The sequence below is a fragment of the Dyadobacter sp. BHUBP1 genome (assembly GCF_050587785.1).
Taxonomy (GTDB): Bacteria; Bacteroidota; Bacteroidia; order Cytophagales; family Spirosomataceae; genus Dyadobacter.
In genome coordinates this window covers 56,204-286,889 of the sequence record NZ_JBOBIH010000002.1, presented here as the reverse complement: position 1 = coordinate 286,889, position 230,686 = coordinate 56,204, and the positions used below count along the sequence as shown (strand labels likewise).

Below are 230,686 nucleotides of genomic sequence, written 5' to 3'. Positions count from 1 at the left end.
GTTTTCCGTTTCGATGTAGCGCGTATCAATTGCCACCACAATGCACTGGCTGCCGAATTCGAGCGACAGCTCATTGATCAGGTCGGGATTACGCACGGCGGCGGAGTTGATCGAAACCTTGTCCGCGCCTGCATGTAGGAGCGCCGATACATCCGCGATCGAGGAAATGCCTCCACCGACTGTAAAAGGTATATTAATGGTCTGCGCTACTCTGCGGACGAGGTCGATAAATGTCGAACGACCGTCCACAGTGGCGGTAATGTCGAGGTAAACCAGCTCGTCGGCTCCTTGCGCGGCGTACATCGCGCCAAGTTCCACCGCGTCGCCGGCATCGCGCAGGTTCACAAAATTGACCCCTTTGACCGTCCGGCCGTCTTTTACATCCAGACAGGGAATGATTCGTTTTGTAAGCATATTTTAAACTGAAAAACGCTGTAAATCGGCCAGGCTGATCCGGTTTTCGTAAATCGCTTTACCGATGATCACACCATAGATATTCATTTCCGCCAGTTTCTCCACGTCCTCGATACCCGCGATACCGCCGCTGGCGATGATGTTCAGGTCGGGGCATTTGTCTTGGAGGTTTTTATACAAATCAAAAGAAGGACCTTGCAGCAGGCCGTCTTTGGCTACGTCGGTACTGATCGTGTATTTCACGCCCTTTTCCACGTATTCTTCCACAAAATCATAGACCCAAATGGCCGTTCCTTCTTCCCAGCCGCTCACCGCGATCTTCTCGTTTTTAGCGTCTGCACCGAGAATGATCTTGTCGCCGCCGTAAGTTTTGAGCCAATGTTCGAACAAATCAGGCTGTTTCACGGCAATGCTGCCGCCGGTAACCTGCTTTGCACCGCTTTCGAATGCGATTTTCAGGTCATCGTCCGATTGTACGCCGCCTCCGAAGTCGACATGTAGTGAAGTTTTGGAAGCAATTTTCTCCAACACCTTCCAATTGATGACCTTTTTAGCCTTCGCACCGTCGAGGTCTACCAAATGCAGCCTTTTCAAGCCCGCGTCTTCGAATTGCAGTGCTACTTCCAGCGGGTTTTCATTGTAAATCTTCTTCTGACCATAATCGCCCTGCGTGAGGCGAACGCATTTGCCTTCAATCAGGTCGATAGCGGGGATAATCTGGATCATGGATTAGGGCAGGCTGTTTTTATCGGAGTTTGAGAAAGTTTTCGAGGATTTGCTGTCCGGCATTGCCACTGATCTCGCAGTGAAACTGGGCGGCGTAAAAGTTATCCTTATGCAGCATCGCACTGAATGGCAATGCATAATCGCAACTGGCGACAGTGTATTCGCAGATCGGCGCCGCATAGCTGTGTACGAAATAGACGTACGCATTATCGGGCAGGCCCGCGGTAAGCGGAGATTGGTAACCGGAGATATTGTTCCAGCCCATATGCGGCACTTTCAGGCCTGCATTTGCCGGGAAGCGCTTTACATCCACATCGAAAATGCCCATGCATTCGGTATTGTTCTCTTCCGAAAAGCGGCACATGAGCTGCATGCCCACGCAGGTACCAAACACGGGTTGTTTCAAGGAAGGGATCACCTTGTCGAGGCCCACATTCCGGAGGTAGCTCATGGTGGTGCTTGCTTCGCCCACACCCGGAAAAATCACCTTGTCGGCGGAGCGGATCTCGGCTTCATCGTCGGTATAGAGGTAGCTCGCGCCGATGCGGTCGAGCGCGTACATGACCGACTGCACGTTGCCTGCATTGTATTTGATAATGACGGTTTTCATACCAATTTGTGCTTGAAATCGACAACAAAAAAGCCCGATCTTAACAATCGGGCTTCTGGGATACTATGTATTCAACCTTATTACAACACTACTTGCAAAAACACATCACCCTAGACGTCCGAAAGCCGAGAGGCTATGATGCAAATGATATGTTTCAGCTGTTAACATGCCACAAATGTAAGCAAAAATTACAATAAGCGGCTAACAAACGGCGTAAATATTACATTAAAATTTGCTTAGAGAAAACTTCGTACCTTGCGGTTAACAAATGGCCCTGAACCATGACAAAACCAATCATTCTGCCACTATTTTTCCTGCTCATTACCTTGATTACCGTTGATTCCCAGGCACAATCCAAAGAACTTGCCGACCGTCTTTTCAAAGTTCACGATACCTACCGCGAAACTTCCCTGATCCAGCGCCGTTTCAAGCAAAAAGACATTCTTCCTCTCATCTCAAAACGGCAGGGTAACGCCCTGTACCAGATCGAGAAAGTGGGCGAATCCTTTGAAGGAAGGACCATTCAGATGATCAAAGTCGGGAACGGCAAGAAGAAAGTGCTCCTGTGGACGCAAATGCACGGCGACGAGCCGACGGCTACCATGGCGAGCTTCGATATTTTCAATTTCCTCGAAGGCAAAGACGATGGCTTCGACGACCTCCGCAAGAAACTCCTCGACAATACCACCCTCTATTTCGTCCCCATGCTGAACCCCGATGGGGCCGAACGCTACCAGCGCCGGACCATGCAGGGCATCGACATGAACCGCGACGCCGCCGCCCGCCAGACGCCCGAAGCACAAATCCTGAAAAGCCTTGTGGACCGTCTGAAACCGGATTACGGCTTCAACCTCCACGACCAGAGCCCACGTTACTCGGCAGGCCGCAGCCCGAAAGTAGCAACGATCTCCTTCCTGGCGACTTCCTATGATTATGAACTATCGATCAACGATGTGCGCGAGCGCTCGATGCAGCTCATTGTGGGCATGAATAAGGTCCTTCAAAAGTACATCCCGGGCCAGGTAGCGCGCTACTCCGACGACCACGAGCCGCGCGGGTTCGGGGATAATGTACAAAAGTGGGGTACTACCTTGGTATTGATCGAATCGGGCGGCTATGTGGGCGATCCCGAGAAGCAATATATCCGCCAGCTGAATTTCATGGCCATTTTGTCGGCATTGGACAAGATTTCGGACAATTCACTCACCAAAGAGAACCGCGAGGAATATTACAACATCCCCGAAAACGGCCGCTGGGTATACGACCTCGTGGTACGCAATGCAACCGTGCGGCAGTCGGGCAAATCGTTTACGGCCGACTTGGGCATTAACCGCACGGAGGTCAACTACGCGAATGCCAGCAAATTCTTCTATTACAGCAAGATCGAAGATTTCGGCGACCTTCACCCACAGTATGGCAGCCAGGAAGTCGATGCTACGGGGCTTACCATCGAAAAGGGGAAGCTTTATCCGACCGCATTCAAGAATGTCAGTGAAATCAGCAAGCTGAATGCATTGAACCTGCTTAAAGAAGGTTACACGTACGTACGCCTCGCACCCGACGCGAACACCCGCGCGCTGGGCTTGTACTTCACCACCGCGCCATTGCATATTCTCAGAAGCGGGCAAGCGGTACCGACCGGCACGCCGGGCCTGGGCGCCACCGCCACGTTCATCCTGAAAAAAGGGGGGAAAGTGAAATATGCGGTCATCAACGGGTTTGTACATGATCTCGACGACTTCGGTGCCGAAAAAGGCCAGGGAATTGTAGAATAGATAACCGGGCTGCACCTTGTAGCATTTTAACCACATTGTTGGTTTCCACTCCCGAAAGAAATATCTTCGGGTTTATCTATTTTTGTCTTGACAATTAAATTGTCCGGCGTCACATATTCCTAACCCTAGTTTAATGTCGGAGTTTCAGGCTTACCTTCAATTAGGATTCAACCATATCACTGATTCCAACGGCTATGATCACATTCTTTTCATCATGGCCATATGCTCGGTCTACACGCTGGTAGACTGGAAAAAAGTCATCGTACTGGTAACTGCATTTACGGCAGGACACTCCATCACGCTGGCATTATCCACACTGGGATATGTCAATGTCAACCCTGACGTGATCGAGCTGCTGATCCCGATTACCATACTCATTACAGCTTTTCTCAATTTTTTTTACAAAATACCTAAGAATGCCTATGCCCCGAAAGAGAAGGCTCCGGCTTTCAGGTATCCGCTTGCATTGGGTTTCGGCTTGATCCACGGATTGGGTTTTTCGAACTACCTGAGAGCGTTGCTGGGCAAGGAAGCCGACATTTTTAATCCTTTGCTCGGTTTTAATGTCGGGCTCGAATTGGGGCAACTCATTATCGTCTTTATTATATTAGTCATCGCATTTGCGGTGATCGAGCTTTTGAGGGTCCAGAAATTGAGCTGGATACAGATATTATCCGGCATTATTTTCGGAATGGCGCTGTCGCTGATCCTGAACAACGAACTTTTCCGCACACTCGCAGGCATGCCTGTCGACTCATAACAACCAAACTATCTATGACCAACGATTTATGAAAAAAACGCTGCTCCCGTTACTAATGCTGCTCGTGTCGCTATGCGCCACGGCACAGCAGCTCCCCACTTCTCCCAATTACCAGGCCAACGACCGTTTTGAACAACTCGGTACCACCTTGCCCACGCCTAACACCTACCGGACCGCTTCCGGAGCGCCGGGCAAGGAATACTGGCAACAACGGGCCGATTACGACATTAAAGCCGAACTCGACGACGACAACCGCCGCATTACGGGTACGGAAACCATTACATTTTACAACCAGTCTCCCGATGACCTGAAATACATCTGGATGCAGCTCGACCAGAACCTTTTCAAAAAAGATGGCATCGCTGCACTCTCGCGTACAGGCACCATCAACGAAAAAGGAATGAGCACTGCTCAATTGGCCGCATTGAACACCGGCCGCGGCTCTTCGTTGGACCCCAAGGTGGAATATGGCTATAATATCACTGCCGTAAAGGACAAGGCCGGCAAAGCACTGCCGTTCACCATCAACGGAACGATGATGCGCATCGACCTTCCGATGGTGATGAAACCCGGCACGCCGTTCGTGTTCAGCGTGGATTGGAATTACAATATCACTGAATACTACGGCCGCAGCGGTTATGAGTTTTTCCCGAAAGATGGGAATGCCAATTACTTCATCGCGCACTGGTTCCCGCGCCTCGCGCCTTACGACGACGTGAATGGCTGGAACCACAAGCAATTCCTCGGTCAGGGCGAGTTCGCATTGATTTTTGGTAATTACAAAGTGGCTATCACCGTTCCCGCAGACCACGTGGTAGCTGCCAGCGGCGAATGCCAGAACTACGCACAGGTACTTACCCCCACGCAGAGACAACGCCTTAAACAAGCCGAAACTTCTAAAACGCCGGTCATGATCGTGACACAGGCAGAAGCGGAAAAGGCCGAAAAACGTGAAAACAAGAACCCGGGCAAGAAAACCTGGATCTACAAAGCCGACAATGTACGCGACTTTGCCTTCGCGAGCAGCCGGAAATTCATTTGGGATGCCATGCAGAGCGACGTTTACAAAAGCGGCCGCAAGATCTGGTGCATGTCGGTGTATCCCAAAGAAGGTAACCCGCTATGGGAGCAATACTCGACCCGCGCGGTGGCCCACACTTTGAAATCCTATGGCGCACGTACATTTGAATATCCTTATCCTGTGGCTATTTCCTGCCACTCGGTAGCAGGCGGCGGGATGGAATATCCGATGATCAGCTTCAACGGCGGACGGCCGGAAGAAGATGGTACTTACACTGAAGCTACAAAATACGGTATGATCGGTGTGATCATTCACGAGGTGGGCCACAACTTCTTCCCGATGATCGTCAACTCCGACGAGCGCCAGTGGGCATGGATGGACGAGGGCTTGAATACCTTCTGCCAATATCTGGCCGAAAAAGAATGGGATTACAACTTCCCTACACGCCGTGGCGAGCCTAACCAGATCACGGAATACATGTCGTCCGACAAATCGGTACTGAGTCCGATCATGGCTTCGGCTGAGAATGTCATCGGCCTTGGACCTAATGCTTACGGCAAGCCTGCAACAGCGCTGAATATCCTCCGCGAAACCGTCATGGGCCGCGAACTGTTCGATCATGCATTTAAAGAATATGCCACTCGCTGGCGTTTCAAGAGTCCTACCCCGGCCGATTTCTTCCGCACTATGGAAGATGCCTCGGGTGTGGATCTCGACTGGTTCTGGAAAGGTTGGTTCTACGGCACCGAACCTGTGGATCAGGACCTCGTAACTGTCGACTGGTTCAGCATCGACACGCAGAACCCGGCTATCGAGAAGGAGATCGCCCGCAAGGAAGATGCACGCAAGAAATTGACTATGAGCAAAATCCAGGATGCCAAAACCAAGGGCGAAACGGTAGTGGCCCAGGATTCGACCATGGCCGATTTCTACAACCGCTACGATCCTTTCAAAGTAACCGACGCCGACAAGCAGAAATACGAGCAATACCTGGCGACATTAACCGAAAGCGAGCGTCAGCTGATCCAGGAGAACACTAATTTTTACACATTGTCTATAAAAAACAAAGGCGGTGTACCCATGCCGGTGATCGTCAAAATGGGCTTCGAAGACGGCACGGACTCTGTGGCTGTATTCCCCGCGGAAATCTGGCGCTTCAACGATGTGCAGATCAACAAGGTGATTTCAACCAAAAAGAAGGTCGTTCAATGGACGCTTGACCCGTACCAGCAGATCGCCGACATCGACACCGAGAACAACTCGTTCCCGCGCATCGCACAACCGACCCGGTTCCAGATCTTCAAGCAGCAGCAACAGAAAAAAGCGCCTAACCCGATGCAAATGCAAGGCGTCGGCGGAGCAAAAGTTAGTACAGATCCCAAGAATTAGCGTTATACCGATAATTTTCAAAGCCCTTCCGAGCTATTTCGGAAGGGCTTTTTTATGAATTTCAAAATAGATTCTATGTAATTTCAAAATAGAATTCATGTAATTTCAAAATAGAATTCATGTAATTTCAAAGTTTGAGCCTACAACAAAGCATTCGTAGTACTTGGCAGGTCCGTGCACGTATCATTTTGGAAAAACATTTAACTACAAATTCATGAACATCGTAATTCTCGACGGTTATACTCTGAACCCCGGTGACCAGGATTGGGCGCCTATTGAAAAGCTGGGTAATGTGACCATTTATGACCGTTCGGCGAAGGAGGAGATTGTGGAACGGGCCAAGGATGCCGAGATACTGCTCGTCAATAAGGTGGTACTTTCCGGCGACACGCTTGCGCAATTGCCCAAAGCCCGATATATCGGCGTAATGGCAACGGGTTTCAACAATATCGACATTGAGGCAGCCAGAAAACAGGGTATTACAGTCACCAATGTAAAAGCCTACGGACCGGCCTCTGTGGCACAGCAGACATTCGCATTGCTGCTGGCGATCGTGAACCGCGTGGAGACGCACAGCCAAAGTGTATTTGCCGGTGATTGGGCGGCCTCCGCTGATTTCTGTTACTGGAAAACGCCCCTGCATGAGCTGGCCGGTAAAACCATGGGATTGATCGGCCTCGGGGATATCGGCTCGCAGGTCGCCAGGATTGCCGCGGCTTTCGGGATGAAAGTGATCGCATACCGGAAACACCCCGTGCCGACGGAGGGCGTGGAAATGGTTTCACTCGATGAAATATTCCGGCAGAGCGACGTTATCAGCCTCCATTGCCCGCTTACAGAGGAAACAAGAGAGATTATCAACCGGGAAAGCCTTGCAAAAATGAAACCGGGTGCGATTGTCCTCAACACCGGTCGCGGACCACTCATTCACGAACAAGATCTTTCCGATGCACTCAAAAATGGTGTTATCGCAGCTGCCGGGCTGGACGTTCTTTCGGTAGAACCGCCGAAGGCCGATAATCCATTGCTGTCAACGCCAAATTGCGTGATTACGCCGCACGTCGCCTGGGCGACATTCGAAGCGCGACAGCGACTACTTCAAATGGTCGCCGGCAATCTGGAAGGTTTTCAATCGGGAACCCCGCGCAATGTGGTTTCCTGAAAGAGGCACAAAAAACGCCTATCATGCGCGTACACTAACAAATCCTGTTCCGGCCCGAATAATCGCGTACCTTTGCACCGCTAAATCTGGCTCCGACGCACGTGCTGCTCCGGAGCCCGGCTCTGATGTTTTCCAGTTCGTTGACACTTCCTATGGGTATTTGTTTACTCCTGATTTCGTTTGTCTGTATTTTTGCAATCTTTTTCCTGCGCTCCACTGAAACGGGCGTTTATACCAACCTACGCCGGTCGTTCATCCTGTCGCTGATCACCAACGCAGGCATTATATTCATTTACAACGAGATAGCCTCGTTCTTCAACGCCATTAACACCACCTCGGCGCTGGTTTTCTGGATAACAGAGGTATTGGGAGTGTCCGGACTGGTTTATTACCTTCACCGGTCTGGAAAAATCGACCTGAAAAAACTGGGCGCGTTAAAAGGCGCATTTCGCCTGACAGGGTTTGGAGCAACCCATAAAATAGTGCTCATAGCCGTAGCGCTGCTCTATATGCTGCCATTGCTGTTCCTGGCGATATATGCCGCCCCGAACAACTTTGACTCCCACATGTACCATTTGAACCGGATCCTGATCTGGGTCTATAATGGTAACCTCGATCACTTCCCCACCATGCATTTGCAGCAGCTGTACCTCAATGTATTTGCAGAATATATTGTGCTGGATACCGTGCTGCTGTCAGGCTCCGATCAGTTCTCAGGCCTGGTCCAGTTCGGTGCATTCATCGGCTCGATATGCGGGATTAGCCTGATTGCCAAAAAATTCGGCCTCGCCAAAGACGGGCAGCTGCTGGCATCGATCTGCTTCCTCACTCTGCCTATCGGCATTTTCGAAAGTACCAGCACGCAAGTCGACCTTTGCGGGTGCTTCTTCTTCATTGCATTCGTGTATTTCGGTTTTGAATTACTGGAAAAGAAATCTGCGCTGGCCCTGGTAGCGATGATGCAATCGCTGGCATTCGGCGGGTTTTCAAAATATACCATTCTGATCTTCGCCATACCGTTTGCGATCTATTTCGGCGTCCGCATTCTGGTGCAATACCGCTTCGCATACGCAATGAAAGTGTTAGGTGTAGCGCTTGCATTGATGATCATTACCTATTCTCCCTTCTTTTACCGGAACTACGCGCTTTTCGGGCATGTGATGAGCCCGTTGCAAAATACGCCGTTCGCCTCCGAGGAACTGCCTGCCAAAAAGCATTCCGTTGTTTACACCTTATCCAATGTGATTAAAAACGCCGGACTAAACATCGGCTTGCCCATCACGAGCTTCAATCAGGCCGTGGACAAACAGATCAGGGCATTTCATGAAACCATAGGTGTCAACATCGACGACCCCGATCTGAGTATCGATCCGTTTTCGGTTAAATACTCGGTGCATGAGGATATGATCCCGAACACGATCCATTTCTGGCTGATCGTCGGCGCGGGGATTCTCCTGCTATTCCTGCCGTTGAACCGGAACATCAAATGGTTCTGGACCTGCTCGGCACTTGGTTTCCTGCTGTTTTGTACGTTAATGAAATTCCAGCTCTGGAGCACGCGCACGCAAATGCCGCTGTTCGCCATGGGCGCGGTCATGATCGCCTGCGTGTACTCGCTGAAATTCCGCTGGAAAGCGATTTACCTGATCATCCCACTGCTGATTTCCTCCTTGCCATTCGTGTATGGCAACCCTAGTAAGGAGCTCATTTCCATCAATTTTGTCACACGAAAAGCATTAGGACATATTCCCATAGCGATTTGCGAAAGCAGCGCCGAGGTAGGAAGAGTTTACGAAAAATACCTGAGCGATTACTACGAATTTCCAGGCAAAGACAACTGCCATCCATTGAAAAGATGGCCTGACTACACGGAAAGAACCAAAGTATTTGCATTACTGGAAAAAGCGGGCTATTACGATCAGGACCGCACTTCCAATATCCTTTCCATGAACCGAGACAGGGCTTACTTCCTGAGCAACCCTGACAATTACCTCAGCTTTAAAGAACTCCGCCCGCACATCCCGGCCGATCGCAACGTCGGCGTCATGTTCCGCAGAAACGTGGGTTACTACCATTTCTGGAGCGCCACCGATAACGACGTACGGCGCCCGGGCCAGATGGACTATATCCGTTATATGAAGGAGCTGGCCCCATTGAAAAACGCACAGAAAAAGTTCTGCTACGAGTACATCCTCTCCGACGACCCGACGCTCATCGACTCGTTCATTCCCAAAGGCAACATTGCCCGCATTTATTCGAGCGAGGCGCTGCATTTGATAGCGCTGAAAAAGACCAGTTGCGAGAAATATCCTTTTTAAGCAAAATGACCCAGGCTGCCCGATCGATAACCATACGGATTATTCTGCAAGTAGCCCTGGCAATGACAGCGTTTGCGGCCAACTCATTACTATGCAGGATCGCGCTTAGCCAGACCTCTACGGACCCGGCAACGTTCACGATTATCCGTCTATTGGCCGGCGCGGTGACGCTCTGTTCGATAGTCCTGCTCCGCAAAGGCAAACTTCGCAACGCCGGCTCCTGGCAGGGAGCCCTCAGCCTTCTGACCTATGCCGTAGCATTTTCGTTCGCCTATGTAAATCTACCCACAGGAACCGGGGCCTTGCTCCTCTTCGGCTCCGTGCAGGCAACGATGATTATCACCGGCCTCTACCAGGGCGAGCGACTACGCATTATACAATGGACAGGCTTACTAACTGCCTTTGGAGGGCTGGTAATCCTCGTTGCACCCGGAATCCACGCACCCAATCCATTCAGCGCCTTACTCATGACCATTGCCGGAATGGCCTGGGGCGTATATTCGCTGCTCGGACGAAAGCAGGGCGACCCGCTTACAGCGACCGCCGGTAATTTTCTCAAAGCGGCGCCCCTTTCATTGCTTTTCCTTCCATTAGCCAGCGCTATTGATTCTCAAGGGGCATTTTTCGCGATCCTATCCGGCAGTATTTCCTCTGGTATGGGCTACGCGATCTGGTACAGCATATTACCCTCGCTCAAAGCCGCGCAGGCCGCATCCGTACAACTGACCGTTCCCGTGATTGCCTCGACCGCCGCCGTTTTCATCCTGGGAGAACATGTAACGTTCAACCTCGCGATTGCATCTGTTGCGATCCTTGGAGGTATTGCACTCGTAATTTTGGGAAGAAACCGGGCCTGATCCATTTACAGATTCTGCCTCTTCAATTCCTTCACAGCGTGGTCGGCTGCCCTTGCGGTCATGGCCATATAAGTGATAGACGGGTTCACGCAGGAAGAAGAAACCATAGCCGCCCCATCGGTCACAAACACATTCTGGCAGGCGTGCACCTGATTGAACTTGTTCAGAACAGAAGTTTTGGGATCTTTGCCCATGCGTGCGGTTCCCATGTCGTGGATGCCCAGCCCCGGGTGCGTGTCCTGCCGGTTGAACCCGGCAACGTTTTTGAAACCGGCTGCTTCCAGCATCTCCACCGCCGACGCCATCATATCTTTCCGCATCGCCAATTCGTTTTCACCAAAAGCAGCGTCGAAAACGATTATTGGAATACCCCATTTGTCTTTCTTGTCTTTATCAAGAAACATCCGGTTCGACGGATCAGGCAATATCTCCCCAAAACCGCCAAACCCCATCGTCCACGTGCCAGGACGTGACATATCCTCCTTAAAACTGGCGCCGAAGCCATTCATCGTGATACCCCGTTTCCAATCCGACTTGCTCGCGCCTCCCTGATACCCGTATCCACGCAGGAAGTCCTTTTTATCCGTTCCCCAGTTTCGGAAACGCGGTATGTACAACGCATTGGGCCTCTGACCAAAAATATAGTCGTTTTCAAATCCTTCGACCGTCGCATTCGCGCCCACACCCAGGTGATGGTCCATGATATTTCTGCCTACCTGATCGCTGTCGTTGCCCAATCCGGTTGGAAAACGGCTGGACTTCGAGTTCAGCAGCAGTGCCGCCGAGTTCATCGACCCCGCATTCAGGAATACGATTTTTGCAAAAAACTCTTCTACGGCCATCGTATGCTGATTAATCACCCGCACCCCTTTGGCCTTCTGCGTTTTTTCGTCGTAAATGATCTCACTGGCGATGGTATCGTGAAGAACCGTCAACCTGTTGGTCTTCCTCGCAGCCGGTATGGAGCCCGACAACGAGCTGTAATAACCACCGTACGGGCATCCCCTGGCGCATTTGCTGCGATACTGACACGACGCACGCCCGAGATCCGTATGCCAGGGCTGCGGTTTTGTAAGGTTGGCGACGCGTCCGATCGTAACGGGGCGGTTCAGTTTCTTCATCATCGTCTCTCTGAAATACCGCTCCGGAGCGCTCATAGGCATAGCAGGCAGATAATGACCGTCCGGCAATACCTCCCAGCCTTCGGCCTGCCCACTGATCCCCACAAATTTCTCGACGTGCGTGTACCAAGGTTCAAGATCTTCATACCGGATCGGCCAGTCGATCGCGATGCCTTCTCTGGCATTCGCTTCAAAATCCTTTTTGTTCATCCGGTACGACTGCCGGCCCCAATGCATGGATTTTCCGCCCGTGTGATATGCCCTGATCCAGTCGAATGGCCGTTTCTCTATATACGGGTTCTTTTTATCGTCGGTAAAAAACGGACCGGTTTCTTCATTGGCCAAAGTCCCGAAACGGTTGTTTGCCCAATATTCCTCGGCAGAATGGATCGAAACCTTTCCCCTATGCTCGAATTCCCACAGGCCTTTCATGGCTGTGTCGTAGTCGTCAATGTGCTTCACTTCGCGCCCTCGCTCGATCATGAGTACCTGCAAACCTCTTTCCGTCAGCTCCTTTGCCGCCATACCGCCGGTCATTCCCGAACCAACCACAATTGCATCGAACGTATGTGCTTTATCTGATTTTAAATTTAAGTTCATGGTAAGACGGGAGATTAGTACGCGAAAGATTTCTGATTGGGCTTCATTTTAATCATTTCGAGCTTTCCGGGAATCGGCACATATTCAAATGACGATTTAATTCCTTCTTCGGAAGTAAAATACCCCAGCATAGTGAGCTCTTTGATCAGGCGCCAGAAAGGCAGACCCTTTGCCTGGATCGCCATTTGTTCCCGGTCTTCGTTATCGCCCATTTTGGTCTGCTGTACCTGGTATGCCTTCATCTCATCGACGGAATCCATTTCGACCTGCTTTAATGCCGCCATTTTTTGCTCCGCATTCAAGCTCAAAAACTGCTTCTTTTCCAGGTTATCCAATCCTGCTGCGAAACTTCTGTGCTCCGGCGTTTTATAACAATCCTGCAACATCATCACAATGAAAGCCGGGACGCCCACATCCTTTGCTCCGGGCGTGTTCGTCTTCGGAATAATCATTTCAGCGACTTCCGCCACAATCATTTTCTGGCCTTCTGTCAGGTTAAACTCCGATGGAAAACCGTCCGACGACTCGTGTCCTTCCCATCGCTTCATGGCTAACAAAGTCGGGGCCGATAATGCCCCACCGAGCATCGTCGCAACATGGGTAATAGCAGTTCTTCTGTTCATGGATTGGCTGAAGATGGTAGAGAGATGGCTGGATTGCAATAAGTGTCAGAACGACGAGTTTAAAAGCATTGAGTTGGTTGCGTTTACCTATCTCCGGCGCCTCTAAATCTTCCGGTCGGTATTATGTGTCAAATGATACGTAATATAATTTATTATATATATTCAATACAGTTCAGATGTCTGTAAAAAGGAGTTGACTTCACCACTTCACTCACCAAAATCACCGGTGTGATTTGGCCCAGAGTTGCTCGTAAGTTCTTGCAATCTTTTATAAGTTCGCCCTCCTGGTTTTAATGTGTAAGTGTCCCGAAACGGCAGGCAGTTTGAAATTAGAGATTAAACCTTAATTTTAAACTGATGAAAAAGACGAGATTCACAGAGACGCAGCGGGGTGGCCCGTGCCATCGTTTCGATCCTCAAACAGCAGGAAGCTGGCATCCCAACTAAGGAGATTTGCCGGCAGCATGGCATTTCCGAAGCCATTTTTTATAATTGGAATCGGATCGCCGAAGCGAAGCCGGTACGGCGGCATGGAAGCATCTGACGTCAAACGGTTGAAGGACTTGGAGGAAGAGAACTCGCGCTTAAAAAAAATGTTCGCCGACCTGAGCCTTGATAATCAGATTTTGAAAGAGATTTTCGCAAAAAAAGGCTGGGCTCTGCCGCAAAAAGGGAATTGACAGAGGAGATTGTTCGCGAGCACGACATCGCTGTGAGCAGAGCCTGTAAAATCGTTAGCCTTGTTCGCTCTCAATACTATTATAGCAGTAAGAGAGATGATTCAGAGGTAATTGAGTCGCTTCAAGACTTGGCATTCAAGCACCCTTCATACGGGTTTAGAAAACTGTTTGCCTATCTGCGCAGATCGGGTAAGCCGTGGAGCGGTGCGCCGCTGCGCTCATAAGCGAGTTCACCGCATTTACCAAGTTTTGAAGCTGAATAAGAGGCGAAAGGGAAAACGGCGATTGCCTGATCGAATCAAGCAGCCTTTGATTCAGCCTGAGCAGATAAACGAAGTTTGGAGCGTCGATTTCATGAGTGATAGTCTGATTGGCAACCGCAAGTTTCGCACCGCACCGGCGGCCCGGATTCAATATTATCGATGATTGCTCGCGGGAAGCTCTGGGTATAGACGTGGATACTTCACTTTCTTCAAAGCGAATCATCCGAACCCTAAATCGGATCGGTGAAAGCAGAGGCTTCCCAAAAGCGATCCGATCGGACAATGGGCCGGAATTCACCCGCTGCGGCGGGCCGCTCGAAAGATTTTACGATCTGGTGTGAGGAGAAAGGGATTGAAACCAGGTATATACAGCCTGGTAAGCCGACCCAAAACGGCTACATCGAACGATTTAACCGACTGTACCGAGAAGCAGTATTAGACGCTTATTTGTTCTTCGATTTGGATCAGGTCAGGCAATTAACAGCGGAATGGGTTGAAGAATATAACCAGCCACGACCACACGAAGGACTGGGCAATTTGACACCATTTGAATGGAAGGAATCGCTGGTGAAAAAGAAAATTCACCAACAAATGACTGTCTGAGAAACGGGATACTTACAAAATGCCTAACAAGAACAAAACGCGTGCCATACACCTATATACCCCTAATACATCCCTCAACGTCGAGCATCTAAATTACAGATCTGGATTTATAAACGAAAAAATAACACCGTGTCCTAAAAGATCCCACATACTTACTCCTCCTTCCACCTATTTTATTGTCCTACCCAGCGTGGGTATCCCGAGTAATCCAACTTCCGCTAATTTTTTGTCCTGTCGCTAGCAAATAAGTGTGTTGCGGGATAGGACACTGAAAAATTCATCAAGAACAGATCTTCTAACTATTTTTTTATCGTCATAGAACGCCTTATGCCTTCCTAATAGAGAACAGACCATTCCAAGACTCAAAAATGCCTCAGAACGCAAAAATATTTGGTCTAAATGGAAACATAGCTCAATGTAACCATATCCCTGCCTCAACAAAAACTTTACTCTTAATGAAGCAGATAGCGAAAATGATTTTCGAAGAAACACCACTGCGAATTTGGTAGCATTTTTTAGTGAGTCTACCTCTCAGCCTGTCCTAGGTCGTCCTACGTACCTGGTTTAGAAACAACCTGAAATACCGCAGCGAAGCTTCCCAAACAATCTGTTTCCTGAATCTGGAGAGTGATTTAGCCAAACAAGAGCCTGTAATTATTTGAACATCGGATATTTTGTTAGCTCCCTTGGATAAAACTTAAAGTCGCCTTAGTCATCGATGTCTTTTCGAAAAGCCGATTTGGCAAAAGCCAAAAAATTGTTGAAATTAGTTCTGGGATTATGAATTGTCAACATAGCCCACACCCTCCTTAACTTGCTGAAATTCAGAAATATTAATAATATTTTTTCTTCAAATTTAGAAACACACAACAGGTATTTGAATTGTCGCATGAATGCATTCATCAACTATCTTAATGGCATAGTCGATCTATCACGGGAGACTCAAGAAGCAATCAATAAAATTACCGTTCATCGCCAGCTTGGTAAAAATACCACACTCCTTTCTAATGGCGAAGTTTGTAATGAATTTCATTTTTTAGCATCCGGCCTAGCTCGCGTGTTTTACTATAAGGATGGGAAGGAGGTGACTGCCTGGTTTGCTGCACAAGGGGGAATTGCCAGCGCTATTGATAGCTTATTCACAGGCTCGCCCTCTATTTATAACGTCGAAACACTGGAGGATTCAGAAATTTTCAGCCTCCAATATAGAAAGTTGGAACCGGTTTTCCAGAATTTTCCGATAGTTGAGAGGCTTGGGCGATTAATGGTAACGAGCAATTATTTGTTGTTGGATGAAAGGATGAAGCTGTACGCTTTCTGCACCGCGGAAGAACGTTACGAAAGATTACTTCAACAACTCCCAGATATTTTCCAAAGGACAAAGCTCGCATACGTTGCTTCGTATTTAGGCATTACACAAGAGCACCTGAGCAGAATCCGGGCGAAATACAAAAACAGGCAATTTTGTTGACACGATTTTGATAATTATCAAAGGATGCTATCGTAAGTGATTGGAGATTTGAAGTCGGAAATAGTTTCAAACTTCAAATTAATCCCTTATGAAAAAGATTTCTTTGTTCTACATTTTAATTTCTTTACTGAGTTGTAGCTTTTGGGCATGTAAAGAAGACGACATTCGTGGAGGCAAACAGCTGGTTAACGATATTCAATCAGATTCAGTGGTTACTCTCGCAACTGCGAAAAATTGGTTCGAAAATGACTACCTAAAAAATAGTCAGGCATCGCTGTCTAATAATAGAGTGAGGAAGACTTTTTGGGAAAGAGCTTTTATGAGCAAAATGTCCAATGGGCAGCCGTTAGTGGTTGTTCCCATTGAACATCATAAGGCCGGACAATCTCCCAATAGAGATACTTACTTATGGATTTTTAAAGATGATTTTAATCGATACACACCGAAAGTCATTGAGTATTTAAGCAGAGGAGAATCGGTCAATAATGATCTTTCCACTTTTACAGGAGCAATGACGGTCAGGGACTGGGAGGGAAGGCTCTTGAATGGATTTATATTCAAAGACGGCATGCCTGCGGGGCTATTGAAGAGTGTCGATGGAGAAGAGCAGCTACGCTTACAGGAGGCTAGGAACGGGAAAGGCAACGGGACAGTCTGTGATCAGGTCTGGGAAACGAGGGGTACTTGTACCGATTACTATTACAAAGTCTGTATCAACGGAAATTGCACGGATTATACGCACAATGGTACGTTTTGCGAACTGTATGAAATTACATATCCAAAATGCTATTGGGTTGAAGATTTCCCTGGACAAACTTCTCCCTATGGCAGTGCGAGTTGCCGATGCGAGACAATGCTGCCCGGTGATATAAGCTTAAGTGACTATGAAGGAAATTACGTATTTGCCGGACCTAAAGTCCCGATTACAAATTTGACGCAGCGGTTCAAGAATGTATTTGGGATAGGCGCGGATGGAATGCCGAAAGATCCTAAATTTCAGTACAAGTTGACAATTTATATAGATCAACCGATCGCAAAAACCAAGGCATTGGTTCAAACAGTCCTCCCTGACCGTAAGCCGGGTCATACGTACTTAGGTTTGGAACAATACAACTCGTTAACAAAAGAAACAAAACGACTAGTTTTTGGTTTTTATGTACAAAAAGAATGGAAGGCAGGATTGTTGTTGTACTCAGCGGGCGCGTGGGGCGATGATGGCGGTTCGACTTATGACATTTCTGTATCGTCAAACCTCACCGCCGATCAAGCTCAAAAGGTGTATGATCAGGTGGCTTATATAGGGACGCCAGAGTATCATATCACGGAGAGGAACTGTACCAGCGTGGCAGCCGCCATCATGAACCCGTATGTGCCAATGCCTAGTGGTAAGGGAGAAATTGGCCCACTAGGGTTGGGCATGACGCCGGGAGCCCTAGGGCAAGATATTTACACTAATACCTCGACATATGGCCCGTATAATCTCAAAACGGGGGATAATTTGATAGCTCCTACCTCAACAAACTAAAATCGAAAATGAAAAGGCGGAATTTCTTTATTTTGGCAGCAGTGTTTGGAATTATCCTGATTTCCAATGTCCCCGTTGTAAGTGTATTTATCGGAATGGTTACTGCTACTGAATCCATGAAGAGTGAAAGCCCGCAGTTCGTCAGCGGGAGTGGAGATTTTGCAACAACCGGAGCTTACCTAGAAGGCGGAACACCTGAACATCAGTACAATGATTTATTACGCCAATTCAATGCGTATAAAGCCGAAAATCCGGGAGATACTATTCTTTATAGGACTTTTAAAAGTAATCCGCTCTACTTTTGGAAATGGTATCGGGACTGGGAAAACAGGCATAACCCGTTCTATCTGTTGCCATATAAGAAATATTCAGGAAGTTAAGCAACGTTGAAAACTCACGTGGCCAATCGAAAAATCTTCTGCTAGTAATTAGCAGGAGATTTTTCGATATCAACAAAAAACTAGTTTATAGATAAAAAATAGTACCCCTTATTGAACAAGCCCCCATCAGTATTTACAGGTTTGGGTACACCCCCTTTCAGGGGTTAGAACTTCTATGCGTGAAAGAGAGCACGTATGAACAAACGGAAAAATCCAGATAGAGCAAAAACAACCAAAACTAGTTAACCTATCACGTATTATAGCATATAGTTGTGCAACAGGAAGCTTAACGCACTCATTAAACACTCAAATTCAACGCCTAAAGCATCCTATCGTGCAAAACAGCGAAGGGCTCACACACAACCGAGAAGTCTCTCTAGAACGCAAATTTGAGGCGTGGCTAGACGTGGGACTAAAACCAAGATCAGCACTATCGACACGGTACTATTTGTCAGCAAAAAAGTGATTAAATTGAACCACAATCAGCGGCAATAGCTTAGCGCAAATAACAATCAGTAAAGAAGATAAGAAGAGCCAAGGACTCAGCAAGAAGGATGTTTGTGAAATTGTTTGCAAATAAAAAAAGCACTCACAAGTTTTATCTCATAAGTGCTTGATTATCAAGTGGTCTCGTAGGGATTCGAACCCCAAACCTTCTGATCCGTAGTCAGATGCTCTATCCAATTGAGCTACGAAACCATTTCCGAATCGGACTGCAAATGTAGGGGATAGTTTTTGCAGAAACAAATCCTGATAGATAAAATTAGCAAAATATTTTCACAAACAAGCCTAAGTACCCTGAAAATCAGGTTTCCTTTTTTCTAAAAAAGCCGAGACACCTTCCCGCACATCGCTTGTTCCAAAAAGCATTTCCTGACTTTCACGCTCCTTTTCCAGCATTTGAGGAAGGTTGGAGTGCATCGACTGATTGAACGCATGCTTCATCGCACCAATGGCCCGGGTCGGGGCATGGCGGTAGTATTGCAGTTGCTTCTCGACCAGGGCGTCTAACCCTTCTCTTTCCACGCATCGGCTGATCAGGCCGATGTCCACCGCGTGACTGGCGTAAATGCGCTGCGCGTTTGTAGCAAGATCAAAGCTGCGAGCCAGGCCGATCAGCCGTGGCAGGAAAAATGTAGCCCCGGCATCGGGCATCAGGCCTATTTGCACGAATGCCAGGCTTAAATAGGTGTCTTCGGCCGCGATCACCATGTCGCAGGCAAGTGCGAGTGAGCAACCGGCACCTACGGCCAGGCCGTTCATCCGGCATACCACCGGCTTGGGGATGTCGCGGATGGCGGTGATCATCGGCTCGTAATAGTCCCTCAGAATTTCACCCGCACTCTTGCCGGAAGCATTCGCTTCTTTCAGGTCGGCGCCGGAGCAGAAAGCCTTTTCGCCAGTGGCGGTCAGGAGCACTACTCGCACGGATTCATCGTCAGCGGCGGTCTGGATGGCGTTGATGATTTCGGCGATGAGTGCCGGGCTCAGGGCGTGGAAAACGTCTGGGCGGTTGAGCGTAATACGCACGACACCGTCGCGGTTGTCGAAAATGAGGTTTTGATACATGCCGTGAAGTGTTTTGTATCAAAAGAAGTAATACACGGTGCCGCTACTGACTAGCAAGCCGCAAAATACGCCCGCGAGGATTTGCAGGGGCGTGTGCGCATTCAGTTGCAGGCGCGCACTCATGAGCCAGCCGCCGATGAGTATCGTGAGCAGCAACGGCAGCAGCAGTGCGCTTTCATCGAAACGAATCATGAGTCCCGACAGCATACCAATAGCGCCCCCGATACCGGTAGCGTGAGCACTGATTTTCCAGAAATAGCTCACCATAGCCACCACGATCAGCGAAAGCGTCACGCTCGCCAGAATGACGGAAATCTGAGGGGCAATCTCGCCGATCGGTTGCAGTTGCCAGCCGAACAGATAAGTTGCTAACCCGTAAATGATCACACAGGCAAGGTAAGGAATGCGGCGCTCGGCGGCATCTTCCACGTAGAACGAGGTAATCATGCCCATCTTTTTAAAATAGAACATCATGAGCGCCGGTGCAATGAAGGTATTCAGCCAAAGCAAAAGCAGCAGGCTTCCCCGCGCGGGCAACTCGAATGCGCTCACGCCTACGATGTCGGGCACAAGGAAAAACAGTAATGCAAAGAGATATGTGGTGAGTATCAGCGGGTGGAAAACCACCGATAATATCATGGCAAGTCGGTTATTCAAGGCAATTGGGTCTTTAATCGGGTTGATGCGGGTAAAATTACGTTGAAAACCAGACTGTACAATCATTGGGTTCCACAGAAAAGTAAGTTACAGCGCTACAATAGGTTTTCGGGGCCGAATTTGTAATTTTGCGCCTCATTCGTAAAAAACCGGGCATTTCCGGGCTGACATTTTAAAGATTGAATTGAACAAAATGGGACCGTTGCAAATCAAAGACATTTTACAGACTGCGCCTGAAAACCAATCGGTTGTCGTAAAGGGCTGGGTAAGAACAAAAAGAGAAAGCAAAAACGCGATTTTCATCGCGTTGAATGACGGGTCGACCATCAATAATATCCAGGCAGTGGCTGAACCCGGTCAGTTTTCTGCCGAATTACTACTGACAGTAACCACCGGGTCATGCCTTAAAGTAACCGGCCAGCTGATCGCCTCACAAGGTGCGGGACAAACGGTGGAGGTGAAAATCTCCGACATCGAGGTGTACGGAACGGCCGACCCTGAGGAGTATCCGTTGCAGCCTAAAAAGCATTCATTGGAATTCCTACGCGAGATAGCCCACCTGCGCCCGCGTACGAACACCTTCGGCGCAATCCTCCGCATCCGCCACGCATTGGCGTTCGCGGTGCACCAGTATTTCAATGATAAGGGCTTTTTCTACCTGCATACACCGGTTATCACGGCTTCTGATGCCGAAGGTGCAGGCGAAATGTTCCGCGTGACCACCCTCGACCTGAATAATCTGCCACGTACAGAAGAAGGTGCGATCAATTTTAAAGAAGACTTTTTCGGCCGTGAGGCTAACCTGACCGTTTCCGGCCAGCTGGAAGGCGAGCTGGGCGCGATGGCGCTTTCGAAAATCTATACATTCGGACCAACGTTCCGTGCAGAAAACTCCAACACCACCCGCCATCTTGCGGAGTTCTGGATGATCGAGCCGGAAATGGCATTTTTCGAGCTGAAAGACAATATGGACCTGGCGGAGGATTTCGTCAAAAAAGTAATTACCTATGCATTGATCCACTGCAAGGATGATTTGAATTTCCTCCAAAACCGCCTGACGGAAGAAGAAAAGAACAAACCGCAGAACGAGCGCTCGCTGCCATTGCTGGAAAAACTTGCATTTGTGGTGGACAATCCGTTCGAGCGACTGACTTATACCGAAGCGATCGACATACTCCTGAAATCGAAGCCGCATAAGGAGGGCAAATTCCAGTTCCCGGTGGGCTGGGGCATCGATTTGTCGAGCGAGCACGAGCGTTACCTGGTGGAGAAGCATTTCAAAAAGCCGGTGATTTTGACCAACTATCCGCGCGAGATCAAGTCGTTCTACATGAAGCTCGACGAGGATGGCAAAACCGTGCGTGCCATGGACGTACTGTTCCCCGGCATCGGCGAGATCATCGGCGGTAGCCAGCGTGAAGAAAGTTACGAGAAGCTGCTCGGTCGCGTGAAAGAGATCGGTATCGACCCCGAAAACCTGTGGTGGTACCTCGAAACCCGCAAATTCGGTACCGCACCGCATTCGGGCTTCGGATTGGGCTTCGAGCGTCTCGTGCAATTCGTAACCGGCATGGGTAACATCCGCGACGTGATCCCGTTCCCTCGTTACCCTAAGAGCGCAGAATTTTAATTATTCTACAAGCTGTTACCTTTTTCATGGCTTTACGTAAAAAGTAAAGCAGTTAGTGTAAGTTTTACTTTAAACAACACGCACATGAAAAGGAACATACCATTCTTTGAGAGCAGTATTGTGGCCCTGGCCGCAGTACTGCTTTTTGTTTTGCATGCAAATGCGCAGGAGCCGTTCCACGTCAAATGGACGATGGATTACACCCAGGCAGGCGCCTCGGACCATGCCAACTTCACGCCTTCGAGCGCCCTCCTGGCTGGCGGGCCCAACACATTTACATTACCCACGGTTTACAGCGGAGGCGGCGGTGCCGTAGTAGTCGGCTACATCATCCGGCCCTGGCCTGCGAGCTTTTCGACCTCGCGGTATATGGAGTTCACGTTTACAGCCAATTCATTTAAATACAACATTACCTCCATCGGTTTCCGCCTCCGCCGTTCGAACAACGGCCCCAACAGCATCAAAGTCCGGACGAGTATGGACGGCTTTGCTACCGATCTGAATGCATTCGTGATCAGCAACAACGGGACATTCAATACCTACAACATTCCGGTGAGCTACAATAACCTGTCGAATAACACTTTCACTGTCCGCATTTACGCCTACAATTCGGTCGACATTTACGGGACGTTATGGTTTGACGAAATCTCGGTGAATGGAGATGTGCTGGCCATTATCCTACCGGTTGACGTCACTTATTTCAAAGGTCATTCGGAAGGCGGGCAGACTGCATTGGAATGGGAAACCTCCTGGGAAAAGCACAGCAGCGAATTCGTGATCGAGCGAAGCGGTGATATGAAAGACTTCGCCGCGATTGGAACAATAGCTGCTTCTGGGGAAACTACCGAACGGACTTCCTACGCATTCTACGACAACCATCCACCGGCGGGGATCTGCTATTACCGGCTAAAACTGGTAGATCAGGACGGATGTTTCACCACCTGCAAACCGATTGCCGTTTTAAACCCGGAACTATCGGCAGAGATTCGGATCGCGCCCAATCCCCCGACATCCCAAATCATCAGCCTGACAGCCCCCAACAGCCGCGACGCGGTACTGACTCTGCACACATCCTGGGGAATGCCCGTCCCGTTCCGGCGTGAAGACGACGCCCGCGGGTACATTCATATTATCCCTATACGTGCGCTCCATTCTGGCATTTATTTTGTTACATATCAAAAGAATGGTCGAAAAGAACATTTGAAAGTGTTGGTTCCGTAAGGCATTCTGCGCTTAATTTGTAAGAGTAAAGTATAGAAAATGCTTCCGATCCGTCGTTAGCATAGCAACGTTCCGATTATAAAGGCCAAAAGCCTATGTTGAAAAAAGTGCAGCCGAAAGTGTGGTGGATGGCGGTTGCCGTCCTGATTATTTTGTTGATCTCCTGGGGGTTAGTCAGAAAAAACAAAACCGATTCCCCGGACGTGGCCGTGTCTGGCAAGTCTGTCAAAAACCTCGATCCCGTACCGGTGACGAATCCCGATGCCGAAACGGCGGAGAAAATCGCGAAGATCGAGGATATTTTCAGGCGCAAAAGGAACGCCGGGTTCAACGGCAATGTACTGGTAGTTCAGAAAGGCAAAATACTTTACCAAAATTCCTTCGGCTTCGCGCATATGAAGGCGAAAGACACGCTCACAGCGGACTCACGTTTTCAGCTGGCGTCACTTTCAAAGCCATTTACGGCGGTAGCGGTATTGAAGCTGGTTCAGGAAGGCCGCGTCGCGCTCGACGATTCGGTGCAGCGCTTTTTCCCCGATTTCCCTTACCATGGCGTGAAGGTCGATATGCTGCTCAGCCACCGCAGTGGGTTGCCGAATTACATTTACTCGTTCAACGACAGCGTCCGCCACGGCCGGAAATATCCTGATAACCTCGATATCATGGATTGGTACGCCAAAGTAATTCCTACCCCGACGCCTTACAACCGCCCGGGCCGCTCGTTCAACTATTGCAATACCAATTACTGCGTCCTTGCCGCGATCGTCGAAAAAGTGACAGGAGACTCATTCGGCAAATACCTGAACAACCAGATTTTCACGCCCTTGGGCATGCAGAATACCTACCTCGTAACGGACACGACCATCGCAGCCACCAAAAACCGGACTGACGGTCATCAGTACGGGCGCAGGCTGGAAAAGGATTATTACGATGAAGTCGTCGGCGATAAAGGCCTTTATTCGACCACGCTCGACATTTACCGGTTTTATAACGGCCTCACCAAAGGCCTGATCCTCGGAAAGAAGATGCTCAATGAGGCATTCACGCCCCGCAGCTTCGAGCGCGACGGTATCCGCAATTACGGTTACGGTTTCCGTATGCACATTAAGGAGGACCATACGCCCCGGTTTATTTACCACGGCGGCTGGTGGAAGGGTTACAACACCATGCTATGGGTATGCCCCGAAGACGACGCGGTGATCATTGTCCTCGGGAATACGTATAATCGCTCCACGTACGACTTGCGCGAACTGCTGGAAGTTGTCCACGGGTCGGTGAAGATCGACGATATTGAGAAAGACATCTAGCATTGTTTGAATTCGGTCGCGAATTCAGGATATTTGCCGAAATTAAACGCATTCCCGCACTTATGCCCGACACCGCATTCCACTTACCTGCTTATTTGCTGTTGGGCTTGCCGTTTTCGTGCTTTTTGTTGCTGTGGGTTGGTGGAAAAAGTCTAAATAAATTCGCAGGCTGGATCGGTATAGTGGCTACCGCGGCAGGACTGTTTATCAGCTTGACTTCCTCCGATCCGGGAGCCGATCATTACATCCGATTTCACTGGCTCACCGTCGGAAGCCATTCTATTGATCTTTCCTTCCGTTTCGATATGCTGTCGGCGATGATGCTCGTCATCGTGCATTTCGTGGCGTTGCTCGTACAGCTGTTTTCGACCGCCTACATGCACGACGACCGGAATGTGAACCGTTATTTTGCATTCATCCAGCTCTTCCTTTTTTCGATGCTCGGCATTGTGCTATCCGGCAGCTTGCTGGTCATGTACATTTTCTGGGAGCTGGTTGGGCTGTCGTCTTATCTGCTGATTGGTTTTTGGTATACAAAAAAAAGACCCGTTTGGGCAGCGCAGAAGGCATTTGTACTCAACCGCATTGGCGACGCCGCCTTTCTGACGGGGATATTAATGCTCTTCTACTATATCGGTTCTACGGACTTTGAAGTGCTTTCGCTTGAAATCGGGACCATCCCTCCCGGCATTCTCACCGCCATCGGCGTTTGCCTTTTTGGTGGTTGTGTAGGGAAATCGGCCCAGTTTCCACTTTCAGGCTGGTTACCGGATGCGATGGAAGGCCCTACCCCCGTTTCAGCATTGATCCACGCGGCAACGATGGTCGCGGCAGGGATTTTTTTGTTGGCAAGAATATCGTTTTTGCTCACCGTTGATGCACGATTAGTGATCCTTATCATTGGAGCCATTACCATGGTTACCGGTGCCGTAAAAGCATTAAAAGGCTGGGATATCAAGAAAGTTCTCGCCTATTCGACGATGTCGCAATTGGGACTGATGGTGATGGCCGTCGGCTTTGGAAGCTGGCAAACGGCCTTGTTCCATTTGGCAACACATGCATTCTTCAAAGCAGGCTTGTTCCTTTCCGCCGGTTCGGTGATCCACGCGGTAACGCCGGGCGATGAATTGCCTGATTATGATCCGCAGGATATGCGCACCATGGGCGGATTGCGTAAAGCGCTTCCCATTACATTCATTTGCTATCTGATCTGCGCGGCGGCTTTGGCCGGGTTACCGTTCTTTTCCGGCTTCCTTTCCAAGGATGCCATTATCACAGAAGGTTTCCTCTGGGCTTCGGAATTTGGTGCATTAGGCTACTTGTTCCCAGTACTGGTCATTGCATCGGCCGGGTTAACGGCATTTTATATGACGCGTCAGGTTTGGCTGGTCTTTTGGGGAGAAAAACGGTTCCCCGCAAGCGTACACCCGCACGAGTCGCCCGTAGCCATGTGGCTCCCAATGGCATTGCTTTCCGCATTATCGCTGTTCTTCTGGTTTTCCATTAATCCATTCAATGCCGAGGGCTGGTTCCTGCATTGGATCGGGAAAGAGCATGGCGAGCATTTGGAATGGGTGCCGTTTGTGGCAAGCGCCGTTACATTCGTTTCGATCTTCCTGGCTTACCGCGAAACCAGTGCCGAGAATCCATTCAAAGTGAATGATCCGATACAGGCGGGCGAGCCCGCTCAGAGCCCGTGGAACTGGCTGCGCGGTTATTCCAATGAACGATATTTCCTCATTCCCTTTGAGTTTATCACGAAGTACCTCAAAGCCTTCGAAAAAAATATTGTCGATGCCTTCGTCGATCTGGTCGCGAAAGGCAGCCTGGTGTTCGGACATTTCATTGCCTGGTTCGACAGGACGTTTGTCGACGGTGCGGTAAATCTGACCGTTTTCTCCATCCGCTCCGCCGGGCAGGCTGCACGGAACATGCAGAGCGGCCGGATACAGTCGTACTATATCGTGGCGGTAATGGGCGTCTTTTTATTGATATTGTGGCTGGTTGCGATATAATGCAGCCCGGCCGGTTAAATTAATGCTTGATGATTGATCATATACTCACCTTCTTAATTGCCATACCACTACTGGGCGCTGCTGCCGTCGCATTCTGGCCGGTCGACAGTCAGCATAATTTCCGGCTCATCGCGCTGGTTGCATTGTTGTTGGAAGTAGTGGTTGTTGGGGTATCGTATTTGTCATTTAATGGTCAGGAGGCTGCGTTGCAACTTTCAGAGGTAAGGGAGTGGATCACACTGCCGATCGGTTCGCTAGGCGTTGTTTCGGTCGACTATGCATTGGCTGTGGACGGGATCAGCTTTCCGCTGGTGCTGCTGGCGGTGGTCGTATTGCTGGTGGGCGTTGTCAGTTCGTGGAATGTCAATCATAAATCGAGGGCGTATTTTGGCCTGTACTTGCTGCTGAGCGGTAGCGTAATGGGCTGTTTTCTCGCCCAGGACTTCTTCCTGTTTTACCTGTTCTTCGAATTCATGCTCTTGCCGATGTACTTCCTTATCGGCCTTTGGGGCGGCCCGCGGCGCGAGTATGCGGCATTGAAATTCTTTATTTACACATTCCTGGGCTCATTGCTGATCCTGATCGTCATGATCGGCCTTTACCTTTCGGTGATCGATCCGGTAGAAACCGCACGTGCCGTTGGACTCATCGGCCCCGAAGACGCGGTCCATCCCGACATGATCCCGCAGATCCAGCAATGGCTTTTTGATGGAAAGATCGCGCCGGAGCAACTGATCCATACATTCCGTTTCACCTACCTGGCCGATCCTGGCAACTATATTCCGGGCTCGATCCTGAGTGCCGCGTCGGAGTTTTTCATTGCCGATATTCCGGTCCGTCTGCTCGCATTCTGGTTCCTGTTTATTGGTTTCGCGGTGAAACTGCCCGTCGTGCCCGTGCATACGTGGCTGCCCGACGCGCACGTGGAAGCGCCTACGCCCATTTCAGTCGTGCTGGCAGGTATTTTGCTGAAAATCGGTGGGTATGGCTTTATCCGGATTGTCGACGGCTTCTTTCCGGCCGAGGCCTTGTACAGCGCCATTCCGCTCGCCATTCTCGGTATGATCTCGATCGTTTACGGCGGTTTCAATGCACTGGGTCAAAACGATCTGAAGAAAATGATCGCCTACTCGTCGGTCTCACACATGGGCTTCGTACTGCTAGGTATTGCGGCATTCACTCCTGAAGGTTTCAATGGTGCCATTTACCAAATGGTTAGCCACGGTATATTGTCGGCAATGCTCTTCTTGCTCACCGGCGTACTCTACGACCGCACCCACGATCGTCGTATCGACCATTACCGTGGCCTGATCACCGTGATGCCGCAATATACTGTCGTCACGGGCATTGCATTCTTCGCCTCGCTCGGCTTGCCGGGCTTCTCTGGCTTCGTCGGAGAATTGTTCACGCTGATGGGTGCATTCCAGTCCGACGCCCTGCCCGTGTGGATTCCGGCGATATCCACGCTCGGTATCGTCCTCGCTGCCGGCTATTTTCTCTGGACCTATCAACGGATGTTTTTCAGTTCGTTCTGGTACAAAAACGCCACCACACAAGTCCTCACCGACCTCACGCGCCGGGAGAAGTTCATGCTCGTGCCGCTGGTCATTCTGACGATCCTCGTCGGTATTCTGCCGGGGTTGCTATTCGATTTGTCGGGGCCGACGGTTGAGGCTTGGCTGGAAGGGTTGAAGTAAGGGTCGTGGGTGGCCAGGTGTAGTCATGAATAGTCATTGGGTCAGGTGTGGTCAGGGATTGTCAGTGATAGTGAGTTTTCGATGTTTGTTAAACGTTTAGAACTCCGGCGAGGTTAGAAACTGATCGCGGTTAGCAGGAGTTACCAGCGTATTTTTTGCTTTGGGATAGTTATTTAAAAAGGTCGACGGAAACTTTGCAGACGCATGCGGATTCCATTTGAACTCAACCGCACGCAGTTCCCCTTTTACTTCTTCTATATAATCCACCTCCTGCTGCTGGGTAGTCCGCCAGAAATATATTCTTGCATCTAGCTCTTTCGCGTTCAAAAACTTTTTGCGCTCGCTGATCAGGTAATTTTCCCATAATGCACCCACGTCATTTCGGTTTTTAATGGAGTTGAAATTGTTGGTAACCGCGTTGATGATTCCGTTATCGTAGAAATAAATCTTTCTTCCCTTTTTGATTTCATTGCGCACATTGCCTGAAAATGCAGGAACGGTGAAGAGTACAAATGCCTTTTCCAGCAAATCGATGTACTTTTCCACGGTCTTATTATCTGCCTGAACCAACCGCCCGATTTCTGTAACGCTCACCTCGCTCCCCAGCTGCAATGCAATCGCTTTGACGATCTTTTCCAGCAAAACAGGTTTTTTGATCTGTTCAAGCACGAGCAAATCTTTATATAAATAGCTATTCGAAATCAGTTTGAGATGCTTTTCAGCATTCACAGGATCGGTGACGATTTCCGGGTACGAGCCATAAATCAGTCGTTGTTCCAAAAGCCGTTGTTCAGTGAGGTAATCAGTGTATCTAACCAATTCCTCATACGAAATGGGAAGCAGCTGCATTTCGTACCGCCTACCAGTGAGTGGTTCATTAATATTGCCAGCCAACTCAAAGGATGACGAGCCTGTTGCTATTACCTGTACATGCTTAAAGCGATCGACTATAATTTTGATCACAAGCCCCACATCCTGAATGCGCTGTGCTTCATCGATGAATACAACCTCGTTATCCCCGATTATCCTTTCGATGAGCATGGCATTCGGACGGAGAAAAGCTTCCCTGGTATCGGCGTCGTCGCCATTGAGCCTCAGTGTCTTTTTAGCAACGATTGCAAGCAGCTGTTCAGAGAAAGTGGTTTTCCCTGCTTGCCTTGGACCGTAAATAATAAGCGCTTTGCCTTTAAAAAGATAGGCTAACGCCGCCTCTTGTTGACTTCTGACTATCATAATTCAGGAATTGAATCCAATAAAATTATGATATTTAAGGATTAAATTCCAAAAATATTATGATTATTCTGGATTTTAATCCCAAATTATTATGAGTTGACGGTATCCTAAGTCCTACTTTCCAAACAACTGATCAAAACTAAACCGCCCCTTTTTCGAGAGTGCTTCCAGCGTCTGCTGCTGTCCGGGGGTTAGTACCTCAATGATTTCAATGCGCTTCTCTTCGGCCAGGCGCTTGCGGTCGTTGCGCTTGTTATCGCCCCGACGTTTCATTTTCCTTTCCATTCTCGCATATCGGCGGTCGATCTTTTTGAGTTGTTTCTGCTGCCGCTTCGTGAGTTGAAGCTGGTCGGCGTACTTGTCCATATTCTTTTCGAGGCGCCGGTTGTTGAGCTTGCTATGGGTGGTGGGTTCGTCGCTTTGGAAACTTTCGTCGTCGTGGCGAACGTCGCTACGGCGATCGTCGCTACGGCGGCTCTGTGCGAATGATGTGGAATTGGCAAAGCCGCCAAGCAGCAGGCCGAGGGCGAAGATCAGCGTCAGGATCCTTTTCATGGGGTGATGATGGGTTAAAAATTCGAAGCTTATAACGGTAGTTGTGTATACCATCATATATCACTCCCATTTTTCATTATCAGCGAGACTTATAGGCTTATTCAAATAAATATAGTTTTTGCTGGAATCACGGATGGTATTTTTTGCAATCTTTACAGTAGTTGCTATTGGTTTTATTTCAAACTCCATTCTATTTTCCAAATTTTATTTCCCTACACCCTGTTTTATCAGATGAAAGATAGTGCTCCTTCACAAAGGTTATTGTCCCTGGATACGTTGCGTGGTTTTGATATGTTCTGGATTTCGGGTGGCGAAGAGATTTTCCATGTGCTCGCCAAAGCGACCGGCTGGTCCTGGGCGATATTCCTGGCCCACCAGTTTACCCACCCCGAATGGAACGGTTTCAGGGCTTACGATCTTATTTTTCCCACATTCCTCTTCATGGCCGGTGTTTCGACTCCTTTCTCGCTCGGAAGCCGCCTCGAAAAGGGCGTACCGCCGTCGCAACTAATCCGGAAGGTGATCCAGCGCGGGATTATCCTCGTGATTTTAGGGATCATTTATAACAACGGCCTTTTCGAAACGGAATGGTCGCAGATGCGCTACCCGAGCGTACTTGCGCGCATCGGGCTTGCGGGCATGTTCGCGCAGATTATCTACCTCTATTTCGGCTACCGCGCACGCTGGATCTGGTTCGGCGGACTGCTGATCGGCTATTACCTGTTCATGATGTTCTATCCCGTGCCGGGCTGTGGTGCCGGCATGCTCACCATCGATTGCAACCCGGCCAGCTATATCGACAAAATGCTGATCCCCGGCCGCCTGCACCTCACCATTCACGACCCGGAGGGGCTCGTATCTACGATCCCCGCCATTGCCACCGGACTAATGGGTATCTTCGCCGGCGAGTTGCTGCGGACCAGCGGTGAAGTCATTTCTCAGAAAAGTAAAGTCACCTACCTGGTTTTCGCAGGAATCGTCAGCCTGCTGTTGTGCCTCGTTTGGGACTACTTTTTCCCTATTAACAAAAACCTCTGGACCAGCTCGTTCGTCTTATGTGCAGGTGGGTTCAGTACTTTGCTGCTGGCACTGTTCTACTGGATCGTAGACGTGCTCAATTACCGCAAGTGGACGCTGTTTTTCGTGGTAATAGGTATGAATTCGATTGTGATATACATGGTCGGCCGGTTCATCGACTTTGGCTATACGGCCCGTGCATTGTTCGGTGGCATACTCAGCTATTTCCCGCATTCAGTGGAAATGGTAGGCGAAGTAATTGCATTTATCGCGGTACAATGGGCTTTTATGTATTTACTTTACAGGAATAAGTTGTTCCTGAAAGTCTGATCGCGGTCAGGTGTAGTCATGAATGGTCAGGAATGGTCAGGTGTAGTCAGGCGTAGTCATGAATAGTCAGGTGTAGTCATGGGTGGTCAGGCGTAGTCAGGTGTAGTCATGCGTGGTCAGGAATAGCCCATCATGTCAGGATACAAGAAACAACACATGACCATACATGACAATTCCTGACTTCTTATTCAATCATTCATTCATTCACTCATTCAAAATTAATACATGATCGAAGTCACCAATCTGACGAAGGTTTACGGAACGCAGCGGGCGGTCGACGGGATTTCATTTAGCCTTCAAAAAGGTGAAATCGTAGGTTTCCTGGGTCCGAACGGGGCAGGGAAATCGACTACGATGAAAATCCTGACGGGTTACCTCAAACCTACCGAAGGCGTCGCCAAAGTTTCGGATTTCGATGTGATGCAGCAGCCCATGCCTGCGCGGAGGGCCATAGGCTACCTGCCCGAGCACAACCCTCTGTACCTGGATATGTACGTAACCGAATTCCTGCTTTTTTCGGGAAAACTGTACGGAATGCGTGGCGCCGCATTGAATGCGCGGGTAGATGAAGTGATCGCGATGTGCGGGCTGGAACCGGAGCGCAGGAAGAAGATCGGACAACTCTCGAAAGGTTACCGGCAACGGGTGGGACTGGCGCAATCATTTTTGCACAATCCGGATGTGCTGATCCTCGATGAGCCAACGACGGGCCTAGATCCCAACCAGATCCAGGAGATTCGTGAGGTGATCCGCACGGCCGGTAAGGACAAAACAGTGCTTTTCTCCACGCACATTATGCAGGAAGTGGAGGCGTTGTGCGACCGGGTGATCATCATTAACAAAGGAAAAGTAGTCAGCGATAGCTCATTGCAGGCACTGCGCGAAACGGGCGGTTCACTGGAAGATATTTTCAAAAAGCTCACGCAGCAAGCTTAATGTACCGACAGTAATTACCAAGACGATATTCGGCCAGACAAATATTAGAATTGCATTAAAACGATATTTTTCAGGATTCAAAGCGCCGGAAAATTGTTATTATTGTAACTTTTGATAATCAGTTGTTGAAGTTGTAAAACCTAACATTCCCTCGTTAAGTCAGTGTTTCCAGGTATGAAAAATTGGTGGTTCGGCCGGTTTCGTGTTGTAGTGATTGTAGTGGCGCTGGTAGTGCTTACCTCCATGGCATCTGTCGCGTGGAAAATGATGTCGGTCAAAACGGTCGCTGTCAATCCTGTACCTGCTGCCGCTCCCGAATCGAAACACAAAGCCCCTAAAAAGCACCGCGATCCGGTCATCGTCCTCCCCGAGAATCAATGGGTAGACAGCACCCTCAAATCCCTGACCATCGAGCAGAAGATCGGTCAGCTTTTCATGGTGGCGACTTTCTCGAACCGCGACGAATCCCATTACAAATACATCGATAAGCTGATCAACGACTACCAAATCGGCGGCCTGATATTCTTCCAGGGTGGCCCGGTGGGGCAGGCGCAGCTTACCAACCGTTACCAATCACATTCAAACATTCCGCTTTTCATCGGTATCGACGGCGAATGGGGCCTCGGTATGCGCCTCGACAGCACCATTTCCTTCCCGAAACAAATGGTACTCGGCTCGATCCAGGACGATCAGCTGATTTACCGCATGGGCGACGATATCGCACGCCAATGCAGACGCCTCGGTATTCACATCAACTTCGCACCGGTTTCAGATGTGAACAGCAACGCAGCTAATCCGGTGATCGGTATACGTTCGTTCGGTGAAGACAAGGAGAACGTAGCCCGGAAGTCGGTCGCGTACATGAAGGGCTTGCAGCACAATCGCATTATTGCGACGGCTAAGCATTTCCCCGGCCATGGCGACACGGATGCGGATTCGCATTTCACATTGCCGGTGCTGACACACTCATTGGAACAACTCAACAACACGGACCTGTACCCCTACCGCGAGATGATCGCGGATAGCCTCATGGGCGTCCTGAATGCCCATTTGTACATTCCCGCATTGGATAACACGCCCAACCAGGCCAGCTCGCTTTCCGATAAGGTAGTTAATGGCCTCCTGCGCAAAGACCTCGGCTTCCGCGGACTGGTATTTACAGATGCCATGAACATGCGCGGCGTGCTGAAAAACGGGAAAGCCGCGGACGTAAACCTTAAAGCATTGATAGCCGGCAACGACGTGCTGCTTTACCCCGAAAGCATTGCGGAGACGGTGGCGCGCATCAAGGACGCCATTAACTCTAAACAGATCAGCGAAAAGATCATCGACGATAAGGTCAAACGTATTTTGCAGGCCAAATACTGGGCCGGATTGAACAAATACCAGCCTATCGACACTAACAACCTTTATTCCGACCTGAATAGCGAGAAGAGCAAGGAGCTATACCGTGAGCTGTGCGAAGCTTCGGTGACAGTTGTGAAAAACGACAATAACCTGCTTCCGATCGGCTCCGTAATCGACAACACCATGGCGTCGGTAAGCATGGGGGAAGGCAGCAGCGCGGCATTCCAGAAAATGCTTTCGACCTACAAACCCATGCGGAACTACTCGTTTTACGACGGGCCGTCGTCGCAGGAGCAGATCACCGAAATGCTGGGGTACCTGGAACCTTACAACACAATTATCGTCGACATTCATGGCATCAGCTCCAAGCCGGCCCGGAATTATGGTGTTACCACGGGCATGGTCGATTTTGTAAACCAGCTCAAACAGCAGAACAAGAAAGTCGTTCTTTGCCTTTTCGGGACGCCTTATGCCATTCAGTATTTCCCTGCCACCGACGTGCTGATTTGTGCGAACCAGGACGGCAAGGATCAGCAGGAGATCGTACCGCAGATTATCTTCGGCGCATTGAGCTCCAAAGGGCGCCTTCCGGTTTCGGTATTGGCGTATAAAACGGGCACCGGCGTGAACATTACTTCTATCAACCGCATTGCATTCGGTACGCCTGAAAGCGTGGGTATCGACGGCATTTCTCTTAAAAGAATCGATGAAATTGCTACTGCGGCGGTGAATGACCATGTTTTTCCCGGTTGTGAAATACTTGTAGCCAGACAGGGCAAGATCATTTATGAAAAACAATTCGGCGGGCTGAGCTACCGCACCAACGACCGCGTTACGCCCGAAACGATTTACGACCTGGCTTCGCTCACGAAGGTTTCGGCTACATTGCAGGCTGTCATGCTGTTGTATGACCGGAAGCAGATCAGCCTGGATGAAAAGGCATCCAAATACCTCCCGGAACTGGTCGGCACCTCCAAACAGAACTTCACCGTTCGCGACCTGCTCCTGCACCGCTCCGGCCTGATCTCTTTCTATCCATCGCTTTGGGACAGGACCAAAACCAGCGCAGGAGGGCTGCTGCCTGAATATTACAGTTCGAAGCAGGATACCGCTTACTATCTGCAAGTCGCCCCTAAACTTTTTGCCAAAGGCGCATTACGCGATTCTGTCTGGAAATGGGTGGTGGAATCGCCCATGAATAACCGTCGCGACCGGGCCGGCAATTATGGTTATTTGTACAGTGACCTCGGCTTTTTGACGCTGCAAAAAATCGTAGAAAGAATAACGGGGCAGCCGCTGGATATTTTTGTGGCTGCCAACATTTACGAACCCCTCGGATTGCCCTACCTGGGCTTCAACCCATTGCGCCGTTTTCCTGAAAAACAGATTGCGCCTACCGAACAGGATTACCGCTTCCGCGGGCAATTGCTGCAAGGAACCGTGCATGATCAGATGGCCGCGATTGTAGGGGGTGTTTCAGGCCATGCCGGTCTTTTCGGTACTGCCCGCGATCTGGCTGTTTTACTTCAAATGAACCTCTGGAAGGGCAACTACGCCGGGAAACGCTATTACGAACAGGCTACCGTGCCCTTCTTCTCGCGTATGTATGACGAATCGCACCACCGGGGGCTGGGTTGGGACAAGGCGCCGGCGGACGGGAACAGCTCCTATGTTTCGCCGCAAGCCTCGGTCAACTCGTTCGGCCATACGGGCTTTACGGGTACCATGGTGTGGGTGGACCCGGAGGAAGACCTTGTATTTATATTTCTTTCCAACCGCGTCAATCCCGATGCCGAAAACACGGCGATCACGACCCAGCGTACACGTCGGAAAATCCAGGATGTCGTGTATAGTTCATTGATTCAACGGAAAAGCCAGCTTCCTTAAATCACCTTCAGCGTATTTGAAAAATATCTCTAACTTTACCAATCAAAAGGTTAGCGGAAAGATATTAAGACAGATACATGAAAAAAACATTTATTAAAGAGAGTTTCCTTACCATTTTCGCCACGCTGTTCTGCCTGGCAGCTTCATTCGGACAAACAACGATTACCACGGGGGCAATAACGCCAGCTTCCGTTTGCGCAGGGAGCAATGTCAGCGTTGCATTTACATTCACGGGAACTCCCGCAGCCAACACTGACTTTATTGCACAACTATCGGATGCGACTGGAGCATTTGGCTTAAATCCTACCGAGATCGGTTCAGGAAAAACTTCGCCCATCACGGCAACAATCCCAGCCGGAGCAACTGCAGGTGCGGCTTATAAAATCAGGGTTATTTCAAGGATTGCGTTGGTGCTACAAGTCAACGGATCACCGAGTGATCCGTTGACTATTAATAATGTACCTGCCGCTCCGTCTGTAACATCGCCAGTGAACTACGTACAAGGTGCCAAAGCAACGGCATTGAGCGCAACTCCATCGGCAGATCTATTGTGGTACACCGACGCTACCGGCGGGACAGGCGACAAAAAAGCACCAACGCCGTCAACCGATGCCCCCGGTACCACGAGCTATTGGGTATCTCAGAAGCCTGGCGCTTGTGAAAGCCCCCGTGCCAAAATTGACGTGGTGGTAACCTGTCCGCCTGTTGCGAAACCGACCGTTACAACCCCTGTGTCGTATACAGTAAATGATAAGGCATACCCGTTGGTGGCTACACCGTCCGGCGGTGGTACAATCAACTGGTACGGGCCAAATGCTACCGGGGGGACAGCGTCTTCCACAGCACCCACCCCTGACACAAAAACGGCAGGGACTACATCCTACTACGTTTCCCAAACCGTTGGCACGTGTGAAAGCGAACGCGCTAAAATTGACGTCGTAGTTACCGCGTGTACGCCTTCGGCTAAGCCGGGTGTTGCCGACGTAGAATTCTGTCTCAATGGCCCTACTACAACGTTAACTGCAACCGGCACGAAATTGAAATGGTATGATAGTGAAGGAACGGCACTTGCGGCAGCACCGAAACCAGCGAATTCTCCGGCAGGTGTCACAAGTTATTTTGTTACTCAAACGGTGTCTCCCGGCTGCGAAAGCGCGAAGGCGGAAATTAAAGTAACCATTCGTGAAACGCCTCCTCCAACTGCTACCTCGCCGGTTGAATACTGCTTGAATGAAGCAGCCACGCCTCTGACTGCGACCGGCTCCGGCCTTAAATGGTATATGTCATCCAGTGGTGGTACCGCATTAAAAGACACTCCAACGCCTGTCACCACAGCCGTAGGAACAACGCGATATTATGTTTCGCAGACGGTGAACGGATGCGAAAGCGTACAAAGAAAAGAAGTGGCCGTTGTCGTAAAGAATTTTTCAACTGCTCCTACCGTAACGGCAAGCGTAAACCTTTGCCAGAACTCATCACCAGCTGCTTTGACCGCGAACGGTACCGCCCTTAAATGGTACACCAGCGCAAGCGGCGGCACTGCATTGGATGGTGCACCTGTACCTGTTACCACTACCGTCGGAACGACCAACTACTATGTCAGCCAGACCTCTCCGGGATTGTGCGAAGGCCCACGTGCGAAAATTGAAGTCATAATCAAAGATACTCCTGCGGCACCTGCCGTTACACCACTTGACTATTGCGTTGGTGCGAAGCCACTTCCGTTGACTCCTTCGGGCGCCGTTTATAAATGGTACAACGGGCCAACCGGCGGCACGGGCACAACCACAGCTCCGACACCGACCGCGACAGCTCCTGGGACAACTTCCTATTATGTTACGCAATCGAACACCTACGGCACCCTTACGTGTGAGAGCCCGCGTGCGAAGCTGGATGTGACTGTCAATGCTACTCCCGCCGCATTAGCGCCATTCTCGGAAGCACTCTGCCAGGAGCGCTCGGATAAAAACTATACTTTCCCGACACAGGCATCAGCAGGTAACACTTTGAAATGGTATACAGCCGCCACCGGTGGAACCGCCAGCACAACTGCACCTACGATTAACCTGAAAGAAGCGAAAGAAACAATTTATTATGTAACTCAGTCGAGCGCCAAAGGTTGTGAAAGCACCACTCGTGTTTCACAGAAAATCCTCGTGAAGCCTCTTCCAGGCTTGCCAGGTATCTCTCAGTCTCTGATCGAATATTGCCAGTTTATAGCTGCAAAGCCGCTTGAAGCTACGCCATCCGCCAATGCAACTTTGGACTGGTACGGAACCAATGCATCCGGCGGCTCTGCGAGCCCTAATGCACCGACACCGTCAACTGCCGAGGGGGGAATCACTTCCTACTACGTGGGACAAACGTTGGCAGGCTGTGCCGGCGATCGTGCGAAGATCGATGTCAAAATCAACACGACTCCAAAGCCTACCACCAAAACATACCTGGAATACTGCCAGAATGAAGTGGCACCGGTACTGGATGCAACCGGATCGATCCTGAAATGGTACCGTGGGGCAAATGATACCGAGTTCCAGGGCGTTCCGTTCACTCCGTTTACAGAGAAGGTTCAGGATTACTCATTCTACGTAACGCAAACCGGCTCTAATGGCTGCGAAAGCCCGAAAGAAGAGATTAAGATCCACATCAAATCATTGCCTTCCGCGACGATTTCGGGTAACCCGACCATCGACCTAGGACAGACAGCGACGATCAATATCAAATTCACCGGCGACGGCCCGTGGATTTACATCTTGTCGAGTGGCTTGACCGATACCACCGACCAGGCCGACCACCAGGTGCAGGTTAAGCCAAGCACCACCACGAGCTATCTCCTCACCGAAGTTTCCAATGCTTGCGGTAAAGGAACGATCAATGGTTTGGCGGTTGTTACCGTAAAAGTACCGACCATCAACTCAGGAAGTCCGTCTGTATCCGAAATCTGCGCGAGCAAGCCGTTTACGGTGCCATTCCAGCAGTCGGGCGATTTCCCTGCCGGCAATACCTTTAAATTGCAGGTAGCGAAAGAAAATGTCGATGCCAAGTTCTATACGATCGCGTCGACGGCGACAGCGAACTCCGTTTCGGCGACATTCCCGGACACTACCAAAGGAGGGACCTATTTTGTGAGAGTAATCAGCTCGGGTACCAATCCCGATTTCACCGTAAAAGGAAGCGTGAGTGCCATCACGATCAATGTAAGCCCGCTGCCGGTTGCTACTTTGACGGGAGCACAAACCATTCTCGTAGGTGAATTCGCCAACCTGAAAGCCGACATCACCGGAAAAGCGCCATGGACAATCACATTGAACAACGGAATAAAGGATACGCTGATCACCGCAAATGCGACGCCTTTCAATTTCAAGCTGGCGCCGAGAACGACGACTACCTACGCGATTACCAAAGTGACCAATGGCTGCGGCGTCGGTACGGGTGTGGGTACGGCAAGAGTACAGGTTGACCCTATCCTTGGCGTGGAGCCGCCTGCTCCGGCAGATTGGGCGAAGGTTTACCCGACGGTAATCAACAGTAAATGCACCGTGGAAGTAACCGGCACCATTTCACCGAAGCAGGCGAAAATCGAAGTAGTAGACCTCAACGGTCGCCCGCGTTCAACCCAGGTTATCAAACAGCAAAAAACGGAGGTGGATTTCGCTAACTATCCTTCCGGACTTTACCTGCTGCGCATCCAGAATGGCAATCTGAGCACCGTCCAGCGTGTAATGAAGCCCTGATCATTGATTTAATCAAACACCACGGGACATTTGTTGCAATGCAATGGATGTCCCGTTTTCTTTACCGCCCTATGGACATACAGGCAGACATTACTGATCACTACTTTATGGAAGAAGCCCTCGCGCTCGCCCATAAGGCCTATGAAGAAGGCGAAATCCCTGTTGGCGCACTCGTGGTGGCCAAAGACAGGATCATCGGCAGGGGATATAACCAAACCGAACGGCTCAACGACGTCACTGCCCACGCCGAAATGATTGCCATCACCGCCGCCGCCGACCACCTGGGCTCTAAATACCTCACCGATTGCACCTTGTACGTGACGCTGGAACCTTGCGTGATGTGCGCGGGCGCGCTCTACTGGACGCAGGTAAAGCGTGTGGTAGTGGGCGCAACCGACGAAAAGCGGGGATTTTCAAGGATCAGCCAACCGCTGCTGCACCCGAAAACCAAGCTCGTAACCGGCATTATGGCAATGGAATCCCAGCAGTTACTACTCAAATTTTTCCGGGAGTTAAGAACATAAAGCGCCATTCTGCTGTTAGCCTATCTGTTAAAACAATTTTATTAATCATTAAACTACACTGAAAAATGGCATTTACACTGGATCCCTTACCTTACGCAAACAATGCATTGGAACCGTACTTCGACGCATTGACCATGGAGATACATCACGACCGTCACCACCAGGCATATGTTACCAACCTGAATGCAGCAGTAGCAGGCACTGAGCTGGAAGGCAAAACCATAGAAGAACTTTTGGCTGGCATCAGCAAAGCACCGGCTGCTGTGCGCAACAATGGCGGCGGTCACTGGAACCACTCATTTTTCTGGAAATCACTTTCATCAAACGGCGGCGGCGAGCCAACCGGCGAGCTAGGCAAGGCCATCACCGCTAAATTCGGTTCATTCGCTGCATTCAAAGACGAATTCAAAAAAGCAGCTACCGGCCGTTTCGGATCGGGCTGGGCATGGCTGATCGTAAAAGAAGGCGGAGAAATCGCAATCACTTCTACTCCTAACCAGGACAACCCATTGATGGACATCGCGGACGTAAAAGGTACCCCGGTGATCGGTCTCGACGTATGGGAGCACGCCTATTACCTGAAATATCAAAACAAGCGCCCCGACTACATCGACGCCTACTGGAACGTTGTAGACTGGAAAGCTGCTGACGCACTGTACACTGCGGCTAAATAATCAAGCTCCGGCTTGCGAAAGGGTTTGCAGTTCGCAAAAATTTTCTAAGATTTTCTTGCAAGCTGCAAACCTTTTCCTAATTTTGTGTCCTCAAAACGGAGGTTGTAGCTCAGTTGGTTAGAGCACCAGATTGTGGTTCTGGGGGTCGCGGGTTCGAGACCCGTCTCCCTCCCGGTAAAGGTCCTGAAATTTTCAGGGCCTTTTTTTGTGCTCGAAAACGGAGGTTCTAGCTCAGTTGGTTTGAGCACCAGATTGTGGTTCTGGAGGTCGCGGGCGGCGGCCGATGCCGTTCGAGACCCGTCTCCCTCCCGGTAAAGGTCCTGAAATTTTCAGGGCCTTTTTTTGTGCTCCGAAACGGAGGTTGTAGCTCAGTTGGTTAGAGCACCAGATTGTCGTTCTGGGGATCGCGAGCGGCGGCCGATGCCGTTCGAGACCCGTCTCCCTCGCTAGTTTTGGTCCTGATTTTTCAGGGCCTTTTTTTGTGCTGTTCAAATGATAGGCAAGGCTTGCTTCACCAGGCTCATGATGTATTCAAGATTAGCTGTGTCCTTGACAACCAATTCATAATCTCCATTTCCCCAATGCCCGGATTGGGACACGTCCCTGGTCAATCCTTTTTCATCCAGAAGCTGGCCCTTCTTTAAGTTAATCCACATTTTCAGCGACTCCGATTGAATGCGGATGTCCACTACATTCCTGGGCTTTTTGAAAGCCACATACAGCTTCTTTGCTTCTACCTCGATATCGGGCGACAGATTGATAATTGCCGCCTTGTAAGCCTCATAAAGCTCCTTGACATGATCGCTCTTTCCAGCCAGATGATCTTCCTCCGTATATACTTTAATTTCCTCCGTCACCTTACCGATTTCCGTATCGATATTCTGCTGCACTTGCCGGATGCTAGGGGCCGACTTAGATTTCTTTAAATGGTTGATGGTTATGATATCATTCTCAAACCGCTTGATCTCCCACAGCTCAATAGCCAGATCCTTGAAGTTCGTAGACTGCTTTTGAAATTCCGTAAACGAGGGAGAAACAAAAATAATGCGGCTCTGTGACCAGTCCACATCGCTGCGTTTCAGATGCGCCTGCTGCGCTTCGTTGTATTCGACGATGAAGTCGGCTTTGTATTCCAGCATGAGGTTCAGATACGACACGCCCTGATCCACTACGCTGTAATTTTGGCTACGTTTGTATTCAATAATCACAAACGCCTTGCTTTCCGGATCGAACGCCAGGGTATCAATGCGAGCATGCTTGATCGTAAACTCCGACTTCACCAATTTCAGCGAAGTGAGCACTTCCAGATTCTGTTCAAAGAGGTTTTGAATTTCCCTTTCGAGCTTGAAAGGCATTTCGAGGAGCGTGGAGAGGGTTTGCTTGTTGTTTTTAAAGATTTGCATAGACTACTGTCAATAACCGGGTCACTTGAACTTTCACATATTTGAAAATAAAAAAGGACTGCCACCGCAGCCCCTACTTCCTAAACATTTTCTCCCATCTTCTCGAAGCCCTCCCAAAGCACTTTCAGATCAAAGAGCGCCGACTTTTCTTCGGCATTAAACGGGACGTCCGAATGATAAAGCGCCAGATCGTGGATCATTCGAAGCGAATGCGCCAGCTCTTTGCAGCCTTGCGATTCGACTAAATACCAAAACTCGGCTTGTGATTGCACTAGCGGCGTGCTGATGTTTGATGCGTGACGTGCATCATTCGTGGGGTTGACTGAATCCTCGTTCGAGCCAACACCTGGACCATTTGAAGTTCGCATTTCCTAAATGGATTGATGGTGAATAAACAAGGAGAGGTCACTGCGAACTTCATCAAAGCAGGTGCTATGATAGGTCTCGGGACTTTCACCCGTATGCCTCTCCAAGACCACTTTTCAAACCTAAACTGTAACATAAGCACCATGAAATTTTAATAAAGTTCGCGGAGCAAATATAGGTGAATATTTGGATCAAGAAAGGGTTGGGAGAATGGCGTTGTTCAGTGCGGATCGTAACCAGTTTGGGATCTTTAGCCAACGGTCTCGGAAATCAACGGTTTCAGTGAAAATCCCCAAGAAAGTATTTCGTCGAATCTACAATTACTATTTCATAAATTTGCCGACACCACTTCCCAACCCACATCCCCCAATGCCCATACACGTAGCCATCACCCGCAAAGTCCTCCCCGGAAAAGAACAAGAATTCAAAGACGCCCTGCGACGTTTTCTGGGCGACTCGTTCCTCCATGGCGGCGTCCATGGGGCAGCGATGATGACGGCGCTGCCAGGCAACGACAGCCGCGAAATCGGGATATTAAGAACTTTCGCCGATCAGGCTGAGCGGGATGCATTTTATAATTCGAAGCTGTTCAAAGATTGGGAAGCCTACGCATCGACGCTGACGGAGGAGCCGGTTTACCGCGAGTTGACGGGTCTGGAAGCCTGGTTTCGCTCTCCGGTTCCTCCGCCGAGATGGAGAATGGCGGTGGCAACACTTTGCGGGGTTTATCCTACCAGCTTGTTCTTAACTTATGTTCTTGGTCCGCACATTCAGGAGCTGCATCCTGCACTCAAAACTTTGATCGTGGCTGGATGTATGGTAGGGCTGCTTACGTGGGTGGTGATGCCTCAGGTGACGAAGGTGCTGAAACCTTGGCTAACTGGAAGTCGGCCAAATAAATAGGAGCACCAATTGAGCGTCATTTGTATCTTAGCGCTACGAAGGGGTGCTAGCGTGAAGCGCCCGATTGTCAACGCATTACAATCTCAAAACACAAACCGCCCACCCATGGACAAATCAAACGGATACGAAGCCAACGCCGCCACATTCATCCGCTGCCGTTCCAAGGGCATTGATGGAGTCGGCGCGGCGTCCGTCAGGCAGTGGGCCAGGTCGCTGCCTCTGAATGCCACGGTCCTGGATGTAGGTTGTGGTGCAGGCGACCCGATTTCGAAGGCATTGGTAGAGGAAGGCTTGACCGTCTACGCGATGGATGCATCACCTTCAATGGTTAAGGTCTTCCAGCAGAACTTCCCCAATACTCCCGTCGCCTGCGAGGCGGCAGAAGATTCCCTCTTTTTCAATCGGCAATTCGATGCCATCATTGCCTGGGGCCTGATATTCCTTTTACCGGCAGAAACACAGAAAGTAGTAATTCCCAAAATGGCCCGTGCGCTGTACTCCGGCGGAAGGCTCTTATTTACGGCCCCATCTCAAAAAATGAAATGGAACGATGCCATTACAGAAATAGAATCGGTATCGCTCGGTGCAGAGGAATATAAAGAATTGCTGGCTGCATCGGGACTTTCACTTATCGGGGAATTCGAGGATGAGGGAGAAAACCATTACTATCATGCGGTGAAGCTTTAAGCGCATGAGCAAAATACCGTTTTGATATTTTTCCCTTCCCGTAACTTCTGCACAGCATCGAGCGTATCGACAAAACCATCACTTAACCCCAAAATGAGCAGTACTACCTATGAAAATGGGCAGTAACCTCCATTTTATGCGGGTAGTCGGGCTGGTAATTTTGTGATGTCGAAAGACAAAGACATTTATCTGAATCACAAAGTCTGTCAGCCATGAAAACATTCTTCAAATCCATCCTGTGTATATCGCTGTCCATCCTGAGCCAGTCGCGCGAAACAACGACTGAATCTGCGGCTCCCGCATGGGCAACTTCGGGACAATCCGCGCAGATCAGCAACGGAGCTTTCGTGAGGGAGGAGGAAGCTCCGTCCAACCCGCTTTACGGCACGAAAAGCGTCGAGGTTGCATTCATCTTAGCAAATATAAACTGACTTTACACCCCCCGCATCAATACATTAAATATCAATAACATACATCTATTTTAAGAAAAATCAATTTAAGTTAGCCATGAAAAAAATACTATTTGCCAACATGCCTTACGAGGGCCATTTCAACCCGCTCACGGGTATCGCCATGCACCTGAAATCGCTCGGCCACGATGTGAGATGGTATTCAGGAAGCATTTTTAAGGACAAAATCGAAGGCCTCGGCATCCCTTACTACCCTTTTAAGAATGCCCTGGATTTCAACCAGCATAATGTACACATCCTTTTTCCCGAGCGCGACAAAATCCGTGGGACTATTGGGAAGCTGAAATACGACCTGAAAACCGCATTTATCCTCAGATCGACGGAGTTTTATGAAGATATCAGGGAGATCAACGAGTCGTGGTCATTCGATTTACTGATCAGCGATATCGCATTCACCGGTATGCCGTTTGTAAAGGAAAAACTGCACAAGAAAGTAGTGTCGATAGGCGTGTTCCCGCTGGTCGAAACCTCCCGGGATTTGCCTCCAACCGGGCTTGCTATGACGCCTTCAACCAGCTTTTTCGGACGCAGGAAACAGGATTTGCTTCGCTTTTTCGCCGACAAGGTCATCTTCCGGGAAGCTGCTAGCCTCTTCGCCAGTCTTTTCCGCGAGCACGGAATGGTTCCGGTCGGCGGCAATATCTTCGATGTACTGGGCAAGAAAACAGACCTTCTCCTGCAAAGCGGCACCCCGGGATTCGAGTACAGCCGCTCCGATCTGAGCAAGAAAGTACGGTTTGTGGGACCACTCCTACCGTTTTCAAAAAGCAGCAGAGGCGCTACCGATCTCGGCGAACAACTCGGAAAATATGGAAAGGTGGTCCTGGTCACGCAGGGCACACTGGAAAGAGACCCGGAGAAAATCCTCGTCCCCACATTGGAAGCCTTCAAAGACACGCCTGTGCTGGTAATCGCTACCACGGGCGGAACGGGCACGGCAGCGTTACGGGCGCGGTACCCGCAGGAGAATATCGTTATCCGCGACTTTATTCCTTTCAATGACATCATGCCGCATTGTGATGTGTACGTCACGAACGGAGGCTACGGAGGGGTAATGCTGGGCATACAAAATGAGCTGCCGCTGGTTGCCGCCGGTATTCATGAAGGTAAAAACGAAATCAATGCCAGGATCGGCTATTTCAAATTAGGCATCGACCTTAAAACGGAATTCCCTACACCGGCACAAATCAGGGCGGGTGTGGAAAAGGTGCTGGCAGATGATACCTATCGAAACAATGTCAAAAAACTCAGCCAGGAATTCAAAGATTATAACCCTCAGTTGCTTTGTACACAGTACATTAGTGACCTTCTCAATATTAAAACACCTGTTCTCAGCTGATACAATGTTACCCGCCGGTCGATTCGTAGTCATCTTGTACCTGCTGTCTGCCATGACCGCAATGGGTCAAACCATAGAACCGCCTGTAATCGAGCTCGCTTACGGGCGGCCCAATTACCCTGTCGGAAAAAATATGCTGGTGCTGGAAGATCCTACTCATGCATTGCAGCACAGCGACGTGGAGGCTAAGCCGGAATTATTCCGGCCAATGACCCAGGAAACCCTGAACGTAGGCCCGAGCGCTTCTACTTTCTGGCTGAAAATGCGGGTCGTCAGCAAAACGCCGGCGGAGTGGTTTCTGCACGTAAAGGCGCCATTCCTCCAACAGGTCGACCTGTTTGTAGAAACGGCGCCTGGTTACGACAATATGGTTAATTACATCACGAATGTAGGCTCGGCAATGCCGTTCCGCGAACGCCCCGTCCTCAGCAACCAGACGGTCCTGCCGCTTAACCTCGTCTGGCGGGACACCACGACGATCTACCTGCGCGTGCGCAGCAACTCCATCATACGCGTACCGCTTGAAATATCGAGCCTGCAATACATTTATGAAAACAGCCAAAAGACTGACATCGCCCACGGATTCTATTACGGGCTGATTGCCGCGCTGATTATTTATAACCTGTTCGTATTCATCTCCATACGGGAGCGTACTTATCTGTACTATGTATTTTATATTTTCTTCGTAGCATTGAATATTGGTTACAGTAAAGGTCTTTTTCTGCAATTCATTGTTCCCGATTTCCCGCAGGCCAATCATTCCAACTATACCGGCAGCCTCGCGTTTATATTCGCATTGCTTTTCACCAATTCATTCCTGAATACGAGGCACTACTGCCCGCGTTTGAGGAAAATGGGCTGGCTGATCGTCGTATCCTGCATGGCCGTCGTCGGGTTTTCATTTTCCGGTCATTTACTGCTGGGCTTTAAAATCAGCTGGCTCACAGTGGGCTTCTTCCTCATTTACTCAAACTCCGTCGGGTTTGTGGTACTTAAACAGGGATTCAAACCGGCCAGATATTATCTGATGGGTTTCACCGCATTACTAGCAGGCATTGTTATTTTCATGATGAAGGATATGGCTATTTTTCCGGAAAACTGGTTTACGGAAGGCGCCTATCAGATCGGGTCCGGCCTGGAAGCGATTATCCTTTCCTTTGCATTAGCCAACAAGCTCAACACATTTAAAAGGGAAAAAGAACTAACCCAGGCGGAGGCGCTGGCACAGGCAACACTTTTTTCGCAGCAACTGATCGGTTCGCAGGAAAGCGAACGCAAGCGCGTGGCAGCCGAGCTGCACGACAGCCTGGGACAAAGTCTTGGAATGGTCAAAAACAAGGTACTGATGATCAAAAGAGGCACGGAGAAACCTGAGTTGCGTGAAAAACAGATCAGAGATCTCGAAGAAATGGTCGCCGAAGCCATTCAGGAAGTTCGCAATATTTCCTACAACTTGCGCCCATTGCACCTGGAACTGCTCGGGATCACGCAATCGCTGCATAGCTTGCTGGAAGATGTGATCGAAACCGACCTGATCGAACTGGAAACAGATATTCAAAACTTTGATAATATACTCTCTAAATCCAATGAAATGAACGTTTTCAGGATCGTACAGGAGTGTTTTAACAATATTCTCAAACATGCGCAGGCGACGGCGGCGCGCATTCAGATTAAAAAAACAAATACCATGATCACCATACGTATAGAAGACAACGGTGTCGGCATCCGCCCTGCTTCGACCGGTAAAGGGGGCTTCGGAATGATCGGTATCCGGGAACGGCTCAATATCCTCAACGGGCAAATTGAAATCCTGGAAAACAAACCGTCCGGTACCATTATTTATATTCAAATTCCCTTTTGACCATGGAAATCAGACTGCTGATTGCCGACGATCACCCGATATTTCTGAAAGGGCTCAAAGAAGTGATCGAAATGGATGCCGATCTGAAAGTGATCGTCAGTGCAAAAAATGGTCAGGAAGCGCTGGATGCATTTCAGTCGCAAAACGTGGACGTGGTGGTGCTGGATATCGATATGCCCCGTATGAACGGACTGGAAGCCGCCGAAAGAATGCTCCAAATCCACCCAGCCCTTCCGATCATTTTTCTTACAATGCACAAGGAAAAGGCCCCTTTTCTGAAAGCCCTGGAAATAGGCGCATTGGGTTATGTGCTCAAAGAAAACGCCGTTTCAGACATTGTACATGCCATTTACAAGGCCAACGACGGCGATCTTTACCTTAGCCCCGAGATCTCAGCTTATCTTCTTAAAAAGACATCGGCCCTGCAACGGCAATCGAAAAATGACCTGAAAGCATTGCTTACGCCTTCCGAAACGCACATTATGAAGCTGATTTCGGAATACAAGTCCAGCAAGGAAATCGCCGAAGAGCTTTTTATCAGTGAAAAAACGGTGTCTAATCACCGGATGAATATTGCCAAAAAACTGAATCTGACGGGAAAGAACAGTCTGCTGCGGTTTGCGTTGGAGCAAAACTGGGGGTAACGAGCTATTCCCCGCTCATCATTGCCACCATCTGAGCTATCGGATCGGCCGAATGCAGCATTGCTGTCATTTCCAGGCTCATTTGCGTGATTTGCGACGCCCTTTTCAACATCCTATCTTCATAATCAGCAATGGCGGCGTGAATGTCGGTAAATGCGCCGCTTGTGAGACATTCCGCCAGTTCGAATGCATCTTGCATAGCCATATTTACACCTTCGCCCGCGTAGGGAGGCATCCTGTGCGCGGCATCACCAAGCATTGTGAGGTTCGGGAGGGATTCCCAGCGCTGGTCGAGCGGAAAATGATATTGCGGCCGGGGGATAAGTCCTATTTCATTGCTCGTGAATAACTCCTGCCAAAAGTCGTTCCATGATCCGAATGCTTCTTTAAACCAGGCGAATACCCCGTCCTTTTGGGTAAAATCAATACCACTTTCCTGTACCCAGTTCTCACTAACCTTACATCCGGTGTAAAACGACAGGCTTCCTTCGCCTTTGGCGCTCAAAATCAGCGACTGCTCATCGCCGAAAGCGAAGATTTTCCCTCCTCTTACCAATTCCCAGAGGCGCGGGGCATTCGTCGATGCATTGTAAATGTTGCCTTCTACGATCGTCACGCCGGAATATACGGGAGCTAGCGCTGTTAAATACGGCCGGATCTTGGAATTGGCACCGTCCCCGGCAATGACGACGTCGGCGTAAGCCTGCGTCCCGTTTTTGAGATACATCAGCCAGCCTGCGTCCTGCCGCTCCATGGAAACAAACTGGCTATCCCACACCACTGTATCTTCTTGCAGCGAGTCCAATAAGATCTTTCGCAAAGGTGCCCTGTCGATCTCGGGGCGGTCTTCTGCAAAAGCTTTTTCGGCTGCATGATCATCCACATGAATATCGCCATGTTTATCCAAAATTCTCATACGCCCGGCGTCCGGCCGGTAACTATCGTAAAATGCTTCCAACAAACCGGCACGCCGCAGTGCCTCCAATCCTGAGTCCTCGTGCAGGTCGAGCGTGGCGCCCTGTACGCGTGCGTTTTTGCCGTAGTCACGTTCATACACACGTACATCAGCGCCCGACATTTGGAGCAATCTTGCCAAAGTCAACCCACCCGGGCCGCCGCCGACAATCGCTATTTTTTGATGGTTAAGTATCATATTGCTGTTGTTTATGACACAAAACTAGGCTGGCGGCAAGGTTGAAAATTGGATAAATCGGTCGTTTTTATTTCGCGCGAGCTCTTTGGGAACAACGCCCGCGTATTTTTTGATCTCCCGGATGAAATGGGATTGGTCGGCGTAGTTCTGGTCGGGAAACAGCCTTCCTTCCCTGATATGCTGAAATGAAGCCCTGAAACGGATGATATTGCAATAGGTCTTCAAGGAGACGCCGATGGTGTCGCGGAAATAACGATTGATCTGTCGGCTGGTCCAGAAAGTCTTTTCGGATAACTCCCCTACACTAATGGAGCCATTGGTTGCGTAAATCAGGTCAAAAAGCTTCCTTTTGCGCTCATCGATGCGCTTTTTTAGCATGCCTGTAATGTTCTCCGTAAGCGCCGCACAGAACTGTTCGATATCCTGAAATCCATCCATGGTTACTCCAAAGAAATCGGCAGGCAGTACCGTGGCGCTGTCGGGCAGGATCGGCAGGAAGTCTTTGAATAAATAGCCGACAGCGAGCGGTCGAAAGCTGATGCTAAACAGGGTGAAATCCGGCGGGATCTCTGCCCGCGACGGTCCGCTCTCTAACCCGAGCAGCACAATGCCCTGCCTGTCTCCAAACGAGAAGCTGGCATCGATCCGGCCGTCGGGCAATACCGTAACCGCCAAAGGCTTTCCCGATTTGTTGGTTAACATCCAAAAGCTTTCCACCAAATGACTTACGGCCTCAGCCGGAGGCATTGACCAATAGTCGATATCGCCCTTTTTATAGAGAAGCGGTTCCATTAATAAGGCTGGTTAATTCCCCTCGCCATTCACTTTTACATCTTTAAACATAAATGCATTATCGCTAATTCTCACGGCCTTGCCGCTGGCCGTGGTAACATTTCTCAGGACAACGCTTTTGGTTTTAACGTACGGGTACTTCTCCTGGTAAGTGCCGTCCGTCATTTCCGGGTTGAAATTGGTAAATATCGCCGGGCCCTGATAGTTTTCAGGATGAGCGGTATCGTCGATACGGAGATTTTCAATGGTAATCTTTTCGGGCATGTAGCAAGTATAACCAAAATCATGCTGGCCGGAGTAGGAACCGCTGACCAGCGAAGCGTTGGCAGGCTTGCCATTCATGGGAATGAAGACGCAGTTACGGATCACCACCTCGCCCTGCCAGGTGCTGCCGTAATCGGGCCGGAGGTTGACGATACTTCTGCCCCGGATGGTGGAGTTCTCGATCAGCAATAGCCCGCTGCCGATCGCATTGATCCCCATATGGCCGAGCGTCGAATTCCGGATGGTGGCATTGGCAACGCCCTGGTGGGCATCAAACCGGGAAAGCGTACAGTGATCGTAAAGCAGGTTCTTGCAGAAATTAGAACCTAAAATGCCCCAGTAGGTATTGTCGTTGATGTCGTTGGTCTGGCTGCAATTGACAAACGACACATTGAGCGCCCGGTTGGCTGACAGGTCGTAGGTGCCCATTGAAACGGGTTTGCCCGCCGCACCGATCGTGCTGTAAGTCTTATGCCCCGTTAGAATCGCGTTCTTCACCGTCACGTAGGAACAATCACCGATATTGATAAAGCCGCCATAAGGCGCACCATGCTCCCCTTCGCCGGTAATGCGGTGTTCCAGCCCCTCCACGAGCACATTCGACCGCCGGATCGCGATGTTACGGTTATAATAGGTGTATTTCGACTCGGCCTGGTTGGCAATGGTGGTAAAACGCCCGCCAATGATTTTCAGCGGCTTTTCGTCGATGGGCAGCGCTGTAATGTCGGTGATCTGGTCAAAATCCCAGATAATAGGCGCTTTCATATCCACCCTGCCGTTTTTATCCACCACAAAAATATCCGTTTGCGAAGATCCATTGTTCTGATTGAGCCCAAACCGGATGTATTGCTTTACATTGGAATTGGTGACGGTGATCAGGCAAGGACCTGGCAAAGACGCGTCGATCTTTTCCTGGTTCCTTTTCAGTGAAGTAATGGATTCCAACTTAAAAGGTTTAAGCCCCGAGCTCACTGTAAAAACCGAAGCATTGCGGTTTTCCACTTCGCTATCGTCGATGATGAATGCCGCCTTTCCAAAGTCGGTGTCGGTTTGGATTATCACGGTACGTTCTTTCCCTCCAATGTAGTAAGTCGCCCCGTCGCTGGCTTTCACCGGCAAACCATGCATGTTGGCAAATGCGTGGGTGGCGGCGATCGCGTCCACATCATCCGTTTTCCCATCGCCCCGCGCCCCAAAGTCGCCATAGCGCACGACGCCTGCAGCCTTGTATTTGCGGATGTCCCGGGGCGCTACATTCACTTGCAGTTCACCATTGTCGCTGGTGTACACACCGGTTTTCGTGTTTTCGGAGGTAACCGTTACATTTCCAACCGGGTCCTTTTGCTGGGCCCGCGCCCCAAACAAAAGGGTTAACAAAAAGAGAATCAGGAGTCTGTATTTTTTCATAAGGGTTAGTTAAGTCGCCGTTAGTTTCAAAAGACGCCTTCCTTAAAAAATACTTTTCATGACCCGATTCCCTTTGAATTTCAGTCTAATACTTCAAATCCCTGATTTTTTGAGCAACCCTGTTCGCTATGATCCGATAACCGGAATCATTAAGGTGAATCTCATCCGATTTATTCGCCGGGCGCATTCGGGTGGGGAAAATCCCTTTTTGAATGTCCTCCAAATCGCTGGCAGTCGGCGTGAATCCGATGGCGTTCATCTCCGATTCAGTGGGGGGCGTCATCGGAACATATTTGTCGCGGTACAATAACGCGAGCTCATCGTTGAATGCGGTGAGTTTCGCATAACCTTCAGTTCCTTTGCGCTCGGTAATTGCAGGCAATATCCCGAGTATGAGGTACCGCCGGGGCTCTGCAATGTAGTCCACCGAACTCTTGATCGCAGAGAGAACCCCTTCCTGTGGTTTTCCCTGGCCAATGTCGTTCCGCCCGTACCAGAGGACCTGCGTAGCCGTCCGCATTTTCACCGCATCGTCCAGTTCAAAAACCGAATCATCGGGAATCTCGACATCAACCGGCGCTTCGGTCGATGTTTCCGTCTCGTTTTGTGCCAACGGCTCTACCGTATAGCGTTCCCCTAAATCCGGGATGAAGTTGCGCGTAATAGTGCATCGCACGCCTGCGAGCGTACCGGTGCGGCTGTAAACGTTGCCATTCAGCGGGGTCGAGAGAAACTCATTGTTGATCTTCGTGACTGCCACTGGCTTCGTTCCATTGAATTTACCTCCTGCGACAGATAAGGTTAAAGGCACCCCGCCCTGCCGTATCGCGATCGATAATGCAATCTGACCGTTGATGCCATCACTGTATACCGGCCGTTCCGAAAAAACGTCGCCTACCCAGGCGCCCATCGGCCTGCTGCCGCCGGTCCCGATGGTGAGGCTGTCGCCGAAGAAAGCGAGCGTTTTGTCGCGTTTGTCCTTTTTGGAAGGGATGATTTTGTCGAGCAGGTTATCGCAGGACGTCAGGAGGATTGTTGACAAGGCCGCTACCCCAGATTGACGAAAAAAGCGTCTGCGGCTCATTCCCCCGTCGTTTGTCGGGCGGGGGTTAGTGTGTCGGAATGACTTCATTTTCATGGATGGAACGTTGCAGTAAAGGTGCTTTCGGGTACACGCAGTAACGCGCGCAAAGAATTATCGCAATAATCGTTCCACAAATGGCCTGCGGACGCCTTGGGTTGCTGTCAGGAAATTTCTACAAGAGTAGAGGCAAAACAATTTGGATTATATCCAACAATATGGAATAAATCCACTATCTTTGATCATCCAATATTGCCATACATAAATTGGGTTTTAGGGTTGTATAATGATCACATTCCGGAAGTGTTGCTTCCGGAATGTCTGTTTTTGAGGTATTCGCTGATTCGCTAAAAAGGATTACCTCCACACCAAAACCTTTTGCTGTATCACCCGGTCGGCCCCGGCCATTCTCACCACATATATGCCGGAAGCCGTATTACCGAGCGGGATGTTGACAGGTCCGCTCCTGCCCCCGATTTTCTCGGTAAGCACTACCTGCCCGCCTGCATTCACAATTTCGACAGTTTGAAAAGGCTCTTCCACGAACAAATTCATTTCGCTCGTGCTGATCAGCGAAGGCCGCACAAAGAGCTCACCCTGGCTCTCGGTTCCCCGGTTAACCGTGATTATTTTGGAATACCTGAAACTCTCATCCATGTCCGTCATTTTCAGACGATAATAAAGCTCCCCGCTTTCCAGAGTAGTGTGTGTAAATGAATACCAGTTACCAGTCGCCGCATTAGCTCCCTGAATCGAGCCGATATGCTCGAACTGACGGGCATCGCGACTGTACTGAATGTCGAAAGACTTGAAATCCTTCTCCATGGAAGTCTGCCACGCAAGCCGGACCCCTTCCGCGCTGGGCGCTCCCGAAAAGTCGACCAGCGTTACGGGCAACGGATTCTCGGCTTCAATGCGATAAACAGCTGTGGCTGTAACGGCATATATCTCGCCCGACTGGTCTTCCCCGATATCTCTCACGCCCGTAAACGTCGACGTTTCATACTCCTTCACAGACCCGTCCGAATTGATTTTATGAATATCGCCCGAGCCATAATCCATTCCGATGTAGTAACCCTTCATCACTGGCCACACATTACCGCGGTACACCACCCCGCCGATTACAGAATTACCCCTCGCTGTACGCGTCGGATAAATGTAAACCGGCTTGGTAAAACTCGCCGAATCGGGGCATTCGTTGGTTGCGATACCCGGTGTGTAGCCGTTTCCTTCGAAGCATCGCCAACCGAAGTTGGTCCCGGATGCATTACCGGCCGTTACATGGTTGATTTCCTCCCACGTATCCTGCCCCACATCGCCAATCCACAAGTCATAGGTCTCACTATCAAAACTCCAGCGGAACGGATTTCGCAATCCGCGGATAAAGATCTCATTCCCGAAAGGATTGGAAGGAGGTATGACATAAGGCAACCCGGAACCCAGCGGCGGGTCCACATCCAGCCTGAGTATCTTTCCCAGGAGGCTGATCGTACTCTGCCCGTTCATATTGGGGTCGTAACCGGCCCCGCCGTCACCGGTAGAAAGATACAAATAGCCGTCTTCCGGGCCGAAATGCAGCTCCCCTCCATTATGATTGGTGTTGACCGGATGCGGGATTTTCAGGATCTCCACACGCGTGTTGGCGAGCACGACGTTTCCCAATGGGTTCGCTGACGTGTATCGGGCGAGCACCAGGTCACCGGCGGTGTCGGTATAGTAGGCATAAATAAATCCGTTGGTAAGAAAATTGGGATGGAATGCGATGCTTAACAAACCTCCCTCTCCCGTCTGCGAAACTACCTGCCCGCCGCTATTCATATCGAGATACTGGATAGGGGTCGTTAAAGCCCCGGGATTGAATACGGTAATAACGCCGGAGCGCTCGACAATAAAAATCCGGTTCGAATTATCACCTGCATGCACGAGCTGCATCGCCGAGGTCAACCCGCTGATGACGGGCGTCGGGTTAATTTTGATATCAGGAATTTGCGCGTAAATGCGCACAGCGACGAGAACGAAGCAAAACACCAGGACATGGCCCCGCAGTATTGGATAGTTGTTGATATGTTTCATATGAAATAAGGTTAATAAACAACACTATTTCTATTATTACTACGAAATCATACTACAATTGTCATGCCTGAATTTTACTGCCGGAAATGCGGGAAACAAAAAACCTCCGGAAGATAACTTCCGGAGGCTCAGTATTTTGCAATAACGAAGGGCAATCAGTAATAGAAAGTACCGTATTCGCTGCTGATGGTCAGTTTTTTCTCATCGGAAGCTTCCACACGCCCGATTACCTGCGCAGCGATCCCGAACGATTCCGAGATTTCAATCACGCGCGCAGCGTGGGCTTCCGGGAGGTAAATTTCCAGCCTGTGGCCCATATTGAACACTTTGTACATCTCCTGCCAGCTCGTTCCGCTTTCTTCCTGAATAAGCTTGAACAAAGGAGGCACGGGAAGCAGGTTGTCTTTGATAATGTGAAGGTTATCAACAAAATGTAGAATTTTGGTCTGAGCTCCACCACTGCAATGTACCATGCCATGGATTTGCTGGCGCAGTTCGTCGAGCAGGGCTTTGGCCACGGGCGCGTAGGTACGTGTAGGCGAGAGGATCAGCTTACCTACATTCAGAGGCGTTCCCTCGACTTCGTCGGTCAGTTTTTTGCTTCCGCTGTAAATGAGGTCGTCGCTTACTTCCGGGTCGAAGCTCTCGGTATATTTGGAAAGGTATTTACCCAGAATATCATGTCTTGCGGAAGTAAGACCATTGCTGCCCATCCCCCCGTTGTATTCGCTTTCGTATGTAGCCTGTCCGTAAGAAGCAAGCCCTACGATCACATCACCGGCCTGGATATTTGCATTATCCACCACCTCCGAGCGCTTCATACGGGCAATTACCGTACTGTTCACGGTCACGGTCCGCACGAGGTCACCTACGTCGGCCGTTTCACCGCCGGTGCTGTAAATCTCCACGCCATAGCTGCGAAGCATATCCAGCACTTCCTCTGCGCCGTTGATCACCTCTGCAATCACTTCGCCGGGAATGCGGTTTTTATTGCGGTCGATCGTCGATGAATAGAGCATTGGGCCCGTTGCACCCACGCAAAGCAAATCGTCGGTATTCATCACGATCGCGTCCTGCGCGATGCCTTTCCAAACGGAAATATCGCCGGTTTCTTTCCAATACAAATACGCCAGGGATGTTTTGGTACCGGCGCCGTCGGCGTGCATGATCGTGCAATACGCGGGATCACCAGCGAGGGTATCCGGTACTATTTTACAAAAAGCCTTTGGAAAAAGCCCTTTGTCGATCTTTTCGATGGCCTTATGCACATCTTCCTTTGAAGCCGATACACCGCGCTGGAGATAACGGTCGGTAGTTTTCATCTGAGCGTATTAATTAGTAAGCTATCCTGATTCCGCCACAAAAGTAGTCAAAATGGGGGCTTAAACCTTTACTTTAACGAAAGTAACCCTTAAATAGGCAAATCAGTGATTTACAAAATATTGCAAAAATTAACGATTTGTTAAAATAAGACAAATGCAAAAAAGTCGTTAGCTTTACAAAGCTGAGGTATTCGTATTATAAAACCATAGAATCTCCTGTTTGACCTTTTAAAGTCCTGAACCCACTTTCGATTTCATGCATTTTTTGATTCGTTCAGTCATCGTATCCGCGTTATTGTTTGCTGCCTGTTTATTAAGCAACCGTTCTTTCGCACAGATCCCAAAGTCTCAGGAAGCTTCCGCCGACACCCTGAACCCGATGCAGTCGCTGGTATCGTTCGCGACAAAGCACCTGCATATCCCCTACCGCTCGGGGGGATCGTCTAAACGAGGTTTCGACTGCTCTGGTTTTGTCCGGTATTGTTTCAATCAATGGAATATCACGCTCCCGCATTCCAGCGCAGCGCAAGCTGAGCACGGCGAGGCCGTAGAGCTCGATGATGCCAAGCCCGGCGACCTTATTTTCTTCAAAGGCAACAGCACCAAAAGCAAGCGCATCGGACATGTGGGCATTATCACCGAAGTAGCGCCCGGCTACGTCAAATTCATCCATTCGGCCTGGAAAGGCGGCATCCGCTACGACCTGCTGAATGCCGCTTATTATAGCAAGCGGTTTGTGGCGATTAAGAGAATGATTGAATGATTGAATGATTGAATGATTGAATGATTGAATGATTGAATGATTGAATGATTTTTAATCAACAATAATTTTCTTTCTCTTCTGATAAGGAGTGTTTAGGGCTTAGTTCTTGTTGGAATTTGTCCAGCTATATTTTTGCATGAATTTGTTGATTTCTGTTTCAAAGGTTTTGCCTTTGTGGTGCTCTTCCTGTTTTAAGATGTAGCGCCTCACAAACGGAGCATGGCGCTCGCTGACGCTTACAGCCCAATAGTCGTCCTGCCAGACAAACTTCGTTGTCGTCAGCTTGTTCTTATTTATCCAATACGCCGACTCTCCCTTGATGATCTTCATTACCTCCGCTATCGTCTGTTGCCGGGTAAGACAAATGAGGCAATGCGCGTGATCGAAGTAGCCGTTGATCACATCCAACTCGATCCCCTTCGACATTGCATACTCCTTGATATGCATAAACACTTTCATTCGAATCTCGTCCCGCAGTACCGGCGCACGATATTTCGTCGCAAAAACAACATGAATCCAAATCCGGCTCCAACTCATACCAATAGAAGATTTAAACACGTCCAACAATAAACCCCTGGCGGTCTCATTGATACGCAAAACCCCGCATTTGGTAACACATCAAAAAAATTCCTACAACAAAAAATTCCCTGGCCGTCGACTTCAGTCGACGGAAAAAGGGAAAGGAATGAGCTAATGGTGTTAAATTTGTGATGAAATTTTAAATCCATAAATTTTATCATTCCTGCATTTTGAAACTCTGGCAAAAGGAAAATACTGTCACTTCTGAAAAAATAGAACGTTTCACGGTCGGCCGCGACCGCGAGATGGATTTGCATCTGGCCGAATTCGATGTGCTGGGCAATATCGCCCACGCCACCATGCTCGAAACTATCGGGCTTCTCACTGCGGACGATCTGGCCGCATTGAAAACCGAACTCAAAGCCATTTACGGGCAAATCCAGAAGGGCGAATTCATCATCGAGGAAGGTATCGAGGATGTGCATTCGCAGGTGGAGCTGCTGCTTACCCGCAAGCTGGGCGATACCGGTAAAAAAATCCATTCCGGCCGCTCCCGTAACGACCAGGTACTGGTGGACATGAAGCTATATACACGTGCCCGGCTTTTCGAGGTCGTACAGGCTACCGAAAAGCTTTTCGACGTGCTGACGCGCAAATCGGAAGAACACAAAAATGACCTGCTCCCCGGTTACACACACTTGCAAATCGCCATGCCGTCGTCGTTCGGACTGTGGTTTGGCGCCTACGCCGAAGGTCTCATCGACGATACTATCCAGCTGAACGCTGCCTACCGCCTCGCCAACCGCAACCCGCTGGGCTCGGGCGCTGGCTATGGGTCGTCGTTCCCACTTAACCGCCAGCTCACCACCGAACTACTGGGCTTCGAAGGTATGCATCACAACGTCGTGTACGCCCAAATGAGCCGCGGGCGCACGGAACAAGCTGCATTGAGTGCAATCGCATCGCTGGCGGCAACGGTTTCGAGACTTGCCATGGACGTTTGCCTCTACAACAGCCAAAATTTCGGCTTCATTGTATTGCCCGACGACCTCACCACCGGCAGCAGCATTATGCCGCACAAGAAGAACCCGGACGTGGCCGAACTCCTCCGCGCCAAAACCAACCGCATGAAAGCATTGCCGATGGAGGTGACTATGGTATTGAGCAATCTGCCATCCGGCTACCACCGCGACATGCAATTGTTGAAAGAGATCCTGCTGCCTGCATTCGACGAGATCCTCGACTGCCTCGACATCGCCGCATTCATGCTGGAACATCTGAAAGTAAAACAAAACCTGCTCGATGATCCGAAATACGACCTGCTGTTCAGCGTGGAGCGGGTGAACGAACTTGTGATCGCCGGAGTACCTTTCCGTGATGCCTACAAACAGGTTGGGGCCGAAATCGGCGACGGTACTTATGCCGCACCGCGCGAGCTGAAACACAGCCACGAGGGAAGTATTGGCAACTTGCAAACCGATGCCATTCGTGCACGAATGAAGCGGGAGATTGGGGCGTTTGGGTATGATAAAATAACCACCGCTTTTGAAGCACTACTAAAATAAAAGTCATGCGAACCCGGTCCGCCATCGTTTGGATGCTATGCTTCATGGGTTTCGGACCGGTAGCGGCCGCCAACGGCCATGCCGGACCGGGTAGCCTCAAAGTCGTCTTCTTCCTCGACCCCGAGTGCCCCGTCTCGAACGCCTACATGCGCGAGATCAAAAGTATTTGTTCGGATTACTCGAAAAGGGGTATAGCGTTTGAAGCGGTATTCCCTGTCCCAACCGTCAAACGGGCAGATATCCAACAGTTTTTAAATAAATACCAGGCCGCTATTCCCGGCTATCCGGATCCCGGTTTGAAGAAGGTAAAACAATACCAGGCGACTGTCATGCCCGAAGCCGTTCTCGTCAATGCCAAAGGGGAAATACTTTACCGGGGTGCAATCGACAACTGGTATTATGCTTTGGGAAAAAATAGAGCGAAGGCCACCGAATTGTATTTAAGGAATGCCATTGAAGCGGTGTTGAATGGAGAAATCGTTCTTAAAAGCCGGGCTGACGCGATTGGCTGTGTGATCAATCAATAAGCATTAACTCATTGAAGCCATATGTTAATACAAAAAGGCAGGCCAATCGGCCTGCCTTTTGCGTTTGTTAACTAAATCTATATTAATAAATCAAGGCTTATCCCACCATACACGACCGGTAGCGTCCTGCGGATCCTTTCCGAAACCCGGGATCCCTGCCATAGCGTCGTATGCTGCTTTTTGATTCGCATAATTTTGATCATTCTCGTTAAGCAGAGAAAGAGGTGCCCGACGCGGGATGATAAGCACAGCATTGTTGTTTGTCAATACTGGCAACGCAACGGCGCTTGTGGCATTCGGATAACCCGTACGCTTCCATAGAGCCCATCCCTCAGAAGGTTGCTTCAAAAAATGCAGGTAAGCTTGTGAAGCGATCTGATCCAGTGCTTTGGCTGTATTAAATGCAACCGCCGGTTTAAGCAAATAAGCATCTATTTCAGCCTGGGTGACAGGTGTATAATTGGTTAGCTGAGATTTTGTACCAATCATATCATACCATTGAATCGAGCTTATCACCCCTTTTTCATACCACTCCTTAGCGCCTGATCCAAGTCCGCGGGCAGCAATTTCGGCTCTCATAAAGCAATAGTCCGAATAGGTGAGCACCGGAATATAAACCAACCCTGTTCCAGCCTTGCCATTGGCATCCGCTTCCGCGGGACGGAATAACCTTGGCTGCAGATAGCTCAATGTATCCACAACTATCGAATTCTCTCCCGATTTTACGGTACGCGTAGTGTAATATCTAGCCTTGATTGTCGGGTTCGTTGCCTGATCCGGGCTGGTGAAGCTACCCAAATATCTGCGTGCAGGTTCGGTAGTTCCCGCAGGCAACTGTTTGTCCGCAATGAGCAGATTGATGTTAGTCTGGTTGTACGAATTAGGTGCCACAAATGCATCCAGGCGTGGATCCTTGTTTTCCCACATAAAATCTACCATCGGCTTGGTAGCCCTCAAACTGGTAGGATTCCAGTTTCCGCCTTCAGTGAATGATTTGCTTGCGGTGAAAACCCAACCGTCTTCGTTTGAACTCATCAGATCCTCAACCGGCATGGCCAATACCTCGCCAATCACGGCTGCTGCTTTTGCCTGATCGCTCTTTATCTGCCTCAGTGCAATTCTCAGTCGAAGTGCATTACCCGCCTTAACCCATTTCTGAGTAGCACCATTGTAATACGAATCGTAATTTCCAAGCGCAATCTGAGGAGCGCTTTGAGTTTGCTTCAATACAGATACGGCCTCTTTCAGTTCCTCATCCAGCTTGGCAAACAATGCCTGCTGTGTATCGTAAGCAGGTTTCAATGTTCCGCCATAACGACCCTGGAAGGCTTCGCTGTACGGGATGCTACCATAAATATCCGATACGTAGAAAGCATAATAAGCTTTCAGGATACGGGCAATACGAATCATGTGAACAAACCTCGGTTTCTCCGACTCGCTCATTTTTTCAACCAGCTTCTCAACATCAACAAGCTGCGTACCGGCGCTATACAGGGCTCCGTAGCGATTGGAAAAGTTGGAAACGTTGGTAGTAAAAGCTCCCTGGTTGCCCCGTACGTCCGTTGCATACTGCATCCATGGCATAATTCTGGTATAGAAGTCATAGAAGGCTTCGAAATCCTGCCCGTGGATACCCCTTGAGGCGTTCGCAAACTGATTCTCCGGCGGAATGGAGGATAATGCGTCCGGATCAATGTTCGTGTCGACAAAATCTTGTTTGTCGCAAGACGACAGTACCCCTACCATCAGCAGGATTGTCGTACAGAGAATTTTATTATATACTTTCATCGTTACTTCGTTCAATTTTTTTGTCAATTCCTGTTATTAAAAGCCGACGTTTACAGAAAAACCAAGGTTTCTGGTGAATGGCGCACCACCATATTCAGCAAATTCTCCTGCATTATTGCTCTTTAATCCTTCCGGATTGACTCCATCCTTAGCAGTCATATAGAGGTAAGCCAGATTGCGGCCGACCAATCCTACTCTTAAAGACTGAATCTTAAATTTATTGATCAGACTGGAAGGAACATTGTATCCAACTGATACTTCACGAAGAGACACCCAGGAGTTCTCGAATACTGAATATTCACGGATACCTGAACCCCACTGCGTCAGGTTCTCATAGTATGCGTAAGCTGGAATCGGCTTCAGGTAACCTTTTGAAACAGCTTCTGAATAAGCCATTCCTCCCAGGTCGATTTCCTTGCCATCGACACTAACCTTGTAACCATCTGCCAAAACGCCTTCCGGAATAATACCATCGTCGCGTGTTTTGCCTGATGCATCGGTAAAGGTTACACCGCCCAATGCAGCATTTCTTCCTGGCAAACTATTTTTCAAACTTCCGTTAGAAGAACCATACTGGTGAGTAGCAGATGCCATGAGCCCGCCAATTTTGGCATCAACCTGAACATTGAGATTGAAATTGCCGTATTGTACGCTGTTGGTGTTGCTCAGGAGAAACTTCTCAAGCATTGTACCCAAGTCACGTGACCCCTGGCCGTATGCCCCGCTCCGCAAATAGGTAGGATAGCCATCCGTTGCGTTACTCGAAGCACCAATTACCTTTTGTCCATTGGATGGATGGGCAATGTTATTTCCGCTGGCATCTTTCGCCTGATACAGCGCATATGCATACGCCGAAGTAATCGTTCCGTAATCTCCGCCTACGCGTGCGATAGATCTTACGTCGTTTCCGAATGCCAGACTCAACTCATAGCTATCAACTCCCGGTACAAGTTCAAGTATTTTGTTTCTGTTGCGGGAAAAGTTGAATGTTGTATTCCAGGTAACTTTTTCCGTTTTTACCGGAGTGGCAGTCAACAAAATCTCGATACCCCGGTTTCTGATTTTACCGGCATTAATGATACGTCCCGTTAATCCCGACTCTTGAGGAACACCCACAGTGAGGATTTCGTTGGTTGTGATTTTGTTATAGAAAGTAAAATCAATTCCTAAACGGTTATTGAAGAAACGGATGTCGGTACCCAATTCCAGTTCACGTGCCAAACGGTTTTTAAGGTTTGCGTTAGGCAAAGTTCTGTCTCTGAAGCCATATGATGCCAGCGGAGTTCCGTCAGGAAGCGTATAGTTGTCTCCTGGGTTGTAAATACCGGTGCGGTTGGTGCTCCATGCATCCGTATCTCCACCAGTATATCCGAAGCTGGCGCGAAGTTTACCAAATGTCAGCCATGACGGAACATCTTTGATAGATTCGGTCGCGATCCAGGAAAGGCCCACAGAAGGATAATCATACGACCAGTCGCCGGTTCCGTTTTTGTATGTCAGGGTAGAAGTCCAGTCGCGACGGTAGCTGGCATTAAGAGTCAGCATGCCTTTATAGGTCAGGTCACCATAAGCATACACAGCATCTGTTCTCTTCGAAGGAACAAGCGCGGCACTTGCAGTAGCAACATTAATAGAGTTGGAAAGCGAATATACTTCCGGAATTCTCAACCCGCCGCTGGTACCATTTTTAAATTCTCTGCCTCCGTTGATTTTGTTGGTCTCGGCCCCTACACTGAAATTCAATTCAAAATCTGAACCAAATGATTTAGCAGCGGAAAGCAAACCTTGCACACGATACTGGTTGTTATTGGTAGCATAAGTACTGTACTCATCGTTGCCGGAGAAACGCGCGCCGTCTCCACGCTTCTTATATTCCCCTGTATAAATCTCGTTTTGAAGATTGCTTCGAAGCAAACCAGTCAACCAGGGAGTGATTTGGGCTGTCAAGTCAATATTTCCCCGGAATATCTTCTCATTCCGCGTTCTCTTGCGTTCGTTAATCTCCCACATAAAGTCTGTAACGCTGTATGGGTCGTTTGCGCCTCTTCTACGTCCTCCAACTGTCGGATCGGTGTAATTATGCATCCAATAGTCGATGTCCAGGTTCCTTGGACGATAATATACAAACTTGAAAATAGGGTTGTAACTACTTCCCTGGTTGGTCGGATTCAGAAGGTTATTGCTGGTATAATCCGCAGACACATCAAGGCTGAATATTTTCCCGATCTTCTGGGTGCCCCTTACATTGAAGTTGTTTCTCTTCATTTCCGTACCCGACGGCATCACCGAAGTATTGTACAGATTTGAATAAGACACCCGGAAACTAGACCGGTCATTTCCGCCATCCACAGCAACGTTATGGTTTATGTACTTACCCGTGTTGAAAAACTTGATGGGATCGTTTGCCTTCCACTGTACCATTCTGCCGTCGATATCCCGTACTTGCTGCCCTTTGAACTCTGGTCCGTAAGAATAAAACCAGTTATTAGCATCTACCTGATCTACACCGTCCGTTCCTTTTGAAAAAGTAGGGTCCAAGCCAGCGCCGAACTGATTTTGCAGGTCGATGATCTTATAAGCTTTTTCAAATGACGATGAATGGTTGTACGAAACACCCAATCCCTTGGTTTCTCTTCCTTTTTTGGTTTGAATAAGCACAACACCATTCAAAGCTTCCGAACCGTAAAGTGAGCTGGCGGCTGAGCCTTTCAGAACACTCATGGATTCGATGTTGTCAGGGTTAATGTTTTTCATAATGTTACCAAAATCCTGCGCACCACCCCATGAATCGGCCCCGGTAGTTCCCGGACGGATCAAAACACCATCAATTACAAACAATGGTTGGGTGTTAGGGCTTAACGAGGCATTTCCCCGGATACGGATCCTGGAAGATGACATCGGTCCACTAGCACCCTGGTTGATCATCACACCGGCAATCTTGCCTTGCAAAGCATTCACCAGGTTGGCATTATTGGTGCGGGACAAAGAAGTTCCTTCCACTGTCTGGGCAGAATAAGATAGTCTCCTTGCATCCTTGGCCATACCGAAGCCGGTAATAACTACTTCATTAAGCGTTTTACTGTCGTCCTCGAGGTTGACAGTCAACTGGGTGGCATTGCCCACCGGTACTTCTTTAGTGATAAATCCAATTGATGAAAATACCAGCACAGCTGAACTGGAAGGCACAGCCACGCTGAACTTTCCGTTGGCATCTGTTACGCCGCCTGCGCTGCTTCCCTTGATGAGGTAGGAAACGCCGGGCAAAGGATTTTGATCCTTGTCAAGCACCGTCCCGTTGACGGTCTTTCTGTCTTGGGCCATACTCCAGGTACTTCCGGTGAGGAGGAGGAGCAATATTACCAGACGTGTTAAAGTAGTACACTTTTGTCTCATGGTAAATTTGGTAAATTGAAATTTTAGGTGGTTTAAGTTTAAAAGGATTACATACTCTGATCCGAAGACCGGCAACCAGCCGAAGCCAATTCCCATTTTGCACATCAAAAGCATTGTAATGTCAAAAATAAATATTTTTGTTAATAAAAATATAACATTTATTAAAAAATATTAATAATTAACATACAATAGTGATAGACTATTTGCTTATTGTATCTTTTAGCCGTATTTTCTGAATAACCTGTAATCCAACCCCTCTACCTTGCTTTTGTCCGTTCGCAATGGCCGAGCGGTAATGAATTCCTCCATAAAGCCTGCTGATCGCCGCTTCCTCAGCCGCCGCCGCGAAAGATGCGAAATGCCGCACTGGCAACCCGTAAGGTGTCTCGGTGTCATCGTCAAATGCGAAGCCTCTTCCCAGCTCCGCTTCCAGCACTTCGGCAGCGGCTGTTGATATCACGCTGTGCCCGCTGGTATACTCCGGAAATGGCGGTGTTTGAAGCAAGGGGCGCCACTTTTCATCCACATAGGCATTAATCACCGTTTCGGGCCTGATGAACTGGCTGCGGTACTTTTCGTCCCAGCAACTGATAAAGCCGTCGAACAATGCGATAGAAGTAAGCAGGTACACGGCCGAGGATTCAATCCAGCTTTTCCCGACGCTTTCGGTGGCTTGCCCGGCAATTGAAATCCAGTGGCCTCCTGGCGAAAGTTTCTTCGTTGCGAAGTTCAAATGCCCCTGTGTATTAAGATAGAACGGATTACAATCCCAGAAACTGGCAATCAGGATTTCTTCCCTGCTCAGACCGCGTGTTTTGTCATAAACCTCTTTCAATTCCTGCATAAACACGCTCGAGGGTTCGGTACTGAACGCCGGAGGCGGAACGGGCTTGAATTGCCCTGCCGAATCGAGCGCAACGGGGCGGATCTGGCTCCAATAAGGCTCCACGGCGTCGATATAGCCGGGCGGCGTAGGCGTCCATTTTCCTCTTTCCTTGCTATATGTGTACCTGCGTTTTTTCCTCGTGGCTGCATAATTATCGCGCGCCGACCATGCCAGAATGCTATCGCTCACCATTTCTCCCAGGCGCAGGGAATTTTGATAAACGATCTCGTCACGCTCGCCACAGTTTGCCAGAATGCTCTCAATGCTGTCTTTCAACATCGGTTCTGAAAACACAAGCCGCCCGCCAGTCCTGAAAAAGGCATACAACGCAGCCAGTTTATAATTAATATCCCCCGATGCAGCCCAGCCTTTATCGCGCGGAGCTTCTATTTTGGGGAAACCGTTAGCCTGCCCGTAAAGGCTTTTATAACCTTCATGGCCCAGTACCAGCGTTTCATAAGCCGCCGCATTGGCATAAAGATAAATGCGGCTCGCCACCGGCGGCGAAAATATGTCGTGCACGATCACCCGCGTAAGATTCTGCTCTGCGCGGTGCAGCAGGGCCGTACCCGGTTGTGCATACACACCCGTAAGCATGCATAATGCATACACGAAGCATTGGAGAGCCCTATTTCGTATCACTTTTTCCATTCGAGCAAGACGGGCTGGTCGTTATTAACGGTAAACAATATACGCTTATTATTTAACAAAACCGAACTCCGGATGTCGCCGCCTGCCCACAAGCCGGTTTCCGAAGGCTGAAGAACCTCAAATTGAAAAGGCGCTGTCTGCTTCAACACGACCCCAACCGACGCATCGCAAGGCCCGAGCTGAACCCGGTAAGGTAAAAAATTACCTGCCAGGACCAGATCCGTTTTACCATCGCTGTTTAAATCCTGCGCAATAATGCTGCTCGTTCTTGAAAACTGAACGGTTTCAGGAAGCGCATGCCGTTTGAACCCGAAGTTTCCCAGGTTCTCCAACACAATGCTGCTCAGTTCCTTGCAATACACTTTCTTGCTCTTTTCGACGGCATCTTTGCCGAAAACGTCTTCAATGGTAGCATCGGCATAACCAGCGTAGTTCGTGTATTTCCTTTTCAAAGCAGTCATCTGGTCGAGCATCTCGTCGCGGGAGAACATGGGGTAGCTCTTTTCGCCGATATAGTAGGTACAAACCGGGTCTATCACGCCGTTCTTGTCGAAATCGTCGTAGTAGATCGTTACCGGGCGTTCGGGTGTAGGTTTGTATTGGTTATTTACACCTGCATTACCGAGAATGAAATCGACGTCGCCGTCACCGTCAAGGTCTGCGGCTTCGACGGCAGCCCACATCCCATCGGAGTTTTTCAGCTCTTCAACTGTCTGGTTTTCAAACGTATCACCCGTATTTTTAAAAGTCATTACAGCCATCCAGTCACCTGCTAGCAGCAGATCCGGCTTTTTATCCGCATTTAGATCTGTGAAAACAGCTGCTGTAACCATACCAGGGCTTAGTAGCGCAGGCACACCAGCGGTAATATCCGTAAATTTCACATTAATTCCCTGAGAATCATTCCTTAACAAATAGCTCCTCGCGGGTGTGGGAAATGAGCCAGGCACTGCGCGGCCTCCTACGAAAAGATCTAGATCTCCGTCACCATCCACATCCGCCGCCGCAACGCATTGTTTAGGGTTACGCATGGACGGAAGCGCAAGTACTTCCTCCCTGAAAACGCCCTTTCCGTCATTCAAATACAGGTGATCCCGGTATTCAGGGGCATTTTCGTCGAACTCGTTCCCCCCGCTTACCACATACAAATCGAGATCGCTATCGCGGTCAGCATCGAAAAACAATGCATTGACTTCTTCACAAATTACGTTCTGACGCCATGGCTGGGCGCTAGCGCCTTCGAATGTACCATCCTGCTTTTGAATATAAAGCACGCTGAATTGATGCGAGGCGCCCCCCAGAAACACGTCATCGAGACCGTCACCGTTCACGTCACCCTTTGCCAGTGCCGGGCCCAGCCGCGAAAGCTGGTAAGGCAATAAAACCTCCACTTTGAAATCCACAAAATCATTCTCCTGGTGCACAAAATCGATTCCCGATGTTTGTGCAGCCACTTTGTGAAACCAGGGAGCAGAAGCAGGCGCATTGGGCTTTGGGTCAATACTTTCGGTTTCATTCAACGTCAGCAACCCGGCCGCCTGAGTGCCCAGGAAAGTAGTTTTTCCAGAGGGCCATTCTATTTTCACTGAATCGGCACTTCCTGCATTACCCAGGCCAAAATGCAGGTCGGTAGTGACCGTCGACTGGTACCCCCGCACCGGATAGAGCTCGGCATATTGCATGATCCCCCCTGCGTACACGCGCGCCTTCGCGCCGAACGCCCTGGAGTTGGCATTCCGGCCGAGGAGGCGGAGTGTCAGGCCCTTCCTATTCGTTTGATTCTGATAAATTGAAACCGGGTCGTTAATATGCGAAATGATCATGTCCAAATCGCCATCACCATCAAAATCCGCATATGCAGCCGCATTGGAAACCGCCAGCTCATTCATGCCCCATTTTTCAGAAACATCCTCAAAACCAAAGCTTCCAGGTTTGCCGGTGTTCCGGAATAAGTAGTTCCTGAGCTTGTTGGACGGCATTTTTTGCACCAGATTATAGGTTTTGAAATTCAGGTTGCCTTTGGCAGCTTCCTTCATTTGTTCGTCGGCCACGGTGTATTTCAGGAAATCCATATTGGTAAAATCCCGCAAGTAGCCGTTGGTAATGAGCAAATCCTTCCAGCCATCATTGTCGAGATCGGCCATCAGGCCTGCCCAACTCCAGTCAGTATTGCTTACGCCTGCCAGCTGCCCTATTTCGCTGAAACGCACATTACCTGCCTCATCGGCTCCACGGTTGAGATGCAGCATATTGCGCATATTTTGATGATAATATCCGCTGTCGAGCAGCAAATGGTATTGATCGTATACGTCCGGACCTTTGAGCAACTTCTGGCGATGATTGTCCTCGGGCAGCATATCGAGCGTCAGTACATCGGGACGGCCGTCGTTATTGAAATCGGCCACGTCTGCGCCCATCGAAAATCTGGAAACGTGCGTAAACGACTTGCGCAACGACTCGGTAAACGTACCATTCCGGTTGTTGACATAATAGCAATCCACCTCCGTGTAATCGCTCGTCGTGTACAAGTCCGGCCAACTGTCCTGGTTGATATCCGCCACCACCACGCTTAGTCCGAAGTTCAGGGCATTGTTGATAATGCCCGCTTTTTGCGTCACATCCTGAAATTTCAACTTTCCTTTTCCGCCGACATTCTCGAAAAGCCGGTTGCCGAAATAAGGGTTCGGTGTTGCCCGCATTTCCCTGGTATTCAGGAACGGATTGACAGTGTGATTGGAGTGATTGAGCAGGAACATATCCAGGTCCCCGTCTTTGTCATAGTCAAAAAACGCAGCTTGCGTCGACTGCGACCCGATCGCATTCAAACCCGCCTCCACCGCTACTTCCTTAAAAACCGGCACACCACCTTTCAGTCCCTGGTTAATGAACAGCTCATTGTTCTTATCCGCCAGCTTCCGATAAAACCCGGAGTGGCAAACGTAGATATCCGCCAGGCCATCGCCATTTACGTCCGCGACGCTCACGCCTGTTGCCCATTTACCATTACCTTCCAGCTTCGCTTTGCGGGTGACGTCTTCAAATGCAATGCCTTCCTCCCGGGAACGATTGAGGAACAGCTTATTAGGAACCGTATTGCCGGAAATGAACAAATCGGGTTTGCCGTCGCCATTGAAGTCGCCCACACCGATCCCGTTTCCGTTGTAGAGATACTCATACCGGAAAATGTGCAGCGAATCGTTCTCCTCGATCCGGTTTATGAAATTCACCCCGGTTTCTTTCGGGGACAATTTCTTGAAAACAGGTTGGGAGAAAACGGAAAATGGCAGCAAAAACAACAGATAATAGAGTTTACCCATGCAATACCGTTTATAAACCAGTAAGAATCAATTCCACTTGAAAACAAGCTCCTCGTCGCCAGGTTGCCTGTCGACATACATCAGGATGAGCGTCATCATCTCCTGATCGCTCCGCATATTGCCCGTTGACATCACCAACTGCGGCGGGTTGTGCGGATTTGCGGGGTTACTTGCCGTATTATCGTAAGTAGCCTCCATCGTCACCACGGCCCCTTTTGGCAGCAATACCGGCTTTTTGTACTTGTAAATCTCCTGCCAGCGGAAATCCCACGCAGGCACATGCACAAGGCCGACGGTATCGCCCGTAGCCAGCGTCGCATAAGCCTTGAATTCCTTACCCAGATAGTGCATGTGAGGCCAGGCGTACAGCAGTGAAATGTCGGGCTGGTTGTTCGCAATACGCAGTTTGAAGCTGCTCACCTCATTAGCGAAGATCATCAGCGGCGGTGTAATATCCTTTTCACCAATACCTCCAGACCCAAGACTGATCACCTTTACCTTACGCTTAATAGGAGTCTTTTTGAAGAAAACATTCAAGCCGTCGATGCTCTGCGCATCCACCGAGCTGGGCCCGAAATGCACCGTGAGCAGCACTACGCCCCGCTTGGGCATTATCCAGCCCATATCTTCGGGGTAGGCTTCCACCGTCGTGCCGGGGATCCAGCCGCCATAGTAGGTCATTTCTTTTTTGTATTTGACCCATTCGTAATACTTGTCACCTTCCGGACCGCTCAGATCTACAAAATCGACCGTGTTATACAGGTCGACCGACGCATCGGGCACGGGATGGATTGCGAAATTGGCGTGGTGGATGAGCTTTTTGTTGTTGGAAGTAAACTCGATTGCCTCCACATTCGCCTCCTGCGCCATTTCAAATGGGATCTTGAACATCACAAAGCGCTCCTTCGTATCGCCTTTCAGCGTGAATGCGTCTTTCATGCTGAGTTTGAGATCCGGCTTGCGTTTATAAGCCGTTCCGGCATCGAGGCGCGCCTGCAGCTCCTGCTCGGCTTTTACATTAGCCTTGCCTTTGGGTGTACCGGCATCGATCCACCCGACGATCGTTTTAATATCTTTTTCGCTCAGCGAGCGGTCGTTTGCGAAGGAATTATAATGGTTATCGGCCTTCCAGGGGGGCATATACCGCGAACTGACTACCTGTTTGATAAACTTGGAGCGTTTGGTAACGTCCTCGAACGTCACCAGCGGAAACGGAGCTGCCTCGCCCGCGCGGTGGCACGGAACACAGTTAGCGTGAATAATCGGTTGTACATCCTTATAAAACTCGGGAGCCTGGCCTGCACACCAATCACACAACAACAGCAAAAAAACCAGAACAAGGCCTTTTCGAAACAGCATGGTAATGAGTGGGTTTAACTCATGCAATTTAAGAACTTTAAATTAAATTTTAAGAAAATTTAATAATTAGGCTATAAAATTGACCAGAATTAATATGTAACTAATCAGATACAATCGCCGTCCCCGCCCCACCGGAAACCGCATTCGCCAGCTCATCCGCATGGCAAATCGTCACCTGCTTCACACCTGCCTTCAATGCCGCAAATGCATTATCGAGCTTCGGAATCATACCTTTATTAATCGCACCGGTTGCCTTATACTCTTCATAAGTAGCCGGGATAAGTTTGCTGATCACCGCATCATCGTCGTCGGGGTCGGAAAGCACGCCCTTTTTCTCGAAACAATAAATCAGATTAACTTCAAATGCTTCCGACATCGCTACGGCTGTCGCGGAGGCCATGGTGTCGGCATTTGTATTGAGCAAGAGGCCTTCGGCGCTGTATGTCAATGGCGCGATGATCGGTGTGAGGCTGCTAGCCAGGATTGCGCTGATCTGTGCTCCATTCACGGCTTCAATATCGCCCACAAATCCGTAATCGATCGTTTTGACAGGTCGCTTGACCGAACGTATGATCCCCCCGTCGGCGCCGGTGAGACCGATGGCATTGCAGCCGGCAGCTTGCAGTTGTACCACCAGGTTTTTATTCACCAATCCTCCGTAGACCATCGTTACCACATCCAGCATCGGCTGGTCGGTAATGCGGCGACCGTCGACCATCTGCGTTTCGATCTGCAACTTGGCCGCTACCTGTGTCGCCACCTTCCCCCCGCCGTGGACGAGGATTTTGGGTGCGTTGAGTTGCGCAAAAGCTTTCAGGAAACGGGTACATGCTTCGGGATTATCGATCACATTACCGCCGATCTTGACTACGTATAAGGTCTGGGACATGTTAATAACTGTTAACTTATCTGGATTTGAGCCGACAAAGGTAGCAGAAACGCGAATCGCTGAAAAGGGAATTTCAATTGATGAATTTTTTTGTGAAAATTACGTTGGTTAAGAAAGCTCTATCAAAATTGTAGATTGATCGCCGGGTGTCCGCTGACAGTATCCCGGGCAAAGCCATTACCCCAAAACATCGACATGAAACGCGGTATAATACTCATTCTCACCATTTGCCTTTTAGCAGCCGGCTTCGCGCAGGCGCAAGTCCAGAAGGCTAAAGCACACTGGACCTATTCATTTTCCAAACCGGAAGTTAAAAAAGGTGAGACTGTCGACCTGGTTTTTACCGCAACCATCGACAAGGACTGGTATATGTACTCCTCTGACTTCGACCCCGACCTGGGCCCGATGCTGACTACTTTTACCTTTGAAAAGAACAATACTTTTGAAGTGGTCGGCAAACTGAAACCACAGAATCCGAAGACCAAATTCGAAGAAGTATGGCAGGGTAATGTGCGTTATTTCGAAGGAAAGGGTGTTTTCAAACAAACAGTCAAAATCCTTGCGGACAATCCGGTTATCAAGGGAACTTCCGAATACCAGACTTGCAGCCATGTGAGCGGGCTCTGCATTCCGGGAGGAGAAGATTTCGAGTTTAAAGGATTGAAAGTCGCCGCCGCTGCCAACACAACTGAGCAGCCCACTGTTGGAGCCACTACACCGGCAGACAAACCGGCCCTAACACCTACTACTGCGCCGGCTGCTTCCGCCAACTCGAATGATACATCGATAGCCGTTTCGGCCGGAGACATTCCTGCCACAGGTGATAGCTCGGCCGTTGCAGCGACCCAAAAATCTGCGTCCGGTACTACGGGTGCCGAAGCTTCGGCGGCCGAGGCTCCTGCCGGCGGCTCCTTACTCGGCTTTGCGTTGGCCGCATTCCTTTCAGGCTTATTAGCGTTGCTTACCCCATGCGTTTTCCCGATCATCCCGATGACCGTGAGCTTTTTCACGAACCAGGAAAAGGGCAAGTTCAAGGCATTTGTATATGGTATATCTATTATTCTGATCTATACATTAATTGGTACCGTCGTTTCGCGGCTGAATGGCCCGGCGTTTGCCAACTTCCTCAGCACGCACTGGCTTCCTAACCTGCTGTTTTTCGCGATATTCATTACGTTCGGTCTGTCGTTCCTGGGCCTTTTCGAGATCGTGCTGCCGAGTGGTTTTGTGAATAAAATGGACCAGAAAGCCGATCAGGGCGGCTATGCCGGCGTTTTCTTTATGGCATTCACATTAGTGCTCGTGTCCTTTTCCTGCACCGGCCCGATCGTCGGTAGCTTGCTGGTAGCGTCGGCGGGCGGCGAAGTGGTGAAGCCTATTGTGGGCATGGCGGCATTCTCAGCTGCATTTGCGATCCCATTCACCTCTTTTGCATTGTTTCCGCAATGGCTGAAATCCCTGCCCAAATCAGGCGGTTGGCTGAATACCGTGAAAGTGGTGCTCGGTTTCCTTGAACTGGCATTGGCTTTGAAGTTTTTCAGCATTGCCGACCAGGTCTATCACTGGCATTTGCTCGACCGCGAAGTATACCTCGCATTCTGGATTGTCATTTTCGCATTGCTGGGCTTCTACCTGCTCGGTAAGATCCGCACGCCGCACGATTCGCCTATTGAAAAAGTGAGCGTTCCGCGCCTGCTGCTAGCGATTGTGACCTTCACATTTGTTGTGTACATGATCCCAGGCATGTGGGGCGCTCCATTGAAGGCGTTGGCTGGCTATCTGCCTCCGCAATCGACACTGGACTTTGACCTGAATAAAAGAAGCGTTGCGGCTGCCACGCCATCAGCCTTTTCCGGAGAAGCGCGTAAGTACTCCGACCTTTTCCATTTACCCCACGAGCTCGAAGGCTTCTTCGATTACCAGGAAGCATTAGCTTATGCCAAAAAAGTCAATAAACCTGTTTTCATCGATTTCACAGGTCACGGCTGCGTCAACTGCCGTGAAATGGAGGCCCGCGTGTGGGTAGATCCCGCCGTTCTGCAACGCCTCCGCGAAGATTACGTGATCGTCGCATTGTACGTCGATGATAAAACGGAACTTCCCGAGTCGCAATGGTATACTTCCAAATATGATAACAAGGTGAAGAAAACCATCGGCGCCCAGAATGCTGACCTGCAAATTGTCAAGTATAACAATAATGCACAGCCGCATTACTGCCTCGTGGATCATGAAGGCAACTTGCTTGTAACTCCTAAAAATTACGATTTGGATCCGGTGAAGTTTGCTTCGTTTCTGGATAGCGGGAAGGCCGCGTTTGCGAAGAAGTGATCGTCATACCATGACCCATACCCCCTAACCAACCAAAACTATGCCCAAACGCTGGCTTACCGCGCTGACATTACTCACAACTTCAACGATTTTTGCCCAATCCATCCGGCCGCCAGCCACGCCGCTGGTAACCATCGACCCTTACACCAGTGTATGGTCGTTCGGCGACGAGCTCGCTGGCTCCGTCACCAAACACTGGACCGGCAAACCCCATCCGATGGACGGCCTCATCCGTGTCGACGGCAAAGCCTACCGCTTTATGGGGGTTGCTACCGCTGAAATGAAGACCATCCTGCCGACTGCCAAGCAGGAAGCTTACAACGCCAAATTCACGACCACTAAGCCGGATCCCAAATGGTGGTTCAAAGAGGGCTACAATATCAGCACCTGGAAGCAGGGGCCCGCGCCATTCGGTACGCATGAGCGCAACGATGCTATGCTCAAAGGCGGCACAGAATTCCCAAAAGAGCTCTGGTACCGGCGTGATTTCAACCTTACTAGCGTCGATTTTGAAAAACCTGTCCTGAATATCTTCCACGACGACGACGTGCAGGTTTTCATCAACGGCGTGCCTGCATTCGACTGCGCGCCCTGCTACACAAGCGATTACGAATTCAAACCGATGAGCCCAGCGGCCGTGAAGGCTTTGAAAAAAGGCAAAAACACATTGGCCGCTTATGTAAAAAATGGTGCAGGACCGGGCTATATCGACATTGGCCTGGCAGATGAAATCGCCCCCAAAGGTGCAGAAGCCGTTGCTCCGGCAAAACAAACTGGTTTGGAATTGAAGGCTACGCAATCGATTTACCGTTTCGATGCAGGTCCGGTGAAACTGACCGTCCGCTTTGTGGCGCCTTTGATTTTGAGAGATCTGACTTTGTTATCTCGTCCTGTAAATTATGTTGTATATGAAGTCAAATCAGCAGACGGCAAACAGCACGATGTGAGTATTCTCCATTCGGTCTCCGGCCTTTGGGCTACCAACGATGCCAGCCAGTCGGTACTGGGCAAAGAAGCCAACCGGGATGGTTTGACTACATTATCTCTGGCTAATTCCGTCCAAAATCCGCTAGCCAGAAAAGGCGACGACGTCCGCATTGACTGGGGGCAGGCCTATCTCTCCGCACCACAAAGTACAGTGAAAGGTTCTGCGATCGGGATCTCAACAGATATTGTTAAAGAGTTTGCCTCCAAAGGCACACTTAGCGTCGATCAGGCCGGTGCCGCTCCTGCGGATACCAAATCAATGGGTTTAATATTGAATGCAGGAAAAGTAGGAGCTGAGAGCAAATCGCTGCATGCATTGCTGGCTTATGATGATGGCTATTCGGTACAATATTTCGGCCAGAACCTCCGCCCATGGTGGAACAAGGATGGCAACAAAACCATCGCCGGTGAATTGAAAAGCGCGGAAACCGATTTTACTAAAATTCTTCAAACCTGCGACGATACCGACAAGGCGATTTACGACGACGCATTCAACGCCGGCGGCAAGCAATATGCCGAGCTTTGCGTGCTCGCCTACCGCCAGGCCATTTCAGCACACAAACTCGTTGCAGATCCAACCGGCACGCCGCTGTTTTTCTCGAAAGAGAATTTCAGCAACGGCTCCATTGGAACGGTCGATGTCACCTATCCATCGGCTCCATTATTCCTCCTTTACAACCCGACGTTGCTTAAAGGCATGATAGAACCCATTTTCCACTATTCCGAAAGCGGTAAATGGGCCAAACCTTTCGCCGCGCACGACGTAGGCACCTACCCGCTCGCGAACGGACAGACCTACGGCGAGGACATGCCCGTGGAAGAATCCGGCAATATGCTTATCCTCACCTACGCGATCACCAAAGCCGAGCATAACACTGACTTTGCCAAAAAGCATTGGAAAGTCCTCACCACCTGGGCTAATTACCTGAAAAAGGAAGGTTTCGATCCCGCCAACCAGCTCTGCACCGACGATTTCGCAGGGCATTTGGCGCGCAATACCAACCTGTCCATTAAATCCATTATGGGGCTAGCCTCCTACGCCAAACTTGCGGAGCAGCTTGGAGATACGAAGGAAGCCGCCGAAGTAAATGCATTAACCAAAGACTTCGCCCAAAAATGGATGCAAATAGCCGCCGACGGCGATCACTACGCATTGACCTTCGATAAAAAAGGCACCTGGAGCCAGAAATACAACCTCGTTTGGGACAAGCTGCTCGGCTTAAATGTATTTCCCAAAACCGTCGCCCAGAAAGAAATCGCTTACTACCTCACCAAACAACAGCCTTTCGGCCTGCCGCTCGACAGCCGCAAAACCTACTCCAAATCCGACTGGATCGTCTGGACTGCTACCCTGGCCGACAAACCCGACGATTTCCAGGCTTTGATCCTGCCTGTTTATAAGTATGTCAATGGGACAACAGACCGCGTTCCGCTATCGGACTGGCATGAAACCACCAATGGGAAGTCGGTCGGTTTTCGGGCGCGGTCGGTGGTTGGGGGTTATTGGATGAAGGTGCTTGGGGAGAAGTGGAAGTAGGCCATTTCTTCTTGTCATTAAGTCATGGGGGTCAGGAGTTGTCAATCGACAGTTGCTGGCCTTTTTTCTTGTCGTCTACTTAACCGTTTGCTCACTTATTCCTACACGCTACTCATTGGTAATTTGAAAATAGATTAATGTAAGCACACACAAGGCCTTATGCTGATACGAGCCGAATACCAGGCTTGACAAATATTAAGTTACAACTTAACTTTATGTCAAAATTCAGCATCCGTTTATCCGACAGGCTCGGACCTACAAGAATTAAATTGTATAAGCTTGTCATCAACAAATCGTGCCAGATCGACGAGTTTGAACACGAGATTTCGCCTGAGTCTACCTTAGCCAACGAAGTAGATAAGCTTTACAACATCCTGAAAAAGGTGTGTGATCTGAAAATGCTGCCTAAGACTATGTTTCGCCTCATTCACTCGAAAGAATTACCTTTCCAACTTTACGAAGCTAAAAGTAAGAATCTGCGCTTTTACCTGATTAAACTGGAAAAGACTGGCAAAGTAATCTTGCTCGGCGGCCGCAAGAATAACCAGAAAGCCGATCTGAAATATCTCATAAAGCTGGTAAATGACATTCATTCAGAAGGAGTAACTGCATATTAGTATGAAAAACCGCGAGGATCTTTTAAGGAGCCCTACCTATTGGTTGACAGATGTTCAGATTGAGGTTTTCAATCTGCTCAAAACTTACATGGAAGAGAACAACCTCACCCAAAAACAGGTCGCAGAGAAATTGAACGTTTCTCCTTCCTACGTATCCCAGATTTTGAATGGCAATTTCAACTTTACGATTTCCAAATTGATTGAACTCGCGTTACTCGTCGGAAAGGCTCCGATTATTCAGTTTGAAACAATTGAACAAATCATGAAAGCCGAAGCGGCGCAAATGCAAGCGGAAGTTAAGCCCAAGAGGAGAAAAGTTGCCAGTCAGGGTAATCCGGCTCCAAAGATTTCGGTCAATTAAACTGCTCATTTTGCTTCTGGAGTTTAAGTTTAGAAATCAACAACGAAACATCCGTTCGCCATCTAGCTTCCACCAATTGCATCGTCTGCGACTATGCCGGACTGCTCTCAGAAGCTTTAAGTTGAATGGTTCTTTGCCAGATGGGTAGTACCCTGCTTGGTCTTGCACTTCCCGAACCCAGGATGCCTAGCCAACCATGATCAATCAAAATTCCGCCACTCATGAATACGATTGCTCCCATAGGCGAGCGGGTCGTAACTTGAATATCGTACAGTGCCTGCCGCGCACGGAGGCTATCAACTGGTAATAGCTCAACTGGGTTTGTCGCCTTTTCAATCCATTCCAAAACCAAAGGCCAGCCTGGGTCTTCCTTGTTAATCAATGCTTCGACTGACCGCTGCTTTTGTTGCCCGAAAGCATTCATTTGGGTAATGATCAATAATGATGTAAGACAAATTTTGATTCTCAAATTGGTCGAAGCTTAGGTTAAACCGAAAAATACCAATTTTCGCGCATTCTTACCGTTTGAAAATTGCAATCGATTCACTTTGCATTTCTCCAAGTAGCTTCCCAACTTATACCCTCCTTAAACATTATCAATCATGAAAAAGCTACAATGTTTTGCCCTGCTATGGTGTGGGTGTTTCGAAAGTCCCCCGGACGCTGATAATGGCGTTAGGACACCTAATGCAGGGCATTTTCATTCATCCTAACACATTATCAACATGATAAAATCACACACAACCGAATCCGAGGATTCGGTATGCCTCGCTTATGGCAGGCAAGTAAAAGAACTGTTAAACGCAGGCAGCCCTACCGAAATGCTCGACCATCTCTGGTGCATTTACAGCGATGCAATGGCATTTCAACAGGAGGCCGGCTACAATCCGCGCGTTAGTGACATTTTTATGACTTTCCGGGAGCTGGTGTTCTTTATCCAACGCATTGAAAGCGTGAGGGTGTAACGAACCATCCCACGATTGTCTTACGGTGCGCGGCACCTTCCGATTTTTTTAATTTCATCTACAATTATTACGGCGCTCTGCGCCTGGACCATAAAGCCAGGCGCAGAGCGCCGTAATAATTGTAGCAGGTGCAGAGCACCCAAGATATTTATAGGTGCAGCGCACCGTAACATTGGGTCACGGTATGCCGCAAAGCGAATACTACGCCTCCAAAACCATCTCCTCTTTCACTTTCCGCTTCTTTCGCCCTGCAAACCGCTCCTTAATCTTATCTACCACGTAATATGCACTAGGAACCAGGAACAATGTCAGGAGAAGCGAGCTAGTCAAGCCACCGATAATCACCCAGGCCATACCATTCTTCACCTCGGCACCGTCGCCGGAGGCCAATGCGATAGGCAACATACCTGCGATCATCGCGATGGTGGTCATCAAAATCGGGCGGAGACGTTCCTTGCCTGCTTCGATAAGCGCTTCTTTCAACGCATATCCTTCTTCTTTCAACTGGTTGGCAAAGTCGACGATCAGGATCGCGTTTTTAGCAACCAGACCGAGGAGCATGATCATACCGACGATCGAGAAGATGGTCAAGCTTTCCATGGTCAATGCGAGGGCGGTCAATGCGCCTACGAGTGCAACCGGGATCGAGAAGAGTACCACAAATGGGTAAATGGTACTTTCGTAGAGCGCTACCATAATAAGGTAGATCAGAACGATACCAAGTAACAATGCCACTCCGAGGCTGCCGAATGCATCGGCCTGGTTTTTCAGGTCACCGCGGTATTCGATGCTGATGCCTTCGGGGAGCTTCACTTTCGCCATTTTGGCCTGAATATCGGCACCGATGGAACCCGATGGGCGGCCCACTACCTGCGAATTGATGGTGATCGACGACAGACGGTCGATGCGTTGCAGTACACTTTCTCCCATTCCTTCCTTCACGGTTGCGAATTGCGAGAGCTCGAAGGTCTTGCCCTGATTGTTCACGAAAGTTAGCTGACGAATGTCGTCGGCCTTCGAGCGGTCGAACTGGTCGAGATTAACCATAATATCGTACTCCTTGCCATTTTGCTTGAACTTCGAACGGTCATCGCCGCGGAATGCGGTTTGCAAGGTAGCCCCTACTTCGGCGGCATTGATGCCGAGCTGCGCCATTTTCTCGCGGTCGAGGGTCACGCCTACTTCCGGTTTCGGGTCGTCCACCGAGTAATCCACGTTGGAGGTACCCGGCACAGAAGAAACGATATCTTTCACTTGCGCGGCAGTTTTACGGATCACGGCCATGTCGGTACCTTTCACGGCTACCTGGATCGGCGCCTGGTTGGCATTACCGGTGATCGAGGTCGGGGCTACGGTCACTTTTACGCCCGGTATTTGCAGGATTTCTTTTTGAATACCCTGACCAAATTCCTCAGACGAAACAGTACGCTCTTTTTTATCTACTAGCTGAACCGTCAAATCGGCGATGTTGCTGTTGGAAGTGGTTCCCAAACCGGTACTGCTGTAACCTACGTTGGTAAATACTTTGGTTACCTCTGGTTTCGCCAAAAGAAGTTTCTCTACGCGCTGAGCAACCTGGTTGGTCTGATAAACGGACGCGGTAGGCGCCAGTTCAATCGACACATTCAACTCCCCGCGGTCGCTTTGCTGCATAAATGCTGCTCCCACGAATCCCCCCGGCACCAATGCGATGGAACCAACGATCAGGAAGATCGAAAGCAGGAAAATATAGCGTTTGTGCCCCAGTACCCATGTCAGAATCCGACCGTATTCTTCTTTGACATTATCCAGGAATCTTTCAAAGCCGAGGTTCAAACGGCCCCAAAGGCTGTTTTTATCCAAAACTTCCAGCTTGCCGAAACGTGAGGCGAGTAATGGGGTCAATGTAAATGACACGAGCAAACTCATCAATGTCGAGAATACCACCACCAGCGAGAACTCACGGAGAATGTTACCGATAAGACCCTGCGTCAATGCGAGCGGCACGAATACCACCACGTCCACAAGGGTGATCGCTAAGGCCGTAAAGCCAATCTCGGCCCGACCATCCAATGCGGCTTGCCAACGGCTCTTGCCCATTTCCATATGACGGTTGATGTTTTCCAACACTACAATGGAGTCATCGACGAGGATACCCACTACGAGGGAGAGCGCCATGAGCGTCATCAGGTTCAGCGAGAAGCCCATCAGGCTCATCAATATGAATGTCGGGATCATCGACGACGGCAGCGCCACCAGGATAAACATCGAGCTGCGGAAACTGTGAAGGAACAAGAGCATCACCACGGACACGATCAGTACCGCGAGGCCCAAGTCAAACACCACCGCATTGGCCGAAGCTAACGTATAAATGGATTGGTCGGAAGCAATATTGAACTTCAACCCTTGTGCTTCATATTGTTTTTCAAGACTCGTCAGGCGCTCGCGGGTGAGCTTGCTCACGTCCACTGCATTCGCATCAGATTGTTTCTGGATTTGCAATGCAACCGACGGACGGCCATTGATGTGGTTCACAGCCGTAGCATCGGCCACGCCGTCGTACACCTCGGCAATGTCACGCAGGAAGATCTGCCCACCGTTCGAGGATTTACCTACAATCACATTTCTAAGATTGGCAACAGTAGTGAGCTTGGCATCGAAACGGATAGACAACTGGTCTTCCTGCGTTTTCACCTGACCAGCCGGGTAGGAAGTGTTCGCATTGTTGATCGCAGCCGAAACCTGGCTGATCGACAAATGATAGGCCTTCAATTTATCCTGACTGATATTCACCTGGATCTGGCGCTCGGTACCGCCGATAATGGTCACCTGCCCCACTCCCGTCACGTTCGAAAGCTGCGGTTTCAGCTTGTCGTCGATCAAATCGTACAATGCAGACGGCGATAGGTTCGCAGTCACACCCATTCTCAAAACCGGAATTTCGTCGGTCGAGAACTTGTTGATGACAGGGCGATCGGCATCGTCGGGCAGGAGCGAAATCACCTGCTCCACTTTCCGTTGCGCCTCTTGCTGCGCCAGATCGACGCTAACGCCTTGTTTCAACTGAATAATTACAGATGAAACGCCTTCCTGCGAAGTCGAGTTGATCTGGTCCAGCCCTTCAATGGCCGATACCGCGTCCTCGATATGCTTCGTGACGTTCGTTTCGACCTCGTCGGCAGAAGCTCCGCGGTAGGTCGTCATCACGCTCACAACATTGGCCTCAAATTTAGGCAACAAGTTGTAAGACAATTGGTTGTAGCTAATCAAACCAAACAGTATCAGTACTACGAATACTACGGTTATGAAGAGCGGTCTCTTTACGGCTACTTCGGTAATTGACATAATTCTTTCAGTTTGCTGATGAAGATTATTTTGTAACGGTAACCGCAGCGCCTTCGCTCAGGTTGATCTGTCCGGTTGTAACCACTGTCTCGCCGGATTTCAGGCCGCTCAATACTTCCACGTTATCGCCTACTTCGCGGCCCACCTCGATTTTACGTTGCTTCGCCACACCGCCTTCCACCACGTACACATACGGGTTACGCACGCTCTCCACGAGCGCGCTACGTGGGATCAGGAGTGATTGTGTGCTGCTTTTTTGCTGAAATTCAACCGTTACGAATGTACCGGCTTTGAGTTCTGTCGAGTTTTTCACGGTAATTTCTACCGGGTAGTTATGCGATTCGTCGCCTTGCGGAGCAATGTAGGAAATCACGCCGTCGATTTTCTTGCCCGGGAAAATGCTGGTGCTCACCTGCACATGCTGTCCTTCTTTGAGCTTGTAAACATCATTCTCATTGATCATCACCTGCACTTTCAGGCGAGACACGTCGAGGATCGTTCCCAGCGAAGTACCCACGTTCACAAATTCTCCCGGCTCGATGTTCTTCTTTACAATGCGGCCACTGATCGGTGCCTGAATGGACGCGTCGCTGATCTGCTGTTTGATTTGCTCGGCCTGGTTCAAGGCGTTTTCGTAGTTGTATTTGGTATCGTTTACCTGAATTTCGGTGGCCGCATTACCTGCCAGCAATTTGGAATATCGGTCGGTATCCTTTTTCAGTTTATTGATATTCAACTCGGTAGCTTCAAGAGACAGCTCTTTCAGGCGGCTATCCACTTTCACGATGGTCGCGCCTTGCGCCACGTGCGAGCCGAGTTCGTATTTCACAGCCAGTACTTTCCCCGCTGCGGTAGCCATAATTTCAGCTTCTTTAAAAGGAATCAAACTACCCGTACGAATCAGCTGCTGATCGGCGCTCCCCTCCTGCACGGCAACGGCCGTTACCGGAATAGTCACATTTTTATTATCGGGCATTTTCTTTTTCTCGTCGATCTTCGCCTTGTTGGCAACAAGTCGCAAGCCGATCAGAACGCCGATGATGGCAATAGAGCCTATGATGATGAGTTTTCGCTTCATAATTTTGAATGAGTGAATGACTGAATGAGCCAGTGAGTGAATGTTTGTTGATGAAGTGTATTTTATGGTAATGCTGTGTAAAACTCGTTGAGACTGCCAGTTGACTGCTCCAATCCGAGTTTCGCTTGGTAGTAGCTCAGCATGGAATTGATATAGTTGCTTTGCGACTCTTTGTACGAAGTTTCGGCATTAAGGAGGTCGGTCAGCGGTACAGTGCCTTCGCGGTATTGGAGCGTGGTCACGTCGTACACTTCTTTTGCAAGAGTCACGTTGTTTTCGTCGCTGGCCAGGTTCGACTTCGCTTTTTGGAGCTGGGTCAATGCGTTGCTGTTCTGCAATTCGTAGTTCTGCACATTGAGTTTCAACTGCTCTTTTTGCGTCATCAGGTTCAGATCGGCCTGTTTGTATTGCGCATCGCGGCGGAAGCTGTCGAAAATGGGGACACTCACTTTCAAGCCGATAGCACCATAGCTGAACCAGTTGCCCCACGAGGCACCGAGGTCGTTACCCAGTGCCTGCACGCCATAACGGCCATAAACCGACACTTTGGGTAAATAACCTGCCTTAATGCGGGCTTTTTCCAGTTGCTGCAAATCCATATTCAGGTTCTGGATCTTGAAATCCGTCAGATTGGAAGCATCGAATGGAGTCGGCTCCACAATTTTGAATGGCTGGTCGAGCGGATTGTCTGCCAGCACGAGCTGGTCGCTCAGCGGCATACCCATCTGGAATTTCAGCTGGTTTTCGGCCAGTGTAAGGTTACTTTCTGCCAGTGTGAGCTGTGATTTGATATTGTTCAAATTCACCTGGGTGCGGTCGTAATCCACTTTCTTGATTACACCATTGTCGAGTTGCAGTTTCAATGTGCTCAGGATCTGGCTGGTTTTATCCAGGTTATCCTTCAAAAGCGCGATCTGCTGCGAGGTCACAAATACCTGGTAATAGGCATTGGCCACATTATATATGATGGTCTCTTTCGTCTTACGCGAGTTCAATGCGGCATTCTCCTGGTTCGGCTTGTTGGCCTGAATGCCCACCAGCAGCGATTGGTCGAAAATCACCTGGTCCACCTGCGCCGACGCATTGCTCTGGTATTTGGTACCCAGCGCCACGCGGCGGTCCTCTCCTCCGAAAAGCGCGCCCGGCAATACGGTGGATTGCAGTTTCAGGTTATCGTCGAGCGACGCGTTACCTGCCACTTGCGGCAGGTAACCCGCCAGCGCTTCCCGTCCCTGCTGCACAGCCGTACTTTCCTTATACTGAGCTATTTTAACATTCCCGTTATTCTTGATTCCATAGGCAATGCAATCTTTGAGCGTAAGGCGCGTCTGCGCCCAGCCCGGCGCCACTGAGGCGGCGACTGCGATGATTGCGGCTATCCATTTACTTTTCATTTGACCTGTTGTTGATTATTGTGGCTAATGATAGATAGTTGACGCCTCTACTGGTGATATATCAACTATTAAATTAAAAAAATATTATTTGTCTACTACTTTGACGACGCGGTCCAGATAACCAAGGAACGTCGTCCATTCCTGCTCTGTAAAATGCTCCATAATCTGGCTATTGAAAGCGATCGCCAATGACTGAATGCGCTCGCAGACAAACTTACCGCTTGGTGTAAGCGATATCAGGTTCTTTCTTTTATCCTCAATATCACTTTCAATTTTCAGGAAACCATCCTTGTGCAAAGTCTGCACAGAGCGCTGGATTCCCGCTTTATCTTTTTGCAAAATATTGGCAATGTCCTGCTGCGTGCGCGCCTGTTCCTGGAAATATACAACCATCAGGATAGGCAGCTGCTCAGCCAGCACGGGTATTCCTTCATTGACGAGCTCCGCATTCATTTTCTTGAAAACCGTCTTCGTCACGGCTCCCAATTTAAACTGCAAGGAGTTCTTCAATTCTTCTCTAAGGTTCTGCCAGCTATCTATATTTGCGCTCATGATGATACAAAGGTATATTGTGTTGATATGTCAACCAAATTTTAAAGTGAAAAGTTTCTGGTCTCTGGACTAGTGGTAGAATGGTCAGGATGAACGGTGAACAAAAAGAGCGGCGACATCGATCGTGCCACCGCTCTCATTATTTTGAAAGTATATTTTACCTTCCTAATGTCTTGAACAAAGTACCCTTTGTCACCTTGTCGGTCAGCGCCATTCCGTTCAGGATCGCGAGTTCGTCGAGTTTGCCGTCAGGCTGGTTGTTGTCTTTCAGCAAGTCCCGGAGTGTAGCTTCACGCTGAGCGGTTTTAATGCGAATGCGTTCCGGCTGGCGGTTGAGGATATTCTGATCCGAAACCGATTTGAAACCCTGCGCCACCGAGCGGAACTGGCCCGCATTCGCCGCAAAATTGCCCGCTGAAGCCACGCCGTGAATGGCGTAAATGTTGCCGCCATACTGGATCAGCCAGGTAGCAACTTGTATCGTGTTGGCTGTTGCAGCCGCTGCCTGGCCGTTCGCATCCTGCTCCGCCTGCTGCGACACCATCGCGATCGCCGGGTTACCGTTAATGCTAGCCTTATTGTTCTCGATGACTTTCAAGCCATAATTCTTCACCACTGCCTGAGCCGCTTCCTCCAATGTCTTACCCTGCGCCAGCGTGAACAGCATCATGGATTTACCGTCCTTCGCCGCCATCTGAAACTGTATCGGCGAGTTTTCATATTGCCACCCGCTGGGCACCGGGAACTGGAATTTCAGCGACGGATGATAGAAAGTGTTATTTTCCACAAATCCCTGCTGCGGGTCGTTGCCGTAAATAATGCCATCGATCTTACGCAGATAAACATCCCGGTTGACAGTGTACTTGCCCGGATGTGCAGTCTGGTACTCGGCTGCCAGCTTGCCCACCTTCTGCATCCTGTCGCCCGGATCGGGGTGCGTTGACTGGAACGTAGGAATGGCCTGGCCTGCTTTTTCAGAAATCCTTTTGAGTGTACCAAAGAAATCGGCCATTTCTTTGGCATCATACCCGATTTTACTCGAATAATCGACCCCTATTTTGTCAGATTCGGTCTCGTGGTCACGGCTGTAACTCAAAAAGAGCAAGCCCAGCGCCTGCTGCGCCTGCTCGCCCATCGCGCGTACCTGCGGGGAAAGGATCATCCCTGCCGCAAGGCCTACCTGACCAAAGATCTGTGAAGTCTGCTGCCGCGCTGAGTGACGAGCGGTGATGTGCCCGATCTCGTGCCCGAGTACGCCGGCAAATTCGGCTTCATTGTTGAAATGCGCCATAATTCCCCTGGTAAAATATACGTAACCGCCGGGCACTGCAAATGCGTTGACGACCGGAGAGTCCACGATGAAGAACTTATAAGGTAAATCGGGCCGGTGCGAAATTTTCGCCATAGCCATACCCTTTTCGTTGATGAAGGATTGCAGGTTTTTATCGTCGTAAATGCCCATCGTGGCTACAATAGACGGGTGCGATTCGGCTCCGAGGGCGATCTCTTTCTCTTGCGACATGAAGACGATCTCTTTTTTGCCCGTCACCGGATTTTTGGAACAACCTGCGAGCATTCCAGCCGCCACAAAAGCCGGCAGAATGCGAAATGCGTATTTCATTTTCATAAAATTTGAAAAATGACTTGAATGAAGGAGATGGTCAAAATTAAATGTTCTCTTGATTTATATGCAAAGAATCATGCCAAATAGTGACTTCAGATGCTGACCGACCTCCGATGGTATGATTTTGAATGGTTGTGCGTGAAAGTCATTTATGGCCAGGTGTTGTCATGCATAGTCAGTGAACAACCAATGACAACACCTGGCCATACATGACAATACATGACAATGCCCGACAGCGAAACGCTATTCGGCGGTCAAAGAAAAATATTTTCCATTCGGCTCGCATATTATCTAAATTACGTCTTCGTCCGCAACCCGGGTGGTAAAAAACTTTTAAAACAAGAACCCTGACTTTCATTGCATGATGCATTCTCTACTGCACTATGAGTTTTAGAAAAATCACATATAGCACGCTTCCCTCCTGGCTCGCCCGGCTGGACTTTTTGGGTTTATTCGAAAAAGACCCGTTTGGCAACTACCTCGCTGTTAAAAGGTTACTCATTTTCATATTGGGCTGGTTTACCTATTACCGCTACACGGCCGTTAATAAAATCCGCATTACCGGCACCGAAAACCTGATGGACCTGCCCGACCAGGGCGTGTTGTTCCTCTCCAACCATCAGACCTATTTCGCCGACGTTATTGCATTCTTCCATATTTTTTGTGCCGTTAAATGGGGCTATAAAGACACGATATCCCCGCCATTTTACCTCCTTTCGCCCCGTGCCAGAATGTACTACGTGGCCGCCGCCGAAACTATGAAAGGTGGTTTTTTACCCAAAGTGTTCAGTATGGGTGGCGCTATTACCATCGAACGATCGTGGCGGGCCAATGGCGAAGATGTAAAACGCCAGCTCGACACCTCCGCGCAGGACCGCATCGGCATGGGTTTACAGCATGGCTGGGTGGTGAGCTTCCCGCAAGGAACCACCAAACCGTATGCCCCTGTACGCAAAGGCACCGCGCATTTGATCAACGACCATCACCCGATCGTGATCCCGGTCGTGATTAACGGTTTCAGAAGGGCTTTTGATAAGAAAGGATTGCGTTTCAAAAAAAGGAACACCCGACTGACGGTACAGTTCAAACCACCTATGCATTTCCACCCCGATGAAACGGTAGAAGAAATGGTTGCGCGCGTAACACAGGCGATCGAGCAGGAGCCGCCGCGCGACGGTTCGCCGGGCGACGGTTCGCCGGGCAACGATTTGCCGGGCGACGCCTCGCCGGGCGACGGTTCGCAGCACGCTGAAATCTAGGGTGGTATGCTTTTTTCAAACCAGCATTTATGGGAAAGAAAGTACTGATTACCGGCGGTACCGGCCTTATCGGCAGGCGGCTGACGCAAATGTTGCTCGAAAAGGGCTACGAAGTGGCATTCCTGAGCCGTGAAAAGGCCAGTATCCCGTCTGTCCAGGTTTTTGAGTGGGATATTAAAAAGGGTTACATTGAAGAAGGCACATTGGACAACCTACATTTCCTCGTGCATTTGGCCGGTACCAATGTCAGCGAGGGCCGCTGGACAGGAGAACGCAAAAAATCCATCCTCGAAAGCCGAACTGAATCAATCCGCCTCATCGCCCGAAAGCTCGCCGAAAAGCTGCTAAAACCAGTCGCATTCGCGTCGGCCTCGGGCATCAGCTACTACGGCCAGGATACCGGCGATACCAGAAATACGGAAAATACACCCGCAGGCAACGACTTCCTTTCTCATGTAAGTGTTGAATGGGAAAAAGCAGCCGATGAAATCGCCGCATTGGGCATCCGGACCGTGAAACTCCGGACCGGCATTGTGATCAGCAAAGACGGCGGAGCAATCCCCAAAATGACTTTCCCCGCGCGTTTCGGCTTTGGTGCACCACTCGGCTCGGGAAAACAGTGGATATCCTGGATCCACCTCGATGATATGTGCAGAATGTATATCGAAGCGCTGGAAAACGAAAGCTGGCATGGAGCTTACAATGCCGTCGCAGCTCCGCCGGTGACCAATGAAGCACTTACAAAAGCCATTTGCAAAACCCTAAACCGCCCTCAATGGCTTCCTAATGTCCCTGCATTAGCATTAAAACTGGCTTTTGGAGAAATGGCAGCGGTAGTGTTAGGAGGAAATTATGTAGTGAACGAGCGAATTGCGCACGAAACGGGATTTGAATACCGGTATCGGAAGCTCGAAGAAGCCCTGAAGGCGGAATTGGGATGAACTTCGGCTATTGGCAGTCGGCTATCGAAATTATAAAATCCCTGCATTCGCACGCTACATCCCACAAAAAGCCGACGGCCGATTGCCGACAGCCGAAGTCTCCCTCATTCTTCCTCTTCTTCCTCCAACTCCTCCTCTTCAACCGTCAATACCTGCGCCGTTTCCAGCCATTTCTCCCGCTGCAACTGCGCCTTAAAATCATCCAGCACGTTCAGCTGCACATTACCATTGCTGAAAACCGACATTTGCAGTCCTACAAATGCGAGGGCTTCGTTCAGGCGGTCTTCGAGCGGCGTTGCGCTGAAAATGCACTCTTCCCAATACCATTCCAGCGATTCGCCGGCAACTTCTTCTACAATGCCGATGTAGTCTTCAAGCGTGTACCCGATAAATGGCTTGCCAAAACGCACCCATAGCAGCCTCATCACATCGTCCAGCGACTGGGCGTGATTGGTTTTCTTCCTTAAATACAAATCCAAAATAAGCGCTACCAATGCGCCTTTGTGGTAAACCGACACTTTCCGGTTCGGAATGCCTTTTTCGTAACCATCCAACCAAAGGTCGAACGACGACTCCGCAAGCGACTGCGCGGCGTGGGCGCTGCTCTCGAAATGGCGTTTCATATATACCTGCAACTCCTTTACATAAGCATCGTCGTTGAAAACGCCGGCGCGCCTCAGAAAAAGGTCGCCGTAGTAAGTCGTGCAGCCTTCGGCCACGAAGCAGGTTTGGAAGTAGTTCTCTTTGGTAAAATCATAAGGCAAAAGCTCCGCCGGGCGAATGCGGATGATATTCCAGGCATGAAAAAGTTCATGCGAGCTCACGCCCAGGAGGTCGGAATAGAGGCCTTCGCCTTCATCGTCGGGACCGAGCACGATCATCGTCGAGTTCTGGTGCTCCACGCCATGGTAGAATGCGTTGGGTAAAATCAGGTTCAGGAAATGGTAATCCTTTTCCGGGAACTCTCCCATCATCGCGATCTGCTCGCGCGAAAAGCGCCGGAAATCACGTTCGATGCGCCGCCAGTTGGGTTTAAGATTTCCATGCATCCATATTTTAAATTGGACACCACGAACCTCATATTCGCATTTCTGCAAGGTTTCGGAAGCCAACATCGGGCTGTCCACCAGTTGGTAAAAGTCTCTCGCCGATAATGCATTCTTACCTGCCGGTGGCAATCCGCAGGCAATCTGGTAACCATCGGGCAAGTCGAGCTCTACGCGGTAAGGCTCGGTAATCCGCCCCTCGGTGTACATACAGAAGTTGATGAAATTGAGATACCACAATTCCTCATCTACATAGCTGCTGCCCGCATTTTGAATAGACGCGTAGTAGGTATAATGAATGCGTATCTCGTTTTGACCGGCCGTTCCAACCCGCCACCGGTCTTTGGTTACTTTATGAAGGGGCAGTTTGTGACCAGCGGATGAGGTCGCTTCGATAAATTGAATATTTTTGGCGAAGTTTTGAAGCTCGTACCGCCCCGGGCGCCATGCCGGCAGCTGAATTTCGATCTGTTCGCTATTGATTTCGGGGATGGTGTAGGTAATGTCGAGAAAACGGGATTGTGGGTCAGGAACCGAAATGTGATAAAGCATAGACGAAACGCGTGGTGTTAAGAGGAGCCGGAAGCGCAGTATCGGTAGACAAAAATCAGATAGTCCTACGTTACCAGTTACAACATTATAAAATAAACGATTTTAAGATGAAAAGTAAAATTCTCCTGCCATTCCTGTTTCTCCTGGCGGTTTTGACAAGTCCTTCGCTGATGGCGCAGAACGATGAATACTACCGCCCCGATTCGCTTCGGAAGGACCAGCCGGAAAGAAAGGAAATACCTCCTGTTGAGAGAAAACCCCAGGACCAGAAGCCGGTGCTGGCAGAGAAGAAGAAACTAGCCGATTTCGAAGACAGAAAGTTCATCGAAAGGCTGCGCCTTGGAGGCAGCTTTGGACTGAGTCTCGGAACGGTTACAAATATTAACGTGTCGCCCATGGCAGGCTATGAGCTGACCGAAAAGCTCGTGGGCGGTGTAGGCGCGACGATCATGTATTTCCGGTATAAGTATTATGATATCAACACCGCTTATTACGGCGGCCGCGCATTCATGATGTACAATGTGATCCCGCCGGTTAATATTATCGGTGAATTTGAAGCGCTGAATGTGGAAGGATCCTATCAGAAGCGGCAATGGCTGGGTTCGCCGATGGCCGGCGCCTCCTATTCGCAACCCATCGGCGGGAAGTTTATCAAAGCCGTGCATTTAACGGCGCTGTACAATTTCAGTTATGACAGCCAGATCGATAAATACAGCGGACAGAACCTGTCGCCCTACGGCAGTCCATTCGTTTTCAGGGTAACATTCCTGTAAACATTATATTTAAGCTCAATTTTTAAGTCTTCATTTGAACTAACCATTCGGATGAAGACTTTTTATTCAATACCAACATCAATTATGGAAAACCCCGTATTAATTTTTGGCGCCGGCGACCTTGGTATGCAGGCGCTCGATATTTTCAGAAGGAACAATGTAATCGTCTACGGCTTCCTCGACGACCATGCAGAGCTGCACGGTAAGGAGTTCGGAGAAGTGAGCGTACTCGGCAATACCGACGATACCAGCTACCTTAATATAATAGGTTCCAAATGCGAGGCATTCATCGCCATCGGCGAGCGCTCGGTGCGGGAACGCCTCGTAGAATCGCTGAACGAGGAACACAAGAATATGCCCGTGAATGCAATCCACGATAGCGCGGTGATCTCCGGCATGGCGTCGATCGGGCACGGCAACCTCATTGCAGCCCGTGCGACCATCGGTGCACGCACGGTGGTTGGCCATCATTGCCTGGTGCAAACGGGCGCTATTATCGACACATCGGCTATTGTGGGCGATTTCGTGACCATCGGCGCGGGCGCGATCGTAAACGACCGCGTGACATTGGCCGATGGCGTGTTTATCGGTTCGGGCGCAGTGATCGTGGCCGGCATCCAAGTTGGAAAGAATGCGCGGATCGGCGCGGGATCAGTGGTGGTGGAGAATGTACCGGCGGGCGCGACCTATTTCGGAAATCCGGCGCGGAAAATCTGATAGCACACAGATTAGCGGCGGGATGGCAACAATTTTCCGGCCCAATGTTTTTTATTAAACTGAAACACATTACCTTTGCACTCCTTTTGACAGAAAAAGTGAAAGAGCTAAGTAAATACAACATAGACATTTACGGTTTGGAAGACAAACAGTATGACTATGATATGGAGTCTGGCGACGCTTTTTTTGAGGAAATGGAGCAAGATCTGATTGAGCACGGGCACTTTAAAACGCACGTGATCCTGAATAAATCGGCGACGATGATCCAACTTCGTTTTCACACAACAGGAAGCGTAACCCTGACTTGCGACCGCAGCCTGGAAACGTTCGAAGAACCGATTGATTCCGACGAACGCATTATACTGAAATTCGGCGATCACAATGAGGAGCTCACGGAAGAGATCGAGATCATCAGCCGTAACACCAACAGGATCAACGTAGCGCGTTATATTTTCGATTTCATCGCGTTGTCGTTACCGGTAAAAAAGCTCCACCCGAGCCTGCGGACAGAGGAAGACGAGTTCGATTTGGAGGATGATGAGGAAGAAGGCACATTAGTGTACACTTCCGGCGGAGAATCGGAGGAAGGGGAAGAAGGAGAGGATGAAGAAAAGATCGATCCTCGCTGGGAAGCCTTAAAAAACTTGAAAAAATAAAAGCCTTCTCTTTCGATCCGTCGGTTAAAACCGACGGTAGAGGATTGAAGGGGCAGAAAAAGAATCAATTTGCCGTCAGCTTCAGCTGACGGATAAAAAGATAGAGCACAAGCTCAGATTATAAAAAAGTAAATAACAATAGACCAAAAATATCATGGCACATCCTAAGCGGAGACATTCCAGCACCCGTCGCGATTCACGCAGAGCGCACGATTTCCTTACCGGAAAGCAGTTGGGAACTGATGCTACAACCGGAGAAATCCACCAATTGCACCGTGCACACGTACACGAAGGCAACCTGGTTTACAGAGGTAAAGTTGTAGTTGAGAACTATACTAAAACGGTTTAGTTTCAGTCGATGAGCAATTCAATTTCGCAGCAGCCCTATAAAAGTTGTTGCGAAATTCTTTTTTACTGCGGCACATCTGCTAAATTTACACCTTCGGTTTCTAACTTATTTGTCAAAATAACAGCGTGTAAATGAAAATTGCGGTAGATGCTATGGGGGGAGATTTAGCTCCGCAAGCAATTGTTGAAGGGGTCATTCAAGCCTCTTCTGAGCTACCATCCGAGGCGAGAATCGTTTTAATTGGCCGTGAAAACGTGATCTGGGAGATTTTCAACCAGCACAATTTCACTCCTACTAATGTTGACGTCGTTCACGCAGAAGATGTAATCGAGATGGGGGAACATCCTACCAAAGCCCTTTCTCAAAAGCCCAATTCCAGCATTGGCGTGGGTTTCAAGCTTCTGAAAGAAAAAGAGGTAGATATATTCTGCAGTGCAGGAAACACAGGTGCCATGCACGTGGGCGCCCTTTTCAGCATCAAAGCCATTGAAGGTATTCTCCGTCCGGCCATTGCGGGCCTCGTGCCGCAGGTAGGAGGCGGCTATGCCGTAATGCTCGACATCGGTGCCAATGCCGATTGCAAACCGGAGGTCCTTTCGCAGTTCGGCGAAATCGGCTCGATTTTCGCCCAGCACACTTTCCAGATCGACAAGCCAAGGGTTGCACTGATGAATATCGGGGAAGAAGAGCAAAAAGGCTCCCTCACTTCGCAGGCCACCTATCCCCTGCTGAAACAAAACAAGCGCATCAATTTTATCGGAAATATAGAAGGGAAAGATCTCTTCATTAACAAGGCCGACGTGATCGTTACCGACGGCTTTACCGGCAATATTTTGTTCAAACTCGGAGAGTCTCTGTATGAGATTTCGAAGAAAAGAGGTTTCCAGGACGATTTTATCGACCAAACGAACTACGAGTCCATCGGAGGCAGTCCCATTATCGGGGTGAATGGAAATGTGATGATCGCACACGGGGTGTCGACACCTCTGGCCATCAAAAATATGGTTGACTGGGCTTACAAGCAGGTGAAATCCAAAGCGTACCTGCACATCGCCCAGGCATTGAGCTAACGACGGATGCTGACAACCACATGACTATGAAAAAACTGAAACTGTCCCTTTTTACCAAATCTATTCGGATTTTGAATAGTTGATTTATCATGACCCATATTAAAGCCTCTATAACAGGAATACAAGGTTATGTGCCTGATTATGTGTTGACTAATGCAGAGTTGGAAACAATGGTTGCGACAAACGACGAGTGGATCGTTAGCCGCACAGGCATCAAAGAAAGACGTATTCTGAAAGGCGAAGGTTTAGGAAGTTCACATATGGGTGCGGAGGCTGTAAAGGGTTTGCTGGCCAAAAGCAATACAAGTCCCGGAGAAATCGACCTGCTCATCTGCGCTACTACCACACCTGATTTTGTTTTCCCTTGCACAGCCAACCTCATCTGCGACATGGTTGGCATCCGTAATATCGGAAGCTTCGATATTCAGGCTGCCTGCTCGGGTTTTATTTATGCATTGACGCTCGGCTCACAATTTATTGAGACCGGAAAATATAAAAAGGTCATCGTCGTAGGTGCGGATAAAATGTCCGCGATCGTCGATTACACCGACCGCAAGACCTGTATCCTCTTCGGTGATGGGGCCGGCGCGGTACTTCTCGAACCGGACATGTCCGGAAACGGCATCCTGGATTCGATCATCAAGTCTGACGGGGCGGGTTATCCTTATCTCAACCAGAAAGCCGGAGGGAGCCGCTACCCGCCTACCCACGAAACGGTGGAAAACAGGCTGCATTACGTTTATCAGGATGGTGCGCAGGTTTTCAAATTTGCGGTAACCAACATGGCCGACATCGCCGCCGATATTATGGAGCGCAACGGCCTGAACAGCGATAACGTCGCATGGCTGGTCCCTCACCAGGCCAACCGCCGGATCATCGAAGCCACCGCCAACCGCATGGGCGTAGGCATGGACAAGGTGATGATGAACATACACAAATACGGAAATACCACGGCGGCGACAATTCCGCTATGCTTGTGGGACTACGAATCACAACTTAAAAAAGGCGACAACCTGATTCTTGCCGCATTCGGCGGAGGCTTTACCTGGGGCGCTATGTACCTCAAATGGGGTATCGAAGCGTAGGCATGTGATTTTCATTAAAGCATTATCATACAATTCATTAGCATAAAAATGGCAACTACTGCAGATTTGCGTAACGGTTTGGTGATCCATTTCAACCATGATCTTTTTCAGGTGATTGAATTCCAACACGTGAAACCCGGAAAAGGCAACGCGTTCGTACGTACCAAACTGAAAAGCCTTACTAGCGGCAAAGTGCTGGACAACACGTTCTCATCAGGCGCAGGCATTACGCCCGTGCGCGTGGAGCGTCACAAATTCCAGTTCCTATATAAAGATGAAGTTGGCTACAACTTCATGAACTCCGAAACATTCGACCAGGTACTGATCGACGAAAAACTGGTGACCAACGCCGACCTGATGAAGGAAGGACAGGAAGTCGAGATCCTGATCAATACTGAAAACGATGCAGCGCTGACTTGCGAACTTCCTCCTTTCGTGGAATTGGTGGTAACTTATTCGGAGCCGGGGCTGAAAGGCGACACTGCCAACTCTCCTAAAAAGGCCATCGAAGTAGAAACCGGTGCACGCATTATGGTACCGCTTTTCATCGACGAAGGTGAAAAAATCAAAGTTGACACACGCACATACGAATACGTAGAAAGAGTTAAATCTTAATTAAATGGAAACCAGAGAAATCCAAAAACTGATTGACTTCATTGCCCAGTCGGGACTTGATGAAGTGAATATTGAAACGGCAGACCTGAAAATCAAGGTAAAACGCTTTGCCACGGCACCGGTAGTAGCCTATACTCCGGCACAAGTTGCGGCGCCTGCGCCAGCAATCGCTCCTGCGGCTCCCGCAGCAGCTGCACCGGCCGCTCCGGCCGAGCCAGCGGTTTCCAAAGAACCAGCTTCTTCGAACCTTATTACGATTAAGTCCCCGATGATCGGTACATTCTACCGCGCATCCAGCCCGGAAACACCGGCATTCGTTAACATCGGTGATGAGATCAAACCCGGAAAAGTAGTTTGCGTGATCGAAGCGATGAAATTATTCAACGAAATCGAATCCGAAGTATCAGGTAAAATCGTGAAGATCCTGGTTGAAAACGCAACTCCGGTAGAATTCGACCAGCCATTATTCCTGGTTGAACCTGCATAACCGCAGCGAACGAAAACTCACTGAATTACATGTTTAAAAAGATACTCATTGCTAACCGGGGCGAAATCGCCCTGCGTGTAATCAGGACCTGTCGTGAAATGGGCATTAAGACTGTCGCGGTATACTCGACAGCCGATCGCGACAGCCTTCACGTACGGTTTGCCGACGAGGCCGTTTGTATCGGTCCCCCTCCCAGCAGGCAATCGTACCTGAGCATCCAGAATATCATCTCGGCAGCAGAAGTAACCGGCGCGGATGCGATCCACCCGGGTTACGGATTCTTGTCCGAAAACGCCGAATTCTCGCAAATTTGCGCGGATTACGGTATTAAATTCATCGGAGCCACCGCCGCTCAGATCAATGGGATGGGCGATAAGGCTACTGCGAAAGCAACCATGATCGCAGCCGGCGTACCGGTTGTGCCCGGTTCGGAAGGTCTGCTCGAATCCGTTGAACAAGGTAAGGAACTGGCCGAAGGTATCGGTTATCCGGTCATTATCAAGGCAACTGCTGGTGGCGGTGGCCGTGGTATGCGGATCATCAACAAGCCGGAAGAGTTCGAAAAAGCGTGGAACGACGCCCGTACCGAGTCTGCGGCCGCATTCGGAAACGACGGTTTGTACCTCGAAAAATTCGTGGAAGAGCCTCGTCACATCGAAATCCAGATCATCGGTGACCAGTTCGGGAAAGTATGCCATCTTTCGGAACGCGACTGCTCGATCCAGCGTCGTCACCAGAAACTGGTAGAAGAAACGCCATCCCCTATTATCACGCCCGAATTGCGTGAGAAAATGGGTGCAGCGGCCATCAAAGGTGCTCAGGCCATCGGTTACGAAGGTGCCGGTACGATCGAGTTCCTCGTCGACAAACACGGTGATTTCTACTTCATGGAGATGAACACCCGTATCCAGGTGGAGCACCCTATCACCGAAGAAGTCACGGATTTTGACCTCATTAAGGAGCAAATCAAAGTAGCGGCAGGCGAGCCCATCTCCGGAAAGAACTACACGCCAAAGCTTTACGCGATGGAGTGCCGTATCAATGCGGAAGATCCTGCTAACGGATTCCGTCCTGCGCCGGGTAAAATCACCAACCTGCATTTCCCTGGCGGTCACGGTGTACGCATCGATAGCCACGTTTACAGCGGCTACACCATTCCGCCCAACTACGACTCGATGATCGCAAAACTGATCGTCAGCGGCCAGTCACGCGAGGAGGTGCTTACACGCATGAAGCGTGCCTTGCAAGAGTTTGTGATTGAAGGGATTAAGACCACGATTCCATTCCATATTAAACTGATGGATGATCCTGGGTTTAAATCTGGGAATTTCACCACGAAATATTTGGAATCGTTTGATTTCTCTGTTTTATAGTCCGTTCTCTGAAGAGAACGGTAATAGATATACAAACGGCCGGCAGTTCTACTGTCGGCCGTTTTTTTGTATCATCTATCGTTAGTACCCAATAGTCTCGGGTGCTACTGAACCAAAGGGAACTTTCCAATGAACAATTATTAAATCACTCCAATGCCACGCCTACACTACCTGCGGCAATGCATAAGGCGATCGGTACTTCCTCGTTAGCAGTTTGTTAGCCTCTTCATCTCCCACAAATTTCTCCGTCTTGTTATCAAAAGTAAGGGCTCGACCGACGCGGTAAGCGATATTTCCTAAATGCGCCAGACCGGAAGACAAATGCGCTGTTTCAACGGGACCGTTGAGCAACTTCGGGTCTTTGGCTATCACAGCGTCGATGAAGTTTTTATAATGGTCGCCACCCGCTTTTCGCGATGGGCCCGCCTTTTTATCTTTACCCAGGAAGGTTTCGTAATAATCATAACCCTTCACCACCATGTAACCTTCCGAACCATAGAAGATATTGCCAATACCCACCCCGCCTTCGTCGTTTGTCATCCAGGGCCGCACTTCGAATTCGATGATCTTCTTTTCTTTGGTATATATAAATGAAGAGCTGAGCACTTCCGGGGTTTCTTTTGCGTCGTTCCAGAGGAATTTGCCACCTGAGGACGTGATCTTGTCCGGGAAGCTTTCGACACCGAGGCCCCACATACACATGTCGGTTTCGTGGATACCTTGGTTCCCTATGTCGCCGTTACCGTAGTTCCAATGCCAGTGCCAGTCGTAATGCACGTAGTTGCGGGAAAACGGCCTCATTTCGGCAGGACCGGTCCAGAGGTCGTAATTCAGGCCCGCTGGTATGGGCTCAGTACCTTTGTCACCGATGTCCGGGCGCCATTTGTAGACCAGGCCTCTTGCCATATAGACGTTGCCGATCAACCCATCACGGAGATGTTTCACAGCTTCTTTCAATGCCTCCGAGCTGCGAAGTTGGACGCCGTGCTGCACTACTCTTTTGTATTTATGGGCTGCTTCCACCAGCTTCCGGCCTTCGTGGAGGTTATGTGAACCCGGCTTTTCAACATACACATCTTTTCCGGCCTGGCAAGCCCAGATCGCCGCCAATGCATGCCAATGGTTCGGTGTAGCGATACTAACGGCATCGATCGTTTTGTCGTCGAAAACTTTACGGAGATCATTTTCAGTTTTGACCTTCTTCCCGGTCTTCTGCTCAAATTCCTGCGCGCGCTTCTGCAAAATGTTGTTGTCGGGGTCGCAGAGGGTAGCGACTTCTACATTGCTCAGCGCATTGAAACCGGAAATATGGCTCTGCCCGCGGCCGTTCACGCCCAGTACGGCCACGCGTACGCGATCGTTCGCCCCAAATGCGCTTGTGGGAATGATGGTCGGAATAGAAAGCGCTACCGCAGCTCCCGTGGTGTTCTTGATAAAGTTTCTTCTCGATACTTCGTTTGGTTTGTCCATATGAAAGAATTTAGGATTTCGGAATGAATGCATCCTGTCTGACCGGCAATCAGTTAGACGAAAACGAGAAGTAACTCCCCTATTCGCTCACTATCAAAAAATACTACTCATTTAAAATTAAGTACTACTCTTTCCTAAATAATTTGAACAACGCCATACCCGCTTACAAGCAGGATCGAGAGCACGCTTATCCAGAAAAATACGTCATACAAGGCCGATGGTTTCAATGCGGCCGGTAGGCTGCGATAACGGAACACGAGTGACACATACACGACCAGTAAAAGCAACACTGAAGTTGCGATCCCCCCGAGTATGACCATTTTTACCGGTGCCTGGAAAAAGAGGAACAAGAGGCACCAGGCTATGGGCAATATCCAGGACATAATGCCGATACTCCGCTTTTGCTCGTGTTCCGAGCCAAACTTCATCCAGCCGATCTGCCCGAACGCATCGCTCCAAACCCCCGCCCAGCTCGCCGCGGCCGTAAACAATGTAGAATAAAGCACAAAAAATGCGCCGATCAGGAATATATTCTTTGCCCACGGGCCAAGTGTTTCTGTGAAGATGCGGGAAAGGGTGTCGATCATCTGGTAACCTTCCGGCACATGGCCCCCTGTATGCAGCACGGCTGCGCCGAGGAGGTAAAACGCGGCCGTCACAATCGTATAGACCATCATCGACAACACCGCATCCAGGTACATTACCTGAAACCAGCCTTTGGCACGATCGGACCATTCTTTCGTCCCGTCGTTCGGGCCGGTGTAGGCGGCGTACCCTTTTTCGATACACCAGTAATTGTAATACATGATTTCATCGCCACCCACGCCGGTTATCCCGAATGCCCCGAATGCCGTCGCAACCAATGCGGTAGGAAGTGAAAACTGTAACCCACTTTCAAATTGAGGCCAGGTGATGGCATAGGGCGTCCATTGAAGCAAAATGACGGATATAAGAATGATGGCCGTAAAAAGAATGATCATCACGAGGGAGCTTTTCTCTACCGGACCATAGTTACCCTTATAAACCCAGAAAGACGTGATCAGCACCGAGATAATTGCCCACAAATTGACTGAAACAAGAGGAAATGCCATGTTCAGCACAATCGCAACCCCTCCGACAATACCGCCTACTTGCAGCAGTTTCAATCCCTGTAATGAAAGCCACAGCCAAATACTCCAATGCGCCTTGCCGAGCCGCAGCCCGGGCAAATTGTTGAAATTGTGCATGATGAATGTGCCGGTGCAAATGGCATTCTTGCCAAATTCCAGCTGCAATGCGACTTTGACGAGACAACTCAGGACAATTAACCAGAACATGACGAAGCCTGCCTTGGCACCTAATGCGGTGGTGGCAATTAGTTCGCCGGAGCCGACGATAGCAGCGGAAAGGATGAAACCGGGACCGAGATATTTGAGCCTGCCCACAAACGTGGTTGGCGGAGTTAGGATTTTGGACATAAGGGGGATTTTATATCCAAAAGCTAAGAATGATTATTATTTAATTGCCACGAAGGCACGAATATTCACGAAGAGCATTCGTGAATATTCGTGCCTTCGTGGCATAAAAAATGCCGCTACAAATTCCCCACAGCCTGGTGAATCTGCTTCACGGTATCGACATAGTTATTCTCACTAGGAAGCCCGAACAACGCTTTCTCCTTAATAATCTGAGCCACATTCTCCGGCACGAGCTTCTCCCACCCCGGCTCCCCGCGCTTGATCATTTCAAGTACCGAGTCGGTGGTAATGTGCATATGCTCGATATTATAGTTCTTGATATCCTCGATCTTGTCATTCACGATCAGATATTGGAACAACGGCCGCAAGTGATCCGGCACGCGAAAGTTCTCGCAGCTGTAAACCGAGCCGTCGGGTTGCAACGTAGGGTAAATGTATAATTTCACCTTTCGGCTGAACAGCGTCGCGAACGATTCCAGAATGCCGCCTTGCAGGAACTGGTAATGCTTTTCCTCGAAAATGTCCTGCAAGTTCGGGCTACCGAGCAGCAGGCCGGATTTCAGTTTCGTCAATCGCGACAGATAGGCCACCAACCGGTAATATTCATGGTGGTTGGAAATCATTACCATATGCCCCAGCGAGCAGAGAATGTCCACGCGGTCGAGGAAGTCCTTTTCGTCGATATCGCGGTCGCCGGCTTTCAGATTATGCAGTGTGAGCTCCGAAATGAGCACCACTTTAGATTCATCCACATCTTCTTCTGCCAAAAACTGCCGCTGACCATTGCTGATCAGGTCGATATGCACGTTCGTGATCGGGCGCAGGCGGCCGCGCATCATGAGAATGTGCTTTTTGTACAATGCTTCGGAAGGCTGCAATACGCCGCCGTCGCTGCCGAACAATGCGGCATCGGTAAAGCCGTTCTTCACGAGGCGCAGGCTCATGAGGCGGTTATCTACCTTGGCAAAATCGGGCCCGCTGAAACGCACCATATCAATCTCGATCCGGTCGGTCGTAAGATCGTCCATGAGCGACATGAGCAGAATTTCGGGTGATTTGTAATAGTAATAGCAACCGTAAATCAGGTTTACACCGATAATGCCGAGTGCCTGTTGTTGCAGAATGTTCTCATCATCGCGCATACGCACATGGATTACGACGTAGTTCGTCGGGCCCATGGGCGTGAGCTGGAATTGCAGCCCGATCCAGCCGTGTGATTCGTTCGTTTTTTGGAAATTGAGGGCTACAACGGTATTAGCAAATGCAAAGAAAGTGCTATCGACACCGCGTTTTTCCGAGAGCCGCTTTTCCACAAGGTTATACTCGCGGTTGAGCATTTTCATCAATCGGGACTCCACCACGTATCGCCCGCCCTCCTCTGTCCCGTATATCGCGTCGCTGAACGTCATGTCGTAGGCCGACATCGTTTTAGCGATGGTTCCGGATGCGCCGCCGGCTTTGAAAAAGTAAGCCGCCGTTTCCTGACCTGCCCCGATCTCCGCGAACGATCCGTAGATCCGGCGATCGAGGTTGATCCTTAGTGCTTTTTGTTTTGTACCAAGATTCTTTTCGTACATAACGGTATATTAGTATAATGAAGAAGCTTACATGTAAATATAAGAAAAATACAGTTCTGCATTTAGCGGAATTTCTGATCTTCTGGCACTAGAATGGAAAAGTTATATAATTTATTCACTTACGGCACTTTGATGCAGGGTTTTGAAAATCCCTATGCACAGAAGCTCAGGTTGTCTTCAAACTATATAGGAAAAGGATATTTCAATGGAAAACTGTTCCGCGTGGAATGGTACCCGGGCGCATTATACGAGCCTGATGCACCTACGCGCGTGCACGGGGAAATTTACCAGCTTCACTTCCCCGAGATACTGAAAGAACTGGATGAATATGAGGACATTCTGGAAGATGAGGCAGCGAGTTTGTACGTCAGGAAAGTGGTGCCTGTCAGGTGTGGCCAGGAGGTGGTCAGGGATTGTCAGGAAGTAGTGATTGATTGTTGGGTGTATTTGTACAATCAGCCGGTTTCGGACTTGCCGTTAATTGAAGATGGTTATTTCAAAACTAAGTCTTGAGGCTCTCGCCGATAATGCGGAGGCCGTCCAATGTTAACTTTCTGTCAATTTCTGTAAACTCGTCGCGCAGAGTATCGATAATGGAAGATAGTCCGCCGGTAGCTACGGCAATGCATTCGCCGCCCAGCTCGGTGCGAATGCGGCCCAGCAGCGATTTGACCAACCCTTCATACCCTAGCAGAATGCCCGCCTGAATGGCCTCGACCGTGTTTTTACCAATGGCCGAAGGCGGAAGTTGCAGTGGCACTTCCGGCAGTTGCGCGGTATTGGCAAACAGTGCCTTCACAGCGGTGATTAAACCCGGCAATATAGCTACGCCGAGAATTTTGCTGTCTTTGGACACAGTTGTGAATGTCAATGCAGTACCAAAATCGACGACCACGCAATTTTCTTTATACCGCGTCGATACCGCTACCGCATTGGCGATAAGGTCCGCGCCGATTTCATGCGGATGGTCGATTTCAATAGACAATGCAGGGTAAATTTCCGGCCCTACCACAATCACACCTTCGCCGAATAACGAGCGGAGCATTCTCAGTATCACGGGTGTAAGTGCAGGCACGACGCTGCTCAATACCACGGTTTCCACATCCCCGAACCACAACCCGGCTTCCAGGAAATGCAGCCGGAGTTTCGACTCGTAATGCGCCTCGTTTTCCTGCACCAGCGAGCGCATCCGCCAGATGTGCTCCCAGTTACCGGAATCATGAAGCCCGAAAACAGTATCGGTATTGCCAAGGTCGACGGCTAACAACATAAAAGAGAATTTACATGTGGAAGCAAAATAAAGGCATTCTTCAAATAAAACTTCATGCTGCCCCGGTTTTGCGTCCGTTTCTTTTTGATTATCCCTAATTTTAACCTCCAAAATAAAAGCGCGTGCTTTCACCCTTTCAAACAAAGCACCGCACGAATGTTACCACAGGAAGTGATATGCAATTTTCTATACGCCGCGGATTACCCATACTGCTTTTTCTAATACAAATTCTGAATCACACGACTCAGGCCCAGGCCATTCCTGAATGGCAGGATCCGCAGGTAATCAGCATCAATACCGAAAAGCCCCGTGCCGATTTCTTCCCCTATACCACGGAAAAAGCGGCGTTAGCCATGGACAAAAAAGGCCCGTTCGTGCAGTCGCTGAATGGCACCTGGAAATTCAAATGGGCGCAGCATCCTTCGAAAGCGCAACTTAATTTTTTCGATCCTAAAATTTCCGACGCAGGCTGGGATAATATACCGGTTCCATCCAACTGGCAGGTCGTGGGCGCGCGCGAGGGTCGTAAATACGACCGTCCGATTTTCAGCAATATCAAACACCCGTTCAAAGCCACCCCGCCGCGGATTACGGCTGATACCAATGCAGTGGGCATGTATCGCACTACATTTACGGTCGCAGATGTAAAGGATAAGCAGATATTTCTCCATTTCGGCGGCGTACAATCGGCTTGCTATGTATGGCTGAATGGCGTCGCCATCGGTTACCATGAGGATGGCATGACGCCATTCGAATTCGATGTGACGGAAGATGTGAAAGTCGGAGTAAACAATCTGGCCGTCGAAGTGATCAACTGGTCAGACGGCAGTTATTTGGAGGATCAGGACTACTGGCGGCTCTCAGGCATTTTCCGCGATGTAAACCTGCTGCTTTTACCTAAAGTGGTATTAACCGATTACTCAGTCAGGACGATTCTGGACGCCAATCATGAAAATGCAACGCTGAAATTGAGCGCCTATGTCAAGAACTTCGGACAGCAGTCCATTCACGCTCATCAGGTGCTTTTTACATTATATGATGCTTCCAAAAACGTCGTTACCACGCCGGTGAGCCAGATGATCGGCACGCTCGAAATGGGCAAAGAGGGGGCAGTACGTGCCGAAATGCCGGTTCCTAACCCCGCCAAATGGAGCGCCGAAATGCCGAACCTGTACACGTTGACGGTCCAGCTCATGAATTCCGACGGTAAGGTCCTCGAAGCGACTAGCCAGCGCGTGGGATTCAGGGATGTGAAGATTAAAGGCGGCCAGCTATTGGTAAATGGCAAGGCGATAACGATTAAGGGGGTCAACCGCCACGAATTCGACCCGGAAACCGGCCGCGTGATCAGCCGTGAGTCGATGATCAAAGACATTACCTTAATGAAGCAGCACAATATCAATGCTGTGCGAACTTCGCATTACCCCAATAACTCCGAATGGTACGACCTCTGCGACCAATACGGCCTGTACGTGATGGACGAGGCGAATATCGAAAGCCATGAACTTTGGAGCAAAAACATGATCCTGGCTGATAACCCGCAATGGCGCGCGGCGTTTCTGGCGAGAGGCAATGCGATGGTCGAAAGGGACAAGAACCACCCGTCGGTGATTATCTGGTCGCTGGGGAATGAGTCCGGAATGGGGCAGAATTTCCTGGATATGGGCGACTTCATCAAACTCGCCGACCCTACCCGGCCAATTCATTATGAGGGAAGAAAGGATTACAAACCGACGACACTCAGCAATTTCGATATTGTTTCAGTCATGTACCCTTCCACGCAGGACATGATCGAGTTGGTCAAAAAGGACAAAACCCGCCCGCTCATCGTATGCGAATACGCGCACGGGATGGGCAACAGCATCGGTAACCTGAAAGAATATTGGGACCTGATCGAAAAATACCCAACCATGCAGGGCGGCTTCATCTGGGATTGGGTCGACCAGGGTCTAAAACTGAAACGTGCTGATGGCACCGAATACTGGGATTATTTCAACTACATCGACGGCGCCAATGCCGGCGACGGCCTCGTGAACCCTGATCGTACGCCCCAGCCCGAGCTGAATGAGGTGAAGAAAGTATATCAATATGTGAAGTTTGAAACGCCGGACACGTTGAAAGCCGGTGTAAAGAATATCATTTTACACAATGCCTACGATTTTCAATCGCTGCACGGTTATGAACTGGTATGGTCGCTGATGGAGAACGGGAAGCCTGTGGGCAAAGGCGGAAGCATTGCCAACCTGAATGCATTGGCACACCAGAAACAGCAGATCACCATTCCTTACGAACTCCAGGCTTCGACAAAACCCAATGCCGAGTATTTTCTAAACCTCAGTTTAAGATTAAAAGAAGCGACACTCTGGGCTCCGAAAGGCCACGAAGTCGCCTGGCATCAGGTACCCGTGGTGAAACCAGCTGCCCCGCGCCCGAACCTCAGCCTGTACGGCGAGCGCCCCCTCCGCATTGTGCAGATTACCGCCGCCCGCGTACAGATTTCGGGACAGGATTTCACCGTGGTTTTCGACAAAAACGCAGGCCGGATGATTTCTTTTAAAAACAAACGGGAAGAAATGCTCGAAAGCGGTCCGTATGCCAATTTCTGGCGCGTACCAACCGATAATGACGAAGGCGGCGGTGCAAAAAGCTATGCTGCCCAATGGCGCAACTTCGGCCTCGATACATTGGAGCGCATTTCTTCAGAGATGAAAACCCAGCGATTGACCGCCCAAATCTACAAGGTGACGCTCAACCAGACATTGAAACAGCCCAAAGGTGAAATGGATGTGCAATCGGTATACATGGTTTATGCCTCGGGCGACATTCATATACAAAACACATTTACACCGCGAGGCGAATGGCCGCCGCTGGCCAAAGTGGGAATGCAACTGAGAATGCCCGCTACATTTACCAAAACCCAATGGTATGGCAACGGCCCCCACGAGACTTATGCCGACCGCAAAACGAGTGGAAAAACAGGCATTTACGCCGGCACAGTAGCTGAACAGCATTTCCCGTACATTACTCCGCAGGAAAATGGAAATAAGACCGGCGTTCGCTGGGCTGCGGTGACCAATGCCGAAGGAGCCGGATTGCTGGTGCTGAGCGATACCGCATTCAATTTCAACGTCCATGATTATACGGACAAAGACCTGCTCGCCGCCAAACGCCGGGCAGCGATACTGAGCCGCGGCATTTCGACGGTAGTAAACATAGACCTCGCGCAAATGGGATTGGGCGGTGACGATAGCTGGTCCCCACGCGTCCACGAGGCATATCTGCTGCCCGCAAAACCGTATTCCTACTCATTCAGACTGAGACCGATCGAAAGCACTTCAAATATCGAGCAGATCGCAGCGGTGCGCTTACCTTACGTGGATCAAAAGGAGACCAGCGAGGCCGTATCCATAACCGAAACGGCTGTTCCGACCGAAGAAGCTGTAAGCGAAGACGAGGAAGAAGAAGCCGTAGCGGCCCCGGTTCGCAAGACGACCGTCAAAAAAGCACCGGTACGGAAAAAGCCGGTGCGAAGAAAACCTGCCCGTCGTCGTCGCAGGAGATAATGAAAAAGACTTGGCAAGTTCAAGAAAGGCTTACCAAGTCTGTAACACCCCACAGTTTTAATAAAGACCCGGCGAATGCTTAAATGTTGCCGGGTCTTTATCATTTTTTAGGCGACAGTGCATATTGCGCCTTCACTTTGATTACCTGCGCGATTTTGACGAAAACCACACTCGGCACTTCGATCTTGTGGTCCACCAGCGCTACTTCGAAATCGGAACTGATCGTGATCTTTCCGCCCTCGATCTTCATTTTCCCTTTGATCGTCCGCTCCCTGGTAACGCCGTGAACCGTGAATTTCCCGGTCGCCGACACATCGTAATCGCCGTTTTTGGTGTAATCCTGGGCCTTATCTACCTTTCCTGAAAACGTAGCTGTCGGATATTTCTCCGATTCAATATAGTTTTCATTGAAATGCTCCTGCATCAGCTTATTGGGAAAAGAAAAGTCCCGCATGTTCATCCGGATCGCTATCTCGTTGTTGGCTGTATTCAGGATCACTTGTGACTTTTTATTCTCCGCTTCAATATTCTCCAAAGGAGTCGACGCTGAGAATTGCGTGTTACCGCCCGAAGTGGCAAACATTTGTGCAAATGCGGTCCCGGAAAGCAAAGCGGTACTGAACATGGCCAGGCAGGCCACGCGAAAAAAATGCAGTTTCATAGTCTGGATCAGTTTGGCTGCTTCTTGTTCTTCTTGTCAAAGCTGAATGTACGGGAAATGTTGAACCCGTAATGGATATCCCCTTTGCCCCAGCTGCCGGTGGTTTCGCCGATGAACTGTTTCTCGATCATGCCGAGGGAGTTGGTAAAATGCAGTTGGAAAACGTGCCCGCCGGTTTCGATATCGACGCCGAACGACATGGAATCGTGGTAAGGGGCTGTCAAAGTATTCTTTTCCCGAGCGGTATAGAAATATTCACCGTTCAATGAGACGCGTTTCGAGAGCTTGAAACGGCCGCCGATACCTACGGCAAAGAGTACTTTTTCGTCACCTGTCACGTCCGGCATAGTGCGGTACAGATAGGTTGGCGACAGTTGCAGCGACAAGCGCTCCCCGAATTTCCGCGCTACCAGTACCTGGGCGGAGTAATACAGTTTATCCTGAAAATCGCGCTCCTTATCCACCGTGGCTACGCCTGTTCCACCGAACAATGTCACCGAAACCGGGATATTACGTGCGCCGGTGCTTTGTTTCAGTAATTTATATTTACCAAAAAAATCATACACCTTCTGCGACGTGCTGCGGCCCACTCCGATCATCAGATCGTCCGTCAACCCGTATTCGAAGCCGAGCCGCATCGTAGCCTGATCGAGCCCGAAAAATTGGTAAGCGCCTGAGTTCAACTTCCCGAAACGGTGCGAAATGCGGAAATCGAGATGCTTCTTTTTCATCGTTTCCACCGATTGGCCATTCACCACGCGGGTCGATTTGAAAGTGGCGCTGACCGGAACGGTTTGCGCACTGTCCTGTTTCGACAACTCGTTCAGCAAGTCGTCCTGCGCATATAATACTGTTGATGAACCCATCAACATCACGAGTAGGCGGAGTACTTTCATAGTCAGTTCTGATTAAGCTTTCACCGTTAAAGTATTGCCGTCGGAAGAAACGGTTACATTATACGTTTTAAGCGGAGTCGTGGCAGGACCATTCGTCACCGCCCCGGCAGTGCTGAATGTAGAACCATGAGTCTGGCAGAAAACGTCGTTGGACGATGACCTGTATGCAACCGGATTTCCCTCGTGAGTGCAAATTTTGCTCAAAGCCACATAGCTGCCTCCGCTCGTTTTGGCTACGAGCACATCCCCGATTACCTTACCGATACCAGCCGTTTTCAGCTCGTCGTAGGGAGATTTGGTCATGTCAACCGTGAAATTGATAGCCGTGCCGCTTGTAGTGCCTGTTATTCCGCTGCCGCCGGTACCCGGATCTGGATTCGGATTAGGATTCGGATCATCGTCTTTCGATCCGCAGGCCGTCATAGTGGTGCCGAGGCAATAGAATGCCATTAACGTTGAGGTACTGAGCCCAAGACTTCTTAGGAATTCGCCTCTTTTCATGCTTCCTTTTTCAATTGAGTTCATAGTAATAATAAATTAATTAGAAGATACAATTCAGCGATAATGTGGGCATAGTGCTCACTTGAAAACAGGGGTGTAGCGCACCGATAGCCAGAGGCCCGTAGTAATGAGGTTCACTTTTCCATAGCCGACGCGTTTGAGCGGCATCCGGATAGAAGGCTCTGCGAGGAGCGATAGTTTACGGGATATTCTGTATTCGTAGCCTGCTGAAATATTGGCATGACTCAGCCAATACCAGCCGGTTTCCCCATTCCAACCCCGTCTTGTCTGCGCATTAGGGTCGTTAGGGTCGATGTAATAGTATTTATATTTCTCACTATTCATATGGTAGGATGAAAAACCACCTGTTGCAAACCAACGCGACCTTTCACCCAGCGCAATATCATAGCGCACATTCAGGGGTATTTCCAACACTTTACACACACCGTCTATTCCGCTCAATGCCAGCGGCGGGTAATAACCATGCTTGGGTAACTGATAAGCCTCCGCGGGTGCATAGTAATCCTTCCTGCTCCAAACCGCGCCGCTTTGCAAATACAATCTTGGTAAAACCGAATACTCCACCAACAGCGACACCGACGTTCCGGGCTTTGAAAAATCCTTCAATCCTACCGTGCTCAGGTCCGGCGAATAACCAAATCTGAACGCCATCAGCGGCCGGTCATCTGCGGACATGGACGATTGCCTCGGCGTAGGCCCGGCCGCAACCTCCTGCTCTGGCGCGGAAACCCCGGGCAGTGGCAACACATTCCATTTCAACGCCTTACTATCCAATGCGGATGCAGGAATCAATGCGCGGTCCCGTACATCTGCTTTTGTCAACGATTCACCAGCAAGTGCCGGCTGTATCTCCGTCGAAGCCGCATTGCCGTCCTGCCGGCCCGTTGCTTGCGACAAGGACGTCTCCCTGCCTTCCGCTTTTGCATTGTTTTGAATAGAAAGAGCCCCGTCGCCTCCTTCCACTCTTGAGCGGTTAGGCTCTAAGAACACTCCGCCTGCCTTAGATTGGCTCCGGGGCAATGGTTTTCTGCCGTTTTTACCAACAGCAGCATTCAACTCTGATTTTGAGGAAGATTTACCAGCTTCTTTTGCACTGGCTTTTAGTTTACTACCAATACCTTTTTTGCCATTACCAGCAACTTTATTTCTCTCAGCAACCAATTCTTTTGCATTATCCACAGTCAGCTTTCCTTTATCAACACCCGCAGCCGTTTTTAAGGCTTCCTCTTCCAAATCTCCCGGCTTTCTGACAACACCTGACTCACTGACAATATCTGACTCGCCGCTACCGTCCTTCACGCCTCCATCCTCCACTACCCCTCTCTCGCTTCCTCCATCCTCCCGCGCTACTTCATGCTCCGGTTTCAACGTAACATTCCTTCCTCCTTCCTCCTTTCCTCCCTTCTCCCCTTCCAGGGAATAAAGCGCAATCCCCGCCGGTATCAGCAACGCCAGTACGCCCAGCGGCCACCATTTCCGCCACCATCCGGCCGGAGTTCTTCCATCCTGCTTGTCGAGTCGTTTCCGCAGGTCATTCCAGTCATCGGGTTCGTATGTCGGATCAAGCTCTTCTGATGACTTTCTGAAGAGCTTGTCCAGTTCGTCATCTGGCAACTCTATCATAGTCGTCAATTTTAATCTTGGATAACATGTCTCTCAACTTTTCCCTTGCACGCGACAAATTGGACTTTGACGCCCCAACTGAAATATTCAGCTGTTCTGCAATTTCTTCGTGTGTGTAGCCATCAATGACCGACAAACTGAATGCCAGCCGGTACGCCGGTGTCAGGCGCTGGATCAGTCCGACCAGCTCGTCATGTGAAAGCTTGCTGATAACCGTTTCGTCTACGGACACCTGTTCCGCGACTTCCACGTCGTCGAAAACATCTCTGCGAACTTCCTGTCTGTAATGATCGAGGGCTGTATTAATCATGATTCTGCTCAACCAGGTTTTAAATGGTCGGCTTGCATCGAAACTTTCGAGCTTCGTGAAAACCTTCATGAATCCATCGTTGAGTATTTCTTTCGCCTCTTCCCGGCTGCGTGTATAGCGCAAGCAAATGCTCATAGCATAGCCGTAGAACTGCTTGTACAACAGCTCCTGACTGCGGCGGTTTTTCTGTAAACAGCCGTCGAGTAGTTCTTGAAGAACGGCGGAGTTATACTCGGGCATGCTATTTGCTTTTTTAACCTATACGAGGGAATCCGGCACAGGGTTGCCTGGGGTTTGCAAGTTTTTTACAACATTTTTACGCCGGCAAAAAGACACATCGTCCGTTCATTGAAAAATTAGGAATTTTTAACGACAATCGCACGTAAACTTGGCGTTAATGCCTCCCGGAACCCGCCCTGCGCGGGTGGTCCTGCCCGGGTAGTCCCGCCCGGATGGCTTTGAAATAATGCGTACTTTTGCAGGCTAACTATCGAATGTTAATCAAAGCCGGATTAAAACTGGTTTCCGGTGTACCTTATATCCAATGGCCAATAATGAAACTGGCAAAACCTTGCCCGGCAAGGAAACCCCCTCTCCATTTGCCGTAAAAAAAATCAGGTGGGAAGGATTAAAAATCACGCTCCGGCTTTTGCGTTACCTGCGGCCCTATCGCTTGATGTTCGTGGCGGGGATGCTGTTCCTTGCATTGTCGACCGGCACGTCCCTTGCATTTCCGAAACTGGTGGGAAGCATTATCGAGGTCATTGAGGGCAAATCGCGGTTTACGATCAATCAAATCACCGTGCTGCTTTTCGTAGTCCTGTTTGGTCAGGCCATATTTTCGTTCTTCCGGATCTATCTCTTTTCCAAAGTCAGTGAAAAGGCTGTCAACAACATCCGGCTCGACGTTTTCAGCAAGATTATCACATTGCCTGTCCCATTCCTGGAAGAACGTCGCGTGGGCGAGCTCACCAGCCGCATTACTTCCGATGTTTCACAACTGCAAGGTTTGCTGTCGTTCACGCTCGCAGAACTCTTCCGGCAGCTGGCTACGCTGATCGTCGGAATGTCCATTTTGTTTTATACTTCCTGGAAGCTGACGCTTTTCATGCTCGCGACGGTACCTATACTGGGCGTGGCTTCGGTATTCTTCGGGCGTCACACACGCAGGCTCTCCCGCAAGGCGCAGGACCAGCTTGCAGCGGCAAATGTCGTGGTGGAGGAAACCTTGCAATCGGTGAACGTCGTAAAGGCATTTACCAATGAGCCACTGGAAATCAACCGCTACCGGACGATTCTGGATCGGGTGGTGGACCTTACATTGTATGCGGCGCGGTTTCGGGGTGGGTTCGTATCATTTATCATTTTCGCCACATTCGGCGGGATCGTGGGTGTAGTGTGGTACGGAGCCGCATTAGTGCAAGCTGGCGAGTTCGGTCTTTCGGATTTATTCACATTTATTCTTTACACCACTTTTATCGGCGCGTCGATCAGCGGAATGGGTGATTTATATGCCCAAATCAGCCGCACGGTGGGTGCGTCCGAACGCATCTTCGAGATCCTGGGAGAAACGCCCGAGGTTTCGGTGGATGAGGCACAAAATGCAGTGGCAAGTCATGTGGAAGGCCGCGTGACTTACGAGGACATTCATTTTGCCTATCCTTCGCGTCCCGATTTGCCAGTTTTGAAAGGCGTTTCACTAGATGTGCAGGCAGGCGAGAAAATCGCTTTGGTAGGATACAGCGGTGCAGGTAAATCCACCATTGTACAACTCCTGATGCGCTTTTACGAATATCAGTCAGGTGAAATACTCGTCGACGGCAAGCCGGTGAGGGAATATGGCCTTTCGGCATTAAGGAAAAACATCGCGATCGTGCCGCAGGAGGTGATGCTTTTTGGCGGGACAATCTACGAGAACATTGCATACGGAAAACCTTCCGCCTCTCGTGAAGCCATTATTGACGCAGCCGAGCGCGCCCATGCGCTGGAATTTATCGAGTCCTTTCCCGAAGGATTTGAGACCATCGTCGGCGAGCGGGGTATTAAGCTTTCCGGCGGCCAGCGGCAGCGCATTGCCATTGCAAGGGCTATTTTAAAAGATCCCAAAATTCTCATTCTCGACGAAGCGACCAGCTCGCTCGACGCGGAATCCGAAAAGCTCGTGCAAGTCGCATTGGACGAACTGATGAAAAACCGTACAACGATCGTGATCGCCCACCGCCTGGCTACTATCCGGAAAGTCGATATGATCTATGTCCTTCGAGAAGGCCGGATCGCTGAGTCGGGAACGCACCAGGCATTGAGCACTATTCCTGATGGCCTGTACGCCAACCTCATCAAACTCCAATTTGAAAACGTTGAAACCCTTTCATGAAAAGCACTGAAACATCCCGCTCCGAATCACGCACATTTTTTCAAGCCCAAAAAGAAAAAGCGGCCATAGCGGAACAAAGGGAGCATGAAAGATTTAAAAATATAGCCCTGCTGCGACTGGCTGCATTTGCAGGCATGGTGGTGCTGGCGGTAGTCTGGAACAAAACGGGCGTCGCCCATTGGGGAATAGGGATATTGGTATTGCTCATAATCTTCCTTATCCTGATGCGGAAGCAACAGGAAGCCCGTAGCCACCGGAACTTTCAGCGAAACCTCATCGCCATTAATGACGATGAACTTGCCCGCCTCGATCTCCGTTTCAAAAGACCCGAAACCGGCTCGGAATTCCGCGAAAAAGACCATAATTATTCCGATGATCTGGACATCTTCGGCGAATTTTCCCTTTTCAAACTCCTCAATCGCAGCCGCACCGCCGAAGGAAGCCGCCGGCTTGCCAATTGGCTCAAAAATCCAGCCAACGCAACCGAGGTAGGGCTCCGGCAAACAGCCGCCACCGATTTCAGCCATCACCCCGAGCACATCCAGCAATGGGAAGCGACCGCCTTGCTTCACGCGCACGCAGCCAAGCACGTGGGCGAATTTCAGGAATGGATCGTTGAACCATTTCCCGCGCCATTGAGAAATGCATTGCCATTGCGCTGGTACCCTTTGCTGACACTTTTGATCGCGATATTGTATTTCGCAGGCATCCTACCAGGCATTGTTGTGTTCGTCAGCCTCGGAATCCATCTTTTCATATTGGGCCGCTACGCCGAATTTGTGAAACTACTCGCCAACCGCACGACATCGATGGGACAGACGCTCACCGCTTATTCGGATTTGTTGAAAAAAGCGGAACATGCACCGTATGAGTCGACGTGGTGGCAAACAAGAAAGGCGAAGATTACCGGCTCTTCGGCCGCATTGGCGAAAGTGGGCAACCTCTTCGAAAAACTGGATTACCGCAACAATCCTTACTTCGCCATTTTCATAGGCATTCCCACACTCTGGGATATGCATTGCCTCGCCAGCCTCGAAGACTGGAAGGCTGTGCATTACCAGCACCTCACCGACTGGCTCGACGTATTGGCCGACACCGAAGCAATGAACAGTCTGGCCGGTCACGCATTTGCCCATCCGGAGTACATTATTCCCGCTGTCAATCATGTCTCTGAAGTTACCATCGCCGCCGCTTCGCTCGGCCATCCGCTGATTCCCGCGGCAAAGCGGATTAGTAACGATTTTGCCATGCAGGGTACGGGCAAGACAATACTGGTTACAGGCTCGAATATGTCTGGGAAAAGTACTTTTTTAAGGACAATTGGTTTAAATCTCGTACTCGCGCAAATGGGCGCGGTTGTGAGCGCCGGCGCATTCGCTTGCTCGCCTGTGCGGGTATTCAGCAGCATGCGCACGCAGGACTCGCTGGAAGAAAGCACTTCTTCTTTTTATGCAGAATTAAAAAGGCTCCGGAAACTCCTTGAACTGGCCGACGAGCAGGCTCAAGCACCTGTTTTCTATTTACTGGATGAAATTCTCAAAGGTACCAACTCCGCCGACCGCCACCGGGGTGCGGAGGCGCTGATTCGGCAGCTGCATGCCAAAAAAGCATCAGGTATGGTATCCACCCACGACCTCGAACTAGGCGAGTGGGGCGCTACCGAGCCTTACATTCACAACTTCCATTTCCGGTCGGATGTGGAAAACGGCCAGCTGCATTTTGATTACCGTTTGCACGAAGGGATCTGCCGGAGTTTCAATGCCTCGGAACTGATGCGGATGATGGGCATTGCTATTGGCCCCGACAAAACCCCGCTTGCACACTGATACCGGGCATTTGTACGGTTGTTTGCGGATTTGCGTAACTTTACTGTTTACATTTACGTTTAAAACACTGATCCGGTAGCGGAAGTCGAACTTTTTTGATTAACAATTAACCCGTAACGATTACAAAACCTGAATGGAATTACAGAAAGCATTGGAAATATTGATCATGGCAGGGCAGCTTATCCTGGGCCTGTCGATCCTGGTGGGGTTGCATGAGTGGGGGCACATGGCCGCCGCAAAATTGTTCGGAATGAGGGTTGAAAAATACTTTATAGGCTTTCCTCCTAAAATTTTCAGTTTTCAGAAAGGCGAAACAGAATATGGCATAGGCGCTATCCCGCTGGGCGGGTTTGTGAAAATTTCCGGGATGATCGACGAGTCGATGGACACCGAGGCGATGAACCAGGAGCCGCAGCCGTGGGAATTCCGCTCGAAACCGGCCTGGCAGCGGCTGATCGTCATGCTCGGCGGTATTATCGTGAACGTGGTCGTGGGTATCGTCATCTTCATTGCAATCGCGTACCACGACGGCAAGCAGTTCCTTTCGATTAATGAGGTAAATAAATATGGTATCGTGGCCGGCGAACTGGCACAGGAAATCGGTTTGAAAACCGGCGACAAGATCGTGCGCGTCAACGGCAAACCTTTCACGGATTTCAGCGACGTGATCAGTTCGGAGGTTTTCCTGGGAAGCAACAGTTCTTACACCGTCGACCGCAACGGCCAGGAAGTGCAGATCGAGATCCCTAACAATTTCATTGAAAAACTGTCCGACCCTGATGAGAAACGCAATTTCATCCGCGCGATCGAACCTTTCAAAATCGGTGAGCTGATTCCGGGAATGCCTGCCGAAAAAGCGGGCATGGAAGTCGGAGACAAAATTACGTCGATCAACGGCACGCCTATCCGTTTCTTCCATGAATTGCAGACCCAACTTGAAAAGCTGAAAGGCAAGGAAACTACATTGGTAGTACAACGCGGTGCGGAACAGAAACCCTTGAAAGTGGCCGTAACCGAAGACGGTACGCTCGGTTTCTATCCAGAAACCCTGCTCGACTTCACAGTCGTTCAATATACTTTCGGCGAAGCGGTGGTCATTGGCACGGAAAATGCCTTCGGTGTGGTGTATAACAATATCAAAGGTTTCGGTAAAATATTCCGCGGGGAAGTGTCTGCCTCCAAAGCACTGAGCGGACCGATCGGCATAGCACGTATGTTTGGTGGCGTTTGGGATTGGGGCCGTTTCTGGCAGCTGACCGGCTTGCTATCGATGGTGCTCGCATTCATGAATGCATTGCCTATTCCTGCATTGGACGGCGGCCATGCGGTAATCCTGTCCTATGAAATCATCTCAGGTCGCAAGCCTTCCGACAAGTTCCTCGAAAACGCCCAGAAAGTAGGAATGGTACTCTTGTTGGGCCTGATGGCATTCGCCATTTTCAACGACGTATGGAAAGCGGTATTTTAAAAAGAGGGAGGAAAGGGAGAATGGAGGAAGGGGAGGAAAGGAATGTATTAGTCAGGAGGTCAGGAAGGTCATTTCGCTTTCCTGACTTTCTGACTTTTTCCTCTTCCCTTTCCTCCTTCCTCCCTTTCCTGCTTTCCTCCCTTTTCCTACTCACGTCCTTCAAACCGAAGCACGATTACCACGTTTCAGTGACGCAAATGCAATACAATGTGTCGTCGCGATCGTTCGAAGTAAGTATCCGGATATTTACGGATGATCTTGAAAAAGCATTGTCGGAAAGCCACTCCAGACAACGATTCGTGATCAAGGACAATGATCAAAATGATCGCTTCGTTGAAGAATACATTCGTAAATCATTTGTCTTGACAGATAGTCAGAAAAAAAATGTCCCTATCAAATATGTCGGAAAAGAACAGGAAGCGGATGCAACGTGGGTGTATCTCGAAATCCCTTTCCAGGGCGCTTTGAACGGCTGTAAGCTTTTGAATGTTACGCTTATGGAAGTTTTTGACGATCAGGTCAATATGACGAATCTTAAATTCCAGTCCGAAAAAAGGACGTTTTTATTTAAAAAAGGACAGACTTCTCACCTGCTGTAACTGGTCTGTGACCGCTCATAAAAATGCATGACATAATGTGTAGTGGCACGGCTATTTTGTTTTATAATGCCTTTCTTTTGAAAGTCATTATTTATATATTGGGAAAAGATTATCTGTCAATTTGACAGAATGCCTATGAAATTTGAACCTTCTGATCTATATAGCCGGCTGCTGATGTCCGATTCGGACATGGATAGCCTTGAAATCGTTCCTCTTGGTGGCCCCGACGGCTCTGACGAGCCTTTTGAACTTCCAAATGAATTAGCGATACTTCCGATCAGGCAAACGGTGCTCTTCCCGGGGATGGTGATTCCCGTGACAGTCGTGCGCCAGAAAGCCATCAGGCTTGTTAAAAAGATATACCGCAACTCCGATATCAATCAGCGTATTCTCGGTGCCGTCACTCAGGCTATTCCAAACAAGGAAGATCCTACCGCTGAGGATCTTTACAATATCGGTACCGTCGCTCAAATCCTGAAAATGATCACCTTGCCGGATGGTAATGTGACGATCATCGTGCAGGGGCGTCAGCGTTTCGAAATCAAAGCCATTGTAAACGAGGAGCCTTACCTGACCGCCGAAGTGCGGCCTATCGAAGATTCTTTTGTGGGCCCTACCAAAAAAGAAGCGAAAGCACTGCTGCAATCGCTTCGTGACGGTGCGCACAAGATCATGCGCCTGAACCCTGAGATCCCGCAGGAAGCACGCATTGCGCTGGACAACATCGAAAGCCCGATCTTCTTGATCCATTTCCTGTCGTCGAACATCAATGTCGAGATAGCCGATAAGCAAAAATTGCTTGAAGAACGTAACGGTCACAAGCAGGCTACGCTTTTGCTGCAATACATGATGCGCGAAATCGAAATGCTGGAATTGAAACGTGAAATCCAGACGAAAGCAAGCTCGGATATCGACCAGCAGCAACGCGATTATTTCCTTCGCCAGCAGATCAAAGTTCTGCATGATGAGTTGGGAATGGACAGCCCCGAGCGCGACCTCGACGAAATCCGCCTGAAAGCCAGCCAGAAAAAATGGTCGGAGCCGGTGAAAGCCCATTTCGAAAAAGAACTGGGCAAATTGCAGCGCGTTAACCCAATGGCCCCGGAATACCCGGTAACGATGAATTACCTGGAAACACTGGTAGATTTGCCCTGGGGACAATATACCAAAGACAATTTCGACCTGGTAAGGGCACAGAAAATCCTCGACGCTGACCATTTCGGTCTCGAAAAGGTGAAAGAACGCATTATCGAATACCTGGCGGTGTTGAAACTGAAAGGGAATTTGAAAGCGCCGATCCTTTGCCTGTACGGCCCTCCGGGTGTCGGCAAAACTTCACTCGGCAAGTCCATCGCGAAGGCATTGAACCGGGAATATATCCGTATGGCGCTCGGTGGCGTGCACGACGAAGCCGAAATCCGCGGGCACCGCAAGACGTACATCGGTGCAATGCCGGGTAAGATCATCCAGAATATCAAAAAGGCAGGTTCTGCCAATCCGGTGTTCATCCTCGATGAAATCGATAAGGTGAGTTCCGATTATCGCGGCGATCCTTCTTCCGCATTGCTGGAAGTACTCGATCCCGAGCAGAACTCGTCGTTTACCGACAACTACCTCGAAGTAGAATACGACCTTTCGAAGGTGCTTTTCGTAGCCACCGCCAACTCGCTCGATACCATTCACCCCGCATTGCGCGACCGGATGGAAATCATCGAAATGACCGGCTACACGATCGAAGAAAAATTGCAGATTGCGAAACGTTATCTCGTTCCGAAACAACGCAAAGATCATGGTTTGAAATCGACCGATGTGAAGATCGACGATGCCGCATTGCTGAAAGTGATTGAAGGCTACACCCGCGAGTCGGGCGTGCGCAACCTCGAGCAGAAGGTAGGCACTGTTATCCGAAAGATCGCAAAATCGGTAGCAATGGAGCAGGATTATCCTAAGACCGTTAAAGCCGACCAAATCGAGAAGTACCTCGGCGCGGAGATTTTTGATAAGGATTTGTATCAGGACAATGACTTCGCTGGCGTTGTGACGGGTCTCGCCTGGACTTCGGTAGGTGGTGAAATCCTGTTCATTGAAACGAGCCTGAGTCGTGGGAAAGGCGGGCTGACATTATCCGGCCAGCTGGGCGACGTGATGAAAGAGTCGGCGGTGGCTGCGTTGTCATACCTCAAAGCTAACGCAGAAAGGCTGGGTATCGATTACCGCATTTTCAATCACTACGATCTTCACGTACACGTACCTGCCGGCGCAGTACCCAAGGACGGGCCTAGCGCGGGCGTGACGATGGCCACTTCCATGGCTTCGATATTTACACAACGCCGCGTGAAACCTTATATCGCGATGACGGGTGAGATCACCTTGCGCGGAAAAGTACTTCCGGTAGGTGGTGTGAAAGAAAAAATCCTCGCTGCACGCCGCGCGGGAGTAAAAGAGATTATTCTCTGTGTGAAAAACCGCAAGGACGTGGAAGAAGTACCTGCCAATTACATCAAAGACCTGACTTTCCATTACGTGGACCAGGTGGATGAAGTGCTGGGGATTGCGCTCCTTCCCGAAAAAGTGAACAACCCGATGAACTTCGTTTTCCCCGATGAAAAGAAAGAAAAAGAGGAAAGCGGATATGTTACCATGACGGTTTAAACCAGACTTGAAAATATGCAAAAGAGGTACCGAAAGGTGCCTCTTTTTGTTTAGGGGTTATGCTTTCCAAACGGCGTCATATTGTTAAACCTTTTATCTATTTAAAAATGTCGTTACCGCAGCTCTCTCCCCAACTGCTCGACCAGCAGCCCGAACTTCTTCCCGATCACCGGAAACTTCTTGCATTGCCTGAAAAAATTATCCAGTTCGGTACAGGAGTACTGCTGCGCGGCCTGCCCGACTATTTTGTGAACAAGGCCAATGCGCAGGGTATTTTCAATGGCCGGATCGTTGTCGTGAAATCAACCAGCACCGGGGGAACCGACGCCTTTGCGGAGCAGCAGAATATCTTCTCCCACAGCATCCGCGGAATTGAAAACGGTCGGCAAATCGATGAGACGGTTATCAATAGCAGCATTAGCCGCACCCTGGCCGCTGCCAGCGACTGGGCCGATATCCTCGAATGTGCACATAGCTCAGAGCTTAATATTGTTATTTCAAATACGACGGAAGTGGGTATCCAGCTGGTCGACGATGACATTTTCGCCAACCCGCCGGTGTCCTTTCCGGGCAAACTGACGGCCTATTTGTTAGAACGCTACAAAGCATTTAATGGTGCTCCTGAATCGGGGATGGTGATTGTGCCTACCGAATTGATCGTCGGCAACGGTCCGAAACTGAAAGCCATCGTGCTGGAACAGGCACAACGGCACGGTCTGGATAGGGCTTTTATTTACTGGCTGGAAAACTATAACCACTTTTGCAGCTCACTGGTAGACCGCATTGTTCCCGGCAAGCCCGATGCCGAAACGATCGAGGTGCTTTCTCAAAAACAAGGCTTCCGCGACGATCTGCTGATCGTTTCCGAAGTTTACCGCCTCTGGGCCATCGAAGGCACCCAGCATGTGCGCGATGTGTTGAGCTTCGCACAAGCCGACAAGGGGGTGGTGATCGAACCTAATATCGACCTCTTCCGCGAATTGAAATTGAGATTATTAAACGGCACGCATACGTTAGCTTCCGGTCTTGCTTATCTCCACGGCCTCGATACAGTTCGTGAAGCGATGGAAAATACCGAAACCGCGCAGTTTATCGCCGATGTAATGCTGAAAGAACTTGCGCCTGCAATCCCGTACGCTGTTGATCCCGCACGGGCGCAGGAGTTCGGCAACCAGGTACTCGACCGCTTCCGCAACCCGTTCATTCGCCACCAGCTGATAGATATTACCGTGCAATACACGGCGAAGATGAAGATGCGCAACATTCCGACACTTCTGAACCATTATCAGAAATCGGACGATGTACCTGTATTATTTGCCAAAGGATTTGCCGCATTCCTCCGTTTTATGAGGCCTGTCGTGCATAAGGACAATGCTTACTACGGCGAGCGCGATGGTCAGCAGTATCCAATCCGGTGCGATGCAGCCGCCTATTTTGATGAAAAGTGGAAGAATGCTGCGTCGCCGGTAGATCTGGCACAGCAGGTTTTGGGCGATGTATCGCTTTGGGATACCGACCTTACATTACTGCCGGGCTTTGCCGACGCCGTGAAAGGTTATATGATCGAGCCGGTCTTTACCGGGACTTCCACGCTTTGAGCTGATTATACAGTTCCTCGGCCGAGATGGCATCAGAACTGAAATAGATCTCATCCGTTACTGTTTTGATCAGCAGGTACGGGTGAGATTTTTTATTGATATACAACCTGACAATCCGGCCGTCTTCTGTTTTGAAGGCCCCTTTCGCAAACTCTCCGCCTGCGAAACCGTTCGCTTTGCTCGAAATATCAGGCAGGCTGTCGGTAACAGTGAACCCGGTCACATCATCCCGCGCAATTTTCATCCCGGACAGGCCTTTGATTTCCAATGCACGGGTAGTCAGGAAGATCTCGCTGTTCCTCATGCCCATAAACATCAAATAACCTACGCCCACTACCACCACAAGGATAATGGCCATGACAATGTAGGTGCCTACCCGCTGGCCGCTCGTGCCCGTATAGTATCGGTTCCCGACAGCGATCATATAGACATATGCCAGAAGGGGGTAGACAACCATAAACACCGTAGCCCAGTTAGGATTAAAAGCATTCAGAATCAACACTCCTGCCAGCTCACTGATACCGAGGAATATGTGGAAACGATTGAAAAACTTGACGTAGGAAACAATGTCCATCTTCGCGCGATCGGCTTCGGACATCGTATTGTACCCGGATAACAGGTATTTCGCATTACCCGGAGTCACGATAAACCCGAGCGAAAGCAAGACCAGCGAAATGATGATGGCAACGGTAAGCATAACTTTGTCACGGCTAATTGCCTTATAAGTTACAAACTTATGCAGGAGAAAGTCAATTGGCTTTCGTTTTCACAAATGCTTATATTTGATAAAAAGCACATTATGATTCTCCCATTGAACATACCTGCACATCCGTATTTCACCGACGACGAGTTGGTCGCATTCTGCGTGGCCAACCCCGATTTAATGGTCGAAAGGGATGAACACGGTCAACTACACATCACTATGACACCCACCTTTCTCCTTGGCAGTTCTAACAACAGTGAATTAATCGCCGAAATAGCTATTTGGAACCGCAAGAAAAAGGGAGGAAAGGTAATTGAATCAAATGGAGGTTTTTTTCTTCAAGACAGGTCCATGCGGGTACCGGACGTTGCCTGGATACAAATAGACCGTTGGAATGCGCTGACAGACGATGAAAAGAATTCGTTCCCATACATGGCACCGGATTTTGTGATTGAATTAAAATCCAAAACAGATAGCCTGCGTTACCTGGAACGAAAAATGGTGAAGTGGATTGAAAACGGCGTGAGGCTTGCCTGGCTAGTGTGTCCGAAAAGTCAGACGACCTACGTTTACGAGCCGGGCAAGCCTCAACTTGCGGTGCATTTTGAAGAAACGCTTTCGGCCGGTGAAGTACTAGTGGACTTCTCCACCCGCCTAAGCGATATTTTGGAATATTAATCAGCTATTCGCGCGGAACTCCTTCACGAGCGCGATGCTTTCAGCTACTTTTTGCTCGATCCAGGGATAGTTACCTTGTGCTACCACGTCTTTCGGAAACAGGTTTGAGCCTAAGCCGACAGCGTAGGCACCAGCACCGAACCATTCGTTAATGCTTTCCTTGGTAGGCTGTACGCCGCCGGTAACCATAATTTTCACATTCGGCATAGGCCCGCGGATTGCGCGCACGAATGCGGAACCCACCACTTCGCCCGGGAAAAGTTTCACTACCTCCGCGCCAGCTTGCTGTGCGTTATAGATTTCAGTCAATGTAGAAACGCCCGGAATCCAGGGGACACCAGCTTTCAAACAAGCTTCGCCTACGGCCGGATTGAGGCAAGGTGTCACGATAAAATCAGTGCCGGCATCGATGAATTTTTGCGCGGTTTCAGCATCGTAAATCGTACCGATTCCCATTGACAGGCCGGGCAGACTTTCCTTTACATGCGCCAGAAGTTCCGTAAACACATTAAAGGCATTGTCGCCACGATTCGTAAATTCGAATGCGCGTGCACCTCCGCGGTATGCCGCATTGATTACCTCCTTGGCGATTTCAATATCCGCATGATAGAACAACGGCAGTACGCCGACTTCGTTCAATAATATCAATGTTGTTTCTTTATCCATGATTGTTGGCCAGGTTACTAGCGTTTGATTCTTCCTGAGGTCTCTCCCTGACGTATGGCTTCCACTTCGGCAATCGTCGAGATCAATGCGTCGCCTTCGATGGTGTGCTTCAATGCCGAAGCCGCTACCCCGAATTCCAGCGCCTTTTGCTGGTCGTCGAAGGTAATGAGGCCGTGGATAAGGCCGGCAATGAATGCGTCACCGCCGCCTACGCGGTCGATAATCGGGTTGATCTCAATGTCTTCCGTTTCGAGCAGCTCTTTGCCATTCCACAAAAACGCCCTCAGCAAGTTATGTGACGCGCTGATCGACGTCCTTTTAGTATCCACCACCGTTTTTACCTGCGGGAAAGCCTTCTGTAAATTGACGCAGGATTCGACAAAATCGTTTCCGTCTATATCAAAAATCTCCTTGATATTGATGCTGTTGGCGATTACTACATCCGTTCCAGCAGTTAGCTCGGGAAGGATATCGGAAGGTTTTTTGCCATATTTCCACAAATTCGCACGGTAGAAAATGTCGCCGGAAACGGTAATGTTGCGTTTGCGGGCCGCTTTAATGCCGTCGAGCAATGCGTCCGCAGCTTCTTGCGACAATGCCGGGGTAATACCTGCCCAGTGAAACCATTCCGCGTCTTTCAGGATGTTATCCCAATCGAGTTCTTTCGGGTCGATCGTTGCGAGGGATGAATTGGCGCGGTCGTACACGATCTGGCTGCCGCGCATCGCAGCCCCGGTTTCGAGGAAGTAAACGGCCATTCTGGGGCCTCCGAAAAGGATGTGGGACGTATCGACGCCATGGAAATGCAGGTACTGAGCCGCCGCACGTCCGATGGGCGAATCAGGGAAACGGGTAACGTGCGCCGTGCTGTGTCCCCAATATGCCAACGCCGTCGAAACGTTCGCTTCGCCACCAGCATATGTTACATTCAATTGACGGGCTTGTTCAAAACGGGAAAAACCAGGAGTGGAAAGCCGCATAAGGACTTCCCCGAAGGATACTATCTGAGCCATATTTTAAACTATTGCCCGTTTGCCAAAGAATGAACTCCCTGACGGGCCATTGAAAAATGATTACGCGCCAAAATTAAGTATTAACATTAAAATAGCCCACAACAAATGTCTGGGCTATTCCTTTTATTAGCGTATTTAAATTCGGATTTTAATCAAAAGCCAAAATATTTGTTGGCGTTGTTGTAGGAAATACCCTGCACCATCTTGCCCAGCCACTGAATATCGCTCGGCAACTCGCCATTCTCGACATCCTGACCGATGAGGTTACACAAAATACGGCGGAAATATTCATGTCGCGGGTACGACAGGAAGCTGCGCGAATCCGTAAGCATTCCCACGAAACGGCTCAGCAAGCCCATATTCGACAATGCATTCATCTGCCGCTCCATACCATCCTTCTGATCCAGGAACCACCAGCCGGAGCCGAATTGCATTTTACCGGCAACAGTACCGTCGTTATAGTTACCCGTCATCGTAGCCAGCACTTCATTATCAGCCGGATTGAGGTTATACAAAATCGTCTTAGCCAACTGATCCGTCGAATCGAGTTTATTCAAAAACTTCGAAAGCGCCTGCGCCTGGCTGTAATCGCCGATCGAGTCCCAGCCGGTATCCGGGCCGAGTTCGCGGAGCATACGCTCGTTGTTGTTGCGCAATGCCCCGAGGTGAAACTGCTGCGTCCAGCCTTTGGCGTGGTCCATCTTAGCCATTTCATACAACAGCACCGATTTGAATGCCAGCGCCTGATTAGCCGAAGGTTTCTCGCCTCTCAATGCAACAGCAAATGCCTCACGCGCCGCAGTTTCATCGAATTCTGCATAAATATGCTCTAAACCGTGATCCGACAAGCGGCCGCCCATCGAAGCGAAGAAATCGTGGCGATTCCGCAACGCGGCCAGCAATGCGTCGTAGGAAGTAATCTCTCCCGTACCCGCTGCTTGCGCGAGTTTGGACAAATATTGTTTGAAATCCTCCGGTGAATCGATCAGGAGCATCGCCTTATCCGGCCGGAACGTCGGCAGCACGCGGATATCGAAACCGCTTTCACTGATTGCGCTATGGTAACTGAGAGAGTCCGTTGGATCATCAGTGGTACAGATTACCTTCACGTTCATGCGGTTCAGCAGGCTTTTCACCGAGTAATCGGGCTGGCGCAGTTTGGCCGAGCATTCATCGTAGATCTCGCGGGCCGTATGTTTATTTAAAAGTATATCAATATCAAAATAGCGCAGCAATTCGAGGTGCGTCCAGTGATAGAGCGGATTGCGCATTGTATACGGTACTGTGGCCGCCCATTGTTCGAACTTTTCCCAATCGCTCGCGTCGCCGGTACAATACCGCTCGTTGATACCATTTGCCCGCATTGCCCGCCATTTGTAATGGTCCCCGTAAAGCCAGATTTGCGTCAGGTTTTCAAACTGCTTGTCTTCCGCAATCTGATCGGGCGGCAGGTGGCAGTGGTAATCGATGATCGGCATTTCCTTCGCATAATCATGGTAAAGGATACGCGCAGTTTCCGAGCGGAGGAGGAAATCTTCGGAAATGAAGGTCTTTTGTACAGCGGTGCTAATCGTTTCCATTCTCTTTCTTATTACAATCACAAACTTCTTTCAATCCCGTATTCGAGGCCCCGCAGCTCCGCAAGCCCGCGCAGGCGCCCGATGGCCGTATAACCTGGGTTGGTCCGCTTCGTAGCCGACAAATCATCGAGCATACGGTGGCCATGATCAGGACGGAAAGGCATTCTCAAATCGGTTCTGCCGTCATTTTCCCGCCTTTTCTGTTCCAATACCAATGCCCGCATCACGCCGTACATATCCACGTCGCCGTCGAGGTGATCGGCTTCGTAAAAGCTGCCGTCGTGCTCGCGCTTGGTGGCGCGCAAGTGGATAAAATGAATGCGGCTACCTAGCCTGTCCACCATTCCGGCGAGGTCGTTATCCGGCCTTACGCCATAGGAGCCCGTACAAAAGCAAATACCGTTGGCTTGCTTGTCATACGCTTTCAGCAGCATTTCTGCGTCATTTTCAGTACTCACAACGCGTGGTAGTCCGAGGATGGGATAAGGAGGATCGTCCGGGTGAATCGCCAACCTGATCCCCGCTTCCTCCGCTACCGGCCCGATCGCCTGAATAAACTGGTACAAATGCGTACGCAGTTCAAAATCGCCGATGTGCTCGTAGGTTTTCAAGACCTTTCTGAATTCTTCCACTGTAAAGCTTTCTTCCGAACCCGGCAGACCGGCTATAATGTTACGGACGAGTTTTTGCTTCTCCTGCTCTGACGCCGAGTCGAGCCAAATTTTTGCAGCACGTTTTTGCTCCTCGGTGTACAGCTCCCCGGCCTCTGGTCTTTCCAACAGGTAAAGATCAAATGCGGCGAACTGCGTTGCATCGAAACGCAAACCGGTTGAACCATCCTTCATCGGCGCGTCCAGGTCGGTGCGCGTCCAGTCCAGAATGGGCATGAAATTGTAACAGACGGTGTCGATACCGCATTGCCCCAGGTTACGGAGCGACTGCTGGTAGTTTAATATATGTTTCTCAAAATCGCCGGAGCGTGTCTTGATCGATTCGTGTACAGGTACACTTTCCACAACCGACCACGTAAGGCCGGCGTCTTCGATCAGCTGCTTACGCGCCTGGATTTCTGATACTTCCCAAACTTCACCATTGGGAATGTGATGTAATGCGGTGACGATTCCGGTTGCTCCGGCCTGACGAATATCCTGCAACGAAACAGGATCGTTAGGCCCAAACCAACGCCAGGTTTGTTCTAATGCCATTTGATGCCTTGCGGCGCGATAAGCTGTAAGCTATAAGCCTTAGGCTATAAGCTTTAAGCCTTACGCACCGCTGTTATTTTTATTGTTAGTTCAGTTATTTTTTGCGAACTTAAAGCAACCTGCTTACAGCCTAAAGCCTATCGCTTAAAGCCCCTACGCTACCAACCTATGCTCCGGCACCCTTTCGCGCAGTACTTTCAATGCGCGGCTCATTTGGGTTTCTACCGTTTTGACTGAGATATCCAAACGCTCTGCGATATCGCGGTAGCGGAGGCCTTCCTCGCGGCTGAGGCGGAAAATGAGCTGGCACTGGCGCGGCAATGCCTGGATGCAATCTTCTATATGCTCGTAAAATTCGTTGTACGACAGTTCTTCCGCGGGCGAGAAATGGTCGGCGTGGTTCATATTCCACTGCACCGATTCCAGCGAATCCCGCTCATTCTGACGATGGATACGCAGTTTCAGGTAATCCAGCGCCTGGTTGCGCACAGCCCTGTAAATGTAAGCCTGAAACGAAGTATGGACCTCAATCTGCTCACGATTTTTCCAAAGTTTCACAAATACATCGGACACCACTTCCTCTGCGATCTCCCGCGTCACCACCACGCGCATGGCGTAGTTGCAAAGCGACCTGTAATGGCGTGTGAACAACTCGCGGAAGGCATTATAATCACCGTTAGTCACTACTCTGCCAAACAGGGTTTCCAGTATACTTTTCTGAGAACAGGCTGATGGTAATGTACTGGTAAATGAGTTTGTCTCCATGTTAGCTGAGCTAGGTTAATTATAGAAAATTTCCTGGAATTGTAGTGGTATTTAGCCCCTTGTCTTCGTCGATCATTTACCTAGTTTAAATACTGATTCGCTGATACACAAAAATAAATCTTGAAAAAAAGCAATAAATTTACGCAACCGTTCCCGGAACCGTTCCCATTCCCGCAATTTTTCCCGGAACTTTGTGCGGACACCAGCGGCTTTGTGCAACATTGACCGCTAGTCTATTTTCTGGATTTTTTAGGAGGATTGTACTATTTCAATATATTCCAATGAAAAAGGTTTCTATCACCATCAAAGAGATTGCAAGACAACTCGGCATTTCCAAATCGACCGTGTCGCGGGCGCTACGCGACAGCAGCGAGATCAGTGAAGAAACCAAGCAAAAGGTGATCGATCTGGCTGAGCAGCTTAACTATTATCCCAACCCGATCGCGATCAGCCTGCTCAAAAACCGCACGCAAACCATCGGCGTGATCGTACCGGATATCGCCAACCGGTTCTACTCCTCGGCGATCGGCGGCGTGGAGGATATTGCGTACAGCCGCGGGTACCATACCATGATTTACCAAAGCCACGAGCTACTTGAACGCGAGCGTTCCGCCACACGGCACATTGCCTCGCGCCGGGTAGATGGTCTGGTGGTAGCGATTTCCAGCCAGTCGGAGAATATCGACCATTTCGCGTCCTTGCAGGAGCAGGGCATCCCCGTGGTGTTTTTCGACCGCGTAAGCGACGCCATGCATACACATAAGGTGCGGGTGGATGACTACAAAGGCGCGTTCGATGCTACGGAGCATTTGATCAAGCGGGGTTGCCGGCGTATTGCGCACATTGCCGGCCCGAAACCGGTATCCATTACACGGTTCCGTTTGGAAGGATACAAGGATGCATTGCGCAAATACGGGATCGAATTCCAGGAAGAATGGGTGTTGCACAGCGAGATTACGCAGGCAGGCGGTACCGAGCGCACCTACCAACTCATGGCCCTCCGCGAGCGTCCCGACGCTATCTTCGGCGCGAGCGACCGCATTACCATGGGTATTCACTGGGCATTGCGGCAGCTAGGCTACAAAATGCCCGATGACGTAGCGGTAGTGGGCTTTTGCGACATCGCCATGTCGTCTCTCCTCGATCCGCCGGTGAGTTCGGTCACCCAGCCGTCGTTCGAAATGGGCCAGCAGGCTACTTCATTGCTTTTGGACCTCATTGAAAGCAAAAATACCCCGGCCGAATTCGAGACCAGGGTATTGCAATCCAATTTGGTGATTAATAAGTCGTCTATGCGGCACTAGCCGGTTATAGCTTTCAATTTTCTTTCAAATTCAATAAGAATGCGCTCTTTCATCTGAACCTTACGTTTCTGAATATTGATGCGCCCCACGGCCTGTTTGTCCTGCTCGGGATCGCCGGTAGCGGTGCGGTCAAATTCCAGCTGCGCGAATTCGAGGTCGCTCTTCTCACGCTTGGTAAGCCATTCGAGCTCGCGGTATTTGGTACGGAGCTGCTCTTCGGGGCTTTTCAGCTCGAAAGCCGGATATTTGCGACTGATCACGCGTGCCAGGTAGCTGAGCTCAAATATCTTGTCGCAAACCATCCGGAATTTTTCTGCCAATTCCTTATCCGCCAGTTTGAACGGAATCTTGATCTCCTTCCATTTACTAAGCAGAACCTTTGCTTCCTGCGACGCCTCGATGATATCCGGAGATTTCAGAAGCGCTTCGGCCTGGGCGAGCAGTTTCTGTTGTTCCACGATACGCGGGTCAATGCGGACTTTCGGTTCTATACCTTTAGCCGCATTATATTTATCGTAGAACAGTTTGAGGAAGTGACGATAAGCCTTGTTGACTTTGAAAAAGCGCTTCGGCGGAACTTCCCCTACATTATTCCATGCATTGCGCACATCTCTCGCCTTCTGATAGGCTTCGTCGAGATCTTTAGCGTAGCTGAGTGTCTTCGTAATTTTAATCAGCTTTTCGTACTCTTCTATACGGTGCTGGTTGAGCTTGTTCTGCTCATCGAAATAATCACGACGGCGTTGGAAGAAATCATCCAGGATCTGCTGGAATGTGGTCTCGATTTCATCCTGATATTCCTTATCGACCGGCCCGGTGCGGATCCACTTGGCTTTGATCTCCTGGATCTGGTCCGTTGCAGTAGCATAATCGGTCACGGCGGCGGCAACTTTCACGTCCTCGATCAGCGCGCGTTTGATTTCCAGGTTCTTGAGCTGGTTAACCTCGATCAGGCTTTTGAGATATTCTTCTTTTTCTTCGAGCCTTCTGAGCAATGGCACAAAATCACCCAATGCATCAAAACTTTTCAACTTGCGCTGTAACTGGATCAGTTTGGTAAGATAGGAGCCCTTATTAAGTGCCTCATCAATTTCGCGTTCCAGCTGCTCTACTTTGTTCAGGACAATGTTAAAACGATTCTTGAAATAGTCAATCGCTTCCTGCTCAGTCCTTTTTACTTCTCCAATTTGCCGGTCGGGGAAATCCAGATACCCCTTTAAAAATACTTTGCTGTCCTTAACGTAGCCGTATTCATCATTCAATGTGGCATTTTCCATTCTTTCAATTTTTTTTTATCTGCTAAGTGTAGGGATATATAACGATATTTGTTACGCACAAATTAAACAAAAAATGAGTAACGAAACCATTATTTTCTCAATGTCGGGGGTTAACAAAATCATTCCTCCCAACAGACATATTATTAAAAACATTTATTTATCCTTTTTCTACGGCGCTAAAATAGGCGTCCTCGGTCTGAACGGTTCCGGTAAGTCGACGCTCCTGCGCGTCATCGCCGGCATCGACAAAGACATTCAGGGTGAGGTAGTTTTCTCTCCCGGCTACTCCGTCGGGATGCTCGAACAGGAGCCGAAACTCGATCCGAACAAGACCGTTCGCGAAGTTGTAGAAGAAGGTGTACAAGAAATTGTAAATCTATTGAAAGAATTCGACGAGATCAATGAGGCGTTTGGTGCAGAAGATGCAGATTTCGACAAATTGCTGGAAAGACAGGGCGAAGTGCAGGAAAAACTCGACGCATCCGATGCATGGAATCTTGACAACCGCCTCGAAATCGCGATGGATGCGCTCCGCTGCCCACCATCGGATGCATTGATATCGACACTTTCGGGTGGAGAAAAGCGCCGGGTTGCGTTGTGCCGCCTCCTGTTGCGCCAGCCGGATGTGCTTTTATTGGATGAACCTACCAACCACCTCGATGCGGAGTCGGTACTGTGGCTCGAAGAGCATTTGAGACAATATAAAGGAACCGTTATCGCCGTGACCCACGACCGCTACTTCCTCGACAACGTAGCCGGCTGGATCCTCGAACTCGACCGCGGCGAGGGCATTCCATGGAAAGGCAACTACTCATCCTGGCTGGAACAAAAGCAGGAACGCCTGAAAAAAGAAGAAAAAACCGAATCGAAACGTCAGAAAACATTGCAGCGCGAGTTGGAATGGGTGCGTTTGGCGCCGAAAGCACGCCAGGCCAAATCCAAGGCAAGGTTGGGCGCTTACGAGAGATTGCTCAGCGAGGAAGGCCGCGAGAAGGAAGAAAAATTGGAGATCTTCATTCCTTCCGGCCCAAGGCTTGGGAACAAGGTTATCGAAGCACATAATGTATCGATGGGCTTCGGCGACAGGTTGCTGTACGAAAACCTCAGCTTCGCATTGCCGCCGAATGGTATTGTCGGCATTATCGGGCCAAATGGTGCGGGTAAAACCACTTTGTTCAAACTCATTACCGGCCAGCTGAAACCGCTGACGGGCCATTTCGAAGTAGGTGAGACCGTGCAACTCGCTTACGTCGATCAGGAACACGACAACCTCGACCCCAATAAGACCGTATACCAGAGCATATCCGATGGCAACGACTGGATTATGCTCGGGGGCAAGCAGGCGAATGCGCGTGCGTACGTGAGCCGGTTCAATTTCGGCGGCGGCGACCAGGAAAAGAAAGTGGGAACGCTTTCCGGCGGCGAGCGTAACCGCGTACACCTTGCCATGACCCTGAAAGAGGGCGGCAACCTGTTGCTGCTTGATGAGCCTACCAACGATTTGGACGTAAACACGCTTCGCGCATTGGAGGAAGGCCTCGAAAACTTCGCGGGCTGTGCCGTGATTATCTCGCACGACCGCTGGTTCCTCGACCGCGTCGCAACCCACATTCTGGCATTCGAGGGCGATTCACAGGTTTACTGGTTTGAAGGTAACTTCTCAGAATACGAAGAAAACCGTCGTAAGAGACTCGGTACAGACGCTACACCGACCCGAATCAAGTATAAAAAACTCGCATAATTCCGCCCGGATCTGCCCGTTATCCAGCGCTCATCTACACAGGTGAGCGTTTTTTTATGACTGCTTGTAGAATTTATTTTCTATTTCTCTTGAAATCTAGTTTTAATATTCTACCTTTCTATCCTATTCATACCATCCTTTATCAAGTTGTCAATTCAAATTATATTGAGCTGTTCGCCTATCAGGCTTAAAAACTAAAATTCCTCTTCTATTTCCATCCTGACACTCAACAGGGTTTACAAAACGGCCGTCCCCGCCAGGCAGCTATTTGTAACTCCATAAACTTCTATATCACTTATAGATAAAATTAAATCTGTCTCAACGAATCTAAAAAGCTATAACCGCCCACCGAACGAAAATTTTATGCGTTTCAAACGTCTGACGTCGCCGCCCAACTACTCACGTTTATTAACCATCGCACTTTTTCTGGCCGTGTTATCCGGCCGGCCCACCGCGCTTCTGGCGCAAAGAGAGCTGATCCTCAACACCACCGGCTACGGATTCGACCGAACGGCACCCAACGGGATCAATACCGAGCAATGGCAGTACATTCTGAAATTCGCGAACCTCAAATATAACGGGAAGGACGCGAGTCCGACGGCGATCAGGCTGCACATACAGTGGGAGCATTATGAGCCAACCCTCGGTAATTACCAGCGCGCAAAGATGGCCCAGGCCGTCAAAGCGATTCTGGACATCAACCCGAATATGAAGGTGGCCCTTCACTTCTCCTATCTGCGGCCTGGGTACTGGAACGACAACTTTCTTTCTACCGTGGATGTTGCGCAACTCTCCAACGGCTCGCTCATGCGCGAGGCCATTTCCCATACGGTCCCGTCGGTCTTCTCTGAATATGCAACAGGCCGTTTCCTCGCTTTCGTAGACGATGCACTCGCGCAGGTGCAAGGTTATTCGTCCAGGATTTTATATGTCGCGATGGGCAACAACGGATCAGAAGAGTTTTACATGCCTAATAAAGTCGTCAACTCGGTCAACTACGCCGGAATGTTCGAGGCCAAAGCATTGCAGGCATGGCGTACCAAGTTCCTTCCGATAAGATTTCCGGGCCAAACCAATGCTACCTGGGGCCGAACCTCCTATCCTATTGCCACCGCTCCCCAGCCAACCGACGGAAATTACAATTCTGAAATGGGCCGCGACCTGCACCGGTTTGCAGCATGGGGTTTGTTGAAGCTTTTCAAAGGTTTTTACGAAACCGTCAAAAACCGTAATTCTTCCATTAAAGTATTGCATTTCGTGTCCGACTTTGGCTCGGTACAGGGTAACAACTGGCATTTGCACAGCAGCACCCTCTTACTCGCATTGGAGCTTTCGGACGGTATTTACCATACCGACGGCAGTCACCAATGGGATCTGTGGAGAAAAATAATGGGAGTCGACGTCATCAAAGGTACTTATCCCAATAAAATAGCAGGCATCGAGTTCGACCCGACCGACCTCGGCCAACCCGACGGCGGCTCGGGAATCAATGGCGGCATTCCGTACGAATGGTTTCCCCGTGCCTATAAGCATGGCGCGGACTATGTGCATATTGCCATGCATTTTAATGATATTGAAATGGCGCAGCTCGCACCCACGCTCGCATTGTGCCGCGAGCAATACATTACGCCCTCCTACCAGCCACCTGCACGGGCGGAAGCCGTGACTGTCAATATTTTTCCGAACGTATTCACAGGAACTTTCCTTTTCGACGCCTGGAACCAGATCGGCGGACAGAATTTCGGGCAAACGGACCTTCAACCTAAATCCATCAGAATGACGGATACGGGCTATTGGGAAAACGTTTGGGATAGCGGCAATTACCTGCCGTGCTCCTACTCTGTGAATGTCAGCTCCTCGCCGACCAAACCCGTTGTCGGAATGCCGGTGACACTCAGCGTCAATTGCCAGGGGCCCGAATGCAATACGGCCAACTACCAGTGGAGCGGCGAGGGTGCCAACAACCGGACGGGCAGTATCATTACGATTACTGCTCCGGATTCACCGGGCGATTACAATTATACCGCCAAATCGACCCGAAGCGGGTGCGTTGCCAAATCCGCGGCGAAGGTCGTTCCGGTCGGACGCGCATTACCAGTGAAATTGATCAACTTTACCGCGATGAAAGAAGGCGAGCAAGCACTGCTTGCCTGGTCGACATCCGAAGAGGTAAATAGCGAAAAATTTGATGTGGAGCGGAGTGCCGATGGCAAGAAATGGACGCGCATTGGGTCGCTCCCAGCGGGAGGGGACGTATTGAATGCTGTTACCCGTTACAATTTCACCGATATCAGCCCCGCGGCCGGTGAAAATCTATACCGCCTGAAAATGGTCGACCGGGACCAGACCTTCTCATACAGCAAAATCGTTAACCTGAATTTCAAAACCACCCCGGTTGCAAGTACGTATCCAAATCCGGCCAGCGACAGGGTAACGATCGCAGCAGATGACTGGGAGCATGTCAAAACGGTCAGGATCATCAATGTTGCGGGTCAGGTGGTTTATAGTTCGAACAAGCCGCGCCGTGAAATCGATATACGGGGCCTGGCTTCGGGTGCTTACGTAATCGGCCTTGTGCACGAGAACGGTACGCAGGAAAATATCAAGTTCGTGAAAGATGCCGGGAAATAGCGCATGGGCGGGATTTGCCCGAAGGCCAATTCTTGCTAACTTTCGAACGGAATCAGTTTTTTAGAATTGTCAATGAGTCAATCTTCATCTTTGCATAAAATACATTTCATTTCGATCGGCGGTAGTGTCATGCACAATCTGGCCATCGAACTACATTTAAAAGGATTCGTTGTAACGGGATCGGATGATGAGATCTATGAGCCATCGTCCAGCCGCCTTGCACAATATGACTTGCTTCCGCCTGTTACGGGTTGGTTTCCGGAAAAAATCACTACCGATTTGGAAGCCGTGATTCTCGGCATGCACGCCAGGCAGGACAACCCCGAGCTCGCAAAAGCAAGAGAGCTGGGGATTAAGGTATATTCGTATCCCGAGTATATTTTTGAGCAAAGCCAGAACAAACAACGCGTCGTGATCGCGGGCAGTCATGGAAAAACGACCATTACCTCCATGATACTTCACGTTTTGAAATACAATAAAAGGAATTTCAATTACCTGGTCGGCGCACAAATTGAAGGTTTCGACAATATGGTGAAGCTTTCAGAGAATGCCCCGCTGATCGTGATCGAGGGCGACGAGTACTTTACTTCACCGATCGATCCCACCCCGAAATTTATCCACTACCAGCCGCATATCGCATTGATCAGCGGCATTGCCTGGGATCATTTCAATGTGTTCCCGACCTGGGAGTCGTATGTGAAGCAATTCGAGCTGTTGGCCGATTCGCTGCCGAAAGCCGGCGCGATCATCTTTGACCAAACGGACGATATGCTCGATGTGATCGGCCGGAAGGAACGTCCGGATGTGGCCAGCACACCTTATGCTGTACATCCGCACCGGATCGAGGATAATAAGACCATATTGATCACCGCCGAGCAGGGCGAGGTTCCGGTACTTGTTTTCGGAAGTCATAATATGAAAAATATCAGCGGCGCACGCGAAGTCTGCGAACGACTAGGCGTGACCGACGAGCAGTTCTACGACGCGATCCGCACATTCAAAGGAGCCTCAAAACGCCTGGAACTACTTGGAACGAATAAAACAGTAAATGTCTACCGTGATTTCGCCCATGCGCCTTCCAAAGTCGAAGCGACTACCAACGCCCTGAAAGAGCAATTTCCCGACAGAACGCTGGTAGCCTGCGCGGAGCTTCATACATTCAGCAGCCTTAACAAGAGTTTTTTATCCCAATATCGCCGCAAACTAAAAGCGGCCGATGTGGCGATCGTGTATTTCAATCCGCTGACATTGGAACACAAGCGATTGGAAAGTCTGTCGGAAGACGATATCAAAGCGGCATTCAAGCGCGATGACCTGAAAGTATTTACCAATTCGGCCGAACTGGAAGCATTCTTAAAGTCACTGGCCTGGAAAGACGCCAACCTGCTGCTGATGAGCTCCGGCACCTTCGGCGATATTGACCTGAAAAAACTGGCCGCGGATATTCTGGCATAGCCTGCCGGGATATCCTGCTTAAACACTTATCCGTTCATCCGATGCAATCCATAGTTGTATACTGCGGTTCAAATCCGGGAAAGAAAGCGCTATATGCCGAAACCGCCTACGAACTGGGCACAGCACTGGCAAAGCGAAATATCAAACTCATCTACGGCGGCGGCAATATGGGCCTGATGGGCCGTGTGGCCGATGGCGCAATGGACAATGCCGGGTTTGTTACGGGTATTATCCCGAATTTCCTGGCCAAGCTGGAAGTGGCGCATAAGACGTTGTCGGAACTCCATTTCGTCGACACGATGCACGAGCGTAAAGCCAAAATGGTATCGATGTCCGACGGTGTCATTGCATTACCCGGTGGCTACGGCACTTTCGATGAGCTTTTCGAGATCCTGACCTGGGCACAGCTCCGCATATTCCACGGCCCTGTCGGCCTTTTGAACGTCAACGGATTTTACGATCTTTTGCTTCTACAACTCGATAAAATGGTGGAAGAGGGCTTTCTGAGGCCCGATAACCGTGCACTTTTGGTAGTTGGGGAAGACCCTGCAACGCTCCTTGAAAAAATGGAAGCCTTCCGTTTGCAAAATGCGGAAAATAAGCCGCTGGACGGGTCGTTGTATGTAGATAAAAACTAGCCATCCTGTCAGAACAATGCGTGCTTTCTGCTTATTAGCCATCACGGTCGCCACTTCCATTTGTGCCCATGCGCAGCTGGAAAACCTCGGAAAATCGGTCAACACCGAATACAATGAAATCAGTCCGATCATTTCCCCCGACGGTAAAACGATCTATTTTTCAAGGGTAAGCCATCCGCAGAACACGCACGGCCCGAAAGGCAGCCAGGATATCTGGTATTCAGAACTCAAAAGCGATAAATGGACGCCGGCAAGGCGGCTACCTCCGCCCCTTAATAAGGAAGACTACAATAGCCTTTACAGCATTACACCCGACGGCAACACGCTGTTAATCAAGGGAGCATACAAAAACGGGACTTACGAAACGCGCGGGTTTTCAACCAGTAAAAAAACGGCGCGAGGCTGGTCCGCTCCCAACAAGCTGGATATTCCTGGTTATACCAAACTCAGCAAAGGCCAATTCGATTGCGGTTACCTCTCCAACGACGGTAAAACGTTGGTCATGTCTTTCAGCGAAAAGAAAAACAGCAAAGTCGACGATTTGTACGTAAGCTTCAAGCAAAAAGACGGTAGCTGGTCGAAACCTTTGAATCTCGGTCCTGAAATCAACACCGCCGATTTCACTGAAACCACCCCATTCCTCGCGCCTGACGGCGTGACGCTCTATTTTTCGAGTGACCGGAAAGGCGGCCAAGGCAGCAACGATATTTATTACAGCAAGCGGATCGACAAATCGTGGAAAAGATGGAGCAGGCCCGTTAACCTAGGTCCTGCCATCAACACCGACGGTTACGACGCTTACTACACCATTTCCGCGTTGGGTGATTTCGCCTATATGGTCTCTTTCAAAGACACGGAAGGCAAAGGCGACATTGTTCGCTATAACCTGCAACCCAAACCTTCTCCGGCCGATTCGACGGCGGAGGCTCCCGTGGCGGTAGTGCCACCTTCGGATCCTGTGGTGATGATCAGCGGAAAAGTAATCGATTCCAAAACCGGGAAGCCGGTGGAAGCGACAATCATTTACGAAGATCTCGCTACCGGCGAAGAAGTAGGTACCGCCACGACCAACCCTACCACTGGCGAATATAAACTCGTGCTTCCGTACGGCCAGAAATACAGCTGGCGGGCAGTCGCTCCCAATTTCATCGCAGAAGGGGAAAATATCGACCTTACCGACTCTACCAGTAATGGCAATAAGGGCTTCAAGGAAATTGCCAACAAATCACTGAAACTCATCCCGATTGAAGAAGGGCAGATCGTGCGGCTTAACAATATTTTCTTCGCCACAGGGAAAGCCACGCTCCGCGACGAGTCTTTTGGTGAGCTGAACCGCATTGCCATTTCCATGGAAGAGAACAAAACGCTTTCCATCGAACTCGGCGGGCACACTGATAATACCGGTAGCGCCGAATTCAACATTGATCTTTCTCAGAAACGGGCCGACGCCGTTCGCGAATACCTGATCGGAAAAGGCATCGAACCCGACCGCATTGCCAGCAAGGGCTACGGCGAGACCAAGCCGGTTGCCAAAAATGACACACCGGAAGGCCAGCAGCAGAACCGCCGCGTAGAATTCAAGATATTGAAGAAATAGGCGTCACGGTCGCACTGCTTTTACTTCGCTTCAACGCTTTCAATCCAAACAACACCCTAAGGAGACTGCTCTTTCGGATCAGAAAGTGGTACATGCCCAGGCAAATCACGAATGTGGCTATGCACAGGTAAACGAACTTCAAAAACCAATGCACAGGCGCCTGGATAATCGGGTAGGCCAGACAGATGATTACCGTCTGATGCAGGATGTAAAACGGATACACCGCCTCGTTGGCATATTTCAGGAATGGATTCGTGAATTGCAGGTAAGTATAACCATATCCAAAGATCGAAAGCAGAATGCACCAGGCGTTCGTCGTTTTGATCGCATCATACACAAGCCATTGCATAGCGTCCATATCCTTGTCGACTGTCCAGTAATAGGCATAAAGGGCGATCGTCAGCGTAATCCAGATGCCCAGCGTCAATTGCCGGTATTTCTGAAACGTTTCCCAGAAGCGGGCTTGTGTGCAAATCATAAAGCCGGTCACAAAAAGCGTAAAATCGTGAAAGTGCTCGTTCCAATCGCGGACCAGATTGTGTGTAGTAGGGAAATGTTCTTCCAGCAAAACACTTCCCCCCACATGCCAGATTACCGGCACGGCAATCAAAGCCCAGGGATTGGCAAAGAATGCCGCGACCCGCTGCGTAAAACCCGCATGGCGGCGCAGCAAAAGCAGCAACGGCAAACCCAATAGTGAATAGCAGAAGATGTAAACCAGATACCACAAATGGTGCCAGCTGAAACTGCCTTCCGGGTAAGGGACGAATTGAAACACCGTTTTATAAAAATCTCCATAGCTGTAAGTCTGGCCTTGTGTGAGTCGCTCGAAAAAAATCTGCGGAGGCACGACGACAAACATCCCAAAAATGAGTGGTATGAAAATGCGGACAAAACGCTCTCTCAGAAAAGCCCACGGCCCACGGGTCCCAAGTGCAAAATATACTCCTGCGCCGGAAATCATGAATAGCAGCGACATCCTCCACTGACTGCTGAACCGCATCGGCCATTCCACGGCATGCGTGATCACATTGTTTTTAATGTGCCAACCCCAGTGATTAAAAAACATTCCGACATGGAAGAAGATCAGGATTCCGAAGGCGAGCACACGAAGCCAATCGAGATCGTATCGGCGGATATTGTTGGATAATGAATGAGATTGGACAGGCTTTGTTTCCATGACAAATAGGTTTTGAGTGATGCCCAAAACTAGTGTCTGAAACCGGTCCCAAACGACCGTTCTGATCCGTTCGAAGTTCTTCCCGATAAGTCAGAACTTCTGATTAGCGTGCTGTTTGCGGTATTCGGAGGGTGTGGTACCGGTTATCTTCCTGAAAGCCGTATTGAATGCGGATTTAGAGTTGTACCCTACCATCTGCCCGATTTCCTCAATTTTGATGTGGGCATTGTCCTGATCGGCAAGCAGCCGCTGCGCCTCCTGAATGCGGTATGCACCCAAAAAGTCGAAAAAGCTTTGTTCCAACTCCTCATTGAGTATTTGTGACAAATGGTGGGTCGATACGCCGAGTCGTTTGGAAAGCGCCGGCAAGGAAAACCCAGGATCAAGAAACGGCTTTTCCGCCAGCATTACCGCTTCCAGCTTGCCCAGCGTCGCAGATTGTATTTCCTCCGTCAGCGACGATTTTTCATATTTCCGCGTGGTTCGTTCTGTCGGCTCGTGAAAAAACAGTGATTTCCTCAACACCGTGAAGCTGATAATGTAGATGATCAGGGAAATAAATGCAGCGATGATATGGTCGCCGAGGTCATGTCGAAATGAGATTCGGACGACAAAGAAAACCAGTATCAGGAATGCCAATTGTAAAGACATGTCCCGGAACCAGGTCAGCGAATTCTTTTCACCCGTAAAGAACGAAGTCCCCCGTGCCCGGAACGCCCTGGTAAGAAACCAGAAACCGGCAATGCTGTAAATAACCATACTGGCAAATGTAAGGTCATTGATATGCCATTTCGGGTAAAACATCCAATCGCTGCCGTACCGCACGGCCTCGATCCTCTCCAATTCCGGGTGGAAAGAGCCGATGTTCGAGTTATACTTGAATGTCAGGTCTTGTGGGTATATGAGCAAACACATGTACACGAGGTACACCACCGAGGGTAAGAAATGGAGCCACGCACGTTTGGGCATTTTTTGGTTCACGCCTGCCTGGGTGTAAAGAAAAGCAGTCGGGGCCATCAGCAGGTTCAGCGGTTCGCTGAAATCTACCAGCCACAGCACACGGAACATGTAATGGGTGTATCCCAACCAGACGTCGCTGATAATGACCGACATCGCCAGGATAAGTATTCCCAGGAAGAGGTTCGCTCGGTTGCTTCCCCTTGCATGCGACAGGAAAACATATGCGAGAATCAGCCCCTGCACACAACCCAGCAGAATGAATAACGAAAAAAGGTCGGTACGGATTGGCGGCGGCGCAGGGATCATGTTATTACATCTCGGATTCCAAATATACGAATTCGGGAATGCAATTGCGGGAAGGTATCTTTTCGGACCCGAATGCTTAGTAAAGGACGATCAGGAAAATAAACACTACAAGCCAGAGCGCTCCTGTGAAATGCCAGTAGCGGGTAAAAAGTTTAATGCGAAGGCGATTTGGAGGATTGACGCTGTACACGAACGAATCCACATAGCTTCTGTTCTTGATTGCTTTTCTAAACAGATAGCTCAAATACAGCACGCCTCCGATCATATGCAGGAGGTGTAGGCCCGTCAACAGGTAAATAAACCCTTCGGAAGTGTTGACACCGCTAAAAATGCCGGAATTGACCATTTCCATCCATCCCCCCGTTTGCAGCATGATGAACGTGAAGCCAAGCAGGAGGGTTGCGCCCAGAAATACCCTATAATGCAGGAAACGTTCGTTTGTAAAAGCGAGGTTCGCTTCGTGAAGCGTAATACTGCTGAACAGGATAACCAGCGTGCTTAGCCAGAACATATCCGGCAATGCCACGAGGTGCGCCGTCTCTTTGTGTGCCCGGAGGAGGAAAATGACGAAGATCGAAGTAAAAAGCACTGAGCTACCCGCAACCCCTAACCAAAGCATAAAGCCAAGCGGCTCACGACGTTTGGTGAAAGGATTTTCGGTTTGCTTAGTTGTGTGCTTCGGACTCATCTCCCAATCATTGATATCTTCGAAAAGCGCAATTCAAAGTGAATATAACGACTATTTTGCACCTTAATACATAACGCGAAGGTTAAATTATTTAAGAAACCCCTGCCAGAGACGAAAGTCGGGAAAATGCTCTTTTACATTTTGCTCCTGCCCGAAAATGCCGAACAGCGTGGATCCTGAACCGCTCATGGCTGCGTACTCCGCACCAAGGCTATATAACTTTTCCTTTATTTTTTCTAAAGAGGGGTGTGTTTTAAAAAGGGTTGCTTCAAAGTCGTTTATAACACGGCCTTTCCACGTAGCGATCGGCTCCCGAAGTATATTACGTAAATTTTCAGTGCTTCGTTTCGCGACTACGCCAGAATATGCTTCAACGGTTGAAATGTGGATTCCGGGGTTCACGAGCACTATCCACTTCCCGGAAATATGAATGTCAATTGCTTCAAATTGATCGCCTTTTTCGAAGCAATACACCGGTTTGTTACGGATAAAAAAGGCGCAATCGCTGCCGATAAGTCTGCCGTATTTCTCTTGTTCTTCAATGGAAATTCCCAGATCGAACAACTGATTCAGCGCTTTGATGGTAAAAGCTGCGTCTGCCGATCCTCCCCCAAGTCCGGCACCGATAGGCACCGTTTTCAACAAATGTATTTTAACGGCGGGCAGATCAAAATCACGCCTGAGCATTTTGTACACCTTTGTGCAAAGATTTTCATCTGCATTGCCTGGTATAGTGATGCCATCGGAAAGAAATGAAAACTTCTCCGCCAAGGTAATTTCCAACGCATCCGACCAACCTACGGGATAGAAACAGGATTCGATGTTATGAAACCCATCCGGGCGCTTCTCGACGATATTTAAACCGATATTGATCTTGGCATTCGGAAATACTAGCATTGTACTTTCTATTGCGGCAGTAGTTTACTGTTCCCAGCGCCACTCCTGGCCGATAATCAGTTCTTCTTTTAAGCCTTGCGATATAAGATAATCACGGGTTTTCTGGTCCGACAACTTTTTCACCGCAATATTCTCTGCATTAGAGAGTGCATACAGGTACATGGAAGCAATGCGTACGGTATTCTCCAACTGCTCCTTGTTCACCAGACTGAAATCATCACAATCCGCATGGTAGCATTGTAAAACATTGGGTTCCAGATGTCCGGACAAACCAGCAATAGGAACGCCTTCCAGCATGAATGGCTGGTGATCGCTGTGCAGGCCGGCCCTGTTTGTAGTCTCGTTCTTATAGTCGCTGTCCACCGAACGGATAGCCTGGCCCACCGTTGCGAAGAAGTCCACCATCTCGTCCCGTCCGAATGTGTTGGCACCATTGGGATCGTTCGTCATATCGAGGTTCATCATGTAAGAAACCTTGTTGATCGTTCCGGATTTTTTGAGTTCGTTTACAAAATGCTTTGAGCCCAGCAATCCTTGCTCTTCGCCCATAAACAACACAAACTGAATGGTCCGTTCTGGTTTCACTTTCAATGCCTTGAATGCTCTGGCCACATCAATTACCGCAAACGAACCGATGCCATTGTCAATAGCGCCGGTAGCCAGGTCCCACGAATCCAGGTGACCACCGATAATCACTTTCTCATCCGATTTCCCTTTGAGCGTGGCAATTACATTCCGTGCCTTGATAGGCTTCGAAATGTTGTGCATATCAATATGCGCTTCCAGAGGGCCTTCGTCCTTAATCCATTTCCTGATCTCGTGGCCGCTTTCATTGGAAATGCACACAGCAGGAATAGAGATAATAGCTCCCGTGACCGATGCGGTTCCGGTAAGTAAAATCTTGCCCGGCGCGCCATTGACCATGATCATTCCCCGTGCTCCATATTTGATTGCCAATGCTGTCTTTTCCGACCGGTGCAAATTCTTTTTACCCGTTACACCCACGAGGTTGATGTTTGCCATTGCAATCTTGCCCTTCACTTTATCTTTAAGAGCCAGAAAGTCTTCTTCCAATCCGTTGCCGACATCCACGATTTCTCCTTGCAGATTGGATTCCACAGGCGAATGTGCCAGGGATACTACCGGAACATCACGAAAATTGTCGCTGCTGCCAGGAGCGATGGAGAGGGTCACAGTATCCCGCATCCATGCTTCCACTTCGAAAGGCTGATAAACCACATCGGTGAAACCATAGCTTTTCAAAAGCTTGAATGCATATTCCTCTGCTTTTTCACCATTGACACTTCCGGTAAGCCGGTGCCCGATGGTCTTGGTTGCATCGCCCAGTGTTGCATAGGCTTTGCTATTTTCTCTGATCTCCCGGTCAAGGCGGGAGAACTGCTTTTCCCATTTTCGATCTACCGGGCGAAACTCCGAAAACAAAAAAAACAGCCCACCAATGAGAACAACTTGTACAACTTTCTTCATAATTCCCGATAAAGGATGTCAGCAACTTGAAATTTTCCTCAAATATCGCATAGATATTTGACCTCTTGCAAGATAAACACAAAGGAGACCCTAAAATCAACCCTTTAGTTTCATCGCGTCCTTAATATACCCAATTTCTGACTGTTCTGACGTCACTTTCCCGCATGGATGCAGCACATTTTTATTTAAGTGTAAAAATTACACTTATTATGTTTCTTTTCTTAAAGTTATTTGAACATTTTTGTACTTTTTAGCGCTTATATTTAAACATCGAAGCTTTTTAAATCAAAATAATCATATTTCGCAATGTATTTCCTTGGATTCGATTTAGGCAGTTCGTCCGTCAAAGCTTGTTTGATTCACGCAGATACCGGGGCAGTTGCCGCCTCCGCATTCTACCCGGAAAGGGAAATGACCATTGCAGCTCCCAAACCTGGCTTCGCTGAACAGCAGCCTCAGATGTGGTGGGAAAATGCATGTCTTGCTTCTCAGGCTGTTATTAAAAAAGCAAACGTATCCCCAGAAGAGGTCGGCGCAATTGGTATATCCTACCAAATGCACGGGCTCGTGGTGGTGGATGAAAACCTGAACGTTCTCCGTCCGTCCATTATCTGGTGCGATAGTCGCGCCGTCGAAGTGGGTAACCAGGCGATGGAAGCATTGGGTGAGGAATACGTACTGCCTCATTTACTGAACTCTCCGGGCAATTTCACGGCATCGAAACTGGGTTGGGTGAAACAGAACGAGCCCGATGTTTACGCGAAAGTTCACAAATTCATGCTGCCCGGCGACTACCTGGCCGCCCGCATGACCGGGGAGGTTGTAACCACTCCATCGGGGCTTTCCGAAGGAATATTCTGGGACTTCGTGAACCAGCGCCCGGCCGATTTCTTGTTCGATCATTTCGGGTTCAACCAAAATATCCTTCCCGAGATACTGCCGACATTTGCGGAGCAAGGAAAAGTAACCGCCGCTGCCGCTGCCGAACTCGGCTTGCGCGCGGGCATTCCCGTCACCTACCGTGCCGGAGACCAGCCTAACAACGCCTTTTCCCTAAATGTACTCGAACCGGGTGAGGTTGCAGCCACTGCCGGCACCTCCGGGGTAGTGTATGGCGTTAGCGATCAAATTAAATTCGATCCGAAATCACGTGTCAATACTTTCCTGCACGTGAACCCGATTTCCTCAGCATCCCGTTATGGCGTTTTGCTGTGCGTAAACGGGACCGGAAGCCTGAATGGCTGGCTTCGCAATGCGCTGTTCCAGGGAAATATCTCTTATCCAGAAATGAACAACCTCGCCGCACAGGCGCCTGTGGGTTCCGATGGCCTCTTCTGCCTTCCATTCGGTAACGGAGCCGAGCGTATGCTCGAAAATCAGGATCCCGGAAGTACATTTAAAGGGCTTCAATTCAGCCGCCACGGCCTGAGCCATTTCACGCGTGCATCGCAGGAAGGCATTGTCTTCGCCCTCTATTACGGAATGGAAATCATGGAAACGGTAGGTGTGTCTCTCAAGAATATCCGTGCCGGAGAAGCCAATATGTTCCTGAGCCCTGTTTTCCGAGAAACCTTTGCTAACGTGTCTGGCGCCACCGTCGAGCTTTACAACACCGATGGCGCACAAGGGGCAGCCCGCGCTGCCGGTTTCGGACTAAGCTATTACAAGAACCGCGAAGATGCATTTGTCGGACTTACGGCGCTACGCACGATCGAGCCCGATGCAAATCACGTACAGGCCACGCGCGACGCATACAATAACTGGAAAACTACTCTCGAAAAGAGCCTCTCATAAGCATAAAACAGGCCTCATCTTGAACCCAGGCATGAGGCCTGTTATAACACGCTTGCGTCACTTGAATTGCTCACACCGCCGCCTCCTGTTTCTTCTGAATTTCTTCCACCTTATGCGCGGTCACTTCCGTGCGCCTTACGGTACGATTGTCTTTGTCGACATACTGCCGATAGGTTAGCCTACCTTCGATCGAAACCATTTTACCTGTCGTCAGGAAAGTCTCGCAGCGCTGTGCCAGTTCCCGCCACACGACCACGGTATGCCAGACCGTATTCTTGACCTCTTCCTTGTTCTTATTAACATAACCTTCGTCCGTTGCCAGTGAAAAGGTTAGCATTTTACCGCCCTCAAACTCCTTCACATTGATTTCGCGGCCTACATTTCCGATTAATTTTACCGAGTTCATTGTTGATAATGTTTAGATGATGAATACTGCTGCCGGATTGAATAAAGTGAACCGACAATGCAAAGATGTAATGGGTGAAAAACAGAAGTCGGTTTTTAACCGCTTATAGTCATATGAAAGCATTTGCAGCCGTTTGCAAACGGAAAAATGCAAGCCGGCCGTCGTCGCAAATGAATTTTACTATATTGCAGGCCAGGAAAATATATGCACACTGCCCGGATAAAAGCGGTCCGGCGAAACAAAAGGTATATGGTAAATTGTCAGGAATGCGGCAGACCTCTCACGGGTAGGATCGATAAAAAATTTTGCTCAGATATGTGCCGAAACAGCTTCAATAACCGGCTCAATTCGGATTCTCACAACATTATCAGAAATATTAATAACCAGCTCCGGAAGAACCGCCGGATTCTGGAAGAACTTTGTCCCGATGACAAATCCAAAACCACCAAGCACATTTTAATGGCCAAAGGCTTTGATTTTAACCTGATTACCAACATCCGTCCGACCCTCAAAGGAAGCATTTATCGCTTCGTTTACGACTATGGCTACCTTGAACTGGACAATGATTTTTATCTGATCGTAAGGGATAAACGATTGGAGAAATAGATATTTTTGCAAGAATTCAAACTACCACCGATGAAAAAAGTAAGCCTCAGCGATTCCGGCCCGAAGGTTTCGGAAGCAATTTATGGTTTTTGGAGATGGACCGACGAGGGTGCCATTACCACCACGCAAATTGAAAAAACGGTCAACCTCTGCCTCGACCTGGGCATTAATACATTCGACCATGCTGATGTTTACGGCGATCATACGATTGAAGAACATTTCGGCAAGATCATTGCCCACAAATCCTTCAAGCGAGAAGACATTGTGCTGTTCAGCAAGTGCGGTATCAGAAAGTCGGAGGATAAATACCTGACCTACTACGATAATTCGCGCGAGCACATTATCAACAGCATTAACGGCTCACTCAAAAGGCTCAAAACCGATTATCTGGATATTTTCCTGCTCCATCAAAGCGACCTGCTGGCCGATCCGGAAGAGACCGCCATGGCATTGGCCGAAATCGTAACCTCGGGGAAGGCAAAACACATTGGAGTCGCCAACTTTACGGTTTTCCAGCATCAGCTGCTTGCGTCGTACCTCCGGATTCCGATCGTCACGAACCATATTGAATTGAACCTGATGAATACGACCGCAATCGAAGATGGCCGTATCGATTTTATCAAACAGAGTTTCAGCAAACCGCTTGCCTGGGCGCCCCTCGCGGGAGGAAAAATCCTGAATGGTACCGACGAAAAAGCAGTGCGCCTGAGGGCCAAACTGGATGAGGTCGGCAAGAAATACGATGCCAATATCGAACAAACGGCGGTAGCCTGGCTCATGAAATTGGGGACGTTACCCATTATCGGATCGCTCTCCGAAGCCCGCATTCGTAATGGTGCTAGCGCTTCGGATATCAAGCTGAGCCGGGAAGATTGGTACGATATCTATCAGGTTGTCGGGAAATAAAAAATGCAGGGGGTGCTGTTGGTTGTCACAGTCCCCCTTCATTTTTATGACATTGCGGGCTTCCCATATCAAATACCGTGTCCCCTGCATTCAGCTAAGTTCCTGGATTGAAGGTCAATCCTTCAACTGCTTCGCATCCAGCTTCCTGATGATCTCCTTTTTATTAAAAAGCAGTCGCCAGACAGCAAAAGTCGTGTCCTGGGTAGCCATGCATTTTTTACAAATGACGCTTCCCGCCGCAACAGGCGCGTTGTACACGAGGAGGCTGTCGTTGAGCTGCTGTAAATTATCTCCCGCTTGCGTGCTGCTTTTCGCACTGTAAGCGTAGGCATCCAGTATTTCCCTTTCCTTGGCGTGCAAATCGGCGCGTTTTACGTCATTGATCCCGAACAATTCCACTTTAACTCCGTATTCCTTTTCCAATGCAGCGATCACCGGAATACCGCTCAGGTCACGGCAATGTGCCAGTCCGGCATCCGGGTTCTTTTCCAGTTCGCCTTTCAAGGATTTCTCTGCGATCTGCGCGATTTTCTTGCCCCATTCGTCGGCTGATGATACCAGCTGCACATTTGTAACCCGTTTGATCTGCGAGGCTTTGATTTCCCTGTTTAGCTCTTTTGTGTTTTCGATGCGGCCGCTTTTAAAATCGCAGCTTGTGAAAGCTACTGCCAACATGGCAATGCATATGATTCTTTTCATTGTTCCAAATATTTGTTTAATCCATCAAACGGTTTCTCTCACAGCACGCAGCCAGTCCCTTGAAACCATTCATTTAGCTAAAATGCGTATCTTTGTGCCCCGAATGCGAGATGCCAAAGATATTCAATAAAGATGATCGATAAATTAGAAGCTATAAAAGAACGGTTTGAAGAGGTTTCTCAACAAATCATACAACCGGAAGTAGTCTCCGATTCTGCACGTTATTCCAAGATCAGCAAGGAATACAAGGACCTTGGCAAGATCGTGGAGCAATATGCACTTTATCAGAAGTTGCAGAAGGATATTGCCGGTACCAAAGAACTTATAGCGACTGAAAAAGACGAAGATCTGCGCGAAATGGCCAAAGAGGAGCTGGATGAACTGACTCCCAAACTGGAAGAGCTCGAACAGACCATTAAGGAGCTACTTATCCCGAAAGATCCTAACGACAGCCGGAACATCATCCTGGAAATTCGCGGCGGTACCGGTGGCGACGAAGCTGCTATTTTTGCCGGCGACCTTTTCAGAATGTATCAGCGCTTTTTCGAGAAAATGGGCTGGCGGTCATCCGTAATGGATTATACCGAAGGTACCAACGGCGGTTATAAAGAGATTATCTGTAAAGTCGAAGGAGAGGATGTGTACGGCAAAATGAAGTTCGAATCGGGAGTACACCGCGTACAGCGTGTCCCCGCGACAGAATCTCAGGGCCGCATTCACACATCTGCGGCTTCAGTGGCAGTCCTGCCGGAAGCGGAAGAGGTGGATGTGCAGATCAATATGAATGATGTCCGTATCGATACTTTCCAATCGTCAGGTGCGGGTGGACAATCGGTAAACACGACTTATTCCGCGGTACGTCTTACCCACATTCCGTCCGGACTGGTGGTAAGCTGCCAGGACGAACGCTCGCAGCTCAAAAACAAGGAACGCGCATTAAGCGTGCTCCGCTCGCGCCTGTACGAGATCGAGTTGAAGAAACACAATGACGCGATCAGTTCGCAGCGGAAATCCATGGTGGGCAGCGGCGACCGCTCCGATAAAATCCGCACCTACAACTACCCCCAAAGCCGCATTACCGACCACCGCATTGGTTACACGGTTTATAATCTCCCTGCTGTAATGGAAGGAGATATCGCCGAGCTGATCGAAAAACTGCGTATCGCTGAGAATGCCGAAAGAATGCAGGAAGGAGAAGCCGTTTAGGAATGTTGTCCTTTAACTTAATGAAGCGAAGTTTCAGGTCTTTCGATAGGTTACCTTAGTTCGATCTCATCCATACTATAAGTCAAACCATCCTCGGAGAAAGTCAGATTGACCACTTCGAGGATGGTTTGTTTTAATTCTTCCATACTATCGCCCTGCGTGCCAATAAATTTGTCGGCAATATCAGCAATGGCGCTAAAACCTTGCTCTTCCCTTATAACGTCCAGAACTATTTTGGGCTTTTTCATCTCTTTATAAGGAAGCTGAGTGAGTTAACTTACGCCTATTTCGCAGGATACAAAGTGCCGTAAGTCTTCGCTTTATAGCTTTCGAAGTCCTGCTTTTTATGGTAATCCTCTCCGAAAAAGGTAATGATCTGATGGAATTCTTTCGCTTTCAGGTAACCGGCTAGTGGCTGGATCATGTTAAATTGATCGTCCAGAAAAACCGTTGTGGGATAGCTCGGCTGATTATTCGTTAATGCCAATGCGATTTCATGGATGCCGCGACCGCCCTGTTCAAGGTATTTGAACTGCTTGTCGCCCAATTTGATCGTTCCCTTTTGCTCTGCATCGAGCTTTACGGCGTAATATTTCTTGTTGATATATTCGGTAACGGCTTTGTCTTTGAACGTTTCGCGATCCATCACTTTGCACCATCCGCACCAGTCGGTGTAGACGTCGATCAGGATCTTGCGGGGCTCCTTCTGAATTTTGGCATATGCCTCTTCGATGGTCAGCCACTGAATACCTTCGGCGGCTGCACGCCTTTTACCCGTATCGGCTTTGAAACCGGCAAGGAATACCAGCATTACGGGAAATATTATCAGTATTGACAGGAGTCGTTTCATAGTAATTTTTTAGATTTCTTGCTCTTAGACAAATCTCTTTCACAAATCATGGCACGGACTGCGCGTCAGGTGCCAAAGCATAATAACATGGAAGCCAGCAAAGTCATCCCAATTTTACGCATTTTTGACGAAACCAAAGCACGGGAATTTTACATCGGCTGGCTCGGCTTCCAGGTCGACTGGGAACACCGGTTTTCCGACGATGCACCGCTCTACATGCAAGTTTCGCGCGGAGACCTGACGCTCCACCTCTCCGAACACCATGGCGATTGCACACCGGGCGCCAAAGTCTTCATCGAATGCACTGGCGTGCGTGATTTCCACAAGGAACTCAATGAAAAGCAATACAAATACAATCGCCCGGGACTCGAACAGGAGCCATGGAATGCCATTTCGGTAACGGTAGTCGATCCCTTCATGAACCGGCTTGCATTCAATGAGCGGCTTTAAGCATTCTTAGTTTTTGCCAGAGACACCAGAATGCCTCCTGTAATGATTAGCAACATGCCCGTCAGCATAGAAAGCGTCGGAATCGCCTCTCCCATCAGAAAGCCGATCAGCACCGAAAAAAGAATATTGGAATAACCCACCACAGCGACGCGCCCGGCTTTATCGTAAGTAAATGATTGCGTAAGCATTTTTTGTCCCAAAAGCGCCGTAAACCCTAATGCGAGAAAACCCAGCCATTGCCAGGTATTCTCCGGCCATCTGAATGTACCTATCAGAAAATCCAAATGCTCCATAGGATAATACGTACCGACCAGCATCGACAAAATAGGCATTACAATCCCGCTGAGCATAAATGAAAGGATGATCGCGCGCGTGTCGTACACGACACCAAGCTGGCGGATGGACAAGTAAGAAATGGCCGTCAACAGTGCATTGCCCAAACCTAATGCATTATCCCGCAGCGACGACGAAAGATCGGGCCGGAACACGAACAGAATACCGGTAAAACCAACGAATATAGCCATCCATTCCTTGCCATTCAGTGTTTCTCCGATGAGCAGCCAGGAGAAAAGCGCCAGAAAAATTGGGTAAGTATATTGGTAGGTAGAAGCCCGGCCGAGTCCAAGCGTCTGGATTGCATAAAATAGCATGTACAGCGACAATGTTCCTACTACACCTCTGAAAATAAGCAGTCCCAACTTTCCGCCCTCCTGCCTCAGCGGCCGTTGCCAGATGCTGCTAATGATAAAAACCACCCCAACAATGTTCCTGAAAAAAACCAGCTGTACAATATGGAACTCCCTTCCCAGCCATTTCGAGATCGCCGACGTAAGCGAGAAAAAAAATGCGGCGCCGAGCATAAGGTAAATGCCTTTCAGGGAGGATGCGGTCGGGAAATTTTCAGTAGAAGCGGCCAAAAGCAATCAGAATTTGCTGCAAAGATAGCGGTTATCGTACACAACGGAAAGTCGGGGGAAATACCTACCTTTGCACCCGCTTGGTGCCATAAGCTGCTTCTAGTCAGCGATTAGGCTTAATAGGGAATTCCGTTAGCACCGGAAGCTGTCCCCGCAACTGTAAGTCTGCCAACACGTGCCCGATTCTTCGTGCCACTGTCCTGCGACGGGAAGGCTCCGGGTGCGAAAGACGAGCCAGGAGACCTGCCAGAGCATTTTGATCGGACCGTTTTCGGAGGAAAAACAGAAGATCGCCGCCAATCATTGCGATTTAGAGTGTTTACCAACTTAAGACTTGTGGGATGCTGGATGTTATGGGCAAGTTTTGCGCTGACACTGCCGGTTTATGCACAAAAAGACTCCATTGCTCTCGACCCCGTCATCGTGAAGGGATTTGTCCCTCAAAAATTTATGAGCGGCCTGAAAATCCAGCGCATCGACTCCGCTTCGCTCGCGCAGGTACGCTATCAGAATATCGGTGACGTGTTATCCGCTTATACCCCGATTGCATTTAAAAATTACGGGCCGGGCCAGCTCAATACCGCCTCGTTCCGGGGCACCTCCGCCAACCATACTGCTGTCCTATGGAACGGGCTCAACATCAATGCGCCTACCCTCGGACAAACGGACTTCTCCACCATTCCCGTGGCGGGTTTCGACCAGCTTTCGGTTCAGTACGGCTCCGCGGCGAGTGTTGTGGGCTCCGATGCCGTGGGCGGAAGTATTTTGCTTGACAGCCGCGCATCGGCAACGCCGTTTCATGTGTCTGATGGCGGACAATATGATAGCTTCAATAACCATCAGAGCCGAACAGATATCCGCTATCTAGTGCCACTAAACAACCAATGGGCTTTCTCAGGGAAAACGGCACTTTACTATGGCAGGATGAACAACGATTACCCCAAACCAACCCGGAACACTTACGCACTCTTGCCTACCGAAACTTTTCAAAAAGGCATTGTACAGGACCTGTTCCTCCACGGACAAAACGACCAGGAAATTTCCGCACACATCTGGCTCACCGACAATAAACTGACGCTGACGCCCGACGATATCCAAGGTCGTGAAATGACCCAAACTACGGCCTATCGTACGATGTTCCGCTATCAGGTCCGGACGCTCACGCTACGCACCGCCTGGGTACGCGACATCATAGATTATGCCAAAGGTGACCTCTCCCACCCCGACCATTCAATAACGGATAAGTTCGCTTCGAGAATAGAAAAGGATTTTCTGCTAAATCTTGGCAACAATATCAATCCTATTCACCTTAAAACCGGGGGAGAATGGACGCATTATCGTTCACGCGTACCGGGATACGCGCTCTCGCCAGCGAGCGAGAACCGCACGGACTTCTTCCTGCTCACCCGCTGGCAACCGACAGCGCGGATTACTACTTCCATTAACCTTAGGCAGGGCCTCGTTACGGGTTTCAATCCACCGTTCACACCGTCGGTTGGTGTGGAATATAGTTTCATTCAAAAAGCGCTTTACAACCTTACCTTGAAAGGCTCCTATGGCCGCAGCTACCGGGTGCCCACTTTGAACGAACGCTACTGGAAGGACCTCGGTAACCCGGATGTCCACCCCGAAACGGGTTGGAATAAGGAAATCGGCCTTGAACAGATATTTAAAGCGGCTTTCGGCGGCACGCTAAGAACCACCGCAACTTTTTACCATAACCGAATTAAAGACTGGACTTACTGGAATCCATCGAGAAGCTACCGGGTCGAAAATCTGCAACAGGTACTGGCCCGGGGAATTGAATTGCAACTGGGCTATCAGCGACAAACCGGTTTCTGGCGAACAGGACTGGACGTGGGTTATGCATTCAACAAAAGCAGCCAGGAGAAGGCCTACGACAATTACTCGCAGGATATTGTAGGCAAACAATTGGTATTTGTACCTGAACATACGGTTAATGCAAATGCATTCGTGCAGTTCAAGTCCACGAAGCTTACGGGACAGTTACAGGCGGCCAGCAAGCGCTATACAACCTTCGACAATTCACAGTTTCTGGACGGTTATGGCCTGGTAAACCTGCTGGCCGAAACGAGCTTTACCTTTTACAAATTCAAGCTCATTTTACAGGGGCAAGTCCGCAACCTCACCGACACGTTTTATTTAAATGTCAGAAATAATGCGATGCCGGGAAGAAGTTTTGCATTAAGTTTAACCTTTAGTTACGATTCTCAATAAATCAATGAAAATGAAAAGACAGTTAGCCAGTTCATTAGCAGTAGCTTTTTCAACCCTCGCGGTATGGTCCTGTAATCAAAGCGACCCGGCTCCGAAGGGAGACTATGTGAGCGGTGTTTTTGTAATGAATGAGGGTAATTTCTCCCAGAATAACGGTGCTATTTCCTACTTCGCGCGGGAAAACAACACGGCAACCGCCGATATTTTCGCAGTGGCAAACGGAACGGCATTGAAGGGCGGCGTGCAGGATTATACTGCTTCCGAAGAGCAAGGTATTATTCTTGTCGATAATATGTCTGCCGGCCAGGATAAAGTCCAGTTCGTACAACGGTACACTTTCAAGGATGAAGGTACCATTGGTGCACCGGATATAGAGAATCCTCGCGAAGTGGTTATCGCAGGCCGAAAAGCTTATGTTTCGTGCTGGGGAACGGACGTCAGCAAATATTCGACCGGCTATATTGCGGTTATTGACCTGACCACCAAAAAGGTTACCAAAAAAATCAACATAGCCGATGGCCCTGAAAACCTGGCCTATGCTAGTGGGAAGCTTTACATAGGCACTACGCAATGGGCTGCCGGAAACAAGCTGGCGATCATCAATACAAACACCGATGAAGCATCGTCGCCCATTGCGACATCAGGTGCTGCCAATCCGGTTGGTGTTGATGCGAACGGAAAACTATGGGTGAATGCCGGCAATAAAATGTTGCGCATTAATACAGAAACCAACGCTACCGAAGCAACGCTGACGATTGCGACGGACGGGACCAAAACACCCGGCAATTTTACATTCAGCAATGATTTGAAATCCATTTTCTTTGTGCTTTCGTGGTATGACAGCGCTGGTAAACAGCAAGGAGGCACTTACAAATTCTCCATTACCGATACGCAGATAGCCATGGTTACCCCATTGATTCCGCGCCCGTTCTATGGCCTTGCAGTTGATCCGTCACAAGGACTGCTTTACGCAGGCGTGAGCCCGTCCTATACGCAGGCAGGCTACGCGGTTCGTTATCGCGCCGATGGAAGCTTGGTCGACTCTGTCAAAGTAGGCATCGCACCAGCAGGATTCTTCTTCCAATAACATGTAAATTGAAAAAGTCTCCCGCTTGGGAGACTTTTTCAATTTCGGAACCATGCCACTTCACTTAAAAAATCCTTGCGGATCGGGCATCTTGGCTTTCAAAAGTTCAACAAAATCGAGGTTCAGCTGGTTAAAATCCAGCGTCCGGCCCTTATGCAAATGCTCCCACGACTTGTCAAGTTCATTGAGATTATAATGCAACAGCGCCAGGTTATACTGACCGAGCGCATAGGTAGAATCAAGGGAAACCGCATGTTTCAATAATTCGCCTGCCTCGTCCAACTCCTCTTTCCGGCTGGTGATCGCGTACAGTTTGAGTTCAACCGTCGATAAATCCACCAGCAGCGGTACATTGTCTCCTTGCAGGCTCACGCCCTTGCTCAGCATTCTTTTTGCATCCACCCAGTTTTCGCGCTGGTACGATACAACCCCAAGCCCCCAGTAAGCTTCCACATTCTTGTCGTTCAGCAGTTGGGCAAGATTGAAGCGGTAGCAGGCTGTGTCCAGAGAACCCTCCTGCAAATACTCCCAGGCACGGGTCGCGAAGAAACTGCTGGCCTCTGCGCGGCTGGAAAATGATTTGTCACATTCGCTCAGGAATTTGATCTCTTCATCAATCTGCTCCGATGTCTTACTCACTTCTCCGAAGAGCGGGAGAATACGCCTTTCCTTTAAATCAAGGGGCTTTTTGGGGGCTACGTTTGTATCTGTGCTTGGACCCGCGCTTGCCAGATGCGTGTTTTGAGCAAAGCCCAGCACAGGAATCAAAAAGGCAAGCCAAATTACAACAGACTCTTTCATAATTGACTTTAATAGAAGAACAGGTTTCTATTGTCCAAGTTAAACGGTTTTATTGGAATTGTATTGCATTACCGGCGTTTACTTCTTCCGCCCGCAGCCCTACGTCCCCTACTGGTATTCCCCGAACCCTTCCTCGCCTGCGGATAACTGTGTTTTTTCTCGTGGAACGCTCCTTTGAATGTTGGATCTTCCTTACGTCGCTGGTTATCGATCTCCCGCAGCATATCCTGCCGCTCCTGGAAGGGCGTTTCGGCAATGTAAACTTCGTCCGGAAACTCCGCCCTCGGAATTTCCATCCGGATCATCGCCTCAATTTTGCGGATATGGTACTCATCGGCAATGGTCATGAAAGTAATTGCATTGCCCACTGTATTGGCCCGACCCGTCCGGCCGATCCTGTGCACATAGTCTTCGTAAATCAAAGGCACATCGAAATTGACCACGTGGCTCACTTCCGTAATATCAATGCCACGCGCCACGACGTCGGTCGCTACCATTACCCTGATATTCCCTTCCCTGAACGCCTCCATTGCATTGATACGCGTATTCTGGCCTTTATTTGCATGGATTACGCGAAGTTCAGCTTCCGGAACCACCCGGTTCAATAAATTTTGATGCACAAGTCCGGCCACCTCACGGCTTCGCGTGAATACGAGCACGCGCGTGAAGACCTCCTTGTCCTCCAATAAATAAGATAACAGATTGATTTTAGTGCGAAAGTTCGGCACTTCGTAAAGGGTCTGTGTTACCATTTCCGCAGCCGTAGCCTGCGGGGTAACTTCGATCCGGGTAGGAAATTCGAGAAATTCATAGGAAAGGTTTTCGACCTTCCCCGAAAACGTCGCAGAGAAAAGCATATTCTGCCTTTTGCGCGGAATCACTTCCAGCAGCTTGCGGATTTGCGGCATAAAGCCCATATCCATCATTTTATCCGCTTCATCAAGCACCATTACATTCAGATGCTTCACGACGATCTCCTCCTGGAAATACAGGTCCATGAACCGCCCCGGTGTCGCCACAATAATGTCGACGCCTTTACGCAGCGCTTCAATCTGCGTTTTCGGCCCCACGCCGCCGTAGAGCACCACTGTACGAATGTCGGTATACTTGCCGAGCTGCGTGATAGCGTCCGAGATTTGCATCGCGAGCTCGCGGGTAGGAGCCAAAATCAATGCCCGGGGATGCTGTCCCTGGGCATATTTAATGCGCATTAACAGGGGTAATGTATAAGCGGCTGTCTTACCGGTACCGGTTTGAGCAATGCCCAGAATGTCTTGCCCGGCCAGCGCCACGGGTATCGCCTGCTCCTGAATGGGTGTCGGTTCGGTGTAACCTGCTTCTTCAATCGCGTTGAGCAATTGACGGTTGAGCTTAAACTGCTCGAATGAGTTTTGCGTAGTCTGCATTCGGCAAAGTTACGAAAACTAAAACGGTAGCCGGTTATCAGCCCTTCACAACGTCGTCGACAAGACCCGCCGAGCCTATGTAAAGCGGCGAACGCTGGTGAAACGACTGCGGCAGGATGTCCAAAATACTTCCAAAACCGTCGCTTGCCTTACCACCCGACTTCTCAGCAATGAATGCCAGCGGGTAGCATTCGTAAAGCAGCCGCAGCTTGCCTTTCGGATCCTTTTTAGTGGATGGATAAAGGTAAATGCCGCCTTTGAGCATATTCCGGTGGAAGTCACCCACGAGTGAACCAATGTAACGCGCGCTGAAATTTCTTGACTTGCATTGCGCCACATATTGCTGCACAAATGGCGGGTAGCTGTGGTAGTGCCCCTCATTGACGGAGTAGATCGAACCGTCGGCAGGTGTACCAATATTTTTGTGTGATAAAATAAATTCCCCGAGTGACTGATCGAACGTAAAGCCATTCACGCCATCGCCGGTCGAGTACACGAGCATCGTCGACGAGCCATAAAGAATGTAACCCGCCGCCACTTGCTTGCGGCCGCCTTGCAGGAAATCCTCCATCGAAGCCGGACTATTGATAGGCGTCACCCTTCTGTAAATAGAAAAAATCGAGCCGATGGAAACATTCACGTCAATATTGGAAGAACCATCCAGCGGGTCCATGGCCACGACATACTTGCCGTGATTGTTGCCGGTGTGGATAATGTCCTCCTCTTCCTCGGAAAGGATCGCACAAACTTCTCCCCCATTTTTTAATGCACGGATGAAACGTACGTTGGCGACGATATCGAGCTTCTGCTGGTTTTCACCCTGCACATTTTCCGTTCCATTTCCGCCGGCAATGTCGATCAGCCCTGCGCGGTTGATTTCCCGGTTGATGATCTTCCCGGCAAGCGCAATGTCACGGAGCAACTGCGACAACTCGCCCGTCGCATAGGGAAATGCGCTTTGGCTGTGCATGATAAACCGGTCGAGTGTCACACCCACCGGCACCACCAGGTCCTGTACTGTTTTCGTCGCCATAGTCAATTGAATTACATGAGATTGGAGGGAAATTTACACCCGGTTTTTTCCTATTTCCAAACAGTTCGAACTAATAAAATTTTTTAAAAATGAATATAATTTTATCCCCATTAATTCATTGATCAATCCTAAGGGTGAGCCCTTTACGTGGTCGTCGCTTTGCACTTTTTAAATGTCATGCAGACATTAAATCGTATTCCTGCATAACAAAAAAGCACAAGGCACTAATGCCCTGTGCTTTACAAAAGAGTTGTTTTTCTGACGTTTATTTAAGCCTTGCCAACGCCTCGGTCAATGTGGCGATCTTCGCTTCGGCATCCGCTTGCTTCGCTCTTTCTTTTTCGACGATATCACCTTTGGCATTAGCCACGAAGCGTTCGTTCGAGAGCTTTTTCATCACCGATTCGAGGAAGCCTCTGGTGTATTCCAATTCACGCAGAAGATTCTCGCGCTCCGCCTCCATATCCAGCTCGTCGGCCAGGTTAACAAAAAACTCATCCGACTTCACTCGAAACGAAGTACCTTCCGCCTCGCCCGACACATAACTGATGCCTTCCACATTCGCCAGCTTTTCGATCAGCGGCGTCAATGCATTGTAGCGCTCGTTTGAATCTGTGCGAATCGCCAGCGGCAATGCAGTTTTAGGACTAATGCCTTTCGAATTCCGCAGGTTACGGATCGACGAAACGAGTTCAAACAATATATCAAAGTCATTCAGCAACGCCTGATCAAACTCTCCGGCCTGCGGGAAATGTGCGACGCAAATGGATTCCTTCTCGCCTCTTTCAATGATGTTCTGCCAGATTTCCTCCGAAATAAAAGGCATGAACGGGTGCAGCAAACGCATCAGGCGATCGAAAAAGTCGAGCGTCGAGTCGTAAGTCGACAAATCGATCGGCTGCTCGAAGCCCGGCTTGATCATTTCGAGGTATTGTGCACAGAAATCGTCCCAGATTAGTTTATAGATCGAGCCCAATGCGTCCGAAATACGGAATTTCGAGAAGTGGTCCTGCACTTCCGCCAATGTCTGGTTCAATTTGCTTTCAAACCACTGTACCGCCAGTTTCGAACCTTCGGGAACCGGAAGTTCGCTATCGACGGTCCAGCCTTTTACCAAACGGAAGGCATTCCATACTTTATTACCAAAATTCCGGCCCTGCTCGATCAGCTTTTCGTCATAAGGCAAGTCATTACCAGCCTGTGAGCTGAAAAGCATGCCGGTACGAATGCTGTCCGCGCCATATTTATCGATCAGGTCGATTGGATCGGGTGAATTACCCAGCGATTTCGACATTTTGCGGCCCTGCTTGTCCCGAACGATGCCCGTCAGGTACACATTCTTGAACGGATACTGGCCGCGGTATTCATAACCCGCAATGATCATCCGCGCCACCCAGAAGAAAAGAATCTCCGGTGCAGTTACGAGGTCATTGGTTGGGTAATAGTAATTTACTTCCTCATTCTCCGGCTCTTTAATACCATTGAAAACGGAGATCGGCCAAAGCCATGACGAGAACCATGTGTCGAGCACGTCCTCATCCTGCTTGATATCTTCTTCTGTCAATGCAAAAAGCTGCAACTCATGCTGCGCCTTGCGCAATGCCTCCCGCTTCGACTTCGCGACGATCATGGTACCGTCGTTCAAATAGTAAGCCGGAATGCGGTGGCCCCACCATAGCTGGCGGCTGATATTCCAGTCACGTACATTCTCCATCCAGTGGCGGTAGGTATTTTTGAATTTCGCGGGAATCAGCTGCACCGTATCGTTCATCACATTCTCGAATGCCGGCTTGCTGATTTTCTCCATTTTCAGAAACCACTGCTCGGAAAGCCTTGGCTCAATCACCGAATCGGTACGTTCCGAATGTCCTACATTCGACCTGTACTCCTCCACTTTCACGAGGTTACCCGACTCTTCGAGCAACTTGATGATCTTCTTGCGTGCAATGAAACGGTCTTCACCTACCAGGATCTGCGCCTTTTCATTCAATGTACCGTCTTCATTCAACAGATCGATAATCGGCAGGTTATGACGTTTCCCAAGTTCGTAGTCATTGGTGTCGTGTGCCGGAGTGACTTTCAAGCAGCCAGTTCCAAATTCCATTTCCACATAATCATCCGCGATAATCGGAATAGCCCGGTTGATCAACGGAATCAACACTTTTTTACCAATCAAGTGCTGATAACGCTCATCCGCAGGGTTCACACAAATCGCCACATCCGCCATAATCGTTTCCGGGCGGGTAGTCGCGATCGTAACCCCTTCCTCCATGCTCCCTTCTCCATCCTCCCCGACCAGCGGATAGCGCAGGTAAACTAGCTTCTGATTCACCTCTTTCATGATCACCTCCTCGTCGGACACGGTCGTGCGCGCCTGAGGGTCCCAGTTCACCATGCGGTGGCCGCGGTAGATTTCTCCTTTATTATAGAGGTCAATGAAAACGTCGATCACCGAATCGTACAAATCCGGCTCCATCGTGAAGCGCGTACGGTCCCAGTCGCAGGAAGCGCCGAGTTTGCGAAGCTGTTTCAGAATAATGCCGCCGTATTTGTGCGTCCATTCCCAGCAATATTCGAGGAATTCGTCGCGGGTAAGGTCACGCTTGTTAATGCCGCGCTCTTTGAGCATCGCCACCACTTTGGCCTCGGTAGCAATGGAAGCGTGATCGGTACCAGGTACCCAGCAGGCCTCTTTACCTTCCATCCGCGCCTTGCGGACCAGAATGTCCTGAATAGTATTATTAAGCATATGCCCCATGTGCAGCACGCCGGTGACGTTCGGCGGGGGGATCACGATGGTGTAGGGTTCTTTGTCAGGATTGGGTTTCGACTGAAAAAACTTGTTCTCGATCCAGTAGGAGTACCATTTGTCCTCTATCTCCTGAGGGGCATAAGTTTTGGAAATCATTGCGTGTTCAGAAATTTACCGTAGCTGTCGGTTAGTCATCTTAAAAGCCGGCAAGTTAGCGGTTACGGGCGATATTTCTAAACTATTTGCTCCTCTTTGCGGACCGGCAGCCAGATCGTAAATGTGCTCCCTTCACCCGGTTTGCTCATCAACCGGACAGTACCTTCATGCGCCTCGACCATCTTTTTAACATAACTCAACCCAAGGCCGAAGCCTTTGACGTCATGCACATTGCCGGTAGGCACCCGGTAGAAAGTATCGAAGACGCGCTGCTGCTGCTCACGGCTCATGCCTATGCCCTTGTCGGTAATAGAGATCGCGATACCGCCATTTTCATTTTTGGTACTGATATTCAAATACAACTTCTCCGGCGAATATTTGATCGCATTGTCGATGAGGTTGTTCAGAATATTGGAGATATGCACCTCATCCGCAGCCACTACATCTTCCTCTGCCTCGAAGTTCATGTCAACTTCTCCTTCCTTCTGCTCGATCTGCACGCTCTGTCCGTTTAGCGCAGCGCCGATGAGGTCATGGATGTTGGTTTCCGTGATTTTAAGTTTGACATGCCCTTTATCCAGCAGTGCCATTTGCAAAACCTTCTCCACATGCGTCCCGAGTCGTTTATTTTCCTCGCGGATAATGCCGAGGTAGCGGTCGAGCCGCGAGCCTTTCGGGCTATCCATCAATGAAGCCGAATTCTCTTGCGCCATTTCCGCTGCCAATGCAATGGTAGAAATAGGTGTTTTGAACTCATGGGTCATATTGTTGATGAAGTCATTCTTAATGTCAGAAAGCTTCTTCTGACGCAGAATGGTCGTAACGGCCAGGTAGAAACAGGCCATAATTACGATGATCAGAATGCCGGAGCCGCCGAACATTACACCCATATTACTGAGAATGTAGCGCTGCTGATCCGGGAAGTAAACATATAATGCATTCTGCGCGGTGAGTGTTTCGTTCGGGAACAGCGATGCTTTATACGACCGCTCCTCCCATTCACTCCTGCGCATGCTCACGGTCGAGAAAATAAGGCTATCCGTCGACCGGCCGCGCACGGCCCCCCTCACGGCAAATTCGTAAGGCAAAGTGACACCATTCTGGATCAGCTGTTTTTTCAATAGTGTGTCGAGCAGAAATCGGTTCACACGCTGCTCGATGGGCCTTTTGGTATAAACAAAATCCTTCATGACTTCTTTCAGCAACTCGGCGCGGTCGGGTTCTTCCGCATTGAGAATCGCCCGCGACTTCTGTTTACTGCTTTTTGCATTCTCTGGCAAGGCCACTTTCCGGTTAGCCATTCTGGAAATCGAGTCCTTTTTCGGGAAATCGCTGCCTTTCCGGCGGAATTCGGGATCGGCCATGCCGCGCATGGCATTTCCCAAACGACGCTCGTCGTCCAGCCGGCGACGCATAAACTCGTCGATACCGGCCATGCCATATTGCTGCGCCTGAAAAAATTCCTCTATAATGCGCTGCTGGTGATCCACCATCACCCTGATATTGGGGCTGAGTACGTCGGTAGGGGCCGCTTCGGTAATGATCTGATAATGTATTTCCTCGCCGTTCGGGCCAATGGCGATCTCCATTCGCGGCTGTAAGCGCGGTACTATTTCCTGAACAGGCGCCTTAGGCTTCGGCGGAGTGGTCCGCTTCATGGGCATGTCGCGCAGCTGCGCAATGCGGTCGAGCTTGCTTTTTTGCTGCTCCGCCTCGATGCGGCGTTGCAGGAGATACATCATTTCCTGCTTTTCCAGTCGGTGCACCACTTGCTGTACCGACTCGGAGACCTTCTGATTGAACTGGTCGTTCCTGATCGCGATAGCTTCCCTGATCCAGTACCATTGAAAACCGATGAGCCCGATCAATGCCAGACACATCAGCCCTACGATAATTTGTATTTTACGCTTGGTCATAATTTCCGCTTCCCATGTGCAACGCCGGCTGTGCTTTACCCGACATTTTGCCAAGAACAAATTTAGTGTTTCGCCCCCGGCCAAAGGTGTTTTTAACATTATTTAACAACGCCCCAAGCAACATAGCCATGGTTTTGCAATTCATTCAGACTCAAAACAAAAACTGCTTATGAAAACTGTTTCAATTCAAAAACTGACATGGTCGCTGCTGCTCGTAGCGGCACCGGCGCTGCTATCCGTTGCGCAGGCCCAGTCCGACAAAAAGCCTAAAAAGGACGATGACGACAAAAAGACAAGCATTAGGATCCGGGTAACCGAGGAGGAAAACGGCAAGACCCGCGACATCGAGAAAAGTTATCAGGTAGGTGCGCTGAGCGATGACGAAAGGCAAAAGTTCATCGATAAAGTACTTGATTCGCTGAATGTCGACAAAAAGGGCAAGCAAACCATTTCAATTACGGTGGATGATGGTGCCGACGGCGTGATAGCGGCCAAAAAACGTAAAAAAGTGATTATCGACCATCGCGATCCGCGCGAGCCGATGGCATTTCACTGGGACGGCGATTTCAAACACGACCTCGACTGGGATTCGGAGAAGTTCAACGAAAGCATGAAATCGATCCAGAAAAATTTCGACAGAAACTTCCATCCCAAGGCTAAAATGATGCTGCGGGACATGGAGGATTTTGGCAGGAATTTCAGCAAAAGCTTTGACTATGCCTGGGATAACAGCGAGAATGCGAAAGGAGCAACAATCCGGTCTTTGAATGCCTACACCAATAATCCCGCCGACGACGTCCTTAACCTGCGTTTCAGCGTGCCGCAAAAAGGCAATGTGACGGTGACAGTCACCGACACCAAAGGCAAAGAAGTGGGTAAAAAAGAGATCCACGAGTTTGAGGGCGAGTATGTAGGCCAGGTCGAACTTAAGAAAAATACAAAAGGGACGCTGTTCGTAACGGTGGTTCAGAACGAAGATGGAGCGGTGAAAAGGGTGGTTATTCCCTGAATGGAGCCACTTTTACGATAGCGAATCCCCTTTGCCGGAAACGGTAAAGGGGATTTTTCCTGTAAAAATTATGCAACAATTTCGCACACATATAGTAAGAGTTGTAAATTTGCCGCTTATTCACCAATCTACCGCGACATCAATTTTTGAAGCAACTATGCTGAATCTTATACTGTTTGGCCCTCCGGGCGCCGGGAAAGGTACCCAAAGTGAAAAAATAATTGCAAAGTATAATTTGATCCACCTTTCCACAGGAGATCTGCTGCGCTCGGAAATTCAGGCTGGAACAGAGCTGGGATTGAAAGCTAAAACTTTGATGGACCAGGGCATTCTGGTGCCGGACGAAGTGGTAATCGGGATGATCGATAACAAGCTGAAAGAGCACCGCGACGCGGCTGGTTTCATCTTCGACGGTTTCCCGAGAACGGTGAAGCAAGCCGAAGCGTTAGACAATCTGCTTGCGAGCTACAACGAAGGTATTTCAGTGATGGTAGCCTTGTCGGTCGACGACGATGAGTTACTGGCCCGCCTTTTGAACCGTGGCAAAACTTCCGGCCGTCCCGACGATCAGAACGAAGAACTGATCGCGAAACGCATTCAGGAATACAACAGTAAAACAAAACCCGTTGCCGACTATTACCAGAAACAAGGAAAGTTTGTCGCTATCAACGGAATAGGTGAAATCGATTTCATTTTCGGGGAAATCTCGAACGCGATCGAAGCAGCCTGATTTCTATTTTTCCCACTATACTCACATGGCCTCCTCTAACTTTATAGACTACGTAAAAATCAATGCGCGCTCCGGCAACGGCGGTGCCGGCTCTATGCATTTCAGGCGTGAAAAGCACGTCGAGAAAGGGGGACCGGACGGCGGTGACGGCGGACGCGGAGGTCACGTGATATTGAAAGGCAATGCCCAGCTCTGGACATTGCTGCATTTAAAATACACCAAGCACGTAAAGGCGTTCGACGGAAAAGGCGGCGAAGGCGGGCGGCGCACGGGAGCGATTGGAAAGGACATTATCCTGGAAGTACCGCTCGGCACGATCGCCAAAAATGCCGAAACCGGCGAACAACTTTTCGAAATCACCGAAGACGGACAGGAAATGATCCTGTTGCGCGGTGGACGCGGCGGAATGGGTAACGACCATTTCAAGTCCGCTACCAATCAGACTCCCCAATATGCCCAACCCGGCGAACCAGGCAAGGAAGAGTGGTTCATCCTCGAACTGAAAGTACTAGCCGACGTAGGTTTGGTGGGCTTCCCGAACGCAGGCAAATCTACATTGCTCTCAGTTGTTTCAGCAGCCAAGCCAGAAATTGCCGATTACCCCTTCACAACCCTCGTGCCGAACCTGGGCGTTGTACCCTACCGCGATTACAAGTCTTTCATAATGGCCGATATTCCGGGCATTATCGAAGGCGCTTCGCAGGGTAAAGGACTCGGTCTGCGGTTTCTGCGGCACATCGAACGCAACTCCATTCTCCTTTTCATCGTACCTGCTACCAGTGAGGATATCCAGGCCGAATACCAGACGCTGGTGCAAGAGCTACGCTTATACAATCCCCAGCTGCTCGACAAAAACCGCCTGCTAGCGATTTCCAAAATGGATGTAATCTCTGAGGAAGAGCGGGTTACATTACAAGAAAATCTACCAAACGGTATCCCAACGCTTTTAATTTCTGCAATAACCCAAGAAGGTATTGAACAATTAAAAGACAAAATATGGGAAATGATTAACTCACCGTTCCCCGTACAATAATAATTTCTTGAAAGAGGCAACCTTTCGATGCAAATTGTGTGTCCAAGTAGTTATTTCAAAGAATTTTTAGTCACCATGAGACACTATCTACCGTATTTCTATCTGGTAGTATTTAGTATTATTTCCTTTACCGCACACGGACAAATCAGCATTGATTTCCCTTCCGACCGTATCGTACTTCAGCGAGACAAAGCTAACAACGCAAACATCAACATTGCAGGCAGTTACACACAGCCTGTCGATCGTGTGGAAGCCAAAGTATCTGCACTTGTGCCAGGTCAGGGCATCGACAAGGACTGGGCCAACCTGAGCGACGCCAGCATTAAAGGAGGTTTTTTCTCCGGTTATATTACTGCCCAGGGCGGCTGGTACCGGCTGGAAGTCCGCGGTTGGAAGGGCGACCAGCTGGTGGGTTCCAGAACCGTTGAGCACGTCGGGATAGGCGAAGTATTTCTAATCGCAGGGCAATCCAATGCACAGGGATTTGACGCCCCTAGCTTTAATAATCAGGGCGCACAAGACGATCGTGTCAATTCTATCGATAATTACGAAACAGGCGACTATCCGTTTGAATTGCCGGAACGTCCGTCTTTCCATCACATCGATGCTCAAAGTCGCATTTCTCCCCGTGGACCTGCCGCATGGTGCTGGGGACGCCTGGGCGACCGCCTGGCATCGCGGCTCAATGTTCCTATTCTGTTTTTCAATGTAGGCTGGGAAGGTATGGCTTCCGTTAACTGGCGCGAAAGTATTAACAACAATACGCAGTCTGTCTACGCGCCCGTGTGGGTCAAACCGGATGGAATGCCTTATGGCAACCTGCGAAATGTCATTCAGCGATACACACCTATCACCGGGCTTCGCGGCATTCTCTGGCTCCAAGGCGAGGCCGACAATTTTAAAGATACCAGCACTGATACTTATTTCAACAACCTGAAAGCCGTTATTGAAGCCAGCCGGAATGAATCGGGAAAGAATATTTCATGGATGGTTTCCATTACTTCCTATGACAACGGACGCCTCGTCGATGTAAACGTTACAAATGGGCAAAGGCAGGTTATCAATAATGTTCCGAATGTTTTCGAAGGGCCTAATACCGATCTGATTCAGATTCCCCGCGAAAATGGTGCTCCTAACGGCGTCCATTTTTTTGGCGATGGCTTAATTCAGCTTGGCGATGCGTGGTCCAATTCACTCACGGATGATTTTTTCGCAAGATCAGAACCCTACCCGGCGCAAAGACCACTCAGAGTAACGGTAGACTGTGCGGGCAATGGTAATGTAACGATCAACGCCGACCCGGTTGGGCTTTCCCAATTCAGTTGGAGCAATGGGCAGTCTTCCAGCAGCGTAACGGTTGGAAACGGAACTTACTATGTGAAAGCACGCGATGATAAAGGCAACTACATTTTCTCGCCAGAGATCCGGGTAAATGAGCAAATCCAGCCCGACCAGCCGACTGTGACGATCGAAGGTAGTAATCCGGTATGTATCGGTAATACCGCAACGTTGGTATCGAGCACTTCTACAAATGCCGTCTGGAACACAGGCGCCACCGGCGACCGCCTTCCTGTCACAACAGGGGGCGAGTATTTCGTGACCGTCAAGAATATTTACGGCTGCGAGTCTACTTCCCAGAAAGTAGTCATGCAAGTACTCAATTCACCATTGCCGGCCAAACCCAAAATTTCTGCTTCGGGGCCACTTACCTTCTGCCAAGGCGGAGAAGTGAACCTGACCTCGGACTCAAAAGTGAAAAGTGTTTGGTCCAATGGAGCGAATAATGCCACTATTACGGTTGTCAACTCGGGTGATTTCCGCGTGAGAGCGCTCGACGATGTCGGCTGCTTCTCTCCTGAGTCGGACCCGGTGACCGTGAAAGTAAACCCGTTGCCGGCCAAGCCTGTAATTTCGCTGAGCGGAGAAACGACATTCTGCGACGGCGGCAACGTGACGATGACTTCAAGCTACGATTCCGGAAACATCTGGAGCACCAATGCTACCACGAAGTCCATTGCCGTAACCACGACCGGTAAATTCACTTTGAAGCAAAGGGATGGAAACGGGTGCGAATCAACTTCGGATGAAGTGAATGTAAAGGTTAACCCGCTTCCCGCAACACCTACCATAACGGCCCTTCGCGCTACTACTTTTTGTGAACGCGACTATACCACGTTACGCAGCAGCGAGGCGTTCTCCTACCTGTGGAGTAACGGCTCCACCGACCGCGAGATCGAAATACGGACATCAGGCAATTTTACAATTTCGGCCAAAGACGAAAACGGCTGCATTTCTCCCGTTTCTCCGGTAGTTGTCGTAGTAATGAATCCATTGCCACCTACGCCCACGATCACCGCCGAGGGCCCGACCACATTCTGCGCAGATCTAAGCGTGAACCTGGTTTCAACCAGCGCTGCCGGGTATTTATGGAGCAACGGCGTTTCTTCACAGACCTTGAAAGTAACGGCGGCCGGAACTTACTCCGTGCAAACAATCAACGAGTTTCAATGCTATTCGGATCCGAGTAACCAGATAACGACGGAAACGCTGGCACTGCCACCAGCCCCCGCAGTTACGGCATTGCAGCCAACAACATTCTGCGATGGCGACACCATTATGCTGAAAGCCACCAACGGCAACGAATTTTTCTGGAACAACGGCCTGGAAGGCGAAAGCATAGAGGTTTTTGCGACGGGTAATTATTCGGCTCGCATTCAGGATGATCATGGATGCTACTCTCCTTACTCCGCACCGGTAGCGATTGATGTCAAGCCGTCTCCGAGCGTGCCGGTAATCCGTAAAACAGGCGTTTACACCCTATTTGCTGAAAACAATCTCAATGCGGGTGACCACGTATGGAAATATAACGATGAGCCATTGACAGAAACCAGCGCGACCCTGAAAGCCGTGAAGGCAGGTAAATATGTTGTTAACAACACCATTGTATACAGTCCGACGCTTACCTGTTACTCCGACTTCTCCGAACCGTTCCAGTTTTACCTTGATACGAATAACCCGGGTTTCGTGGCCTATCCCAACCCGAATGCCAGTGAAAGAGTGACTGTCGAAACATTTGCCAATCTGGCGAACGCCGATGTTCAGATCATCGACAGCCGGGGTATTATCCACCGGACTTTCCGTGTGCTGAAGTTCGATCGCCCGCAATACTTCAGCCTGGCGGGCCTGTCGAGTGGTATATATATTATTCGCGTGACTTCTGCGACGTTCAGTGAGACCCAAAAGCTGGTAATTGCCGAATAGGCAAATGAACCTACCGGCCTTGCCGGGAGGCCGAAGCGTTGCCTGTTCCTCCCTTCGTCTTTCTTGTATTTTAAAATGTAAGCATGCCGAACGGTAACACGTAAAGCAAACACCCGATTGATCAAAAAAACGGAATAGTGATATTTTAGCGAAAATATTCCGTTACATTTGTGACCGTTTTGTAATTGAACACTTTAACAGATTTATACTTCGTTAGAGCTCAGAAACTTTACCTGTATCAGAATCCCAAATGCATAGTAGATTTATTCTTCCGGTAATGGCCAAGGTGTTGTTGTTAATTTGCATTTTTTCATCAGCAGCATTTTCCCAAGAAAAATCCCCCATCAGAATTACTTCCCCTGTTTTTCAGTCTGTCTACCAACGTAACATGGCCGGCCAGCGGGAGATTCAGGTGACAGGTACATTCACCATGCCTGTTGAAAAAATTGAGGTGAGGGCTGTGCCGGTCATTCAGGGACAGGGCGTTGAAACACCGTGGCTAACTTTGCAGGACGCTCCCCAGGGCGGCGTTTTTTCAGGGACGATTAAACTGATCGGCGGATGGTACTCCCTGGAAGTCCGGGGTGTGTCTGACGGAAAAGTAATAGGCCGCGATGTATTGAGCCGTTTTGGTGTAGGTGAAGTGTTCCTCATAGCCGGACAGTCGAATGCTCAGGGACTCAGAAATTACCCTGGCCCATCCGCTACCGACGACCGGGTACTGTATATTTCAAATTACAGCAACGATTCCATCGACAGACTTACCGACCCTACTCCGCCTGAGTTTAGCAAAATCAACCAGAATCTGAATATCATGTCGCCGCGCGGGCAGTCTGCCTGGTGCTGGGGGATACTTGGAGACCTCCTGGTTGAGAGACTGAACGTACCCGTCGTATTTATTAACACTGCCTGGGAAGGTACATCCATAGAAAACTGGGCGAGCAGTTCAAAAGGCCTCCCGACTAAAAATATGTACGGCGGTTTTGTGTATGCGCCCGAAATGCCTTACGCCAACCTTCGCATTGCTGCGCGCAACTATGCCAACCAATATGGGGTTAGAGCCATTCTCTGGATGCAAGGCGAAACCGACGCATTGTATAAGACACCACGTGCCAATTACAGCCGTGACCTTCAGTCGATCATGAACCGCCTCGGTGCGGATACCGGCAAACGACTTACCTGGGTAATTGCCCGTACCTCCCGGACATCAGCGGGATTCAATATTGAATCGGACATCAATCCAGAAATCGTTGCTGCGCAAAACGCAGTACTCAACACGGATTTTAACCCTACTTATCCGGGTCCCGAAACAGATCCTCTCGTACCTAACCGTGGCGATGGCACGCACTTCGTAGGCAAGGGAGTGAATGACAAAGAAGGAACCCTCAGAGCTTTGACGATTCTGGCGAATGCATGGTTCGGAACACTGGATGCCAAATTCTTCTCGACTGTCACACCGGTTAACCCCGTCGAGGTACCTGCTGTGACCGCAGCTTGCGTTACTGACAACAATGGTGTTACCCTAACGCTCCCCGCAGGTTACGCTTCTTACAAATGGAACACCAGCGAGGTATCCAACTCGATTAAGGTCTCAAAAGCAGGTACATATCGTGCCACCGTAAAAGATGCCTCTGGCAACTCGATCCTGACGCCGCTTATCGTTTTGGAGAACGATGCTAAGCCGGTGCAACCAAGCATTATTCAGCAAGGCCAGCAACAAGCTTGTGCGGATTCGACATTCCAATTCTCGGTACAGAATGGCGGCGAAATATATAGTTGGTATAAAGAGGGTTCCAACACCGCCATTGCAACAGGAATCTCTGCCAGATTGGGTGAAAGCGGAAACTATTTTGTCAAAAGCCGGAACATTTTCGGATGTACTTCCGATAATTCAGCAACCTCCACTTTGATTGTCCGTGCCAAAATAAGTAAGCCGACCATCGAGCCGTCAGGGCCTTTCAGCGTCTCGGCAAGCATCCCCGAAGGTGGCGAAGTAAATGAAGAATTCCTGTGGAGACGCCCTGGTTACGAAACCGATACTACTGCATCTCTGGTCAAAATCCTGAAATCGGGTGTTTATACCACAAAAGCGAAAGTTACGTACACCATTGGCAACAACAACCTGGTTTGTTACTCCGATACTGCTTCCAGAGAGTTCAAAACCAATGAGCAAAATGAGGTGGTGATTTATCCCAATCCAAGCCAGGGCGCTTATATCTACATCGAGTCTCGGGATAATGTGAAAGACGCCGCGATTGAGCTTTTCGACATCCGTGGTAACGTGATCAAAACTACCAGTCCGCAACTGCTCAGCGGCAGGATGCAGATCGATGTAAGCCTTTTGCCTACGGGCAAATATATTCTTCGTGTAACCGGCCAGGGACAGAGCCTTACCAAGCAAATTGTGATAAGATAAATATTCTTTCTTTGATAAGTACTAAATAAGCCCCGCCACTACGGGGCTTATTTAGTATGATACTAATTAGACAAAACAAAAAGGAAAGAATTTGATTGATAAATTTGCAAAGGCTAATTTTGAGAGACGGGGAGGAATGTAACCCGCTGGCAACAGTTTTCTCTCATTCCTGCCCCTCTGTAACCGGATCATTATAATGAAAAACGAGTATCTCCCTTCCGATTATTTGCCCATCATTGTGCAATTTTTGCTCGCCGCCGGCTTCATTGGTGGCACGATGATTGTCACTCACCTTATCGGTCCGAGCCGCAAAAGCAAAAAGAAAGACGATCCATTCGAATGTGGTATCGAGTCAGTTGGTGACGCCAGGACGCCCATTTCGGTAAAGTACTTTCTGGTGGCGATCCTCTTCGTTTTGTTTGACGTGGAGGTAATTTTCATGTATCCCTGGGCTGTGAATTTCAAAGGCCTGGGAATGTTCGGATTCGTAGAAATGTTATTGTTCATGGCCCTTTTGTTGTCCGGTTTCTATTACGTGATCCGCAAGGGCGTATTGAACTGGGAAGAATAGGCTTCGAACATTGAAATACAAAGAATTATGAAAGAAGTAAAGATAGTGGAGGCTCCGCAGGGACATAGCGGATCCGGTTTTTTTGCAACTTCATTCGACGAAGCGATAGGTCTGGCACGCAGTTACTCGCTCTGGCCGTTGCCATTTGCTACTTCATGCTGCGGGATCGAGTTCATGGCCACCATGGGCGCGCATTACGATATTTCGCGTTTCGGTTCCGAACGTCCGAGCTTCTCGCCGCGCCAGGCCGATTTGCTGATGGTGATGGGAACCATCGCCAAAAAAATGGCACCGGTTGTGAAGCAGGTTTACCTTCAAATGGCCGAGCCACGCTGGGTAATGGCTGTGGGCGCTTGCGCTTCAAGCGGTGGTATTTTTGATACTTACAGCGTATTGCAGGGTATTGACCGTATCATCCCTGTGGATGTATACGTACCCGGCTGCCCGCCACGCCCCGAGCAGATTATCGACGGCCTGATGCAGATTCAATATCTGGCACAGAACGAAAAGCTTCGCCGCCGCAATACCGACGAATACCAGGAACTATTGGCATCATATAATATTCAGTAACCCCCTATGCTCACTAACCAGGAGGTAGCCGAAGGGCTTTTGGAAAAATTCGGTGATCAGGTTTTCGACTTCGAGGAGCCGTATGGTTTGTTGACGCTCTCAACGACCCGCGAAGAGATTATTCCGTTGATGGAGTTCTTGAGAGACCACAAAAATTACCAGGTAATATTCCTGACCGACATTACGGGTATCCAATATCCTGATAATACCGGCAAAGAATACGTGGTGGTTTATCACATGCACAGCTTCGTGCATAACTTCCGCATCCGCATTAAAGTAGCCCTTTCGGCAGCCGATATTCACATTCCGACAGCGACAGGCCTTTTCGCCTGCGCCAACTGGATGGAGCGCGAAACCTACGATTTTTTTGGTATCTTGTTTGACGGGCACCCGAACCTTAAACGCATCCTGAACATTGAGGAAATGGATTACTTCCCGATGCGTAAGGAATACCCGCTGGAAGACGCGACCCGTGAAGATAAAATTGACGCCCTTTTCGGCCGATGATCTATATTGAGTAAGATATGGCAGATATTGAATTATTACCGCATAATGTCCCTTCTCAAGGCGAGTTGCCAGAACTCGTAGAAGAACTGACCACCCTCAACCTCGGCCCGACACACCCTGCTACCCACGGTATTTTCCAGAACATCCTGAAAATGGATGGCGAAAAGATCGTTTCGGGCGAGCAAACGATCGGTTATATCCACCGGGCGTTTGAGAAAATTGCCGAAAGAAGGCCCTTTTACCAGATTACCACGTTGACCGACCGCATGAACTATTGCTCCTCCCCGATCAACAACCTGGGATGGCACATGACGGTAGAGAAGCTTTTGGGCGTAGAGGTTCCCAAGCGCGCGCAGTACATCCGCGTGCTCATGATGGAGCTCGCACGCATTACCGACCATATTATCTGTAACAGTATCCTCGGCGTAGATACCGGCGCATTCACCGGCTTCCTGTATGTGATGCAGAAGCGCGAGGAAGTGTACGAAATCTACGAGGAAGTTTGCGGAGCACGCCTTACCACCAACATGGGCCGTCTCGGCGGTATGGAGCGTGACCTTTCGAGCACGGCTATCCGCAAGATTAAGGAATTCATTAAATCTTTCCCGCCGGTATTGAGAGAGCTGGAAAAACTGCTCAACCGTAACCGGATCTTCATGGACCGAACAATTAATGTGGGTTCCATTTCGGCTGAAAGAGCATTATCGTACGGCTTCACGGGGCCCAACCTGCGTGCGGCGGGCGTGGACTACGACGTGCGTGTGATGAACCCGTACTCATCCTACCAGGATTTTGAATTCGACGTCCCTATCGGACAGAATGGTGATACTTACGATCGCTATATGGTCCGTAATGAGGAAATGTGGCAAAGCCTCCGCATCGTGGAGCAAGCCATCAACAATCTTCCCGAAGGACCCTATTATGCCGATGCTCCCGAATATTACCTGCCTCCGAAAAACGAGGTATACCGCAATATGGAGGCGCTCATCTACCATTTCAAAATTGTAATGGGCGAAATCGATGCACCGGCGGGCGAAGTTTACCATGCTGTGGAAGGAGGAAACGGCGAGCTGGGCTTCTACCTGATCAGCGATGGCGGCAGGGCTCCGTACCGTCTGCATTTCCGCAGGCCAAGCTTTATTTATTATCAGGCATATCCTGAAATGTGCAAAGGCTCATCACTGTCGGATGCGATCCTGACAATGAGTAGCCTGAACGTAATTGCAGGTGAACTGGACGCTTAAAGTTTGTTAAAGACCTATTTAGAAATGACCGAATCACCTAATCTGGTTGCGTTCACACCCGAACGACTTGAAAAAGTAAAAGAAATAATCGCACGTTATCCGGAGGGCCGCCAAAAATCGGCTCTCTTACCCGTTTTGCACGTGGCCCAGGAACAATGGGGCTGGCTGAGCAGCGAGGTAATGGATTACGTCGCAGGTATTTTAGATATCAAACCCGTAGAGGTTTACGAGGTAGCTACCTTTTATACCATGTACCACCTCGACCCGGTTGGTAAGCACGTGATCGAATATTGCCGTACAGGGCCTTGCTGCCTGATGGGCGGTGAAGATGTGTACGGGCACCTTAAAAAGAAGCTCGGCATCGAAGCGGGTGAAACCACTGCCGATGGCAAGTTTACATTGAAAGAAGTAGAATGCCTCGCAGCATGCGGCTGGGGACCCGTTTTCCAGATCCGCGAGCAATTCTACATGAACCTGACCAACGAGAAGGTCGACCAAATCATAGAAGAGTTAAGTAAATAAGCTTTCATAAGCTGAAAATATTATCCTCAAATGGCTAGAAAAATTTTAACGGAGCATATTAATGTACCCGGTATCGAAACCTTCGATGTTTATCGCAAACAGGGAGGCTATACTGCCGTTGAAAAAGCTATCAAAACCATGACCCCGGAAGAGGTGGTGGAAGAAGCAAAGAAATCAGGCGTACGTGGCAGAGGCGGTGCGGGCTTCCCGATGGGAATGAAATGGGGCTTCCTGGCCAAGCCCGAGGGCGTTCCCCGTTACCTGGTGTGTAATGCCGACGAATCGGAGCCGGGTACGTTCAAGGACCACCATCTGATGAAATCCATCCCTCACCTTTTGATCGAGGGTATGATCATTTCCAGCTTCGCATTGGGAGCCAACAAATCGTTCATCTACGTGCGCGGCGAGCTCATGTATGTGATCCGCATTCTCGAAAAAGCGATTGCGGAGGCGAAAGCGCAAGGGTTTTTAGGTAAAAATATCCTAGGCTCGGGCTATGACCTTGAACTGGTCGTGCAGCCGGGCGGCGGTGCTTACATTTGCGGCGAGGAAACTGCATTGCTCGAATCGCTCGAAGGAAAAAGAGGTAACCCGCGTAACAAGCCGCCATTTCCTGCGGTGAAAGGTCTTTACCAAAGCCCTACCGTGGTGAACAACGTGGAGTCGATTTCCAATATGCCGTGGATTATCAACAACGGCGGTGATGCTTATGCGCAAATCGGGATTGGTAGAAGTACCGGTACCAAATTGATCTCCGCATCAGGGCATATTCAGAAACCTGGCGTTTACGAAATCGAACTGGGTGTGAGCGTGGATGAGTTTTTGAATTCGGATGAATATTGCGGCGGTATCCGTAAAGGCCACTATTTGAAAGCATTGGTAGCAGGCGGTTCGTCTGTACCCATTCTTCCTGCCAACCTCATCACGAAAACCGCTGCCGGCGAAGATCGTCTGATGACGTACGAATCGCTTTCTGACGGTGGTTTCGCGACGGGTACCATGCTCGGATCGGGCGGGTTTATCGTTTTCGATGAAACAGCCTGTATCGTTCGCAACACCTGGAATTTCTCGCGTTTTTACCACCACGAATCCTGCGGCCAATGCAGCCCGTGCCGCGAAGGAACCGGATGGATGGAGAAAGTCCTCCACCGCATCGAGCACGGTCACGGCAGCATGCACGACATCGATTTGCTCGTAGATATTTCAAAGAAAATAGAAGGTAACACCATTTGTCCGCTCGGCGATGCAGCGGCCTGGCCCGTAGCCAGCGCGATCCGCCATTTCCGCGACGAATTTGTATGGCATATCACCCATCCGCAGGAAGCGACGGCTCCGGGTGCGGTTTACATGGGTGAAATGGTATTGGGTTGATGAGTGTTCAGAACAGCCTTGTTTGGATCAAAGACAGATCTCTGTTACTATCGGTGCTGTTCGGGCTACTAAGTGCTCTGGCATTGCTGATCGTGAAGATGCAGGCGGTTTTGAGCTACTCTCCCGACATTTCAGGAAGCGAGGCAAGCGGGATCGCCGCTATACAGCTACTGCTGGATGGACAGGACATTTATACGGATCCCGAAAAAGCACCGTTCAGACTGACCCAGTACACACCACTATATTTTACGATCGTTTCATTCCTGGTGAAAATCGTTGGTTGGACAGGCATTGACGTTCACAAAATATACCTCGCCAGCCGGCTGGTATCAAACCTTTTTACATTAGCAACCGTGAGCATAGCGGGTTATTTCATTTACCGGGTAACAAAACAAAAGATCGCCGCCCTCCTTACCGGGCTGGTGCTTTTTCATGTTTTGTCATTCTGGTTTCTGACAACCTCCCGCCCCGACAGCCTCCTGGTGCTGCTGACGACGCTTTTTATCGTCACAATTTACTACGCCTTTGAAAACAATGACCAAAAGCTCTGGTTTCTCGCCATTTTCACGGGTGTTTCCGCATTTTTCGTAAAACAAAGCGGGGCAATCCTTCCGATTTCGGTCGGCGTATTCTGGTTGATTCAGCGGGATTTCAAGATGTTTTTGAAACTCACCGCGTTCGGGATACTGACATTCGGTTTATACCTGGTGATCCTTCCCATTAATACCGTCGAGCTTTTCTTTCTCAACATTGTGGGCGGCGTGGCCAATTCAGCGAGCTGGGGTTGGTTTTACGACTGGACATTACAGTACTGGTTGTTACAATTCGCTCCCCTGATGGTTCTGAATGCACTGGTAAGTGCGTACACACTCCACTACCGGCCCACAGGATTCCATCTTTTCCTGGTGATCGCCTCCGTGCTGTTTTTCCTATTTGCAACATCCACCGCATTCAAGATAGGTGCCGGAGTGGGCTATTACCAGGATTACCTGATCGTGGCGGTGATTCAGCTCGCGCTCGCTTTTTCATATAAAAGCGATTTCACTGCGCTGAAAACCGGTTTTGTCAAATCAGGAATGGCCCTTTTCATGACCTTTGCATTTCTGCATTGCTCATTGTATGTGTTTATGAAATACAAATCGGGTATGTTCCGTAATTTTGAAGCACTTTACATTGAAGACCGTAAAGTTGCGACGTACCTGCTCGAGCAGAAAAACCTGAAACCGACAGACTATGTCTATATATGTAATTCGGAGAATTTTCAGGGATCGTTTTTAAGTTTATTTCTATTTAAAAATAATTTGATTCCTTTCTCGGATCTGGTTTACCTTGCAGACCAGAACGGGACATTCAACTACGACGAATTCAGACGAATCGTCGATGAGAAAGGGATTCGTTTTGTGATTTCACCAAAAGGCAAAGCTCCTGCAAACATTCTGGACTATGATTTTGCGAATACGCTGAAATATAGCTCCACAATGGGCTCCTATGATATTTATGAAGCCAACAAGAGATAGCATAATGTATTACTGGCATGGAAGAAGTTAAATCCCAATTGTTGAAAATTACGTTCGATGGCATCGAGGTCGAAGTAGAACCGGGCACAACCATTATGCAGGCGGCGCGTAAAATCGCCGAGGCAGATGAAAGCCAGGGCCACCTCGTTCCGCCGGCGATGTGTTACTATAAACCGCTTCCGGTTTCCGGGGGTAAATGCCGTGCGTGTCTGGTGAAAGTATCGGCTGGTTCTGCAAAGGATCCACGCCCGATGCCCAAGCTGGTACCATCTTGTATTACACAGGTTCAGGATGGAATGGTGGTGGAAAACACTACCAATCAGGCTGTACTGGATACACGCAAGAGCATTGTAGAGTTCCTGTTGATCAATCACCCGCTCGACTGCCCAATTTGCGACCAGGCTGGTGAATGTCATTTACAGGATTTCGCATTTGAACACGGCTCAGTAAAAACCCGCTACGAAGAAGAAAGAAGAACGTTCGAGAAGATCGATATCGGTCCGCATGTGCAGCTGCACATGACGCGCTGCATTCTTTGCTATCGCTGCGTGTATACCGCCGACCAGATCACCGACGGACGTGTCCACGGCGTCATGAACCGCGGAGATGCTTCGGAAATCAGCACCTACATCGAAAAAGCGATCGATAATGACTTCTCCGGAAACATTATCGATGTGTGTCCGGTAGGCGCTTTAACCGACAAAACATTCCGGTTCAAAAATCGCGTGTGGTTCTCGAAACCCGAAGACGCTCACCGCGATTGCGACAAATGCTGCGGCAAAACAACTGTCTGGTATCGAGGCGATGAAATAATCCGCGTGACGGCCCGCAAAAACACCTGGGGCGAAGTGACGGACTTCATTTGCAATACCTGCCGTTTTGAGAAGAAAAAAACCAGTGACTGGGTATTGGAAGGACCTACCAAAGTGAAACGCAGTTCGGTAATTTCTGCCAACAAATACCGTAAAGACCTCGTTGCAAAACCGGATTTCGCATTGAAACTGGCAGCATCGCAATTCAAACAGATCGACGACTCGCGGCCATACGTAACCGACGAGGAAACGATCCGTCACCAGAGTATCGAGAATAACGATAAGGCCAACCATCGTTCTTTGGCGGCCAACAATAATTAAGAGAATCAGTAGTCAAAGCAGCCGGATAAAATTGCTTTCAAATGGATTTAGTAGAATTTCTTGTTAAAACCGTAACCATCGTTGCCGTTTTCGGGCTAACGCTCCTCATTGCCATGTACTCCACATGGGCGGAAAGAAAGGTAGCAGGTTTCATCCAGGACCGTAGCGGGCCTAACCGCGCCGGTTGGGGCGGACTTCTGCAACCGCTTGCAGACGCGGGGAAAATGTTCTTTAAAGAGGACTTCATTCCTGCATTGGCCAACAAATGGCTCTTTATCGCCGGCCCTAGCCTGGCGATGCTCACGGCATTGCTGGCGAGCGCGGTAATTCCTTTCGGCAGCACATTCCGTATTGCAGGTCATGAAGTGGCATTGCAGGGCGTTGAATCGAACATCGGTATCCTCTATGTATTCGGCGTTGTGGCGCTGGGTGTTTACGGTATCATGGTCGGTGGTTGGGCTTCCAACAACAAATTCTCGCTTCTCGGAGCGATCCGTGCGGCTTCACAAAACATCAGTTACGAGGTGGCTATGGGCCTTTCGCTCATCGCGATCCTCATGATGAGTAGCTCGCTTTCATTGGGCGAAATCGTGGCGCAGCAGCACGGCATGAACTGGAATATCTTCTACCAGCCGCTGGGCTTCATCATTTTCATTACCTGCTCTTTCGCGGAATGTAACCGTGTGCCTTTTGACCTCCCTGAATGTGAAACGGAGCTTGTAGGTGGTTATCACACCGAATACGGCAGTATGAAACTCGGTTTCTACCTGTTCGCGGAGTACATCAACATGTTCATTTCCTCGGCGATTATTTCCGTGCTCTATTTTGGCGGTTATAACTATCCGGGAATGGATTTCGTGTATGCGCAACTGGTGAAATCTTTCGGGCCGGATACAGGTCACAACATCGCGACATTGATCGGAACAGCCGTTTTCTTCGGAAAAGCATTGTTCTTTGTGTTCTTCTACATGTGGGTGCGCTGGACGATCCCGCGTTTCCGCTACGACCAATTGATGAACCTGGGCTGGAAAAAGCTGATCCCTCTTGCTATTTTTAACATTATTATCACCGGTGCAGCCGTGCTTTTCTTGAAGCCTGTAATCACCGCGTGGTTGAATTAATTCCAAAATCGTATTGCCATGCAATTGACAAATCGCTCAAAGCAAGTAAGCAATAAAGAAATGACGCTGGCGGAGCGCGCCTACCTGCCTGCTATTGCAACAGGTCTGGCGATTACGATCAAGCACTTTTTTTCGAAGAAAGTAACGATCCAATACCCGGAAGTGAAGCGGTACCTCGGTCCTGTTTTCCGTGGCCGGCATATCCTGAAAAGAGACGCAGAAGGTCGCGAAAGATGTACTGCCTGCGGCTTGTGCGCGGTAGCGTGTCCTGCTGAGGCTATTTCAATGGTGGCCGCCGAGCGCGTGAAAGGCGAGGAAAATCTGTATCGCGAAGAAAAATACGCGGCAGTGTATGAAGTGAATATGCTCCGCTGCATTTTCTGCGGCCTTTGCGAGGAAGCTTGTCCGAAACAGGCAGTGTACCTGCGCCACGATGAGTTTGTGCCGGTATTTACAGAGCGCGACCAGGTGATCTGGGGTAAAGACCTCCTCGTTGAGGATATGAACAACCGCTATACCCGCGAAGCCTGGACGAAAGAAGAAGCGCGTGCGCTGGATGCCAAAAGAGCCAGTGGTGAAGTCACCAACGTTGTTCCACGAGCTATTCCCTGATTGGTAAACCAAGACTGTCAGCAGTTACTAACATTATGAATTCAGCAGTATCATTTTTTTACTTTCTATCCTTCCTGACCATCCTGAGCGCGGTGATGGTCGTGGTATCGCGTAACCCCATTCACAGCGTTCTTTACCTGATCCTGACGTTCTTTACGCTCTCGGGGCATTATATCCTCCTGAATGCGCAATTCCTCGCTGCCGTGAACATTATCGTGTACGCCGGGGCGATTATGGTACTTTTCCTCTTTGTGATTATGTTCCTCAACATGAAGCAGGACCAGGAGGAAGCCAAGACTAATTTGACCAAAATAGCTGCGACGATTGTCGGCGGGACTGTTTTCGTGATTCTTTTCGGTGCTTATCGCAAGACCGCTATCGAGCCATTCAACCCGCAAACTTACGATTCGCAGATCGGTATGATCGAAAGCCTGGGTCATATGCTCTTTCGGGATTACCTGTTGCCATTTGAATTGGCCTCGATCCTTTTGCTGGTCGCAATGGTAGGAGCTGTGTTGCTTGGCAAGAGGGAGATTGGGGAGCGGCACTTCTAAAGATACTCGTATCATCATGCGGCCCAAGCCTGAAGACTTGGGTTAATAAAAAGAGGCTCTTTCGAGCCTCTTTTTGTTTGGTATCTTATTCTACGCTGGCGCCGCACCGGGCCTCCGATCCCAGGCTTTAAAGCCTGGGTTATGTCCGTGTCAGGCCTCCTCTACTTCGGAGTAGGCTTCAACCGGGATACAAGAGCAAATCAGGTTACGATCGCCATAGGCGCTGTCGACGCGGCTTACGCTTGGCCAGAACTTGTTGAAGCGCAGGTAAGGCAACGGGAACGCGGCTTTTTCGCGGCTGTAAGAGCGCGTCCAGTTTTCGCTCAGCAACACGCGGGAAGTATGCGGTGCATTCTTCAAAACGTTGTCTGTGCGGTCCGCAACACCTTCTTCCACTTCGCGGATTTCGTTACGGATCGCGATCATTGCATCACAGAAACGATCCAGCTCCGCTTTCGATTCAGATTCTGTCGGTTCGATCATCAATGTGCCTGCAACTGGGAATGAAAGGGTTGGCGCGTGGAAACCGTAGTCCATTAAGCGTTTTGCCAAATCCTCGGCCTCTACACCAGCTGCCTTGAAGCCACGGCAATCGACGATCATTTCGTGCGCGCAGCGGCCATTTGCTCCGGTATAAAGCACCTCGTAATGTCCATTCAGGCGCTCTTTAATATAGTTTGCATTCAGGATCGCAAATTTGGTCGCATTGGTAAGGCCTTCGCCACCCATCATCGCGATGTACGCATACGAGATCGTCAGGATGCTAGCGCTGCCGTAAGGTGCTGCAGAAACTGCTCCGGCCTGTCCGTTCGGCAAATGCTCAGGCTGCGTGCTGAAATTCACGTGACCAGGCAGGAACGGCATCAGGTGCTCGGCCACGCCAATCGGTCCAACACCAGGGCCGCCGCCGCCATGAGGGATACAGAATGTTTTATGCAAATTGAGGTGGCAAACATCCGCGCCAATGCTGGCAGGGCTTGTAAGACCTACCTGCGCATTCATGTTCGCGCCGTCCATATAAACCTGCCCGCCAAATGAATGGATCATTGAACAGATTTCGATAATGCTTTCTTCATAAACACCGTGGGTCGATGGATAAGTTACCATCAAACACGACAGGTCTGATGCGTGTTGCTCTGCCTTTGCGCGCAAATCCTCCACATCGATGTTACCACGCTCGTCGCACTTCGTTACCACTACCTTCATACCGGCCATTACAGCGGATGCAGGGTTGGTGCCGTGCGCCGAAGACGGGATCAATGCCACATTACGGTGTGCCTCGCCTCGGCTCTCGTGATATGAACGAATGGCCATCAGGCCTGCATACTCACCTTGCGCACCGGAGTTCGGCTGGAACGACATCGCCGCAAAACCGGTGATTTCGCATAGCCAGGTGTTCAATTCGCTCACCAGCTGTGCGTAACCACCCACCTGGTTGGTTGGAGCAAACGGGTGAATACCACCAAATTCTGGCCAGGTAAGCGGGATCATTTCGGCGGTCGCATTCAATTTCATCGTACAGCTACCGAGTGAAATCATGGAATGTACCAGCGAAAGGTCTTTGTTTTCCAAGGATTTCAGATAGCGCAGCATTTCGTGCTCAGTATGATGCGTGTTGAATATCGGGTGAGTCAAATATTCCGAAGTTCTTGCCAGATTTTCAGGAAGCGAAAATTCAAGATCCTCATCGATCACCATTTCACCCTGGAAGCCCGAAACCTCTGCGAATACATTCAACAATGCAATTACATCATCGAACGTCTTGGCTTCATCAAACGAAACCGAGAGGCTTTCATCACCATGGTATTTCAGGTTAATGCCCCATTTCAACGCCTGCTCACGCAGCTTGCGGGTCAGTGGCGTGTTGATTGTTACGGTATCGAAATACGTTTCGGTAACAACTTCATAATTGAATTTCTTAACCGTATCGACAAACAGGCGGGTGAGACCATGCACACGTGCAGCAATGCTCTTGATCCCCTCAGGTCCGTGGTATACCGAATAAGCGCCGGCGATAACGGCTAGCAATACCTGCGCGGTACAAATGTTGGAAGTTGCTTTTTCACGACGGATATGCTGCTCACGTGTCTGCAACGCCATACGCAATGCACGATTGCCTTCACCATCCACCGACACTCCGATGATACGCCCCGGAATCTGACGTTTGAAAGCATCTTTCGTGGCGAAATATGCCGCATGTGGACCACCATAGCCCATCGGCACGCCGAAGCGCTGTGAAGAACCGATCACGACATCGGCACCCATTTCGCCCGGTGATTTCAGGAGCGTCAATGCGAGCAGGTCCGCCGCTACCGCTACTGAAATACCCAGCTCATGAGCCGAAGCAATAAAGTCGGTATAATCGATCACTTCGCCGTCGGTAGCCGGGTACTGAACGAGCGCGGCGTAAATATTTTCGTCAGTAAGATCGACCGTTGCATGGTTACCCACCACCACATCGATTCCGACAGGTTTTGCACGGGTGTAGATCAGGTCGATCGTTTGCGGGTGGCAGCGCTCCGAAACAAAAAATGTATTGGCTTTCTTTCTGGAAGCGCCCTTTACTGCATGCAGCATGGTCATAGCCTCCGCTGCCGCGGTGGCTTCATCCAGCAATGATGCGTTCGCAATTTCCATGCCAGTGAGATCCGTCACGACTGTCTGGAAATTCAGGAGCATTTCAAGGCGCCCCTGCGCGATCTCCGCCTGATAAGGGGTATAGGCAGTGTACCATGCCGGATTTTCGAGGATATTTCTCAGAATGACATTCGGCGTGATGGTGTCGTAGTAGCCCGTACCGATATATGATTTCAGCACCGCATTTTTCGAAGCAATTCTTTTGATGTATTGTAAAAATTCCTGCTCCGATTTGGGTCTCGGCAAATTCAGTGGTTTTGGTAGACGAATCGCAGAAGGCAGAGTCTGGTCAATCAGTTCATCCACTGACCCGGCTCCGATGGTCTTCAACATTTCCTGCAATTCCTGTTCATCTTTACCGTGGTGACGGTTTTCAAACTTGTCCTGGTTTCGAAGATTAACTTTCATTCAAGTTAGGCTGAGAATGCCGCTATTAGGTGATTTTAAAATACAAAAGTAAGCAAATCCAAGCAAATCTCTCAGAGATCGATGGCTATGCTTACTCTTGAATATGTACAAAATGTATGAACGGGAAGTTCCTAGTGGTTAGGGCAGCCGCAATCGGTCTTCCGTTTGAAGATTCCGAGGAATTTCTTGGATCTTGGCTTCTTGTAACCTTTGTATTTTTTCTTTTTACCAAACAATTCCACTTTGGTTGCATCGGGCGCCGAAACTGCCGCTGCCGAAACAGTCTGTACGCCTGAAATACTGCAAATCAGAGCCAGTACCAGAACCCAGGGAGTGATTTTCTTGATCATGTTCGTTAAGATGGATCATCAAAGGTTACTAATGCAACGCAATGCTCGCCGGTTTCGGTATGCATTGCGCCAACCCTTTCACAATTTTCCGAAATTTTTAAGCCTTTACCAATTCCAGGATCGTGATTTCGGGGAGGATACCCACGCGGCCAGGATAACCGAGGTAGCCAAATCCGCGGTTGACATACAAATACTGGTCGTTTTCTTCATACAGCCCCGCCCATTGCTTGTAACGGTATTGCGCCGGGCTCCATCTCACATTCCCGATCTCCACGCCGAATTGCATGCCATGTGTATGGCCCGCAAGCGCGAGGTCTATGTCCTTATATTTAGGCAAAACCTGCGCTCCCCAATGGCTGGGATCATGCGAAAGCAATATTTTCACAGGGTATTCGTCCGCATGCCCGTAAGCTTTTTCCAGATTTCCGTATTTGGCAAAATTACCGGCTCCCCAATTTTGAATACCGATCAATCCGATGGATTCGCCGTCTACGGTAATGGGCCGGTTTTCGTCCAGCATCAGCTTCCAGCCCAGTAATTCGTGCGCTTTTTTCAAATTAGCGAGGTTGCTGATCTTGGCATTCGCATCCGGCCACTGGAAATAATCGCCGTAGTCGTGGTTGCCCAGCACAGAATGCACGCCCAGCGGCGCTTTCACCTTATCGAAAATATTAATGTAATCCTGCACCTCCTTTGCCCGGTCGTTCACCAGGTCGCCGGTGAAGAATGCAATGTCCGGCTTTTCCTTCATCAACATCTCTACGCCGCCTTTTACCGCAGTTTTATTGAAAAAGCTGCCTGAGTGAATATCCGAAAGCTGAGCTATTTTCATTCCGTGAAATTGTCGGGGAAGGTTTTTCAGGGGCACTTTCACCCGGCGAATGCGGTAGTCGTGCGCGCCAGAGAGAATACCATATGCAAACGTGCCCATTAACCCTGCTCCGGCAACCACGGCTGTCGTCGCGAGGAATTGCGAACGCGGGATCACCGGCTCACCGGTTTCGGGGGAAGGCGTTGCAACGGAAGGTGCAAAAAAACTAACGATCCATTGAAAAAAGCGGCGTACATCGTCGATGAGCAGGATCGCTACCGCCAGTAATTTGGATAAATAAGGAATGGCGATAAATGCGACTACAAATGTGCGTGTGGTGCTTTTGAAGTAGTCTGGCGGGAGAAGTTGCATTCCGATATATGCGCCCAGCGTAGCGATTGTCAATGTCCAATATGCTCCTCCGATCCAACGTTGTGTTAATGGGTTCAGGTTGCGAACAGCCAGTTTTAACCCTTGCCAGACATACCAGTCGATGGCAAAGAGTATAAAAGTTAGTATGATAAAAAAGAAGGTTCTGTTCATTTTAAAATGATAGTTGTCATATCAACGACAAACATATGCAAACTCTTTCACGTTCAGCAGCCAACCGGATTTTGGATAAATGTATGTCATGGATGAATGAAGGTTGATTTCGGCAGCTAAGCGGTTTTCGGTATTTTTGTACCTTACTCTAATCATTTATGCCTAAATACGATTTCAAACGGTTCCACATCCGGTCGATGAATGCGGGATCGGACCAGGAGAGAGCGGCGATCAATCAGGAGCTGAAAGATTTGTACGCGTCGCTGCCTGATGACGAGAAAAAGATTTTCAATGAGGAATTACAGCATTTCCTCACCCACGAAGTTGCGCGGATCAAATCGGACTACGAATCGGTGAGAGGTTTAAACCAGCCTAACTAACGGAGTCAGTTAAGGCGCGGGTCGATGGGGTAATGTGCGATGGAACGGTATTCGCCGCCCATAGTGCGGAGGATTTCGCGCCAGAAATTTCCTGCCGGCGTCGAGAACAGGAAATCGGACGTGGTACTGGAAATGATCCAGGAATCCTGCTTGATCTCTTCATCGAGCTGCCCGCCGCTCCATCCCGAGTACCCGATGAAGAACATGACATCCTCCTGTTTCAATGTATTCAGGTTGAGCAACGTTTTGACATTTTCGAAATCACCGCCCCAGTAAACGTTCTTCATAATTTCCGTCCCTCCGGTAACGAGGTCAGGGCGGCGGTGGATGAAATGCAATGTGTTTTTTTCGACGGGGCCGCCCAGGTGAAGTGTGATGTCCTGATAAATGGTCTCGTCGAGCACATCTCCCAGGAACAAGTCCGTGGTTTGGTTGAGCACAAAACCGAAACTTCCCTGCTCATTATGTTCGCACATGAGGATAACCCCCCTTTCAAAATTGGGATCGCCCAAAAACGGCTTGGCGATGAGCAAGCTTCCTTTTGAAACTTTCGCGGCTGACGGCATAACCTGGCAAATTGTTAATTCAACAACGAAATATATTTATTTTTCGCACTGAAAAACGGATATTGCCCAAAATATAATAAAAATAAGATCATGGCATTAATAAAACCGGTCCGTGGACATCATCCTACCTACCATGAGAGTTGCTGGTTTGCAGAAAACGCTACCATTGTGGGCGACGTGGTGATGGGCGAAAATTGCACTGTGTGGTTCAATGCGGTGATCCGCGGCGACGTAAACAGTATTCGTATCGGGCACCATTCCAATGTCCAGGATGGCGCCGTGATCCACTGTACTTACCAGCGCTTCGCAACTACGATCGGGAATTATGTTTCCATTGCGCACAACGCTATTGTACACGGTTGTACCATCGAAGACCATGTCTTGATAGGAATGGGGGCTATCGTCATGGACGGAGCCGTTATTGGCGAGGGAGCCATCATCGCCGCCGGAGCCATTGTTACCCAAGGAACAAAAGTCCCTCCCGGCACCATCTACGCCGGCAACCCCGCCAAATACCTGAAAGACGTTTCACCGGAGCTAAACGCGGCTATTGATCGGACGGCGAATAATTATCTGATTTATTCGGGCTGGTTTAAGGAGGACGAAGGCTCAAAATAACGATCATTCTGGACATCCACACCCGGCGGGATCAAAATCACCACCTCTGGCACCCGGTTTTTGAAAAGCGACTTTCTTTTGCGTTTTACGGAACGGTACATTACCAGATATGTACTGATACTTACCAGCGGTCCCGTAGCTGGCTTCGAAAGCTGAAAAGCTAACGACAACTTCCCAAGAACGAAACCGCATAACAATGAAGGCAGCATAGCTCTTTTGATTAGTTTGATCTTATCAATATTGACAATATCCTCATAAGAAGCGAAGCCGCCGGTTCCGGGAATGAATGGGTTAGCACGAAGAACGATCCCATCGTGGCGGATGGTCACCACTTCTCCAAATAAGAATTCCTCCTGCCCGAAGGAATTCTTTTGGATGCATTGTATAAACTGGCCCTTTTTGACTTTGGTGGTATATTTTGTTTCAACGGATTGAATCAGAAAGTAAGGCTTCTGCGCCATAATCATTGAAGGTGCCAACGCCAGGAAAAACAAAACCAGGTAGCCATTCAGTTTGATTATTTTCTTTCCGGGATCCGAGATTTGAAACTCGAACAGATTTTTCTTCATCAAATGCATGAAACCAGACAAACGTAATCACCCTTTATACATCTGTTGATCCCCACAACAAGTCCAGCGAAACCACCAATAACTGCACCGCCAGCCCCTGCCGCCAGTGTCCCAACACCAGCAAAGGGAACTCCTACAATTAATCCCAAAACTGCGCCATAGACCGCATTGTTCACAATCTCAGTGACAATCGTCGCTGCAATGTTGATGATCTTCCTAATCACCTTCCCCATACCTCCCCAAAAATCGGCCTGATAGCTGTCGTAACCGTACCATGACGGATCAGGAAAGCATGATTTACCATCCGTTGCATAGTAATTCGTCGCTTCGTCGAAATTGTCGTAGTAAGCTTGTATTACCGCATTCAATACGCCTTTTTCAAGCGACGTAAGTGTTCCATCGTTCGCTACTGCAGTTTTGATTGGATTGAGATAAACATCAATAGCGTCTTTGAGATAAGAACTCCAGAATATCTGCGCGTTGCAACCGGGTGTGTTGTCAGTGCAATAGCTTAACGCGAGGTCCTTAGCCCCCTTCTGGATTGCAGAAGTAATCTGAGACTTGTAGTTGTAAATTTTTGCATAAGCCGGATTAAACGAATAGGCATTGGGATTGGATTTGTATGCGGCAACTAAACCGTCATACCATGGACCCGTCGCCGCCCCGTATTTGGCTATCGTCTTATTCCGATACTTCGTATTCAGGGCATTTTCATTCAAAGTTGAACAGTCCAGCGATCCGAAATTAGCTTGCGACAACTTTGCATATGCGTCATTCTCCATTGCTGGTGTCTTTGCGGCGGAGGTTGGGGTGACTTTATCATTGTACTTACTACAAGCGGAAAGAATAATAGATGTTACAGCGAAAAGGGATACAATGAATAAGAAACGGAAGGGATTGATACTTGGTTTTTTCATGACATTAAATGGTTAAAGTGTGAGAAAATGATAGCGCATCAAGAGGAAAGAGCCCCTTTTGAGGCATTCTTGGTTAAAGTTTGTTGATGAATTACCCATCTATTTTGCGTTATGTGAAACTACCTCACAAAACAACTGAATTACTTGCCGGATGCTGTTGCGGAAAGTGCAGGGGCACTTGCGGTTTCCGCACATAATTGAGGGGAAAGAGCGCGGGCTGTTTGGCAATTTCAAAAAGCCGCTAAATTTGTCAAGCCACTCATAACGAAGCACACTATGACAGATTTTGGAAGTAATTTCAGGAAGTTGAGAGAATGGGCAGGGCTTTCCCAGGAAGCGCTGGGAATTAGTTTGAACGTCTCCGCATCGGTCGTCAACAGGATCGAAAACAACAAGCGAAAGCTCGATATTCAGATACTGCAAAAACTCGCGATCAGCTTGCAACTGGATATATCGCTTGTCGTAATGGTATTGTTCAAAGGAAAATCGGCTCTGCCGAAACAGAAAGCCTTGAAACCCGGGAAAGCATTACCAATCCATGCCTGATCTACTATTCGGCCATCCCTTTCCGGGCATTCAAATAACCCTTGATTACCGTGAATGTCGTAATCGCCAGGAAGAAGAGAATGATGTACTGCACATAATCCACGATCCATGGGAATTTTTCACCGAAAAGATACCCGCCGCCGGTTAATGTAAAGATCCAGATTGCTCCACCCACTACATTATTGATCAGAAAAGAAGGGAAAGACATTTTCACCAGTCCCGCGAGAATAGGCGCGAATGTACGCACGATAGGTAAAAACCGGCTGATAATCAGTGTACGGCTTCCGTATTTTTCGAAATAATTATGTGTAGTTTCGATGTGCTTTTTCTTGAAAAAGAACGAATCCGGCCGGTTTTTGAAAATATCACCGAAATACTTCCCAAATACATATCCGACCAGCGAGCCTAATATCGCGGCCGTTAGCATGCTAATCAGCAAAATGAGAATCGGCACGTCGAGAATACCAGTGCCGCAAAAAACTCCTGCAAGGAAAACGAGGTAGTCGCCTGGCAAGAAGAACGCGAAAAACAACCCGTTTTCAGCAAATACAATAAAAGTAATCACCAGGAGCCCGCCAGTACGGATGATTTCCTCCGAATTAACGATGTACTGGAAAAACTCGACAATTGAATCCATAAGCTATAATCTGAGTTGGGCTGCCGGCAGCAAACTACCGGCGGCTAACTGTGACCGGCTCCGACGCACAGCTGCCTGTTTGTTGATTTTTTAAAATTAAGCATTTTCCGACAGTTCCAGCCAGCGCATTTCCTTCTCAGCCTGACTGTCATTGATTTCCTCTATCTGTTTTGACCATTTAGCCAGGTCCTCGTGGGAGCCGCCTTTATTCAGGTTTTCTACCAGTTCCGCTTTGGTCGATTCCATTTTGGCAATATCCGCTTCCAATTGCTCCATTTCCTTTTGCTCCTTATAACTCAGCTTCCGTTTTGCAGCAGCGGGCGTGGCCACCGGTTCTTTCGGAACTGCTACCGCAGGTGCCGCAGGTTTTGGCGCATTGGTGGCTGCCAGCTTCTTTTCAGCCTCCTGTTCGTCCTGATAATCCCGCAGCTCAGTGTAGTTTCCTGGAAAATCACTGATCTCACCATCCCCTTCAAACACAAAAATATGTTGCACGAGCCTGTCGAGAAAATAACGGTCGTGAGAGACGATCATCAGACAGCCCGGGAAATTGAGCAGAAACTCTTCGAGCACATTCAAACTGTCGATATCGAGGTCATTCGTAGGCTCATCGAGGATCAGGAAGTTCGGGTGCTTGATCAGAATCAATAGAAGCTGCAAACGCCGCCTTTCTCCTCCGCTTAGTTTGGAGATAAAGTCGTATTGCTTAGAAGGTGAGAACAAGAATGCTTGTAAGAGTACGCCGACGGTCACCGTTTCCCCGGTTCCCAGTTGCACTACTTCCGCCACATCTTTTACGATGTCGATCACGCGCTGGTTTTCATTAAATACGAGGTCAGTTTGCTTGTAATAGCCAAACTGAACTGTTTCTCCTGTGCTGATCTTCCCCTTGTCCGGTTGCAGCTCGCCGGTGATCATATTCAGCAGTGTCGATTTACCCATTCCATTTTTGCCCACCACACCAATGCGGTCACCGCGGCGGAAGGTATATTCGAAGTTTTTGATCAACTGGCGATCACCAAAGCCCTTGCTGATGTTTTCCAACTCGATAATCTTGCTGCCCAGGCGCGACGTGCGCACATTGAGTTCCATTTGTACATCGAACTTCTTCTGGCTGGCTTTTTCTTTCAGGTCTTCGAATGCATCAATGCGGTATTTCGCTTTGGTACCGCGCGCTTTCGGTTGCCTCCTGATCCATTCGAGCTCTTTGCGCATCAGGTTACGCGCCTTGTCGATGGTTGCAGCTTCGAGTTCTTCACGTTCGGCCTTCTTTTCGAGAAAGTAGGAGTAGTTTCCTTTATAAGTGTAAGCTGAACCATGATCGAGTTCGAGCATCTGGTTGCAGACGGTGTCGAGGAAGTAACGGTCGTGCGTTACTACCAATAATGTAGTATTCGAAGTATTCAGGTATTCTTCCAGCCATTCGACGGTATCGAGGTCGAGGTGGTTGGTAGGTTCGTCGAGAATGAGCAGATCGGGATCTTCGAGCAACACTTTTGCCAATGCTACACGTTTGCGCTGGCCGCCCGAGAGCGTTCCGTAGGTATTGTCGGTATGATGAATGCCGAGGCGGCCGAGGATTTCCTTCGTTTTATACTCAAAATCCCAGGCATTGAACTTATCCATATCCTCCATCACCTGTGCGAGCTCGTCGTGGTTGTCGCTTTCGATGGCATGCTCGTAGCGCTTCACAACTTGCGCCACGGGATTATTCGAAGAAAATATCACTTCGAGCACCGGCAAAGACTCATCAAATGCCGGGCTTTGGTCAAGATAGCCCACGCGGATATCCTTGCGAATACTTACTTCGCCTTCATCGGCGGGGATTTTGCCTGTGAGGATATTCAGAAATGTGGTTTTTCCGGTCCCGTTCGTCCCGATCAACGCTACCTTATCGCCCTTACTGATCCCAAAACTGATATTCCTGAAAAGCCACCGGTCGCCGAATGACTTTGCGATATTTTCCGCCGAAAGATAATTCATGATCAAATGTGAAATTCTGTATATGCAAAGTTAGGACAGATATTAAACAACGAAGAAAAAATTCGCTTTCATAGGGTAAATAGGCTAATATTGCCACTTATATTCAGTTAGATGGTTCCATTGAACACATTCATTATCATGTCTAAACAATCCCTTTACCTAATCTTAACCGTTTTTCTTTGTTTTAAAGCAGTAGCGCAGGACAGTAATTTCAAGAGTTATACGCAAAAAATCGGAGGTAGCCCTCAGGTGTACGACATGGTCGCGATACCAGGCGGTGAGTTCATGATGGGCAGCCCGGCGAATGAGAAAGGCCGCAGAGCCGACGAAGGTCCCCAGCACAAGGTGAAAATCGAGCCTTTCTGGATGGGCAAAACCGAAGTGACCTGGGACATTTACGATTTGTACGCTTTCAAGAATATGGAAAAGGAGATGGGCGCACGCCACCCGGATCCTGACAAGAGCGTCCAGAAAACCGACGCAAGTACCCGCCCTTCCCCTCCCTATGTAGATATGTCCTTCGGAATGGGGCGCTCGGGTTATCCGGCGATCAATATGACCCAATATGCGGCGATCTATTTCTGCAAATGGTTGTACGAAAAGACTGGTGTTTTCTATCGCCTTCCAACGGAAGCGGAGTGGGAATATGCCTGCCGCGCGGGTTCCACCACACCGTATTCCTTCGGTGACGAGTCAAAAATCGATGAATATGCATGGTATCGCAAAAACAGCGATGCTGCTTACAAAAAAGTAGGAACAAAAAAACCGAATGCATGGGGGTTGCACGATATGCACGGCAATGTGATGGAATGGACACTGGACCAGTACATTCCTGATTACTATGCTAAACAACCCAAAGGCGAAGCATTTGCACCGGTTACCGAGCTTTATCCCACGTCCGTCCGCGGGGGGTCATGGGACGACGAGGCGGCCGACCTCCGCAGCGCAGCCCGCGTAGCTTCCAAGCCTGAATGGAAAATCCTTGACCCGCAATTGCCAAAATCGGAATGGTGGATGACCAGTGCGTCATTTGTGGGTTTCCGTATTGTAAGACCGCTCAAAACGCCTTCTCCTGAGGAAATCAAAGCGTACTACAGCCCTAAGTTGATTGAAGACTACTGATCATATTTAAACTCTTAAACTCGAAATGGAACAGAACAGACGCAATTTTTTGAAAGCATCGGGCCTCATCGCGGGCGGCGCTATCCTGAGCCCGCTGGGGAGCTACGGCTACAACAGCGCGGTAGGTGATACGATCAAAGTGGCCCTTATCGGTTGCGGCGGACGTGGAACCGGCGCGGCCGCACAGGCATTGAGCACTACGCAGAACGTACAGATCGTGGCTATGGCAGACGCTTTCAAGGACCGTCTTGACGATGCTTACAAAAACCTGACTGCTAAAAAATATAAAGACGCCTCAGGAAAGCCGGTTGACACCAAAGTGAAAGTGGATGTACCCGAAGACCGGAAATTTGTAGGTTTTGATGCATTCAAAAAGGCCATCGCATTGAAAGATGTGGATGTGGTGATTCTGGCGACACCTCCGGGCTTCCGTCCGTCACATTTCGAAGAGGCGGTGAAGAACAACAAACACATTTTCATGGAAAAACCGGTTGCAACCGATGCACCGGGTATCCGCAAAGTGCTTGAACTGGCGGAAGAAGCTAAAAAGAAAAAACTGAACGTGGTAGTGGGTCTCCAACGCCACTATCAGGCAAACTACCGTGAGGCGATCAAACGCATTCACGACGGTGCGCTGGGCGATATCGTAGGTGGCCAGGTGTACTGGGTAGGAAGCAGCCCGTGGATGAAGGAGCGCCAGCCTAACCAGACTGAAATGGAATATCAGATGAGAAACTGGTATTACTTCAACTGGCTTTGCGGCGACCATATTTCGGAGCAGCACGTTCACAATATCGACGTGGCTAACTGGGTTAAACAAGGTTATCCTGTAACCATCCAGGGCTCAGGCGGACGTCAGGTGCGTACGGGCAAGGCTTATGGTGAAATTTACGACCACCACACGCTCGACTTGGTTTACGCGGATGGGACTGTGATTTCCAGCCAATGCCGCCAGTTTGAAGGAACCTGGAACCGCGTTGACGAGGCTTTCGTTGGTACTAAGGGGCGTATCGACAGCTTCGACGATAAGAAAACAGTCCTGAAAGACTACAAAGGAGGCGTGATTTACCACCACGACAACTCAAATTACAGAAACCCATACCAGGTAGAGCACGACGAGCTTTTCGCGGCCATCGCAAAAGGCGAATACAAGTTCGCTGATGCTGAAAACGGAGCAAAAAGTACCATGACGGCAATCATGGGCCGTATGGCTACGTATTCAGGTAAGCAGATCAAATGGGAAGAAGCGTTGAACTCGGATATCAACCTGTTCCCTGACAAACTTGCATGGGATGCGTCTCCAAAAGTACTCCCGGGACCGGACGGGCTTTATCCAGTGGCGATCCCCGGTAAAACTCAGGTGATCTAATCCAAGACTACTAACGCAAAATGGCCCTTAGCGGGCCATTTTGCGTTTTAATAGTATTTCTCGGAACGAATACCTATATTCGGTAAGAGAATTCTTGACGATACTTATTGTGGAACGAAATATGTAGTCAGTGAAGCTTAGCCTGAAAAACGCTGTACTTATCCTTCTTGCCGGTATGATCGTGCTGGCAACCGGTTCGTTTTTAAACTCTTCCAAAACGCAATTCAGCGATCCGGTCATTTTGAGCGGGCTTGCGATCGAATTCGTCGGAACAATTTGGCTGGTACTTCACCTCAACCAGCGCCGCAAACGCCACAAAGCCTGATTACAACTTCGCTGATCTGTTTCTCAGATAGAAATCAGCCAATACCAATGCCGTCATCGCTTCCACGATAGGAACAGCGCGCGGTACCACGCATGGGTCATGACGCCCTTTCCCCTGCACTATCGCGATGTTACCGAACTGATCGACGCTCTCCTGGTCCTGCATGATCGTAGCCACTGGTTTAAAAGCCGTGCGGAAGTAAATATCCTCCCCATTTGAAATACCACCCTGAATACCACCCGAATGGTTGGTGCGCGTGTGTACGTTGCGATTTTCGTCGGTATAGAACGCATCATTATGCTGCGAACCGGGTAGCAGTACGCCATCGAAGCCGCTGCCGTATTCAAAGCCTTTTACAGCATTAATGCTCAGCATTGCTTTGCCGAGTTCGGCGTGAAGTTTATCAAAAACAGGCTCTCCCCAACCGGCCGGCGTTCCTTTTACAACACAGTTAACAACTCCACCGATCGAATCACCCTGCTTGCGGATACCGTCGATATAATCGAACATCTGCTGGGCCATGGCCGGGTCCGGACAGCGAACTGCATTATTTTCTGTTTCGGAAAGATCCAGCTCCTGGTAGCTTTTTTGCAGCTTCATAGTGCCTACTTGTGATACATAAGCCTGAATGCTCACACCCAGCTCCGCCAGCATCAGCTTCGCGAGCGCACCTGCGGCTACGCGTGCGGCTGTCTCACGCGCGGAACTTCGCCCGCCTCCGCGATAGTCGCGAACGCCGTATTTGATCTGATAAGTATAGTCTGCGTGAGAAGGCCTGAATTGTGCCGCTATATGCGAGTAATCCTTGCTTCGCTGGTCTTCATTCCGGATCACCATAGCGATGGGCGTACCGGTCGTTTTTCCTTCGAATACGCCGGACAGCACTTCGAACTCATCGGCCTCTTTGCGCTGCGTCGTAATTCTCGACTGTCCCGGCTTTCTGCGGGTCAGCTCACTTTGAATGAAATCGGAATCAAATGTCACACCCGCCGGGCATCCCTCGATCACAACTCCGATCCCTACTCCGTGCGATTCGCCAAAAGTGGCTATTTTAAATATCTTGCCGTATGTACTGCCCATTAACTTACTTTCTAAATACCCAAATCATTGTCACCAACAACAATACAATGATGATGTTGGTTAAATCTTTCAAAATCCTTTTATAATCAATTGTCTCCTGACTGCTATCGAGGTTTTCCAGGTTATCGTACAACCCCGACGATCCGGAAAGCGCCAAGTTAGTTAATTTGTAATCTTCTCCCCTCACTTCCAGCGACGCCGCCGAGCGCAACGTATCGTATTTCTCCTTTTCAACATTAAAATAGATCCAGTGAAAATACCTACCCAATGGAAATTCGCCATCCTTTCGCGGAACGACAAAATAGCTGAATGTTTTTTCGCCTGCTACGCTCTGATAGCTGCGCTTCGTTATCTGGCTGACCTCAGGCGGATAAATATCAAACGACGAACTCGCCTGAATTACCGGTGCCGGAATGGCTGTAATATTGCCCACCCCTTCTACCTTGAACATATATCTGACGCTTTCGCCAGGATACACGAGGTCGCTGGACAATCTTTCTTTCAAACTATACTGCCCAACTGCCAGCTGATCACGTAACGGGTGATCGGGAAGCTGTCTCACTACCACTGTTACCGGCCTCGAATAGAACCCTTTCACCAGCTTCTTCTCTACATTCACCGCCCTCCCACTTTCGGTAACCAGCATATCCAGCTTTACAGCAGGTAGCTTAATATCTTCGGCGGTAATGGGGAAGAAACGGGCCTGGTACATATTGTATTCGGCAAATTTCCTGCCTCGGATTGTTACCCTCCGTTTGATGATTTCCTCGACACCTACGTTCTCCTCCCAGCAATTTACAGGTCTTACAGCCTTTAAAATAGCCTGTAATTGTTCATTGAACCGGTAAAACTCCATTTCCACCGGGGCATTTTCCGCGATATACAGAGATATCCGGACCGCAAAACCTTGTCGGATATAGACCTGTTTTTTATCAGTCTGAACGGACAAAAACACCGACTGGCTGTGGTCGTCAACCTCACTTACATCCACATTTTCGGCTGGTACCGCATTTGCGGCTTCTTCCCCCGATTTCGCGAATACGACCATCATCTCCTCAGAGCGCAACTTAACATTATTGACTGTTAGTGTAAACTCCGGAATGAGGTAGTTTCCCCCCTTCGTCGCATAATATTCCTGAGTGATAGTCTGGATAACTACCTTTCTGCCATCCACTGTACTGATCGAACTCGTGGCGGACTTGCTTCGTTTCTCCAGGTCCTTGATTTCAGGGAAAACAACCGATGGCCTTGTCTCCACATCCCGTAACACTACCGATATCAGAAATGGCTGATCCAGTGTGAGGTTCTTCGATCCGTACTCGATTGTCGCAGCATTTTCGGGTGCTTGCGCCCGGGCAATACTAAAAAAACACAAAAAAATATTTAATAACGCATATAATTTCATTTCAGTTTTTCGTTATCTTTATTGGAATTGCTGAAAACGAAGCGTTTTAAGGGTTTCTCTTTGTTTTATCGTTGTCCCTAAACCACAAAACTACATAATACTATGGCCTCGATGCTTGAATACATTAAAATTATTCTTCAAAAAGTCAGCTTCGACCGCAAATTATTTGAAAAAGAACTCCGAAAAGCGATACGTATGTTAATGCCCGCTGAAATTAAGAGGCTTAGACAGTGGTGTTACGACCACTATGCGACTGTCCACCTGCCAGTGTTGAACACTTGTTTTGAGCGACTTACTCCGTCTAATTAGCGATACAATCATTAAATAATCGAGAGCTTATAAAATGAGAAAGCCGCCCGAATCCGGGCGGCTTTCTTGCTTATAGCCTGTCTGACTTATTTCTTCTTTGGAGCCGGCTTTGCAGCAGTTCCGGCGGCAGGTTGTGCAGGTTGAGCAACAGCCAATCCCAAGGCCTCTTTTGCAGCGGCATTGTCCGGATCAACTTTAAGCAGCTTCTCCCAGTACTCCTTCGCTTTTGCTTCGTCTTTCAACGTCGATTGTGCATGGAATGCAAGGTATCCGTAAGCCAATCTCAAATAAGACTTGTATTTACTTGGATCCGGATCTTTCTCTGCCAATTCAGTCAATTTCAGGTAGTATGGCTGCGAGATCCCTTTGTCAACATTCTCTTGTCTGTCGTACGCATTATAAAGCGTACTAGCACGCCAGTAGTAGCCGTATGGCCAATCTGGCAATTTCTGCGTTACAGTTGCGAAAATTGAATCTGCTTTCAGATACAAGTTACGTTTCTCAGTTGCAATTTTCAAGCTGTCAGCGAAGTTAGGGTCGCCGGATTTTGGAACGATGATACCCTGTGCAGTCTGGAAGTTGGCAAGACCTTCATAGTAATAATCGTTCGCGCTTGCTTTGGCTGTGTCCAGGTCATTTCCCTTTTCGTAAGCAGCGGCAGCCTTAGGAAAATCCTTAGCGGCGTAATACAATCCAGCTACCTCCTTGTAAGCAGCAGCAGCCTCCGCTTTACTAGTATCCATCTCCGCACCTTTTTTGATATACTCCATACCCAGCGAGTCATAGCCCTTGCCATCTGTCGATTTGGCATTGAGCGCACGTCCGAGGTATTTGTAGTCATCACCGATTACCTTGTCCGGAGAGCCTTTGATAAATTCTTCCAGGTTTTGGATAGCTTCGTCCGGCTTGTTAGTCTTGAAATAAGCCCATCCATACATGCGTTTGATGATCGGGTTGTTGATCTTTCCTTTCGCCTCTTCCAGGAATTGAAGCGACTTCGTGTAATCATCAGCAGTAAAAGCGAACTGCGCACCACGGAGTTTCATCTCTGGGTCAGTACTTCCGCTTTTTTGCAGATACAAGTCGAAGTTTTCAGCAGCTTGCTTATATTTCTGAGCAAAGAAATAAAGTTCCGCAAGGTCTTTATAAGCAGGAGCGAAGTTTGCGTCAGCTTCGATTGCCTTCTTGTAATTTTCCAAAGCGAGGTTGTAGTTCTTACCACGCAAGTAGACAGAGCCAATTGCATTGTGTGCGGCTGCATAGTTTGGTTTTGCCGTCAACGCATATTCGTACGCTGTTACCGCATTACCACCTTCGTTGCGCAACATCAAAGCGTCACCTTTGGCGATGTAAGCGTCAGCCAGATTTTTGTCACGTTTGATCGCCAGATCCAGTAAGCGGATGGCCTCAGCAGGGTCGTTGTTTTTCTCGAAAAGGGTATAAGCCTCACCTATTCTATAAAGAACCTCGGCGTCTTTGCCTTTCTTCTTCTCAGCAGTATCGAAAAGCTCTTTCGCTTTTGCACGATCGCCTTTCGCCAAAGCAACCGTTCCAAGACCTACCTGGTTCAGGTAAGACTTTTCGTCCAGCGATAAGCCTTTTTCAAACGCTTTCTGCGCCTCATCCAATTGGTTGGTTTTGATATAGTAATAACCAAGGTAATATTGGTTATCAGCAGAAGGGCTTCCTTCGGCAAGTTTTTTAAGTAAAGCGCCCGCCTCATTGTAACGTTCACCAACGATTAATGCCAAGCCATCCTGTACCGTCTGTGCGTGTAAGTTAACAAACGCTAATAAACCAAATACCAATGCTACTAATTTCAATCTCATGTTTCTGTTCATTTTTTACCCGGTTAAAATAATGATAAAAAACTTGGTTTTTCAATAACAAGCCCCAAATCTACTAATTGTTTACATTCACTATAACTCTTTCTTTACTTCCAGTTCACGCGGGTAAACTACGGTTGGCAGCAGACCCATTTTCTGAATAATCAACCCACCTACGTCCCGGGCTATGTAGGTCATCAGCCCACCACCGAGGCCCGAGTATCCTTCCCTGCTGATAATATATAAATCCCTGTGCAGCGGATAACGCTTGAACTCCAGTCCCGCCTGAAACGGCTGAATGTAGTCCGAGAGGGAATCTGGTTGAGCATCTTTTGCAACCCCCATCACCCGGATTCCTTTCGATAGTTCTTCCGAAGCCAGCGAATGCCCGTCACTGATCCAGTTCACCCCTATAAAACCGAGATGTGTAGGGTTATCCCTGACGTCTTTGATTACATTCTCGTTTGATCCCGCCGAGATAATCCTCAGCTTTTGGATATCCTTAATGCCAAATTTGTTAAGGACAAAATTCAGATTACTCGCATTGGCATTGTCAAAGACCAGTGTGATCAATCCCTCCTGCCCACCTTTGATCTGCGACCAATCGGTTAGTTTACCTTCCATGATCGCTTTAAGCTCCGGAATGGTGATAAGACTATCCGTATTACTCTTTCCGATCACCAGGGCCAACCCATCGGTTGCTATGTGCTGAAATTTCTGGCTGCCTTTTTGCTTCCGGATAATTTCCAGCTCTTTGTCATTCAGCTGCCGTGTCGCAAAAACCAGCCTTGCGCTATCATTCAATAACTGGCGGATCGCTTCCTGCTCCGGTTTATAGTCCAGCTTGAAGTGCGCATCGGGGTAGATTCCCTCATAAGCACTCGTCAGCGAATTGATCAGCGGTTTAAAGGATTCATCCGCCGCGATCGTGATCGTACCTTGCCGTGGGTTGTCCAGGTCGCTGTTGGACGAGGTACATCTGAGTAATCCTGCAATACCGAGCGTCACCAACAGCAGCAGTCCTGCCAATCTCTTCTTCATGACTCGTCGTCCTGGTTATTTCTAAACACTCTATACCCCCGGTAAGCTCCGTACAAAATAAGCGTGCCAGCAAAAGCATACCTCCATACGCTGCCGATCGGCAGCAGTCTAAATGAGAAGGAGGAGAGGATCAAAAAGACCCCTCCTCCTACGTATGCCAGAGCCATTACCGAAGAGGCCAGATCACCGAGCTTTTCGTGCAATGGTTTCTCCCTCATGCCTTACTCCAATTGGAAGTTGATCGGCAGGTTATACTTTACACGAACTGCACGTCCTGACTGCTTTCCGGGCTTCCATTTCGGCATAGCTTTCACTACGCGGATCGCCTCTTCATCGCAACCAAAACCCAATCCTTTCAAAACCTGAACATCCTGAATACTTCCGTCAGTGTTAACAACGAAGGACATGAAAACCCTTCCGGAAACGTTAGCACGGGATGCCGCACTTGGGTACTTGATATTCTTTCCTAGGTACTTATACATTTCTGCGGTACCTCCCGGGAACTCAGGTTGTTGCTCAACCACTGTAAACACCTTTTCAGGCTCAGGGGCTGCCTCTACTACCGTTCCTTTGCTAGGTGCTGCAACAGCTTCGGGAGCAACAATGATTTCATTCGCGTTAGGATCACCTTCTACGGTTTTATCCGCAACAACAGCTTCTTTGATTTCTTCCACTGTTGGTGGTGGTACCTCTTCGGGAACCTCTTCATCCTTCTTAACCTCAGGAGGCAAGAACTTCACCGTATTCACCTTTGGTGCTTCCACTGGTGGCGGTGGCGGCGGTGGTGGTTCTGCCGGGTCAATTGGTGGCGGTGGGATCTTCATCAAGTCCACTTCAACCATCGGCGCTTCTTCTTCCTTACCTGCCGTCAAGCTGTTAATGATTGACGGTGTAAACATGGCAAGAACAAAAAGAGCAGCTCCGATTATAGTGGCCTTCGTCACATCTTTACGATATCCCTGACGAAGTTCAAAAGCTCCGTACGCCTTATTACGATCCGCAAACACTATGTCATCCAGTGTTGCATTCGGGCTTATCTCTGCCATGGCGCTGTGATTAATTTTGTTTAAAACTAGTTTTTTGGTTTGATTTTGTCACCCAGGAGCTTCTTCTCCGCATCGGTCAAAGCGTCCACAAGTGCATAGCGCTTGGTTTTTGTAATCGCCATTTCGTCCAGAACGTCCACCATGTTTTTATAAGTAGACACATCTGTTGGCTTGATTACCACGACAAACGCTTCATTACCGTCTTTATCCTTTGGATTGGCCGCATTGATACGCTTCTGAGACGCAAAGATCACGCTTCTGAGATCAAACCCGTAGCGGGTTGTCTTCAATTCAGTAGGTGCTTTATCGTCATCCGCAGCGATACCATCCAGATAATAAACGTCGTCATTTGCACCCATGAAGAGGGTTAATACTTTCGACGCTTTCAAAGGTTCTGTCGGCTTTTCCTGATCTTCGGTTTTGTCAGGCACAGCGAGCGACATGGATGTCGGTTTGGACATTGTTGTCGCCAGCATGAAAAAGGTAATAAGCAAAAATCCTAGGTCCACCATCGGGGTCATGTCCACACGGGTGGACATTTTCTTACCGCGAACCTTGCCACCACCTTTACCGTGCCCACCACCACCGGATTCTTCAATTGCTGCCATTTCTTCTAATTATTAAATGATAACATTATTCGTTTGTATAACCGGCCGGTGCTTGTTCGCTACCTGTGATCAGGTTGAACTTGTTAATATTCTGCGATTGCAGGTTAGCCAATACGTCTTTGAACGCAGGGAATTTCGACAGGTTGTCGCCTTTCAATGCGATGCGTAGCTGACTATCCGCTTTACGCGCAGCATAAACCCAGTCTGCCAATTCGCTGGCACCCGTGGAGTCAACCGGGATCCCTGGCTGCTTCACCTGGCTCATTTGCTCTTTTGGCATGTTCAACCAGGGCTTCAACTGATTCAGAGGAAAACCAAAGCTCGACTGCAGTGCAAACTTTGCCTTCTCAGTGTCAGTAAAAGTAATGCCTTTGGCTTGTCCGATATTGTCCAGCATCGCAACACGAGTGGGCTGAGCGTCAACACCAAAGAACACTTTCCCTGTTTTATCAATGCTAATGACCATGATCTTATCATCTGGCACTTTGATCTGCGAAATCGATGTAGGCGTTGTAATCTCCGCATCGTTCGACTTAAAAGTCGCCGTCATAATGAAGAACGTCAAGAGCAAGAAGGCAACATCCGTCATGGCCGTCATATCAGTATGCGGCGCATGTTTCTTAGGCCTTACCTTTCCCATACAAATATATAAGTTTTTTTTATATTAACGAAACTTCACTATAAAATAGTTCAGAGAACTATTAATAATGTGCAGCAAAGTTCGACTGAAGGCTCATGCCAATTTCGTCGATGCTGTAAGTAAGATCGTCAACACGGCTGTTCAGGTAAGCGTAAGAGATTGTTGCGATAGCCGAAGTACCGATACCAAGAGCGGTATTGATAAGGGCCTCAGAGATACCAGTTGCAAGAGCAGCGGAGTCAGGAGAACCTGATGTACCCAAAGCCGCGAACGCCTTGATCATACCGATTACCGTTCCCAAAAGCGCCAAGAGAGTAGAAGCACCCGCCAGTGTAGCGATGATGGTAAGGTTCTTCTGAAGCATTGGAAGTTCAAGTGTAGTAGCCTCTTCGATTTCTTTCTGAAGAGCTGCCAGTTTTTGCTCTTTGTCGAGCGCAGTTTCAGTAGTCAACTGCTTGTATTTCAACAGACCTGCTTTGATTACATTACCAACAGATCCTTTTTGTTTGTCGCACTCTTTGATAGCCTCTTCGATTTGGTTTTTGTCAAGCAGGCTTCTCACTTTACGCACGAATGAATCGATGCTGCCAGTTCCGCTAGCTTTGCTCAAAGTGATCAGACGCTCGATTGTGAAGGTCAACACAACAAGGAAACACGTCATCAAGATAGGTACGATAGGACCTCCTTTGTAAACGATTCCGTAGTAATCACCATCGATTGGCCCTTTTTCGTGATCACCATCTTTAAAGTGTTCCGGAGCACCCAGAACGAAAATGTAAACACACAATGCAATCGCAAAAAGGAGAGGGATTACCAATGCCGGGTTCAAACCGCCTTTGCCTTTAGTTGCTGCCGCAGCAGGCTTTGGAGCTGGTGCCGGACTTGTAGCTTTCTTTTCCATCAGACTTACTTTTAAAGGTTAAATTGAGATTTTGGTTGTGAATTAAATAAAACTTTTGGTTTAAACTGGTTTTCGTAAAATAAAATTTTGAATGCTTTTCGGATAAACGACATCTACAAAAGTATGAGTTTTCCTTTTAAAAAAAAGCAAGCGTTTCGGCAGATTTTTTCTCAGTTTTTTCTCCGAAACGACTCCGAATTGCATAATTTAAAGAATCCCCTCCCTTCTATTTTTAGTAAATTTTCTAGTTTTAATGCTGATCTGTAAGGATATAACGGCTACCCCTGAACCTTCATATAATTGCACTCTTTGCGTTCATATGTAACAACATGTTTTTTAGTGAGGAGATTTGCGTTTCAAAATATTTCAAGATTACCTTAGAAAAGCAAATATTATTTTTCTCCTACTATGTGTCTTGACAACAATTTTAAATTTCGGTGGCCGGGATTTTCCGCTGGGTCCCGAAATTTGACTAAATCAATCCACCCCGCGCATCGATTTTTTTCGGCTACGCAACCGCTTGTCACTCAATTTCCCCGAGCTTACCACTAGCGGAATGACAAAAATCCGGTAATTTTGGCTTTCCGCAGATAGCGTGTCCGTTAACTTAACAAATTCTTAAAATACATGAAGATCGATCAGGAGTCGCTCAAAAAGATCGCGCACCTCGCCCGATTGGAGATCAGGCCCGGGGAAGAAGCGGCTCTCCTACAGAGTATGGATTCGGTTCTTACCTGGATGGACCAGCTCAATGAAATCAATACGCAGGGAGTGGAGCCTTTGACGCACGTGCTCGACGAAGAAAATAACTGGCGAGAAGATAAAGGCGCCAATACGCTCACACGTGAGGAAGCGCTCTTCAATGCTCCGTCGAAAAATAGTACCTATATAATGGTGCCCAAAGTGATTGAGTAAGTATAGGACACAATGTCCTATACCTCAACAATGGATTTCGAATTCGTCGGCGTCCGGCAACGCGGGGAAACTCTTCCGGTAAACGGCCAGGTCGGCCTTCGAAATATGAACGATCTTTTCAGTCTCATGGCCTGCCAGGAGAGCCATCGGTTCGCCCAGATAATCAAGCGCCGCAGAATCTCCCCGGTATTCCAACCCGTTCTCGTCTGCCCCGACCCGATTGACACCTATCACATAACATTGATTTTCGATCGCCCGTGCTTGCAAAAGCGTGCTCCATGCATGCGCGCGGCGTACGGGCCAGTTGGCTACATATAATAGGATGTCGTAAGGATCGTGTTGCCGGTTACGGCTCCAAACCGGAAACCGCAGGTCATAGCACACGAGCGGGCATAATTTCCAACCTCTCCATTCCACTGTAAGTCGCACATTTCCAGCGGTATAATGCTTACTCTCCTCTCCCATTGTGAAAAGGTGTCGCTTATCGCTTTGTGCATAAGTGCCATCCGGACGTACGCAGAGGAGGCGGTTAAAAAAACGTCCCCCTTCATTTACTGCAAAACTTCCCACCACCAATGCATTGTGCTGTTTGGCGATTTGCTTCATCCAGCGGGTGGTGGTTAAGTTCATCGGCTCTGCGAGCGCGGTATTCATCGTGAAACCAGTGTTAAACATTTCCGGGAGCACGATCACATCGGCGGGCTCCGGCAATGCGGCTAGCTTCTCTTCGAAGGAGGCAAGGTTGGCAGTCACGTTTTCCCAATGCAGATCGGCCTGGACCAACGCAATGGAAAGGATTTCCTTATTTTCCTGCATGACCGAATATTATATGGGTTAAATCTATCTGCGGCCTGGGAAACGCATACGGTAATCCGCATCTACGTTTCCTTTAGAGATGTCGGTCAGTTTCTTCTTGATGAACTGCTTTTTGAGCGTGGGCAGATAATCCACGAACAGTTTACCGAGCAAATGGTCGTACTCGTGCTGTATAATGCGTGCGGCCATGCCTGAATAGGTCTCTTCATGCTCATTCCAATCCAGATCGCGGTAGCGGATACGGAGTGTCTCGGGACGGTACACGTCGCCGCGGATTCCAGGAATGCTTAGACAGCCTTCTTCAAACGCCCATTCTTCGCCGGTTTCTTCAAGGATTTCGGGATTAATGAAAGCTTTCTTGAAATCAGCCAACGACAAATCCGGCTCGTCGTCATCGTCTTCCTCATCTCTTTCGGCGAACGGGGTACCGTCTACCACGAAAAGGCGGATGTTCAGACCAATCTGCGGGGCAGCCAGACCCACGCCGTTCGCGCCGTGCATGGTTTCGAACATGTCCTCCGAAAGTTTTTTCAAATCCATCTCATCTTTTTCGATAAAACGGGTTGGCTTTCTCAGGATGGGGTCACCGTATGCAACTATTGGATAAATCATGCTTATTAAACTTTTGCTACCTATATAATATGTACTACTTACAAATTCTACCTCCGGCTTTCCATGAACGACTGGAGAATGATTGTCGCGCTTACTTTGTCGATATTGCCTTTATCGCGCCGGTCGCTCTTTTTAGAGCCCGAAGCGATCATCGATTGTAACGCCATAGAGGATGTAAATCGCTCGTCGTGCAAATACACCGGGATTTCAGGAAATGCTTTTTGTAATGTCTTTACAAAAGCCGTAACCCTCGCGGCATTTTCGCTGTCGGTATTATCGAGCCTTTTGGGCATCCCGACCACAAATGCCTCTACCTGCTCCGCCGATGTGTATTTTTTGAGAAAATCGGTGAGCTGATGCGTAGGGACCGTATCGAGCGCGGTGGCGATAATTTTCAAAGGGTCGGTTACGGCTATTCCGCTGCGTTTGGCACCGTAATCAATCGCCAGGAGACGTGGCATGGCTTAAAATATGTTAATAGTTTGCAAAGATAAGACCTTTCGGTTAGCTTTTCCCGATCGATCACCCGATTGCACATTTTGGCAGCAAGCATTCCGGATTCCGATTATCTTTGCCCCATGATTGAAAAGCGCTGGATACATCACCCTCCCTTTACCTCTGAACAAGAACAGGTTGCACAGAGACTCGCCGAATCTTTGAAAGTAAGTCCCTCACTGGCAACACTTTTGGTTCAGCGCGGTATTCTTGACTTCGACCAATCCCGCGATTTTTTCCGCCCCGAGATCCGGCATTTGCACGATCCGTTCCAAATGGCCGACATGGAGAAAGCAGTAGAGCGTTTGATCAAAGCGATCGATTCCAATGAGAAAATACTGGTTTACGGAGATTACGATGTAGATGGTACTACTTCGGTGGCCATGTTCTACGGTTTTCTTAAAAGGATTTACCCCAATCTCGACTATTATATTCCCGACCGTTACGAGGAGGGCTATGGCGTCTCGTGGCAAGGCGTCGATTGGGCCGAAGCTAATGGCTATACATTAATAATAACCCTCGACTGCGGCGTCAAGTCCGTCGACAAGGTAACCGTGGCTCTGGAAAAAGGCATCGACTTCATTATATGTGACCACCACCGCCCCGGCGACGAACTCCCACCAGCAGCCGCTGTGCTGGATCCCAAGCGGGAGGATTGTTTGTATCCATATAAAGAGCTGACCGGCTGCGGCGTGGGTTTCAAACTTCTGCAGGCATTTTGTATCAAACAGGGTCTCAATCCTGAAATGCTATATGATTATCTCGATCTGCTTGTCGTCAGCATCGCTTCCGATATTGTTCCCATTACCGGGGAAAACCGTGTTCTGGCATATTACGGACTGCAAAGGCTCAATGCACAACCGAGAACGGGGATCAAGGCATTGATCCAAATCTCGGGCATTAGCGGTGCGCTGGATATTACGAACGTCGTTTTCGGGCTCGGGCCGCGCATTAATGCCGCCGGGCGTATCAAGCATGCGAAAGAAGCGGTAAGACTTTTGCTCTCCGAAGTCGAGGAGGAAGCCATTGCATTCGCCGAAGAAATCAACAAGCACAATAGCGAACGCCGTAATTTCGATTCGAGCATTACCGAGCAGGCGCTTTTCATGATCGAAAACGACGAATGGTTTTCGAATGCGAAAAGCACCGTATTATATAAGGAAGACTGGCACAAAGGCGTGATCGGGATCGTGGCCAGTCGGTGCATCGAAAAATATCACCGTCCTACCATTATCCTCACGCAATCGCACGGAAAAGCCGCCGGCTCTGCACGCTCGGTGCCGGGTTTCGACGTGTACGAAGCGATCGAAGAATGCGCCGATCTTTTGGAACAATACGGTGGGCACACTTTTGCCGCCGGTCTCACATTACCGCTCGATAATGTAGAAGCATTCAGATTACGTTTCAACGAAATCGTGAGCAGCCGCATTCAGCCTGACCAGCTCGTACCGATGATCAATGTCGATATGCTGCTCGAACTGGAAACCATTACTCCGAAATTTTACAACATACTTCGTCAAATGGGACCATTCGGGCCGGGGAACATGACGCCGGTTTTCGAATCACGGAATATGACGCTCGTCGGACGGCCGATGTTGATGAAGGAAAAACACATCAAATTTGACGTAAAGCAAAACAACTCGGCGGTTTTCACGGCCGTGGGCTTCGGAATGGGGCATTTTTATCCTGATATTGTCAACGGAAGGCCGTTCTCGATCTGCTATTGCCTCGAAGAGAACAATTTCCGCGACAAGAAAACCTTACAGCTTTCGTTGAAAGACATTAAGCTGCATTGAGGAAGAACTTAAACGAACGATGATACTAAGAACCGAAAACCTCGTGAAGAAATACGGGGTTCGTCTTGTCAATAATAATGTAAGCTACCAGGTTGAGCAGGGCGAAATCGTAGGGTTGCTCGGGCCGAATGGCGCTGGTAAAACCACTTCTTTTTATATGGCCGTTGGTTTGGTGAAACCTAACAGCGGAAAAGTATACCTCGACGACAAGGACATTACCGACCTGCCCATGTACAAGCGCGCGCGACTCGGGCTCGGGTACCTCGCGCAGGAAGCATCCGTTTTCAGGACACTGACTGTCGAAGAGAACATTAAGGCGGTTCTGGAAATGACCGATCTTCCGAAAGCCGATCAGAAACGGAAGGTGGAGGAGCTGATCGAAGAATTCCACCTCGGGCACGTACGCAAGAGCAAAGGGATGGTACTATCGGGTGGGGAGCGTCGCCGGACTGAAATTGCAAGGTCACTCGCCGTGGATCCCAAGTTTATTCTGCTCGATGAGCCTTTCGCCGGTGTCGACCCGATTGCCGTAGAAGACATTCAGAGTATTGTCGCCAAGCTGAAACACAAAAACATCGGTATCCTCATCACCGACCACAACGTGAACGAAACCCTATCGATTACCGACCGGGCGTATTTGCTATTTGAAGGAAAGATATTGAAACAAGGAACCGCTGAGGAACTGGCAGAAGATGAGGTGGTACGGCGTGTTTATCTGGGGCAAAATTTCGAACTGAAACGAAAAATCTAAGCTGTCTCCAGCATAGAAAAGGGAATGCTCAGGCGGCACTCCCTCTCTTACAATTATTCACCATGAACTGTATTACTAGTCATAAAGCGTAACGACGAAGTTACTTCTTGGGGCACTTTTTACAATGCTTGCCCTTCTTCTTGTATTTCTCGCAACACTTCTTAAACACGCATTCGGTGTTGTCTTCGAAGCTTTTCATCCAGAAACACTCCTGCTCCGATCCCACATTGTAATCACTAATTGTAAAAGCGCTCATTCACATTGCCGTTAAAACTGAGGCAAATATATTACCTATTTAGAATGATTCAAATGTTTGCCACAAATTATTTTGAATAAATCTAAATAACTCCTGTGCACATAAGCGGTCACTTCAAATATCCTTTGCGCTTCAATACTTCAAAGATCTCTTTGTCCGACACCTTTCCCTTATGATACGAAAGCGTTACCGCGTGCTTATCCAGGCCAATGCTTTCCTTGCGAACGCCTTCGATCTGGCGTAAGTCCGTGAGCAGTTTGTCTTTATTATATGTACCCGTTAAATCCACGCGAAGCTGCCTGTGGGATTTGAAACGCTCGAAATGCTGCTCAGCCAAAACTTGTTCTTCGGTTTTGAAAGGCTCCCACCGGTTGATAACCAGTCCTGATAATGCGATAAGCCATCCAATCACATACGATATGGCCTCCCTTCGACTATGAAAGTTCTTTTTCCAAAAGTAAAAACCGACTAACCGGCCGCTCAGCCAGAGGAACATCGTCCATTGCAAAATGGTAAATAGCAAATGGTGCCTGCCCCAAAAACCAGCAGCGAAAGACGGTAAAGACGCCAACGAGAGCAACGGCAGCAGGCAGCAACCTATATGTAAGAGGGTAATTATCAAACTGAATGACAAGGAATAAAAGCTTCGCATAACGGAAGAAAATGGACGCGACTATTGCGTGTTAAAAGTATTTGATTCATTTTTGCAACATCGTTGCATTTAATGAAGTTCCATCCGAAATGAATCTCGTTTATCCAGTCTTCCTGTTCCTAGTAGTCCTTACGACACTTTCCTGCTCGTCGGGGAACGAAAAAAGCCGCGAGCTCATCGAAGCCAACCGTTTGCATCTTGAAGCCATGAAAATTTCGGAACACCTTGAACAAAAACTTGACAGCCTCGCACCGTTGGCAAAGGACGATTTGGAAAAATCTCGGATCGACAGTTTGAAAGACCTGATCGAAGTTTGGGAAGAAAATGTGATCGAAGTGCCTGGCTTCACTCATGCACATGATCACGCGCATGGCGCACACGAGCATAAAACGGCACCATCAATGACCGACGCGTCGATGCTGGATTACCAGCGGCAATCGAAAGAAGCGATTTTAGAATTGCAGCAAGCCATCACCGCACTGGACAACCCGCGAAAATGAAGAAACTTGCAATCCTGCTCGTTCCGCTCTTTACATTTGCATTCGCTGCGGAGCCCATCTATATTAACTGGAAGCGTCTGACGGATGTACGGTTCACCCGCAAACTGAATAAGGAGCTGAGCATGTATTTCCTCTACCCTACTTTCGGGCCCTCGGTGAATGCTTTACAGGGCAAGGAGATCAGTATCCGCGGCTACATGATCCCCGTGGATGAAAACGACAATATTTACGTCATTTCAGCGAAACCAATGGCTGCCTGCTTTTTCTGCGGCGGAGCCGGTCCGGAATCTATTATGGAATTGCAGTTCAGGAAGAAAAAACAGCGCTTCCGGACGGACGAAGTCCTGACCGTCCGGGGAAGACTGGCGCTCAACGCAAATGATATCGATCACCTCAACTACATTCTGAAAGACGCCGAGGTGATCGAATAAATTTCAGGGGATTTTTTCCCAGATCTCGTGAATCGGCTTGCCATCGCTGCTCTTTCCGCTGTGGTTCCAACGACCATTGTCGAGCTTGAAATCGAATTTCAGTGAAGAGCCTACACGATTGTTGTCTTTGGAAAAGAACTGAATGTTTTCGGTGTATTTGCCGTCCTTGGCTGTATAGGTACCGCCACCGGTCGCATAAAATTTCTTAACCGCAGGATCGATTGCAAACCACTGAAAGCGGGTTTTTGAAAGCAGTTTAAGCGTTTTCCGCGTTCCCTCCTGATGTATTTTAACCAGCGTACCCTGCCCATTGTCACGTTCCGTAATATGCCAGGCACCAGCCATGGGCGCATTACTGGTAGCGTCGTCGACACGCATCCAGACCATCGCCTCTTCGTAACGTAATGTCAGGATATCGTCCTTCACGGTGACCGTGAACTCAATGGGAATGCCGATTTTGGCCGTATCCGCCGAATTGAACTCGGGCGTGTAAATCATTTTGTTCCCATTCATAGTGAACGGGCCTCCCTCGGTCCTTTCAAAATATTTGTTTCCAATGCTGTAAGAGGCGATAACCAGGTAATTATCAGCCACAATGAGCGTCGAAGCACTGCCTGTCGGCTCCTGGGATTTCCACGCTCCCTTGGGCACTTGCGGCAGGCGTTCCTGGGCGAATGTCATCAAAGAAATAAGCAAAAAGGCGGTCGTCAGTATATGTTTCATTGCATTAGGTTTGATGGAGTTACCCTATACGTTATCAAAATTATGCCAATTTCAGCCGGAAGCAGTTTTTAACGCAAAACTTCTCTCAAAACATCCAGCGACTTGATTTCCCCGAGCCCATCCATGTGGATTTTGTAAAAGAAAATCATCTTTTCCAGGATATTTATCCGCCTCGGCCTGTCCAGCGGAATGGACAACCCGTAGCGACTGTCCAGCATTTGCTCAGTAGCCCCGTACTCCTGCACATCGGGCCGGAGGGGAAAGTGGTGGTCTTTTAACTCATTTTCGAGGTCATCGGCCGTCTCCACTCCAAAACCCAGATAATGTGCCAGTTGCATCAGGAACTGAATGTGGAAATTCTCAAACCCGGTTTCGGCCTCATCGAGATAAAGCACCGATTGCTCAATAAAATCGAACAAGGGCTCGTTGTTCTCTTCCTCGCGCAAAGTTTTACCGAGCATTTCGGTCATAAAAAGTGCCAGGCCTGATTTTATTACATCAAAAGGTATCGAAAAAAATGGCGCATAGCATTTAATCTCGGAAATGCGATGGATGGTATCCTCCTTGTTCTTATGATACACTACCAGGTCGAGCAGTGTGAGCGGCTGGAAGAAGGCGATCCGATTGGTCTTGGACTTGCTGCTTCGCACACCGTTGACGATATAAGTCTGGATACCAAAGGCTTCCGTGTAAATTTTTGCGATGATGGAAGACTCCTTGTACCGGATGTAGCTCAACGCGATACCACGGGTTTTATGAAGCATATAAAATTTTAATATCGATCTGATCAAAAATAGTTATCTTTCTTATAATAAGAACCCCTTATAATTCTGATCCGGCAGTTTCAACTGCCGGTAAGAGGATGCGCGACGTACAATTTTAATGACGGTATGCCAATCTAATCCCGTCAGTTTAAACTGACGGAAAGGATTTGAAAAATTGAACAATTTTTGGAGTTTTTTAAGCCAAAGGATTTGTACCTTTGTAAGAAATAACGAACTAAACGGGAATCGAAATTCGTTAGGCTAATATTCAGGGAATACGCTTTGCATACCAGCAAACACCAATATCTCTAAAAGCATTACTCTTCTTATGAGCGACGCCATTAAGCATGAGTGCGGCATAGCACTTATCCGTCTTAGAAAGCCTTATCAATACTACATCGACAAGTACGAAACGCCGCTGTACGCAGTGCATAAGCTTTCGGTGATGATGGAAAAACAGGTCAACCGGGGCCAGGATGGAGCCGGGGTAGCCAATATCAAGATCGATGTCCCGCCCGGGAAACGATATATCAGCCGATACAGATCCGTAGAACCTCAGCCACTTACGGATATCTTCTCCAAAATCCATAAAAAATTCCGCAAGGGCCTCAAAAACAATCGTGACCACGTCAACGACGCGAAATGGTTGCAGGAAAACCTGGCATTTACGGGAGAAGTATGGTTGGGACATCTTCGTTACGGCACGCATGGCTCCAATGAAGTAGAAAACTGCCACCCGATGCTGCGCCAAAGTAACTGGCGGAGTCGCAATCTGGTAATGGCGGGTAACTTCAATATGACCAATGTGGATGAGCTTTTTGGCAAACTCGTTTCACTCGGCCAGCATCCGAAAGAAAAAGTCGACACCGTAACGGTGATGGAAAAAATTGGACATTTCCTGGATGAAGAAAACCAGCGGGTGTTCGAGCGTTTCAAAGGGATTTACGAAAACCCAACGTTGTCCGATGTCATCGAAGACAATATCGACCTGCCTCGTCTACTCTACCGCTCGTGCCGCGATTTCGACGGCGGCTATGCAATGTGCGGCCTCACAGGCTACGGCGCATCCTTCGTAATCCGCGACCCGGCAGGTATCCGCCCTGCATTCTATTACGCTGACGATGAAGTGGTTGTAGTAGCATCCGAAAAGCAAGCTATTAAAGCTGCATTTAACGTAGATTACGACCAGATCACTGAAATTACGCCGGGTTCCGCATTAATAGTGGACAAAAACGGTGAATATAACGAGTTCCCGATCCTGCCCCGCCTGGAAAAACGCTCATGCAGTTTCGAGCGGATTTACTTCTCCCGCGGTACCGATCCCGATATTTATAACGAACGGAAGCAACTTGGTAAACTGCTGATCCCGCAGATCCTCAAAGAAGTTAATTACGACCTCGAAAACACGATATTTTCATACATTCCGAACACTGCCGAAACGGCGTTCCTCGGCATGATCGAAGGTCTGGAAGAATACCTGGCCAAAAAACGCAAGCAAGCCATCATGGAAGGCATTCTTTTCGAAGCCGACCTTGAAAAAGTGCTTTCTTTCCGCCCAAGGATCGAGAAACTCGTAACCAAGGACGTGAAATCCCGCACGTTTATTACAGCCGATGCCTTGCGCGACGATATGGTTTCGAGCGTGTATGACACGACTTTTGAAGTAGTCCGCAAGAATGTGGACACCGTTGTGATTATCGACGACTCGATCGTTCGTGGTACCACATTGGAAAAGAGCATTCTCACCATGCTCGACCGTTTGAAACCGAAGAAAATTGTAGTGGTATCGTCTGCCCCGCAGATCCGCTTCCCCGATTGCTACGGCATCGATATGTCGAGAATGAAAGACTTCGTTGCTTACCGTGCAGTGCTCAAATTGTTGGAAGAGCGCGATATGGAGTATTTGCTGGAAGATGTCTACACCCAAAGTGTGACAGCGCTCGCTACGAAGAATCCATACCACACCAACTATGTTAAGGCGCTTTACGAGCCATTCACAGATGAAGAGATTTCTCAGAAAATAGCAGAGATTGTTCGTCCTAAGGGTTTGAATGCAGAGTTGTCTGTGGTTTTCCAAACTGTCGAAAACCTGCACAAAGCGTGCCCCGGCCACCTCGGCGACTGGTATTTCACCGGAAATTATCCGACACAAGGTGGAAATAAAGTCGTAAACAAAGCCTTTACCAACTCTTACGAAGGTAAGTTGGAGAGGGCTTATTGATATTATAGAATTTAAATGTAGATAGCCGGCTCGGAGACGAGTCGGCTATTTTTTGTGATCATTCACCTAAATTGCGTCAACGTACTGACGGAATTTAGCTAAGTTGCGTCAGCACGTTGACGCAATTAACATTTCTATTAATTTGCCACCTCAATTCACAACCTAAATCTCAATGACCCAATTCAACACAATTAGAAAAGCTCTTCTGGCATTTGCCCTGGTACTGACGGCTACTTTTGCACAGGCGCAAGGCACGCTGAACGACATCGCGTTCCTGGACGGTCGCTGGCTCGGTACGTACAACGGCGGACCGATCGAAGCTTCCTGGACTGCTCCCAAAGGCAATAACATCGTTGGCTTCATCCGCATGATCAAAGACGACAAACCTGCGCTTTACGAGATCTTTGCATTTGAACAGACTGACAATGGGCCTGTGGCGATGGTGAAGCATTTCAAACCGGGAATGATCTCGCTGGAAGAGAAAGAGGTAGCCGACCGCTACAAATTCATTGAGGCGAAAAAGAACCAGGCTTTGTTTGAAAAAGATGACGCTTCGGTACGGATCATTTATGAGAGACGTTCTCCTACTCAACTGGTTATCCAGCGTGGAAAGAAAGAAAATGATAAGTGGAGTTTCGTGGATCTATTCATTTTCAATAAAATCCCCTGAGGCATTCTGAAATTACGAGAACAGCAATCCGAGAGGTTGCTGTTTTTTGTGCCTTAATTTTTCAATATGAGATAAACTCCGCCTATAAGCAGGATCGTGCCCAAAATGCGCGGCAGGTTCATGTGATGAACAGCAAATCCCTGTAATCCAAAATGATCAATCATCATAACGGTTACCATCTGTCCGGCAATCACCAGGCACATCATATTGGCCGGACCGATATTCCGAACGATGAAAATGACGGTAATCACATAGAAAGCGCCTAACACTCCTCCCATAAAGCGTGTCCAAGAAACTTGTTTGAAATCAGCCAGAGAAGGAACCGGATTTTGGTTAAAACAGGCGAATGCGATGGTCAGGACCATTAACCCCACAAAAAAAGACGTCATCGCCGCAAGAATGGGGTTATTGATCGACTCGCGGAGCTGCGTATTTACGCCGGATTGAACAGCGTTGCTGATGCCGATCAAAAAAGCGAAGATCAGGAAGATCCAGTTCATTGCTTCAACTCATTTACTTTATCAGGGTCAACTGTTTTAAAACGGCCATACACGCGCAGAATGATCGCCAGGGCTACAGTCACTTCGGCGGCAGCTACCACAATTACAAACAACGCGAAAAGCTGGCCGCTCAGCCGCTCCGGATCGTGACGGCCAAATGCTACCAGATTGATATTGACCGCATTCAGCATCAACTCGATTCCAAGCAGCATGCCAATAAAATGCCGTTTGGTAATGGAAATAGCCAGTCCAATGCAAAACAATGCAGCCGCGACGATCAGATAATATTGTACAGGTATCGTCGTCATGTGGTCGGGTTTCGGTTTAATGCAAGGTAGGCGGCGCCGACAAGCGCAACCAGCAAGAGAATAGCGGCTATTTCAAACGGCAATAAATGGCTGGTCATGAGTTCCACGCCAATCGTCCTTATCGTGGATTTGGTACTCATTTCTTCTCCTGCCATTCTAAAATCCGAAGAAAGAATCACTTTCAACAGCAATCCGAAGAGCCCGATACCTGTCAAAAAGCCCCAGATTTTCCGGGTAATCGGTACCTCGACGCGATTATGGCGCGTCGAATCGTCGCTTTTTTCTTTCTTTTGCGTCAGCATTATGCCAAATATCAGCAGCACGAGAATACCTCCGACGTAAATCATAATTTGCGAAACAGCCAGAAAGTCCGCGCCTGCAAGCACATATAATGCGGCCACGCCCAGGAATGCGACGAACAATGCGAATGCACCATAAATGAGATTTTTGGAAAACAGGATGAACAGCCCGGCTGCGAGCGTCAATGCGGAAAAAATGTAGAATATAATTGCTTCCATGCGCTCCTATTCCTTTGGCTTAGGTTTCATCGTCGGGCGGAATGCAGGCCTAGCTGGCTTTTCCGCTGCCGGTTCAGCTGGTTTGACGTCAATGAGCGCCTGCGATTCCGGCTCAGCTATTGGCTCTGCCGATGCTTCGGCAGCCGGCTTTTCCTCGTTTTCAACAGGAGCGGCCTTTGGCTTCATCGTAGGACGGAATGCAGGTTTCGCAACAACCGGCTTTTCAGCAGGCCCGGCTGGCGCTTCCGCAACCGGTTTCTCAGTATTTTCCGAAACAGCCTTGGGCTTCATTGTAGGACGGAATGCAGGTTTCGCAACAACCGGCTTTTCAGCAGGCTCGGCTGGCGCTTCTGCAACCGGTTTCTCAGTATTTTCCGAAGCAGCCTTGGGCTTCATCGTTGGGCGGAACGCAGGTTTCGCAACAACCGGCTTTTCAGCAGGCTCGACTGGCGCTTCTGCAACCGGTTTCTCGGTATTTTCATCCGAAACAGCCTTAGGCTTCAAAGTAGGGCGGAATACCGGCTTGGCAGCCACAGGCCTTTCAGTCGGCTGGGCTTCCGGTGCCGTTTCTTGCGCTGGTGCGTCGCCTTCGACCTTTTTCGGCTTCATCACGGGCTTGAATGCCGGTTTAGGAGTCGGCGTTGCAGTCTCACCAGCATCAGTATTGACATCTTTAGCAACTGGTTCTTCGGCTGGTTTTGGCCTGGCAGTCGGTTTGAAAGCCGGACGGGCTGGTGCAGGTGCGCCCGCAGGAGCGGCAGCCGGTGTTGCCGCAGGAGTAGCCTTAGCCGCTTTCAAGGCTTCTTTTTCTTTCTGGAACTGTTCCAGCAGCATGCGCTTTTCATCGGCTTGCTCGGCGGTGAGGTTGGAATAGTTGTAAACCATATCACGCACATCGAGCTCGCTGTAATCGAACGTCTTGGTCATGGTAAGACACTCGGTCGGACAAACTGTCGTACAAAGGCCGCAATAACAGCATTTGGCCATATCGATGTCGAATTTGGCGGCGTATAAGCGGATTGGCGATCCATCAGAGGCACGCCCAACGTCCTCCACCGCTTTAATCGGCTCGATATCGATACAGTCGACCGGACAGACCTTGGCGCATTTGTCGCAAACAATGCAGTCGTCCATCTCATTATGCAGACGATACCTGCCATTGTCCGGAATGGGAATAGTTTCCAGCGGATATTGGATCGTCACGATCCCATCCTGCTGGTCATAAAAACTGGACGAACGAATATCCGCAGGTCTACGGCTTTTACGCGCATTCCAGAGGTGCCGTAACGTCAGCCGCATGCCCGTGAGGGTCGTACTGATGCCGTCGGATATATTTTTAAAGTATTCTGACAAAATCCCTGTTCGTTGGTATTGCGGTTACCCTATGACAAATATAGAGTAAACGGTTCAAAAACTCACTTATCCACAACTACTGCTTCCAAAAGCTCCTGTAATTCATCTTGCAGCGAGGCTGTTTTGTCGGCAATGTACCAACGCTGAATATCCTCCGAAAATTCGCTGTAAGACTTCACGGGATTGGCCTTGTATTCTCTCAGCAGTTCCTGAGCACCTGCCGGACGCGGCCCCCAGGTGAAAATTTCGTTAAAATCTTCATCCACAGCAATCAGTTTCGGAATAGAGCGACCTCCATTGGTCAGGTAAGCTTCCATCAATTCGGGGTTCTCATCCCGGAGCAGAAACCGCACGGTGATAAAAGGATTCGAAAGTGACGCAGCTACGATCGTCGGGATGTTCTGCGCGGCATCTCCACACCACGCTTCGGTTAGAATGTACCAGGTTTGCGAAATGTCGATCTGGTCGACAACTTCCCGCAACGACTCATGGATCGACGCCGTTTTATTGAGGCGCTGCATCCGCGCCAGATTCAGCTTCGTGTAGTGGCTCAGCGCTTCGGATTGTTTAGGGCCGGTCGTCCTGTTTTCCAAAACCATCGTCTCCATCAAATGCATGTATGCAGAATAAGTATATGCCCCGTTTCTGACGGATTCAGGGAAGAGATGTGCTACGTTTTTCATTGGATTTTTATTTACTAGAAAACCCTCTGACGGCGCTTTCAGTTCACTTTTTGTATATCAAAAATTGCACTTTTACCTGTCACTTCAAGTTGATTATCAATGCATTTCAAAAAATCCTCTGCCAATTTCTTCCGATCGAAATGCATGTGCACAAACCGGTAGCCGTTTTCACCGTGCCTGCCCAAAAGCTCGCGGTCATTCATGTAAATTTTGATTTTCCGCGCCAGATCGGCGGGATTCCCTGGCTCTGCAAAAATGCCTGCATTGGCTTGCTCAACCAAATCACGCGAAACGCCATCGATCGCCATCAATACCGGCTTTTTACAGGATAGGTAGTCAAAGGTTTTATTACTGTAAACTGTTCTGAAAATATCTGCTTTTTTCAAAACAGCTACACCTACATCGGCCGCTAGGATGTATTCAAATACCTGCTCTTTCGAAACCGGATCCAAGAATGACACATTGGTCAAGCCCCGGGAATGCGCCTCTTCGATCAACATTTTTTTCTGCATTCCATCGCCGATCAATAGAAAATGGGCATCGGTGCCGCTAAGCAACGCCGCGGCTTCCAGAAGCTGCATGAGGTCGTTTGCCAAGCCATGCGCCCCGACGTAAATGATCACAAACTTTCCTCCCAGGCCAAGTCGCGCGCGCAATCCACCCGTACATGCACTACATAATGCACGCTCACTCAAACGAAAGTCCGCTGCATTGGAGATCGTGACGATTTTGTTCGTATCGACACACTTTTCGCGAATAAGCCGTTCACGAAATGCAGGGGTTAGCACATTAATCAGCTGTGCTTTACGATAGAGGTATGTTTCGAATTGGTAAGATAACCAGATTAGCCACTTATTCTTCAAAACACCCATTTCAATCGCCGATTCGGGCCAAAGATCCCTTATTTCCAGCACCAGCGGAATCCGCTTCCATTTCGACAGAAACCATCCCGGAATACCCACCAGAAGGGGCGGTGAGGTCACAAGAACGCATTCATAATTAGCATTTGCGAAACGCATTCCCGCATAAATGGCCATGAATGCAAAGGAAATGTAGCTCCAAAACCGTCCGAGGATGCCTTTATGATAATATTTCGACCCTTTGCAGCGAATTACCAACACGCCATCTGCATTCCGGTTTACATCGAATGCCCTTCCGGCTGTTTGATCCTCCTTCACCAGCATATAATGTACATCTCCCGCAATCACTGTTACCGAATGCCCCTCCTGCACCCAGATTCGCGCCATTTCATTCCACCGCGAGCCACCAGCAGCGTGGTCTTCCAGGAAATACTGATGGATGAGCAGAATATGCATAACAACCTGTTTAAGTCAATGTCCTTCAATAACGGTCCGGATATAATACCCAAAAGTCTCAAATACCAACACCTCGCATTTCGCCCTTTCGCCATATCCCTTCGAATACCAGCCACTTTCAATAATCAGAGGAATTTCATTGCCGTGCTTGTCGGTTGCAAACATTCTAAAATCATCGCCAAATGACTCATCCGGATGCCATAATTGCCGGATTGGCATTCCTTTCGGAACGTTTTGAACGGAATCTTCAATCACCCAATGCGGCTGACCGGCTTTCTTTACTACGCGACGTTTATGGACAATGCCTTTTCCAACATGCCGAAAGCCTTCAAATTCGGCTTCGATCCAGTATTCATTGCTCGTGTAACCTGATTTGCCCGTTGCTTTTCTAATCCAATGCGTCCAGATGAAGCGATGCTGTTTTTTCATTTGATCAAAATCACCAATCATAATCGTGTTATGCCCCCTGGTACCCGAAAAATAGCGGACTGATTCTTCATCGGCGTTGTAAAGCCAGGTCCCGGCATCGCGCAAGATATTTCGGCCGTTTATCCAGATGTCGAGGTGGTTGTTATCGGCCTGGAAGGGACGATGGCGATAGTTTCCGCAGCGCAGGAATGTGATGGTGCCTTTATCCCTGATAACAAAGTACCCATCTTCGTGAAAATCAAAAGCGCCATCTTCTACCTCTTCAAAATAGCTTTGCACGTCCGACAACTCCTTCGATACCAACCACGCTTTCTCTTCGCTTATAGCAGAATCCGAATTTTTCCAACTGTACAACACCGACTCCAATGCTATCAATTGCGGCCTGAAATCCCGAAAATGGCATTCGGAAAGTGGAAAAAATAGAGCTCCGTCATCGTGTCCGTAATGAGGAAGGCTACCGTTAGTTTCATCCATACAGGTTCGTAGGAACCTCAATGAAGCATCGGCTTGCTCGTAGACGGTTTCAGAAAACCATTCATCGTTTAGTTCCGCCAATTGTAATCCCCACGTCAGCAACTGCACAACGATCCGGTGGTAATTCATTGAATATTGCAGATAAGAACCGTCTGGCGCAACCTGTGAAATGATTTCTGTTTCGAACAAATTCCTGCCTTTCTCTTTCCATTTTTGACTTTCAGGAAAAAACGGAAACATCAAACCCGTCGTAAAAAGCCCCAGCGCCTCCGTTAGCACGTGATTGTTCTTAACGGCAATTTCCGAAAAGCGAGTATTTCGTGCGACATGACGCATCTGGTCATAAATGCTGCCAAGTATTTTGTCGAGCAATGATTGGCTCAAAATCGTCGACGACCGATAATAATGCAATGCGAAAATCCAGTTCAACACCCGCAAAGCGATCTCCTGGCTGCATTTCCAGTTCGGCCCGCAATTGACCGGGTTCCGATCAATCCAGTCTGCGATCAATCCGAAAACTTCGGTGGATTGATCTTCCGAAAAATGGAAGTCATATCGAATCAGATCATACAAAAATGTGAACCTGGATTTTTCCCACGCATACTTGATATCGCCCGCCTTTGTCGAAAAATCATTTACGTCAGACCAATGTTCATTCTTTGGGTAACAATATCCTGTGCATGGATTGGTGTGCCAATCGGAAACCTCAAACCATTGACCACTGAAATAACAGAACCGGCCTGATCGAATCTGCCGCACCCTCCATTTCAGATCGGTAAGCTCAGGATTCCTTGGCAAATCCAGGTTTTGAGGATCGAAAAGAAATTCTGGCTTCCATTTAAGCCATTCTTGCCTACTTACAAATGACTGACTGATAGATTTTCGCGGAAACCGTAATTTCAAAATACCCGTTTTCGCCTGCAACCAATACCCGGCCCTAAACACCACATAATGCCAACCCATTTGCCGGCCAATGTGCCAGAAAAGCGTCAAATACCGCAGCGCTTTCATGGTACCTTCACCCAACCGCCCGTCCACATGCTATCTCGTGCCGCCAATGTCGCCCGGCTGGAATTCCAGATGTCTTCGAGAGGCATTAACGGCATTGTTTCATTGGAAATGCATTCAAAAAGTTTGTCAAATTGCTCCTGGTGGCCCTTTCCTGCATCCACCTTCATTTCGCGAAACCGCTCGAAACCGTACCCTCTGAGTGTTTTATAGTCATCCAGAATCAATGTCCGTCCAAGTGAATGCACTTCGATCCGCTCCTTTGGATAACTGCTATGGCCATTTGAAAAATAGTGCACTGTGCCGGTGGAGCCATTCGCCAGCCTTAACAACACCGTCGCATTCTCCGAACTCATGCGGCCGCCGATAGTCAGCACATGCGTACAAACTTCATCGATATGGCTCTGCGCGAGCCACGCTATCAAATCTATAAAATGGCACGCCTCTCCGACCAGCCTTCCTCCGCCCCGCGCACTGTCGTGTATCCAGGTGTTGCCGAGGATATACCCTGCATTGACGGTTATCACAACATTCATCGGGGCGCCTTCCAGCAATTCCCTCATTTTTATAGTGTGCGGTGCATATCTCCGGTTGAAACCTACTGTGAGAGAAACCGGGCACGAAGCGCTTTGAAGCGCTGATTTCACCGCTTCAATACCTCCGGAATCAATGCTTAGCGGCTTTTCCACGAAAACATGTTTACCGGCCCGAATCGCATCCGAGGCGATCGCAACGTGCTGATCATGCCGGGTAGCGATGATGATCAGGTTGACTTCGTCGTCCGCCAATATTTCCCGATAATCGGTAGCAATGCATGGAATTCCATATTTTGCAGCCAGTTCCGCGGCCCTCAACCCGCCTGAGCTTGCGATATATTTGATGCTTTTTTTCCCAAGGCAGGGCAATAGCGTCATACAAGCAAAATTTCCCGCACCAATGATCGCCACAACTACCTTTTGTAACGCGAATGCATTATTCGGATTCGTGACGACCGTCTCGCTCGTCTTACAATTGCCGCTGTAATCGATCAATGTCCCGAGCGATCGGCTATTTCTTTGATAAATGCTCGAATAGTTTTCAATCGGTACGATATTCGAGATTAACGGCTTTACATCCAGCGCGCCACTAGCCATTAAGCGCAGAACTTCCTGAAAATTGCGGTTTACCGTCCAGCGGACATATGCCAGTGGATAATCTGTGCCCTGCTCCTCGTACGCGTAGTCGTAGCGCCCGGGCCCGTAGGCGCAGGACACCTGGAATGTCAGCTCTTTTTGGTAAAAATCGGAGCGGTTCAGGTGCAGGGGAACGTCGCCGATCAACACTATCTTGCCCTTTTTCCTGCAAATCGCAGACGCCCTTGAAATCACACTACCGGATTTGGACGAGGCGGTTATGATTACGCCATCCATTTCGCCAAACTGCTCTGAAATTGATTTACCGGCAGACTTTACCGGATTAACGGTTGGAATACCCTTTTCTTCTGCGATTCTCCGTCGATCCTCATCGGGCTCAATCCCTATTACCCCACACCCCTGCGCATGCAGGAGATCGACGACCATCAAACCGATTAATCCTAACCCTACGACCGCCACGCGCTCGCCCAGTGCAGGCGCCAGCAAGCGCACACCATGCAGGCTCACCGCCCCCAGAACTGTAAACACTGCTTCTTCGTCGGGTACATTCCGCGGAACTTTGGCTACCAGATTGACCGGCACACAAACCACCTCGGCATGCGGCCCGTTGCTGACCGCCCGATCTCCGATGACGAAGCCTTCTACCCCCTCTCCAATTGCTACTACTTCCCCTATATTGCAATACCCCAACGGCAGAAGTTGATCCATCCTGCGGAGAACAGAGCGCGTAGTTTTCCAGAAACCGTCGGCCCTGATTTTCTCAAATATGATACGTAATTTGTCAGGCTGTTGCCTCGCTTTGGAAAGGAAATTGGCTTTGCTGAACTCAATCAGCATTCGCTCGGTGCCGGCGGAGACGAGGCTTTTGCGGGTTTTGATGAGCACACAACCCTTGCGGACGAGCGGAACGGGGACATCTAGCAGCAATGTATCTCCCGTCCGCAGATTCTGGGCAAGCTGTTTCATAAAATATAGTGTGTAGTTGGCGCAAAAATCAGGAGTTGGAATTTACGAATTAAATCCAATCGCCGAGATTTGATAATTTTGACGAACCTGTTTAGCATTCAATCCTTAACCACACAAGTTCCCGATGAAAAAGCAGATTAATATTGGTATAGTAGGATACAAGTTTATGGGCCGGGCACATAGTAATGCATGGAAAAAAGCCCCGCTGTTTTTTGACACGCCCTCGACGCCCGTCCTGAAAGTAGCATGCGGCCGCCATCAGAAATCACTTTCTGAATTCGCCCGGAACTGGGGTTGGGAAGAAATCGAAACCGACTGGCAAAAACTCATCAACCGCCCCGATATCGACATTATCGATATTGCCCTGCCTCAAAACCTGCATTATGAAGTCGCCTTGGCAGCTGCCAAGGCAGGCAAGCATATTTTCTGCGAAAAGCCGCTTTCAATGGACAGCACCCAGGCGGCCGAAATGCTGAAAGTCTGCCAGGAGAACGGTGTGAAGCATTATTTGAACCACAATTACCGCCGAACGCCGGCCGTAGCCCTCGCTAAAAAGATGATCGAAGAAGGTAAGATCGGCCGCATTTTCCACTGGCGGTGCGCGTATCAGCAGGACTGGATCGTAGACCCGTCGTTCCCGCTTACCTGGCAGCTTAAAAAGGAGACTGCCAAAGCCGGCCCGCAATGGGACCTCAACTCACACGCCGTGGACCTGGCGCATTTCCTGGTGGGCGACATTGTTTCCGTTTCCTCATTGACCGCCAACTTCATCAAAGAGCGCCCGATCGCGGATGAAACCGCCACCGGAAGCCTTACCGGCGCGTCGAAGGGCGATGAAATGGGTGATGTAACCGTCGAAGACGCTGCATTGATGATGGTCAGGTTTCAGAACGGCGCCATAGGCTCGTTTGAAGCCACGCGCTTCGCAACCGGCCGCAAAAACCATCTTACGTTCGAGATTTATGGCAGCAAAGGCAGCCTCGTTTTCGACCTCGAACGTATGAACGAGTTGCAATACTATTCCAACGAAGACGCAGAAGGCGAGCACGGGTTCCGCACGATCCTCGCCACCGAATCCATCCACCCATATGCCGGCCATTGGTGGCCTGCCGGACACATTATCGGCTACGAGCATGCATTTGTGCATGCAGTAGCCGACTTTCTGGACGCCATTGAAAACGACACCGAAATCAAACCGGACTTTGCGGACGGTTTGAAAATCATCCAGGTACTGGAAGCCGGTCTACGTTCGGCGGAGAGCGGCAGTGAGGTGAGACTTTAAATTGGGGAGAAAGGAGGACGGAGGAAAGGGAGGATGAAGAGCTGGAGTTAGCCCTTCATCTTCCCTTTTTTCTCTTTTACTTTGGCTCCACATGTGTGGTAGGCGTGTGAACGATATCGAAATAAATCGATTTGTCATTATTGTTGGGATAAATCCGGTACGTAAATTCATCCTTTGTAAGTACTGTAATATCCACAACGCGTGTAAACAAAATAGCCCCGGCATTGTCTTTTGCGACGATCGTGCGGGTTTTTCCATCCGCGGAAACCGTCCAATCTCCATGCATCTTGGGCGAATCGTCCAGGTTAAACATGGTAAAAGTCCCATCTGCCTTGAAATAAGCAAAGCCAACAAAGTTGACCACATTGGCATCGGTTAATACCACATTTTCTCCTTTATTATTCTTTGCATTAGTTGTTTCCCAGGCAACGCTCGATAGCACTTCGCTGGGTGTCAGCGCTTTCTGAGGCTCGTGGTCATCGCTGCAACCAATAAACAGTGTGGCACAAAAAATGACCACCAAACCCAATACAATCTTCTTGAAATCAGCCATGTTTGATAAAGTTTTATTGCACAGCAAAAGTATTTTATACGTTGTGCATTCACTTTATCCCATTCATCCCGATAATTGTAAAATTTATAACGGACACTCCCGCACATTACCTACGCGCGCAGTCGTTACGTCTCTTTAAACACGATATTTCCGCTGTGAATCAGCGCAATGATCGGTGACATGCGGGATACCGCTTCCGCCGAACAACTTGCCTCTACCAACACTATATCCGCGGCATCTCCGGCTCTGGGCCATTGTTGTGCGCCTTTGTCGTCCAGCGGAAGCACATAACGGGTAGCAAAGGCGAGAGCTCTCGACAGCTCCCATTCGGTGGAGTACCCATAAAGTGCCGCGATGAGGTGTGCTTTTTGAAGCATGTTCCCCGAACCGAATGCGCTCCAATGGTCTTGTATATTGTCATTCCCGATCAAAACCTCCACGCCGTGTTTTCTAAGCGTTGGAATGGGCATAATAGTACCTCTGAACGGAACCGACGACACTATGCCTACACCGGCCGCAGCCAGGCGTTCGGCCATTCTCTCTGTTTCGGAGGCACTCAGATGCCCCAACGCGAATGCGTGACTCACGTACGTCTTTCCTTTCAGTTGCGGGTTTTCAAGGGCCTTATCAATCAGGAACTCGATAGTCTTTACACCGCTTTCCCCTCTTTCATGCAAGTGGAGATCAATTCCTTTGCCATTGTCCAAAGCCAATTGTGTAATCAACTCCAACGGTTTTTCAATACTTCCATCAATTGAATAGGGATCCACACCTCCGATAAAATCCACGGAATCCATTTTGGCCACTTCTTTCAGCAAGGATTCCGTTCGTGTGTAGCAAATGCCGTGCTGGGGAAACGCGACCAACTCCGCGGCCAGACTACTCGCCTTGTGCCGCAAAGCTTCTTCCAGGTGGTAGAGGGAGTCGAGGCCCGAAGTCGGGTCGACATTGAAGTGAGAACGAATGAAGTCCGTCCCGTAAGAATGGAGGAAATCGATTAACTTTTCGGTACGTGCGACAGAGGTTTTCAGCCATTCGGGGATCATCTGCTGTTCGTAGGCGATCATATCCTTTACCGTCTTCCGTTTGGCCGAAACAGCCTGCCACGGCAACCCGAAAAGCATTTTGTCAAGATGCCCATGCATGTCCTTAAATGCCGGCAGCAAAAGCCTCCCTTTCGCGTCTATTCCTTCGGCATGGGAATGATTAGGTTCAATGCTTTTTATTTTGCCATTCTCTATCCCAATACAAAACAAGGCTGTCTTCGTACTCACTACCTCATCCGCTTCGTATTCAAAACCCGTTTCCAACAATACGTTTTTCAGGGTGTATGCTTTATTCTCCATTTTGACGCCACGCAGCATTTACTCTGATAAAATTTTTACTATTTCGGTGAAACCACGCCGTTGAGCGTGTTGCAATGGCGTAACGCCATCATGATCCGGTATGCCGAGATCCGCGCCGCCATCTTTCAACAACTGCACGATTTCCTGGAATTTTTTACTCCCGTTACCCAAAACAATTGCCTCCATCAAAGCCGTCCACCCCAACCGGTTCACATGGTTGATGGGAAAACCCTTTGTACCCGCCAACACCTTCACCGTTTCCACGTGTCCGCGTTCGCATGCGGGAATCAATGCGGTGCCGTTGTAGCGGTTGAAAACGTCAAACCGGGCACCGTGAGCAAGAAACAGCCTTACCAGGTCCGTCTGCCCTGTAGCGCCAGCATACAGAAACGGACTGTCCTGGATATTGTCCTGCAAATTGACATCCGCGCCTTTCTCCGTTAGCAGCGTGGCCATTTCAATATGCTTATCTATTGTAGCCAGCAAGAGCAACGATTTTCCGCTTTTATCCCGGGTATTGACATCTGCCCCGGCGCCAAGTGCCTTTTTTACGCCGCTCAAATCGTTTCGGCTTACCAGTTTGAGAATTTCTTCCAGTTGCATCATCGTATCGCTTGTTAATGGCTCATTTTTCGCATTGCACGACGCGAATACGCCCATCAATGCCAGTAGCAATAATGTTTTCATGATTCCAATGGATTAATTTGAAAAATTACAGCGGCAAGGTAAGGCGAGTTTTCGGCTAGCCCTTTGCGGAATACATGCTGATAGTTGGAGGATTTATTACTCGGGTGGGAAACTCTGCGGTCTATATTGCCGGGCCCATTTCGAATCCAACTCTTTGGCAATCGCCGAAATTTATTGAAATTAGCCGTGAGATGTGTATCGTCATGAGTGTCCCACAGTCGATTTGCTGGAAAGAGCGCATACAACCTTGTAATCTTTAAATTACAGCCGCACAACGGTTTTAATATTTTTTAATTGGAAAAATAACTAAAAAGCCCTGATCGAAGGTGATTAAAAACGTCATTAAGTTAATATCCAGGTTGAATTTCAAGACCATATATTTCAATTTGAAATACCTTCCATTACGGCAAGCATTGCTTTTGCCTATTTTGGTATCAAAGCGGACTTACCTAAGAAATACTTCCGGAAAAATTAAAATCAATGCCCCGCTAAGAACGGGACTAATACGAATCGGGTATGGTAACATCGGTATTTTTGACGAGAAGCGATCAAGGACGATATGGGAAGTAAACGGAACAGTTATTTTCAACGGAACGTGTAATATCGGACATGGCTCCAAGATATCTGTGTCAAGTACCGGATCACTTTCTTTTGGGGAGAATTTCGCTATCACCGCAGAAACATCAATCATTACAAAGCTGAATATTGGATTTGGCGATAACTGCTTGCTATCCTGGGACACGCTCATCATGGATAGCGACCTTCACAAAATAAAAAACGAGGTTGGCTCAGAGATAAATGCTCCGCAACCAATTTCAATAGGTGACAATGTTTGGATTGGGTGCCGATGTTTAATATTAAAAGGTGCTAAAATTCCCAACAACACCATTATTGGAGCAAGTTCGCTGGTTAACAAACCACTTGACAAAGAAAATTCACTCTACGCTGGAAGTCCCTGCAAATTAATCAAGGAGAACGTTTCCTGGGAACGGTGAACTAAGTTAAGCACGGATAGAAGTTCAGGGATTCAAACCACCGCGGCGGACCGCGGCAACGACCGGCCGCCCCGACCCTCTGTTTGTAGTCAGATGCGATGAACAAACTGCTCAGAAAACAAAAAAAGCACCGATTTCTCGATGCTTTCTGTGGGAGTTGAGGGATTCGAACCCCCGACCCTCTGCTTGTAAGGCAGATGCTCTGAACCAACTGAGCTAAACTCCCTTTCTTTTTGCTTTTGTTTTCCCGTCGTTTGGGAGTGCAAATATGTGCGACTAAATTGAACTCTGCAAATATTCTTGAAAAAAAATTTAAAATATTTTTTAACCTCCTGATAACCAGTATACGCTATTCGAAATTTAAATAGAGCGTTACGGTGTGGGTCCGCATGCGACTGATGCCATTGGCGACGGAATTTGTTCCGGGGACGAGCATATTTGTCAATCCATGGGAAAAACGCAGCTCGGGAGCGAATTTAAAGAACTCGAAGAACTGCTCGTAGCCGATGCCGTAATCAATAGAGAAGTCGCTCGACTTCGTATTGAGGGCCGTGGCTCCACCTCCCCGGTTACGCTTTACGTTCGTCTCGATCCCGAGCGTTACGCCTGCGATCATATACATGCGCGAGTTCACCCGGCGAACGGATTTGTATTTTAGCAAGAGTGGCACTTCAATCCACGTCGACTCCCGCTTTTCCGTACGTTCAGTACCGTTGGGATAACTGAATTTCACATGCCGCTCGTAAAGTGAGACAGCAGGCGTTGTACGCAAGTCGAAATGCTCGTTTAGATAGGCATTGACGGTAAATCCCATCCGAAATGCGGCATTCGTGGGCGACTGGATCACAAATGCCGTATCCTTCGTCGCAAAGTCGTTGCTGTGCTTGATATTGAACCGCGTGAAGGGGACCGCGAAAAGAATACCGTAATGGATCGGCTTGTCGTCGTAGTATTCGAGGTGCTTGCGACGGTACCCGATGCCCTGAGACTGCGCTTCCTGCGCCGCCATCAGCAGCGCCAGAATACCGATAATTACTTGTGTCCGACGTAAATTGAACAGATCCCGAAGGTAAGTGATATGCATTTGGTATTTATGAAACCTGCTTTTTTATAAATATCAA

198 protein-coding genes, 3 tRNA genes, 1 pseudogene and 1 riboswitch (2 of these 203 cut by a window edge) are annotated in these 230,686 nt (G+C 49.2%); of the genes and pseudogenes, 101 read left to right on the top strand and 101 right to left on the bottom strand.

The genetic code is table 11. The features are described 5' to 3' along the window. The 3 genes in view from hisF to hisH are tightly spaced (at most 19 nt apart) and all read right to left on the bottom strand, a layout consistent with a single transcriptional unit that may run on beyond the window. Positions 1-414: the 5' portion of an imidazole glycerol phosphate synthase subunit HisF gene (gene hisF / locus ACQ4MZ_RS07940; RefSeq protein WP_430844132.1), read on the bottom strand. It extends 360 nt beyond the left edge of the window; 414 of the gene's 774 nt are visible here — the first part of the coding sequence; its start codon is at positions 412-414; its stop codon lies beyond the left edge, outside the window. 3 nt (positions 415-417) lie between these two features. Next, entirely contained in the window at positions 418-1,140 is a 723-nt protein-coding gene (gene hisA / locus ACQ4MZ_RS07935) for a 1-(5-phosphoribosyl)-5-[(5-phosphoribosylamino)methylideneamino]imidazole-4-carboxamide isomerase (RefSeq protein WP_430844131.1), read from the bottom strand. Between the two features lie 19 nt (positions 1,141-1,159). Then, complete coding sequence (gene hisH / locus ACQ4MZ_RS07930; protein ID WP_430844129.1) at positions 1,160-1,750, bottom strand: imidazole glycerol phosphate synthase subunit HisH; 591 nt, start codon at positions 1,748-1,750, stop codon at positions 1,160-1,162. Between the two features lie 281 nt (positions 1,751-2,031). Between hisH and ACQ4MZ_RS07925 the strand changes: the two genes are divergently transcribed. From ACQ4MZ_RS07925 to ACQ4MZ_RS07900, 6 genes are all read left to right on the top strand, one after another. Then, positions 2,032-3,525 (top strand): M14 family zinc carboxypeptidase, encoded by a 1,494-nt coding sequence (locus ACQ4MZ_RS07925; RefSeq protein ID WP_430844128.1) that lies wholly within the window; start codon positions 2,032-2,034, stop codon positions 3,523-3,525. 133 nt (positions 3,526-3,658) lie between these two features. Continuing rightward, entirely contained in the window at positions 3,659-4,285 is a 627-nt protein-coding gene (locus ACQ4MZ_RS07920; protein WP_430844127.1) for a HupE/UreJ family protein, read from the top strand. Between the two features lie 28 nt (positions 4,286-4,313). Next, positions 4,314-6,695 carry a M1 family metallopeptidase gene (locus ACQ4MZ_RS07915; protein WP_430844125.1) on the top strand — a complete coding sequence of 794 codons (2,382 nt, stop codon included), beginning with the start codon at positions 4,314-4,316 and terminating at the stop codon, positions 6,693-6,695. A 214-nt stretch (positions 6,696-6,909) separates the two neighbouring features. Continuing rightward, positions 6,910-7,857, top strand: coding sequence for a D-2-hydroxyacid dehydrogenase (locus tag ACQ4MZ_RS07910; protein WP_430844123.1), 948 nt, complete (start codon positions 6,910-6,912; stop codon positions 7,855-7,857). A gap of 152 nt (positions 7,858-8,009) precedes the next feature. After that, complete coding sequence (locus tag ACQ4MZ_RS07905; RefSeq protein ID WP_430844121.1) at positions 8,010-10,175, top strand: ArnT family glycosyltransferase; 2,166 nt, start codon at positions 8,010-8,012, stop codon at positions 10,173-10,175. 5 nt (positions 10,176-10,180) lie between these two features. Next, positions 10,181-11,032, top strand: coding sequence for a DMT family transporter (locus ACQ4MZ_RS07900; RefSeq protein ID WP_430844119.1), 852 nt, complete (start codon positions 10,181-10,183; stop codon positions 11,030-11,032). Positions 11,033-11,037: 5 nt separating this feature from the next. Here the strand turns inward: ACQ4MZ_RS07900 and ACQ4MZ_RS07895 are convergent, their stop codons facing one another. After that, positions 11,038-12,753 (bottom strand): GMC oxidoreductase, encoded by a 1,716-nt coding sequence (locus ACQ4MZ_RS07895; RefSeq protein ID WP_430844118.1) that lies wholly within the window; start codon positions 12,751-12,753, stop codon positions 11,038-11,040. 14 nt (positions 12,754-12,767) lie between these two features. Then, on the bottom strand, positions 12,768-13,376 hold the full coding sequence (locus tag ACQ4MZ_RS07890; protein WP_430844117.1) for a gluconate 2-dehydrogenase subunit 3 family protein: 609 nt from the start codon (positions 13,374-13,376) through the stop codon (positions 12,768-12,770). Positions 13,377-13,733: 357 nt separating this feature from the next. Here ACQ4MZ_RS07890 and ACQ4MZ_RS07885 point away from each other — a divergent pair. The 4 genes and pseudogenes from ACQ4MZ_RS07885 (at position 13,734) to ACQ4MZ_RS07870 (ending at position 18,298) form a co-directional block, all read left to right on the top strand. Continuing rightward, a pseudogene (locus ACQ4MZ_RS07885) lies at positions 13,734-14,922 on the top strand (IS3 family transposase). A gap of 889 nt (positions 14,923-15,811) precedes the next feature. After that, positions 15,812-16,393: a Crp/Fnr family transcriptional regulator gene (locus ACQ4MZ_RS07880; RefSeq protein WP_430844116.1), complete on the top strand. Its 582-nt coding sequence runs from the start codon at positions 15,812-15,814 to the stop codon at positions 16,391-16,393. 88 nt (positions 16,394-16,481) lie between these two features. Then, a complete protein-coding gene (locus tag ACQ4MZ_RS07875) occupies positions 16,482-17,918 on the top strand; it encodes a hypothetical protein (protein WP_430844114.1) in 1,437 nt (478 codons plus the stop codon). 8 nt (positions 17,919-17,926) lie between these two features. After that, positions 17,927-18,298 (top strand): hypothetical protein, encoded by a 372-nt coding sequence (locus ACQ4MZ_RS07870; RefSeq protein ID WP_430844112.1) that lies wholly within the window; start codon positions 17,927-17,929, stop codon positions 18,296-18,298. A gap of 625 nt (positions 18,299-18,923) precedes the next feature. On the opposite strand, the gene ACQ4MZ_RS07865 is transcribed toward ACQ4MZ_RS07870, so the two are convergent. The 3 genes from ACQ4MZ_RS07865 to ACQ4MZ_RS07855 form a co-directional block, all read right to left on the bottom strand. Further along, a tRNA-Arg gene (locus tag ACQ4MZ_RS07865) sits at positions 18,924-18,997 on the bottom strand. Between the two features lie 90 nt (positions 18,998-19,087). Then, the gene (locus ACQ4MZ_RS07860) at positions 19,088-19,867 is read right to left on the bottom strand and encodes an enoyl-CoA hydratase/isomerase family protein (RefSeq protein WP_430844110.1); all 780 of its coding nucleotides are present in this window, start codon (positions 19,865-19,867) and stop codon (positions 19,088-19,090) included. Positions 19,868-19,885: 18 nt separating this feature from the next. Beyond that, complete coding sequence (locus ACQ4MZ_RS07855) at positions 19,886-20,506, bottom strand: hypothetical protein (protein ID WP_430844108.1); 621 nt, start codon at positions 20,504-20,506, stop codon at positions 19,886-19,888. A gap of 211 nt (positions 20,507-20,717) precedes the next feature. Between ACQ4MZ_RS07855 and asnS the strand changes: the two genes are divergently transcribed. The 5 genes from asnS (at position 20,718) to ACQ4MZ_RS07830 (ending at position 28,394) form a co-directional block, all read left to right on the top strand. Then, positions 20,718-22,154 carry an asparagine--tRNA ligase gene (gene asnS, locus ACQ4MZ_RS07850; protein ID WP_430844106.1) on the top strand — a complete coding sequence of 479 codons (1,437 nt, stop codon included), beginning with the start codon at positions 20,718-20,720 and terminating at the stop codon, positions 22,152-22,154. Between the two features lie 84 nt (positions 22,155-22,238). Beyond that, positions 22,239-23,375, top strand: coding sequence for a T9SS type A sorting domain-containing protein (locus ACQ4MZ_RS07845; protein WP_430844105.1), 1,137 nt, complete (start codon positions 22,239-22,241; stop codon positions 23,373-23,375). A gap of 95 nt (positions 23,376-23,470) precedes the next feature. Continuing rightward, entirely contained in the window at positions 23,471-24,682 is a 1,212-nt protein-coding gene (locus ACQ4MZ_RS07840; protein ID WP_430844103.1) for a serine hydrolase domain-containing protein, read from the top strand. 62 nt (positions 24,683-24,744) lie between these two features. Next, entirely contained in the window at positions 24,745-26,697 is a 1,953-nt protein-coding gene (gene nuoL, locus ACQ4MZ_RS07835) for an NADH-quinone oxidoreductase subunit L (RefSeq protein ID WP_430844102.1), read from the top strand. Between the two features lie 29 nt (positions 26,698-26,726). Beyond that, a complete protein-coding gene (locus ACQ4MZ_RS07830; RefSeq protein ID WP_430844100.1) occupies positions 26,727-28,394 on the top strand; it encodes a complex I subunit 4 family protein in 1,668 nt (555 codons plus the stop codon). A gap of 96 nt (positions 28,395-28,490) precedes the next feature. Here ACQ4MZ_RS07830 and ACQ4MZ_RS07825 read toward each other — a convergent pair whose 3' ends face one another. Then, the gene (locus ACQ4MZ_RS07825; RefSeq protein WP_430844098.1) at positions 28,491-29,627 is read right to left on the bottom strand and encodes an ATP-binding protein; all 1,137 of its coding nucleotides are present in this window, start codon (positions 29,625-29,627) and stop codon (positions 28,491-28,493) included. Between the two features lie 114 nt (positions 29,628-29,741). Further along, positions 29,742-30,182, bottom strand: a complete 441-nt coding sequence (locus tag ACQ4MZ_RS07820; RefSeq protein WP_430844096.1) for a hypothetical protein — start codon at positions 30,180-30,182, stop codon at positions 29,742-29,744. Positions 30,183-30,413: 231 nt separating this feature from the next. On the opposite strand from ACQ4MZ_RS07820, the gene ACQ4MZ_RS07815 reads away from it, so the two are divergent. The 7 genes from ACQ4MZ_RS07815 to ACQ4MZ_RS07785 all read left to right on the top strand — a co-directional run bounded on the left by ACQ4MZ_RS07815 (position 30,414) and on the right by ACQ4MZ_RS07785 (position 40,804). Further along, positions 30,414-31,529: an acyltransferase family protein gene (locus ACQ4MZ_RS07815; RefSeq protein ID WP_430844095.1), complete on the top strand. Its 1,116-nt coding sequence runs from the start codon at positions 30,414-30,416 to the stop codon at positions 31,527-31,529. A 225-nt stretch (positions 31,530-31,754) separates the two neighbouring features. Continuing rightward, a complete protein-coding gene (locus tag ACQ4MZ_RS07810; protein ID WP_430844094.1) occupies positions 31,755-32,465 on the top strand; it encodes an ATP-binding cassette domain-containing protein in 711 nt (236 codons plus the stop codon). Between the two features lie 174 nt (positions 32,466-32,639). Further along, the gene (locus ACQ4MZ_RS07805) at positions 32,640-35,699 is read left to right on the top strand and encodes a glycoside hydrolase family 3 N-terminal domain-containing protein (protein ID WP_430844092.1); all 3,060 of its coding nucleotides are present in this window, start codon (positions 32,640-32,642) and stop codon (positions 35,697-35,699) included. A gap of 77 nt (positions 35,700-35,776) precedes the next feature. Next, the gene (locus ACQ4MZ_RS07800) at positions 35,777-39,433 is read left to right on the top strand and encodes a T9SS type A sorting domain-containing protein (protein WP_430844090.1); all 3,657 of its coding nucleotides are present in this window, start codon (positions 35,777-35,779) and stop codon (positions 39,431-39,433) included. 71 nt (positions 39,434-39,504) lie between these two features. After that, positions 39,505-39,957 carry a nucleoside deaminase gene (locus ACQ4MZ_RS07795; protein ID WP_430844088.1) on the top strand — a complete coding sequence of 151 codons (453 nt, stop codon included), beginning with the start codon at positions 39,505-39,507 and terminating at the stop codon, positions 39,955-39,957. A gap of 65 nt (positions 39,958-40,022) precedes the next feature. After that, complete coding sequence (locus ACQ4MZ_RS07790; RefSeq protein ID WP_430844087.1) at positions 40,023-40,631, top strand: superoxide dismutase; 609 nt, start codon at positions 40,023-40,025, stop codon at positions 40,629-40,631. A 97-nt stretch (positions 40,632-40,728) separates the two neighbouring features. Then, positions 40,729-40,804, top strand: a tRNA-His gene (locus ACQ4MZ_RS07785). Between the two features lie 315 nt (positions 40,805-41,119). Here the strand turns inward: ACQ4MZ_RS07785 and ACQ4MZ_RS07780 are convergent. Beyond that, entirely contained in the window at positions 41,120-42,034 is a 915-nt protein-coding gene (locus ACQ4MZ_RS07780) for a DUF5655 domain-containing protein (protein WP_430844086.1), read from the bottom strand. Between the two features lie 80 nt (positions 42,035-42,114). Beyond that, a complete protein-coding gene (locus ACQ4MZ_RS07775) occupies positions 42,115-42,402 on the bottom strand; it encodes a hypothetical protein (RefSeq protein WP_430844084.1) in 288 nt (95 codons plus the stop codon). Positions 42,403-42,769: 367 nt separating this feature from the next. On the opposite strand from ACQ4MZ_RS07775, the gene ACQ4MZ_RS07770 reads away from it, so the two are divergent. The 6 genes from ACQ4MZ_RS07770 (at position 42,770) to ACQ4MZ_RS07745 (ending at position 48,304) form a co-directional block, all read left to right on the top strand. Then, on the top strand, positions 42,770-43,303 hold the full coding sequence (locus ACQ4MZ_RS07770) for an antibiotic biosynthesis monooxygenase (protein WP_430844083.1): 534 nt from the start codon (positions 42,770-42,772) through the stop codon (positions 43,301-43,303). Between the two features lie 105 nt (positions 43,304-43,408). After that, entirely contained in the window at positions 43,409-43,990 is a 582-nt protein-coding gene (locus ACQ4MZ_RS07765; RefSeq protein ID WP_430844082.1) for a class I SAM-dependent methyltransferase, read from the top strand. 212 nt (positions 43,991-44,202) lie between these two features. Continuing rightward, positions 44,203-44,421 (top strand): hypothetical protein, encoded by a 219-nt coding sequence (locus ACQ4MZ_RS07760; RefSeq protein WP_430844080.1) that lies wholly within the window; start codon positions 44,203-44,205, stop codon positions 44,419-44,421. 76 nt (positions 44,422-44,497) lie between these two features. Continuing rightward, on the top strand, positions 44,498-45,799 hold the full coding sequence (locus tag ACQ4MZ_RS07755; RefSeq protein WP_430844077.1) for a glycosyltransferase: 1,302 nt from the start codon (positions 44,498-44,500) through the stop codon (positions 45,797-45,799). 52 nt (positions 45,800-45,851) lie between these two features. Continuing rightward, a complete protein-coding gene (locus ACQ4MZ_RS07750) occupies positions 45,852-47,660 on the top strand; it encodes a sensor histidine kinase (protein WP_430844076.1) in 1,809 nt (602 codons plus the stop codon). Positions 47,661-47,662: 2 nt separating this feature from the next. Next, entirely contained in the window at positions 47,663-48,304 is a 642-nt protein-coding gene (locus ACQ4MZ_RS07745) for a response regulator transcription factor (RefSeq protein WP_430844074.1), read from the top strand. A 4-nt stretch (positions 48,305-48,308) separates the two neighbouring features. On the opposite strand, the gene ACQ4MZ_RS07740 is transcribed toward ACQ4MZ_RS07745, so the two are convergent. The 6 genes from ACQ4MZ_RS07740 to ACQ4MZ_RS07715 all read right to left on the bottom strand — a co-directional run bounded on the left by ACQ4MZ_RS07740 (position 48,309) and on the right by ACQ4MZ_RS07715 (position 56,396). Next, positions 48,309-49,457 (bottom strand): FAD-dependent oxidoreductase, encoded by a 1,149-nt coding sequence (locus ACQ4MZ_RS07740; RefSeq protein WP_430844072.1) that lies wholly within the window; start codon positions 49,455-49,457, stop codon positions 48,309-48,311. Between the two features lie 24 nt (positions 49,458-49,481). Next, positions 49,482-50,249 carry a helix-turn-helix domain-containing protein gene (locus ACQ4MZ_RS07735; RefSeq protein ID WP_430844070.1) on the bottom strand — a complete coding sequence of 256 codons (768 nt, stop codon included), beginning with the start codon at positions 50,247-50,249 and terminating at the stop codon, positions 49,482-49,484. 12 nt (positions 50,250-50,261) lie between these two features. After that, a complete protein-coding gene (locus ACQ4MZ_RS07730; RefSeq protein WP_430844068.1) occupies positions 50,262-51,920 on the bottom strand; it encodes a hypothetical protein in 1,659 nt (552 codons plus the stop codon). An 85-nt stretch (positions 51,921-52,005) separates the two neighbouring features. After that, complete coding sequence (locus ACQ4MZ_RS07725) at positions 52,006-52,962, bottom strand: SGNH/GDSL hydrolase family protein (RefSeq protein ID WP_430844066.1); 957 nt, start codon at positions 52,960-52,962, stop codon at positions 52,006-52,008. 396 nt (positions 52,963-53,358) lie between these two features. Then, positions 53,359-55,074: a PQQ-dependent sugar dehydrogenase gene (locus ACQ4MZ_RS07720; protein ID WP_430844064.1), complete on the bottom strand. Its 1,716-nt coding sequence runs from the start codon at positions 55,072-55,074 to the stop codon at positions 53,359-53,361. Positions 55,075-55,229: 155 nt separating this feature from the next. Further along, the gene (locus ACQ4MZ_RS07715) at positions 55,230-56,396 is read right to left on the bottom strand and encodes an AIR synthase-related protein (protein WP_430844063.1); all 1,167 of its coding nucleotides are present in this window, start codon (positions 56,394-56,396) and stop codon (positions 55,230-55,232) included. Positions 56,397-56,652: 256 nt separating this feature from the next. On the opposite strand from ACQ4MZ_RS07715, the gene ACQ4MZ_RS07710 reads away from it, so the two are divergent. After that, positions 56,653-57,159: a C40 family peptidase gene (locus ACQ4MZ_RS07710; RefSeq protein WP_430844061.1), complete on the top strand. Its 507-nt coding sequence runs from the start codon at positions 56,653-56,655 to the stop codon at positions 57,157-57,159. Positions 57,160-57,258: 99 nt separating this feature from the next. On the opposite strand, the gene tnpA is transcribed toward ACQ4MZ_RS07710, so the two are convergent. Continuing rightward, the gene (tnpA, locus tag ACQ4MZ_RS07705; protein ID WP_430844060.1) at positions 57,259-57,696 is read right to left on the bottom strand and encodes an IS200/IS605 family transposase; all 438 of its coding nucleotides are present in this window, start codon (positions 57,694-57,696) and stop codon (positions 57,259-57,261) included. Between the two features lie 212 nt (positions 57,697-57,908). Here tnpA and argH point away from each other — a divergent pair, with 212 nt between their 5' ends. Together argH and ACQ4MZ_RS07695 are read left to right on the top strand one after the other, a co-directional pair. Further along, a complete protein-coding gene (gene argH / locus ACQ4MZ_RS07700; RefSeq protein WP_430844059.1) occupies positions 57,909-59,243 on the top strand; it encodes an argininosuccinate lyase in 1,335 nt (444 codons plus the stop codon). Positions 59,244-59,248: 5 nt separating this feature from the next. Continuing rightward, on the top strand, positions 59,249-59,770 hold the full coding sequence (locus ACQ4MZ_RS07695; protein WP_430844057.1) for a hypothetical protein: 522 nt from the start codon (positions 59,249-59,251) through the stop codon (positions 59,768-59,770). Positions 59,771-59,860: 90 nt separating this feature from the next. On the opposite strand, the gene ACQ4MZ_RS07690 is transcribed toward ACQ4MZ_RS07695, so the two are convergent. The 6 genes from ACQ4MZ_RS07690 to argB all read right to left on the bottom strand — a co-directional run bounded on the left by ACQ4MZ_RS07690 (position 59,861) and on the right by argB (position 72,053). Next, positions 59,861-61,558 carry a SusD/RagB family nutrient-binding outer membrane lipoprotein gene (locus tag ACQ4MZ_RS07690; RefSeq protein WP_430844056.1) on the bottom strand — a complete coding sequence of 566 codons (1,698 nt, stop codon included), beginning with the start codon at positions 61,556-61,558 and terminating at the stop codon, positions 59,861-59,863. A 36-nt stretch (positions 61,559-61,594) separates the two neighbouring features. Beyond that, positions 61,595-64,951, bottom strand: a complete 3,357-nt coding sequence (locus ACQ4MZ_RS07685; protein WP_430844055.1) for a SusC/RagA family TonB-linked outer membrane protein — start codon at positions 64,949-64,951, stop codon at positions 61,595-61,597. 199 nt (positions 64,952-65,150) lie between these two features. Then, complete coding sequence (locus tag ACQ4MZ_RS07680; protein WP_430844053.1) at positions 65,151-66,488, bottom strand: vanadium-dependent haloperoxidase; 1,338 nt, start codon at positions 66,486-66,488, stop codon at positions 65,151-65,153. Beyond that, positions 66,476-69,805 (bottom strand): VCBS repeat-containing protein, encoded by a 3,330-nt coding sequence (locus tag ACQ4MZ_RS07675; RefSeq protein WP_430844051.1) that lies wholly within the window; start codon positions 69,803-69,805, stop codon positions 66,476-66,478. Before ACQ4MZ_RS07675 ends, ACQ4MZ_RS07680 begins: the two co-directional genes overlap by 13 nt. A 27-nt stretch (positions 69,806-69,832) precedes the next feature. Continuing rightward, complete coding sequence (locus tag ACQ4MZ_RS07670) at positions 69,833-71,164, bottom strand: cytochrome c (RefSeq protein ID WP_430844049.1); 1,332 nt, start codon at positions 71,162-71,164, stop codon at positions 69,833-69,835. A 100-nt stretch (positions 71,165-71,264) separates the two neighbouring features. Then, complete coding sequence (gene argB, locus ACQ4MZ_RS07665; RefSeq protein WP_430844047.1) at positions 71,265-72,053, bottom strand: acetylglutamate kinase; 789 nt, start codon at positions 72,051-72,053, stop codon at positions 71,265-71,267. Between the two features lie 195 nt (positions 72,054-72,248). Here argB and ACQ4MZ_RS07660 point away from each other — a divergent pair, with 195 nt between their 5' ends. From ACQ4MZ_RS07660 to ACQ4MZ_RS07645, 4 genes are all read left to right on the top strand, one after another. Then, the gene (locus ACQ4MZ_RS07660; protein ID WP_430844045.1) at positions 72,249-74,381 is read left to right on the top strand and encodes a protein-disulfide reductase DsbD family protein; all 2,133 of its coding nucleotides are present in this window, start codon (positions 72,249-72,251) and stop codon (positions 74,379-74,381) included. A 40-nt stretch (positions 74,382-74,421) separates the two neighbouring features. Beyond that, positions 74,422-76,905, top strand: coding sequence for a glutaminase domain-containing protein (locus ACQ4MZ_RS07655; protein ID WP_430844044.1), 2,484 nt, complete (start codon positions 74,422-74,424; stop codon positions 76,903-76,905). A 215-nt stretch (positions 76,906-77,120) separates the two neighbouring features. Further along, on the top strand, positions 77,121-77,522 hold the full coding sequence (locus tag ACQ4MZ_RS07650; protein WP_430844043.1) for a hypothetical protein: 402 nt from the start codon (positions 77,121-77,123) through the stop codon (positions 77,520-77,522). Between the two features lies 1 nt (position 77,523). Further along, positions 77,524-77,883 carry a helix-turn-helix domain-containing protein gene (locus tag ACQ4MZ_RS07645; protein WP_430844041.1) on the top strand — a complete coding sequence of 120 codons (360 nt, stop codon included), beginning with the start codon at positions 77,524-77,526 and terminating at the stop codon, positions 77,881-77,883. 91 nt (positions 77,884-77,974) lie between these two features. Here the strand turns inward: ACQ4MZ_RS07645 and ACQ4MZ_RS07640 are convergent, their stop codons facing one another. Continuing rightward, on the bottom strand, positions 77,975-78,352 hold the full coding sequence (locus tag ACQ4MZ_RS07640) for a DUF2625 family protein (protein ID WP_430844039.1): 378 nt from the start codon (positions 78,350-78,352) through the stop codon (positions 77,975-77,977). A gap of 256 nt (positions 78,353-78,608) precedes the next feature. On the opposite strand from ACQ4MZ_RS07640, the gene ACQ4MZ_RS07635 reads away from it, so the two are divergent. Further along, a complete protein-coding gene (locus ACQ4MZ_RS07635) occupies positions 78,609-78,848 on the top strand; it encodes a hypothetical protein (RefSeq protein ID WP_430844038.1) in 240 nt (79 codons plus the stop codon). 201 nt (positions 78,849-79,049) lie between these two features. On the opposite strand, the gene ACQ4MZ_RS07630 is transcribed toward ACQ4MZ_RS07635, so the two are convergent. The 5 genes from ACQ4MZ_RS07630 to ACQ4MZ_RS07610 form a co-directional block, all read right to left on the bottom strand. Further along, complete coding sequence (locus tag ACQ4MZ_RS07630) at positions 79,050-82,172, bottom strand: efflux RND transporter permease subunit (RefSeq protein WP_430844037.1); 3,123 nt, start codon at positions 82,170-82,172, stop codon at positions 79,050-79,052. Positions 82,173-82,197: 25 nt separating this feature from the next. Continuing rightward, on the bottom strand, positions 82,198-83,250 hold the full coding sequence (locus tag ACQ4MZ_RS07625) for an efflux RND transporter periplasmic adaptor subunit (RefSeq protein WP_430844035.1): 1,053 nt from the start codon (positions 83,248-83,250) through the stop codon (positions 82,198-82,200). A 62-nt stretch (positions 83,251-83,312) separates the two neighbouring features. After that, positions 83,313-84,644 (bottom strand): TolC family protein, encoded by a 1,332-nt coding sequence (locus tag ACQ4MZ_RS07620; RefSeq protein ID WP_430844033.1) that lies wholly within the window; start codon positions 84,642-84,644, stop codon positions 83,313-83,315. Positions 84,645-84,728: 84 nt separating this feature from the next. Continuing rightward, entirely contained in the window at positions 84,729-85,196 is a 468-nt protein-coding gene (locus ACQ4MZ_RS07615; RefSeq protein ID WP_309980608.1) for a MarR family winged helix-turn-helix transcriptional regulator, read from the bottom strand. A gap of 157 nt (positions 85,197-85,353) precedes the next feature. Then, positions 85,354-86,823 (bottom strand): M48 family metalloprotease, encoded by a 1,470-nt coding sequence (locus tag ACQ4MZ_RS07610; RefSeq protein WP_430844031.1) that lies wholly within the window; start codon positions 86,821-86,823, stop codon positions 85,354-85,356. 380 nt (positions 86,824-87,203) lie between these two features. On the opposite strand from ACQ4MZ_RS07610, the gene ACQ4MZ_RS07605 reads away from it, so the two are divergent. Beyond that, positions 87,204-88,079 carry a lysophospholipid acyltransferase family protein gene (locus ACQ4MZ_RS07605; RefSeq protein ID WP_430844030.1) on the top strand — a complete coding sequence of 292 codons (876 nt, stop codon included), beginning with the start codon at positions 87,204-87,206 and terminating at the stop codon, positions 88,077-88,079. Positions 88,080-88,108: 29 nt separating this feature from the next. Next, on the top strand, positions 88,109-89,020 hold the full coding sequence (locus ACQ4MZ_RS07600; protein ID WP_430844029.1) for a TIGR01777 family oxidoreductase: 912 nt from the start codon (positions 88,109-88,111) through the stop codon (positions 89,018-89,020). Between the two features lie 104 nt (positions 89,021-89,124). On the opposite strand, the gene ACQ4MZ_RS07595 is transcribed toward ACQ4MZ_RS07600, so the two are convergent. After that, positions 89,125-90,618, bottom strand: coding sequence for a M61 family metallopeptidase (locus ACQ4MZ_RS07595; protein ID WP_430844027.1), 1,494 nt, complete (start codon positions 90,616-90,618; stop codon positions 89,125-89,127). Between the two features lie 107 nt (positions 90,619-90,725). On the opposite strand from ACQ4MZ_RS07595, the gene ACQ4MZ_RS07590 reads away from it, so the two are divergent. The 9 genes from ACQ4MZ_RS07590 (at position 90,726) to accC (ending at position 97,743) form a co-directional block, all read left to right on the top strand. After that, entirely contained in the window at positions 90,726-91,391 is a 666-nt protein-coding gene (locus ACQ4MZ_RS07590) for a hypothetical protein (RefSeq protein ID WP_430844026.1), read from the top strand. 84 nt (positions 91,392-91,475) lie between these two features. Next, positions 91,476-92,108: an acetyltransferase gene (locus ACQ4MZ_RS07585; RefSeq protein WP_430844025.1), complete on the top strand. Its 633-nt coding sequence runs from the start codon at positions 91,476-91,478 to the stop codon at positions 92,106-92,108. 44 nt (positions 92,109-92,152) lie between these two features. Beyond that, entirely contained in the window at positions 92,153-92,764 is a 612-nt protein-coding gene (locus tag ACQ4MZ_RS07580) for a YceD family protein (protein ID WP_430844023.1), read from the top strand. Positions 92,765-92,918: 154 nt separating this feature from the next. Beyond that, positions 92,919-93,113: a 50S ribosomal protein L32 gene (gene rpmF, locus ACQ4MZ_RS07575; protein WP_015813599.1), complete on the top strand. Its 195-nt coding sequence runs from the start codon at positions 92,919-92,921 to the stop codon at positions 93,111-93,113. Between the two features lie 131 nt (positions 93,114-93,244). After that, a complete protein-coding gene (gene plsX / locus ACQ4MZ_RS07570) occupies positions 93,245-94,183 on the top strand; it encodes a phosphate acyltransferase PlsX (RefSeq protein WP_430844021.1) in 939 nt (312 codons plus the stop codon). Positions 94,184-94,272: 89 nt separating this feature from the next. Then, a complete protein-coding gene (locus tag ACQ4MZ_RS07565; RefSeq protein WP_430844020.1) occupies positions 94,273-95,268 on the top strand; it encodes a beta-ketoacyl-ACP synthase III in 996 nt (331 codons plus the stop codon). Positions 95,269-95,316: 48 nt separating this feature from the next. Next, positions 95,317-95,883, top strand: coding sequence for an elongation factor P (efp, locus tag ACQ4MZ_RS07560; RefSeq protein WP_106594126.1), 567 nt, complete (start codon positions 95,317-95,319; stop codon positions 95,881-95,883). Between the two features lie 4 nt (positions 95,884-95,887). Continuing rightward, a complete protein-coding gene (gene accB, locus ACQ4MZ_RS07555; RefSeq protein WP_223401628.1) occupies positions 95,888-96,370 on the top strand; it encodes an acetyl-CoA carboxylase biotin carboxyl carrier protein in 483 nt (160 codons plus the stop codon). A gap of 29 nt (positions 96,371-96,399) precedes the next feature. After that, positions 96,400-97,743 (top strand): acetyl-CoA carboxylase biotin carboxylase subunit, encoded by a 1,344-nt coding sequence (gene accC / locus ACQ4MZ_RS07550; protein WP_430844017.1) that lies wholly within the window; start codon positions 96,400-96,402, stop codon positions 97,741-97,743. A gap of 162 nt (positions 97,744-97,905) precedes the next feature. Here the strand turns inward: accC and ACQ4MZ_RS07545 are convergent, their stop codons facing one another. From ACQ4MZ_RS07545 to ACQ4MZ_RS07535, 3 genes are all read right to left on the bottom strand, one after another. Next, positions 97,906-99,213: a Gfo/Idh/MocA family protein gene (locus ACQ4MZ_RS07545; protein ID WP_430844015.1), complete on the bottom strand. Its 1,308-nt coding sequence runs from the start codon at positions 99,211-99,213 to the stop codon at positions 97,906-97,908. A 134-nt stretch (positions 99,214-99,347) separates the two neighbouring features. Beyond that, complete coding sequence (locus ACQ4MZ_RS07540; protein WP_430844013.1) at positions 99,348-100,670, bottom strand: Nramp family divalent metal transporter; 1,323 nt, start codon at positions 100,668-100,670, stop codon at positions 99,348-99,350. 116 nt (positions 100,671-100,786) lie between these two features. Further along, complete coding sequence (locus tag ACQ4MZ_RS07535) at positions 100,787-102,247, bottom strand: TonB-dependent receptor (RefSeq protein ID WP_430844011.1); 1,461 nt, start codon at positions 102,245-102,247, stop codon at positions 100,787-100,789. A gap of 93 nt (positions 102,248-102,340) precedes the next feature. Between ACQ4MZ_RS07535 and ACQ4MZ_RS07530 the strand changes: the two genes are divergently transcribed. Continuing rightward, positions 102,341-102,760: a gamma-glutamylcyclotransferase family protein gene (locus ACQ4MZ_RS07530; protein ID WP_430844009.1), complete on the top strand. Its 420-nt coding sequence runs from the start codon at positions 102,341-102,343 to the stop codon at positions 102,758-102,760. On the opposite strand, the gene ACQ4MZ_RS07525 is transcribed toward ACQ4MZ_RS07530, so the two are convergent. Continuing rightward, complete coding sequence (locus ACQ4MZ_RS07525) at positions 102,750-103,517, bottom strand: type III pantothenate kinase (protein WP_430844008.1); 768 nt, start codon at positions 103,515-103,517, stop codon at positions 102,750-102,752. The two genes, ACQ4MZ_RS07530 and ACQ4MZ_RS07525, sit on opposite strands and share 11 nt — an antisense overlap. A 176-nt stretch (positions 103,518-103,693) precedes the next feature. Here ACQ4MZ_RS07525 and ACQ4MZ_RS07520 point away from each other — a divergent pair, with 176 nt between their 5' ends. Next, the gene (locus ACQ4MZ_RS07520) at positions 103,694-107,080 is read left to right on the top strand and encodes a glycoside hydrolase family 2 TIM barrel-domain containing protein (RefSeq protein WP_430844007.1); all 3,387 of its coding nucleotides are present in this window, start codon (positions 103,694-103,696) and stop codon (positions 107,078-107,080) included. Between the two features lie 100 nt (positions 107,081-107,180). Here the strand turns inward: ACQ4MZ_RS07520 and ACQ4MZ_RS07515 are convergent, their stop codons facing one another. Genes ACQ4MZ_RS07515 through ACQ4MZ_RS07495 form a run of 5 tightly spaced genes read right to left on the bottom strand, consistent with a single transcriptional unit; the run spans position 107,181 to position 111,332 of the window. Continuing rightward, positions 107,181-107,741 (bottom strand): YceI family protein, encoded by a 561-nt coding sequence (locus ACQ4MZ_RS07515; protein WP_430844006.1) that lies wholly within the window; start codon positions 107,739-107,741, stop codon positions 107,181-107,183. Between the two features lie 8 nt (positions 107,742-107,749). Further along, positions 107,750-108,637, bottom strand: a complete 888-nt coding sequence (locus ACQ4MZ_RS07510) for a DUF5777 family beta-barrel protein (protein WP_430844004.1) — start codon at positions 108,635-108,637, stop codon at positions 107,750-107,752. 12 nt (positions 108,638-108,649) lie between these two features. Continuing rightward, entirely contained in the window at positions 108,650-109,162 is a 513-nt protein-coding gene (locus tag ACQ4MZ_RS07505; protein WP_430844002.1) for a ubiquinol-cytochrome c reductase iron-sulfur subunit, read from the bottom strand. Positions 109,163-109,216: 54 nt separating this feature from the next. Next, the gene (locus tag ACQ4MZ_RS07500; RefSeq protein ID WP_430844001.1) at positions 109,217-110,782 is read right to left on the bottom strand and encodes a hypothetical protein; all 1,566 of its coding nucleotides are present in this window, start codon (positions 110,780-110,782) and stop codon (positions 109,217-109,219) included. Then, on the bottom strand, positions 110,763-111,332 hold the full coding sequence (locus tag ACQ4MZ_RS07495) for an RNA polymerase sigma factor (protein ID WP_430843999.1): 570 nt from the start codon (positions 111,330-111,332) through the stop codon (positions 110,763-110,765). The genes ACQ4MZ_RS07500 and ACQ4MZ_RS07495 overlap by 20 nt, the downstream gene beginning before the upstream one ends. Before the next feature lie 304 nt (positions 111,333-111,636). On the opposite strand from ACQ4MZ_RS07495, the gene ACQ4MZ_RS07490 reads away from it, so the two are divergent. From ACQ4MZ_RS07490 to ACQ4MZ_RS07465, 6 genes are all read left to right on the top strand, one after another. Then, positions 111,637-113,466 (top strand): ABC transporter ATP-binding protein, encoded by a 1,830-nt coding sequence (locus tag ACQ4MZ_RS07490; RefSeq protein WP_430843997.1) that lies wholly within the window; start codon positions 111,637-111,639, stop codon positions 113,464-113,466. Beyond that, a complete protein-coding gene (locus tag ACQ4MZ_RS07485; protein ID WP_430843995.1) occupies positions 113,463-115,292 on the top strand; it encodes a MutS-related protein in 1,830 nt (609 codons plus the stop codon). Before ACQ4MZ_RS07490 ends, ACQ4MZ_RS07485 begins: the two co-directional genes overlap by 4 nt. Positions 115,293-115,443: 151 nt before the next feature. Then, entirely contained in the window at positions 115,444-116,760 is a 1,317-nt protein-coding gene (gene rseP, locus ACQ4MZ_RS07480) for an RIP metalloprotease RseP (RefSeq protein WP_430845346.1), read from the top strand. Beyond that, positions 116,742-117,359, top strand: a complete 618-nt coding sequence (locus ACQ4MZ_RS07475; RefSeq protein ID WP_430843993.1) for a DUF6702 family protein — start codon at positions 116,742-116,744, stop codon at positions 117,357-117,359. The genes rseP and ACQ4MZ_RS07475 overlap by 19 nt, the downstream gene beginning before the upstream one ends. Before the next feature lie 135 nt (positions 117,360-117,494). Next, entirely contained in the window at positions 117,495-120,011 is a 2,517-nt protein-coding gene (gene lon / locus ACQ4MZ_RS07470; protein ID WP_430843991.1) for an endopeptidase La, read from the top strand. 107 nt (positions 120,012-120,118) lie between these two features. After that, entirely contained in the window at positions 120,119-121,609 is a 1,491-nt protein-coding gene (locus ACQ4MZ_RS07465) for a tagaturonate reductase (protein WP_430843989.1), read from the top strand. On the opposite strand, the gene ACQ4MZ_RS07460 is transcribed toward ACQ4MZ_RS07465, so the two are convergent. Further along, positions 121,587-122,306 (bottom strand): DUF3784 domain-containing protein, encoded by a 720-nt coding sequence (locus ACQ4MZ_RS07460; protein ID WP_430843988.1) that lies wholly within the window; start codon positions 122,304-122,306, stop codon positions 121,587-121,589. The two genes, ACQ4MZ_RS07465 and ACQ4MZ_RS07460, sit on opposite strands and share 23 nt — an antisense overlap. Positions 122,307-122,408: 102 nt before the next feature. On the opposite strand from ACQ4MZ_RS07460, the gene ACQ4MZ_RS07455 reads away from it, so the two are divergent. Beyond that, positions 122,409-122,990, top strand: a complete 582-nt coding sequence (locus ACQ4MZ_RS07455; protein ID WP_430843986.1) for a Uma2 family endonuclease — start codon at positions 122,409-122,411, stop codon at positions 122,988-122,990. Here ACQ4MZ_RS07455 and ACQ4MZ_RS07450 read toward each other — a convergent pair whose 3' ends face one another. The 5 genes from ACQ4MZ_RS07450 to ACQ4MZ_RS07430 all read right to left on the bottom strand — a co-directional run bounded on the left by ACQ4MZ_RS07450 (position 122,991) and on the right by ACQ4MZ_RS07430 (position 128,219). Further along, positions 122,991-123,656 carry a bifunctional 4-hydroxy-2-oxoglutarate aldolase/2-dehydro-3-deoxy-phosphogluconate aldolase gene (locus ACQ4MZ_RS07450; RefSeq protein ID WP_430843984.1) on the bottom strand — a complete coding sequence of 222 codons (666 nt, stop codon included), beginning with the start codon at positions 123,654-123,656 and terminating at the stop codon, positions 122,991-122,993. Between the two features lie 17 nt (positions 123,657-123,673). After that, on the bottom strand, positions 123,674-124,669 hold the full coding sequence (locus ACQ4MZ_RS07445) for a PfkB family carbohydrate kinase (protein ID WP_430843982.1): 996 nt from the start codon (positions 124,667-124,669) through the stop codon (positions 123,674-123,676). A gap of 152 nt (positions 124,670-124,821) precedes the next feature. Further along, positions 124,822-126,249, bottom strand: coding sequence for a glucuronate isomerase (gene uxaC / locus ACQ4MZ_RS07440; RefSeq protein WP_430843981.1), 1,428 nt, complete (start codon positions 126,247-126,249; stop codon positions 124,822-124,824). A 17-nt stretch (positions 126,250-126,266) separates the two neighbouring features. Beyond that, positions 126,267-127,454: a mannonate dehydratase gene (uxuA, locus tag ACQ4MZ_RS07435; protein WP_430843980.1), complete on the bottom strand. Its 1,188-nt coding sequence runs from the start codon at positions 127,452-127,454 to the stop codon at positions 126,267-126,269. A 153-nt stretch (positions 127,455-127,607) separates the two neighbouring features. After that, on the bottom strand, positions 127,608-128,219 hold the full coding sequence (locus tag ACQ4MZ_RS07430; protein ID WP_353722389.1) for an RNA polymerase sigma-70 factor: 612 nt from the start codon (positions 128,217-128,219) through the stop codon (positions 127,608-127,610). A gap of 281 nt (positions 128,220-128,500) precedes the next feature. Between ACQ4MZ_RS07430 and ACQ4MZ_RS07425 the strand changes: the two genes are divergently transcribed. Further along, positions 128,501-129,523 carry a LacI family DNA-binding transcriptional regulator gene (locus tag ACQ4MZ_RS07425; RefSeq protein WP_090375451.1) on the top strand — a complete coding sequence of 341 codons (1,023 nt, stop codon included), beginning with the start codon at positions 128,501-128,503 and terminating at the stop codon, positions 129,521-129,523. Here the strand turns inward: ACQ4MZ_RS07425 and ACQ4MZ_RS07420 are convergent. Further along, positions 129,520-130,800 (bottom strand): DUF349 domain-containing protein, encoded by a 1,281-nt coding sequence (locus ACQ4MZ_RS07420; protein ID WP_430843979.1) that lies wholly within the window; start codon positions 130,798-130,800, stop codon positions 129,520-129,522. The two genes, ACQ4MZ_RS07425 and ACQ4MZ_RS07420, sit on opposite strands and share 4 nt — an antisense overlap. Before the next feature lie 73 nt (positions 130,801-130,873). On the opposite strand from ACQ4MZ_RS07420, the gene ettA reads away from it, so the two are divergent. The 5 genes from ettA to ACQ4MZ_RS07395 all read left to right on the top strand — a co-directional run bounded on the left by ettA (position 130,874) and on the right by ACQ4MZ_RS07395 (position 138,862). Beyond that, positions 130,874-132,541, top strand: a complete 1,668-nt coding sequence (ettA, locus tag ACQ4MZ_RS07415; protein WP_430843978.1) for an energy-dependent translational throttle protein EttA — start codon at positions 130,874-130,876, stop codon at positions 132,539-132,541. Positions 132,542-132,904: 363 nt separating this feature from the next. Beyond that, the gene (locus ACQ4MZ_RS07410) at positions 132,905-135,172 is read left to right on the top strand and encodes a T9SS type A sorting domain-containing protein (RefSeq protein WP_430843976.1); all 2,268 of its coding nucleotides are present in this window, start codon (positions 132,905-132,907) and stop codon (positions 135,170-135,172) included. Between the two features lie 72 nt (positions 135,173-135,244). Continuing rightward, entirely contained in the window at positions 135,245-136,627 is a 1,383-nt protein-coding gene (locus ACQ4MZ_RS07405; RefSeq protein ID WP_430843975.1) for a UDP-N-acetylmuramate--L-alanine ligase, read from the top strand. Between the two features lie 41 nt (positions 136,628-136,668). Further along, positions 136,669-137,265, top strand: coding sequence for a TIGR00730 family Rossman fold protein (locus ACQ4MZ_RS07400; RefSeq protein WP_430843973.1), 597 nt, complete (start codon positions 136,669-136,671; stop codon positions 137,263-137,265). Between the two features lie 16 nt (positions 137,266-137,281). Further along, on the top strand, positions 137,282-138,862 hold the full coding sequence (locus ACQ4MZ_RS07395; RefSeq protein WP_430843971.1) for an OmpA family protein: 1,581 nt from the start codon (positions 137,282-137,284) through the stop codon (positions 138,860-138,862). Here ACQ4MZ_RS07395 and ACQ4MZ_RS07390 read toward each other — a convergent pair. The 5 genes from ACQ4MZ_RS07390 to ACQ4MZ_RS07370 all read right to left on the bottom strand — a co-directional run bounded on the left by ACQ4MZ_RS07390 (position 138,843) and on the right by ACQ4MZ_RS07370 (position 144,381). Continuing rightward, the gene (locus ACQ4MZ_RS07390; protein WP_430843970.1) at positions 138,843-140,042 is read right to left on the bottom strand and encodes an acyltransferase family protein; all 1,200 of its coding nucleotides are present in this window, start codon (positions 140,040-140,042) and stop codon (positions 138,843-138,845) included. The genes ACQ4MZ_RS07395 and ACQ4MZ_RS07390 overlap by 20 nt on opposite strands. A gap of 90 nt (positions 140,043-140,132) precedes the next feature. Further along, positions 140,133-141,308 carry a helix-turn-helix domain-containing protein gene (locus tag ACQ4MZ_RS07385; protein WP_430843968.1) on the bottom strand — a complete coding sequence of 392 codons (1,176 nt, stop codon included), beginning with the start codon at positions 141,306-141,308 and terminating at the stop codon, positions 140,133-140,135. A 76-nt stretch (positions 141,309-141,384) separates the two neighbouring features. Beyond that, positions 141,385-141,996 (bottom strand): cytochrome c oxidase subunit 3, encoded by a 612-nt coding sequence (locus ACQ4MZ_RS07380; RefSeq protein WP_430843966.1) that lies wholly within the window; start codon positions 141,994-141,996, stop codon positions 141,385-141,387. An 87-nt stretch (positions 141,997-142,083) separates the two neighbouring features. After that, on the bottom strand, positions 142,084-142,893 hold the full coding sequence (gene ispE / locus ACQ4MZ_RS07375; protein ID WP_430843965.1) for a 4-(cytidine 5'-diphospho)-2-C-methyl-D-erythritol kinase: 810 nt from the start codon (positions 142,891-142,893) through the stop codon (positions 142,084-142,086). A gap of 24 nt (positions 142,894-142,917) precedes the next feature. Next, positions 142,918-144,381 (bottom strand): M20/M25/M40 family metallo-hydrolase, encoded by a 1,464-nt coding sequence (locus ACQ4MZ_RS07370; RefSeq protein ID WP_430843963.1) that lies wholly within the window; start codon positions 144,379-144,381, stop codon positions 142,918-142,920. A 306-nt stretch (positions 144,382-144,687) separates the two neighbouring features. On the opposite strand from ACQ4MZ_RS07370, the gene ACQ4MZ_RS07365 reads away from it, so the two are divergent. Then, complete coding sequence (locus ACQ4MZ_RS07365) at positions 144,688-146,175, top strand: xylulokinase (RefSeq protein ID WP_430843961.1); 1,488 nt, start codon at positions 144,688-144,690, stop codon at positions 146,173-146,175. A 70-nt stretch (positions 146,176-146,245) separates the two neighbouring features. Here the strand turns inward: ACQ4MZ_RS07365 and ACQ4MZ_RS07360 are convergent, their stop codons facing one another. Then, positions 146,246-146,581 (bottom strand): single-stranded DNA-binding protein, encoded by a 336-nt coding sequence (locus tag ACQ4MZ_RS07360; RefSeq protein WP_430843960.1) that lies wholly within the window; start codon positions 146,579-146,581, stop codon positions 146,246-146,248. Positions 146,582-146,896: 315 nt separating this feature from the next. Here ACQ4MZ_RS07360 and ACQ4MZ_RS07355 point away from each other — a divergent pair, with 315 nt between their 5' ends. Beyond that, positions 146,897-147,187: a hypothetical protein gene (locus ACQ4MZ_RS07355; protein WP_430843958.1), complete on the top strand. Its 291-nt coding sequence runs from the start codon at positions 146,897-146,899 to the stop codon at positions 147,185-147,187. A gap of 30 nt (positions 147,188-147,217) precedes the next feature. Next, positions 147,218-148,093 (top strand): aldo/keto reductase, encoded by an 876-nt coding sequence (locus ACQ4MZ_RS07350; RefSeq protein ID WP_430843956.1) that lies wholly within the window; start codon positions 147,218-147,220, stop codon positions 148,091-148,093. Between the two features lie 114 nt (positions 148,094-148,207). On the opposite strand, the gene ACQ4MZ_RS07345 is transcribed toward ACQ4MZ_RS07350, so the two are convergent. Continuing rightward, positions 148,208-148,792: a hypothetical protein gene (locus tag ACQ4MZ_RS07345; RefSeq protein WP_430843954.1), complete on the bottom strand. Its 585-nt coding sequence runs from the start codon at positions 148,790-148,792 to the stop codon at positions 148,208-148,210. Positions 148,793-148,924: 132 nt separating this feature from the next. Between ACQ4MZ_RS07345 and prfA the strand changes: the two genes are divergently transcribed. Continuing rightward, entirely contained in the window at positions 148,925-149,998 is a 1,074-nt protein-coding gene (gene prfA / locus ACQ4MZ_RS07340; protein WP_430843953.1) for a peptide chain release factor 1, read from the top strand. A 50-nt stretch (positions 149,999-150,048) separates the two neighbouring features. Here prfA and ACQ4MZ_RS07335 read toward each other — a convergent pair whose 3' ends face one another. Both ACQ4MZ_RS07335 and ACQ4MZ_RS07330 read right to left on the bottom strand, forming a co-directional pair. Further along, positions 150,049-150,246 carry a hypothetical protein gene (locus ACQ4MZ_RS07335; protein WP_430843951.1) on the bottom strand — a complete coding sequence of 66 codons (198 nt, stop codon included), beginning with the start codon at positions 150,244-150,246 and terminating at the stop codon, positions 150,049-150,051. 35 nt (positions 150,247-150,281) lie between these two features. Continuing rightward, the gene (locus tag ACQ4MZ_RS07330) at positions 150,282-150,848 is read right to left on the bottom strand and encodes a thioredoxin family protein (RefSeq protein WP_430843950.1); all 567 of its coding nucleotides are present in this window, start codon (positions 150,846-150,848) and stop codon (positions 150,282-150,284) included. Positions 150,849-150,896: 48 nt separating this feature from the next. Here ACQ4MZ_RS07330 and ACQ4MZ_RS07325 point away from each other — a divergent pair, with 48 nt between their 5' ends. Beyond that, positions 150,897-151,298 carry a glyoxalase superfamily protein gene (locus ACQ4MZ_RS07325; protein ID WP_430843948.1) on the top strand — a complete coding sequence of 134 codons (402 nt, stop codon included), beginning with the start codon at positions 150,897-150,899 and terminating at the stop codon, positions 151,296-151,298. On the opposite strand, the gene ACQ4MZ_RS07320 is transcribed toward ACQ4MZ_RS07325, so the two are convergent. Continuing rightward, positions 151,295-152,215 (bottom strand): DMT family transporter, encoded by a 921-nt coding sequence (locus ACQ4MZ_RS07320; protein WP_430843947.1) that lies wholly within the window; start codon positions 152,213-152,215, stop codon positions 151,295-151,297. The two genes, ACQ4MZ_RS07325 and ACQ4MZ_RS07320, sit on opposite strands and share 4 nt — an antisense overlap. A 64-nt stretch (positions 152,216-152,279) precedes the next feature. Continuing rightward, a riboswitch (cobalamin riboswitch) is annotated at positions 152,280-152,480 on the top strand. A gap of 50 nt (positions 152,481-152,530) precedes the next feature. Here ACQ4MZ_RS07320 and ACQ4MZ_RS07315 point away from each other — a divergent pair. Together ACQ4MZ_RS07315 and ACQ4MZ_RS07310 are read left to right on the top strand one after the other, a co-directional pair. After that, a complete protein-coding gene (locus tag ACQ4MZ_RS07315) occupies positions 152,531-154,453 on the top strand; it encodes a TonB-dependent receptor plug domain-containing protein (protein WP_430843946.1) in 1,923 nt (640 codons plus the stop codon). Between the two features lie 10 nt (positions 154,454-154,463). After that, positions 154,464-155,540 carry a DUF5074 domain-containing protein gene (locus tag ACQ4MZ_RS07310; RefSeq protein ID WP_430843944.1) on the top strand — a complete coding sequence of 359 codons (1,077 nt, stop codon included), beginning with the start codon at positions 154,464-154,466 and terminating at the stop codon, positions 155,538-155,540. A 60-nt stretch (positions 155,541-155,600) separates the two neighbouring features. Here ACQ4MZ_RS07310 and ACQ4MZ_RS07305 read toward each other — a convergent pair whose 3' ends face one another. From ACQ4MZ_RS07305 to ACQ4MZ_RS07285, 5 genes are all read right to left on the bottom strand, one after another. Continuing rightward, on the bottom strand, positions 155,601-156,341 hold the full coding sequence (locus ACQ4MZ_RS07305; RefSeq protein WP_430843943.1) for a tetratricopeptide repeat protein: 741 nt from the start codon (positions 156,339-156,341) through the stop codon (positions 155,601-155,603). Between the two features lie 68 nt (positions 156,342-156,409). Next, positions 156,410-157,747 (bottom strand): DEAD/DEAH box helicase, encoded by a 1,338-nt coding sequence (locus ACQ4MZ_RS07300; RefSeq protein WP_430843942.1) that lies wholly within the window; start codon positions 157,745-157,747, stop codon positions 156,410-156,412. A gap of 37 nt (positions 157,748-157,784) precedes the next feature. Further along, entirely contained in the window at positions 157,785-158,780 is a 996-nt protein-coding gene (gene fbp, locus ACQ4MZ_RS07295; protein WP_430843941.1) for a class 1 fructose-bisphosphatase, read from the bottom strand. A 265-nt stretch (positions 158,781-159,045) separates the two neighbouring features. Next, positions 159,046-161,688, bottom strand: a complete 2,643-nt coding sequence (locus ACQ4MZ_RS07290) for a valine--tRNA ligase (protein WP_430843940.1) — start codon at positions 161,686-161,688, stop codon at positions 159,046-159,048. A gap of 77 nt (positions 161,689-161,765) precedes the next feature. After that, positions 161,766-163,604: a sensor histidine kinase gene (locus ACQ4MZ_RS07285; protein ID WP_430843939.1), complete on the bottom strand. Its 1,839-nt coding sequence runs from the start codon at positions 163,602-163,604 to the stop codon at positions 161,766-161,768. A 169-nt stretch (positions 163,605-163,773) separates the two neighbouring features. On the opposite strand from ACQ4MZ_RS07285, the gene ACQ4MZ_RS07280 reads away from it, so the two are divergent. The 16 genes from ACQ4MZ_RS07280 to ACQ4MZ_RS07205 all read left to right on the top strand — a co-directional run bounded on the left by ACQ4MZ_RS07280 (position 163,774) and on the right by ACQ4MZ_RS07205 (position 181,775). Then, positions 163,774-164,613, top strand: coding sequence for a T9SS type A sorting domain-containing protein (locus ACQ4MZ_RS07280; protein ID WP_430843938.1), 840 nt, complete (start codon positions 163,774-163,776; stop codon positions 164,611-164,613). Positions 164,614-164,770: 157 nt separating this feature from the next. Next, positions 164,771-165,343, top strand: coding sequence for an adenylate kinase (locus ACQ4MZ_RS07275; protein ID WP_430843937.1), 573 nt, complete (start codon positions 164,771-164,773; stop codon positions 165,341-165,343). A gap of 25 nt (positions 165,344-165,368) precedes the next feature. Continuing rightward, complete coding sequence (obgE, locus tag ACQ4MZ_RS07270; RefSeq protein WP_430843936.1) at positions 165,369-166,376, top strand: GTPase ObgE; 1,008 nt, start codon at positions 165,369-165,371, stop codon at positions 166,374-166,376. Between the two features lie 75 nt (positions 166,377-166,451). After that, positions 166,452-169,637 (top strand): T9SS type A sorting domain-containing protein, encoded by a 3,186-nt coding sequence (locus ACQ4MZ_RS07265; RefSeq protein ID WP_430843934.1) that lies wholly within the window; start codon positions 166,452-166,454, stop codon positions 169,635-169,637. A 388-nt stretch (positions 169,638-170,025) separates the two neighbouring features. Continuing rightward, positions 170,026-172,053, top strand: a complete 2,028-nt coding sequence (locus ACQ4MZ_RS07260; RefSeq protein ID WP_430843932.1) for a sialate O-acetylesterase — start codon at positions 170,026-170,028, stop codon at positions 172,051-172,053. 196 nt (positions 172,054-172,249) lie between these two features. Beyond that, the gene (locus ACQ4MZ_RS07255) at positions 172,250-172,624 is read left to right on the top strand and encodes an NADH-quinone oxidoreductase subunit A (protein WP_090375516.1); all 375 of its coding nucleotides are present in this window, start codon (positions 172,250-172,252) and stop codon (positions 172,622-172,624) included. Positions 172,625-172,651: 27 nt separating this feature from the next. Further along, complete coding sequence (locus ACQ4MZ_RS07250; RefSeq protein WP_015813533.1) at positions 172,652-173,194, top strand: NADH-quinone oxidoreductase subunit B; 543 nt, start codon at positions 172,652-172,654, stop codon at positions 173,192-173,194. Between the two features lie 6 nt (positions 173,195-173,200). After that, positions 173,201-173,701, top strand: a complete 501-nt coding sequence (locus tag ACQ4MZ_RS07245) for an NADH-quinone oxidoreductase subunit C (RefSeq protein ID WP_430843930.1) — start codon at positions 173,201-173,203, stop codon at positions 173,699-173,701. 17 nt (positions 173,702-173,718) lie between these two features. Beyond that, on the top strand, positions 173,719-174,945 hold the full coding sequence (gene nuoD / locus ACQ4MZ_RS07240) for an NADH dehydrogenase (quinone) subunit D (protein ID WP_223401501.1): 1,227 nt from the start codon (positions 173,719-173,721) through the stop codon (positions 174,943-174,945). 24 nt (positions 174,946-174,969) lie between these two features. Further along, positions 174,970-175,467: an NADH-quinone oxidoreductase subunit NuoE gene (nuoE, locus tag ACQ4MZ_RS07235; RefSeq protein WP_430843928.1), complete on the top strand. Its 498-nt coding sequence runs from the start codon at positions 174,970-174,972 to the stop codon at positions 175,465-175,467. Positions 175,468-175,497: 30 nt separating this feature from the next. Beyond that, the gene (gene nuoF, locus ACQ4MZ_RS07230; protein ID WP_430843927.1) at positions 175,498-176,838 is read left to right on the top strand and encodes an NADH-quinone oxidoreductase subunit NuoF; all 1,341 of its coding nucleotides are present in this window, start codon (positions 175,498-175,500) and stop codon (positions 176,836-176,838) included. After that, the gene (locus ACQ4MZ_RS07225) at positions 176,838-178,355 is read left to right on the top strand and encodes an ArnT family glycosyltransferase (protein ID WP_430843926.1); all 1,518 of its coding nucleotides are present in this window, start codon (positions 176,838-176,840) and stop codon (positions 178,353-178,355) included. The genes nuoF and ACQ4MZ_RS07225 overlap by 1 nt, the downstream gene beginning before the upstream one ends. 17 nt (positions 178,356-178,372) lie before the next feature. Beyond that, complete coding sequence (locus ACQ4MZ_RS07220; protein WP_430843925.1) at positions 178,373-179,488, top strand: 2Fe-2S iron-sulfur cluster-binding protein; 1,116 nt, start codon at positions 178,373-178,375, stop codon at positions 179,486-179,488. 41 nt (positions 179,489-179,529) lie between these two features. Further along, entirely contained in the window at positions 179,530-180,609 is a 1,080-nt protein-coding gene (gene nuoH, locus ACQ4MZ_RS07215) for an NADH-quinone oxidoreductase subunit NuoH (protein ID WP_106594065.1), read from the top strand. 18 nt (positions 180,610-180,627) lie between these two features. Further along, positions 180,628-181,221: a NuoI/complex I 23 kDa subunit family protein gene (locus ACQ4MZ_RS07210; RefSeq protein WP_015813526.1), complete on the top strand. Its 594-nt coding sequence runs from the start codon at positions 180,628-180,630 to the stop codon at positions 181,219-181,221. Between the two features lie 35 nt (positions 181,222-181,256). Beyond that, the gene (locus ACQ4MZ_RS07205; RefSeq protein WP_106594063.1) at positions 181,257-181,775 is read left to right on the top strand and encodes an NADH-quinone oxidoreductase subunit J family protein; all 519 of its coding nucleotides are present in this window, start codon (positions 181,257-181,259) and stop codon (positions 181,773-181,775) included. A 150-nt stretch (positions 181,776-181,925) separates the two neighbouring features. Here the strand turns inward: ACQ4MZ_RS07205 and gcvP are convergent, their stop codons facing one another. The 3 genes from gcvP to ACQ4MZ_RS07190 form a co-directional block, all read right to left on the bottom strand. Further along, the gene (gene gcvP / locus ACQ4MZ_RS07200) at positions 181,926-184,820 is read right to left on the bottom strand and encodes an aminomethyl-transferring glycine dehydrogenase (protein WP_430843922.1); all 2,895 of its coding nucleotides are present in this window, start codon (positions 184,818-184,820) and stop codon (positions 181,926-181,928) included. A 131-nt stretch (positions 184,821-184,951) separates the two neighbouring features. Further along, positions 184,952-185,170, bottom strand: a complete 219-nt coding sequence (locus tag ACQ4MZ_RS07195) for a hypothetical protein (RefSeq protein WP_430843921.1) — start codon at positions 185,168-185,170, stop codon at positions 184,952-184,954. 97 nt (positions 185,171-185,267) lie between these two features. Further along, positions 185,268-186,524, bottom strand: coding sequence for a metallophosphoesterase (locus tag ACQ4MZ_RS07190; protein WP_430843919.1), 1,257 nt, complete (start codon positions 186,522-186,524; stop codon positions 185,268-185,270). Positions 186,525-186,682: 158 nt separating this feature from the next. Here ACQ4MZ_RS07190 and ACQ4MZ_RS07185 point away from each other — a divergent pair, with 158 nt between their 5' ends. Continuing rightward, positions 186,683-186,904: a hypothetical protein gene (locus tag ACQ4MZ_RS07185; protein WP_223401493.1), complete on the top strand. Its 222-nt coding sequence runs from the start codon at positions 186,683-186,685 to the stop codon at positions 186,902-186,904. 5 nt (positions 186,905-186,909) lie between these two features. On the opposite strand, the gene ACQ4MZ_RS07180 is transcribed toward ACQ4MZ_RS07185, so the two are convergent. Continuing rightward, positions 186,910-187,470: a YqgE/AlgH family protein gene (locus ACQ4MZ_RS07180; RefSeq protein ID WP_430843917.1), complete on the bottom strand. Its 561-nt coding sequence runs from the start codon at positions 187,468-187,470 to the stop codon at positions 186,910-186,912. A 90-nt stretch (positions 187,471-187,560) separates the two neighbouring features. Here ACQ4MZ_RS07180 and ACQ4MZ_RS07175 point away from each other — a divergent pair, with 90 nt between their 5' ends. After that, the gene (locus ACQ4MZ_RS07175) at positions 187,561-188,088 is read left to right on the top strand and encodes a gamma carbonic anhydrase family protein (protein WP_430843915.1); all 528 of its coding nucleotides are present in this window, start codon (positions 187,561-187,563) and stop codon (positions 188,086-188,088) included. Here the strand turns inward: ACQ4MZ_RS07175 and ACQ4MZ_RS07170 are convergent. Both ACQ4MZ_RS07170 and ACQ4MZ_RS07165 read right to left on the bottom strand, forming a co-directional pair. After that, positions 188,049-188,657 carry a hypothetical protein gene (locus ACQ4MZ_RS07170; RefSeq protein ID WP_430843914.1) on the bottom strand — a complete coding sequence of 203 codons (609 nt, stop codon included), beginning with the start codon at positions 188,655-188,657 and terminating at the stop codon, positions 188,049-188,051. The genes ACQ4MZ_RS07175 and ACQ4MZ_RS07170 overlap by 40 nt on opposite strands. Then, the gene (locus ACQ4MZ_RS07165) at positions 188,657-189,574 is read right to left on the bottom strand and encodes a hypothetical protein (protein WP_430843912.1); all 918 of its coding nucleotides are present in this window, start codon (positions 189,572-189,574) and stop codon (positions 188,657-188,659) included. The genes ACQ4MZ_RS07170 and ACQ4MZ_RS07165 overlap by 1 nt, the downstream gene beginning before the upstream one ends. A 276-nt stretch (positions 189,575-189,850) precedes the next feature. Between ACQ4MZ_RS07165 and ACQ4MZ_RS07160 the strand changes: the two genes are divergently transcribed. Continuing rightward, entirely contained in the window at positions 189,851-190,120 is a 270-nt protein-coding gene (locus ACQ4MZ_RS07160; RefSeq protein ID WP_430843911.1) for a helix-turn-helix domain-containing protein, read from the top strand. Between the two features lie 4 nt (positions 190,121-190,124). On the opposite strand, the gene ACQ4MZ_RS07155 is transcribed toward ACQ4MZ_RS07160, so the two are convergent. Beyond that, positions 190,125-190,757, bottom strand: coding sequence for a DedA family protein (locus tag ACQ4MZ_RS07155; RefSeq protein WP_430843910.1), 633 nt, complete (start codon positions 190,755-190,757; stop codon positions 190,125-190,127). Positions 190,758-190,853: 96 nt separating this feature from the next. Further along, positions 190,854-192,740 carry an ABC-F family ATP-binding cassette domain-containing protein gene (locus ACQ4MZ_RS07150; protein ID WP_430843908.1) on the bottom strand — a complete coding sequence of 629 codons (1,887 nt, stop codon included), beginning with the start codon at positions 192,738-192,740 and terminating at the stop codon, positions 190,854-190,856. A 111-nt stretch (positions 192,741-192,851) separates the two neighbouring features. On the opposite strand from ACQ4MZ_RS07150, the gene ACQ4MZ_RS07145 reads away from it, so the two are divergent. From ACQ4MZ_RS07145 to ACQ4MZ_RS07135, 3 genes are all read left to right on the top strand, one after another. Further along, positions 192,852-193,862: a formylglycine-generating enzyme family protein gene (locus tag ACQ4MZ_RS07145; RefSeq protein WP_430843907.1), complete on the top strand. Its 1,011-nt coding sequence runs from the start codon at positions 192,852-192,854 to the stop codon at positions 193,860-193,862. Between the two features lie 25 nt (positions 193,863-193,887). After that, entirely contained in the window at positions 193,888-195,231 is a 1,344-nt protein-coding gene (locus tag ACQ4MZ_RS07140) for a Gfo/Idh/MocA family protein (protein WP_430843906.1), read from the top strand. A 130-nt stretch (positions 195,232-195,361) separates the two neighbouring features. Next, positions 195,362-195,556: a hypothetical protein gene (locus ACQ4MZ_RS07135; protein WP_430843904.1), complete on the top strand. Its 195-nt coding sequence runs from the start codon at positions 195,362-195,364 to the stop codon at positions 195,554-195,556. On the opposite strand, the gene aroC is transcribed toward ACQ4MZ_RS07135, so the two are convergent. Together aroC and ACQ4MZ_RS07125 are read right to left on the bottom strand one after the other, a co-directional pair. Further along, positions 195,557-196,636 carry a chorismate synthase gene (gene aroC, locus ACQ4MZ_RS07130; RefSeq protein WP_430843903.1) on the bottom strand — a complete coding sequence of 360 codons (1,080 nt, stop codon included), beginning with the start codon at positions 196,634-196,636 and terminating at the stop codon, positions 195,557-195,559. Between the two features lie 4 nt (positions 196,637-196,640). Further along, positions 196,641-198,011: a BatD family protein gene (locus ACQ4MZ_RS07125; RefSeq protein WP_430843901.1), complete on the bottom strand. Its 1,371-nt coding sequence runs from the start codon at positions 198,009-198,011 to the stop codon at positions 196,641-196,643. Between the two features lie 132 nt (positions 198,012-198,143). Here ACQ4MZ_RS07125 and ACQ4MZ_RS07120 point away from each other — a divergent pair, with 132 nt between their 5' ends. Further along, complete coding sequence (locus tag ACQ4MZ_RS07120; protein ID WP_430843899.1) at positions 198,144-198,350, top strand: hypothetical protein; 207 nt, start codon at positions 198,144-198,146, stop codon at positions 198,348-198,350. An 86-nt stretch (positions 198,351-198,436) separates the two neighbouring features. Here the strand turns inward: ACQ4MZ_RS07120 and ACQ4MZ_RS07115 are convergent, their stop codons facing one another. From ACQ4MZ_RS07115 to ACQ4MZ_RS07085, 7 genes are all read right to left on the bottom strand, one after another. Then, a complete protein-coding gene (locus ACQ4MZ_RS07115; RefSeq protein WP_430843898.1) occupies positions 198,437-200,191 on the bottom strand; it encodes a tetratricopeptide repeat protein in 1,755 nt (584 codons plus the stop codon). Positions 200,192-200,269: 78 nt separating this feature from the next. Next, positions 200,270-201,217 (bottom strand): substrate-binding domain-containing protein, encoded by a 948-nt coding sequence (locus ACQ4MZ_RS07110; protein WP_430843896.1) that lies wholly within the window; start codon positions 201,215-201,217, stop codon positions 200,270-200,272. Next, entirely contained in the window at positions 201,214-201,435 is a 222-nt protein-coding gene (locus tag ACQ4MZ_RS07105) for a hypothetical protein (protein ID WP_106594047.1), read from the bottom strand. Before ACQ4MZ_RS07105 ends, ACQ4MZ_RS07110 begins: the two co-directional genes overlap by 4 nt. A gap of 3 nt (positions 201,436-201,438) precedes the next feature. Then, entirely contained in the window at positions 201,439-202,263 is an 825-nt protein-coding gene (locus tag ACQ4MZ_RS07100; RefSeq protein ID WP_106594046.1) for an energy transducer TonB, read from the bottom strand. A 26-nt stretch (positions 202,264-202,289) separates the two neighbouring features. After that, entirely contained in the window at positions 202,290-202,871 is a 582-nt protein-coding gene (locus tag ACQ4MZ_RS07095; protein ID WP_430843894.1) for an ExbD/TolR family protein, read from the bottom strand. A gap of 25 nt (positions 202,872-202,896) precedes the next feature. After that, a complete protein-coding gene (locus ACQ4MZ_RS07090; RefSeq protein ID WP_430843893.1) occupies positions 202,897-203,511 on the bottom strand; it encodes an ExbD/TolR family protein in 615 nt (204 codons plus the stop codon). A gap of 61 nt (positions 203,512-203,572) precedes the next feature. Then, positions 203,573-204,412: a MotA/TolQ/ExbB proton channel family protein gene (locus ACQ4MZ_RS07085; RefSeq protein ID WP_106594043.1), complete on the bottom strand. Its 840-nt coding sequence runs from the start codon at positions 204,410-204,412 to the stop codon at positions 203,573-203,575. A 627-nt stretch (positions 204,413-205,039) separates the two neighbouring features. Here ACQ4MZ_RS07085 and gatC point away from each other — a divergent pair. Beyond that, the gene (gene gatC, locus ACQ4MZ_RS07080; protein WP_090156047.1) at positions 205,040-205,327 is read left to right on the top strand and encodes an Asp-tRNA(Asn)/Glu-tRNA(Gln) amidotransferase subunit GatC; all 288 of its coding nucleotides are present in this window, start codon (positions 205,040-205,042) and stop codon (positions 205,325-205,327) included. A gap of 24 nt (positions 205,328-205,351) precedes the next feature. Here gatC and ACQ4MZ_RS07075 read toward each other — a convergent pair whose 3' ends face one another. The 3 genes from ACQ4MZ_RS07075 to ruvX are packed head-to-tail and all read right to left on the bottom strand — an operon-like array spanning position 205,352 to position 207,216. Then, the gene (locus tag ACQ4MZ_RS07075; RefSeq protein WP_430843891.1) at positions 205,352-206,143 is read right to left on the bottom strand and encodes an amidohydrolase; all 792 of its coding nucleotides are present in this window, start codon (positions 206,141-206,143) and stop codon (positions 205,352-205,354) included. Positions 206,144-206,167: 24 nt separating this feature from the next. Then, positions 206,168-206,755 (bottom strand): peptide deformylase, encoded by a 588-nt coding sequence (gene def / locus ACQ4MZ_RS07070; protein ID WP_430843890.1) that lies wholly within the window; start codon positions 206,753-206,755, stop codon positions 206,168-206,170. A gap of 47 nt (positions 206,756-206,802) precedes the next feature. Further along, positions 206,803-207,216 (bottom strand): Holliday junction resolvase RuvX, encoded by a 414-nt coding sequence (gene ruvX, locus ACQ4MZ_RS07065; RefSeq protein ID WP_430843889.1) that lies wholly within the window; start codon positions 207,214-207,216, stop codon positions 206,803-206,805. A 117-nt stretch (positions 207,217-207,333) separates the two neighbouring features. On the opposite strand from ruvX, the gene recJ reads away from it, so the two are divergent. Next, entirely contained in the window at positions 207,334-209,046 is a 1,713-nt protein-coding gene (gene recJ / locus ACQ4MZ_RS07060) for a single-stranded-DNA-specific exonuclease RecJ (RefSeq protein WP_430843887.1), read from the top strand. Between the two features lie 19 nt (positions 209,047-209,065). Then, entirely contained in the window at positions 209,066-209,797 is a 732-nt protein-coding gene (lptB, locus tag ACQ4MZ_RS07055; protein WP_106594039.1) for an LPS export ABC transporter ATP-binding protein, read from the top strand. 100 nt (positions 209,798-209,897) lie between these two features. Here lptB and ACQ4MZ_RS07050 read toward each other — a convergent pair whose 3' ends face one another. Both ACQ4MZ_RS07050 and ACQ4MZ_RS07045 read right to left on the bottom strand, forming a co-directional pair. Next, positions 209,898-210,053, bottom strand: coding sequence for a hypothetical protein (locus ACQ4MZ_RS07050; protein WP_430843885.1), 156 nt, complete (start codon positions 210,051-210,053; stop codon positions 209,898-209,900). Positions 210,054-210,162: 109 nt separating this feature from the next. Beyond that, a complete protein-coding gene (locus ACQ4MZ_RS07045; protein WP_430843884.1) occupies positions 210,163-210,675 on the bottom strand; it encodes a heavy-metal-associated domain-containing protein in 513 nt (170 codons plus the stop codon). A gap of 119 nt (positions 210,676-210,794) precedes the next feature. Here ACQ4MZ_RS07045 and ACQ4MZ_RS07040 point away from each other — a divergent pair, with 119 nt between their 5' ends. Further along, entirely contained in the window at positions 210,795-211,205 is a 411-nt protein-coding gene (locus ACQ4MZ_RS07040) for a hypothetical protein (protein ID WP_430843882.1), read from the top strand. Next, positions 211,202-211,636, top strand: a complete 435-nt coding sequence (locus ACQ4MZ_RS07035; protein WP_430843881.1) for a DUF3299 domain-containing protein — start codon at positions 211,202-211,204, stop codon at positions 211,634-211,636. Before ACQ4MZ_RS07040 ends, ACQ4MZ_RS07035 begins: the two co-directional genes overlap by 4 nt. A 3-nt stretch (positions 211,637-211,639) precedes the next feature. Here ACQ4MZ_RS07035 and ACQ4MZ_RS07030 read toward each other — a convergent pair whose 3' ends face one another. Continuing rightward, complete coding sequence (locus ACQ4MZ_RS07030; RefSeq protein ID WP_430843880.1) at positions 211,640-212,359, bottom strand: hypothetical protein; 720 nt, start codon at positions 212,357-212,359, stop codon at positions 211,640-211,642. 68 nt (positions 212,360-212,427) lie between these two features. Next, a complete protein-coding gene (gene recO, locus ACQ4MZ_RS07025) occupies positions 212,428-213,123 on the bottom strand; it encodes a DNA repair protein RecO (protein WP_430843879.1) in 696 nt (231 codons plus the stop codon). 328 nt (positions 213,124-213,451) lie between these two features. On the opposite strand from recO, the gene ACQ4MZ_RS07020 reads away from it, so the two are divergent. Together ACQ4MZ_RS07020 and ACQ4MZ_RS07015 are read left to right on the top strand one after the other, a co-directional pair. Continuing rightward, entirely contained in the window at positions 213,452-215,344 is a 1,893-nt protein-coding gene (locus ACQ4MZ_RS07020; protein WP_309980460.1) for an amidophosphoribosyltransferase, read from the top strand. Positions 215,345-215,516: 172 nt separating this feature from the next. Further along, complete coding sequence (locus ACQ4MZ_RS07015) at positions 215,517-216,014, top strand: DUF6265 family protein (protein ID WP_430843877.1); 498 nt, start codon at positions 215,517-215,519, stop codon at positions 216,012-216,014. Between the two features lie 53 nt (positions 216,015-216,067). Here ACQ4MZ_RS07015 and ACQ4MZ_RS07010 read toward each other — a convergent pair whose 3' ends face one another. The 8 genes from ACQ4MZ_RS07010 to ACQ4MZ_RS06975 all read right to left on the bottom strand — a co-directional run bounded on the left by ACQ4MZ_RS07010 (position 216,068) and on the right by ACQ4MZ_RS06975 (position 224,702). Further along, the gene (locus ACQ4MZ_RS07010) at positions 216,068-216,514 is read right to left on the bottom strand and encodes a DMT family transporter (RefSeq protein WP_430843876.1); all 447 of its coding nucleotides are present in this window, start codon (positions 216,512-216,514) and stop codon (positions 216,068-216,070) included. Next, complete coding sequence (nuoK, locus tag ACQ4MZ_RS07005) at positions 216,511-216,822, bottom strand: NADH-quinone oxidoreductase subunit NuoK (protein WP_309980454.1); 312 nt, start codon at positions 216,820-216,822, stop codon at positions 216,511-216,513. Before nuoK ends, ACQ4MZ_RS07010 begins: the two co-directional genes overlap by 4 nt. Next, a complete protein-coding gene (locus tag ACQ4MZ_RS07000) occupies positions 216,819-217,340 on the bottom strand; it encodes an NADH-quinone oxidoreductase subunit J family protein (protein ID WP_430843874.1) in 522 nt (173 codons plus the stop codon). The genes nuoK and ACQ4MZ_RS07000 overlap by 4 nt, the downstream gene beginning before the upstream one ends. 6 nt (positions 217,341-217,346) lie before the next feature. Then, positions 217,347-218,693, bottom strand: coding sequence for a 4Fe-4S binding protein (locus tag ACQ4MZ_RS06995; RefSeq protein WP_430843872.1), 1,347 nt, complete (start codon positions 218,691-218,693; stop codon positions 217,347-217,349). Between the two features lie 62 nt (positions 218,694-218,755). Next, on the bottom strand, positions 218,756-219,376 hold the full coding sequence (locus ACQ4MZ_RS06990; RefSeq protein WP_430843871.1) for a thioredoxin family protein: 621 nt from the start codon (positions 219,374-219,376) through the stop codon (positions 218,756-218,758). A gap of 38 nt (positions 219,377-219,414) precedes the next feature. Further along, the gene (locus ACQ4MZ_RS06985) at positions 219,415-220,692 is read right to left on the bottom strand and encodes a glycosyltransferase family 4 protein (RefSeq protein WP_430843870.1); all 1,278 of its coding nucleotides are present in this window, start codon (positions 220,690-220,692) and stop codon (positions 219,415-219,417) included. Positions 220,693-220,707: 15 nt separating this feature from the next. Further along, positions 220,708-222,558, bottom strand: coding sequence for an alginate lyase family protein (locus ACQ4MZ_RS06980; protein ID WP_430845345.1), 1,851 nt, complete (start codon positions 222,556-222,558; stop codon positions 220,708-220,710). Between the two features lie 44 nt (positions 222,559-222,602). Further along, positions 222,603-224,702 (bottom strand): bi-domain-containing oxidoreductase, encoded by a 2,100-nt coding sequence (locus tag ACQ4MZ_RS06975; RefSeq protein ID WP_430843868.1) that lies wholly within the window; start codon positions 224,700-224,702, stop codon positions 222,603-222,605. A 124-nt stretch (positions 224,703-224,826) separates the two neighbouring features. Between ACQ4MZ_RS06975 and ACQ4MZ_RS06970 the strand changes: the two genes are divergently transcribed. Continuing rightward, positions 224,827-225,984, top strand: a complete 1,158-nt coding sequence (locus tag ACQ4MZ_RS06970) for a Gfo/Idh/MocA family protein (RefSeq protein ID WP_430843866.1) — start codon at positions 224,827-224,829, stop codon at positions 225,982-225,984. Positions 225,985-226,060: 76 nt separating this feature from the next. Here ACQ4MZ_RS06970 and ACQ4MZ_RS06965 read toward each other — a convergent pair whose 3' ends face one another. The 3 genes from ACQ4MZ_RS06965 to ACQ4MZ_RS06955 form a co-directional block, all read right to left on the bottom strand. Beyond that, a complete protein-coding gene (locus ACQ4MZ_RS06965; protein ID WP_430843865.1) occupies positions 226,061-226,537 on the bottom strand; it encodes a DUF4822 domain-containing protein in 477 nt (158 codons plus the stop codon). 125 nt (positions 226,538-226,662) lie between these two features. After that, positions 226,663-227,883 carry an amidohydrolase gene (locus tag ACQ4MZ_RS06960; protein WP_430843864.1) on the bottom strand — a complete coding sequence of 407 codons (1,221 nt, stop codon included), beginning with the start codon at positions 227,881-227,883 and terminating at the stop codon, positions 226,663-226,665. Between the two features lie 18 nt (positions 227,884-227,901). After that, the gene (locus ACQ4MZ_RS06955) at positions 227,902-228,570 is read right to left on the bottom strand and encodes an ankyrin repeat domain-containing protein (protein ID WP_430843863.1); all 669 of its coding nucleotides are present in this window, start codon (positions 228,568-228,570) and stop codon (positions 227,902-227,904) included. A gap of 326 nt (positions 228,571-228,896) precedes the next feature. On the opposite strand from ACQ4MZ_RS06955, the gene ACQ4MZ_RS06950 reads away from it, so the two are divergent. Next, positions 228,897-229,565 (top strand): acyltransferase, encoded by a 669-nt coding sequence (locus ACQ4MZ_RS06950; RefSeq protein WP_430843862.1) that lies wholly within the window; start codon positions 228,897-228,899, stop codon positions 229,563-229,565. 151 nt (positions 229,566-229,716) lie between these two features. Here ACQ4MZ_RS06950 and ACQ4MZ_RS06945 read toward each other — a convergent pair. The 3 genes from ACQ4MZ_RS06945 to ubiE all read right to left on the bottom strand — a co-directional run. Beyond that, positions 229,717-229,791, bottom strand: a tRNA-Val gene (locus ACQ4MZ_RS06945). A gap of 123 nt (positions 229,792-229,914) precedes the next feature. Further along, a complete protein-coding gene (locus tag ACQ4MZ_RS06940) occupies positions 229,915-230,574 on the bottom strand; it encodes a porin family protein (RefSeq protein ID WP_430845344.1) in 660 nt (219 codons plus the stop codon). A gap of 23 nt (positions 230,575-230,597) precedes the next feature. Next, positions 230,598-230,686 carry the 3' end of a bifunctional demethylmenaquinone methyltransferase/2-methoxy-6-polyprenyl-1,4-benzoquinol methylase UbiE gene (ubiE, locus tag ACQ4MZ_RS06935; protein WP_430843861.1) on the bottom strand. Its footprint extends 634 nt past the window's final position, so only the last 89 of its 723 coding nucleotides appear in the window; its start codon lies beyond the right edge, outside the window; its stop codon occupies positions 230,598-230,600.

Coding starts and splice junctions, on each gene's coding strand:
- ACQ4MZ_RS07040 (WP_430843882.1), top strand. CDS start 210,795: ATGAATCTCGTTTATCCAGTCTTCCTGTTCCTAGTAGTCCTTACGACA.
- ACQ4MZ_RS07715 (WP_430844063.1), bottom strand. CDS start 56,396: ATGAAAACTACCGACCGTTATCTCCAGCGCGGTGTATCGGCTTCAAAG.
- ACQ4MZ_RS07010 (WP_430843876.1), bottom strand. CDS start 216,514: ATGAACTGGATCTTCCTGATCTTCGCTTTTTTGATCGGCATCAGCAAC.
- ACQ4MZ_RS07035 (WP_430843881.1), top strand. CDS start 211,202: ATGAAGAAACTTGCAATCCTGCTCGTTCCGCTCTTTACATTTGCATTC.
- ACQ4MZ_RS07605 (WP_430844030.1), top strand. CDS start 87,204: ATGAGTTTTAGAAAAATCACATATAGCACGCTTCCCTCCTGGCTCGCC.
- ACQ4MZ_RS07780 (WP_430844086.1), bottom strand. CDS start 42,034: ATGCAAATCTTTAAAAACAACAAGCAAACCCTCTCCACGCTCCTCGAA.
- efp (WP_106594126.1), top strand. CDS start 95,317: ATGGCAACTACTGCAGATTTGCGTAACGGTTTGGTGATCCATTTCAAC.
- ACQ4MZ_RS07285 (WP_430843939.1), bottom strand. CDS start 163,604: ATGACCAAGCGTAAAATACAAATTATCGTAGGGCTGATGTGTCTGGCA.
- ACQ4MZ_RS07810 (WP_430844094.1), top strand. CDS start 31,755: ATGATCGAAGTCACCAATCTGACGAAGGTTTACGGAACGCAGCGGGCG.
- prfA (WP_430843953.1), top strand. CDS start 148,925: ATGATCGATAAATTAGAAGCTATAAAAGAACGGTTTGAAGAGGTTTCT.
- ACQ4MZ_RS07670 (WP_430844049.1), bottom strand. CDS start 71,164: ATGCTGTTTCGAAAAGGCCTTGTTCTGGTTTTTTTGCTGTTGTTGTGT.
- ACQ4MZ_RS07090 (WP_430843893.1), bottom strand. CDS start 203,511: ATGGGAAAGGTAAGGCCTAAGAAACATGCGCCGCATACTGATATGACG.
- ACQ4MZ_RS07765 (WP_430844082.1), top strand. CDS start 43,409: ATGGACAAATCAAACGGATACGAAGCCAACGCCGCCACATTCATCCGC.
- ACQ4MZ_RS07150 (WP_430843908.1), bottom strand. CDS start 192,740: ATGAATTATCTTTCGGCGGAAAATATCGCAAAGTCATTCGGCGACCGG.
- ACQ4MZ_RS07855 (WP_430844108.1), bottom strand. CDS start 20,506: ATGATATTATCGGTGGTTTTCCACCCGCTGATACTCACCACATATCTC.
- ACQ4MZ_RS07730 (WP_430844068.1), bottom strand. CDS start 51,920: ATGAAAAAATACAGACTCCTGATTCTCTTTTTGTTAACCCTTTTGTTT.
- ACQ4MZ_RS07675 (WP_430844051.1), bottom strand. CDS start 69,805: ATGGGTAAACTCTATTATCTGTTGTTTTTGCTGCCATTTTCCGTTTTC.
- ACQ4MZ_RS07745 (WP_430844074.1), top strand. CDS start 47,663: ATGGAAATCAGACTGCTGATTGCCGACGATCACCCGATATTTCTGAAA.
- ACQ4MZ_RS06980 (WP_430845345.1), bottom strand. CDS start 222,558: ATGGGTTGGCATTATGTGGTGTTTAGGGCCGGGTATTGGTTGCAGGCG.
- ACQ4MZ_RS07680 (WP_430844053.1), bottom strand. CDS start 66,488: ATGGAAAAAGTGATACGAAATAGGGCTCTCCAATGCTTCGTGTATGCA.
- ACQ4MZ_RS07350 (WP_430843956.1), top strand. CDS start 147,218: ATGAAAAAAGTAAGCCTCAGCGATTCCGGCCCGAAGGTTTCGGAAGCA.
- accB (WP_223401628.1), top strand. CDS start 95,888: ATGGAAACCAGAGAAATCCAAAAACTGATTGACTTCATTGCCCAGTCG.
- ACQ4MZ_RS07895 (WP_430844118.1), bottom strand. CDS start 12,753: ATGAACTTAAATTTAAAATCAGATAAAGCACATACGTTCGATGCAATT.
- ACQ4MZ_RS07290 (WP_430843940.1), bottom strand. CDS start 161,688: ATGATTTCCAAAACTTATGCCCCTCAGGAGATAGAGGACAAATGGTAC.
- ACQ4MZ_RS06940 (WP_430845344.1), bottom strand. CDS start 230,574: ATGGCGGCGCAGGAAGCGCAGTCTCAGGGCATCGGGTACCGTCGCAAG.
- ACQ4MZ_RS07830 (WP_430844100.1), top strand. CDS start 26,727: ATGATTGATCATATACTCACCTTCTTAATTGCCATACCACTACTGGGC.
- ACQ4MZ_RS07160 (WP_430843911.1), top strand. CDS start 189,851: ATGACAGATTTTGGAAGTAATTTCAGGAAGTTGAGAGAATGGGCAGGG.
- ACQ4MZ_RS07820 (WP_430844096.1), bottom strand. CDS start 30,182: ATGAAAAGGATCCTGACGCTGATCTTCGCCCTCGGCCTGCTGCTTGGC.
- rpmF (WP_015813599.1), top strand. CDS start 92,919: ATGGCACATCCTAAGCGGAGACATTCCAGCACCCGTCGCGATTCACGC.
- ACQ4MZ_RS07325 (WP_430843948.1), top strand. CDS start 150,897: ATGGCACGGACTGCGCGTCAGGTGCCAAAGCATAATAACATGGAAGCC.
- ACQ4MZ_RS07365 (WP_430843961.1), top strand. CDS start 144,688: ATGTATTTCCTTGGATTCGATTTAGGCAGTTCGTCCGTCAAAGCTTGT.
- ACQ4MZ_RS07510 (WP_430844004.1), bottom strand. CDS start 108,637: ATGAAAGTACTCCGCCTACTCGTGATGTTGATGGGTTCATCAACAGTA.
- ACQ4MZ_RS07540 (WP_430844013.1), bottom strand. CDS start 100,670: ATGTCCAAAATCCTAACTCCGCCAACCACGTTTGTGGGCAGGCTCAAA.
- ACQ4MZ_RS07610 (WP_430844031.1), bottom strand. CDS start 86,823: ATGAAAATGAAATACGCATTTCGCATTCTGCCGGCTTTTGTGGCGGCT.
- def (WP_430843890.1), bottom strand. CDS start 206,755: ATGATTTATCCAATAGTTGCATACGGTGACCCCATCCTGAGAAAGCCA.
- ACQ4MZ_RS07750 (WP_430844076.1), top strand. CDS start 45,852: ATGACCGCAATGGGTCAAACCATAGAACCGCCTGTAATCGAGCTCGCT.
- ACQ4MZ_RS07190 (WP_430843919.1), bottom strand. CDS start 186,524: ATGAACAGAACCTTCTTTTTTATCATACTAACTTTTATACTCTTTGCC.
- nuoF (WP_430843927.1), top strand. CDS start 175,498: ATGGCTAGAAAAATTTTAACGGAGCATATTAATGTACCCGGTATCGAA.
- ACQ4MZ_RS06985 (WP_430843870.1), bottom strand. CDS start 220,692: ATGCATATTCTGCTCATCCATCAGTATTTCCTGGAAGACCACGCTGCT.
- gatC (WP_090156047.1), top strand. CDS start 205,040: ATGAAGATCGATCAGGAGTCGCTCAAAAAGATCGCGCACCTCGCCCGA.
- ACQ4MZ_RS07710 (WP_430844061.1), top strand. CDS start 56,653: ATGCATTTTTTGATTCGTTCAGTCATCGTATCCGCGTTATTGTTTGCT.
- ACQ4MZ_RS07845 (WP_430844105.1), top strand. CDS start 22,239: ATGAAAAGGAACATACCATTCTTTGAGAGCAGTATTGTGGCCCTGGCC.
- ACQ4MZ_RS06955 (WP_430843863.1), bottom strand. CDS start 228,570: ATGAAAACATTATTGCTACTGGCATTGATGGGCGTATTCGCGTCGTGC.
- ACQ4MZ_RS07565 (WP_430844020.1), top strand. CDS start 94,273: ATGACCCATATTAAAGCCTCTATAACAGGAATACAAGGTTATGTGCCT.
- ACQ4MZ_RS07490 (WP_430843997.1), top strand. CDS start 111,637: ATGGCCAATAATGAAACTGGCAAAACCTTGCCCGGCAAGGAAACCCCC.
- nuoE (WP_430843928.1), top strand. CDS start 174,970: ATGACCGAATCACCTAATCTGGTTGCGTTCACACCCGAACGACTTGAA.
- ACQ4MZ_RS07600 (WP_430844029.1), top strand. CDS start 88,109: ATGGGAAAGAAAGTACTGATTACCGGCGGTACCGGCCTTATCGGCAGG.
- ACQ4MZ_RS07525 (WP_430844008.1), bottom strand. CDS start 103,517: ATGTTGTTAGCCGTCGACCTTGGCAATACCGATACTGTTTTCGGGCTT.
- ACQ4MZ_RS07140 (WP_430843906.1), top strand. CDS start 193,888: ATGGAACAGAACAGACGCAATTTTTTGAAAGCATCGGGCCTCATCGCG.
- ACQ4MZ_RS07255 (WP_090375516.1), top strand. CDS start 172,250: ATGAAAAACGAGTATCTCCCTTCCGATTATTTGCCCATCATTGTGCAA.
- nuoL (WP_430844102.1), top strand. CDS start 24,745: ATGCCCGACACCGCATTCCACTTACCTGCTTATTTGCTGTTGGGCTTG.
- ACQ4MZ_RS07910 (WP_430844123.1), top strand. CDS start 6,910: ATGAACATCGTAATTCTCGACGGTTATACTCTGAACCCCGGTGACCAG.
- ACQ4MZ_RS07220 (WP_430843925.1), top strand. CDS start 178,373: ATGGAAGAAGTTAAATCCCAATTGTTGAAAATTACGTTCGATGGCATC.
- ACQ4MZ_RS07760 (WP_430844080.1), top strand. CDS start 44,203: ATGAAAACATTCTTCAAATCCATCCTGTGTATATCGCTGTCCATCCTG.
- ACQ4MZ_RS07145 (WP_430843907.1), top strand. CDS start 192,852: ATGGTTCCATTGAACACATTCATTATCATGTCTAAACAATCCCTTTAC.
- ACQ4MZ_RS07615 (WP_309980608.1), bottom strand. CDS start 85,196: ATGAGCGCAAATATAGATAGCTGGCAGAACCTTAGAGAAGAATTGAAG.
- ACQ4MZ_RS07105 (WP_106594047.1), bottom strand. CDS start 201,435: ATGAGGGAGAAACCATTGCACGAAAAGCTCGGTGATCTGGCCTCTTCG.
- gcvP (WP_430843922.1), bottom strand. CDS start 184,820: ATGAAAGTTAATCTTCGAAACCAGGACAAGTTTGAAAACCGTCACCAC.
- recJ (WP_430843887.1), top strand. CDS start 207,334: ATGATTGAAAAGCGCTGGATACATCACCCTCCCTTTACCTCTGAACAA.
- ACQ4MZ_RS07590 (WP_430844026.1), top strand. CDS start 90,726: ATGAAAAGTAAAATTCTCCTGCCATTCCTGTTTCTCCTGGCGGTTTTG.
- ACQ4MZ_RS07630 (WP_430844037.1), bottom strand. CDS start 82,172: ATGTCAATTACCGAAGTAGCCGTAAAGAGACCGCTCTTCATAACCGTA.
- ACQ4MZ_RS07195 (WP_430843921.1), bottom strand. CDS start 185,170: ATGATCAAGAAAATCACTCCCTGGGTTCTGGTACTGGCTCTGATTTGC.
- ACQ4MZ_RS07770 (WP_430844083.1), top strand. CDS start 42,770: ATGCCCATACACGTAGCCATCACCCGCAAAGTCCTCCCCGGAAAAGAA.
- ACQ4MZ_RS07405 (WP_430843975.1), top strand. CDS start 135,245: ATGAGTCAATCTTCATCTTTGCATAAAATACATTTCATTTCGATCGGC.
- ACQ4MZ_RS07310 (WP_430843944.1), top strand. CDS start 154,464: ATGAAAAGACAGTTAGCCAGTTCATTAGCAGTAGCTTTTTCAACCCTC.
- ACQ4MZ_RS07695 (WP_430844057.1), top strand. CDS start 59,249: ATGCGAACCCGGTCCGCCATCGTTTGGATGCTATGCTTCATGGGTTTC.
- ACQ4MZ_RS07875 (WP_430844114.1), top strand. CDS start 16,482: ATGAAAAAGATTTCTTTGTTCTACATTTTAATTTCTTTACTGAGTTGT.
- ACQ4MZ_RS07225 (WP_430843926.1), top strand. CDS start 176,838: ATGAGTGTTCAGAACAGCCTTGTTTGGATCAAAGACAGATCTCTGTTA.
- fbp (WP_430843941.1), bottom strand. CDS start 158,780: ATGGCGACGAAAACAGTACAGGACCTGGTGGTGCCGGTGGGTGTGACA.
- ACQ4MZ_RS07485 (WP_430843995.1), top strand. CDS start 113,463: ATGAAAAGCACTGAAACATCCCGCTCCGAATCACGCACATTTTTTCAA.
- ACQ4MZ_RS07655 (WP_430844044.1), top strand. CDS start 74,422: ATGCCCAAACGCTGGCTTACCGCGCTGACATTACTCACAACTTCAACG.
- ACQ4MZ_RS07520 (WP_430844007.1), top strand. CDS start 103,694: ATGCAATTTTCTATACGCCGCGGATTACCCATACTGCTTTTTCTAATA.
- ACQ4MZ_RS07305 (WP_430843943.1), bottom strand. CDS start 156,341: ATGAAAGAGTCTGTTGTAATTTGGCTTGCCTTTTTGATTCCTGTGCTG.
- ACQ4MZ_RS07905 (WP_430844121.1), top strand. CDS start 8,010: ATGGGTATTTGTTTACTCCTGATTTCGTTTGTCTGTATTTTTGCAATC.
- plsX (WP_430844021.1), top strand. CDS start 93,245: ATGAAAATTGCGGTAGATGCTATGGGGGGAGATTTAGCTCCGCAAGCA.
- ACQ4MZ_RS07155 (WP_430843910.1), bottom strand. CDS start 190,757: ATGGATTCAATTGTCGAGTTTTTCCAGTACATCGTTAATTCGGAGGAA.
- ACQ4MZ_RS07330 (WP_430843950.1), bottom strand. CDS start 150,848: ATGAAACGACTCCTGTCAATACTGATAATATTTCCCGTAATGCTGGTA.
- ispE (WP_430843965.1), bottom strand. CDS start 142,893: ATGCTAGTATTTCCGAATGCCAAGATCAATATCGGTTTAAATATCGTC.
- ACQ4MZ_RS07495 (WP_430843999.1), bottom strand. CDS start 111,332: ATGCCCGAGTATAACTCCGCCGTTCTTCAAGAACTACTCGACGGCTGT.
- ACQ4MZ_RS07690 (WP_430844056.1), bottom strand. CDS start 61,558: ATGAAAGTATATAATAAAATTCTCTGTACGACAATCCTGCTGATGGTA.
- aroC (WP_430843903.1), bottom strand. CDS start 196,636: ATGGGCAGTACATACGGCAAGATATTTAAAATAGCCACTTTTGGCGAA.
- ACQ4MZ_RS07180 (WP_430843917.1), bottom strand. CDS start 187,470: ATGCCGTCAGCCGCGAAAGTTTCAAAAGGAAGCTTGCTCATCGCCAAG.
- ACQ4MZ_RS07790 (WP_430844087.1), top strand. CDS start 40,023: ATGGCATTTACACTGGATCCCTTACCTTACGCAAACAATGCATTGGAA.
- ruvX (WP_430843889.1), bottom strand. CDS start 207,216: ATGCCACGTCTCCTGGCGATTGATTACGGTGCCAAACGCAGCGGAATA.
- asnS (WP_430844106.1), top strand. CDS start 20,718: ATGGGACCGTTGCAAATCAAAGACATTTTACAGACTGCGCCTGAAAAC.
- ACQ4MZ_RS07740 (WP_430844072.1), bottom strand. CDS start 49,457: ATGATACTTAACCATCAAAAAATAGCGATTGTCGGCGGCGGCCCGGGT.
- ACQ4MZ_RS07260 (WP_430843932.1), top strand. CDS start 170,026: ATGGCCGGCCAGCGGGAGATTCAGGTGACAGGTACATTCACCATGCCT.
- ACQ4MZ_RS07050 (WP_430843885.1), bottom strand. CDS start 210,053: ATGAGCGCTTTTACAATTAGTGATTACAATGTGGGATCGGAGCAGGAG.
- lptB (WP_106594039.1), top strand. CDS start 209,066: ATGATACTAAGAACCGAAAACCTCGTGAAGAAATACGGGGTTCGTCTT.
- nuoD (WP_223401501.1), top strand. CDS start 173,719: ATGGCAGATATTGAATTATTACCGCATAATGTCCCTTCTCAAGGCGAG.
- uxaC (WP_430843981.1), bottom strand. CDS start 126,249: ATGGAAACGATTAGCACCGCTGTACAAAAGACCTTCATTTCCGAAGAT.
- ACQ4MZ_RS06965 (WP_430843865.1), bottom strand. CDS start 226,537: ATGGCTGATTTCAAGAAGATTGTATTGGGTTTGGTGGTCATTTTTTGT.
- ACQ4MZ_RS07000 (WP_430843874.1), bottom strand. CDS start 217,340: ATGGAAGCAATTATATTCTACATTTTTTCCGCATTGACGCTCGCAGCC.
- ACQ4MZ_RS07900 (WP_430844119.1), top strand. CDS start 10,181: ATGACCCAGGCTGCCCGATCGATAACCATACGGATTATTCTGCAAGTA.
- ACQ4MZ_RS06990 (WP_430843871.1), bottom strand. CDS start 219,376: ATGAAAAACGTAGCACATCTCTTCCCTGAATCCGTCAGAAACGGGGCA.
- ACQ4MZ_RS07530 (WP_430844009.1), top strand. CDS start 102,341: ATGGAAAAGTTATATAATTTATTCACTTACGGCACTTTGATGCAGGGT.
- ACQ4MZ_RS07755 (WP_430844077.1), top strand. CDS start 44,498: ATGAAAAAAATACTATTTGCCAACATGCCTTACGAGGGCCATTTCAAC.
- ACQ4MZ_RS07535 (WP_430844011.1), bottom strand. CDS start 102,247: ATGTACGAAAAGAATCTTGGTACAAAACAAAAAGCACTAAGGATCAAC.
- ACQ4MZ_RS07380 (WP_430843966.1), bottom strand. CDS start 141,996: ATGAGTCCGAAGCACACAACTAAGCAAACCGAAAATCCTTTCACCAAA.
- ACQ4MZ_RS07455 (WP_430843986.1), top strand. CDS start 122,409: ATGATTCTCCCATTGAACATACCTGCACATCCGTATTTCACCGACGAC.
- ACQ4MZ_RS06970 (WP_430843866.1), top strand. CDS start 224,827: ATGAAAAAGCAGATTAATATTGGTATAGTAGGATACAAGTTTATGGGC.
- ACQ4MZ_RS07030 (WP_430843880.1), bottom strand. CDS start 212,359: ATGAAACATATACTGACGACCGCCTTTTTGCTTATTTCTTTGATGACA.
- ACQ4MZ_RS07185 (WP_223401493.1), top strand. CDS start 186,683: ATGCCTAAATACGATTTCAAACGGTTCCACATCCGGTCGATGAATGCG.
- ACQ4MZ_RS07355 (WP_430843958.1), top strand. CDS start 146,897: ATGTGCCGAAACAGCTTCAATAACCGGCTCAATTCGGATTCTCACAAC.
- ACQ4MZ_RS07735 (WP_430844070.1), bottom strand. CDS start 50,249: ATGGAACCGCTTCTCTATAAAAAGGGCGATATCGACTATTGGTCAATG.
- ACQ4MZ_RS07370 (WP_430843963.1), bottom strand. CDS start 144,381: ATGAAGAAAGTTGTACAAGTTGTTCTCATTGGTGGGCTGTTTTTTTTG.
- ACQ4MZ_RS07580 (WP_430844023.1), top strand. CDS start 92,153: ATGTTTTTTATTAAACTGAAACACATTACCTTTGCACTCCTTTTGACA.
- ettA (WP_430843978.1), top strand. CDS start 130,874: ATGAGTAACGAAACCATTATTTTCTCAATGTCGGGGGTTAACAAAATC.
- argB (WP_430844047.1), bottom strand. CDS start 72,053: ATGTCCCAGACCTTATACGTAGTCAAGATCGGCGGTAATGTGATCGAT.
- ACQ4MZ_RS06960 (WP_430843864.1), bottom strand. CDS start 227,883: ATGGAGAATAAAGCATACACCCTGAAAAACGTATTGTTGGAAACGGGT.
- ACQ4MZ_RS07205 (WP_106594063.1), top strand. CDS start 181,257: ATGAATTCAGCAGTATCATTTTTTTACTTTCTATCCTTCCTGACCATC.
- hisH (WP_430844129.1), bottom strand. CDS start 1,750: ATGAAAACCGTCATTATCAAATACAATGCAGGCAACGTGCAGTCGGTC.
- ACQ4MZ_RS07545 (WP_430844015.1), bottom strand. CDS start 99,213: ATGGACAAACCAAACGAAGTATCGAGAAGAAACTTTATCAAGAACACC.
- ACQ4MZ_RS07500 (WP_430844001.1), bottom strand. CDS start 110,782: ATGATAGAGTTGCCAGATGACGAACTGGACAAGCTCTTCAGAAAGTCA.
- hisA (WP_430844131.1), bottom strand. CDS start 1,140: ATGATCCAGATTATCCCCGCTATCGACCTGATTGAAGGCAAATGCGTT.
- ACQ4MZ_RS07345 (WP_430843954.1), bottom strand. CDS start 148,792: ATGAAAAGAATCATATGCATTGCCATGTTGGCAGTAGCTTTCACAAGC.
- ACQ4MZ_RS07635 (WP_430844038.1), top strand. CDS start 78,609: ATGATAAAATCACACACAACCGAATCCGAGGATTCGGTATGCCTCGCT.
- ACQ4MZ_RS07595 (WP_430844027.1), bottom strand. CDS start 90,618: ATGCTTTATCACATTTCGGTTCCTGACCCACAATCCCGTTTTCTCGAC.
- ACQ4MZ_RS07465 (WP_430843989.1), top strand. CDS start 120,119: ATGTCGTTACCGCAGCTCTCTCCCCAACTGCTCGACCAGCAGCCCGAA.
- ACQ4MZ_RS07620 (WP_430844033.1), bottom strand. CDS start 84,644: ATGAAAAGTAAATGGATAGCCGCAATCATCGCAGTCGCCGCCTCAGTG.
- ACQ4MZ_RS07390 (WP_430843970.1), bottom strand. CDS start 140,042: ATGGAAACAAAGCCTGTCCAATCTCATTCATTATCCAACAATATCCGC.
- ACQ4MZ_RS07825 (WP_430844098.1), bottom strand. CDS start 29,627: ATGATAGTCAGAAGTCAACAAGAGGCGGCGTTAGCCTATCTTTTTAAA.
- ACQ4MZ_RS07210 (WP_015813526.1), top strand. CDS start 180,628: ATGCAATTGACAAATCGCTCAAAGCAAGTAAGCAATAAAGAAATGACG.
- ACQ4MZ_RS07475 (WP_430843993.1), top strand. CDS start 116,742: ATGGAAAGCGGTATTTTAAAAAGAGGGAGGAAAGGGAGAATGGAGGAA.
- ACQ4MZ_RS07685 (WP_430844055.1), bottom strand. CDS start 64,951: ATGAGACAAAAGTGTACTACTTTAACACGTCTGGTAATATTGCTCCTC.
- ACQ4MZ_RS07175 (WP_430843915.1), top strand. CDS start 187,561: ATGGCATTAATAAAACCGGTCCGTGGACATCATCCTACCTACCATGAG.
- ACQ4MZ_RS07650 (WP_430844043.1), top strand. CDS start 77,121: ATGTCAAAATTCAGCATCCGTTTATCCGACAGGCTCGGACCTACAAGA.
- ACQ4MZ_RS07795 (WP_430844088.1), top strand. CDS start 39,505: ATGGACATACAGGCAGACATTACTGATCACTACTTTATGGAAGAAGCC.
- ACQ4MZ_RS07515 (WP_430844006.1), bottom strand. CDS start 107,741: ATGAAACTGCATTTTTTTCGCGTGGCCTGCCTGGCCATGTTCAGTACC.
- ACQ4MZ_RS07460 (WP_430843988.1), bottom strand. CDS start 122,306: ATGCTTACCGTTGCCATCATCATTTCGCTGGTCTTGCTTTCGCTCGGG.
- ACQ4MZ_RS07420 (WP_430843979.1), bottom strand. CDS start 130,800: ATGGAAAATGCCACATTGAATGATGAATACGGCTACGTTAAGGACAGC.
- ACQ4MZ_RS07110 (WP_430843896.1), bottom strand. CDS start 201,217: ATGAAGAAGAGATTGGCAGGACTGCTGCTGTTGGTGACGCTCGGTATT.
- ACQ4MZ_RS07250 (WP_015813533.1), top strand. CDS start 172,652: ATGAAAGAAGTAAAGATAGTGGAGGCTCCGCAGGGACATAGCGGATCC.
- ACQ4MZ_RS07395 (WP_430843971.1), top strand. CDS start 137,282: ATGCGTGCTTTCTGCTTATTAGCCATCACGGTCGCCACTTCCATTTGT.
- ACQ4MZ_RS07860 (WP_430844110.1), bottom strand. CDS start 19,867: ATGTATCAAAACCTCATTTTCGACAACCGCGACGGTGTCGTGCGTATT.
- ACQ4MZ_RS07085 (WP_106594043.1), bottom strand. CDS start 204,412: ATGGAAAAGAAAGCTACAAGTCCGGCACCAGCTCCAAAGCCTGCTGCG.
- ACQ4MZ_RS07120 (WP_430843899.1), top strand. CDS start 198,144: ATGGCCTCGATGCTTGAATACATTAAAATTATTCTTCAAAAAGTCAGC.
- ACQ4MZ_RS07075 (WP_430843891.1), bottom strand. CDS start 206,143: ATGCAGGAAAATAAGGAAATCCTTTCCATTGCGTTGGTCCAGGCCGAT.
- ACQ4MZ_RS07625 (WP_430844035.1), bottom strand. CDS start 83,250: ATGAAGCGAAAACTCATCATCATAGGCTCTATTGCCATCATCGGCGTT.
- obgE (WP_430843936.1), top strand. CDS start 165,369: ATGGCCTCCTCTAACTTTATAGACTACGTAAAAATCAATGCGCGCTCC.
- ACQ4MZ_RS07805 (WP_430844092.1), top strand. CDS start 32,640: ATGAAAAATTGGTGGTTCGGCCGGTTTCGTGTTGTAGTGATTGTAGTG.
- ACQ4MZ_RS07335 (WP_430843951.1), bottom strand. CDS start 150,246: ATGAAAAAGCCCAAAATAGTTCTGGACGTTATAAGGGAAGAGCAAGGT.
- ACQ4MZ_RS07385 (WP_430843968.1), bottom strand. CDS start 141,308: ATGATCCCTGCGCCGCCGCCAATCCGTACCGACCTTTTTTCGTTATTC.
- lon (WP_430843991.1), top strand. CDS start 117,495: ATGAAATTTGAACCTTCTGATCTATATAGCCGGCTGCTGATGTCCGAT.
- ACQ4MZ_RS07880 (WP_430844116.1), top strand. CDS start 15,812: ATGAATGCATTCATCAACTATCTTAATGGCATAGTCGATCTATCACGG.
- recO (WP_430843879.1), bottom strand. CDS start 213,123: ATGCTTCATAAAACCCGTGGTATCGCGTTGAGCTACATCCGGTACAAG.
- ACQ4MZ_RS07815 (WP_430844095.1), top strand. CDS start 30,414: ATGAAAGATAGTGCTCCTTCACAAAGGTTATTGTCCCTGGATACGTTG.
- ACQ4MZ_RS07100 (WP_106594046.1), bottom strand. CDS start 202,263: ATGGCAGAGATAAGCCCGAATGCAACACTGGATGACATAGTGTTTGCG.
- ACQ4MZ_RS07400 (WP_430843973.1), top strand. CDS start 136,669: ATGCAATCCATAGTTGTATACTGCGGTTCAAATCCGGGAAAGAAAGCG.
- ACQ4MZ_RS07095 (WP_430843894.1), bottom strand. CDS start 202,871: ATGGCAGCAATTGAAGAATCCGGTGGTGGTGGGCACGGTAAAGGTGGT.
- ACQ4MZ_RS07915 (WP_430844125.1), top strand. CDS start 4,314: ATGAAAAAAACGCTGCTCCCGTTACTAATGCTGCTCGTGTCGCTATGC.
- tnpA (WP_430844060.1), bottom strand. CDS start 57,696: ATGAGTTGGAGCCGGATTTGGATTCATGTTGTTTTTGCGACGAAATAT.
- ACQ4MZ_RS07430 (WP_353722389.1), bottom strand. CDS start 128,219: ATGGAGACAAACTCATTTACCAGTACATTACCATCAGCCTGTTCTCAG.
- ACQ4MZ_RS07660 (WP_430844045.1), top strand. CDS start 72,249: ATGAAACGCGGTATAATACTCATTCTCACCATTTGCCTTTTAGCAGCC.
- ACQ4MZ_RS07165 (WP_430843912.1), bottom strand. CDS start 189,574: ATGAAAAAACCAAGTATCAATCCCTTCCGTTTCTTATTCATTGTATCC.
- ACQ4MZ_RS07015 (WP_430843877.1), top strand. CDS start 215,517: ATGACCCAATTCAACACAATTAGAAAAGCTCTTCTGGCATTTGCCCTG.
- ACQ4MZ_RS07920 (WP_430844127.1), top strand. CDS start 3,659: ATGTCGGAGTTTCAGGCTTACCTTCAATTAGGATTCAACCATATCACT.
- ACQ4MZ_RS07360 (WP_430843960.1), bottom strand. CDS start 146,581: ATGAACTCGGTAAAATTAATCGGAAATGTAGGCCGCGAAATCAATGTG.
- uxuA (WP_430843980.1), bottom strand. CDS start 127,454: ATGGCATTAGAACAAACCTGGCGTTGGTTTGGGCCTAACGATCCTGTT.
- ACQ4MZ_RS07890 (WP_430844117.1), bottom strand. CDS start 13,376: ATGAACAGAAGAACTGCTATTACCCATGTTGCGACGATGCTCGGTGGG.
- ACQ4MZ_RS07425 (WP_090375451.1), top strand. CDS start 128,501: ATGAAAAAGGTTTCTATCACCATCAAAGAGATTGCAAGACAACTCGGC.
- ACQ4MZ_RS07170 (WP_430843914.1), bottom strand. CDS start 188,657: ATGAAGAAAAATCTGTTCGAGTTTCAAATCTCGGATCCCGGAAAGAAA.
- ACQ4MZ_RS07445 (WP_430843982.1), bottom strand. CDS start 124,669: ATGGCTCAGATAGTATCCTTCGGGGAAGTCCTTATGCGGCTTTCCACT.
- ACQ4MZ_RS07645 (WP_430844041.1), top strand. CDS start 77,524: ATGAAAAACCGCGAGGATCTTTTAAGGAGCCCTACCTATTGGTTGACA.
- ACQ4MZ_RS07275 (WP_430843937.1), top strand. CDS start 164,771: ATGCTGAATCTTATACTGTTTGGCCCTCCGGGCGCCGGGAAAGGTACC.
- ACQ4MZ_RS07505 (WP_430844002.1), bottom strand. CDS start 109,162: ATGAACTCAATTGAAAAAGGAAGCATGAAAAGAGGCGAATTCCTAAGA.
- nuoK (WP_309980454.1), bottom strand. CDS start 216,822: ATGACGACGATACCTGTACAATATTATCTGATCGTCGCGGCTGCATTG.
- ACQ4MZ_RS07450 (WP_430843984.1), bottom strand. CDS start 123,656: ATGGATAAAGAAACAACATTGATATTATTGAACGAAGTCGGCGTACTG.
- ACQ4MZ_RS07720 (WP_430844064.1), bottom strand. CDS start 55,074: ATGAAACATATCAACAACTATCCAATACTGCGGGGCCATGTCCTGGTG.
- ACQ4MZ_RS07280 (WP_430843938.1), top strand. CDS start 163,774: ATGAAAACTGTTTCAATTCAAAAACTGACATGGTCGCTGCTGCTCGTA.
- ACQ4MZ_RS07840 (WP_430844103.1), top strand. CDS start 23,471: ATGTTGAAAAAAGTGCAGCCGAAAGTGTGGTGGATGGCGGTTGCCGTC.
- ACQ4MZ_RS07800 (WP_430844090.1), top strand. CDS start 35,777: ATGAAAAAAACATTTATTAAAGAGAGTTTCCTTACCATTTTCGCCACG.
- ACQ4MZ_RS06975 (WP_430843868.1), bottom strand. CDS start 224,702: ATGAAACAGCTTGCCCAGAATCTGCGGACGGGAGATACATTGCTGCTA.
- ACQ4MZ_RS07115 (WP_430843898.1), bottom strand. CDS start 200,191: ATGAACAGAAACATGAGATTGAAATTAGTAGCATTGGTATTTGGTTTA.
- nuoH (WP_106594065.1), top strand. CDS start 179,530: ATGGATTTAGTAGAATTTCTTGTTAAAACCGTAACCATCGTTGCCGTT.
- ACQ4MZ_RS07410 (WP_430843976.1), top strand. CDS start 132,905: ATGCGTTTCAAACGTCTGACGTCGCCGCCCAACTACTCACGTTTATTA.
- accC (WP_430844017.1), top strand. CDS start 96,400: ATGTTTAAAAAGATACTCATTGCTAACCGGGGCGAAATCGCCCTGCGT.
- ACQ4MZ_RS07300 (WP_430843942.1), bottom strand. CDS start 157,747: ATGCAGACTACGCAAAACTCATTCGAGCAGTTTAAGCTCAACCGTCAA.
- ACQ4MZ_RS07870 (WP_430844112.1), top strand. CDS start 17,927: ATGAAAAGGCGGAATTTCTTTATTTTGGCAGCAGTGTTTGGAATTATC.
- ACQ4MZ_RS07925 (WP_430844128.1), top strand. CDS start 2,032: ATGACAAAACCAATCATTCTGCCACTATTTTTCCTGCTCATTACCTTG.
- ACQ4MZ_RS07585 (WP_430844025.1), top strand. CDS start 91,476: ATGGAAAACCCCGTATTAATTTTTGGCGCCGGCGACCTTGGTATGCAG.
- ACQ4MZ_RS07265 (WP_430843934.1), top strand. CDS start 166,452: ATGAGACACTATCTACCGTATTTCTATCTGGTAGTATTTAGTATTATT.
- ACQ4MZ_RS07245 (WP_430843930.1), top strand. CDS start 173,201: ATGCTCACTAACCAGGAGGTAGCCGAAGGGCTTTTGGAAAAATTCGGT.
- ACQ4MZ_RS07020 (WP_309980460.1), top strand. CDS start 213,452: ATGAGCGACGCCATTAAGCATGAGTGCGGCATAGCACTTATCCGTCTT.
- ACQ4MZ_RS07775 (WP_430844084.1), bottom strand. CDS start 42,402: ATGCGAACTTCAAATGGTCCAGGTGTTGGCTCGAACGAGGATTCAGTC.